At 66.7% G+C, this 220,488-nt stretch carries 225 protein-coding genes and 3 tRNA genes (2 of these 228 running past the window's edge); 125 read left to right on the top strand and 103 right to left on the bottom strand.

Annotated elements, in window-relative coordinates; genetic code table 11:
• From KK131_RS12230 to KK131_RS12240, 3 genes are all read right to left on the bottom strand, one after another.
• Positions 1–619, bottom strand: partial view of a GGDEF domain-containing protein gene (locus tag KK131_RS12230; protein WP_214557004.1) — the start only. It extends 1,157 nt beyond the left edge of the window; only the first 619 of its 1,776 coding nucleotides appear in the window; the start codon lies at positions 617–619; its stop codon lies off the left edge, out of view.
• Positions 620–638: 19 nt separating this feature from the next.
• Complete coding sequence (locus tag KK131_RS12235; RefSeq protein ID WP_214557005.1) at positions 639–920, bottom strand: hypothetical protein; 282 nt, start codon at positions 918–920, stop codon at positions 639–641.
• 67 nt (positions 921–987) lie between these two features.
• The gene (locus tag KK131_RS12240; protein WP_214557006.1) at positions 988–1,815 is read right to left on the bottom strand and encodes an SAM-dependent methyltransferase; all 828 of its coding nucleotides are present in this window, start codon (positions 1,813–1,815) and stop codon (positions 988–990) included.
• Positions 1,816–2,097: 282 nt separating this feature from the next.
• Here KK131_RS12240 and KK131_RS12245 point away from each other — a divergent pair, with 282 nt between their 5' ends.
• Entirely contained in the window at positions 2,098–3,954 is a 1,857-nt protein-coding gene (locus KK131_RS12245) for a hypothetical protein (RefSeq protein ID WP_214557007.1), read from the top strand.
• 104 nt (positions 3,955–4,058) lie between these two features.
• Here KK131_RS12245 and KK131_RS12250 read toward each other — a convergent pair whose 3' ends face one another.
• Entirely contained in the window at positions 4,059–4,916 is an 858-nt protein-coding gene (locus KK131_RS12250; protein ID WP_214557008.1) for an MnmC family methyltransferase, read from the bottom strand.
• A gap of 208 nt (positions 4,917–5,124) precedes the next feature.
• Here KK131_RS12250 and KK131_RS12255 point away from each other — a divergent pair, with 208 nt between their 5' ends.
• Positions 5,125–5,499, top strand: coding sequence for a hypothetical protein (locus tag KK131_RS12255; protein WP_214557009.1), 375 nt, complete (start codon positions 5,125–5,127; stop codon positions 5,497–5,499).
• Positions 5,500–5,585: 86 nt separating this feature from the next.
• Here the strand turns inward: KK131_RS12255 and KK131_RS12260 are convergent, their stop codons facing one another.
• On the bottom strand, positions 5,586–5,738 hold the full coding sequence (locus tag KK131_RS12260; RefSeq protein ID WP_214557010.1) for a hypothetical protein: 153 nt from the start codon (positions 5,736–5,738) through the stop codon (positions 5,586–5,588).
• Positions 5,739–6,039: 301 nt separating this feature from the next.
• On the opposite strand from KK131_RS12260, the gene KK131_RS12265 reads away from it, so the two are divergent.
• The gene (locus tag KK131_RS12265; RefSeq protein ID WP_214557011.1) at positions 6,040–6,609 is read left to right on the top strand and encodes an NADPH-dependent FMN reductase; all 570 of its coding nucleotides are present in this window, start codon (positions 6,040–6,042) and stop codon (positions 6,607–6,609) included.
• Here KK131_RS12265 and KK131_RS12270 read toward each other — a convergent pair.
• On the bottom strand, positions 6,606–7,478 hold the full coding sequence (locus KK131_RS12270) for an AraC family transcriptional regulator (RefSeq protein WP_214557012.1): 873 nt from the start codon (positions 7,476–7,478) through the stop codon (positions 6,606–6,608). The two genes, KK131_RS12265 and KK131_RS12270, sit on opposite strands and share 4 nt — an antisense overlap.
• A 144-nt stretch (positions 7,479–7,622) precedes the next feature.
• On the opposite strand from KK131_RS12270, the gene KK131_RS12275 reads away from it, so the two are divergent.
• The 6 genes from KK131_RS12275 to KK131_RS12300 all read left to right on the top strand — a co-directional run bounded on the left by KK131_RS12275 (position 7,623) and on the right by KK131_RS12300 (position 13,793).
• The gene (locus KK131_RS12275; RefSeq protein ID WP_250887239.1) at positions 7,623–8,225 is read left to right on the top strand and encodes an alpha/beta hydrolase; all 603 of its coding nucleotides are present in this window, start codon (positions 7,623–7,625) and stop codon (positions 8,223–8,225) included.
• A 55-nt stretch (positions 8,226–8,280) separates the two neighbouring features.
• Positions 8,281–9,270: a VOC family protein gene (locus KK131_RS12280; RefSeq protein ID WP_345777248.1), complete on the top strand. Its 990-nt coding sequence runs from the start codon at positions 8,281–8,283 to the stop codon at positions 9,268–9,270.
• 97 nt (positions 9,271–9,367) lie between these two features.
• Complete coding sequence (locus KK131_RS12285; RefSeq protein ID WP_214557013.1) at positions 9,368–10,591, top strand: fatty acid desaturase; 1,224 nt, start codon at positions 9,368–9,370, stop codon at positions 10,589–10,591.
• Positions 10,592–10,709: 118 nt separating this feature from the next.
• Positions 10,710–12,083 carry an FAD-containing oxidoreductase gene (locus KK131_RS12290; RefSeq protein WP_214557014.1) on the top strand — a complete coding sequence of 458 codons (1,374 nt, stop codon included), beginning with the start codon at positions 10,710–10,712 and terminating at the stop codon, positions 12,081–12,083.
• A 110-nt stretch (positions 12,084–12,193) separates the two neighbouring features.
• A complete protein-coding gene (locus tag KK131_RS12295) occupies positions 12,194–12,541 on the top strand; it encodes a YciI family protein (RefSeq protein WP_214557015.1) in 348 nt (115 codons plus the stop codon).
• A 1-nt stretch (position 12,542) separates the two neighbouring features.
• On the top strand, positions 12,543–13,793 hold the full coding sequence (locus KK131_RS12300; protein WP_214557016.1) for a DUF6596 domain-containing protein: 1,251 nt from the start codon (positions 12,543–12,545) through the stop codon (positions 13,791–13,793).
• A 22-nt stretch (positions 13,794–13,815) separates the two neighbouring features.
• Here KK131_RS12300 and KK131_RS12305 read toward each other — a convergent pair whose 3' ends face one another.
• Positions 13,816–14,229, bottom strand: coding sequence for a winged helix-turn-helix transcriptional regulator (locus tag KK131_RS12305; protein ID WP_214557017.1), 414 nt, complete (start codon positions 14,227–14,229; stop codon positions 13,816–13,818).
• 118 nt (positions 14,230–14,347) lie between these two features.
• Between KK131_RS12305 and KK131_RS12310 the strand changes: the two genes are divergently transcribed.
• The 3 genes from KK131_RS12310 to KK131_RS12320 all read left to right on the top strand — a co-directional run bounded on the left by KK131_RS12310 (position 14,348) and on the right by KK131_RS12320 (position 16,592).
• Positions 14,348–14,944: a protoglobin domain-containing protein gene (locus KK131_RS12310; protein ID WP_214557018.1), complete on the top strand. Its 597-nt coding sequence runs from the start codon at positions 14,348–14,350 to the stop codon at positions 14,942–14,944.
• A complete protein-coding gene (locus KK131_RS12315) occupies positions 14,944–15,522 on the top strand; it encodes a TlpA disulfide reductase family protein (RefSeq protein WP_214557019.1) in 579 nt (192 codons plus the stop codon). The genes KK131_RS12310 and KK131_RS12315 overlap by 1 nt, the downstream gene beginning before the upstream one ends.
• 110 nt (positions 15,523–15,632) lie before the next feature.
• Positions 15,633–16,592, top strand: a complete 960-nt coding sequence (locus tag KK131_RS12320) for a hypothetical protein (protein WP_214557020.1) — start codon at positions 15,633–15,635, stop codon at positions 16,590–16,592.
• Between the two features lie 111 nt (positions 16,593–16,703).
• On the opposite strand, the gene KK131_RS12325 is transcribed toward KK131_RS12320, so the two are convergent.
• The 3 genes from KK131_RS12325 to KK131_RS12335 all read right to left on the bottom strand — a co-directional run bounded on the left by KK131_RS12325 (position 16,704) and on the right by KK131_RS12335 (position 19,407).
• Positions 16,704–17,420 (bottom strand): DUF899 family protein, encoded by a 717-nt coding sequence (locus KK131_RS12325; protein WP_214557021.1) that lies wholly within the window; start codon positions 17,418–17,420, stop codon positions 16,704–16,706.
• A gap of 76 nt (positions 17,421–17,496) precedes the next feature.
• Complete coding sequence (locus KK131_RS12330; protein WP_214557022.1) at positions 17,497–18,741, bottom strand: MFS transporter; 1,245 nt, start codon at positions 18,739–18,741, stop codon at positions 17,497–17,499.
• Positions 18,742–18,906: 165 nt separating this feature from the next.
• Positions 18,907–19,407 carry a DUF3224 domain-containing protein gene (locus KK131_RS12335; RefSeq protein WP_250887240.1) on the bottom strand — a complete coding sequence of 167 codons (501 nt, stop codon included), beginning with the start codon at positions 19,405–19,407 and terminating at the stop codon, positions 18,907–18,909.
• Positions 19,408–19,602: 195 nt separating this feature from the next.
• Between KK131_RS12335 and KK131_RS12340 the strand changes: the two genes are divergently transcribed.
• The 4 genes from KK131_RS12340 (at position 19,603) to cycA (ending at position 23,751) form a co-directional block, all read left to right on the top strand.
• Positions 19,603–20,757, top strand: a complete 1,155-nt coding sequence (locus KK131_RS12340) for a GGDEF domain-containing protein (protein ID WP_214557023.1) — start codon at positions 19,603–19,605, stop codon at positions 20,755–20,757.
• A gap of 65 nt (positions 20,758–20,822) precedes the next feature.
• A complete protein-coding gene (locus KK131_RS12345; RefSeq protein WP_214557024.1) occupies positions 20,823–21,215 on the top strand; it encodes a VOC family protein in 393 nt (130 codons plus the stop codon).
• A 150-nt stretch (positions 21,216–21,365) separates the two neighbouring features.
• Positions 21,366–22,265: a cytochrome c gene (locus KK131_RS12350; RefSeq protein ID WP_214557025.1), complete on the top strand. Its 900-nt coding sequence runs from the start codon at positions 21,366–21,368 to the stop codon at positions 22,263–22,265.
• Positions 22,266–22,353: 88 nt separating this feature from the next.
• Positions 22,354–23,751 carry a D-serine/D-alanine/glycine transporter gene (gene cycA / locus KK131_RS12355; RefSeq protein ID WP_214557026.1) on the top strand — a complete coding sequence of 466 codons (1,398 nt, stop codon included), beginning with the start codon at positions 22,354–22,356 and terminating at the stop codon, positions 23,749–23,751.
• A gap of 13 nt (positions 23,752–23,764) precedes the next feature.
• Here cycA and KK131_RS12360 read toward each other — a convergent pair whose 3' ends face one another.
• Entirely contained in the window at positions 23,765–24,424 is a 660-nt protein-coding gene (locus tag KK131_RS12360) for a glutathione S-transferase family protein (protein ID WP_214557027.1), read from the bottom strand.
• 162 nt (positions 24,425–24,586) lie between these two features.
• Here KK131_RS12360 and KK131_RS12365 point away from each other — a divergent pair, with 162 nt between their 5' ends.
• Both KK131_RS12365 and ubiM read left to right on the top strand, forming a co-directional pair.
• Positions 24,587–24,826: a hypothetical protein gene (locus tag KK131_RS12365; protein ID WP_214557028.1), complete on the top strand. Its 240-nt coding sequence runs from the start codon at positions 24,587–24,589 to the stop codon at positions 24,824–24,826.
• 96 nt (positions 24,827–24,922) lie between these two features.
• A complete protein-coding gene (gene ubiM / locus KK131_RS12370; RefSeq protein WP_214557029.1) occupies positions 24,923–26,146 on the top strand; it encodes a 5-demethoxyubiquinol-8 5-hydroxylase UbiM in 1,224 nt (407 codons plus the stop codon).
• A gap of 53 nt (positions 26,147–26,199) precedes the next feature.
• Here the strand turns inward: ubiM and KK131_RS12375 are convergent, their stop codons facing one another.
• Positions 26,200–26,607: an OsmC family protein gene (locus KK131_RS12375; protein WP_214557030.1), complete on the bottom strand. Its 408-nt coding sequence runs from the start codon at positions 26,605–26,607 to the stop codon at positions 26,200–26,202.
• A gap of 23 nt (positions 26,608–26,630) precedes the next feature.
• Complete coding sequence (locus tag KK131_RS12380; protein WP_214557031.1) at positions 26,631–28,400, bottom strand: acyl-CoA dehydrogenase family protein; 1,770 nt, start codon at positions 28,398–28,400, stop codon at positions 26,631–26,633.
• A 261-nt stretch (positions 28,401–28,661) separates the two neighbouring features.
• Here KK131_RS12380 and KK131_RS12385 point away from each other — a divergent pair, with 261 nt between their 5' ends.
• On the top strand, positions 28,662–28,928 hold the full coding sequence (locus KK131_RS12385) for a DksA/TraR family C4-type zinc finger protein (protein WP_214557032.1): 267 nt from the start codon (positions 28,662–28,664) through the stop codon (positions 28,926–28,928).
• Positions 28,929–29,253: 325 nt separating this feature from the next.
• Positions 29,254–29,805: a 2'-5' RNA ligase family protein gene (locus KK131_RS12390; protein ID WP_345777249.1), complete on the top strand. Its 552-nt coding sequence runs from the start codon at positions 29,254–29,256 to the stop codon at positions 29,803–29,805.
• Positions 29,806–29,823: 18 nt separating this feature from the next.
• Here KK131_RS12390 and KK131_RS12395 read toward each other — a convergent pair whose 3' ends face one another.
• Both KK131_RS12395 and KK131_RS12400 read right to left on the bottom strand, forming a co-directional pair.
• Positions 29,824–30,711: a DMT family transporter gene (locus tag KK131_RS12395; RefSeq protein ID WP_284731488.1), complete on the bottom strand. Its 888-nt coding sequence runs from the start codon at positions 30,709–30,711 to the stop codon at positions 29,824–29,826.
• Between the two features lie 148 nt (positions 30,712–30,859).
• Positions 30,860–31,414 carry a sulfur transferase domain-containing protein gene (locus KK131_RS12400; RefSeq protein WP_214557033.1) on the bottom strand — a complete coding sequence of 185 codons (555 nt, stop codon included), beginning with the start codon at positions 31,412–31,414 and terminating at the stop codon, positions 30,860–30,862.
• A gap of 386 nt (positions 31,415–31,800) precedes the next feature.
• Here KK131_RS12400 and KK131_RS12405 point away from each other — a divergent pair, with 386 nt between their 5' ends.
• Entirely contained in the window at positions 31,801–33,318 is a 1,518-nt protein-coding gene (locus KK131_RS12405; protein WP_214557034.1) for a carbohydrate-binding protein, read from the top strand.
• A 49-nt stretch (positions 33,319–33,367) separates the two neighbouring features.
• On the opposite strand, the gene KK131_RS12410 is transcribed toward KK131_RS12405, so the two are convergent.
• Positions 33,368–33,730: a VOC family protein gene (locus KK131_RS12410; protein WP_214557035.1), complete on the bottom strand. Its 363-nt coding sequence runs from the start codon at positions 33,728–33,730 to the stop codon at positions 33,368–33,370.
• Positions 33,731–33,848: 118 nt separating this feature from the next.
• Between KK131_RS12410 and KK131_RS12415 the strand changes: the two genes are divergently transcribed.
• Positions 33,849–34,193 carry a zinc ribbon domain-containing protein YjdM gene (locus KK131_RS12415; protein ID WP_214557036.1) on the top strand — a complete coding sequence of 115 codons (345 nt, stop codon included), beginning with the start codon at positions 33,849–33,851 and terminating at the stop codon, positions 34,191–34,193.
• A gap of 12 nt (positions 34,194–34,205) precedes the next feature.
• On the opposite strand, the gene KK131_RS12420 is transcribed toward KK131_RS12415, so the two are convergent.
• The 5 genes from KK131_RS12420 to KK131_RS12440 form a co-directional block, all read right to left on the bottom strand.
• On the bottom strand, positions 34,206–35,699 hold the full coding sequence (locus tag KK131_RS12420) for a glycine betaine ABC transporter substrate-binding protein (protein WP_214557037.1): 1,494 nt from the start codon (positions 35,697–35,699) through the stop codon (positions 34,206–34,208).
• A complete protein-coding gene (locus tag KK131_RS12425) occupies positions 35,696–36,463 on the bottom strand; it encodes an ATP-binding cassette domain-containing protein (RefSeq protein ID WP_214557038.1) in 768 nt (255 codons plus the stop codon). The genes KK131_RS12420 and KK131_RS12425 overlap by 4 nt, the downstream gene beginning before the upstream one ends.
• 172 nt (positions 36,464–36,635) lie before the next feature.
• Positions 36,636–38,018 (bottom strand): diguanylate cyclase, encoded by a 1,383-nt coding sequence (locus tag KK131_RS12430; RefSeq protein WP_214557039.1) that lies wholly within the window; start codon positions 38,016–38,018, stop codon positions 36,636–36,638.
• A 162-nt stretch (positions 38,019–38,180) separates the two neighbouring features.
• The gene (locus tag KK131_RS12435) at positions 38,181–38,606 is read right to left on the bottom strand and encodes an organic hydroperoxide resistance protein (RefSeq protein ID WP_214557040.1); all 426 of its coding nucleotides are present in this window, start codon (positions 38,604–38,606) and stop codon (positions 38,181–38,183) included.
• Positions 38,607–38,701: 95 nt separating this feature from the next.
• Positions 38,702–39,169 carry a MarR family transcriptional regulator gene (locus KK131_RS12440; protein ID WP_214557041.1) on the bottom strand — a complete coding sequence of 156 codons (468 nt, stop codon included), beginning with the start codon at positions 39,167–39,169 and terminating at the stop codon, positions 38,702–38,704.
• Positions 39,170–39,294: 125 nt separating this feature from the next.
• On the opposite strand from KK131_RS12440, the gene KK131_RS12445 reads away from it, so the two are divergent.
• The 3 genes from KK131_RS12445 to KK131_RS12455 all read left to right on the top strand — a co-directional run bounded on the left by KK131_RS12445 (position 39,295) and on the right by KK131_RS12455 (position 41,695).
• Positions 39,295–40,053: a hypothetical protein gene (locus KK131_RS12445; RefSeq protein WP_214557042.1), complete on the top strand. Its 759-nt coding sequence runs from the start codon at positions 39,295–39,297 to the stop codon at positions 40,051–40,053.
• Between the two features lie 49 nt (positions 40,054–40,102).
• Positions 40,103–40,585 carry a DUF4440 domain-containing protein gene (locus KK131_RS12450; protein ID WP_250887243.1) on the top strand — a complete coding sequence of 161 codons (483 nt, stop codon included), beginning with the start codon at positions 40,103–40,105 and terminating at the stop codon, positions 40,583–40,585.
• A gap of 147 nt (positions 40,586–40,732) precedes the next feature.
• Positions 40,733–41,695, top strand: coding sequence for an asparaginase (locus KK131_RS12455; protein WP_214557044.1), 963 nt, complete (start codon positions 40,733–40,735; stop codon positions 41,693–41,695).
• 42 nt (positions 41,696–41,737) lie between these two features.
• Here the strand turns inward: KK131_RS12455 and KK131_RS12460 are convergent, their stop codons facing one another.
• Positions 41,738–42,277 carry a lipocalin family protein gene (locus KK131_RS12460; protein ID WP_214557045.1) on the bottom strand — a complete coding sequence of 180 codons (540 nt, stop codon included), beginning with the start codon at positions 42,275–42,277 and terminating at the stop codon, positions 41,738–41,740.
• Between the two features lie 282 nt (positions 42,278–42,559).
• Between KK131_RS12460 and KK131_RS12465 the strand changes: the two genes are divergently transcribed.
• Together KK131_RS12465 and KK131_RS12470 are read left to right on the top strand one after the other, a co-directional pair.
• Positions 42,560–43,486: an ABC transporter ATP-binding protein gene (locus KK131_RS12465; RefSeq protein ID WP_214557046.1), complete on the top strand. Its 927-nt coding sequence runs from the start codon at positions 42,560–42,562 to the stop codon at positions 43,484–43,486.
• Positions 43,483–44,244, top strand: a complete 762-nt coding sequence (locus tag KK131_RS12470) for an ABC transporter permease (RefSeq protein ID WP_214557047.1) — start codon at positions 43,483–43,485, stop codon at positions 44,242–44,244. Before KK131_RS12465 ends, KK131_RS12470 begins: the two co-directional genes overlap by 4 nt.
• A gap of 8 nt (positions 44,245–44,252) precedes the next feature.
• Here KK131_RS12470 and KK131_RS12475 read toward each other — a convergent pair whose 3' ends face one another.
• Complete coding sequence (locus tag KK131_RS12475) at positions 44,253–44,750, bottom strand: hypothetical protein (RefSeq protein WP_214557048.1); 498 nt, start codon at positions 44,748–44,750, stop codon at positions 44,253–44,255.
• 151 nt (positions 44,751–44,901) lie between these two features.
• Positions 44,902–45,591, bottom strand: a complete 690-nt coding sequence (locus KK131_RS12480) for a methyltransferase domain-containing protein (protein WP_214557049.1) — start codon at positions 45,589–45,591, stop codon at positions 44,902–44,904.
• 218 nt (positions 45,592–45,809) lie between these two features.
• Between KK131_RS12480 and KK131_RS12485 the strand changes: the two genes are divergently transcribed.
• On the top strand, positions 45,810–46,655 hold the full coding sequence (locus KK131_RS12485; protein WP_214557050.1) for a DUF3014 domain-containing protein: 846 nt from the start codon (positions 45,810–45,812) through the stop codon (positions 46,653–46,655).
• Positions 46,656–46,685: 30 nt separating this feature from the next.
• Positions 46,686–47,303: an RNA 2',3'-cyclic phosphodiesterase gene (thpR, locus tag KK131_RS12490; RefSeq protein WP_214557051.1), complete on the top strand. Its 618-nt coding sequence runs from the start codon at positions 46,686–46,688 to the stop codon at positions 47,301–47,303.
• Positions 47,304–47,310: 7 nt separating this feature from the next.
• On the opposite strand, the gene KK131_RS12495 is transcribed toward thpR, so the two are convergent.
• Positions 47,311–47,766, bottom strand: coding sequence for a cupin domain-containing protein (locus KK131_RS12495; protein ID WP_214557052.1), 456 nt, complete (start codon positions 47,764–47,766; stop codon positions 47,311–47,313).
• Between the two features lie 206 nt (positions 47,767–47,972).
• Between KK131_RS12495 and KK131_RS12500 the strand changes: the two genes are divergently transcribed.
• The 6 genes from KK131_RS12500 (at position 47,973) to KK131_RS12525 (ending at position 53,792) form a co-directional block, all read left to right on the top strand.
• A complete protein-coding gene (locus tag KK131_RS12500) occupies positions 47,973–49,313 on the top strand; it encodes a nodulation protein NfeD (RefSeq protein ID WP_250887290.1) in 1,341 nt (446 codons plus the stop codon).
• Between the two features lie 37 nt (positions 49,314–49,350).
• The gene (locus KK131_RS12505) at positions 49,351–50,127 is read left to right on the top strand and encodes a slipin family protein (RefSeq protein ID WP_214557054.1); all 777 of its coding nucleotides are present in this window, start codon (positions 49,351–49,353) and stop codon (positions 50,125–50,127) included.
• Between the two features lie 65 nt (positions 50,128–50,192).
• Entirely contained in the window at positions 50,193–51,014 is an 822-nt protein-coding gene (locus KK131_RS12510) for an SAM-dependent methyltransferase (RefSeq protein ID WP_214557055.1), read from the top strand.
• Between the two features lie 142 nt (positions 51,015–51,156).
• Positions 51,157–51,423: a hypothetical protein gene (locus tag KK131_RS12515; protein ID WP_214557056.1), complete on the top strand. Its 267-nt coding sequence runs from the start codon at positions 51,157–51,159 to the stop codon at positions 51,421–51,423.
• A gap of 249 nt (positions 51,424–51,672) precedes the next feature.
• Positions 51,673–51,969 (top strand): hypothetical protein, encoded by a 297-nt coding sequence (locus KK131_RS12520; RefSeq protein ID WP_214557057.1) that lies wholly within the window; start codon positions 51,673–51,675, stop codon positions 51,967–51,969.
• A gap of 32 nt (positions 51,970–52,001) precedes the next feature.
• Entirely contained in the window at positions 52,002–53,792 is a 1,791-nt protein-coding gene (locus tag KK131_RS12525) for a GGDEF domain-containing protein (RefSeq protein WP_214557058.1), read from the top strand.
• Positions 53,793–53,814: 22 nt separating this feature from the next.
• On the opposite strand, the gene KK131_RS12530 is transcribed toward KK131_RS12525, so the two are convergent.
• Entirely contained in the window at positions 53,815–54,030 is a 216-nt protein-coding gene (locus KK131_RS12530; RefSeq protein WP_214557059.1) for a hypothetical protein, read from the bottom strand.
• A 213-nt stretch (positions 54,031–54,243) separates the two neighbouring features.
• Between KK131_RS12530 and KK131_RS12535 the strand changes: the two genes are divergently transcribed.
• The 4 genes from KK131_RS12535 (at position 54,244) to KK131_RS12550 (ending at position 58,654) form a co-directional block, all read left to right on the top strand.
• Positions 54,244–54,420 (top strand): hypothetical protein, encoded by a 177-nt coding sequence (locus KK131_RS12535; protein WP_214557060.1) that lies wholly within the window; start codon positions 54,244–54,246, stop codon positions 54,418–54,420.
• Positions 54,421–54,591: 171 nt separating this feature from the next.
• Entirely contained in the window at positions 54,592–54,966 is a 375-nt protein-coding gene (locus KK131_RS12540; RefSeq protein WP_250887244.1) for a hypothetical protein, read from the top strand.
• A gap of 52 nt (positions 54,967–55,018) precedes the next feature.
• Positions 55,019–56,785, top strand: a complete 1,767-nt coding sequence (locus tag KK131_RS12545; RefSeq protein ID WP_250887245.1) for a GGDEF domain-containing protein — start codon at positions 55,019–55,021, stop codon at positions 56,783–56,785.
• Positions 56,786–56,986: 201 nt separating this feature from the next.
• A complete protein-coding gene (locus KK131_RS12550; protein ID WP_250887246.1) occupies positions 56,987–58,654 on the top strand; it encodes a M28 family peptidase in 1,668 nt (555 codons plus the stop codon).
• A 19-nt stretch (positions 58,655–58,673) separates the two neighbouring features.
• On the opposite strand, the gene KK131_RS12555 is transcribed toward KK131_RS12550, so the two are convergent.
• The 4 genes from KK131_RS12555 to KK131_RS12570 form a co-directional block, all read right to left on the bottom strand.
• Entirely contained in the window at positions 58,674–61,421 is a 2,748-nt protein-coding gene (locus KK131_RS12555) for a M14 family zinc carboxypeptidase (RefSeq protein ID WP_214557062.1), read from the bottom strand.
• Positions 61,422–61,623: 202 nt separating this feature from the next.
• Positions 61,624–62,277 carry a prolyl oligopeptidase family serine peptidase gene (locus KK131_RS12560; RefSeq protein ID WP_345777250.1) on the bottom strand — a complete coding sequence of 218 codons (654 nt, stop codon included), beginning with the start codon at positions 62,275–62,277 and terminating at the stop codon, positions 61,624–61,626.
• A gap of 63 nt (positions 62,278–62,340) precedes the next feature.
• The gene (locus tag KK131_RS12565; RefSeq protein WP_214557063.1) at positions 62,341–64,650 is read right to left on the bottom strand and encodes a transferrin receptor-like dimerization domain-containing protein; all 2,310 of its coding nucleotides are present in this window, start codon (positions 64,648–64,650) and stop codon (positions 62,341–62,343) included.
• 5 nt (positions 64,651–64,655) lie between these two features.
• Positions 64,656–66,089: a hypothetical protein gene (locus KK131_RS12570; protein ID WP_214557064.1), complete on the bottom strand. Its 1,434-nt coding sequence runs from the start codon at positions 66,087–66,089 to the stop codon at positions 64,656–64,658.
• A gap of 230 nt (positions 66,090–66,319) precedes the next feature.
• On the opposite strand from KK131_RS12570, the gene KK131_RS12575 reads away from it, so the two are divergent.
• The 4 genes from KK131_RS12575 (at position 66,320) to KK131_RS12590 (ending at position 68,790) form a co-directional block, all read left to right on the top strand.
• Positions 66,320–67,093: a methyltransferase gene (locus KK131_RS12575; protein ID WP_214557065.1), complete on the top strand. Its 774-nt coding sequence runs from the start codon at positions 66,320–66,322 to the stop codon at positions 67,091–67,093.
• 128 nt (positions 67,094–67,221) lie between these two features.
• A complete protein-coding gene (locus KK131_RS12580) occupies positions 67,222–67,410 on the top strand; it encodes an oxidoreductase-like domain-containing protein (RefSeq protein ID WP_345777251.1) in 189 nt (62 codons plus the stop codon).
• Positions 67,411–67,498: 88 nt separating this feature from the next.
• Entirely contained in the window at positions 67,499–68,011 is a 513-nt protein-coding gene (locus KK131_RS12585) for a GNAT family N-acetyltransferase (RefSeq protein WP_214557067.1), read from the top strand.
• 65 nt (positions 68,012–68,076) lie between these two features.
• Complete coding sequence (locus tag KK131_RS12590) at positions 68,077–68,790, top strand: ion channel (RefSeq protein ID WP_214557068.1); 714 nt, start codon at positions 68,077–68,079, stop codon at positions 68,788–68,790.
• Between the two features lie 12 nt (positions 68,791–68,802).
• On the opposite strand, the gene KK131_RS12595 is transcribed toward KK131_RS12590, so the two are convergent.
• Entirely contained in the window at positions 68,803–69,741 is a 939-nt protein-coding gene (locus tag KK131_RS12595; RefSeq protein ID WP_250887247.1) for an HDOD domain-containing protein, read from the bottom strand.
• A gap of 752 nt (positions 69,742–70,493) precedes the next feature.
• The gene (locus KK131_RS12600) at positions 70,494–71,216 is read right to left on the bottom strand and encodes an rRNA pseudouridine synthase (RefSeq protein ID WP_214557070.1); all 723 of its coding nucleotides are present in this window, start codon (positions 71,214–71,216) and stop codon (positions 70,494–70,496) included.
• Positions 71,217–71,319: 103 nt separating this feature from the next.
• On the opposite strand from KK131_RS12600, the gene KK131_RS12605 reads away from it, so the two are divergent.
• Both KK131_RS12605 and KK131_RS12610 read left to right on the top strand, forming a co-directional pair.
• Complete coding sequence (locus KK131_RS12605) at positions 71,320–72,318, top strand: LLM class flavin-dependent oxidoreductase (RefSeq protein WP_214557071.1); 999 nt, start codon at positions 71,320–71,322, stop codon at positions 72,316–72,318.
• Positions 72,319–72,402: 84 nt separating this feature from the next.
• Positions 72,403–73,260, top strand: a complete 858-nt coding sequence (locus KK131_RS12610) for a PA4780 family RIO1-like protein kinase (protein WP_214557072.1) — start codon at positions 72,403–72,405, stop codon at positions 73,258–73,260.
• A 47-nt stretch (positions 73,261–73,307) separates the two neighbouring features.
• Here the strand turns inward: KK131_RS12610 and KK131_RS12615 are convergent, their stop codons facing one another.
• From KK131_RS12615 to KK131_RS12625, 3 genes are all read right to left on the bottom strand, one after another.
• On the bottom strand, positions 73,308–73,742 hold the full coding sequence (locus KK131_RS12615) for an FKBP-type peptidyl-prolyl cis-trans isomerase (RefSeq protein WP_214557073.1): 435 nt from the start codon (positions 73,740–73,742) through the stop codon (positions 73,308–73,310).
• An 85-nt stretch (positions 73,743–73,827) separates the two neighbouring features.
• On the bottom strand, positions 73,828–74,433 hold the full coding sequence (locus KK131_RS12620) for a cation transporter (RefSeq protein ID WP_214557074.1): 606 nt from the start codon (positions 74,431–74,433) through the stop codon (positions 73,828–73,830).
• Between the two features lie 6 nt (positions 74,434–74,439).
• Positions 74,440–74,997, bottom strand: coding sequence for a YaeQ family protein (locus tag KK131_RS12625; RefSeq protein WP_214557075.1), 558 nt, complete (start codon positions 74,995–74,997; stop codon positions 74,440–74,442).
• A 105-nt stretch (positions 74,998–75,102) separates the two neighbouring features.
• Here KK131_RS12625 and KK131_RS12630 point away from each other — a divergent pair, with 105 nt between their 5' ends.
• The 5 genes from KK131_RS12630 to KK131_RS12650 all read left to right on the top strand — a co-directional run bounded on the left by KK131_RS12630 (position 75,103) and on the right by KK131_RS12650 (position 80,392).
• Positions 75,103–75,990 (top strand): RluA family pseudouridine synthase, encoded by an 888-nt coding sequence (locus KK131_RS12630; RefSeq protein ID WP_214557076.1) that lies wholly within the window; start codon positions 75,103–75,105, stop codon positions 75,988–75,990.
• Between the two features lie 90 nt (positions 75,991–76,080).
• Positions 76,081–78,084, top strand: coding sequence for an oligopeptide transporter, OPT family (locus KK131_RS12635; RefSeq protein WP_214557077.1), 2,004 nt, complete (start codon positions 76,081–76,083; stop codon positions 78,082–78,084).
• Between the two features lie 127 nt (positions 78,085–78,211).
• Positions 78,212–78,553, top strand: coding sequence for a carboxymuconolactone decarboxylase family protein (locus KK131_RS12640; protein ID WP_214557078.1), 342 nt, complete (start codon positions 78,212–78,214; stop codon positions 78,551–78,553).
• Between the two features lie 70 nt (positions 78,554–78,623).
• Complete coding sequence (locus KK131_RS12645) at positions 78,624–79,694, top strand: class I SAM-dependent methyltransferase (RefSeq protein ID WP_214557079.1); 1,071 nt, start codon at positions 78,624–78,626, stop codon at positions 79,692–79,694.
• A complete protein-coding gene (locus KK131_RS12650) occupies positions 79,691–80,392 on the top strand; it encodes a pseudouridine synthase (RefSeq protein ID WP_214557080.1) in 702 nt (233 codons plus the stop codon). Before KK131_RS12645 ends, KK131_RS12650 begins: the two co-directional genes overlap by 4 nt.
• A 40-nt stretch (positions 80,393–80,432) precedes the next feature.
• Here the strand turns inward: KK131_RS12650 and KK131_RS12655 are convergent, their stop codons facing one another.
• Together KK131_RS12655 and KK131_RS12660 are read right to left on the bottom strand one after the other, a co-directional pair.
• Positions 80,433–80,765, bottom strand: a complete 333-nt coding sequence (locus KK131_RS12655; protein WP_214557081.1) for a YkgJ family cysteine cluster protein — start codon at positions 80,763–80,765, stop codon at positions 80,433–80,435.
• 58 nt (positions 80,766–80,823) lie between these two features.
• Entirely contained in the window at positions 80,824–81,414 is a 591-nt protein-coding gene (locus KK131_RS12660) for a DUF1415 domain-containing protein (protein ID WP_214557082.1), read from the bottom strand.
• A gap of 852 nt (positions 81,415–82,266) precedes the next feature.
• Between KK131_RS12660 and KK131_RS12665 the strand changes: the two genes are divergently transcribed.
• Together KK131_RS12665 and KK131_RS12670 are read left to right on the top strand one after the other, a co-directional pair.
• Positions 82,267–82,932 (top strand): transglycosylase SLT domain-containing protein, encoded by a 666-nt coding sequence (locus tag KK131_RS12665; RefSeq protein ID WP_214557083.1) that lies wholly within the window; start codon positions 82,267–82,269, stop codon positions 82,930–82,932.
• A 92-nt stretch (positions 82,933–83,024) separates the two neighbouring features.
• The gene (locus KK131_RS12670; RefSeq protein WP_214557084.1) at positions 83,025–84,584 is read left to right on the top strand and encodes a YdiU family protein; all 1,560 of its coding nucleotides are present in this window, start codon (positions 83,025–83,027) and stop codon (positions 84,582–84,584) included.
• A gap of 41 nt (positions 84,585–84,625) precedes the next feature.
• Here the strand turns inward: KK131_RS12670 and KK131_RS12675 are convergent.
• A tRNA-Arg gene (locus KK131_RS12675) sits at positions 84,626–84,702 on the bottom strand.
• Positions 84,703–84,942: 240 nt separating this feature from the next.
• Here KK131_RS12675 and KK131_RS12680 point away from each other — a divergent pair.
• From KK131_RS12680 to murB, 6 genes are all read left to right on the top strand, one after another.
• Positions 84,943–86,478, top strand: coding sequence for an aldehyde dehydrogenase family protein (locus KK131_RS12680; RefSeq protein WP_214557085.1), 1,536 nt, complete (start codon positions 84,943–84,945; stop codon positions 86,476–86,478).
• A gap of 88 nt (positions 86,479–86,566) precedes the next feature.
• Positions 86,567–86,869, top strand: coding sequence for a DUF4190 domain-containing protein (locus KK131_RS12685; protein WP_214557086.1), 303 nt, complete (start codon positions 86,567–86,569; stop codon positions 86,867–86,869).
• A gap of 8 nt (positions 86,870–86,877) precedes the next feature.
• Positions 86,878–87,633 carry an SDR family oxidoreductase gene (locus KK131_RS12690; protein ID WP_214557087.1) on the top strand — a complete coding sequence of 252 codons (756 nt, stop codon included), beginning with the start codon at positions 86,878–86,880 and terminating at the stop codon, positions 87,631–87,633.
• On the top strand, positions 87,626–88,408 hold the full coding sequence (locus KK131_RS12695) for a class I SAM-dependent methyltransferase (RefSeq protein WP_214557088.1): 783 nt from the start codon (positions 87,626–87,628) through the stop codon (positions 88,406–88,408). The genes KK131_RS12690 and KK131_RS12695 overlap by 8 nt, the downstream gene beginning before the upstream one ends.
• A gap of 3 nt (positions 88,409–88,411) precedes the next feature.
• The gene (locus KK131_RS12700) at positions 88,412–89,449 is read left to right on the top strand and encodes a quinone-dependent dihydroorotate dehydrogenase (RefSeq protein ID WP_214557089.1); all 1,038 of its coding nucleotides are present in this window, start codon (positions 88,412–88,414) and stop codon (positions 89,447–89,449) included.
• Between the two features lie 31 nt (positions 89,450–89,480).
• The gene (gene murB, locus KK131_RS12705; RefSeq protein WP_214557385.1) at positions 89,481–90,509 is read left to right on the top strand and encodes a UDP-N-acetylmuramate dehydrogenase; all 1,029 of its coding nucleotides are present in this window, start codon (positions 89,481–89,483) and stop codon (positions 90,507–90,509) included.
• Positions 90,510–90,681: 172 nt separating this feature from the next.
• Here murB and KK131_RS12710 read toward each other — a convergent pair whose 3' ends face one another.
• Entirely contained in the window at positions 90,682–91,926 is a 1,245-nt protein-coding gene (locus KK131_RS12710; RefSeq protein ID WP_345777252.1) for an MFS transporter, read from the bottom strand.
• Positions 91,927–92,170: 244 nt separating this feature from the next.
• Between KK131_RS12710 and ppk1 the strand changes: the two genes are divergently transcribed.
• Positions 92,171–94,336 carry a polyphosphate kinase 1 gene (gene ppk1, locus KK131_RS12715; protein WP_214557090.1) on the top strand — a complete coding sequence of 722 codons (2,166 nt, stop codon included), beginning with the start codon at positions 92,171–92,173 and terminating at the stop codon, positions 94,334–94,336.
• 71 nt (positions 94,337–94,407) lie between these two features.
• On the opposite strand, the gene KK131_RS12720 is transcribed toward ppk1, so the two are convergent.
• Both KK131_RS12720 and KK131_RS12725 read right to left on the bottom strand, forming a co-directional pair.
• Positions 94,408–94,483 (bottom strand) — tRNA-Ala (locus KK131_RS12720).
• Positions 94,484–94,543: 60 nt separating this feature from the next.
• On the bottom strand, positions 94,544–95,659 hold the full coding sequence (locus KK131_RS12725; RefSeq protein WP_214557091.1) for an HRDC domain-containing protein: 1,116 nt from the start codon (positions 95,657–95,659) through the stop codon (positions 94,544–94,546).
• 101 nt (positions 95,660–95,760) lie between these two features.
• Here KK131_RS12725 and KK131_RS12730 point away from each other — a divergent pair, with 101 nt between their 5' ends.
• From KK131_RS12730 to KK131_RS12760, 7 genes are all read left to right on the top strand, one after another.
• Positions 95,761–97,698, top strand: coding sequence for an SUMF1/EgtB/PvdO family nonheme iron enzyme (locus tag KK131_RS12730; RefSeq protein ID WP_214557092.1), 1,938 nt, complete (start codon positions 95,761–95,763; stop codon positions 97,696–97,698).
• Between the two features lie 167 nt (positions 97,699–97,865).
• Positions 97,866–98,990 carry a Fic family protein gene (locus KK131_RS12735; RefSeq protein ID WP_214557093.1) on the top strand — a complete coding sequence of 375 codons (1,125 nt, stop codon included), beginning with the start codon at positions 97,866–97,868 and terminating at the stop codon, positions 98,988–98,990.
• Between the two features lie 3 nt (positions 98,991–98,993).
• On the top strand, positions 98,994–101,108 hold the full coding sequence (locus KK131_RS12740) for a class I SAM-dependent DNA methyltransferase (protein ID WP_214557094.1): 2,115 nt from the start codon (positions 98,994–98,996) through the stop codon (positions 101,106–101,108).
• The gene (locus KK131_RS17770) at positions 101,105–102,241 is read left to right on the top strand and encodes a restriction endonuclease subunit S (protein WP_214557095.1); all 1,137 of its coding nucleotides are present in this window, start codon (positions 101,105–101,107) and stop codon (positions 102,239–102,241) included. The genes KK131_RS12740 and KK131_RS17770 overlap by 4 nt, the downstream gene beginning before the upstream one ends.
• A 20-nt stretch (positions 102,242–102,261) precedes the next feature.
• Positions 102,262–105,681, top strand: a complete 3,420-nt coding sequence (locus KK131_RS12750) for a type I restriction endonuclease subunit R (RefSeq protein ID WP_214557096.1) — start codon at positions 102,262–102,264, stop codon at positions 105,679–105,681.
• A gap of 1,007 nt (positions 105,682–106,688) precedes the next feature.
• Positions 106,689–106,892, top strand: a complete 204-nt coding sequence (locus KK131_RS12755; RefSeq protein ID WP_214557097.1) for a hypothetical protein — start codon at positions 106,689–106,691, stop codon at positions 106,890–106,892.
• On the top strand, positions 106,889–107,110 hold the full coding sequence (locus tag KK131_RS12760; protein WP_214557098.1) for a hypothetical protein: 222 nt from the start codon (positions 106,889–106,891) through the stop codon (positions 107,108–107,110). Before KK131_RS12755 ends, KK131_RS12760 begins: the two co-directional genes overlap by 4 nt.
• Before the next feature lie 183 nt (positions 107,111–107,293).
• On the opposite strand, the gene KK131_RS12765 is transcribed toward KK131_RS12760, so the two are convergent.
• Both KK131_RS12765 and KK131_RS12770 read right to left on the bottom strand, forming a co-directional pair.
• Positions 107,294–108,280 carry a hypothetical protein gene (locus tag KK131_RS12765; RefSeq protein ID WP_214557099.1) on the bottom strand — a complete coding sequence of 329 codons (987 nt, stop codon included), beginning with the start codon at positions 108,278–108,280 and terminating at the stop codon, positions 107,294–107,296.
• Positions 108,281–108,649: 369 nt separating this feature from the next.
• Positions 108,650–109,003, bottom strand: coding sequence for a hypothetical protein (locus KK131_RS12770; RefSeq protein ID WP_214557100.1), 354 nt, complete (start codon positions 109,001–109,003; stop codon positions 108,650–108,652).
• A 354-nt stretch (positions 109,004–109,357) separates the two neighbouring features.
• On the opposite strand from KK131_RS12770, the gene KK131_RS12775 reads away from it, so the two are divergent.
• Positions 109,358–109,957: a site-specific integrase gene (locus KK131_RS12775; RefSeq protein ID WP_214557101.1), complete on the top strand. Its 600-nt coding sequence runs from the start codon at positions 109,358–109,360 to the stop codon at positions 109,955–109,957.
• A 19-nt stretch (positions 109,958–109,976) separates the two neighbouring features.
• On the opposite strand, the gene KK131_RS12780 is transcribed toward KK131_RS12775, so the two are convergent.
• From KK131_RS12780 to KK131_RS12900, 25 genes are all read right to left on the bottom strand, one after another.
• Complete coding sequence (locus KK131_RS12780; RefSeq protein WP_214557102.1) at positions 109,977–111,596, bottom strand: N-6 DNA methylase; 1,620 nt, start codon at positions 111,594–111,596, stop codon at positions 109,977–109,979.
• 6 nt (positions 111,597–111,602) lie between these two features.
• Positions 111,603–112,553, bottom strand: coding sequence for a hypothetical protein (locus tag KK131_RS12785; protein ID WP_214557103.1), 951 nt, complete (start codon positions 112,551–112,553; stop codon positions 111,603–111,605).
• 156 nt (positions 112,554–112,709) lie between these two features.
• Positions 112,710–112,792: transfer RNA gene (locus KK131_RS12790), tRNA-Leu, on the bottom strand.
• Positions 112,793–112,816: 24 nt separating this feature from the next.
• Positions 112,817–113,806, bottom strand: coding sequence for a phage integrase SAM-like domain-containing protein (locus tag KK131_RS12795; RefSeq protein ID WP_214557104.1), 990 nt, complete (start codon positions 113,804–113,806; stop codon positions 112,817–112,819).
• A 368-nt stretch (positions 113,807–114,174) separates the two neighbouring features.
• On the bottom strand, positions 114,175–114,756 hold the full coding sequence (locus tag KK131_RS12800; RefSeq protein ID WP_214557105.1) for a cysteine dioxygenase family protein: 582 nt from the start codon (positions 114,754–114,756) through the stop codon (positions 114,175–114,177).
• A 49-nt stretch (positions 114,757–114,805) separates the two neighbouring features.
• A complete protein-coding gene (locus KK131_RS12805; RefSeq protein WP_214557106.1) occupies positions 114,806–115,915 on the bottom strand; it encodes a homoserine O-acetyltransferase in 1,110 nt (369 codons plus the stop codon).
• A gap of 2 nt (positions 115,916–115,917) precedes the next feature.
• Positions 115,918–116,970 (bottom strand): hypothetical protein, encoded by a 1,053-nt coding sequence (locus KK131_RS12810; RefSeq protein WP_214557107.1) that lies wholly within the window; start codon positions 116,968–116,970, stop codon positions 115,918–115,920.
• Complete coding sequence (locus tag KK131_RS12815) at positions 116,967–117,413, bottom strand: cytochrome c-type biogenesis protein (protein WP_250887249.1); 447 nt, start codon at positions 117,411–117,413, stop codon at positions 116,967–116,969. The genes KK131_RS12810 and KK131_RS12815 overlap by 4 nt, the downstream gene beginning before the upstream one ends.
• Positions 117,413–117,955 (bottom strand): DsbE family thiol:disulfide interchange protein, encoded by a 543-nt coding sequence (locus KK131_RS12820; protein WP_214557108.1) that lies wholly within the window; start codon positions 117,953–117,955, stop codon positions 117,413–117,415. The genes KK131_RS12815 and KK131_RS12820 overlap by 1 nt, the downstream gene beginning before the upstream one ends.
• Positions 117,952–119,937, bottom strand: a complete 1,986-nt coding sequence (locus tag KK131_RS12825) for a heme lyase CcmF/NrfE family subunit (protein ID WP_214557109.1) — start codon at positions 119,935–119,937, stop codon at positions 117,952–117,954. Before KK131_RS12825 ends, KK131_RS12820 begins: the two co-directional genes overlap by 4 nt.
• A gap of 68 nt (positions 119,938–120,005) precedes the next feature.
• Positions 120,006–120,482: a cytochrome c maturation protein CcmE gene (gene ccmE / locus KK131_RS12830; protein ID WP_214557110.1), complete on the bottom strand. Its 477-nt coding sequence runs from the start codon at positions 120,480–120,482 to the stop codon at positions 120,006–120,008.
• A 22-nt stretch (positions 120,483–120,504) separates the two neighbouring features.
• On the bottom strand, positions 120,505–120,714 hold the full coding sequence (ccmD, locus tag KK131_RS12835; RefSeq protein ID WP_214557111.1) for a heme exporter protein CcmD: 210 nt from the start codon (positions 120,712–120,714) through the stop codon (positions 120,505–120,507).
• Positions 120,711–121,469 (bottom strand): heme ABC transporter permease, encoded by a 759-nt coding sequence (locus KK131_RS12840; protein ID WP_214557112.1) that lies wholly within the window; start codon positions 121,467–121,469, stop codon positions 120,711–120,713. Before KK131_RS12840 ends, ccmD begins: the two co-directional genes overlap by 4 nt.
• 6 nt (positions 121,470–121,475) lie before the next feature.
• The gene (gene ccmB / locus KK131_RS12845; protein WP_214557113.1) at positions 121,476–122,162 is read right to left on the bottom strand and encodes a heme exporter protein CcmB; all 687 of its coding nucleotides are present in this window, start codon (positions 122,160–122,162) and stop codon (positions 121,476–121,478) included.
• A 51-nt stretch (positions 122,163–122,213) separates the two neighbouring features.
• A complete protein-coding gene (gene ccmA, locus KK131_RS12850; RefSeq protein WP_214557114.1) occupies positions 122,214–122,849 on the bottom strand; it encodes a cytochrome c biogenesis heme-transporting ATPase CcmA in 636 nt (211 codons plus the stop codon).
• Between the two features lie 61 nt (positions 122,850–122,910).
• Positions 122,911–123,318, bottom strand: coding sequence for a DUF3293 domain-containing protein (locus KK131_RS12855; protein ID WP_214557115.1), 408 nt, complete (start codon positions 123,316–123,318; stop codon positions 122,911–122,913).
• The gene (locus tag KK131_RS12860; protein WP_214557116.1) at positions 123,311–124,714 is read right to left on the bottom strand and encodes an NAD(P)/FAD-dependent oxidoreductase; all 1,404 of its coding nucleotides are present in this window, start codon (positions 124,712–124,714) and stop codon (positions 123,311–123,313) included. Before KK131_RS12860 ends, KK131_RS12855 begins: the two co-directional genes overlap by 8 nt.
• A gap of 199 nt (positions 124,715–124,913) precedes the next feature.
• Positions 124,914–126,464: a M4 family metallopeptidase gene (locus KK131_RS12865; RefSeq protein ID WP_214557117.1), complete on the bottom strand. Its 1,551-nt coding sequence runs from the start codon at positions 126,462–126,464 to the stop codon at positions 124,914–124,916.
• A gap of 227 nt (positions 126,465–126,691) precedes the next feature.
• Positions 126,692–127,453 (bottom strand): acetoacetyl-CoA reductase, encoded by a 762-nt coding sequence (gene phbB / locus KK131_RS12870; RefSeq protein WP_214557118.1) that lies wholly within the window; start codon positions 127,451–127,453, stop codon positions 126,692–126,694.
• A 114-nt stretch (positions 127,454–127,567) separates the two neighbouring features.
• The gene (phaR, locus tag KK131_RS12875; protein ID WP_214557119.1) at positions 127,568–128,065 is read right to left on the bottom strand and encodes a polyhydroxyalkanoate synthesis repressor PhaR; all 498 of its coding nucleotides are present in this window, start codon (positions 128,063–128,065) and stop codon (positions 127,568–127,570) included.
• 81 nt (positions 128,066–128,146) lie between these two features.
• Positions 128,147–129,709 (bottom strand): DHA2 family efflux MFS transporter permease subunit, encoded by a 1,563-nt coding sequence (locus tag KK131_RS12880; RefSeq protein ID WP_214557120.1) that lies wholly within the window; start codon positions 129,707–129,709, stop codon positions 128,147–128,149.
• A gap of 8 nt (positions 129,710–129,717) precedes the next feature.
• The gene (locus KK131_RS12885) at positions 129,718–130,926 is read right to left on the bottom strand and encodes an HlyD family efflux transporter periplasmic adaptor subunit (RefSeq protein ID WP_214557121.1); all 1,209 of its coding nucleotides are present in this window, start codon (positions 130,924–130,926) and stop codon (positions 129,718–129,720) included.
• Entirely contained in the window at positions 130,913–132,388 is a 1,476-nt protein-coding gene (locus KK131_RS12890; protein WP_214557122.1) for an efflux transporter outer membrane subunit, read from the bottom strand. Before KK131_RS12890 ends, KK131_RS12885 begins: the two co-directional genes overlap by 14 nt.
• An 11-nt stretch (positions 132,389–132,399) precedes the next feature.
• Positions 132,400–132,924: a MarR family transcriptional regulator gene (locus KK131_RS12895; protein ID WP_214557123.1), complete on the bottom strand. Its 525-nt coding sequence runs from the start codon at positions 132,922–132,924 to the stop codon at positions 132,400–132,402.
• Between the two features lie 79 nt (positions 132,925–133,003).
• On the bottom strand, positions 133,004–133,771 hold the full coding sequence (locus KK131_RS12900; RefSeq protein WP_214557124.1) for a TatD family hydrolase: 768 nt from the start codon (positions 133,769–133,771) through the stop codon (positions 133,004–133,006).
• A 173-nt stretch (positions 133,772–133,944) separates the two neighbouring features.
• Between KK131_RS12900 and KK131_RS12905 the strand changes: the two genes are divergently transcribed.
• Together KK131_RS12905 and KK131_RS12910 are read left to right on the top strand one after the other, a co-directional pair.
• Positions 133,945–134,532 (top strand): glycine zipper 2TM domain-containing protein, encoded by a 588-nt coding sequence (locus KK131_RS12905; protein ID WP_214557388.1) that lies wholly within the window; start codon positions 133,945–133,947, stop codon positions 134,530–134,532.
• A gap of 28 nt (positions 134,533–134,560) precedes the next feature.
• Positions 134,561–135,061: a glycine zipper 2TM domain-containing protein gene (locus KK131_RS12910; RefSeq protein WP_214557125.1), complete on the top strand. Its 501-nt coding sequence runs from the start codon at positions 134,561–134,563 to the stop codon at positions 135,059–135,061.
• Between the two features lie 83 nt (positions 135,062–135,144).
• Here the strand turns inward: KK131_RS12910 and KK131_RS12915 are convergent, their stop codons facing one another.
• Positions 135,145–135,579, bottom strand: a complete 435-nt coding sequence (locus KK131_RS12915; RefSeq protein ID WP_250887250.1) for a cell wall hydrolase — start codon at positions 135,577–135,579, stop codon at positions 135,145–135,147.
• Between the two features lie 477 nt (positions 135,580–136,056).
• Positions 136,057–136,830 (bottom strand): folate-binding protein, encoded by a 774-nt coding sequence (locus KK131_RS12920; RefSeq protein ID WP_250887251.1) that lies wholly within the window; start codon positions 136,828–136,830, stop codon positions 136,057–136,059.
• A gap of 160 nt (positions 136,831–136,990) precedes the next feature.
• Here KK131_RS12920 and KK131_RS12925 point away from each other — a divergent pair, with 160 nt between their 5' ends.
• The 14 genes from KK131_RS12925 to lpxK all read left to right on the top strand — a co-directional run bounded on the left by KK131_RS12925 (position 136,991) and on the right by lpxK (position 149,963).
• Complete coding sequence (locus tag KK131_RS12925; RefSeq protein WP_214557390.1) at positions 136,991–137,158, top strand: DUF1674 domain-containing protein; 168 nt, start codon at positions 136,991–136,993, stop codon at positions 137,156–137,158.
• Positions 137,159–137,245: 87 nt separating this feature from the next.
• A complete protein-coding gene (gene sdhC / locus KK131_RS12930; protein ID WP_214557127.1) occupies positions 137,246–137,641 on the top strand; it encodes a succinate dehydrogenase, cytochrome b556 subunit in 396 nt (131 codons plus the stop codon).
• A complete protein-coding gene (gene sdhD / locus KK131_RS12935; RefSeq protein WP_214557128.1) occupies positions 137,638–138,042 on the top strand; it encodes a succinate dehydrogenase, hydrophobic membrane anchor protein in 405 nt (134 codons plus the stop codon). The genes sdhC and sdhD overlap by 4 nt, the downstream gene beginning before the upstream one ends.
• Positions 138,043–138,064: 22 nt before the next feature.
• Positions 138,065–139,852, top strand: a complete 1,788-nt coding sequence (sdhA, locus tag KK131_RS12940) for a succinate dehydrogenase flavoprotein subunit (RefSeq protein ID WP_214557129.1) — start codon at positions 138,065–138,067, stop codon at positions 139,850–139,852.
• An 84-nt stretch (positions 139,853–139,936) separates the two neighbouring features.
• The gene (locus KK131_RS12945) at positions 139,937–140,719 is read left to right on the top strand and encodes a succinate dehydrogenase iron-sulfur subunit (RefSeq protein WP_214557130.1); all 783 of its coding nucleotides are present in this window, start codon (positions 139,937–139,939) and stop codon (positions 140,717–140,719) included.
• Between the two features lie 103 nt (positions 140,720–140,822).
• Complete coding sequence (locus KK131_RS12950; protein ID WP_214557131.1) at positions 140,823–141,071, top strand: succinate dehydrogenase assembly factor 2; 249 nt, start codon at positions 140,823–140,825, stop codon at positions 141,069–141,071.
• Entirely contained in the window at positions 141,043–141,480 is a 438-nt protein-coding gene (locus tag KK131_RS12955) for a protein YgfX (RefSeq protein ID WP_214557132.1), read from the top strand. The genes KK131_RS12950 and KK131_RS12955 overlap by 29 nt, the downstream gene beginning before the upstream one ends.
• A gap of 98 nt (positions 141,481–141,578) precedes the next feature.
• Positions 141,579–142,820, top strand: a complete 1,242-nt coding sequence (locus tag KK131_RS12960; RefSeq protein WP_214557133.1) for a lipoprotein-releasing ABC transporter permease subunit — start codon at positions 141,579–141,581, stop codon at positions 142,818–142,820.
• A 7-nt stretch (positions 142,821–142,827) separates the two neighbouring features.
• A complete protein-coding gene (lolD, locus tag KK131_RS12965; RefSeq protein WP_214557134.1) occupies positions 142,828–143,526 on the top strand; it encodes a lipoprotein-releasing ABC transporter ATP-binding protein LolD in 699 nt (232 codons plus the stop codon).
• A 139-nt stretch (positions 143,527–143,665) separates the two neighbouring features.
• Positions 143,666–145,966 carry a DNA internalization-related competence protein ComEC/Rec2 gene (locus KK131_RS12970; protein ID WP_214557135.1) on the top strand — a complete coding sequence of 767 codons (2,301 nt, stop codon included), beginning with the start codon at positions 143,666–143,668 and terminating at the stop codon, positions 145,964–145,966.
• A 110-nt stretch (positions 145,967–146,076) separates the two neighbouring features.
• Complete coding sequence (locus KK131_RS12975; protein ID WP_250887252.1) at positions 146,077–146,730, top strand: MotA/TolQ/ExbB proton channel family protein; 654 nt, start codon at positions 146,077–146,079, stop codon at positions 146,728–146,730.
• 9 nt (positions 146,731–146,739) lie between these two features.
• Entirely contained in the window at positions 146,740–147,171 is a 432-nt protein-coding gene (locus tag KK131_RS12980; RefSeq protein ID WP_214557137.1) for a biopolymer transporter ExbD, read from the top strand.
• Entirely contained in the window at positions 147,168–148,952 is a 1,785-nt protein-coding gene (gene msbA, locus KK131_RS12985) for a lipid A export permease/ATP-binding protein MsbA (protein WP_214557138.1), read from the top strand. The genes KK131_RS12980 and msbA overlap by 4 nt, the downstream gene beginning before the upstream one ends.
• A 9-nt stretch (positions 148,953–148,961) precedes the next feature.
• On the top strand, positions 148,962–149,963 hold the full coding sequence (gene lpxK / locus KK131_RS12990) for a tetraacyldisaccharide 4'-kinase (RefSeq protein WP_214557139.1): 1,002 nt from the start codon (positions 148,962–148,964) through the stop codon (positions 149,961–149,963).
• Here lpxK and hutI read toward each other — a convergent pair.
• Positions 149,900–151,162, bottom strand: a complete 1,263-nt coding sequence (gene hutI, locus KK131_RS12995) for an imidazolonepropionase (protein WP_214557140.1) — start codon at positions 151,160–151,162, stop codon at positions 149,900–149,902. The two genes, lpxK and hutI, sit on opposite strands and share 64 nt — an antisense overlap.
• A gap of 13 nt (positions 151,163–151,175) precedes the next feature.
• Positions 151,176–152,630 (bottom strand): chloride channel protein, encoded by a 1,455-nt coding sequence (locus KK131_RS13000; RefSeq protein WP_214557141.1) that lies wholly within the window; start codon positions 152,628–152,630, stop codon positions 151,176–151,178.
• 219 nt (positions 152,631–152,849) lie between these two features.
• On the opposite strand from KK131_RS13000, the gene KK131_RS13005 reads away from it, so the two are divergent.
• Positions 152,850–153,332 carry a GNAT family N-acetyltransferase gene (locus tag KK131_RS13005; RefSeq protein ID WP_250887253.1) on the top strand — a complete coding sequence of 161 codons (483 nt, stop codon included), beginning with the start codon at positions 152,850–152,852 and terminating at the stop codon, positions 153,330–153,332.
• Between the two features lie 23 nt (positions 153,333–153,355).
• Here the strand turns inward: KK131_RS13005 and KK131_RS13010 are convergent, their stop codons facing one another.
• Positions 153,356–154,915, bottom strand: a complete 1,560-nt coding sequence (locus tag KK131_RS13010; protein WP_214557143.1) for a bifunctional GNAT family N-acetyltransferase/carbon-nitrogen hydrolase family protein — start codon at positions 154,913–154,915, stop codon at positions 153,356–153,358.
• 92 nt (positions 154,916–155,007) lie between these two features.
• Here KK131_RS13010 and KK131_RS13015 point away from each other — a divergent pair, with 92 nt between their 5' ends.
• The 5 genes from KK131_RS13015 to KK131_RS13035 all read left to right on the top strand — a co-directional run bounded on the left by KK131_RS13015 (position 155,008) and on the right by KK131_RS13035 (position 159,942).
• Entirely contained in the window at positions 155,008–156,378 is a 1,371-nt protein-coding gene (locus KK131_RS13015) for a formimidoylglutamate deiminase (protein WP_214557144.1), read from the top strand.
• 113 nt (positions 156,379–156,491) lie between these two features.
• A complete protein-coding gene (locus KK131_RS13020) occupies positions 156,492–156,896 on the top strand; it encodes a DoxX family protein (RefSeq protein WP_214557145.1) in 405 nt (134 codons plus the stop codon).
• A gap of 149 nt (positions 156,897–157,045) precedes the next feature.
• A complete protein-coding gene (locus KK131_RS13025) occupies positions 157,046–158,047 on the top strand; it encodes a multidrug resistance efflux transporter family protein (RefSeq protein ID WP_214557146.1) in 1,002 nt (333 codons plus the stop codon).
• A 20-nt stretch (positions 158,048–158,067) separates the two neighbouring features.
• The gene (locus KK131_RS13030; protein WP_250887254.1) at positions 158,068–158,613 is read left to right on the top strand and encodes a hypothetical protein; all 546 of its coding nucleotides are present in this window, start codon (positions 158,068–158,070) and stop codon (positions 158,611–158,613) included.
• A gap of 81 nt (positions 158,614–158,694) precedes the next feature.
• On the top strand, positions 158,695–159,942 hold the full coding sequence (locus KK131_RS13035) for an MFS transporter (RefSeq protein ID WP_214557147.1): 1,248 nt from the start codon (positions 158,695–158,697) through the stop codon (positions 159,940–159,942).
• A 73-nt stretch (positions 159,943–160,015) separates the two neighbouring features.
• On the opposite strand, the gene KK131_RS13040 is transcribed toward KK131_RS13035, so the two are convergent.
• Complete coding sequence (locus KK131_RS13040; RefSeq protein ID WP_214557148.1) at positions 160,016–161,305, bottom strand: ectonucleotide pyrophosphatase/phosphodiesterase; 1,290 nt, start codon at positions 161,303–161,305, stop codon at positions 160,016–160,018.
• Positions 161,306–161,357: 52 nt separating this feature from the next.
• On the opposite strand from KK131_RS13040, the gene KK131_RS13045 reads away from it, so the two are divergent.
• Positions 161,358–161,774, top strand: coding sequence for a hypothetical protein (locus KK131_RS13045; protein ID WP_214557149.1), 417 nt, complete (start codon positions 161,358–161,360; stop codon positions 161,772–161,774).
• A 12-nt stretch (positions 161,775–161,786) separates the two neighbouring features.
• Here KK131_RS13045 and KK131_RS13050 read toward each other — a convergent pair whose 3' ends face one another.
• From KK131_RS13050 to KK131_RS13075, 6 genes are all read right to left on the bottom strand, one after another.
• Positions 161,787–162,299: a methylated-DNA--[protein]-cysteine S-methyltransferase gene (locus KK131_RS13050; protein ID WP_214557150.1), complete on the bottom strand. Its 513-nt coding sequence runs from the start codon at positions 162,297–162,299 to the stop codon at positions 161,787–161,789.
• The gene (locus tag KK131_RS13055; RefSeq protein ID WP_214557151.1) at positions 162,296–163,801 is read right to left on the bottom strand and encodes a DNA-3-methyladenine glycosylase 2; all 1,506 of its coding nucleotides are present in this window, start codon (positions 163,799–163,801) and stop codon (positions 162,296–162,298) included. The genes KK131_RS13050 and KK131_RS13055 overlap by 4 nt, the downstream gene beginning before the upstream one ends.
• A 153-nt stretch (positions 163,802–163,954) precedes the next feature.
• Positions 163,955–164,743 (bottom strand): hypothetical protein, encoded by a 789-nt coding sequence (locus tag KK131_RS13060; RefSeq protein WP_250887255.1) that lies wholly within the window; start codon positions 164,741–164,743, stop codon positions 163,955–163,957.
• Positions 164,682–165,221, bottom strand: a complete 540-nt coding sequence (locus KK131_RS13065; protein WP_214557152.1) for a nuclear transport factor 2 family protein — start codon at positions 165,219–165,221, stop codon at positions 164,682–164,684. Before KK131_RS13065 ends, KK131_RS13060 begins: the two co-directional genes overlap by 62 nt.
• 67 nt (positions 165,222–165,288) lie before the next feature.
• A complete protein-coding gene (locus KK131_RS13070) occupies positions 165,289–165,825 on the bottom strand; it encodes a cytochrome b/b6 domain-containing protein (RefSeq protein WP_214557153.1) in 537 nt (178 codons plus the stop codon).
• Positions 165,822–166,904, bottom strand: a complete 1,083-nt coding sequence (locus KK131_RS13075; protein WP_214557154.1) for a catalase family peroxidase — start codon at positions 166,902–166,904, stop codon at positions 165,822–165,824. Before KK131_RS13075 ends, KK131_RS13070 begins: the two co-directional genes overlap by 4 nt.
• Before the next feature lie 181 nt (positions 166,905–167,085).
• Between KK131_RS13075 and KK131_RS13080 the strand changes: the two genes are divergently transcribed.
• The 4 genes from KK131_RS13080 to KK131_RS13095 all read left to right on the top strand — a co-directional run bounded on the left by KK131_RS13080 (position 167,086) and on the right by KK131_RS13095 (position 173,315).
• Positions 167,086–168,702, top strand: coding sequence for a DUF4034 domain-containing protein (locus tag KK131_RS13080; RefSeq protein WP_214557155.1), 1,617 nt, complete (start codon positions 167,086–167,088; stop codon positions 168,700–168,702).
• Between the two features lie 67 nt (positions 168,703–168,769).
• Positions 168,770–170,440: a urocanate hydratase gene (hutU, locus tag KK131_RS13085; protein ID WP_214557156.1), complete on the top strand. Its 1,671-nt coding sequence runs from the start codon at positions 168,770–168,772 to the stop codon at positions 170,438–170,440.
• An 84-nt stretch (positions 170,441–170,524) separates the two neighbouring features.
• Positions 170,525–171,559, top strand: a complete 1,035-nt coding sequence (locus KK131_RS13090; RefSeq protein ID WP_214557157.1) for a hypothetical protein — start codon at positions 170,525–170,527, stop codon at positions 171,557–171,559.
• Between the two features lie 139 nt (positions 171,560–171,698).
• Positions 171,699–173,315, top strand: a complete 1,617-nt coding sequence (locus KK131_RS13095) for an AAA family ATPase (RefSeq protein ID WP_214557158.1) — start codon at positions 171,699–171,701, stop codon at positions 173,313–173,315.
• A 148-nt stretch (positions 173,316–173,463) separates the two neighbouring features.
• On the opposite strand, the gene KK131_RS13100 is transcribed toward KK131_RS13095, so the two are convergent.
• Together KK131_RS13100 and KK131_RS13105 are read right to left on the bottom strand one after the other, a co-directional pair.
• On the bottom strand, positions 173,464–173,820 hold the full coding sequence (locus KK131_RS13100; RefSeq protein ID WP_214557159.1) for a hypothetical protein: 357 nt from the start codon (positions 173,818–173,820) through the stop codon (positions 173,464–173,466).
• A gap of 352 nt (positions 173,821–174,172) precedes the next feature.
• A complete protein-coding gene (locus KK131_RS13105; protein WP_214557160.1) occupies positions 174,173–174,397 on the bottom strand; it encodes a DUF2188 domain-containing protein in 225 nt (74 codons plus the stop codon).
• 571 nt (positions 174,398–174,968) lie between these two features.
• Between KK131_RS13105 and KK131_RS13110 the strand changes: the two genes are divergently transcribed.
• Positions 174,969–175,448, top strand: coding sequence for a hypothetical protein (locus KK131_RS13110; protein ID WP_214557161.1), 480 nt, complete (start codon positions 174,969–174,971; stop codon positions 175,446–175,448).
• A gap of 348 nt (positions 175,449–175,796) precedes the next feature.
• On the opposite strand, the gene KK131_RS13115 is transcribed toward KK131_RS13110, so the two are convergent.
• Positions 175,797–175,937, bottom strand: coding sequence for a hypothetical protein (locus KK131_RS13115; protein WP_214557162.1), 141 nt, complete (start codon positions 175,935–175,937; stop codon positions 175,797–175,799).
• A gap of 121 nt (positions 175,938–176,058) precedes the next feature.
• On the opposite strand from KK131_RS13115, the gene KK131_RS17775 reads away from it, so the two are divergent.
• Positions 176,059–176,322, top strand: a complete 264-nt coding sequence (locus KK131_RS17775) for a DUF3761 domain-containing protein (protein ID WP_345777258.1) — start codon at positions 176,059–176,061, stop codon at positions 176,320–176,322.
• 115 nt (positions 176,323–176,437) lie between these two features.
• Here KK131_RS17775 and KK131_RS13125 read toward each other — a convergent pair whose 3' ends face one another.
• Complete coding sequence (locus tag KK131_RS13125; RefSeq protein WP_214557164.1) at positions 176,438–176,710, bottom strand: hypothetical protein; 273 nt, start codon at positions 176,708–176,710, stop codon at positions 176,438–176,440.
• 81 nt (positions 176,711–176,791) lie between these two features.
• Here KK131_RS13125 and KK131_RS13130 point away from each other — a divergent pair, with 81 nt between their 5' ends.
• Both KK131_RS13130 and KK131_RS13135 read left to right on the top strand, forming a co-directional pair.
• A complete protein-coding gene (locus tag KK131_RS13130; protein ID WP_214557165.1) occupies positions 176,792–176,977 on the top strand; it encodes a hypothetical protein in 186 nt (61 codons plus the stop codon).
• A gap of 404 nt (positions 176,978–177,381) precedes the next feature.
• Positions 177,382–178,071, top strand: coding sequence for a hypothetical protein (locus KK131_RS13135; protein ID WP_214557166.1), 690 nt, complete (start codon positions 177,382–177,384; stop codon positions 178,069–178,071).
• A 132-nt stretch (positions 178,072–178,203) separates the two neighbouring features.
• On the opposite strand, the gene KK131_RS13140 is transcribed toward KK131_RS13135, so the two are convergent.
• Positions 178,204–178,434, bottom strand: a complete 231-nt coding sequence (locus tag KK131_RS13140) for a helix-turn-helix transcriptional regulator (RefSeq protein WP_214557167.1) — start codon at positions 178,432–178,434, stop codon at positions 178,204–178,206.
• Positions 178,435–178,689: 255 nt separating this feature from the next.
• On the opposite strand from KK131_RS13140, the gene KK131_RS13145 reads away from it, so the two are divergent.
• Together KK131_RS13145 and KK131_RS13150 are read left to right on the top strand one after the other, a co-directional pair.
• Positions 178,690–179,391 (top strand): hypothetical protein, encoded by a 702-nt coding sequence (locus KK131_RS13145; RefSeq protein WP_214557168.1) that lies wholly within the window; start codon positions 178,690–178,692, stop codon positions 179,389–179,391.
• An 87-nt stretch (positions 179,392–179,478) separates the two neighbouring features.
• Entirely contained in the window at positions 179,479–179,877 is a 399-nt protein-coding gene (locus KK131_RS13150) for a VOC family protein (RefSeq protein WP_214557169.1), read from the top strand.
• Between the two features lie 409 nt (positions 179,878–180,286).
• Here KK131_RS13150 and KK131_RS13155 read toward each other — a convergent pair whose 3' ends face one another.
• A complete protein-coding gene (locus KK131_RS13155) occupies positions 180,287–180,793 on the bottom strand; it encodes a hypothetical protein (protein ID WP_214557170.1) in 507 nt (168 codons plus the stop codon).
• A gap of 232 nt (positions 180,794–181,025) precedes the next feature.
• Between KK131_RS13155 and KK131_RS17780 the strand changes: the two genes are divergently transcribed.
• On the top strand, positions 181,026–181,316 hold the full coding sequence (locus KK131_RS17780) for a DUF3761 domain-containing protein (protein WP_214557171.1): 291 nt from the start codon (positions 181,026–181,028) through the stop codon (positions 181,314–181,316).
• A 139-nt stretch (positions 181,317–181,455) separates the two neighbouring features.
• Here the strand turns inward: KK131_RS17780 and KK131_RS13165 are convergent, their stop codons facing one another.
• The 3 genes from KK131_RS13165 to KK131_RS13175 form a co-directional block, all read right to left on the bottom strand.
• A complete protein-coding gene (locus KK131_RS13165; RefSeq protein WP_214557172.1) occupies positions 181,456–182,082 on the bottom strand; it encodes a putative adhesin in 627 nt (208 codons plus the stop codon).
• Between the two features lie 219 nt (positions 182,083–182,301).
• A complete protein-coding gene (locus KK131_RS13170) occupies positions 182,302–182,955 on the bottom strand; it encodes a glutathione S-transferase family protein (RefSeq protein WP_214557173.1) in 654 nt (217 codons plus the stop codon).
• A 251-nt stretch (positions 182,956–183,206) separates the two neighbouring features.
• On the bottom strand, positions 183,207–183,686 hold the full coding sequence (locus KK131_RS13175) for a VOC family protein (protein ID WP_214557174.1): 480 nt from the start codon (positions 183,684–183,686) through the stop codon (positions 183,207–183,209).
• A gap of 192 nt (positions 183,687–183,878) precedes the next feature.
• Here KK131_RS13175 and KK131_RS13180 point away from each other — a divergent pair, with 192 nt between their 5' ends.
• On the top strand, positions 183,879–184,994 hold the full coding sequence (locus tag KK131_RS13180) for a LirA/MavJ family T4SS effector (RefSeq protein WP_214557175.1): 1,116 nt from the start codon (positions 183,879–183,881) through the stop codon (positions 184,992–184,994).
• An 87-nt stretch (positions 184,995–185,081) separates the two neighbouring features.
• Here the strand turns inward: KK131_RS13180 and KK131_RS13185 are convergent, their stop codons facing one another.
• Positions 185,082–185,669: a DUF1579 domain-containing protein gene (locus KK131_RS13185; protein WP_214557176.1), complete on the bottom strand. Its 588-nt coding sequence runs from the start codon at positions 185,667–185,669 to the stop codon at positions 185,082–185,084.
• A gap of 45 nt (positions 185,670–185,714) precedes the next feature.
• Between KK131_RS13185 and KK131_RS13190 the strand changes: the two genes are divergently transcribed.
• Positions 185,715–186,137, top strand: a complete 423-nt coding sequence (locus KK131_RS13190; protein WP_214557177.1) for a helix-turn-helix domain-containing protein — start codon at positions 185,715–185,717, stop codon at positions 186,135–186,137.
• Between the two features lie 100 nt (positions 186,138–186,237).
• Here the strand turns inward: KK131_RS13190 and KK131_RS13195 are convergent, their stop codons facing one another.
• Positions 186,238–186,594: a DUF1428 domain-containing protein gene (locus KK131_RS13195; protein WP_214557178.1), complete on the bottom strand. Its 357-nt coding sequence runs from the start codon at positions 186,592–186,594 to the stop codon at positions 186,238–186,240.
• Positions 186,595–186,908: 314 nt separating this feature from the next.
• On the opposite strand from KK131_RS13195, the gene KK131_RS13200 reads away from it, so the two are divergent.
• Positions 186,909–187,403, top strand: a complete 495-nt coding sequence (locus KK131_RS13200; RefSeq protein ID WP_214557179.1) for a hypothetical protein — start codon at positions 186,909–186,911, stop codon at positions 187,401–187,403.
• 89 nt (positions 187,404–187,492) lie between these two features.
• Here KK131_RS13200 and KK131_RS13205 read toward each other — a convergent pair whose 3' ends face one another.
• Positions 187,493–188,338, bottom strand: a complete 846-nt coding sequence (locus tag KK131_RS13205) for a diguanylate cyclase (protein ID WP_214557180.1) — start codon at positions 188,336–188,338, stop codon at positions 187,493–187,495.
• A gap of 171 nt (positions 188,339–188,509) precedes the next feature.
• Between KK131_RS13205 and KK131_RS13210 the strand changes: the two genes are divergently transcribed.
• Both KK131_RS13210 and KK131_RS13215 read left to right on the top strand, forming a co-directional pair.
• Positions 188,510–188,803, top strand: a complete 294-nt coding sequence (locus KK131_RS13210) for a hypothetical protein (RefSeq protein WP_214557181.1) — start codon at positions 188,510–188,512, stop codon at positions 188,801–188,803.
• 111 nt (positions 188,804–188,914) lie between these two features.
• Entirely contained in the window at positions 188,915–189,370 is a 456-nt protein-coding gene (locus tag KK131_RS13215; RefSeq protein ID WP_214557182.1) for a nuclear transport factor 2 family protein, read from the top strand.
• A gap of 7 nt (positions 189,371–189,377) precedes the next feature.
• Here the strand turns inward: KK131_RS13215 and KK131_RS13220 are convergent, their stop codons facing one another.
• The 4 genes from KK131_RS13220 to KK131_RS13235 form a co-directional block, all read right to left on the bottom strand.
• Positions 189,378–189,824, bottom strand: coding sequence for an SRPBCC family protein (locus tag KK131_RS13220; RefSeq protein ID WP_214557183.1), 447 nt, complete (start codon positions 189,822–189,824; stop codon positions 189,378–189,380).
• Positions 189,825–189,949: 125 nt separating this feature from the next.
• A complete protein-coding gene (locus KK131_RS13225) occupies positions 189,950–190,405 on the bottom strand; it encodes a GFA family protein (protein ID WP_214557184.1) in 456 nt (151 codons plus the stop codon).
• Between the two features lie 203 nt (positions 190,406–190,608).
• Positions 190,609–192,417, bottom strand: a complete 1,809-nt coding sequence (locus KK131_RS13230; RefSeq protein ID WP_214557185.1) for a DUF885 domain-containing protein — start codon at positions 192,415–192,417, stop codon at positions 190,609–190,611.
• 94 nt (positions 192,418–192,511) lie between these two features.
• A complete protein-coding gene (locus KK131_RS13235) occupies positions 192,512–193,822 on the bottom strand; it encodes a hypothetical protein (RefSeq protein WP_250887256.1) in 1,311 nt (436 codons plus the stop codon).
• Positions 193,823–194,051: 229 nt separating this feature from the next.
• Here KK131_RS13235 and KK131_RS13240 point away from each other — a divergent pair, with 229 nt between their 5' ends.
• Entirely contained in the window at positions 194,052–194,531 is a 480-nt protein-coding gene (locus KK131_RS13240) for an SgcJ/EcaC family oxidoreductase (RefSeq protein ID WP_214557186.1), read from the top strand.
• A gap of 10 nt (positions 194,532–194,541) precedes the next feature.
• Here the strand turns inward: KK131_RS13240 and KK131_RS13245 are convergent, their stop codons facing one another.
• Positions 194,542–195,366, bottom strand: coding sequence for an NAD-dependent protein deacetylase (locus KK131_RS13245; RefSeq protein ID WP_214557394.1), 825 nt, complete (start codon positions 195,364–195,366; stop codon positions 194,542–194,544).
• Between the two features lie 108 nt (positions 195,367–195,474).
• Here KK131_RS13245 and KK131_RS13250 point away from each other — a divergent pair, with 108 nt between their 5' ends.
• From KK131_RS13250 to KK131_RS13275, 6 genes are all read left to right on the top strand, one after another.
• Entirely contained in the window at positions 195,475–196,359 is an 885-nt protein-coding gene (locus tag KK131_RS13250) for a hypothetical protein (protein WP_250887257.1), read from the top strand.
• Between the two features lie 162 nt (positions 196,360–196,521).
• Positions 196,522–198,018 (top strand): amidohydrolase family protein, encoded by a 1,497-nt coding sequence (locus KK131_RS13255; protein ID WP_214557188.1) that lies wholly within the window; start codon positions 196,522–196,524, stop codon positions 198,016–198,018.
• 117 nt (positions 198,019–198,135) lie between these two features.
• Positions 198,136–198,813 (top strand): GNAT family N-acetyltransferase, encoded by a 678-nt coding sequence (locus KK131_RS13260; RefSeq protein WP_214557189.1) that lies wholly within the window; start codon positions 198,136–198,138, stop codon positions 198,811–198,813.
• Between the two features lie 47 nt (positions 198,814–198,860).
• Entirely contained in the window at positions 198,861–199,946 is a 1,086-nt protein-coding gene (locus KK131_RS13265) for a DUF1615 domain-containing protein (protein ID WP_214557395.1), read from the top strand.
• Between the two features lie 95 nt (positions 199,947–200,041).
• Positions 200,042–200,446, top strand: coding sequence for a host attachment family protein (locus KK131_RS13270; RefSeq protein WP_214557190.1), 405 nt, complete (start codon positions 200,042–200,044; stop codon positions 200,444–200,446).
• Positions 200,447–200,550: 104 nt separating this feature from the next.
• Positions 200,551–201,255: a glutathione S-transferase N-terminal domain-containing protein gene (locus KK131_RS13275; protein WP_214557191.1), complete on the top strand. Its 705-nt coding sequence runs from the start codon at positions 200,551–200,553 to the stop codon at positions 201,253–201,255.
• 59 nt (positions 201,256–201,314) lie between these two features.
• On the opposite strand, the gene KK131_RS13280 is transcribed toward KK131_RS13275, so the two are convergent.
• Complete coding sequence (locus KK131_RS13280) at positions 201,315–201,758, bottom strand: barstar family protein (RefSeq protein WP_214557192.1); 444 nt, start codon at positions 201,756–201,758, stop codon at positions 201,315–201,317.
• A gap of 168 nt (positions 201,759–201,926) precedes the next feature.
• Here KK131_RS13280 and KK131_RS13285 point away from each other — a divergent pair, with 168 nt between their 5' ends.
• Positions 201,927–202,076, top strand: a complete 150-nt coding sequence (locus KK131_RS13285; protein ID WP_214557193.1) for a hypothetical protein — start codon at positions 201,927–201,929, stop codon at positions 202,074–202,076.
• A gap of 113 nt (positions 202,077–202,189) precedes the next feature.
• Here the strand turns inward: KK131_RS13285 and KK131_RS13290 are convergent, their stop codons facing one another.
• Entirely contained in the window at positions 202,190–204,418 is a 2,229-nt protein-coding gene (locus tag KK131_RS13290; RefSeq protein WP_214557194.1) for a penicillin acylase family protein, read from the bottom strand.
• A gap of 184 nt (positions 204,419–204,602) precedes the next feature.
• Here KK131_RS13290 and KK131_RS13295 point away from each other — a divergent pair, with 184 nt between their 5' ends.
• From KK131_RS13295 to KK131_RS13305, 3 genes are all read left to right on the top strand, one after another.
• The gene (locus KK131_RS13295) at positions 204,603–205,028 is read left to right on the top strand and encodes a VOC family protein (RefSeq protein WP_214557195.1); all 426 of its coding nucleotides are present in this window, start codon (positions 204,603–204,605) and stop codon (positions 205,026–205,028) included.
• A gap of 298 nt (positions 205,029–205,326) precedes the next feature.
• Positions 205,327–205,845, top strand: coding sequence for an OmpA family protein (locus KK131_RS13300; RefSeq protein WP_250887258.1), 519 nt, complete (start codon positions 205,327–205,329; stop codon positions 205,843–205,845).
• A 133-nt stretch (positions 205,846–205,978) separates the two neighbouring features.
• Positions 205,979–206,500, top strand: a complete 522-nt coding sequence (locus tag KK131_RS13305) for a DUF1697 domain-containing protein (RefSeq protein ID WP_214557197.1) — start codon at positions 205,979–205,981, stop codon at positions 206,498–206,500.
• A gap of 28 nt (positions 206,501–206,528) precedes the next feature.
• Here KK131_RS13305 and KK131_RS13310 read toward each other — a convergent pair whose 3' ends face one another.
• From KK131_RS13310 to KK131_RS13320, 3 genes are read right to left on the bottom strand one after another with little or no spacing between them, the layout of a single operon-like run.
• Complete coding sequence (locus KK131_RS13310; RefSeq protein ID WP_214557198.1) at positions 206,529–206,993, bottom strand: SRPBCC family protein; 465 nt, start codon at positions 206,991–206,993, stop codon at positions 206,529–206,531.
• A 39-nt stretch (positions 206,994–207,032) separates the two neighbouring features.
• Entirely contained in the window at positions 207,033–207,587 is a 555-nt protein-coding gene (locus tag KK131_RS13315; RefSeq protein WP_214557199.1) for an SRPBCC family protein, read from the bottom strand.
• 7 nt (positions 207,588–207,594) lie between these two features.
• Positions 207,595–207,993 carry a metalloregulator ArsR/SmtB family transcription factor gene (locus KK131_RS13320; protein ID WP_214557200.1) on the bottom strand — a complete coding sequence of 133 codons (399 nt, stop codon included), beginning with the start codon at positions 207,991–207,993 and terminating at the stop codon, positions 207,595–207,597.
• 719 nt (positions 207,994–208,712) lie between these two features.
• Here KK131_RS13320 and KK131_RS13325 point away from each other — a divergent pair.
• The 5 genes from KK131_RS13325 (at position 208,713) to KK131_RS13345 (ending at position 214,735) form a co-directional block, all read left to right on the top strand.
• On the top strand, positions 208,713–209,489 hold the full coding sequence (locus tag KK131_RS13325) for an iron-containing redox enzyme family protein (RefSeq protein WP_214557201.1): 777 nt from the start codon (positions 208,713–208,715) through the stop codon (positions 209,487–209,489).
• 64 nt (positions 209,490–209,553) lie between these two features.
• Positions 209,554–212,310 (top strand): EAL domain-containing protein, encoded by a 2,757-nt coding sequence (locus KK131_RS13330; RefSeq protein ID WP_214557202.1) that lies wholly within the window; start codon positions 209,554–209,556, stop codon positions 212,308–212,310.
• A gap of 106 nt (positions 212,311–212,416) precedes the next feature.
• Positions 212,417–213,406, top strand: coding sequence for a lipoyl synthase (lipA, locus tag KK131_RS13335; protein WP_214557203.1), 990 nt, complete (start codon positions 212,417–212,419; stop codon positions 213,404–213,406).
• A gap of 35 nt (positions 213,407–213,441) precedes the next feature.
• A complete protein-coding gene (locus tag KK131_RS13340) occupies positions 213,442–213,783 on the top strand; it encodes a carboxymuconolactone decarboxylase family protein (protein WP_214557204.1) in 342 nt (113 codons plus the stop codon).
• A gap of 1 nt (position 213,784) precedes the next feature.
• Positions 213,785–214,735 (top strand): cysteine synthase family protein, encoded by a 951-nt coding sequence (locus KK131_RS13345; protein ID WP_214557205.1) that lies wholly within the window; start codon positions 213,785–213,787, stop codon positions 214,733–214,735.
• A gap of 9 nt (positions 214,736–214,744) precedes the next feature.
• Here the strand turns inward: KK131_RS13345 and KK131_RS13350 are convergent, their stop codons facing one another.
• On the bottom strand, positions 214,745–216,544 hold the full coding sequence (locus KK131_RS13350; protein WP_214557206.1) for an aminopeptidase P family protein: 1,800 nt from the start codon (positions 216,542–216,544) through the stop codon (positions 214,745–214,747).
• 145 nt (positions 216,545–216,689) lie between these two features.
• Here KK131_RS13350 and KK131_RS13355 point away from each other — a divergent pair, with 145 nt between their 5' ends.
• The 3 genes from KK131_RS13355 to eno form a co-directional block, all read left to right on the top strand.
• The gene (locus KK131_RS13355) at positions 216,690–218,360 is read left to right on the top strand and encodes a CTP synthase (RefSeq protein WP_214557207.1); all 1,671 of its coding nucleotides are present in this window, start codon (positions 216,690–216,692) and stop codon (positions 218,358–218,360) included.
• Complete coding sequence (gene kdsA, locus KK131_RS13360; RefSeq protein ID WP_214557208.1) at positions 218,357–219,193, top strand: 3-deoxy-8-phosphooctulonate synthase; 837 nt, start codon at positions 218,357–218,359, stop codon at positions 219,191–219,193. Before KK131_RS13355 ends, kdsA begins: the two co-directional genes overlap by 4 nt.
• Positions 219,194–219,256: 63 nt before the next feature.
• Positions 219,257–220,488, top strand: the 5' portion of a protein-coding gene (eno, locus tag KK131_RS13365) for a phosphopyruvate hydratase (protein WP_214557209.1). 67 nt of this gene lie beyond the right edge of the window; 1,232 of the gene's 1,299 nt are visible here — the first part of the coding sequence; its start codon is at positions 219,257–219,259; its stop codon lies beyond the right edge, outside the window.

Below are 220,488 nucleotides of genomic sequence, written 5' to 3' on the forward strand. Positions count from 1 at the left end.
TGGACGATGCCAGCCGGTTGCCGTTGAACAGCGCCGCAACCTGTAAGGAACGCGGGTAGCACAGGCTCTCGCCCGCGGGCAGCGCATCCTCCATCAACTGCGCGTACTTGATCGCCAGATCCGTCTGCCCGGCTAGGTTCAGCATCTGCGACAGGTTCATCAGGAGCATGGAGCGGGCCAGTGGATTCTTGACTGCGGGCAGGTCGCTGGTTATGCGGTTGGCCAGCGTGAAGGCCTCCTCGTAGCGTCGGTTGGCGGCCAGGTTGCTCAGCAGCAGCGCCGACGATTTGGCGGCCAGGGTGGCGTCGCCGGAATGCTCGATGACTTCGTGGAATTGCGCTTCGGAGCCGGCGTAGTCGCCCTTGAACATGGTTTCCCACGCGTCCAGGTAGCGCAGGTGCCATTGCTCGCCGGCGCTCAGCAGCGGCGTCTCGCGATGGATCTGCTCCAGCATCTGCGCGAAGCGCGGGTGATCCTTCGTGCGCAGGCTTTCGGCTTGGTCGAGGAATGCGGCGGGATCGGTGATGGACGTTGCAGCAGGGGCAGCCTGCATCAGTAGGCACACCGCCAGCGCCGCCAGCACGGCCCAGGACCGGGAGCGTTGCCGCTGGCAGGACATGTTGACGGTCTGTTGGTGATTACTTGCTGCGTTCGGGCTCGGCGGGGAGTTCGGGTTCCTCGCTCTCGCCTTCCTCCGGCGCCTCCTCCTCGAAGCCGGGTGCCTGGGAGATCTGCGGGGCGTACATCGGTTTGTGCCCGAATTCCTCGAGCAGCCAGGCGCTGTCGCCGCTGGCCACCGCGGTCCTGAGTGCGCGAGAGGCGTCCGCCCGTTCCAGCCGGATGGCCAGTTCATCGGTCGGCGCATGGCGCAGCGAAGCGTCGCGGCCGATGGTTTCCAGAAGTTCGATCGTGTCCGACATGTTTTCCCCCTGTTTCCCGTGTTCCCCAAATATCCGTTTTGCGAGCGCTGCGGATCGCCAGCGTATGTCAGGCGATGGCGGCTTCCTTGTCCAGCGCCGCCAGTCGCTCCCGCATGGCCTGATTCTGCTTCAACGGCGCGCCGGGCGGTAGCACCACCGTTTCCTCGGCGGTCAGCTCGGCACCGGGCAGGTCGCGCAGCGCCATGCGGCGGACCCGCGGCTGCTGGATCGGCAGGGTGGCGCTGCGGTAGACGATCACCTCGTGGTCGAGCGGGTAGTCCGCGCTCAGCACATCCACCAGCGCCTGCCGGTAGGCCGGCCCGGTGGAAAAGCGCTTCAGCGAGATGTCGCCCACCAGTCCGACTTGCCACAGCACCAGATAGCCGGCCGGATCGATCCGCCGTTCGTAGAAAAGCAGCTGGCTGGCCTCGAAGTGCTGGCAGCCGAAGCGGCCCGGATCGATGCCCAGGTCGGCGTAGAGGCAGTCTTCGGCGGAGATTCCCGGATCCATGTGCGCCTTGAAGCCTTCCGCGCGGGCCACCTCGATGGCCTTGTGCGGCGACCAGGCGAAGATGCCGGGGTGGCCGTAGAACACGCCGCAGACGTTCTTGCCGGCGCGCACCTCGGTCATCATCAGTTCGACCCACTGCCGGTACGTGACCATCCTCGACTTGCCCTCCGCGTAGTAGGGCTGCAGGCTGCGCACGTCCGGGTGCATGCGTTGCAACCAGATCTCCACGATGCCATCGGAGAGTGCCGCAAACACCACGTCCGCCTGTTCGATGTGGCTGCGTGCCAGAGGGGTGAGATGGGAGCCCAGGGTCATGCCCATGCCGACGCAGGCCAGGCTGCCGCGTCGCGCGTCGTTCGATGGCGGAAGAGTCGGTGTGCTCATCGCCTGTGATAGTAGGGCAATTTTATGGTGCTGGAGCGCACCGTCGCGATCGTCTTCTGGCGGGGCGGGGCGCGCCAGACCTTTTCATCGTGGCCTGGAGCCTCCCGTGGCGTGCAATGGCCGGCCGGAGTCCGATGGGCCTATGGCGGCTTCGCCCGCACGCGCGTATCGTATGCCGGCGCATATGTCAATATGCGTACTTGCGTGGACGCTCATCGGCGCGACCGATATCGGCGTCTCAGGGGACGCGGTCACCTATCAAACGAACAGGAGACCGATGATATGAAGACTCGACTGCTCATCGCAGTAGTGGGCATGGCGTTCGCTACGTGTGCCTTGGGCGCCTCTCCGACGGTGCTCAAGCTGCAAAAAGGGGGCGCCACGGTGCCAACGACCACGCCGGTTGGAGGCGCGCCGCTGACAGCCCTGGAACAGGATCCGGCGATGACCGCCGGGGACGCCGATTCTGGCGATGGAGGCGAACTCGAAGGGCAACCCGTGGTGAACCGCACCATCGCCCACGGGCACGCCGGCAGCAACCGGATGGGAAATGCCAAACGCGCGAAGTCGAACCCTCAATTGCTGGGCGGTTTCGACGGCCTCAATTTCCACGACCAGCGCTTCGCCAATGGCGGTAACCAGTTCTCGGTGGAGCCGCCCGATCAAGGGCTGTGCGCCGGCAACGGATTCGTCATGGAAAGCGTCAATGACGTATTGTCGATCTATGACGGCTCCGGCAACGAACTCGTCGGCCCCGTCGATCTCAATACGTTCTACGGCTACCCCGCGGCGATCAATCGCACTACCGGTGCGTTCGGACCCAGCATCACCGACCCGTCCTGTTACTACGATGCAGGCACGCAGCGCTGGTTCCAGGTCGTGTTGACGCTCGACCGCATCGGCACGACGTCGTCCCTGGCCGGCACCAACCACCTGGACATCGCGGTCAGCCAGACCGCCAACCCCACCGGCGCCTGGAACATCTACCACCTGCCGGTACAGAACAACGGCACGCAGGGCACTCCGGATCACGGCTGTGCGGGTGGGTTCTGCCTGGGCGACTATCCCCACATCGGTGCTGACGCCCATGCGATCTTCCTGACCACCAACGAGTTCGCGTTGTTCGACTCCGGCTTCTACGGCGCGCAGATCTACGCCATTTCCAAGCAGGCGCTGGCATCGGGTGCCGCCTCGCCGAATGTGGTGCTGTTCAACGGCGGCGATCCGAGCATTCCAGCGCCCGCGTTCACGGTATGGCCGGCCATCTCGTCCGGGGGGCAGTTTGTCGACACGCTTGGTGGAACCGAATACCTGCTCAGTTCGGACGCCGTGTTCTTCGACTCGGGCACGTCGAACAGGATATGGCTGTGGTCGGTGTCGAACACGCAGGCCATCGACACCGCGCCCACGGCCCTGGTGCTGGGCGTTTCGCCGATCACCGTGCAGTCGTATGCCGTGCCGAGCAGCCTGGCCCGGCAGAAGCCGGGTAGCGCCCCCCTGCGCGACTGCTTTGCCCTGACCGGTTGCGCGCCGACGTATCTCGGTTTCCCGAATATCGTCTACCCGACGCCGCGCCCCATGGCGGTGAACGACTCGCGCATGCAACAGGTGAGCTACGCCAACGGCAAGCTCTGGGGGACGTTGGATACCGACGTCCTGCTGGCCGATGGCAGCCATGGCTCGGGCATCAATTACTTCGTCATCGTTCCGAAATCCGGCGGCGTCTCCGCCAACGGCACGCTGGCCTTGCCCGATGCGAACCTGACCTACGGCGCGGCGGCCGTCACGCAAAGCGGACGCGGCGTCATCGCGTTCACCGTGGTTGGCCCCAACGACCATCCCAGTGCCGGCTACGCCAGCCTGGATGCAAAGCTGGGCGCCGGTGATGTGCACATAGCCGCAGCGGGCGCAGGCCCGTGGGACGGCTTTACCGGCATCCCCTTCCTCGCCGGTGATCGTCCGCGCTGGGGCGACTATGGTGCGGCGGCGGCCGACGGCAACACGATCTGGACCGCGTCGGAGTACATCGCGCAGACGTGCACCCTGGCCCAATACCTGACCGCTCCGCTGTTCCAGTGCGGCGGTACGCGCGGTGCGCTGGGCAACTGGGCGACCCGCATCTCGGCTATCGGGCTCTGAGACCTCGGCAAGGCGCCAGGTAACGGGCGTGATGGGCAGTGTCCCATCGCGCCCGTTTTGCCTTGAACCGGGTCAGCGTGTAGCTGCCTTCCTGTCGGCCCTCTTCAGCGCCGCACCGCCAGCACGCCGTCCAGCGCCAGCTGTGCCTTGAAGCCGGCCTTCTCCAGCCGTTTCGCCACCTCGCGCGGCACGTCGCGGCCGCTGGTGAGCCTGTTCGGGCTGCCGGTGTAGTGGAACAGCCGGCCGCCGCGACGCAGCACGCGCGCGAGCTGGTCGTAGAACACCTGCGAGTACAGCTCGCCGGCGATGCCGAAGCGCGGCGGGTCGTGCAGCAGCGCGTCCACCGAGGCGTCGGCGATCTGCGCGATCGCCTGTGACACGTCGGCATGGGCGAGCTGCAGGCGGCCGCCGCTGGTGGGCGCGTCCGGGTCAACCCCATCGGGATCCGGCGACCACGGGTTGAGCGTGCGCAGCCACAGCACGTCGGCGTTCTTCTCGAACGAGTGGACGCGCGCCGCGCCGGCTTCCAGGCAGCATGCCGCGAAGTAGCCAAGACCGCCGCAGGTATCCAGTACCACCTTGCCGTGCGGCTCGACCAGCGCCACCTTGCGGCGCGCATCCGTGACCGGCGATTCCTTCGAAGTGGGCAGCATCTTGATGCCGTCGATCTCGAACGTGGGCGCGCCCCATTCGGTGGGCACCAGCTTGATCAACGAGCCGGCGTAGCGGGCCACCGGCGCGAACTCGCCGCCGTCCCAGTAATAAACCGTGCGGTCCTTCAGCGTGGGCGGATACGGGTAGCGCTGGTCCCGCCACTGCCAGGTGTCCGGCTCCAGTGATGCGCGGCCGTTCGAGCGGCCCAGGTCCAGCGAGCCGGTCCATTCGCTTGTGCCGGCATCGCGTGCGGCCAGCAGCGCCTGGGCGGCGGGCCGCGTGAGTATCGGGCCGGAATAATGTGGCACGTCGGGAATTCTCGTCAAAAACCGGATGGATCATAACCTTGCCCCGATCCGGTCGCGATCGACATGGAGGTGCGTGGCCCATGCGCGCCGATACCGGCCTCCTTCAGAACTCTCCGGCGCGGCCGATAGCCATTGAATCGCCCTGGGTGCCGTCACGTGCCGCCGCCCTTTGCGCTGCCTGCACCTTTCCCGGGGAGTCTTTGCGTACATGAGCCGCCATAGCCTGCCTGCACAGAAGCCAGCCAACCGCGTTGACTGGAACGATCCACACCTGGAATCGCTGTTGCGGAAGACCGAGACATGGAAGCTCGACAATCGGGGCGTCCATCCCGCGCAAGAGGTGCAGATTCATATCGGCTGGGGTGCCGCCGCCTGCAAACCCGCGCTGCTGGTCTGGGAACGCGACCAGGCCATGGTGCTGGAAACCCGCTTCCCGATCCCACCGGGCGAACACGTCCGAGTGGACAGCTACCTGGGCGAAGGCGTCCGCGTGGTGTGGGGGGTGGTCATAGAAGGACGTGAAGGACACCGTGCCGAGGATCAGGCCAACGGTGTCCATGTGCACTGGCTGCACGTGCGCTGAGAGTGAGTCCACCGGCCAGGTGCCGACCATGTTCGGCACCTGAGCCCGCAGCTCCGCGACTTGCCGCAGAAGGCATGCCGGCCAGCTTAGCCGGCCGGGTTCGCTGCCGCGGCTGCCGGTGCGTGGCTGGCGGCCACGGACACCGGCACCTTTGCCGTAAGCATGGCGCCCATCGCCAGCAGGCAAACCAGGGCACAAGTGCTGAACAGGGTCTGCAGCATCAAGGTTTCGAATTTCATGATCGTTCTCCGGGCTGTGAGGAAATGAAGCTTTCAAGAGGTGTATGGCAAGTGGCGTGCCAACTCCAGGAAAGCGCGAAAACCCGCACTCCAGGCCATTTCCCCGCTTGCTCCGGCCAGGCTCCGACTGTCCGCGGACGGTCGCCGCGTTGTCCGGACACCGCGTGCCGGACGGTGGCGCGGACATTGGCGTGCACAGGCGCCAGCGCGTGCCGGCACGTCGGGCCCCGGAGCACGAGCGGCCCCCGTTTCCGCGCTACCCTTGCCGCTCCTGTCGTCATGACTGTTTGGGAGATGGAACATGGCCGTTCTCGTGGGGTTTTCCGGCAGCCTGCGCAAGGGTTCGTTCAATGCCGCACTGCTGCGCGCCGCGGGCGCGATGATGCCGGCCGGCAGCCGGCTGGAGATCATGTCGATCGCCGCGTTCCCGCTGTACAACGGCGACGATGAAGCCGCGCACGGCATTCCTGCCGAGGTCGCGGCGCTCAAGGAGGCGATTGCGGCGGCGGACGGCCTGCTGATCGCGACGCCGGAATACAACAACAGCATTCCCGGCGTGACCAAGAACGCGCTGGACTGGCTGACGCGACCGCCGGCCGACATTCCGCGCGTGTTCGCCGGCAAGCCGGTGGCGGTGATGGGTGCGTCGCCCGGCGGCTTCGGCACGATCCTTTCGCAGAACGCCTGGCTGCCGGTGCTGCGCACGCTCGGTGCGGAACTCTGGACCGGCGGCCGCCTGATGGTGTCGCGCGCGGGCAGCGTGTTCGATGCCGATGGCGCCATCGCCGATGTGCGCACCCGCGACTCGCTGCGCCAGTTCGTGGAAGGCTTCACCGCTTTCGCGCAGGCCGGCTCGACGAGGACGATCTAGCCAGAGGGCCTTGCCGATCGGTCCGCGATTTGCGCGGGGCTCAGCCCCAGCACGCGGCGCATGCAGCGAGCCATGTGGCTCGGGTGTGCGAAGCCCGCTTCCAGCGCGATCTCCGTCATGCTCCTGCCGCCTTCGAGCAGGCGCGTTCGCGCGCGTTCCACGCGCCGCTCGAGCACGAAGCGGTGGACCGGCATGCCGGTGGCCTGCCTGAACAGCGGCTTGAAGTGCGACAGGCTGAATCCCGCCACGCCCGCCAGTTCGGCGAGCGTGAGGTCCTCCTCCAGGTGCGCCTCGATGTACTCGGTCACGTGGCGCAGCCGCCATGCCGGCAGCGCGCGGGCGGTCGGGGTTCCCCTGTGCGATTGCAGGGCGAGCAGGCGCGCGGCCAGCGCGGAGGCGAGACTGTCCGCGAACAGCCGGCCGCCGGGGTAGGCGTCGTGGTCCTCGGCCTGCATCATCCAGCCGATGCGCTCGACCTGGGGATCGCGCAGGTGGATCGACGGCGCGAGTTCGGCGCGCGAACCCAGCCCCATGGCATCCGCGGTTTCCCGCAGCAGCGTGGGCGCCAGCCGCAGCAGCAGCGATCGTGCGGGCCGCGACACGATCCAGCGCGTGCTCGAGCGCGCGGGTACGACGCAGAACTGGCCGTGGATGCGAATTCCCCGCCGCTCGTGATTGCCCGCGCGGTAGGAGACGGGAACCGGATCGCCGAGATGAAGGCAGAGCACGTGCCGGTCGTCCAGCGGCGAATCGAACACCCCCGACGGCACCGGCGAGGTGAGCACGTCGAGCAGCGGCAGGCGCTCCCGACCACTGCCCGAGAGCAGCGCGGCTGAGGGATCGGGATAGCACGCGGGGCGGTCGATCATCGCCCGATCCTTTTACGCACCCCGGTTTTGCGCAAGTGCCGAAAATCATCCATCCGTGCCCGGTACCGGCCGTTTGTGCGCGATTCCCGGAAGGGGCGATGCCAGCATGCCCGCATGCACAGACACCCCGGCGAGGAAATTCGGATGAGGCGTAGACAGTTCCTGCAATGGACCGGCATCACGCTCGCTGCCGCTGCCACCGGTGCGCAGGCGTCGCGCGCGGACCTCCGTGCCGGCGGCATGGCGCACGCAGGCCTGTCGCCGCCGACAGGCGCGGCGGCGTTTCGCGCGGCGCGGCGCTGTTTCTGCACGGGGCGCCGCGCAACGGCTTCCAGTGGCGCGGCGCGATCGATCGGCTGTCCGCCTGCCGACGCTGCGTGGCACCCGATTTCATGGGCCTCGGATACTCCGAGATTCCGGCGCCTGGCCGGCGAGGCCATCGACTACTACGCCGCGCCGCTGGTGAGCTCACCGTTGCGCAGGGCGCAGTACCACGCGTTCCACCTTGCGCTGGAGCCCAATCCGCTGGCCGGCATCGAGGCGGCGCTCAAGCGCAGCGCGGTGCCGCTGCGGATCGTATGGGGCGCCGGCGACGACATCTTCGCGCCGGCGGACGCCGACTACCTCGACCGCACGTTCCCGCGCTCCCGGGGCATCCGCCACGTGCCCGGAGCGAAGCTGTTCTTCCCCGAGGAATTCCCCGGCCTCGTCGCCGCGGAAGCGCGGCGGCTGTGGCGTGTCGGCTGATACCGGCTTCGGGCCGAAGCCCTGGCCCGGCATTCAAACCCAACGGAGTAACTGCGTGTTGCGATCAATCTTCCTGTTGTCCGTACTGGCGTTGACCCTGGCCATGGGCCAGCCCGCCGCGGTGGTGGAGCCGCCCGACACGACGAGCGCGCTCGACCATGTCCTGCTGTGGGGGCGCGACATCGATCAGGTCAGCGCGGTCATGGCGGTCAAGCTCGGCTTCCAGGTCAAGCCGGGGCGGAATCCCGGCGGCGTCGCCAATCGTTATGTGCGGATGGGCGACGGCAGCTATCTCGAACTGGAAGGCATCACCCGGCCGGACGCGGACATGGATCCGGGGATGCGCGCGGACCAGGCCGTGCTGCGCGGCGGTCCGGGCGCGCGGACTTTCGGCCTGCGCTCGCCGGCGCTCGATCAGCGCCGCGCCTTCCTGCGGCGCCAGGGCTTTGATCCGACCGCGATCTTCTCGGCCTCGCCGACGGATCCCGATGGCGGTGGCCCGTCGAAGCCGCCGCGCTGGCGCCTGTTCGCCTTCGCGCGCCAGCCGCTGTCGGCGAACCTCTTCTTTATCGACTACGCGCCCGTCGCCGACATCGACGACCGTATCGCGCGCGAGCATCCCAACGGTGCGCGCACGCTGTCCGCCGTCTGGCTTCTGTCGCCGGATGCCGCGTCGGACCGGAAGTCGTTCGAGAAGATGGGGTTCACCGGCGCCGTGCCTGTCCGCCTGCCGCAGATAGCGGCGCGCGGGTATTGCGTGCCGGTCGGCCGCAAGCGCATCTACGCACTGCAGCCGGATGGTCCGGGGATTTCCGCCGATGCGCTGCGCCGCGGCGGTCCCCAGGTGCTGGGGGTCAGCATCGGGGTCGATGATCTCGGCCGGGCGAAAAGGCGGATCGAGCGCGGCTACGAAACGGAACTCGCCAGCTACCGCGGATTGCTGGGCGACTCCTTTCTCGCCCCCACGCAGGACGATCTCGGCCTGCTGATGGAGTTTCATGCGGCATCCACCGCGACGGCTTCCTGTGGCAATCCCAACGGATAGGACGTCGGCTTCACGGAAATTTCCCGGGCACGTTCGGTAGTGCGCGCTACAAGAAGGCATGGGGTTCCGCCCGGCGCGGGCGGCTTCGGAGGGCTCCATGCCGGATCTGCTTTCCTGCGCGGCACGCGGATTGACCCAGGCATCGTGGGTTGCCTGGCTGATCTACTTCGTGATCGTGACGCAGGCCACGATCACCGCAGTCACCTTGTATCTGCACCGCAGCCAGGCGCACCGCGGCGTCGATTTCCACCCGGCCGTCGCGCATGTCTTCCGCTTCTGGTGCTGGCTGACGACGGGCATGGTGACCCGGCAGTGGATCGCCGTGCACCGCAAGCACCATGCGAAGTGCGAAACCGCCGAGGATCCGCACAGCCCGCAGGTGTATGGCATCCGTGCGGTCCTGTGGCGCGGCGTGGATCTTTACAAAAAGGCTGCCGCGGATGCGGGCGACCTGGCGACCTACGGCGCCGGTGCGCCCGACGACTGGATCGAACGCCATCTCTATGCGCGCTGGTCGGCAGCCGGGCCGACCCTGCTGGCGGTGATCAGCCTTGGCCTGTTCGGCGTGGTCGGCATCGCGATCTGGGCGCTGCAGATGGCGTGGATCCCGTTCTGGGCCGCCGGTGTCGTCAACGGCCTCGGCCACTGGTGCGGCTACCGCAATTTCGAGACGGCCGACACCTCGGCCAACCTGGTGCCGTGGGGGCTGATCGTGGGCGGCGAGGAACTGCACAACAACCACCATGCGTTTCCCGGTTCGGCGAAGTTCTCCCAGCGCAGGTTCGAATTCGATGGCGGCTGGATGCTGATCTGCCTGCTGCGCCGGCTGGGCCTGGCGCGGGTGCGGCGGGTCGCGCCGGCACTCGGTTTCCGTGCCCAGGTGCAGCAACCGGATGCGGAAACGGTCAAGGCGTTGCTGGCGCAACGGTGCCGCATCCTGCATGACTACGTCGTCGGCGTGATCGCCCCGACCCTGCGCGCGGAAGGCGCGGTCGATGGGCAGCTGCCGCGCCGACTGCGGCGGGGACTGGCGAGCGGAGGGCGCTGGCTGGACCCGGTATTGCGCGGAGAGCTCTCCGCCTTCCTCCACCAGCGCTTCCGGCTGTCCACCGTGTGCGAGTTCCGTGCACGACTCGCCGGGCTGAGCGAACGTAACGGCCGCGACGCCCAGGCCCTGCTGGAAGAATTGAAGCGCTGGTGTGCGGATGCGGAGATGAGCCAGGTCCGTGTACTGGCCGATTTCGCGGCCCGCCTGAAGGGCTGTTGCATCGCCGGCAGGGAGCGGGTCCATGCCGACCTGCTGGAATTCGCGCGGCCGTGATGCGCTGTGGTGGCACCATGGGCATCGCGTAGTCCACCCGTGCGGGGAGTAACGGCATGACCCTCTATCCGTTTGCGTTGTCGATCGCCGGCACGCTGCCGCCCGTGGCGGCCGCGCCATGAGCCGCCGCTTCGACGCCATCATCGTCGGTGCCGGCCAGGCCGGCCCGCCGCTGGCGAACCGGTTGACCCAGGCTGGCCGGTCGGTGGCGCTGGTCGAGCGCAAGCTGTTCGGCGGCACCTGCGTCAACACCGGCTGCATGCCGACCAAGACCCTGGTCGCCAGCGCGCGCGCCGCGCACATGGCCCGTCGCGCGGCCGATTTCGGCGTGGTGCTGACGGGCGCGGTGGGCATCGACATGGCCAGGGTGAAGTCGCGTGCCGATACCGTCATCGCGAACGCGCGGCATGGCGTGCGCACCTGGCTGGACGGCATGGACGGCTGCACGGTGATCGAAGGCCATGCGCAGTTCGAGGATGCGCAAACCCTGCGCGTGGGCGACGAACGGCTCAGCGCGCCGCAGGTCTTCCTGAATGTCGGCGGCCGCGCCGCGGTGCCGGACATGCCCGGGCTGCACGACATCCCGTACCTCACCAACACCTCGATCCTGGGCCTGGACCGCGTGCCGGCGCACCTGCTAATCGTCGGCGGCAGCTACATCGGGCTGGAGTACGCGCAGATGTACAGGCGCTTCGGCGCCCGTGTCACCGTGGTGGAAAAAGGCCCGTACCTGATCGGGCGCGAGGACGAGGACGTGTCGGCGGCGGTGCGCGGGATCCTGGAAGGCGAAGGCATCGACATCCGCACCGGCGTCGCCGACCTCGCGTTCGCGGGCGCGGGCGAAACGCTCGCGGTGACGGTCGACGGCGAGCGGATCGCCTGCAGCCATGTGCTGGTGGCGGTGGGACGCGTGCCGAACACCGGCGACCTCGGCCTCGACAAGGCCGGCGTGGCGACCGATGCACGCGGCTACATCAGCGTCGACGACGAGTTGCGCACCAGCGTCCCCGGCATCTGGGCGCTGGGCGACTGCAACGGCCGCGGCGCGTTCACGCATACCGCATACAACGACTTCGAGATGGTCGCGGCGAACCTGCTCGACGGCGAGCACCGCCGGCTCGGCGAGCGCGTCAGCGGCTACGCGCTGTACATCGACCCGCCGCTGGGCCGCGTCGGCATCAACGAGGCGGAGGCGCGCAAGCGCGGGCGTCCGTTCCTGGTCGGCAAGCGGCCGATGGGCCGGGTCGGCCGTGCGGTGGAAAAGGACGAGACGCAGGGTTTCATGAAGGTGATCGTCGATGCGCAGACGAAGGCGATCCTCGGCGCCGCGATCCTCGGTGTCGAAGGCGACGAGGCGATCCACGGCATCATCGACATGATGAGCGTGGGCGCCACCGCCACCCAGCTGCAGCACACGGTGCCGATCCACCCGACCGTGTCGGAACTCCTTCCCACGCTGATCGCGGAAGTGCATGCGCCGGAGGGCGGGTAAGGCCACCGCCATCGCCCTGCAGGATCGGTCTTGTCCAAATCGCGGGACCCCACGCGTCACAGGCATGGCGGAGCATGCTGCCCGCCGATCACCCGGAACGGAGAATCACGATGCAATATCTACTGATGCTGTATGCGGAGGAAGGAGGCTGGGCGCGCATGTCGCCGGCCGAACAGGAGCAAGGTGTCGCGGCTTACGGGGCCTATACGCAGGCGCTGAAGACGGCGGGCGCGCTGGCCGGGTCGAACCGCCTGCAAGGCAGCGCGACCGCGACCACCGTGCGCGTGGCGAACGGCAAGTCGCAGGTGCTGGACGGCCCCTATGCGGACTCCAAGGAGCAACTGGCTGGCTACTACCTCATCGACGTGGCCGATCTGGACGCCGCGCTCGCCTGGGCGGCGCGCTGCCCGGCCGCGAGTCACGGCATTGTCGAAGTGCGGCCGGTCTGGAGCATGTAGCTTGGATCGCACCGCACAGGCGCGCCGTGCGGCGGATGCGGTGGCCCGCCGCAGCTACGGCAAGCTCGTCGCCTTCCTGGCCGCGGCCATGCACGACGTGGCGGCGGCCGAGGATGCCTTGTCCGAAGCGTTTGCCGCGGCCCTGGCGGACTGGCCGCGCAACGGCTGCCCCGCGAACCCGGAGGCCTGGCTGCTGACCGTTGCCAGACGCAAGGGGGTCGACAGGTTCCGGCACCACCGCAACGGCGAGGCGGCGGCCGTGCAGTTGCGGGTTCTGGCGGAGATCGGCGAGAGCGCGTCGGCGGAAGGCGACGACGCGGCCATCCCGGATCGGCGCCTCGCGCTGCTGTTTGCCTGTGCGCATCCGGCCATCGATGCCGGCATCCGCGCGCCGTTGATGCTGCAGGCGGTACTCGGGCTGGATGCGAAGGCCATCGCCGCGGCCTTCCTCGCCTCGCCGGCGGCCATGGGCAAGCGGCTGGGGCGGGCGAAGCAGAAGATCCGGCAGGCCGGCATTCCCTTTGTCGTGCCGACGCGCGACGAGCTGGCCGGGCGGCTGGACGGCGTGCTGGAAGCCATCTACGCCGCCTTCGCGGAAGGCTGGAGCGATCCCGGCGGCACCGACGCGATACGCCGCGACCTCACGGCCGAAGCGTTGTTCCTCGCCAGGCTGGTCGCCGAGTTGCTGCCGCAGGAGCCGGAGGTGCTGGGCCTGCTGGCCTGCATGCTGCATGCGGAAGCACGCCGTTCCGCGCGCCGCACGGCGGAAGGCGGCTACGTGCCGCTGGCCGGGCAGGATGTCGCGCTGTGGGATGCGGCGATGATCGACGAAGCCGAGGCTCTGCTGTTGCGCGCCAGCAGGCTGGGCCGTATCGGCCGCTACCAGCTCGAAGCCGCGCTGCAGTCGGCGCATGTCGAGCGTTGCCGCAGCGGTCGCACCGACTGGACGCCGGAGGTGCGGATCTACGACGCGTTGCTGGCGCTCTGCGGCTCGCCGGTGGTCGCGCTCAACCACGCGCTGGCCATCGCGGAGCTGAAGGGTCCGGAGGCTGCACTCGAGATCATGGACGCGCTCGCCGCCGATGGCCGGCTCGTCGATTACCAGCCTTACTGGGCGGCACGGGCGGCGTTGCTGGCCAGGACGCACGCCTGCCGCGACGCGCGGCACGCCTTCGACGTCGCGATCGGTCTTGCCGGCGATCCAGCCGTGCGCCGTTTCCTGCAGGATCGCCAGGCCGCGTTGCCGCGCTGAGCCCAGCGAGCGCGATGGACGATCAGGCGTTTCCCCTCCGCGCCTTTTCCGCGGCTTCGCCGGTTTTCCCGATCGCGCCGCACTCGACCGCCTGCTGCAGCCGCTGCACCTCTTCGAGTATGCCCATGAAGCGGCGGCCGAACGGCGTCAGCCGGTATTCCACTTCCACCGGTGGTTTTTCGCCGTGCACGGTGCGGTGCATGATGCCGAAGCGGGTCATCTTGCGCAGGCGCTCGTTCATCACCTTGGCGGAGAGCCCCGTGCAGGCGCGCAGCAGCGCGCTGGGGCGATGGTTTCCTTCCGCGCAGAGCTGCAGCAGCCGGATCGACCATTTGCAGCCGACGATGCTTTCGACCATCGAGGCGACGGGAACAGGCGCGGGAGCGGCGTTCGCCGTGTCCGGCCGCCTGCGGGTTGCGGGTTCGTGTTCGCCCATGTCGTAACCACCTTACCGAAAAGTGCCTTCCTGACGCGCGCCGGTGCCGTCGCTAGAGTCCCTGGCCACGGAGCGCAGGCCCGCGCCCCGAACCCGGCGCAACCAGAGGAGCCAAGACATGAAAGAAACCCACGCCATTCCCGGATATACATTCGGCACCGGTGCGATCGCGCGTTCTCCGGTGACGCTCGGCGACTTCGAGCTGATGAAGAAGAGCATCCTGTTCGACGACGAGGACGTCAAGTATCTGCGCCTTTCGCGCGGCATCGTGGCGGATCAGGTCGAAGCGATCCTCGACGTCTGGTACGGCTTCGTCGGTTCGCAGCCGCACCTGCTCGCGTCCTTCACCGGCAAGACCGACGGCAAGCCGCTGGGCGATTATCTCGGCGCCGTGCGCAAGCGCTTCGGCCAATGGATCCTCGACACGGCCGCCGCCGAGTATGACCAGCGCTGGCTCGACTACCAGCACGAGATCGGCCTGCGCCACCACCGCGCGAAGAAGAACCGCACCGACGGCGCCGCCTCGACCGCCATCGTGCCTTTTCGCGACCTGTTTCCGCTGATCTATCCGGTGACGTTCACGCTCAAGCCGTTCCTCGCCAGCCAGGGGCACGCCGCCGGAGACGTCGAGAAGATGTACGCCGCATGGCTGAAGTCGTGTCTGCTGCAGATGACGCTGTGGACCTACCCGTACATCAAGGACGGAGATTTCTGATGACGCCGGAACCGGCTCCCGAGTGGCAGACCACGGCCTGGCTCAACACGCCGCGGCCGGTGGAACTCGCGCAACTGCGCGGCAAGGTGGTGCTGCTGCACGCCTTCCAGATGCTCTGCCCGGGTTGCGTGGCGCACGGCATCCCGCAGGCGCAGCGCGTGGCGAAGCTGTTCGAGGGCGCGCCGCTGGCGGTTGTCGGCCTGCACACGGTGTTCGAGCATCACGCGGCGATGGGGGCGGAGTCGCTGCGCGCGTTCCTGCACGAGTACCGCGTGCCGTTTCCGGTCGGCATCGACGCACCGGGCCCGGCGGGCGATCCGATTCCAAGCACCATGCGAGCCTACGCCATGCAGGGCACGCCGACCACGATCCTGATCGACGCGCAGGGTCGGCTGCGCCGCCAGGTGTTCGGCGTATACGACGACCTGCTGCTCGGCGCGGAGATCGGTGCGCTGCTGGCGGAGCTGGAGCAGCAGCGCCTCGGCGCGGCGACGGATACGGCGTCGGCGGCGGAGTCTTGCGCTGATGGCCGCTGCGGGGTGGACGCCAGGGCGGCCGCGCGCAAGCCGCTGGCGTAGCGGCTGGGCGCCCGTGCGGGCGGCCGTGCTGCCGCGGCGCGGCCGCGTGCGGTTCGAGTATGCTCGCCCCCTGCGGCCAGCCATGGGGGGAGAGTATGCCGGTACATGTCGTGAAACAGCTTGGCAGCCATTTCGTGACGAAGCTGGACAGCAGCGGCAACACGCTGGGAGTGCTCGGTCTCATCAGGTGCCGCAGCACCAGCGGACGCCCGACTCCGCCGCAGCCCCACAACGGCTTCAACACGGCCTATACGCCGTTCGGGAACGGTCACGTCCTGGCCTTGAGCCTCGGCGGCACGGACGATCCGCGCAACATCGTCCCGCAGTGGGAGCAGTGGCAGCAGACCGGTGCGTGGCGAAAAGTGGAGGAGCAGTGCGAGCGCTTCGACGGGCACCTGTTCCGCTGCGACATCGCCTATGACAGCACGGCGGTCGACAACTATGCCGCCAATCAACAGGCTTTCGCCGCCCATCCGCTGGTCGGGTGGACCCACCCCGGATTGCCCGTCAGCTTTTGCGTGCGCACGTACAGCCGCAGCGACGCGGCGACCGAACTTGCCGGCCTCAACAGCGACCACGCCTATGATGCGCTGCTGCTCAAGCTCGATGCGGCCAAGGCCGCCTACGACTCGGGCGCGCTCGGGCATGCGTTCATGCCTCCCGAGGACAGGGCGTACTGGCAGGACCAGGTCATTGCCAGGGAGGTTCGCAAAGCCCACGCGGACTTCGAGAGCGCGGAGTCGAGCCGGGTGACCACGACCGGCAAGGTCCTCGTTTCCTCCATCTCGTTCACGAATTTCGTGTTGCATCCGGATACGCGTACCGAACTGCAGGGCAAGTTGGGCACGCTGCCCGGCTTCTCCGCCACGGAGGTTTCCGGGCTGCAGGTGGAGAGGGTGCTGAAGGCCACCCACAAGCTGACCTCGAAGGCCGAAGAGCGCGTCAGGAAGCTGTTCAAGGCCAGGTTCACCAACCCGGACGATTCGCGCAAGAAGCGCATGGAAGACACCATTGCAAGGCAGAAGAACGCCCGCGAACTGCGCATACAGAAGAACCGGGGGCCTATCTGAGCGCGGGGCCGAAGTCGAAGGACATGCCAGACGTTCCACGTTTGGCGGTGCTTCGACTCCGCCCGCTGCGCGGGCTACGCTCAGCGCGAACGGTTGAGAGCTGCGGCGATCTCAACCCGGGTAGTCGAGTTTCGGATACCAGTCCGTGCCGCGGCCTTCCGGCGTGCAGTCCAGGATGGTCCATAGCGGCATCAGGTCCGGCGCGCCGCGCGGGTCCTGGCCGGGATCGGCGCTTTCGAAGCCCATCTCGCCGCTCCAGAAGTGGCGGATCGTGCCGTCGCGGCGGGTGAACACGTTGAAGGCGGCCTGGTCGCCGTCGCCGCCATCCGGGTCGACGGCGAAGTAGTCGCGGCTGTAGGCGCCGTCGATGTCCGAGTACAGCCGGAGGTCGCGCCAGCCGCGTTCGTTCTTGAACGCGACCAGGCGCTCGATCGGCGAGCGCGCCACCACGGCCAGTGACACGCGCTGGCCCACGTCGCGCGCCTCGCCGTCCCATGCGCTCAGCAGCGAGGTGCACATCGGGCAGGGCCGCGCGCGCTGCGGGCCGAACATGTAGCTGTAGACCACGAGGGTCTGCTTGTCGCCGAACAGGCCAGCGAGATCGACCGGGCCGTGTTCGCCCTGGAAGCGGTAGTCGCCGCTCACCTCGCCGCCGGGCGGCAGCGCGCGGCGCAGTTCGGCGACACGCTCGATGTGCCGGCGCAGCTCGATCTCCTCGGCCAGCAACGTGGTGCGCGCGCGGCGGTAGCCGTCGCTTTCGTTGGGGAAGCGCATGCGGTTGCGCGCTGCGAGTTCGGCGGCAGGGACGAGGGCGGGGGCGTGGCTCATCGCGGTTCTCCTGGGGGCGGGACTGTCTGGGCGACGAACCGGCGCCGGCGAAATCGACATCGCGCCGCGGCGCCGTTCAGCCCGGCGTGGGCCGGTTCCTGCGCACCCGCTGCGCCACCGGCACCAGCGCGAGCAGCGCCACGACCGCGAAGCCGGCGCCGGCGAGGAAGGTGGCGCGCGAGCCGAACGCGTCCCACAACCCGCCGGCCACCACGCTGGCCGCGAGCAGGGCCAGTCCGCTCACCAGGTTGAACATGCCGTACGCGGTGCCGCGCAGGTTGGCCGGTGCGGTGTCGGCGACCAGGGTGGCCAGCAGGCCCTGGGTCATGCCCATGTGCAGGCCCCACAACACCACGCCCAACGCCAGCCCGGCCAATCCGCCGACGAGGGCCAGCGCGAGGTCCGCCAGCACCAGCACCAGCACACCCAGCGCGAGCAGCGCGCCGCGGTCGAAGCGGTCGGCCAGCACGCCGACCGGGTAGGACGACAGCGCATACACCACGTTCATCACCACCAGCACCAGCGGAATCAGCACGAGCCCCAGCCCCAGTTCCTGCGCGCGCAGCACCAGGAAGGCCTCACTGAAACGGGCCAGGGTGAACACCGCGGCAATTGCCACCACGCCCCAGTACAGGCGCGGCAGGCGTGCCAACTCGGCGCGCGACAACGGCGAGCGCACCCGCTTGCCTTCGCCGCTGTCCGCCACGTCGTGCACGCCGAACACCACCAGCGCGAACGCGGCAAAGCCCGGCAGCACCGCGAACCAGAACACCAGCCGGATGTTGTCGGCGGCCAGCCACATCAGCGCGATCGCCAGCGCCGGGCCGAGGAACGCGCCGGCCGTATCGAGCGACTGGCGCAGTCCGAACGAGGCGCCGCGCAGCCCGGCCGGCGCCAGGTCGGCGATCAGCGCATCGCGCGGCGCGCCGCGGATGCCCTTGCCGATGCGGTCCACGAAGCGCGCGGCGACCACCCAGCCCACCGTGCTTGCGAGCGGAAAGACTGGCTTGGTGAACGCGGCCAGGCCGTAGCCGATCGCCACCAGCAGCTTGCGCCGGCCCAGCCAGTCCGACAGCGCGCCGGAGAACACCTTGGCGATCGCCGCGGTGGATTCGGCGATGCCCTCGATGAAGCCGACCGCGAGCGCCGAGGCGCCGAGCACGCTGACCAGGTACACCGGCAGCAGCGCGTGGATCATCTCCGAGGAAGTGTCCATCAGCAGCGAGACCATGCCGAGCGCCCAGATGCCGGCCGGGATCCGGCGCAGCACGGAGGGCGACCGCACCGCGGCGCCGCTGGATGCTTCCGTGGGCTGGTTCATGGCGGCGCTTCCCGGGGTGGCGTGAGGCGAATCCGGCGGCTCAAGGAGGCTCTGACTTTGCCCGTCATTCCCGCGAAAGCGGGAATCCAGTGCCTTTGTGCTTTCAAAGGCTGGGATACTGGATCCCCGCTTTCGCGGGGATGACGATGGTTGCTCAGGCCTTTCTCAGCGGCCGGGCAGGGTGTAGGCGAGATCGTAGCCGTGCTTGCCGTCGGCGATGGTGATCGTCATCGCGCCGCCGAGGCCAGCCAGTTCGCCGGTGCCGGAGTCGGGCACCACCGCCACGGTCCATTCCTGCGGCGCGCCGCCGACCATCAGGGCGCGATGCACCAGCACGAAACTACCGCTGCGGCCATGCAGCTTGCCGCTGACTTTCTCCAGCGCCACGTAGGCGCCGGAAGTGGTGCCATCGCCGGCAGCCAGCATCTCGCCCTGGCTCACCGCGTCGAGGTCGCCGTGGAACTGCTTGTCCAGCGACAGCCGTGCCAGTCCGGAAGCCCGGGCCTGGGGATTGTCGGGTGTCTGCGGGGCGACCTTGACGTCGAAGTGGCCGGTGGCGTGCATGGCGGTGGACTCCGTGAAGGTGGGGGCGGGTGTTGCGGTGGGTGCGCTGGCAGCAAGGGTGGATACGGCGAGTGCGGACAAGAGCGGAGTCATGGCCTTCATGGAAATTCCTGCGCGGCTTCAGCGGAGTATGCACGGCGGCAGCGGGCGGAGTGAGGCCGGCGCGTCATGGTATCGGCTGAAGAGGCTGGCGTTCTGCCGTGCTACCTTGCGGGCCGTGTCAGTCCGAAAGTCCCGCGTGTGCATCGCGGAAACGGCACGCTGGCTCCGGCTTTCGGCCTGCATACGGGAATGGGCATGCATTTCGACCTTTTTACGCTCGGCGTCATCGGCGCGGCCATCGGCATCGCCATCTCGATGAGCTTCACCCTGCTCGGGCTGGTGCTGCGCGGCCTGCCGGCGTTGCGCATCTGGGCCAGCGCGTTCTGGGTGTTGACCGTCGCCGCGCTCGCGCAAGGCCTCAACGAAAACGGCAGCCTGCTTTCGACGGTCGCGGGCGGCGGCCTGATCGCGCTGGCCAATGCGCTGATGCTGATGGGCATCGCCATCCACCTGCGCTACCCGCTGCGCTGGCGCTGGTCCATGGCGGTCGTCGGGTTGTTCGTCGCCAACCAGCTCCGCGTCTACCTGTTGCCGCCGTCGCAGACGGCATCGGCGCTGATGTTCGGCGCGTACAGCGTGTTCTGGGACGTGTGGATGGTCTGGGTGCTGCTGTGGCGCTCGCCGCGGGACATGCGCAACACCTGCAGTTTCACCGCGCTGATTTTCATCATCGACGCGGTCTTCTACCTGCTGCGCTCGGTGGTGGTGCTGTTTCCGGAGCTGTTCGCGCACTCGCGGCTCGACGAGCTGCTCATCACCTGGAATTACCTGTTCGGCATCCTGTCCTCGTTCCTGCTGAGCACCGGGTTCACCCTGATGCTGGCCGAGCGGCTGACCCTGGACCTGCGCCGGCTGGCGCGCACCGACGGACTCACCGGCCTGCTCAACCGCAGCGCGTTGATCGAGGCGGGCGCTCGCCTGGTCGATGCCTGTCGCGCACGCAGGCAGGCCTGCAGCGTGCTGATGTTCGACCTGGACCATTTCAAGTCGATCAACGACAGCTGGGGCCATGCCGCAGGCGACGCGGTGCTCAGCCATTTTGTGGAGGTGATCCGCGGCATCGGCCTGACGCGCGACACTTTGTTCGCGCGCTATGGCGGCGAAGAGTTCGTGCTGCTCTTGCCCGCGATCGAGCCCGCGCAAGCTGGCGCCCTGGCCGAACGCATGCGCGCTGCCGTGGCGGCAAGGCCGGCGGTGTTCGACGGCCGCAGCATCAACATCACCACCAGCGTCGGCGGAGCTGCCGCCACCGACACGAACTTCGAACGCCTGGTCAGCGCCGCCGATGTCGCGCTATATCGCGCCAAGCATCTGGGGCGCGATCGGGTAGCGTGGAATCAGGAGGCGTAGAGGGGCCGGGGCAAGGGCGTTTCGCCCTCCGTGGCACCCGCACTTTCAGTCGCAGGAGGACCTTCATGAGGCGCACGTGGACGATCATCGGGGTTGGCGATGTACCTGGCAGCTTCAAGTGGTACCAGTCGCTGCTTGGCTTGCCGGAGACGGCTCCCGCTCACGATTATTTCGGGCAAATCCTCGACCCGGACGGAACGGTCCTGCTCTGCCTTCACGCATGGGGCGCCCACGAGCATCCCTCCTTGACGAGCCCCGATCGTGCGCTGCCCGGCAACGGCCTCCTCCTGTTTTTCCGTGTCGATGATTTCGACATGGCGTTGTCGAGGGCGCGTGCCCTCGTCGCCAAGCTCGAAGAGGAGCCCCAGCTGAACCCGAACACGGGAACCAGGGAGTTCTCGCTCCGGGATCCGGACGGGTACTACGTCACGATCAGTGCGCTCTCCGCCGCCCGATAAGCCGCAAGAAACTTCTTGTCTTCTGCACGGAAGGCATCAGGTGGCCCTGCCGAATACGCAGGGTGATAGCGGCCCCGGATTCCGATGGCGCGGCACCTGACATCGCGCTAGCCTGCGTGCTTCCGCATGGGGAATGGGGAAGGGGGCTTTATGCGCAAGGCTTGGAAGTGGCTCGGCCGCCTGGCGGCCGTCGTGCTGGTCCTGTTGGTGGCGGTGCTGCTTTCGGCTTATGTGCTGAGCGAGCGGCGCATGGCCAAGGTGTACCGGATCGACCCGCCGGTGCCGGCGGTGCCCGTTGATGCAGCTGCGGTCGATCGAGGCAGCCACTTGGCCGCGATCCGCGGCTGCAAGGACTGCCATGGCGCCGATCTTGGCGGCGCCACCTTCATCGACGATCCGCTGTTTGCCCGCCTGTCGGGCACCAACCTCACGCCGGCTGGGCCGGGCGGCAAGCTCACCGACGTGGATCGGGTGCGCGCGATCCGCCACGGCGTGGCGCCGGACGGGCGCCCGTTGTTGTTCATGCCGGCGCAGGAGTTCAGCCACCTCGGCGACCAGGATCTGGGCGACCTGCTGGCTTACCTGCACAGCGTGCCGGCGGTCGAGCGCACGCCGCCGGCGAACCGGGTCGGCCCACTCGGACGCGTGCTGTTCGTGGCCGGCAAGGTGCCGCTGCTGCCGGCGGAGATCGTCGACCACGCCGTGCAGCGGAGCGAGCCGCCCGTGGCCGGTCCTACTGCGGCCTACGGCGCCTACCTCGCCACTGCCTGCGCCGGCTGCCACGGCAGGGATTTCTCCGGCGGACATATCCCCGGCACGCCGCCGGACTGGCCCGACGCCGCCAACCTCACGCCCGACCCGAGCGGCCTGGCGAGCTGGAGCGAGGCCGACCTGAAAAAGGCGCTGCGCGACGGCATGGCGCCGGGTGGCCGGGCCTTGAAGACCGACTACATGCCGGTGCGGGTGACCCGTTTCCTCACCGACGAGGAGGTCGGCGCCCTGTACGCCTACTTCCGCAGCCTGCCGGCGAAGCCGCGCGGGCAGGGCTAGCAAGGCATTGACGGAAAGCGTCGCGCTGCGTGGATGCGGCGCGCGCTTTTCTGTATGTTGGCGCCTTCCCATCGCAAAGGCGCGCCGCATGACCGCATCGCTGGAACACCCGGACCATCTGAGGCGCAGCCTTTCCAACCGGCACCTGCAACTGATCGCCATCGGCGGCGCGATCGGCACCGGCCTGTTCATGGGCTCGGGCAAGACGATCAGCCTGGCCGGGCCGTCGATCCTGCTGGTCTACCTGATCATCGGCGTGATGCTGTTCTTCGTGATGCGGGCGATGGGCGAGCTGCTGCTGTCCAACCTCGAGTACAAATCCTTCATCGATTTCTCCACCGACCTGCTCGGGCCATGGGCCGGCTTCTTCTGCGGCTGGACCTACTGGTTCTGCTGGGTGATCACCGCGATCGCCGACGTGATCGCGATCGCTGCCTACGCGCAGTTCTGGTTTCCCGGGCTGGCGCCGTGGATTCCGGCGGTGCTGTGCGTGTTGCTGCTGCTCAGCCTGAACCTGGTGACGGTGAAACTGTTCGGCGAGCTGGAGTTCTGGTTCGCGCTGATCAAGATCATCGCGATCTGCGCGCTGATCGTGACGGGTTTCGCGCTGGTCGCCTGGGGCTTCACGTCGCCGACCGGGCACAAGGCTTCGCTGGCCAATCTCTGGAATGACGGGGGCGTGTTCCCGAAGGGGATGAGCGGTTTCTTCGCCGGCTTCCAGATCGCGGTGTTCGCCTTCGTCGGCATCGAGCTGGTCGGCACCACCGCCGCCGAGACGGCCGACCCGAAGCGCAACCTGCCCAAGGCGATCAATTCGATCCCGGTGCGCATCATCATTTTCTACGTGCTGGCCTTGGTCGCGATCATGGTGGTGACGCCGTGGCGCCTGGTGGAACCGGGCAAGAGCCCGTTCGTGGAGCTGTTCGTGCTGGCCGGCATTCCGGCCGCGGCCAGCCTGATCAACTTCGTGGTGCTGACCTCGGCCACCTCCTCGGCCAACAGCGGCATCTTCTCCACCAGCCGCATGCTGTACGGCCTGGCCGAGGAGGAGCATGCGCCGAAGACGTTCGCGCGGCTGTCGCGGGCGGCGGTGCCGTCGCTGGGCCTGCTGTTCTCCTGCTTCTGCCTGCTGCTGGGCGCGGCGATGATCTACCTGATCCCCGACCTGATCACTGCGTTCACCCTGATCACCACGCTGTCCGCGGTGCTCTTCATGTTCGTGTGGTCGCTGATCCTGTTCGCCTACATCGCCTACCGGCGCCAGCGCCCGCAGCTGCACGAGGCGTCCATCTACAAGATGCCCGGCGGCGTGTTCATGTGCTGGGCCTGCCTGGCGTTCTTCGTGTTCGTGCTGGCGCTGCTGAGCCTGCAGCCGGATACCCGCGAGGCGCTGATCGCCAGCCCGGTGTGGTTCGTGCTGCTGGGCATCGGCTACCTGTGGAAGGGGCGCCGGCTGCGCCGCGCCGAGGCCCTGCCGGCGGAGTGAGGCGTCTTCGACGTCAGTCGCGGTCGGGTGCGCCGAGCGGAAAGTACGAACGGTAAGGCCGTGCTTCGTCGACCGCGCGCGCGAACGAGGGTCGCGCCAGCAGGCGTTGCCGGTAGGCCGTCACGTTGGTGCAGCTCGCCGGTATGCGATGGGTCCAGTCGGCGTAGAACAGCGCGGGCGCGGCGGCGCAGTCGGCGAGGCTGAAGTCGCCGCCGGTGGCCCAGGTGCGGCCGGCGAGCTTCCGGTCGAGCAAGGCGTAGGCGATGTCGAGCCTGGCGCGTGCTTCCTTCACGCCGTAGGGGTCGCGGTCGGCGGCGGGGCGCAGGCTGTCGAACACGATCTTCTGCTGCGGTGTCTGCACGTAGTTGTCGAAGAAGCGGTCCATCGTGCGCGCCTCGATCGCGGTGTCGGCGTCGGCAGGAATCAGCGGCGCGGTGCCGGGGTAATGCCGGTCGAGGTACTCGATGATGATGCTCGACTCCATCACCGTGCGCTCGCCGTCGCGCAGCAGGGGCATGCGCCGGATCGGCCACAGCGCGGTGAACTCGGCGTCGGTGGCCGTGTCGTCAGGCGTGAGCAGGCGCCATTCGAACGCAATGCCGTTCTCGTACAGCGCGATCAGCACCTTCTGGCAGTAGGAGGAGAACGGGTGGGCGTAGAGCTCAAGGGGCATGGCGGATCGCCTTTCGATGGAGGTTGTCCCTGCGACGAATGGCCGCCGACCGGATCGACATGGTCCGGCTCGTACTTGACCGGGGTCAAGGCGGTCGCTGGCGAGCCTGCCGAACATCGTGTCGACGGCATCAATGCGGTGCCCATGAAACGAGGAAATCCGATGGAATTCCATATTGCCTTGACCGATGCCGCTCCCGATCCGGCCGTCGTGCAGGACGCCTTGTTCAATGTCGACCCCACCGCGGTGGCCGATCTGGACATGAGCGGGCTGGTGCTGCGCGTATCCGCCTCGGCGACGGCGGCGGACCTGATCGAGGTGTTGCGCCAGGTCGGCTGGCCGGTGGCGCCGGAGCAGGTGGTGCAGCTGCCGTCGATCTGTTGCGGCGGCTGCGGCGGCTGACGCGGCATCGACCGACGGTTCCCCCGGCCGGCGTCGGCGCGGGCCGGTGCCGCGCCCGCTGCCTGCCGGCGATCATCCCCCTGGAGCGTTTTGTTCATGTCGTTCGATATCGTGGTCATCGGAGCCGGCCCGGCCGGACTGTGTTTCGCCCGTTCCCTGGCCGGCAGCGGCCTGCGCATCGCGCTGGTGGAGCGGCAGGAAGAGGCGGCGCTGATCGCGCCGGCCGACGACGGCCGCGAGATCGCGATCACCCACCACTCGCAGCGCCTGCTGCGCGAGCTGGGCCTGTGGGCGCGCCTGCACCAAGAGGAGATCGGCACCTTGCGCGATGCGATGGTGCTCGACGGCGACGACCGCGACGGCCTGATGTTCCGCCACGATGAGGCCGGCAGGGAGCAACTGGGCTGGCTGCTGTCCAACCATGCGATCCGCCGCGCCGCGTACGAAGAGGTGATGACGCTGCCCGAGGTCGAGCGCATCACCGGCGCGCGGGTCGGCGCGGTGCGTACCGGCGCCGGCGGCGCCGAGGTCGGCCTCGACAACGGCGACACGCTGCGCGCGCAGCTCGTGGTGGCGGCAGACAGCCGCTTCTCCGACACCCGCCGGTCCATGGGCATCGGCGCGGAGATGCGCGACTTCGGCAAGACCATGCTGGTGCTGCGCATGCGCCACCAGGTGCCGCACGGGCAGGTGGCGTGGGAGTGGTTCGGCCACGGCCAGACCCTGGCCCTGCTGCCGTTGCACGATCCGCATACGTCTTCGGTGGTGCTGACCCTGGCTCCGCCGGCGATGCGCGAGCTGCTGGCGCTGGACGACGCCGCGCTTGAGGCGGCGATGGCCGAACGCTTCGGGCACCGGCTGGGCACGATGACCGTGGCCGGCCCGCGCTGCACCTATCCGCTGGTGGGCGTGTACGCGAAGCGCTTCGTGGCCGAACGCTTCGCGCTGATCGGCGACGCCGCAGTGGGCATGCACCCGGTCACCGCGCACGGCTTCAATTTCGGCCTGCTCGGGCAGGATCTGCTGGCGCGCGAACTGCGCGCCGCGCGGGCCGCCGGCCAGTCCATCGCCGCGCCTGCGCTGCTGGCGCGCTACGAACGCCGACTGCGGCTGGCCACGCGGCCGTTGTACCTGGCCACCAACCTGCTGGCCGGCCTGTACACCGACGACCGCGGCCCGGCGCGGGTGTTGCGCAAGCTGGCACTGGGCGCGGGTGCGCGGCTGGGGCCGTTCAGGCGGCTGGTGATGTCGGGCCTCACCGCCGAACATGGCGGCATGCCGGCACCGCTGCGGCGGCTGCGTCCGCGCATCCCGGCCTGACTGAGCCGGGAGTGCAGCAGTCCACGCTCCGGCCTTCGCCGGAGCGCCGCCGGTCAGGGCGCGAGGCTGGAGGCGATGCGCACCTCGCCGGTCAGCACCTTGTGGATCGGGCACTTGTTGGCGATCTGCAGCAGGCGTTCGCGCTGCTCGTCGCTCAGCTCGCCTTGCAGGGTGATCACGCGGGTGATGTCGTTGCCCGACCCGGGTGCGCCGTCGGGGTTGAATTTGAGTTCGACGTCGACGTGCTGCAGCGGCCAGCCCTTGCGCGCCGCGTACATCTGCAGGGTGATCGCGGTGCACGCGCCCAGCGCGGAAAGCAGCAGCCGGTGCGGCGCCGGGCCGGTGTTGGCGCCACCTTCGTCGACCGGCTCGTCGGCGCGCCAGGTGTTGCCCTGGTCGTCGGTGAAATCGACCGCGTACGGCGCGCTGCCGGTGCTGGCGCGGACGGAGGGTGTACTCATGGAAGATTCTCCTTGGGCGGGTTTCAGATCACGTCCCACATGTAGCCGTCGTGCGCGAGCACCGCGCCGGCCAACTGCTCGATCGCCTCGTCCTCGTTGCGCTCCAGGCCGCGCACGTTGCGCGCCATGCGCCGGCGCGCCTGCTTCGCGAAGATCTCGGCGATGCGGATCGCCTCGTCGGCGGCCGGGTGCGATTGCCTTGCCAGGCTGTCGGCGCGCGAGAGCACGCACAGGCCCACGAACAGGTCGATCGCGATGTCGGCCAGGCGCTTCTGTGCGTGTTGCTGGTCGGCCACCTGTTTGCCGTAGCGGCGCAGCAGCGCGTCGGAGGACTTGGACAGTTCCACCGTGTACTTCTCGTAGGTGGCGGCGACCTTGCGCAGCCGCGGCGACAGCTCGTGCGCGATGCGGTCGATGCCGTAGCCGGTGGCCTCGCGCATGCGCCGGCCGGTGTAGCTGCCGAGCACGCCGAAGCCCTTGATCGGGTCGTTGAAGATGTCGCCCACGGCGGCCTTCAGCTCGCTCAGGCCCGCGCCCACGCCCTTCAGGCCGGACAGCGCGACGTACAGGCGCAGGATCTCGTTGGTGCCCTCGAAGATCGACAGGATGCGCGTGTCGCGGGTGACCTGCTCGTACGGGAACTCGCGCATGAAGCCGTTGCCGGCGGCGATCTGCAGCGCCTCGTAGGAGGCGCGCTGCACCGCCTCGCTGGCGAACACCTTGCTCATCGCCGCTTCGACCGAGTAGTCGCTGCCGCCGCCGTCGATCAGGTGCGCGACCATCCACACCGCGCTTTCGGCGGCGAAACAGTCCACCGCCATCTGCGCGATCTTCTCGCGCACCAGGCCGAACTCGGCGATCGGCTGGCCGAACTGCTTGCGCTCCTTCGCCTGCGCGCTGGCAAGGCGGATCAGCGAGCGCATGCCGCCGACCGCGCCGCCGCCGAGGCCGGTGCGGCCCGAGTTCAGGATGCTCATCGCTACCTTGAAGCCCTTGCCGACCGGGCCGAGCACGTTTTCCGGCGGCACCCGCACGTCGGCGAACGCGACCGTGGTGGTGGACGAGGCGCGGATGCCCATCTTGTCTTCGTGCGGACCGTGGCTGACGCCGGGCCACGCCGCCTCGACGAGGAATGCGGTGATCTTGCCCTCGGGCGTGTCGGTGCGCGCGAACACGGTGTAGAAATCGGCGATGCCGCCATTGGTGATCCAGATCTTCTCGCCGCTCAGCGTCCAGCTGCCGTCGTCGTTGCGTGTCGCCTTGGTGCGGATCGAGGCGGCGTCGGAGCCGGCGCCGGATTCGGTGAGGCAGAACGCGGCGATCATCTCGCCGGTGGCCAGTTTCGGCAGGTAGCGCTGCTTCTGCGCGTCGGTGCCGAACAGCAGCAGGCCCTTCATGCCGATCGAGCTGTGTGCGCCGATGGTCAGCGAGACCGAACTGTCGTGGCTGCTGGTCTGGCCCAGCACGCGCGCATAGGCGCCGTTGGACAGTTCCAGTCCGCCGAATTGTTCGGGGATGATCAAGCCGAACAGGCCCATGTCGCGCAGCGCCTGGATGAACTCGGCCGGCTGCTCGGCATCGCGGTCGTACTGCTTCAGCTCGGCGCCCTTGTCGGCCAGGAACTGGTCGATCGCGTCGGTCATCGCACCCAGCATTTCCTTGTCGCGCGCGCGGATTTCTGGATAGGGGAACAGGTTCTCTTCCAGGATGTTGCCCAGGAACAGCTGCTTGGCGACGCTGTCGTCGCTGCGCAAGGCAGTGTTGTCGGATGTGACGGGCGGGGCGGTACTCACGACGCGTTCTCCTGGGCGAAGGTGGATGACGCATTCTGGCACTTCCGCCGCGGCCGGCCATGCCGCGAATCGACGCAGCCTGCGCACGGCGCCGCTTCGGTTATGCTCATTGTGTACTGCGCGGGCGAAAGCGTACCGGGATTGCTTGAAACTCCAGCCCAGCGAACCCACGTCGTTGGGCGAACTGGGCTATATCGAGGACCTGCGGTCCAGGTCGCATTGATCGCCCGGAGTCACATCGAAGTTTCCCGGAGGTATGCCATGGCAACCGGTTGGGCAGGCGACGGCGCCGTGCAGGACCAGATCGACGCCACGGTCAACGACGCGGTGCAGCGGGCGCGCCAGCAGTTGCGCAAAGGCCCGGGCCTGACCCGCTGCGAGGAATGCGATGCGCCGATTCCCGCGGCGCGGCGCAAAGCCGTGCCCGGCGTGCGTCTGTGCGTGGCCTGCCAGGAAGCGCAGGACGCGGAGCAGCGCAGTGCCAGCCTGTACAACCGCCGCGGCAGCAAGGACAGCCAGCTGCGCTAGCGATCATCCGGTCTTGCCTGCTGCAGCGTCTAGACGTCGATCTTCTTCGTCTGCATCGGCGCCGCGATGATGCATCGCGCCTTTTCGGGATCGGGACCGGTCAGCAACGCGAGCGTGCAGGGGGCGAGTACTTGTGTGCCCCGTCGACAAGCGGCAAGCTCGGACCCCATCGGCCGGGCCGGCTCGGGTATCGAGGGCAGCCGGCAACCGGTCACTGGAGGCACAGCTCATTCCCATCTCACCGAACTCATCCGAGCTTGCCGCCGGCATCAACTATTTTTTTGCGTTGCTGCCGGATGCCCCGGCACGCGCCGCGATCGCCGGCGTGGGCGAGCGTTTTCGCAAGTCGCATCGGGTCGGCGGGTCGCCGGTCGGCATCGACAGCCTGCACCTGACGCTGTGCCCGATGGGCAAGCCCGAACGGTTGCGGCAGCCGCTGGAGGAGGCGTTGCTGGCCGCCGCCGGTGAAGTGCGCGCGCAGGGATTCATGGCGGCGCTGGACTCGGCGATGCGCTTCAGCGCCAGGGACGGCCGGTTTCCGTTCGTGCTGTGTGCGGACGCCGCCACCACCGAGGCGGCGTTGGCCCTGCGCAAGGCGATTGCCGCGGCGCAGGCTCGCGTGGGCCTGCAGGTCAACGGGGTCTCCAGTTTCCTGCCGCACGTCACCATACTGCATGGCCATGCGGTCGACGCGATCGAGGAATCCATCGCGACGATTCGCTGGTGGGTGTCCGAATTCGCGCTGATCCGCAGTTTCTTCGGCGAGTCCAGGTACGAGGCGATCGGCCGCTGGCCGCTGGCGGCGCCATTCGTGCCCGAGCCGGTCGACATGCTGGCGGAGATGGCGAGCTTGCCGGACCTGCCCGACGAGGCATGACCCGCGCGGCTCGCGCTGTCAGATCGGCGGTTCGGCGTTCGCCGCCGGTACCTGCCGGCGCCGTTGGCGTGCCAGGCTGTGTTCGCGGTGGGCGATGTACAGGCTGGCGCCGATGATGATGGCCGCGCCCGCCACGGTATGGCGATCCACGCCTTCGCCGAAGATCCACCAGGCCAGCACCGCCACGATCAGCAGTTGCAGGTAACTGAAGGGCGCCAGCAGCGAGGCATCGGCCAGCCGCAGCGCGCGCGTCCAGCAGTAGTGCCCGCCGGTGCCGAGCGCGCCGGACAGCACCAGCCACGGCCAGATGCCGGCGTGCGGCCATTGCCATACGGCCAGTGCGGCGGGCAGCGACAGCGGCACCCACAGCAAGGTGGTCAGCAGCACGATGCGGTCGGCCGGTTCGCTGCCGGTCAGCGACTTGATGCTGATCGTCACCGCACCGGTCAATCCCGCCGCCAGCAGGGCGACCAGGCTGCCGGCGGTGAACGCGTCACTGCCGGGCCGCACGATCACCAGCACGCCGATGAAGCCGGCGACCACCGCGCTCCAGCGTCGCATGCGCACGATCTCGCCGAGGAACAGCACCGCGCCGATCGTGACGAACAGCGGCGAGGAGTACGACAGCGCCACCGCCTCGGCCAGCGGCAGGTTCACGATGGCCCAGAAGCCGGCCAGCATGCCGCCCATGCCGAGCACGCAGCGCATCACGTAGAAGCCGAAGCGTGGCGTGTGCAGCAACTGCCAGCCGTGCACGTGCAGCAGCGGCAGCGCGAACAGCGCACCGAACGTGCTGCGGAAGAAGGTGATCTGGAACGGATGCAGCTGGGCCGAGGCGAAGCGGATGGTTACCGCCATCAACGCAAAGAGGCTGGCGCTGCCCAGCATCAGCAGCACGGCACGCAGCGGCAGCGGCGTGGGGAAAGGCGGCGATGCGGGGGTCGAATCCAGGTCCGTGCCGTGGGATAGCCAAGCAGGCGCGCATGGTAGCCCAACTTGCGCATCGGCTTTCGTGCGGCAAGCGCCACGGCACTTGTGCCGTTGGCGTGGAACCTCAACGCGCGGTCGGCGCGGCGGCGTCTGATCCATCGCCCGCCCACGCCTGCAGCCGTTCGCGCACGGCCGGCTCCAGGCTCTTCAGTCCCCAGCGGCGACCTTCGGCCAGCGCCGCTTCGCTCGACCGGCCGTCGATCAGCGCGGCGCGCAAGGCGATCATCGCGCCCACCCGGTTGCTGCTGGCGCAATGCACCAGGGTCAGCTGGTCGCCGACGTCGCGCAGCAGGCGGTCGAACTGCGCGACCCTGGCACGGGTCAGGTCGCCGGCGCCGCGAATCGGCAGGTTGCGGTAGCCGATGCCGGCTGCGCGCACGGCGGCTGCTTCGTCGAAACCGGGCGTCTCGCTGTCCAGGCTGAGATCGATCACCTGCCGGATGCCGGCGCGCTCCAGTGTGGCGATGTCGCCCGCCTGCAGTCGCCCGGACGCCACGCGATGCGGCGCCGGGAACGCGACATGGGGAAGTCCGGCCATGGCGGCTTCCTCCGGCGCAGCGGCCGTCGCGGCGCCGGCGGTCATGGCGAGTACCAGCGAAAACAGTAGCGAACGGAGCATGTCGGATACCTCGTTTCGGGAACGGACACGATAGCCGAAGCGGGCCGGGCGATTGTTGCAGGTGCGTGCGGGGCTATCCGTCGAATCGATAGGACAACGTTGTCATCAATACCCTACCCGATACCGCGTCGCAGCATGCATTGCACGGTCACTATTCGCGTCATATTTCAACGATAGACTTGCGTGCCAGCCGTCACAGTTTGGAAAAAGGCTTATAGACAACGTTGTCATACGAATCTAAGACGGGACCGTTCCAGCCACGACAAGCGGTAGCGCAGGGAGGCGGAAAGGCGACCGGGTCCCCAACCACACGGCTGATCGGAGCGCAGCCATGCATTCGCCTGCAACTCACCCGTAGCGATGCCATTCCAATCAGGAGAGATCCCATGTTTGTGAAACGATCGGCTGTGTGGTCAGGCCTGGCCTTGAGTGCGCTGGGCAGTGCAGTGGGAACCGGCATGTCGGTGACCTTGCTGGCGGCGATGCCGGTGCAGGCGGCGTACGCGCAATCCGCGCCCGCCTGCGCCGCGGCATGGAGCGCTGCCACCGCCTACGGCGGCGGCAGTGTCGCCAGCGAGAACGGCACGAACTATCTGGCGAACTGGTGGACCCAGGGCAACGACCCGGCCACCAGCAACGGGCCCACCGGCTCCGGCCAACCCTGGACGTCGCAAGGCGCCTGCGGCAGCTCGACGCCGCCGACCGATCCGCCGCCGGCCTCCGGCGGCTGCGATGCGGCCTGGAGCGCAACGACCGCTTATGGCGGCGGCAGCGTCGTCAGCGAAAACGGCGTGAACTACAAGGCGAACTGGTGGACCCAGGGCGACGACCCGGCTACCCACAGTGGGGCGGTGGGCACCGGTCAGCCGTGGACATCGCAAGGTACCTGCGATGGCACGGGCCCGGGCGATCCCGGCGATCCGGGCGACCCCGGCAATCCGAATCCGCCCGCCGCGGGCTTCCTGTTCAGCCCGTACAAGGACGTGACCATCAACCTGGACTGGAACACCAACGTGATGCGCACCGCCGTGACCGGTACGCCAATTCCGCTGGTGGGCAGCGGCAGCCTGGTCGCCACCGCGCTGCCGAACCTCGGCGCGGTCACCCTGGCGTTCGCCTCCGGCGAGTGCGGCAGCGAGAGCTGGGGCGGCATCCCGGCAGCGAACTTTGCCGGCGCGAACATCCAGCCGCTGGTCAATGCGGGGGTGAGCTACGTGATCTCCACCGGTGGCCAGGCGGGCAGCTTCACCTGCTCGACGCCGGCCGGCATGGCGCAGTTCCTTTCGCGCTATGCGTCGCCGTACATGGTCGGCCTGGACTTCGACATCGAGGGCGGCCAGACGCAGGCGCAGATCAACAACCTGATCGCCAACGCCGCGTATGCGCACAGCCTGTACCCGAGCCTGCGCTTCTCGTTCACCCTGGCCACGCTGGCGGCGTCGGACGGCAGCTACGGCGGCTTGAACGGCGTCGGCGACATGGTGGTGCGTGCGGTCAAGGCGGCGAACCTGCCGAACTACACGATCAACCTGATGGTGATGGACTTCGGTTCGGCCAGCCCGGGCGTGTGCGTGGTGTCGAACGGGCAGTGCGACATGGGCCAGTCGGCGATCCAGGCGGCGCTGAACCTGGAGCACACCTACGGCATCCCGGCCAGCCGGATCGAGCTGACCCCGATGATCGGCGTGAACGACGTCAGCAGTGAGGTGTTCACCATCGCCGACGTCGACACCGTGATCAATTACGCGGTAGGCCAGGGCATGGCCGGCGTGCACTTCTGGTCGCTCGACCGCGACACGCCGTGTTCGGGCGGCGGCGGAACGGCTTCGCCGATCTGCAACTCGGTCGGCGGCACCACGCCGCTGCAATACACGAAGCGCTTCCTGCAGGACCTCGGCAAGTAGCCGGCACGAACCGGCGGGCGGGTCGGCGAACGGCCGGCCCGCCTTCGGCTCAGGCGGTCGCCGATTCGACGAAGGTGACCAGGTTGCCGTCCGGGTCGCATACCGGGGCGAAGCGCACGTAGTGGGTCGCCAGTTGCGGCGGCGGCGCGTCGATCTGCCGTCCCTGCAGGCCGAGCAGGATCTCGTCGAGGTCGTCCACGATGATGCCCAGCGACGCGCCGGCAGGCTGGCCTGCGTCGGCCAGTGCATTCCTGGGCAGCACCTGGATCCGCGTGCACCGGGCGATCTGCCATTCGGCGCAGGAGGCGTTCGGGCCGTTGTCGGGAACGCGCCCGAACAGGCGGGCGTACCAGGCGCTGGAGGCAGCGAAGTCGCTCACGGCAACCGTGGCGAGAACCTGGCGGGCGTGCATGGCGAGTCTCCGTGGCGGTGCGTGTAGATTTAACACCACGCCGATGTCGGCCGCGTGAAGGCGCGCGCCGCGCCCGTATAATCGCCGGTCCTCTTGATTGAACGACCAGGATCGACCGATGTCCGATATCCCCGCCTGCCCCCTGTGCGCGATGGAAAACACCTACCCGGACGGCGACAACTACGTCTGCGCCGACTGCGGCCACGAGTGGCCGGTCGCGGCGGGCGCGCATGCGGCCGACGCCGCGCTGGTGGTGCGCGACGTCAACGGCAACGTGCTCAACAGCGGCGACACGGTGACCGTGATCAAGGATCTGAAGGTGAAGGGCTCGTCGATCCCGCTGAAGCAGGGCACGGTGATCCGCAACATCCGCCTGGTCGACGGCGACGACGAGCACATCGAAGGCAACTCGGACAAGATCAAGGGACTGGTGCTGAAGGTCTGTTTCCTCAAGAAGGCTTGAGCCGATGCGGACCTACTGGCGCGCTTCGAGCCGCAGTCCACGCGGCGTCAGCCAGCGCTCGACGAGCTCGAACAGGCCCTGCACCAGCAGCGCCAGCACGGCGGCCGGGATCGCGCCCTGCAGGATCAGGCCGACGTCGTCCAGCCGGATGCCGGTGAGGATCGGCTGGCCGTAACCGCCGGCGCCGATCAGCGCGGCCAGCGTGGCGGTGCCCACGTTGATCACCGCGGCGGTCTTGATGCCGGCCAGGATCGAGCGCATCGCCAGCGGCAACTCGACCCGACGCAGCCGCACGCCGGGCGGCAGGCCCAGCGCCGCGGCGGATTCGCGCAATTCCGGCGCGATACCGGCCAGGCCGGCGTGCGTATTGCGCACGATCGGCAGCAGGCTGTACAGGAACAGCGCGGCGATCGCCGGCCAGGTGCCGATGCCGAGCAGCGGGATCATGAACACGAACATGGCCAGCGACGGCACCGTCTGCAGCACGCCGGTCAGGCCGATCACCCACTGGCCCAGCCGTCGCAGCCGGGCCGCCAGGATGCCCAGCGGAATCGCCAGCAGCATGGCCAGCCCCAGCGAGATCGCCACCAGCCTGACGTGTTCGGTGCTGCGCTGGAGCAGGTGCGGCCATAGCCCGCCGTCGTGGTCGTCCGCATGGATGCCGAGGAAATCGGCGGCCACCACGTTTTCCCTGGTGCCGCGCAGTTTCACCCGCGCGTTCATCGCGCGCATCGCGGCCTCGTCGATGCTGCCGGTGAGCTTGTGCAGCACGCCGACGAAGGCGGGCGCGCGCTGCTCCAGCGCCAGCCGGTACAGGTAGACCGCCTCGTAGCGCGGAAAGTAATGGCGGTCGTCGCGCAGCGTGCGCAGGTGGTAGTAGGGGATTTCCGCGTCCGTGCTGTACAGGTCGATCGCATCGACCGCGCCGCTGGCCACCGCGCGATACGACAGCGTGTGGTCGAGGCCGCTCACCTTCGTCTGCGGCAGGCCGTAGTACTGGCGCAGGCCGGGCCAGCCGTCGCCGCGGTCCATGAACTCGTTGGAGAAGCCGAAGCGCAGGTCGGGGTGTCGCAGCAGGTCGGAAATATCCTTGATGCCCAGTCGCGCGGCTTCATCGGCGCGCATGCCGATCGCATAGGTGTCGCTGAAGCCGAGCGAGTCGGTGATGCCGATGCCGAGCGGCTTGAGCCGCGTGCGCAGGGTGGCGATGTCCGCGTTCGCCGGCACGCCTTTCAGCAGTTCCTGGGTGAGCGTGCCGGTGTACTCGGGATAGGCGTCGATCTCGCCTTCGAGCAGGGCGCGCCACAGGATGCTGGTGCCGCCCAGTTCGCGCCGATGCACCGAGTCGATGCCGGCCTCGCGCGCACCGGCCAGCGCCAGTTCGCCGAGGATCACCGACTCGGTGAACTGCTTGGAGCCGATGCGCACCGGCGTGTCCTGTGCCGGCGCGGGCAGCAGGCATGTGCCCAGCAGCAGGATCAGTGCGCTCAGCAGGCGGCGCATCACGAGGGCTCCGGCAGGCGTCGCTGCGCCGCGACGAAGCGGCTGACGAACGCGTCGGCAGGGCGGTCGCGCAGGTCCCGGAACGTCCCGTCCTGCAGCACGGCGCCTCGGCGCAGCAGCACCAGCCGTTCGGCGAACCAGGCCGCTTCGGCGAGGTCGTGGGTGACCACGATCACGGTCTTGCCGAGCTGGTCGAAGATCTGCTTCAGCTCGTCCTGCAGTTCGTGCCGCACCACCGGATCGAGCGCGCCGAGCGGTTCGTCCAGCAGCAGCGCGTCGGGGTCGGCCATCAGCGCGCGCATCAGCGCCACGCGCTGGCGCTGGCCGCCGGACAGCTCGGCCGGGTAGCGCTCCAGCACGCCAACCGGCAGATGAGTCAGCGCGGCGAGTTGCTCCGCGCGCTGGCGGATGCGCTCGCGGTTCCAGCCGAGGTGGCGCGGCAGCAGGGCCAGGTTGCCCAGCGCGGTGAGATGCGGGAACAGGCCGCCCTCCTGGATCACGTAGCCGACGCGCCGGCGCAGCGGCAGCACATCGTTGCGTTGCAGGGGTTTGCCGTCGACTTCGACGTGGCCATGATCCGGCCACTCCAATCCAAGCAGCAGGCGCAGCACGGTGGACTTGCCCGAGCCGCTGCTGCCGATCAGCGCCGTGGTGGTGCCGGCGGCGAACGCCAGGCTGACTCGTTCGAGCGCGCGCACCTTGCCGTAGCGCTTGCCGGCCTGTTCCAGCGCAAAGGCGATGCCGCCGGGGGACTCAGCCGTGGGCATGGCGTGTCATGGCAAGTCGGTCTTCATCTCGATGGCGAGGGACGCGGCGCGGGGGAGCGGTGCATGGCCGGCGCCGCAGTCGCGAGGTCGTCGTGAGCCTAGCAGCAGAACGGATTCATGCGCCAATGACGATCATGCGGTGACTGGCCGTGGCCGGATGCCTGCCGCACCGCTATGCTGCCCCGCTCATCAGCACGCGGTTGCCGCCTTGCCGCTTGGCGCCGTACATGGCGTCGTCGGCAAGGCGCAGCAGTTGCTTGTCGTCCTCGGCGTGATCGGGGTAGATGGCCACGCCGATGCTTGCCGATACCTGCAAGAGACGGCCGGCCAGCTCGAACGGCCGGCCGACGGCGGCACGGATCTTCGCGGCGACCGCGCCGGCGTGTTCGGGCAGGCTGATGCCGTTGAGCAGCGCCACGAATTCGTCGCCGCCGATGCGGCCGACCGTGTCGGAGTCGCGCACGCACTGGCTGATGCGCGCGGCCACCTCGCGCAGCAGCAGGTCGCCGACGTCATGGCCATGGTTGTCGTTGACCGGCTTGAACTGGTCCAGGTCGAGGTACAGCACGGCCAGCCGCTGGCGGTCGCGCCGGGCCATGGCCAGCGCGGTGTGCAGCCGGTCGTGGAACAGTTCGCGGTTGGGCAGGTCGGTGAGCTGATCGTGCCGGGCGAGGTATTGCAGGCGGGCCTCGGTCTGCTTGCGCTCGATCGCCGCGGCGATCTGGGTGGAGACGAACTGCAGCAGCGCCTTGTCCTGCTGGCTGTAGCGCACTTCGCCGGAGTAACTCTGCACCACCAGCGCGCCGATCACGCCCTGCTGTCCGCTGAGCGGCACGCCGAGCCATTCCAGCGAATCCCGGCCGACGATCGGGCGCACCCGCGCGGGCAGTTCCACCCGGGTATCCGGCGTCAGCAGCAGCGCCTGCCCGCTGCGGATCACCTCGCTGGTGAGCGTGCCCGAATCCAGGCTTTGCGTCGGGGGCGGCTGGTCGTACTCGTCGACGAAGTAGGGGAAGCTCAGCTCGTCCTTCTTCGCGTCGTACAAGGCCACGAAGAAATTCTTGGCCGGCAGCAGCTTGCCGACGATCCGGTGGATGTGCCGGAACAGCGCCAGCAGATCCTCCGCCGAGTGCGCCGCCTCGGAAATGGCGTGCAATGCCACCTGCATCAGTTCGGCGCGCTTGAGTTCGGTGACGTCGCGCGCCACGGCGATCCGCACCTGGTCCGCCTCCGACCAGCGCGCCGACCACATGATGTGGATGACCCGGCCGTCCTTGCGCACGTAGCGGTTCTGGAAGTGCGGCTTGGGGTGGCCGGCCATGATCTCGTTCGCCGCCTGCAGGGTGCGCTCGCGGTCGTCGGGGTGGACCAGCTCGATCATCGGCCGGCCGACGACCTCTTCCGGCGTGTAGCCGAAGATGCGTTCGAAGGCGGCGCTGACGAAGACGTAGCGGCCCTGGACGTCCACCACGCAGATCGCGTCGAGCAGGAGGTCCATGACGTTGCTGAAGGGGAGGCCGGCGCCCGATTCCAGCGGAGAAGGCGGTTGGTTCATTCGTACCTGTTCGAGCGTGTTGCCTGGCGAGGCGGCGATGCTGGCTTCGAAGCCTATCCGGAATTCGCGCGGGAAATGTCTACGCGCGCATCCGGCCCGCTCGCGACGGCCACGAAATGCCTGCGCCGGGCCGCCTGAGTGGCCCGGCGCAGGAGCGGGCGCTCAGGCGACGGTCAGCGTGACGTCGATGTTGTTGCGTGTGGCGTTGGAGTACGGGCACACGACGTGCGCCTTCTGCACCAGCGCTTCAGCGTCGGCGCGGGGCAGGCCGGGGATCGAGACGGTCAGCTCGACCTCGATGCCGAAGCCGGTGGGGATCTGGCCGATGCCGACCTGGCCGGTCACCTGGGTATCGGCCGGCAGTTGCAGCTTCTGCTGGGCGGCCACGAACTTCATCGCGCCGAGGAAACAGGCCGAGTAGCCGGCGGCGAACAGCTGCTCCGGATTGGTGCCTTCGCCGCCGGCGCCGCCGAGCTCCTTCGGCGTGGTCAGCTTGACGTCGAGCACGTTGTCGGACGAGGTGGCGCGGCCGTCGCGGCCGCCGGTGGCCGTGGCCTTGGAGCGATACAGGACTTTTTCGATGGACATGGGTGTTTCCTTTTCAGGTGGGTTGGGTGTCGCAGTTAATGTATTGCTGGCTATTTGATAGCGCACTATTTAATTAGGCAAAATGGACGGCCTGGTCAGGCGCTGTCGGACAGCTTGCCGCGCAGCTCCTGCAGTTCCCGTTTCAGGTGCATCAACTGGCCCGGTGTGCACCGGGTGGCGCAGAACACCGATTCCTGCACCTTGCCGGCTTTCGCCTGCAGCGCCTTGCCGCGCGCGGTCGGCGAGACCACCACGTGGCGTTCGTCGTCGCGCGAGCGCAGCCGCGTCACCAGCCCCGCCGTCTCCAGCCGTTTCAGCAGCGGAGTGAGCGTGGCCGAGTCGAGGAATAGCCGTTCGCCGATTTCCGACACGCTGAGGCTTTCGTCCTCCCACAGCACCATCATCACCAGGTATTGCGGGTAGGTGAGGTCCAGCGGCTTGAGCAGCTTGCGATAGACCTTGTTCATCGCCAGCCCGGCCGAGTACAGCGCGAAGCACAGCTGCGCGTCCAGCCGGGGCGTGGAGTTCGCGGCAAGTGTCGACGGTGTGCGGGGCGTGCTCATGGCTGCACAAAATATATAGCGCACAATTTAATTGCAAGCTATTTTTACTGGATGGCTTCCGGCACGGGTGAAGTCATGGCCGCTGGCTTAAGCTGGCGCCGCATGCATCGGGCGAGGGACAGGTGATGTGCAGACGGTTTCTGCTGGTCCTGGTCATGGCGTTGCCGGCCCTGGTGACGGCGAAGACCCCGCCGGCCCAGGTGGCCGTGCTTGCCACGCTGCACCAGTTGCATGCGACCACCCCGGCCTATTCGTTCGAAACGCTGGGCCAGGCCATCGAGCGGCTGCGGCCCGATGTGCTCTGCGTCGAACTGCAGCCGGCCGATCTGCAGCAGCGCCCGGCGGAGGCGACCAAGCAGGAATACCCCAGGGTCGTCTATCCGCTGATCGACCGCCATCACTATCGCGTGTATGCGATGGAGCCGGCCGAGCCCACCTACAGCGATATCCTCAAACCGTACATCCAGGCCGGCCACGATTTCAGCGTAGGAGAGCCGGAACAGGCCGAGGCGTTCTCGCGCTACAGCGACGGCGCCTACATCGGCCTGCAGACGTATTGGACGTCGCCGGCGCGGGTCAACGACGCGGTGACCGATTCGGTGCTGCGTGCCAAGCATGAGCTGCAGCAGGCGATGGTCGGCGACGGCGAACGCATCGGCTGGGAACGCTGGAACCGCCAGTTCCTCGGCGTCATCCTGCAGGCGGCGAAAGAGAACCCGGGCAAGCGCATCGTGGTGATCGTGGGCGCCGAGCATGGCTACTGGCTGCGCGGGCACCTGGCCCAGGCGGTCGGCGTGCAGTTGCTCGATACGGCAGAGTTGCTGCGGGCACCGGCCGCGAAACCGGTGCAACGCGCCGGCCGGGCCGACGTGCCGATGACGTAATGGCGATGACCGCTGTAAACCACCATGAGGCCCTTGCATGAACCTTCGGATGACAACCCTTGCGACTCTGGCCGCCGCCGCACTCGCCGCGCTGGCCGGCGGCAACGTGCAGGCGAAAGACACCCACGGCGCACTCCAGCGTGAAGCGCTCGGCGCAGTGGACGCGCTGTTCGCGGCGATGGCGAAACATGACGTGGACGCCTCGCGCCGCTTGATCCTGCCCGGCGCCACCTTCGTGGTGGTATTGCCCGATGGCGCGGTGAAGGTCGAGCCCGACACCGCCTACCTGGAGACGCTGGGCAGGCACAAGGAAGCGTTCCGCGAGCGCATCTGGGACGCACAGGTGACCGTGCAGGGCAACCTTGCCCAGGTATGGGCGCCGTACGATTTCCACCTCGACGGCAAGCTGTCCCACTGCGGCATCGACAGCTTCAGCCTGGTGCGCAACGCCGACGGCTGGCGTATCGCCGGGATCAGCTACACCGTGCAGAAGACGGGGTGCGCGCCGAGCCGGCCGGGCAACGCGAAGTAGCAGGTACCCCATACAGAGCTTCACCCGGCCGGCATTCCTGCCCGTCGCCTTTGACAAGGCCGGCTTATGGCATTACTTGTGGCCGCTTCTGCAAGAAGCCCGGTGCCGCATCGTGGCGCGCCCCGGCATGGACCGACAAGGCTTTACATGCGCCGAGTGACACTGATTGCCTGCGGGGGAACGATCGCCGGCCACGCCGACGAAGCCGGCCGCTTTCGCCCGACGGGCCGTGCCGCCGAACTGCTGGCGGGGGCGACGTTGCCCGCGAACGTCGAAGTCAGCGCGATCGACGCGCTCACTGTGCCGAGCCGCGCGATGTCGCTGGCCGACGTGCTGCAACTGGTGGAGCGTGTCGACGCGCTCGCCTCCGGCGCGCAGCCGCCGGACGGCGTGGTGATCAGCCAGGGCACCGACACCCTGGAGGAAACCGCCTATCTGTTCGCGCTGATGTGCGGCGCGCGGTTGCCGGTGGTGCTGACCGGCGCGATGCGCCCGGGCGTGGTCGCCGGCTCGGACGGCCCGGCCAATCTGGCTGCGGCGATCGCGGTGGCCGCGCAGGCCGAGGCCGCCGCATTGGGGCCGCTGCTGGTGTTCGGCGACGAGATCCACGCGGCGCGTTGGGTGACCAAGGTGCACACCAGCCGCCCCGCGGCGTTCGCCAGTCCCGGCGCCGGTCCGGTCGGCGTCGTCGGCGAGGGCCGCGTGCGCCTGTGGGGGGCGCCGGCGGGGCCGATCCTGGGGCGGCCGCGTGAACTGTCGCATCGGGTCGAGTTGCTGACCATGGCCAGCGGCGACGACGGCAGCCTCGCCGAGGCGGCGGGCCGTTACGCCGACGGCCTGGTGATCGCCGGCATGGGCGGTGGCCATGTGCCGCCGGCAGCGGCGAAGGTGCTGGGGGCGCTGGCCCGGCGCATGCCGGTGGTGCTCGCCAGCCGCTGCGCGGCCGGATCGGTGCTGACCTCCACCTATCGCGGCGAGGGGGCGGAGAGCGACCTGATCGCGCAGGGCCTGCTGCCGGTGGGCAACCTGCAACCGCTCAAGGCGCGCCTGCGCCTGATCGTGGGCCTGAGGCTCGGGCTGGCGCCCGCGGCGATCTTTCCGGTCGATTGAGCCGCGGGCCTGATCCGCTGATTTCGGCGGTGCGCCCTGCGCTCAATCCAGCGGCGCGATCATCATCAGCTGGTCGACCGGGTAGCCGCGCTGGCGCGAGTGCTCCTTGAGTGTCTGGAACAGTGCGCGGTCCATCGAGGGACGGCGCGAGAGTATCCACAGGTGCTTGCGCCCGGGGCTGCCGATCACGGCCCATTGGTAGTCGGCGTCCACCTCGATCACCCAGTAGTCGGCCCATGCCATCGGCAGCCAGGTCAGCCAGGCGGGCACGAAGCGCACCTCCAGTGCCGCGGGCTGGCTCTCCTTCATCCGCGCCACTCCGTCGACGGACATCCGGCCCTTGCCGGTGCGGCAGGTGTTGTGGATGTGGACGGTGCCGTCGGGGTTCGGCGTGTAGGTGGCGACGACGGCATCCAGGCACTTGCGCTCGAAGTACATCGGCAGGCGCGCGATCTCATGCCATTGACCGGCGTAGCGATTGATGTCGAGCGACGGCACGGGCTGATTCGGCAAGGTGGCGGCCACCGCCGGCAGGGCAGCGGCCAGCAGTGCGGCCATCAGCAGCCGGCGGAACATGCGCATGGTCTGGCTCCATCGGTTATGCATGGCGCGGAATCGCTGTCATGCCAGGAAGATGTCGGGCGGTGGGTGACGTCGATGCCATGGGGGGATGCCGGAGAACGAAAGCTGAGACTGCGTTTATCCTCGATCCCGACCCCGGCGGTCCAGTGGTGCAGGCATCTTGATGGTGGCGCATCAGTTCGAAGAGGGAAAGTCGCAGAAGAAGTGCAGCGCCGGGCTGGCTGCAGCGGCGCGGATGGGCATACCATCGGCGCTCCCCGTCGTCATCCCCCAGGAGTTCGCGTGCAGCCGATCATTGCCGTCAGTCAACTCAGCAAGACGTATGCCTCCGGATTCCAGGCGCTGAAGAAGATCGATCTGGAGATTCGCCAAGGCGAGATCTTCGCCCTGCTGGGCCCCAACGGTGCGGGCAAGACCACCCTGATCAGCATCATCTGCGGCATCGTCAATCCCAGCGAGGGTACGGTGCTGGCCGACGGCCACGACGTGGTGCGCGATTACCGCGCGGCGCGTGCGAAGATCGGCCTGGTGCCGCAGGAGCTGACCACCGACGCGTTCGAGACGGTGTGGAACACGGTCAGTTTCAGCCGCGGGCTGTTCGGCAAGGCGGCGAACGCGGCGCATGTCGAGAAGGTGCTGAAGGACCTGTCGCTGTGGGGCAAGAAGGACAGCCGGCTGATGACCCTGTCCGGCGGCATGAAGCGCCGCGTGATGATCGCCAAGGCGCTGTCGCACGAGCCGCAGATCCTGTTCCTGGACGAGCCCACCGCCGGCGTCGACGTGGAGCTGCGTCGCGACATGTGGGCGATGGTGCGCGCGCTGCGCGCCACCGGCGTCACCATCATCCTGACCACCCACTACATCGAGGAGGCCGAGGAGATGGCCGATCGGATCGGGGTGATCCACAAGGGGGAGTTGATCCTGGTCGAGGACAAGGCCGAGTTGATGAACAAGCTTGGCCGCAAGCAGCTGACCCTGCACCTGCAGAACCCGCTGGCGAACATTCCCGCCGCGCTGGCCGATGACCCGCTGGAGTTGTCGGCCGACGGCCACGAACTGGTCTATACCTTCGACGCGCAGGGCGAGCACACGGGCATCGATGTGCTGCTGCGCCGGCTCGGCGAGGCGGGCATCGACTTCAAGGACCTCAAGACCAGCCAGAGTTCGCTGGAGGACATCTTCGTCAGCCTGGTGAGGGAGCGCGCATGAACATTTACGCGATCCGCGCGATCTACCGCTTCGAGATGGCGCGCACCTGGCGCACCCTGCTGCAGAGCATCGTTTCGCCGGTGATCTCCACCTCGCTGTACTTCGTGGTGTTCGGTGCGGCGATCGGCTCGCACATGAACGGGATCGACGGGGTCAGCTACGGCGCCTTCATCGTGCCGGGGCTGATCATGCTGTCGCTGCTGACGCAGAGCATCTCCAACGCCTCGTTCGGCATCTACTTCCCGAAATTCGTGGGCACGATCTACGAGATACTGTCGGCGCCGGTGTCGCCGTTCGAGATCGTCGCCGGCTACGTCGGCGCGGCGGCGAGCAAGTCGATCATCCTGGGCCTGATCATCCTGGTCACCGCGCGGCTGTTCGTGCCGTTCCAGATCGAACATCCGCTGTGGATGCTGGCGTTCCTGCTGCTTACCGCGGTGACCTTCAGCCTGTTCGGCTTCATCATCGGCATCTGGGCGGACAACTTCGAGAAGCTGCAGCTGGTGCCGCTGCTGGTGGTGACGCCGCTGACCTTTCTCGGCGGCAGCTTCTATTCGATCCACATGCTGCCGCTGTTCTGGCAGAAGGTCACCCTGTTCAATCCGGTGGTGTACCTGATCAGCGGCTTCCGCTGGAGCTTCTACGGCGTCGCCGACGTCGGCGTGGGCGTCAGCGTGGGCATGACCCTGGTGTTTCTCGCGGTCTGTCTGGCCGCGGTGTGGTGGATCTTCCGCAGCGGCTACCGGTTGAAAGCCTGAGCGGGTTGTCAGGTCAGCGCGGTATGCGCGTGGAACGGCAGCAGTGTGGCACCGGTGCGCGCGACGGCGGGCTCGGCCACGCCGAGCTTGTCCTTGCTGGCGTCGATCACCACCAGGATGCGGCCGGCCGCGATCTCGTCCTTGAACTTGCGGCTGACCACGTCCGGCACTTCGAAGCCGACCATCTCGCCGATGCAGGTGCCGAATGCCGCGCCGGCGACGGTCATGGCTGCGGCGCCGGCCAGCGTCACGCCCAGCGGCGGCACGGCGACCGCGATCAGCCCCAGCAGCAGGCCGGTACCGCCGCCGCAGACGCCGCCGCGTACGGCGGCAGGATAGAAATCGTTGCGCCCCAGCATCAGGTGGTCGGGGATCTTTTCCAGCTCGATGTCCTCGCGGGCCACCAGCGAGATGTCGTTGTCGTCGACGCCGGCCGCGCGTGCCGCGGCCATCGCGGCGCGTGCCGCGGCCAGGTCGGGTGTGCTGAATACGCATCGGGTTTTCATGAGGTCTCCCTCCGTGTTCCGGCGTGGCGTCACTCGCGCGGATGGGGCTCTCCGGAGCTCATGCGTACCACGCGGGTAAAGCGGACGAGCAGTATCCATCCTTGTCGCAACTGTGTTGTGGGCGCGTGACACGGTTGTTATCAAAAACGGTTCAATGGGCCCGCACGGGCATGCCGTTCGCCATCACGGCGCCGCGCCGGTAGCTGAGCAGGCGGCCACGGAACGGTGCAACGTCGGTCGCGTCGAAGCGGCTGCGCAGTTCGGTGGCGGCAAATCCCTGGCCGACCAGCGCGCGGGTGAACGGCGCACTGTTGCCGCGGCCCGGATCGGTGATCAGCACTTCGGCGTCGGGCAGGGCGTGGCGCGAGACCATCGCCGCGAGCAGGTCCGCGTGGCCGCTTTCGTAAAGGATGTCGCTGCCGATGATCAGGTCGAAGCGTCCGAGCGTGACGTCGGGCACTTCCCAGCGCAGGTCGCGATAGACGATGGCCGCCAGCTGGTTCAGCGTGGCGTTGTGGCACAGGAACGATTCGGCCAGCGGGTGATGGTCGCTGGCGGTAATGTCGGCACGGCGCTGCTGCAGCACCAGGCTGGACAGGCCCAACCCGCAACCGAGTTCCAGGATGCGCTTGCCGACGATGTCATGGGTGGCCATCGCCTCGGCCAGTGCCCGCCCCGCCGGCCATACCTGACCGAACAGGCTCCACAGCGCCGACGAGATGCCGATGCGATGGGCCAACTGGTGCGGGTCGGCGAATTGCTGCAGGTCGCTCAGTGCCCGGATACGGTAGTCGTGGCCGCCAAGGCGGACCACGAGTTCGCGGGTGGAATAGCCCGGCATAAGTGCTCCCGTAGGGTATCGTCCCGGCTATCGGCAGGCGGGATGAAACGTGGATGGGGGCAGCGGCCCTCGCCACGAGGCGCTGGGAGAAGAGGATGCATGGCCAGCTTACCTGCAATGCCGGTAGGGTGTTGCCAGGCCAGTTCGATCGGGCTGGATGAACGAATCGGGCGTGGGCAAGTCCAACACAGGCATTCGATGGCAGAACGGGAGTGATCGTGAGCAGACGAGCATCGGCGGGTAGCTGGATCGGGGCGGTGGTGGTGGTGCTGGCCATCGTGGCGGCGGGCGTGTACCTGGCACGCAAGGCGATGCATCCAGGCCCATCGCCGACCACCGCACCCGTTGCGTCGGCATCGGCTCCCGCGAGCGCCGCCAGTGCACCGATCCAGCACCCGATCGAGCAGGCGCAGACTGGGCCGGCGACGGCTTCGACCAGCGCGTTGCCGGCACTGGGCGACAGCGACGCCAGCACGATCGCCGCACTCGCCGTGCTGGCCGGCGGCAACGACCTGTCCCCGCTGCTGGTGCGCCAGCAGGTCATCGCACGCATCGTGGCGACCATCGATGCGCTGCCGCGTCACGACGGGCTGGCTACGTTCACGCTGCCGGCACGCGTGCCGAAGGGTGCGTACATCGTCGATGAAGCCGATGGCGGCACGGTGGCCGGCGAGCGGAACGTTGCCCGCTACGCGCCGTACATGCAAATTGTCGATGCCATCGATCCGCAGGCGCTGGTGGCCTGGTACGTGCACGCCTATCCGCTGTTCCAGCAGGCGTATCGGCAACTGGGCTACCCGAAGGGCTATTTCAACGACCGCCTGGTCGTGGCGATCGACGACCTGCTGGCCGCGCCGGAACCGGCCCGGCCGCCGACCGTGGTGCGCTCGAAGGCGTTCTACGTCTATACCGATCCCGCGCTGGAATCGCGGTCCACCGGGCAGAAGCTGCTGTTGCGCGTGGGGCCTGCCAACGAGGCGAAGATCAAGGCCAAGTTGCGCGCGATCCGCACGCAGCTGACCGGGCAGAACCTGCATCCGGCACCGGCGGGAACGGCCGGGTAGACTCGCGCGCCCGGTTTTCGATTTGCGACGATGGCCATTCGACCCACGCCTCCCGACCAGCCTCGGCTCGACCTGCTCGGGGCGGCCGGCGCCCGGCCTGCCGAAGTGCACCGATTGTTCTTCGCGTTGCTGCCGGACGCCGCGGCGCGTGCACGGCTGGCGCAGGCGGCGCAGGCACTCAAGGCCAGTCATCCTGGCCTGCGCGCGCGCTGGGTGAACCCGGCACGCTATCACGCCACGCTGCATTTTCTGGGCGACCACGCGCTGCTGCGGCAGGACGTGGTCGACGCGGCCGTGGCTGCCGCGGGCAAGCTGCGCATGGCGCCGTTCGAATGGGTGCTGCACGAGGCGGCCAGCTTCCATGGCCGGCAACCGCCGTTCATCCTGCGCAGTTCGAGCGTGCCCGAACCGCTGCAGCAGCTGTGGCTGGACCTGCGCCATGCGCTCGTGCTGGCCGGGCAGGGCCGCCATGTCGCACGCAGCTTTACGCCTCATGTCACGGTCGCCTACAGCCATGCTGCGTTGCTGGATGTCACGCCGCTCGAACCCGTGGCATGGCGGGTCGAACGCGTTGCGCTGATCCACAGCGTGGTCGGCCAGCAGGATTATCGGGTGCTGGCGGAGTGGTCGCTGCAGACGGTGGCGTAGAGCACTCTCAGGCGTAGGGTGTGCCGTCCTTGTGCGAATAGTGATCCACGCCTGGCGCCAGGTGCAGGTCGATGTCTGAATAGTGGCAGGCGTCGTCGTCGCAGCGGGTGCCGATGTCGAGATAGACGGCCGTTTCTTTGCCGCGGTTGATCATGTGGTGGCCATCGGGCACGTTTTTCGGAAATGCCGCACCATCGCCGGCGCGCAGCAATTGCTCGCCGGCTTCGGTGAGCAGGGTCAATTCGCCGGCCAGCACGTAGACGAATTCCTCCTCGCGACTGTGCCAGTGGCGCTGGCTCGACCATGCGCCCGGCGGCAGATGCACCAGGTTGACGCCGAAATCGGTCAGGCCGCCGGCATGGCCCAGCGCCTGCCGGATGCGCCCGCTGACGGGTTCCGCGTAAGGTGCCGGGTAGTCCGAACCTGAGCGTCTTGGGACCTTGTCGACATCGACTTTTGGCATGGCTTGTTCCTCGCGGCGGAGGGAAGGCCGCTTTCGATGAATCATTGTGCACCGGCCAGACCTTGGTTGCGCTGACCCGGTCGGCGATCGGTTTTTGAACACCGGCCGGGTTACAGTGGCGGTATCGTCGCTGATGTCATGTGGAGGTCGGTGAGATGATGCGTTGGCTGTGGCTGGTCTGTGCGGCGGTTCTTTGCACGTTGCCGATGCAGGCGGCATTTGCCGTCGAACCCGTGGTTGCCGGCGGCACGGCGAGCCATGGCATGGTGGCGCAGATCACGCTGGATGGCCCGATCGGCCCGGCCGCCGCGGAGTATTTCGACGACGCCTCGAAACGCGCGGTGGCCGATGGCGCCGTGGCGATCGTGCTGCGGCTGGACACGCCCGGCGGGCTGGCCGATTCGATGCGGCAGATCATCACCAGCATGCTGTCCTGCGAGGTGCCGGTGCTGGTGTACGTTGCCCCAGGCGGTGCGCGGGCGGCTTCGGCCGGAACGTATATCCTGTATGCCGGGCAGATCGCCGCGATGGCGCCGGCAACCCACCTGGGCGCGGCGACGCCGGTGCAACTGGGTGGCGCCCGGCCGGTGCCGCTGCCCAAGGCCGGCGACCAGCCGGCGGCAGCGGGTTCGGCCGCCAAGGACGAGCCGGTCGCCGGCGACGATGCCGAGTCGCACAAGGCCATGAACGATGCGATCGCCTATATCCGCTCGCTGGCGCAGTTGCGCGGGCGCAACGCGCAGTGGGCCGAACAGGCGGTGCGCGGCGCGGCCACGCTGACCGCCAGTGAGGCCGCGCAACAGCATGTGATCGACTTCGTGGCAGCGGACGTGGCCGACCTGCTGGCCAAGGCGGACGGACGCAAGGTGCAAGTCGGCGATCGCGACGTCACGCTGCAGCTCAAGGGCGCGCCCGTGCGCGAGTATGCGCCCGGTGCGCGCACGCGCTTCCTGGCGATCGTCACCAACCCCACCATCGCTTATCTGTTGCTGCTGGCCGGCATGTTCGGCTTGCTGCTGGAAGCCATGCATCCCGGCGCCATGTTGCCGGGCGTCGCCGGTGGCATCTGCCTGCTGGTTGGCCTGTACGCGCTGCAATTGCTGCCGGTGAACTACGCCGGGCTGGCCTTGATGGCGCTGGGTGTCGGCTTGCTGGTGGCCGAGGCGGTCAATCCCAGCGTGGGTGCGTTCGGCGCCGGCGGACTGGTTTCGTTCGTGGTGGGCTCGGTGATGCTGATGAATACCGGGGTACCCGGTTATGGCGTCAATCTTGGCGTCATCGCCGGTATCGCGATGTGCGCGGCGGGCTTGCTGGCCTTGATTGTGTGGCTGGTGTTCCGTTCGCGCCGCGCCGGGCCGGTCACCGGCGATGCGGCGATGCAGATGGACACCGGCGAACTGCTGGAGCCGGTGGAAGCCGGCGGCGAGGCCTGGATGATGGTGCGCGGCGAGCGCTGGCGCGTGCGTTGCGATACCGCATTGCCGGCCGGTGCGCGGGTGCGCGTGGTGTCGCGGCAGGGGTTGCTGTTGCGGGTCGAGCCGGCATGACCCGGCGCGGCCATTTCATGAAAGGCAGGAGATGATCATGTTCGGATTCGTCGGTGTACTGGTAATTCTTGGCGTGCTGCTGCTGTTCTCCGCGGTGAAGATCCTGCCGGAGTACCAGCGCGGTGTGATCCTGACCCTGGGCCGCTACACCGGGACCAAGGGGCCCGGACTGGTGCTGCTGGTGCCGTTGGTGCAGCGGATGATCCGCGTCGACCTGCGCGTGACCGTGATGGACGTGCCGCCGCAGGACGTGATCTCGCGCGACAACGTCTCGGTGCGCGTGAATGCGGTGGTCTATTTCCGCGTGGTGGAGCCGGACAAATCCGTGCTGCAGGTGGAGAACTTCCTGCAGGCCACCAGCCAGCTCGCGCAGACGCGACTGCGCTCGGTGCTCGGCCAGCACGAGCTGGACGAGATCCTGTCGCAACGCGATTCGATCAACCACACCTTGCAGACCATCCTCGACGAGGCCACCGATCCGTGGGGCATCAAGGTCGCCAACGTGGAGATCAAGGACGTCGACCTCAACGAGACCATGGTGCGCGCGATCGCCCGCCAGGCCGAAGCCGAGCGCGAACGCCGCGCCAAGGTGATCCACGCCGACGGCGAGCTGCAGGCCGCCGAGAAGCTGCGCGACGCCGCCGCGATGCTGTCGCAGCAGCCGCAGGCCTTGCAGCTGCGCTACCTGCAGACGCTGGCCGACATGTCCAACAACGGCAAGTCCTCGACCATCGTGTTTCCGCTGCCGCTGGACCTGATCCGACCGCTGATGGAGGCGTTTCCGGCAAAGTCCGATCCGGCCTCGAACCGCTGAACTGGCGCAGCCGTTCAACGCGGGTGAATAATGCCGCCCATCTCCTGCCAAGACGAGCGATCACCATGGATGCAGCACGTTCACCCGGAAGCCTGGTCTGCGTGGGCCTGGGCATGACCCTGGGCTCGCACCTCGGTCCGCTGGCGCGCAGCCATATCGAACAGGCGGACGTGGTGTTCGCCGGGCTCTCCGACGGCATCGTCGAGCTGTGGCTGAACAAGATGCATGCGGACGTGCGCAGCCTGCAGCCGTACTACCGCGAAGGCAAATCGCGCATGCAGACCTACCGCGAGATGGTCGAGGCCATCCTCACCGAGGTGCGCGCAGGCAAGCGGGTGTGCGGGGTGTTCTACGGCCATCCCGGCGTGTTCGCCTGGGCGCCGCACAAGTCGATCGAGGTAGCCCGCAGCGAGGGTTACCCCGCGCACATGGAGCCGGGCATTTCCGCCGAGGACTGCCTTTACGCGGACCTCGGCATCGACCCGGGCCGCTACGGCTGCCAGCATTTCGAGGCCAGCCAGCTGCTGTTCTACCAGCGCCGGATCGACCCGACCGCCTACCTGGTGCTGTGGCAGGTGGGCCTGGTGGGCGACCAGTCGCTGGCCCGCTTCTCGACGGGCCCCGCGTACAAGCAGGTGCTGGTCGACGTGCTGGCGCGCGACTACCCGCTCGATCACGAGATCACTATCTACCGCAGCGCCACCTTGCCGATCCAGCAGGCGCGCGTCGAGCGGGTGAAGCTCGGCGACCTGCCGCAGGCGAAGGTCGAGATGGAGGATACGGTGGTCGTGCCTCCTGCCGGCCCGCTGCAGCCGAATACGGAAATCCGCGCGCGTCTGGCCGAACTGGACCGGGCGGAGGGTGCGACTCCGGTGGGTATTCTGTGAGCAGGTAGACAAGTTGGTGTTGGCGGCGTCTCTACGATGGTTTGGCGCAGGCTTGTGGTTGCCGGTGGCTCTCGGTGGTTCTTGCCGTCTGGCAGCCGAGCGATCTGCGCAATTCCCAACCCATCATTACCTGGAGAGCGCCATGTCGAACATCATTGATTTTCTTGAAACCATCGGGCAAAACGCCAGCCTGCGCTATGCTTCGCCGGAGGAAATGCAGCACGTCCTGGCCGATAGCCAGGTGGGTAGCGAGCTGCAGGAGGCTGTGCTGGCCGGGGATCAACAGCGACTGTCGGAGTTGCTGAGGGCGAAGAATACCTGTTGCATGCTGATGCCGGGCCGAGTCAGCTGTCTGCTGATGTCCGGCATGAATGACGAAGATGAGATCCTTGGCGAGCGGTGTGCCTGAGGTATTGACGGAGCATTGACCAGTGCCCAGGCTCGTTTGGTCGATGACCAACACGCAGTTGGGTGTTCATTGCAAAGGCAATCGTTTGGCGGATCGCTGATTCAATTCCAGCGCAGGGCCCATGCCTTGCGCTGGAAGCAACAGAGGAAAGTGGTTTTTGTAAAATGCGCCTGACCGATATTTCGGTTATCGCGACAAGCCGCCGACACGACCAGTTGCGGGACGGCCAATTATCAAGGGGGAGGGGAAATGCCGAACGTCATCGATTTTCTTGAGCGAGCGGGGCAGGACGCGCTGTTGAGACGTGCATCGCACGTTGAAGTGGAGCTTGCGTTGGCGAATATGCAGGTCGAGCCGGAACTGCGGTCGGCAATTCTCGACCGGGATCCTTCGCGGCTGGAAGCATTGCTGGGGCGTGTGCCGCTACTGTGCATGCAGTTCCCTGGCAAGGAGGACGAAGAAGAGGAGGACGATACTGAGGAAAGCCCGTCACGGGAAGGCGAGGAGATGGTTTTAAAGCCATGTCCCGCAGCGCAGCTTCGGTAGTCTGGCCGATGCCTGGATCGGGCAGGTTGCGCATGGCGTTCTTCGCCATTTCGATCCTGCTCGCTTCCTTGCTGGCAGGCACGCTCTGTGCGGCTGTGTCTGTACCTGTAGACCCTGTGGACCCGGAGCAACTGCTCAGGCGAGCGGATGCCATCAAGACATCGAACCATGCGGAGTTCGCGGAACTCCTGAAGCAGCTTGATGGTGATGCGATAAAACTGTCCGCGGAGCAGCAGTGGTACCTGCGTTTTCTCGATGCCTGGGAAGCCGCCTACAGTGGCGATTACAAGACCGCGACAACGTCGCTGAACGCCATAATGGATCAATCGCCCAGCACCACTCTGCGATTTCGCGCGGGTGCCACCTTGGTCAACATGCTCGGCATCGGACATCGCTATGAAGAGGCGTTCGCAAGGCTGAGCCAGCTTCTCGATCAACTGCCGGAGGTTGACGACAAGGAGGCGCGCTTCCAGGGGTTGGGCGAAGCTGCGCAGTTGTACATTGAAGCGGGTCAGTATGACCTTGCCTTGAATTACGCGAATCAGTTGCTCGCCGAAAACCCGACCGGAGAATATGCCTGCAAAGGCAGGTATCTGGTGCTCGATGCGCGTTATCGCAGCGGCAAGCTGCAGGATATCGCCCGGCAATTCCAGGAAGGCGTCGATGTCTGCGTCGAAGTCGGTGGAACCCTTTTCGCCAACGGGATTCGCGCAGACATGGCGAGGTTCGAGATCGAGCAGGGGCGCGCGGCGGCAGCCATCAGCCTCTTGCAAAAGAACTATGCCGACGTCTTGGGCGCCAAGTACCAGAGTTTGATTTCACAGTTCGACGCACTGCTGGCAATGGCGTACTGGAAAGACGGCCAGGTTGTTCTGGCGGAGCGATTCGCTCACGACGCGATCAACAGCAGCATCAGGAACGAATACACCGAATCCCTGACCACGGCCTACGAGCTGCTTTACCGGATCAAACTGCAGCAACGTGATTTTGCTGCCGCGCTTTCCTGGCACGAGAAGTACATGGCGTCCGACAAGGCCGACTTGAACGACGTCAGTACGAAGGCGCTGGCGTACCAGGTGGTCAAGCAGCAGGTACAGGCGAAAAAGCTGGAAGTCGAAACGCTGGGCAAGCAGAACCAGATACTGCAGCTGCAACAGGCGCTGGACAGGAAAGCTTCCGAGACGAGCCGGCTGTATATCGCGTTGCTGCTCAGCGTGCTGGTCTTCATCGCGCTGTGGGCTTACCGGATAAAGCGTTCCCAGCTGCGCTTCATGCGGTTGGCGCGTCGCGACGGGCTCACGGGCATCTTCAACCGGCAGCATTTCCTCAACGAGGCCGAGTTGCAGTTGCAGTACTGCCGCCGGGCTTCGCGCGATGCCTGCCTGGTGCTGATCGACCTGGATCATTTCAAGGCCATCAACGACACCCACGGCCATGCCGTGGGTGATCGCGTGCTGCAGCGTGCCGTGGATGCATGCAAGGCACATCTGCGCTCGACCGACGTCTTCGGCCGCCTCGGCGGCGAGGAGTTCGGCATCCTGTTGCCCGAATGCTCGCTGGAACAGGTACTGGCGCGCGCCGATCAGCTCCGTTCGGCGGTCGCCTCGGCGGCGTCCCATGGAGATGAGCTCGACATCCAGATTTCCGCCAGCTTTGGCGTCGCCTGCTCGATCCGTTCAGGTTATGAGCTGCACTTGCTGCTGGTACATGCCGACGAGGCGCTGTATCGGGCCAAGCGCGAAGGCCGCAACCGGGTCAGGGTCAGCGACGATGGTGCGGAAGCGTGCCACCGCGCCGAAGTGGCCTCCATCGAAAGGGGCTGATGAGTCCGGGCCGGCCCATGCATCATGGGGAGTCCTTGGCCGTGGCTTTGGCCGGTGGCATGTCCAGCCTGTCGAAGTTCACGATCGCGTTGAGCACCAGCGGATAGCTGCCGATGGTTTCGCCGCGCCAGATCGGGTTGCTGGCGAACAGCAGCACGTGACCCTTGCCGTAGCGGGCGTCGACCACGGCGGCGCGTTCGGCCATCTCGTCGCCGCCGTCGAGCAGGCCGGAGATCAAGAGGTCCCTGGCGTCAACGCAGCGCAGAATCACCCGCGGGCGCTGGAACTCCTTCGCGGTCGGCGCGTGTGCACCGTTGGAATGATGGTGTATTTTCGCTTCGTTGGGCGAGCCAATGGGGGTAGCGGGGGAAAAGATAAGTCTGACAAGACGAATTGATGCAGCCTTCATCGGGCCGCCAGCTTTCAATCATTCTAGCGAGGGAGATGGCCGGTGTTCGATGTGATCGATTTTCTTGAAAGTGTGGGTCAGGATGCACAGCTGCGTTACGCTTCTTCGGAGAAGGTTGTCGCCACTTTGGCGGGTCAATCGATAGATTTTAAGTTTCGCGATGACAAAGACGGGAAAGATGATGCCGATAAAGATAACAGCGATAAAAGGGCAGCATAGAGGCCCGATGGGTGACTATTTAACATTCATGCTGTTTCAGGACGTCGTGTTGTGAATCGATGTCGGCGCAAGGGTTCGGCCTTGCGTCCGACATGTCGGAGAGACAGATTTTCGATGTACTTGCATTGACCATAGGCAGTATCGAAATCACCAACTGTAGGGGGTAGACCAATGACGGGTGTCATCGATTTTCTGGAAAGGATGGGGCAGGACGCGCAATTGCGTCATGCATCCCAGGATGAAATGGGGTTTGCGCTGGCCGGCGCAGAGATTGATCCGGAATTGCGGGTGGCGATCCTTGCCAGGGATGAGCAGGGATTGCAGGCGTTGCTGGGACAGGATCCCTTCTGCTGCCTGATCAGCCCTGCCAAACCAGGCGAGGAACAAGAGGAATGTGATGGTAGCTGCAAAGAGGGTGAAGAGAAGAAGGACGACAAGGACAAGGACAAGGACAAGGACAAGGACAAGGACAAGGACAAGGACAAGGACAAGGACAAGGACAAGGACAAGGACAAGGACAAGGGGAAGAGAAGGGATGGAGATTAAAAGCCAGGTTTCACGACTTGCCGTTCCTGCGCCTGCGACCACTGACTAGCTCATGGACCAGGCGGGCAGATACAGGTTGGTATTCGCTTGCTGCGTGCTTCTGCTTTTATTTGTAGCGGGCGCGGCTGCTACGACGGCGACCATATCCAACGATCCTGCGCAGTTGCTGAGACAAGCTGAAAACGTCGAGCCCTCCAATCATGCCGTGTTCAATGAGCTGATGGGGCGACTCGACAAGGTCACGATGACGCTCTCACCGCAACAGAAGTTGCATCTACGTTACCTTGAGGCTCGGCGGGTCGCCTTTGCGGGCAACTACGCCGCGGCGTTGCCTTTGTTGACAGCGCTTGCCGATCAAGCCGCGGATCCCGTTCTAGCATTTCGCGCCAACGCCAACGTGATCGACCTGTTGGTTGCCCAATCCCGCTATGAGGAAGCCTTTGTCAGGCTCAATCCATTGTTGGATCAGCTGTCGCAAATAAAGGAAAACGATGTTCGCATCCAAGGTCTCACCGCCACGGCGCAGTTGTACACCGAGGCTGGTCAATACGATGCGTCCATGCGTTATGCCGATCAACTGATCAAGGAGAGCACTGACGCCCAGAGTGCATGCAGGGGCTGGTTCTTGAAGTCCGATGCGCTGTTTAAAAGTGGCAGCGCACAGTTGCCCGCCGATCAGCTTCACGATGGCACGGAGGCATGCGGAAAGGCGGGCGATACACTGTTTTCGCTCAGTTTTCAGTATTTGCTGGCGAGTTTCGACCTGCGGCAGGGGCACACTGAGTCGGCTATTCGCGTGCTGCAAGAGAGCTACCCCAAGGTGCTGCAAGCAGGCTTTCCGCCTCAGGTTTCCCAGTTCGAGGCGACCTTGGCTACGGCTTACTGGAAGAGTGGCGATCTTGCCTCGGCGGCGAAATTTGCCAATAGCGCCCTGGTGACGAATGCCAGCAGGCAGTATTCGGAGTCGACGGCCAACGCCTATCGAGTGCTTTACGAGGTCGACAAGGAACTGGGCGACAGCAGGGGCTCCCTGGCATACCTTGAAAAATACGTAGCTGCCCACGATGGCTATCAGAGCCGGCTCAGCGCGAAAGCACTCGCCTATCAGATCGTCGAACAGCAGGTACTGACGAAAAAACTGCAGATCGAGGGGCTGGACAAGAAGAACAAGATCCTCACCCTTCAGGGAGAGCTGGACCGCAAGGCGGTGGAAACCAGCCGCTTGTACATCGCGTTGCTGGTGCTGGTGCTGGCATCCATTGCGCTGTGGACATACCGGATCAAGCGTTCGCAATTGCACTTCATGCGGCTGGCGCGGCGCGACGGCCTTACCGGCATCTTCAACCGGCAGCACTTCGTCAACGAGGCCGAGCGGCTGTTGCGTTATTGCCGCAAATCGGCGCGCGATGTCTGCCTGGTGCTGATCGACCTGGATCACTTCAAGCTGGTCAACGACACCCATGGGCATGCGGTGGGCGACCGGGTGCTCAGGCGCGCGGTCGATGCCTGCCAGGCGCACCTGCGCTCCACCGACGTGTTCGGCCGTCTCGGCGGGGAGGAGTTCGGCATGTTGCTGCCCGAGTGCACGCTTGACAACGTGCTGGTGCGGGTCGAGCAGATGCGCGCGGCGATCGCCGCCGTTTCGAGCGCCAAGGATGCGCCCGGCATCCCGATCTCGGCCAGCTTCGGCGTGGCCAACGCGGCCGACTGCAGTTATGAGTTGCGGCAGCTGATGATCGATGCCGATCGCGCCCTGTATCAGGCCAAGCACGAGGGGCGCAACCGGGTCAGCCTTTTTGGCGTCGGCACGCGCAGCTGAGCGTCGTGTGGGCGCATGGTGGCCTGCTGTCCTTGCGATGGCGGCGACATCACGGTGCTGGGGGCGCAGCATTCCGTGTTTGTCGCCGCGACCGGCGATCGTGGACGGGGCCTGCCGCATGGACAGCCGGGTAGGGGCGCGTTACAAAGGTGGTCGATTCCACCGGTGGGGAGCGTTCCGATGCGCATCAGGAGTTCTGTCTTGCTGGCTGCCCTGGGCCTGATCGCGTTTTCGCTGCAGGCGGCAACGGGGCCGGAGTTGGAGCGGGCGCCATCGATCAACGCCGCCGATTTCGCGCGCTTCGACAAGGCGCTCAGTTCCGACGCGTTCGGCGGGCGCAAACCCGGCACGATCGGTGCGCAGCGCACCACCGATTTCCTGGTGGCCGAGTTCAAGCGGATGGGTTTGCAGCCGGGCAACCACGGCTCCTGGTACCAGACCGTGCCGGCCGATTCCACCTTGCTGCTGAATACCGACGTCACCCTGGACGTCACCGCCCGCGGCAAGCCGCTGAAGCTGGCATACCGCACCGACATGGTGGCGCAGACTCTGCAGGCGAAACCCGAGGTCGCGCTGAAGGACTCGCCGGTGGTGTTCCTCGGCTACGGCGCGGATGCGCCTGCCTGGCACTGGAACGACTACCGGGGTGTCGACGTGAAGGGCAAGACGGTGATCGTGCTGGTCAACGATCCCGGCTTCGCCACCCGCGACCCGAAGCTGTTCAACGGCCGTGCGATGACTTGGTACGGCCGCTGGCCGTACAAGTATGCGGAAGCTGCGCTGCAGGGCGCCGCCGCCTGCTTCATCGTGCATACCAGCGACGCCGCGGCCGGCTATCCGTGGAGCGTGCTGCAGAACGGTTCGGTCGGGCCGCAACTGAGCCTGCCGGGCAGTGTCGACCCATCGCCGCGGTTGCCGGTGGCCGGCTGGCTGACGCGCGACGCGGCCACCCGGCTGTTCGCCGCCGCCGGCTTCGATTTCGCTGAACTCGAACGGGCCGCAGCGAGGCCGGGCTTCGAGCCGGTGCCGTTGCACGCGACGGCCTCGATCACCCTGCACAACAAGATCGGCCACATCGAATCGAAGAACGTGGTGGCGATGGTCGAGGGCAGCTACAAGCCCGACGAGGTGGTGGTCTACACCGCGCACTGGGATCACCTGGGCACCGATCCGACCCGCCAGGGCCATCAGGTCTATGCCGGCGCGATCGACAACGGCACCGGCCTGAGCATGTTGCTGCAGATCGCCGGCGCGTTCGCGCACCAGGCGCGGCCGCCCGAGCGCAGCGTGCTGTTCTTCATGCCGACGCTGGAGGAATCGGGCCTGCTCGGTTCGCAGTACTACGCGGCGAAGCCGGTGTTCCCGCTGAACCGCACGGTGGCCGACATCGCCGTCGACGCGTTGCCGGTCATCGGCCCTGCACGCGACATGACGGTGATCGGCAAGGGCCAGTCCGAGCTGGAGGACATGCTTGCCGGCGTGCTGCGCAAGCAGGGCCGGGTGATCTCGCCGGAGAGCACGCCGGAGAACGGCTTCTACTTCCGCTCCGATCATTTCAACTTCGCGCGGGCCGGCGTGCCGGCGATGCTGGCCAGCTCCGGCCTCGACCTGCTCGATGGCGGCAGGGCCGCCGGCCAGAAGGCGGCCGACGACTATACGGCGCACCGCTATCACACGACGAACGACGTGTTCGATCCGCACTGGAACCTGCAAGGCATCCTCGAAGATACCCAGGCGCTGTACGAGCTGGGCCGGCACCTCAGCCATGCGGGAGTGTGGCCGCAGTGGTACGCCGGCAGCCCGTTCAAGGCCGCGCGCGATGCCATGATGAAGCCGCCGGTGAAGCCGGCCGCGCCACCGTCGAAATAACGCGGGTTCGTCGTCGGCCTTAGGGTTTCGCCGGCGGCGTATCCAGCTTGTCGAAGTTCACGACCGCGTTGAGTACCAGCGGATAGCTGCCGATGGTTTCGCCGCGCCAGATCGGGTTGCTGGCGAACAGCAGCACATGACCCTTGCCGTAGCGGGCGTCGACCACGGCGGCGCGTTCGGCCATCTCGTCGCCGCCGTCGAGCAGGCCGGAGATCAAGAGGTTCTTGGCGTCGGCGTAGCGCAGGATCACCCGCGGACGCTGGTCGGCCGGGATCACCCACGGGTTGTTGCGCATCTGCTCGATGTTCAGCGGCAGCGGCTGCCATGGCTTGACGTCGGGCAGGGCGGCCGGAGCGATCGAGGCGCGGCCTTCGGGCGTGTCCGTGTCGTGCGGGCCGCCGCGTCCGGTCGGGCGCTGGAAATCCTTCGCGGTCGGCAGGCCCTTGTCGCCGGTGACCAGGTTGGACACCTTGAACGACTGGCCGGCTGCGCTGTACAGCGCCAGTTCGTCGCGGCTGTAACCGGTGGCGATCGGGCCGCTGCGGTCGACGAACTTCGCCTGCAGCACGCTGCCGACGACTTTCAGCTTGTCGGTTTTCGTGACGAACACGCCCGGCGCCAGGCCGACATCGATGGCGAACTTCGCCGTGTCCTCGGCGGTGATCAGCAAGCCGCCGGCCTGCACGAATCGCTTGAGGTTCGCGACGCCGCTCTCTCCCAGTCCGGGGCGGATGTCGTCGGTGGCGTCGATATGGCCCAGGTTCGGCGTCAATGCGGTGGTCTTCCACGGCAGCGGATTGCCCCACATCGGCAGGCCGTCGATGATCTGCTGGGCGCTGGCGTCGCCGACCGGACCGAACAGGATCACGTCGTACTTCGCGCGCAGGTCGCCGGCTTTCGCCACGTCCTGGGTGCTGATGTAGTCGTACGGCACCTCCAGCTTGTCCAGCGCCATGCGCCACCAGCCTTCGGTCTGGGTGCTCAGCCAGGTGTGCATCAGCGCGATGCGCGGCAGCTTCGCCTGCGGCATGTCGACTGCGGCCAGACCTTGCGGCACGGCGATCGGCCCGTCGAGCAGGCTCATCGGCGCCTTGAGGATCGCGGTGTCGGTCACCCGCACCACCTGCACGTCGAACAGGTCGCCCATCGACCAGCCGGTGTCGTCGTAGGGGTGCTGCTGCGGGTCCTTCGGCGACCAGTACTGGCGGTCGAGCAGGGTGTCGACGATGCGCGAATACGGCTGGTCCATGCGCACGACGTAGCTGCCGGCGGGGAAGGTCCGCGTTTTGGCCTTCTTCTTGTCGTCGTCCTGCTTCGGCAGCGTGACCGTGACCGGCGCGCTGGTGCGGCTGATCTCCGCGTGCTGCAGTTGCAGAACCCGCAGCAGCTGGGCGCGCGAACCGGGGCGCTTGTCGTCGGCCGGGAACACGTACGCAGCCGGGCCGGCCTGCTGCGGCTTCTCGATCGAGCGCTTGCTCTTCAGGTAGAAGTTCTTCAGGAACTGCTGGCCGTTGCCGGCGAAGTAGTTGAGCGCGGTGAGCAGGCCGGTCTGCTGGTAGTTGTTGTTGTTGCGCTGCGACCACTTGACGGTCGGCAGCGGCGGGTTCGGGCGGTACCAGGTGCGCTGGTATTCCTCGGGGTCGAGGATGCGCTGCACGGTGTCGGCGCCGGCGTTGCCGAAAGTTTCGTACAGGCGGCTGATGCCGTTGTGCATGGCGGCGATGAACATCAGGTAGCCCGGGCTCCAGGTGTCGAAGTCGCCGTGGGTGAACACGCCGGGCATGCCGAGCCGGGTCATCTGCTGCACGTTGTCCCAGCCCAGCTGTTGCCACTCGCCGGTGAGGATGGGGTCGATCCATGCGTTGTACGGGCCATCGCCCACGGTGTTGTCGTACAGGAACGGCACCGATTCGTGCAGGTCGTGCAGCACCTGCGCGTGCCAGCCGACGAAGGTGTCGGCCACGTGGCGGGTGAGGTTCAGCGACATCCCCATCGCGTCGCGGTTGTTGTCGTGCGCCACGTAGTGGCCCCAGTACAGCAGCCGCGGGTAATTCTGGCCCGGATGCGCCAGGTGCCAGTTGTACAGGTCGGCCATGCGGTCGCGGCCGTCGACCTCGACCACCGGCGTGATCAGGGTGACCACGTGCGAGCGGATCTGCCGGATGTACGGCGCCTCGTCCACCGCGAGGCGGTAGGCCAGTTCCATCAGCGCGGTGGGCGAGCCGGTCTCGGTGGAGTGGATGGCGCCGGTGATGTAATAGACCGGCGTGGACTGTGCGATCAGCTGGTCGGCCGTGGCGTCGTCCATGCCGATGCGGCGCGGATCGGCCAGCTTGGCCAGGCGCGCCTTGTTCGCGTCGAGGTCGGCCAGCAGGCTTTCGTCGGCGATCGCCACCGCGATCATCTCGCGGCCTTCCTCGCTCTTGCCGATGGTGAACACCTTCACCCGCGGGCTGGCCGCGGCCAGTGCGCGGAAGTAGCGGTGGACGTCGGCCACATGGGGCAGGTAGTCCGGTGCGCCGGCGATGTGGCCGAGCACCTTGTCCGGCGTGGGCACGCTGGCGGAGGCGGGCAGGTAGTCGGTCAGCGGCGAGTTGAACGAGGGATCGGTGGTGAACTTCAGGATCTGCGCCGTATACGCCTGGTCGACCGGCTGGGCCGGGTCGCGGGCATACGGCTTCGAGTTGTCGGGTTCGGTCGCCGCAAATACACCGCAAGTGCCTGATGCCAGCAGCACGGCGAGCAAGAGCCGGATGGACGCGCGCATGATGAGTTTTCCCCTGGAGCTGCAAGGCAGCTGACCGCTGCACTCTGCCAGAACGGCAGCGGCCGCGTGTAGCCCATCAGTTGGGTAGGGATATCCGAACCGCCATCGTACGGCCGCAGCGATCCGGAGCGGTGTACCGCCGCGCGGACGACGGGCCGCGCTCCTGCCGGAATCGGGCGGGAGCGCCCCCCTTGGCGGAGGTTCAGTGCACGGCTGCGGTATCGCCGGTGCCGGCGGTGCTTGCCGCCGTCACGCCGGGGCCGATGCCGGAACCCACGAACTGCACGAGCTTTGCGTGCAGCGCGGCCCGGTTGGCTTCGTCGTGGAAGCCGTGCATCTCGTTGGGCTTGTACGGCCATTCGTGCGCGATATTCCGTTTCGCCAGCGCCTGGTGCAGGCTGAGGCCCTGGACGGGCGGCACGCGCCTGTCCTCGCCGCCGACCACCAGCATCACGCGCGCCTTGAGCCTGTCGAGCTGGTTGATCGGCGAATGGCTGGCCAGCACGCTCATGTCGTCGCCCAGCTGGCGCTTGAGGTAAGCCTCGCCGAAGCTCGATTGCGGGATATCGCCGCGGCGGTACATCAGGGGCAGGTCGTGGACGCCCACGTAGCCGACTGCGCACTTGTAAAGGCCCGGCTCCTTCACCGCGCCCTCGAGTGCCGCATAGCCGCCGTGGCTGCCGCCGTGGCTGCCGCCGTAGATGCAGATCCGTTGCGGGCCGGCGATGCCATGGGCGATCGCCCAGCGGGTCGCGTCGGTGACGTCGTCCTGCATCTTGCCGCCCAACTCCTTCCAGCCGGCGCGTTCGTAGTCGTAGCCATAGCCGCCGGAACCGCGGTAGTTCACCTGCAGCACGGCCGCGGTGTCGGAGCGGGTCGGAGGCGGCCGGCCGCCTCCGATCGAGCGTGGTGTTGTCGGCTAGGACCGCTCGTCCAGCAGTGCTGTCAGCTGGTCGAGTTGCGCACGGTAGCGGTCGAGCACCCTGGCGGTGAGCGTGGCGTAGTGGTTGGCCTCGTTCCATCGACGCGACTCGAGTGCCTCGCGCACGCCGGGCACGGTCTTGACGTCATAGCCGGTGAGCATGCCGGGGGCGTAGATCATGTGCTTGAACCACGCACGGCCGGGCAGGCCGGACGGATCAGTGAGGCGCTGCTCCATGCTGCCGATCAAGCGGTCCAGTTGCTGCCGCTGTGCGGCGGCCAGGTCGAAGCCGGCGGCGGCACGCTTGTCGTAGGCGGCCTGGTAGGCCTTGGCGCTTTGCGCGAGCTGTTTCGCCGCCCGGTCGAGTGGGGCAAGGTCGATCGCCGGCATGTCGGAGTCGCGCGCGGGCGGGGCGACCGGCCGGGTCGGGTCGGCATCGAGCGCGAACGCATGGCCGTCCAGCAACTTGTGTTGCTGTTCGGTGGCCTTGCGGGTGCTGTCCACCAGCTTGTGCAGTTCGCCGACGTAGCGGTCGAGCGTGCGGCTGAAGTCGCCGAAGCGCAGCGGCAGCACGTTGGCGTTGGCCGTGCGCAGCACGACATGGCCGGCGACCTTGGCCAGCGCCACGCCGTATTCGAAGCTCGGGTCGCCGAAGCGCACGTAATGGTCGAACGAGTCGTAGCGCGAGTGGTAGATGCCGCCATTGTCGTCCTCGCCGCCGAAGCCGAGATCCAGCGAGGCGATGCCGAGGTGTTCCAGGAACGCGCTGTAGTCGGAGCCCGAGCCGAGCGCCCCGATCGGCAGGTCGCCGCCGGCCGCGGCCAGCTCGGCGATCGTCTTGACCTCCGGCTTGGCGTTCTTGTTGCTGCCGGCCACCAGCATGTGCGCGCGCAGGCGTTCGCGCACGCTGACATGGGTTTCCGGGTCGGCCACGCCGGAGGCCACCTGGTTGACCAGGTGCTGCAGCGAGTGGCTGCCGCCGGCGCCGAGGAAGCCGCGGCCGTTGGTGTCGGAATTGACGTACAGCACGGCCTTCTGCTGCAGCTCGGCGGCGTGCGTCTCGGCCCATTCGGTGGAACCGAGCAGGCCCGGTTCCTCGCCGTCCCAGCTGGCGTAGACCAGGGTGCGCTGCGGCCGCCAGCCCTGCTTGAGCAGGCCGCCGATGGCCTTGGCCTCGGCCATCAGCGCGATGTTGCCGGCCAGCGGGTCCCAGGCACCGAACACCCAGCCGTCATGGTGGTTGCCGCGCACGATCCACTGGTCCGGTTCGGTCGAGCCCTTGATCGTGGCGATCACGTCGTAGACCGGTTGCTGGCCCCAGTCCGATTGCACGGTCAGGTGCACGTTCGCCGTGCTCGGGCCGACGTGGTAGGTCAGCGGCAGTGCGCCGCGCCAGCCGGCCGGCGCCACCGGGCCGGTCAATGCCTGCAGCAGCGGGGTGGCGTCGGCATAGGAGATCGGCAGCACCGGGATCTTCAGCAGGGTCGTCGCGTCCTTCAGCGACAGGCGCTTGGCGCCCGCGGTGGAACCCGTGCCGGGGGTCAGCGGATCGCCGGGATAGACCTGCATGTCGGCCACCGAACCGCGCTGCACGCCCTGCGCCGGACGCCAGCCGCCTTGCGGATAGACGTCGCCCTTGGCGTAGCCGTCGTCGTGCGGGTCGGAATAGATCAGGCAGCCGACCGCGCCGTGTTCCTGTGCCAGCTTCGGTTTCAGGCCGCGCCAGCCGCCGCCGTAGCGGGTGAGCACGATCTTGCCGCGCACGTCGATGCCGCGCCGTGCCAGCTCCTTGTAGTCGTCCGGCATGCCGTAGTTGGCGTAGACCAGCGGTGCGCTGACGTCGCCGTCGGCGCCGTAGACGTTGTAGGGCGGCAGGGTGCCGGCGAGGCTGGAGGTGGCATCGCCGGCGATGGCCGGCTCCTTCAGCACGGCGGTGTAGGGCTTCGGCCCCAGCAGTTCCAGCGCCACCTTTTTCGGCGTGGGGTAGAGCACGTTGAAGGTCTCGATATGCGCGTCCCAGCCCCATTCGCGAAACTTCGCCAGCATGAATTCGGCATTCGCCCGGTCGTGCGGCGAGCCCACCTGGTTGGGCTGCGACGACATCTGCTTGAGCCAGCTGCGCAGTTCGGCGGGATCGAGCTGGGCGTCGAAGCGCCGTTCGAGGTCCTGTTGGGCGGTCGCTGCGGCGGTGCTGAAGCCGAACATGGGGCCGTCATCGGCGTGGCCGGGTGCGTTCGCGGCGGCGACGGCGAAGGTCGCCAGCAGGCAGGTCAGGGTCAGCACGGGCCGTATCGCGTATCGGGTCATCTGGGTCATTCCCCTTTGGGTGTGGTGGCGGATTCGGCCGGCTGCGCCGGCTGAGGCGGATCGGCAAGATCGGACGGCCGGGCCGCATCCCTGTCCCGGATGGTGACGTCCTGGGCGAAGAGCTGGCGCGCATCCGCGTCCGTGCAGGTCAGCTTGTACTTGCCGGGGCGCAGGTAGAGCACGCTGCGGGGTTCGATCAGCCCGTTGCTGATGCGGTCGCTGGTGACGGCGTTCAACGGGACCGGGTCGAGTACCAGGCGATCGGCGGGAATCGCGTCGCTGCCCTCGTCGGCATAACGCGCTTCGACCATGCACGGATAGGTGTGTTTGCATCGTTCGCCACCGACGAAGTACGGCTTGCGGCTGCCACCGAGATCGAGCCAGGTGGGACGGCCGCGGTTGAGCTGCTGTGGCGGGAAGAACACGCTGACGTCATAGCCGGGACGCAGCGACCATGGCCGGCCCTTCTTGTCCACGAACACGATCGGTGCCCTGGGCTGCAGTTTCCCCATCACCGAAGCGTAGTCGGGGTGGTCGTCGCTGGCCGACGGATGGGGATACAGCACGGTCTGCTCCACCGTGAGCGGGTCGATGCCGCTGAGCTTGTGCAGGTGCTGAGCCATGGTGGAGCCGCCCAGGTAGGCGCCCGATTCCTGGATGTGTGCGTAGCCGGCGTTGACCACCAGTCGCGCCTTCGGATCGTTCTTGAATACCTGGCGGTAGATGTTGCGGGCCTGCTCGGCTTCGCGGGCATCGCCGCTGGCATCGGAGAGCGCTTCGTAGGCGACCACCTTGAAGCCCAGTTTCAGGGCGGTGCGCACCATCTCGGCGTAGATCGGTTCCTCGGTATAGAAACCGCTGTCAGGGACCGGGTAGCCGCGCGCCTGCAGTCCGGTATCGGTCTGGTATAGCGTCTCGGCGGCGAAGTAGTCGAAACCTTCCGCGCGCAGCTTGCCCAGCAGTTGCACGGTCAGCGTGCGGGTGAGCGGTACGTTGTGCGCTTCGTTGAAGAACACAGCACGGTAGTGCCTGGCCAGCTCGGGAATCGCTTCCAGCGCCGGCCGGGCGCGGTAGTCGGGGTTGTCCAGCGGCGAGGCCCGGTCGTCCGGCAGCGCCGGCTGCTTGATCGAGAAGCTGGCTGCGGCGTCCGGATAGTCGCCGATGAAGCTCTGGTACCAGCTCAGGTACTGGCCGAAAATGATGTGAAAGGCGGGATCCGGGTTGGTGGCGTATGGATAGCGCATCACCTGGTATTGGGCCAGCAGGCTCTTGTGCTTGTTGGCCTCGCGCATGATCTGCTCGGACTGCTGCGATGCGGCGACCTGTTCCGCCTGCCATTGCGAGGCCGACTGGGAGGCCGACTGCGCATGGCCCGGCGAGCCGGGCAGGAACAGTCCAAGCGCAAGGCCGAGCACGGGGAAAGGGGTACGGTTTGGCATCGGGTTCTCCTGATACGGTGTTCGGGAGGTCGTCTGCCTGTTTTACGGCACGCGCAGGCTGTCGCGTGGCAGCACGCCGGGACGTGTGCAGTTGGGCCAGCCTGGGTGGGCATGGCTGCGTCGAGCATGCAGCATGAACCGTGGCGGTGCCCCGTGCCAAGCGGCACAGGGCCATCGCCGCGATTCGGGAGCACAATCCGGGAACCCTTGCTCACTTGAGGAGTACGACCATGCGTCCCACTGTCCTTGCTGTGTTGCTTGCCGTCGCCCTTCCTGCCGTGGCCCTGGCCCAGGCTGCGAATCCGCACGAAGCGGCGATTTCCGCCGCGGTACAGAAAGCGCTCAATGATCCGGCCCGCCACGCCGATCGTTCCGATGACGCCCGCCGCAAGATCGGCGCGGTGATGATGTTCGCCGAAGTGAAGCCGGGCCAGAAAGTGCTGGAGCTGGTGCCGGGAAGCGGCTACTGGACGCGCGTGTTCAGCGCCATCGTCGGTCCGCAGGGACACGTCTACACGGTCTGGCCGGGCGAGATGGCGAAGTACTCCGACAAGAGCCTGGCGCAATGGCAGAAGCTGGCCGCCACGCCGCATTACGCCAACGTCAGCCTGTTGCAGCAGCCGGCGGCGCTGTTGAGCGTGTCGGAGCCGGTCGACCTGGTGTTCACCGCGCAGAACTACCACGACTACCATGACCCGTTCATGGGCCCGGTGGACATGGCAGGCTTCGACAAGCGGGTCTACGACGCGCTCAAGCCGGGCGGCCTGTTCGTGGTGATCGACCACGCGGCCCCGGCCGGCTCCGGCCTCGCCGACACCGATACCTTGCACCGCATCGATCCGGCCGTGGTGAAGCAGGAAGTGGAAGCGGCCGGTTTCGTGTTCGACGGCGAGAGCGACGCGCTGCGCAACCCGGCCGATGCACACGACCTCAAGGTGTTCGACAAGTCGATACGCGGCCACACCGACCAGTTCATCTACCGCTTCCGCAAGCCGGCGAAATAATCGCCCGCATCCTGGCGGGCCGCGCGCATGCGTCGTGCGGCCCGCTTGAGCTGCGACGGCGGTTGGCGGCACCATCGGCTTATCCATGCAGCCAGACCCGCGTCCGGCTCACGATGCCGAGGAATGCCGTGAATCCCGTTGACCCCGCCGCCTTGTCCGCGCCTGATGCGGACGACCCGCCGCCGGTGCGACCGGCCGAGCCGGATGCCGCCGACTGCTGCGGCGAGGGTTGCGTGCGTTGCGTGTATGACGTCTACGAGGAAGCGCTTGAGCGTTACGAGGCCGCGCTGGCCGCGTGGCGCGCCCGTCATCCCTGAGTTGCGTCCGCCGAGGAGGAACCATGAGGATCGCCGTGACCCGTGAAGTCAGTTCCGCCCCCGGTGGCTGCTCGACGCCGGTTTCCAGATGACAGCCGTCGACGTGGCGGATGCGGGAAGGAGCCGGGCGACGCGCCCCCGCTATCGTCTCGCCGGCCCGCAGGACGCGGTCGCGATCGGTGTGTTGGCGCGTCGGGTGACGCGGCGCTGGATTCTGCCGGAGCAGCCAGCGAGTGCGGCACCGCCGCTGTTGCTGGGCATGAGCGCACGGGTGATCCGCAGGAAGATCCAGGCCGGCCAGCGCTTCCACCTGGCGTGGTGCGACGACGGGCGCCTGGTCGGGGTGGCGGCCATGCGCGAGGATTCCCACCTGTTCCAGTTCTTCGTCACGACCCGCATGCACGGTCACGGTATCGCACGCCGGCTGTGGCAGCGCGTCATGCGCGATGCCGTGCGCCGCGCCGGTACGCGCCGCTTCACCCTGAATGCCTCGGCGATGGCGGTACCGGTGTACCTGCACTTCGGCTTTGTGCCCAGCGGGCCGTTGACGGTCAGCAGTACCGGCCTGGTCGTTCAGCCGATGCGCCTCGATCTGCCATGATGAAAACCGCGAAGGGATGCCTGGCAGGATCCCTGCACTACAACGATCGACGGGGGGATGGGCACATGGGCGGGAGCGATGAAACCACGGTCACGGGCAAGGTGATCCGCTTCGCCCACCTGCGCTGGCTGGTGCGGATCATCCGGCACCCTTCGGCGATCCTGCTGCTGGTGCAGCTGATCGGCCTGCTGCTGTATCCGTTCATCGAACACACGCGCCCGGCGCGGGCGTTGTTCGGCGCGTTCGGTGTGCTGGTGCTGGGCCTGGCGATCTCGATGGTGCGGCGTACGCGCGGGCGTGCCTGGATCAGCGCCTGCATCGCGCTGCCGGCCGTGCTGTTCAACGTGCTCGATCTGACCATGGACATGCCGGAGCTACGGCCGTGGTGGGCAGCGCTGGAGGCGATCTTCTATTTCTACGCGGCGGGGTGCCTGATCAGCTACATGCTGGCCGACCGCCGCGCCACCACCGACGAACTGTTTGCCGCTGGCGCCACGTTCACCCTGCTGGTGTGGGCGTTTACCTATGTATTCGTGCTGTGCCAGACCTTGCAGCCAGGCTGCTTCTCCGCCGCGGTCAACCCGCATGAGGCGCGCAGCTGGACCGAGCTGCTGTTCCTCAGCTTCGCGCTGCTGTCCAGCACCGGCATCGGCGACGTCATTCCGATCACCGTGCACGCGCGCGCGGTGGCCAGCCTGGAGATGTTCGTGGGGGTGATGTACGTCGCGCTGGTGGTGTCGCGGTTGATCGGGCTGACCCTGCTGCGTCGCGGCGAGTAACCGGGGGGACGCTTACATGCTTTTCGGCACCGGAAAGCTGCGCCGGAGATCCTGCTGGCAACGAGCGATCAGCGACGGCGCAAAGATACCGGGCCAGCTTTGGCTGAGGTCCGGGTTGTCGGCGAGCCGTTCGTGCTCGATCAGCAGCTGGGCCATCGCCAGCAGGTCGGCCACGGACAGGGCCTTGCCCAACGGCGATGCCGCCGGCGTCGCCGGGATCCGGCATTCCGTCATCGCATCGAGCACGCGCTGGGGCAGCTCCCAGTGCTGCGCAACCTGCAGCGAAAGCCGCGCGGCGAGTGCGGAACAACTGGCGAGAAAGCCGGATGATGGCGGTTCGGCATCGCCGGTGAGCTTCAGCCGGTTCAGCAGGCGTACCACGGCGCCACTGCCGGTATGGCAGACGATCCCGGCCAGATAGGCCTCGAACGCATCGCAGCCGTTGTTCCTGCCGAGCCAGGCGCAGGCGTGGGCGCAACGTTCGGCGTGATGCCACAGGCGTTCGCCGGCGGCGTGGCCGAGCGCGCCCGTATTGGCTTGCAGGATGGGTTTCATCACGTGCTGGGTAAGGACCCGGCGCAGGCCGTCCTGGCCCAGCAGCACCACCGCCTGCTGCAGGCTGGTGATCGGCTGCGCCGCGCGGTAGTGCACGCTGCCGGTGACCCGCATGATCTCGCCGACCATCAGGGGATCGCGGCCGATCAGCCGGGCCAGCTCGCCGCCGCCGGCGTTGTCGTTCTTCAGGGCGCGCAGCAATTGCGGCAACACCGTCGGCAGGCGGGGCAGGCTGCGCATGTCGAAGCGGGTGCTGAGCAGTTCCAGCCGCTTGAGCGTGGCGAGCTCGAACGCGCTGAGTTCGTCGGCGTCGCTGCCGGGAACACCGAGCACGAAGCGATGGAACCGATCCTCGATTTCCGCCGGCGACAATGGCGGTTGAACGACGGACGCCATCGGTGGGGCACGCACGGATGTCAGGGCGGTTGGCTGCGCGCGGTTCGCTGACACCGTTGGCTTCCGGCTGCGAAAAATGCGCCGCCACATATTCCCCATATTCCGTGCCCCTCGTCCCGGCGCGCCGGCTCCCGGGCGACCCGTCTCGAAATATCGGCGCCGGGAGGGGAAAGTTTAGCGAAGGAGGGGAGGCGGCCGGTTCCTGTCTGCCGGTGCTGCCGGCCGCATCGCCGGGCAACCGGCCGTGATCCGGGACTGCCTCCGTGCCGTGGTGCGTAAGGAGCTGGGCCTACTTGTTTTTTTTCTTTTCCTGCTTGGCGGCCTTCTTTTCCTTCATGGTCTTGGCCGGCTTCTTCTTCTCGTTCTTCTTCGAGTCCATACCCTTGCTCATGCTGTTCTCCGCGGTGTGGTGGGATGGTTGTGACGCACAGGCAAGTCTAAGCCGTTCCGCCGGCCATGGGGCAAGGCGACCGGCAGCTTAGAGCCTGTTCATCATCTCCAAGTACCCCGCGTTGGGAGCTGTTTGCGCGCAGGCCAAGGAAGAACGAAGGAGTGGACGTCCGTCCACGACCGAGTGATGACGCCGGCATGCGGGCAAACAGACCCGGCCCTTCGGGTTGCCATCGAGTGGCCGCCATGCGGTAGCGCGCGGCTTGACCTGGCGGCCAGTCAGGCGCTGCGCCACGCACTACCACCTGACGGCCACTCGATGACAACGCGGGGTACTTGGAAATGATGAACAGGCTCTTAGGTCAGATGCGTTCGTGTGGGGCGAGATAGCGCCATTGTCCCGGCGGCAGTTTCGCCAGCGGGATGCGACCCACGCGCAGGCATTTCATCGCCAGTACCTTCAGGCCGACCGCGTTGCACATCGGCTCGATCTGGCTCGGCTGCAAGACCTTGAACGCGAAGCGCAGGCGCTGCTCGCTCTGCCAGCTGACCTTGATCGGCGGCATCGCGTAGTTGTTGAAGCGCAGGCCGTGGTTGAGCAGGGCCAGTCCGTTCGGGATCAATGCGCCGCTGACCTCGACCACGAACTCCTGCTCGATCCGGTCGATGTCCTCGGTGAGCTTGCGGGTGACGCGCCAGTCCTGGGTGAAGATCAGCAGGCCGCTGGCCTGGGTCGGCAGCGCCAACGGCGCGGTGAGCCGCTGCATGTGCCGCCGCAACGGGCGCACGCCGGAGCCGTCGTCGGGCCAGCGCGTCTGCGGAGTGACCAGCGCGCTGGCCGGGTTCGGACCGTTGCCGGCGTCGTAGCCGGCCGGCTTGTGCAACACCAGGGTGGCCGGTTCGGCGGGCGCCAGTCTGGCCTGCGGGTCGAGTTCGACGTGCTGCGCATCGACCATGAACTGCGGCTCCTCCACCACGATGCCGTCCACCCGCACCCAGCCGCCCTCGATGTATTGCTCGGCCTCGCGCCGCGAGCACTGGGCCAGCGCGACGACGCGTTTGGCGAGGCGGACGGGTTCGGTCATCGGGATGCCGTGGGACAAGGGTGGGCCATTGTAGGCGCAGGTGCCGGTGGCAATCCGCGCGGCAGCCCCCACATCGTGGCGATCCACTTGGCGAGAGCCCGACATGATCCCGTTTTCCATCCTCGACCTGGCGCCGGTCACCGAAGGCAGCGATGCCGGCCAGGCGTTCCGCAACACGCTGGACCTGGCCCGGCAGGCCGAGCGGCTGGGCTACCGGCGCTACTGGCTGGCCGAACACCACAACATGCCCGGCATCGCCAGCGCGGCGACCGCGGTGCTGATCGGCCACGTGGCCGGCGGCACCTCGACCATCCGCGTCGGCGCCGGCGGCATCATGCTGCCGAACCACGCGCCGCTGCAGGTGGCCGAGGCGTTCGGCACGCTGGCCTCGTTGTACCCGGGGCGGATCGACCTGGGACTGGGCCGCGCGCCCGGCACCGACCAGCCCACCGCGAAGGCGTTGCGCCGCTACTTCGACAGCGCCGACGCGTTCCCGCATGACGTGCTGGAACTGCTCGGCTACTTCGAGCCGGCCAAGCCCGGCCAGCCAGTGCGCGCCGTACCGGGCGCCGGCATCGAGGTGCCGGTGTGGCTGCTCGGCTCCAGCCTGTTCAGCGCGCAGCTGTCGGCGCAGCTTGGTCTGCCGTTCGCGTTCGCCTCGCACTTCGCGCCGGACGCGATGGACGAGGCGCTGGCGCTGTACCGGCGCGATTTCCGCCCGTCGGCGCGGCTGCAGCAGCCGTACGCGATGCTCGGCCTGAACGTGGTTGCGGCCGACAGCGATGCCGAGGCGCGGCGCCTGTTCACCACCCAGCAGCAGAGTTTCATCAACCTGCGCCGCGGCCGGCCCGGGCTGATTCCGCCGCCGATCGACGACATCGAGTCGTACTGGACGCCGCCGGAGAAGCTGATGGTGGAGCGTGCGCTGGCCTGCGCCGTGGTCGGCGCTGCCGGCACGGTGAAGGACGGCATAGCGGCATTCATCGCCCGGCATCGGCCGGACGAGCTGCTGATCACCGCCAACGTATTCGAGCACGCCGCGCGGCGGCATTCGTTCGAGATCGCGGCAGCGGTGCGCGATCGGCTGTCGGCTGCGAACTAGACGCCACCGCCGCGAAAGCCCGGGCAAGGCCGCCGATCGGCCATAATGGGCGTCATCTCACGAAACCCTTAAGTCCCCCCACGCATGAAAACCCCCAAGGGCCTGCAGGACCTGATCGACGAAGGCGTGATCGATCAGGTGCTGCGACCGCTGAAGAGCGGCAAGGAAGCGTCCGTCTACATCGTGCGTTCGGGCGAGGATGTCCGCTGCGCCAAGGTCTACAAGGACATGGCGCAACGCAGCTTCCAGGCGCGCGTGCAATACCAGGAAGGCCGCAAGGTGCGCGGCAGCCGGCAGGCGCGCGCGATGGGCAAGGCCACCAAGTTCGGCCGCAAGGAGGCCGAGGCCGCCTGGAAGAACGCCGAGGTCGACGCGCTATACCAGCTCACCGCCGCCGGCGTGCGCGTGCCGAAACCCTACGGCTACTTCAACGGCGTGCTGGTGATGGAGCTGGTCACCGATGCGGACGGCCATTCGGCGCCGCGGCTGGGCGAGGTGGAACTGTCGGCGGATACGGCGCGCGACTACCACCGCTTCCTGATGCAGCAGGTCGCACGCATGCTGTGCGTGGGCCTGATCCACGGCGACCTGTCCGAATACAACGTGCTGGTGGGGCCGCACGGCCCGGTGATCATCGACCTGCCGCAGGTGGTCAGCGCCTCCGGCAACAACGCGGCGCGCACCATGCTGCGCCGCGACGTGGGCAACATCACGATCAGCCTGTCGCGCTTCGCACCGGAGCTGCTGGACACCCATTACGGCGAGGAGATGTGGGCGCTGTACGAACTGGGCGAACTGCACCCGGACAGCGAACTCACCGGCCAGTTCGAGTTCGACGAAAGCATCGCCGACGTCGACAGCGTGATGCAGTCGATCATCGACGCGCGGGAAGAGGCGATCATCCGCCAACAAGGGCGCGAGGCGGCGGCGCAGGAAGATTGAAGTCTGACGAGGAAGCGTAGGGCGGGCAGTGCCCGCCGTACGGAACCTCAGGGCGCGCTGACGTCGATCAGCTCCACGTCGAACACCAGCGAGGCGTTCGGCGGGATGTCGCCGCCGGCGCCGCGGGCGCCGTAGCCGAGGGCGGCGGGAATCAGCAGGGTGCGCTTGCCGCCCACGCGCATGCCGGCCACGCCCTGGTCCCAGCCGTCGATCACGCTGCCGGCACCGAGCGTGAAGTTGAACGGCGCGCCGTGATCGCGCGAACTGTCGAACTTGGCGCCGTGCTTGTCCTTCGCGTTTTCGTCGTAGAGCCAGCCGGTGTAGTGCACCAGCACGTCCATGCCGGCCTTCGCCTCGGCACCGGTGCCGATCTTCTGGTCGATCACGGTGAGCTTGTCCACCTGTCCGCTGGCGTGCGCCGGCGGAGGCGTGCTGCAGGCGGCGAGGGCGAAGACGGCGAACAGGGGCAGCAACCAGCGCATGAGGTGACTCCGTGGGGTGATGTGGCCGAATCGGCGATTATCGGGCAAACCGGGTGCGGCGTCGTGCGCCATGCGCCGGCAAGGTTCACGCGCGCGGGCCGGCCGCCTCGCGATGCTCGCTGCGCGCGGCCTGCCAGACCTCGCGCGCCGCGTCGGCGTTCATCAGCATGATGCCTGCGCCGACGACCATGTCGGGCCACGCGGCATGCGTCATCGCGGTGGCGGCGCCGGCGATGATGATGGCGATGTTCGCGAGTACGTCGTTGCGCGCCGACAGGAAGGCGGCGCGGGTCAGGCTGCCGCTGTGGTGACGGAACCGCACGAGCAGCATCGCGCAGCTGAAGTTGACGAGCATCGCGCCAAGGCCGGTGGCCGTCAGCGGCAGCGGCGCCGGCGGTGCAGGCAGTTGGAACTTGCTCCACAACGCCCATAGCGTGGCGAGCGCGGGCACCAGCAGAATGGCGGCCAGCCCCATGCCGACGCGCGCCCGGGCTTTCAGGCTCCAGCCGAGCGCGATCAGGATGAGCAGGTTGACCGAGGCGTCTTCCAGGAAATCGACGCTGTCGGCAAACAGCGAGACCGAGCCGATCGCCAGCGCCACCGCGAACTCGGCGCCGAAATAACCCAGGTTGAGCAGTGCCACGATGCCCACGACACGGCGCAGCGATCTGTCCGCGGCGTTCGCCGACATGATCGTTCAGCCCACGGTTTCGGCGGGCGCCATGCGCCGCAGCGGATCGACGGCGACCGCGTCGGCGTCGTTCATCAGCTGCAGTTGGCCGTCCTGGATCAGCGCCTGCAGGCGCATGCCACGCTGCAGCAGCGCGACCAGTTCGGCCACGGTGCGGGCAGGGATGTCGAGCACGGTGAGGTTCTTGTTGCGGCTGAGTGCCGTGCCGGCCTTGTTCCACCAGATCTCCGCGGCGTTGCCGCCGTAGCTGATCACCACCACCTGGCGCGAGCGGCCGCAGGCCTTGCGGATGCGCGTCTCGTCGGGCTGGCCGACTTCGATCCACAGTTCGATCTCGTCGGTGTACGCCTTGCGCCACAGCGCCGGCTCGTCCTCGTCGCTGATGCCCTTGCCGAACTCCAGCCGGTCTTCTGCGTACAGCGCGAACGCGAGCAGGCGCACCATCAGCCGTTCCTCGGTCTCGGACGGATGCCGCGCCAGGGTCAGCGCGTGGGTGGCGTAGTAATGCCGGTCCATGTCGCTGACCTGCAGTTCGACCTTGTAGATGGTGGAGTTGAGTGCCATGGGCGTGCCTTGAGACAACAAGCCGACCATTCTACGCGCAGGTGCCGCGCCGCTGCCCTGGCTGAAGGCGAGCGGCTGTGCCGGACGCCTTACACTGGCTGTGCCATGAACCGATCCGCTTCAGCGTTCAGCCGCGATCCGCGTGCCAGCACCGTGCACCTGCCGCCGGGTGTCTGGGCCACCGTGCTCGATGGGCTGTGCGCGCAGTTCGGCGCGATCGATCGCATGCAATGGCTGGACCGCATCGCGCGCGGGCGCGTGCTGGACGGGCAGGGCGCCGCGATCACGCCGCAGACGCCGTATCGCCCCGGCATGCGCATCCACTATTACCGCGAGGTGGCGGGCGAGCGGCCGATCCCGTTCGTCGAAACCGTGCTGCATGCGGACGCGCACCTGGTGGTGGCGGACAAGCCGCACTTCCTGCCGGTGACCCCGGCCGGCGGCTTCGTCGAGCAGACCCTGCTGCGTCGGCTGATGCACCGGCTGGGCAATCCCGACCTGGTGCCGTTGCACCGGATCGATCGCGCCACCGCCGGGCTGGTGCTGTTCTCGGCGAACCCGGCCAGCCGCGCGGCCTACCAGGCACTGTTCCGCGAGCGGCGGATCGACAAGCGCTACGAGGCGCTGGCGCCGCCGTTGCCATCGCTGGTGTTCCCGCTGTCGAGGCGTTCGCGCATCGTGGCGGGCGAACCGTTCTTCCGCATGCGCGAAGTCGACGGCGAGCCGAACAGCGAGACGCGGATCGAGCTGATCGGGCGCGGCGAGGGTACGTGGCGCTATGCGTTGTTCCCGGTCAGCGGCCGCAAGCATCAGCTGCGCGTGCACATGGCCGCGCTGGGCGCGCCGATCGCGGGCGACACGCTGTATCCGGCGTTGGCCGAAAAATCCGCCGACGATTACCGGCACCCCTTGAAGCTGCTGGCGCGCAGCCTGGCCTTCGTCGATCCGTTGTCCGGCGAGCGGCGGCATTTCGAGAGCCGGCTGGCGCTGTGACATGACGGCGCCGTTCGGCCGGAGGGATAACCCTCAGCGGCCATTCCACGCTATCTTCCACCGCAGCATCCATCCGGGGGAGAGCCATTCGTGAGTGCAAAACCTTTGTCCAGCGCCACGCCGCGCACCGAGTTGACCGTACGCGGCCTGATCATCGGCATCGTGATCACCCTGGTGTTCACCGCGGCGAACGTGTTCTTCGGCCTGAAGGCCGGCCTGACCTTCGCCACCTCGATCCCGGCGGCGGTGATCTCGATGGCGATCCTGCGCGGGTTCAAGGACTCCACGATGCAGGAGAACAACATCGTGCAGACGGTCGCCTCGTCGGCCGGCACGCTGTCGGCGATCATCTTCGTGTTGCCCGGCCTGGTGATGATCGGCTGGTGGACCGGCTTTCCGTTCTGGGTGACGTTCGGCATCTGCGCCACCGGCGGCATCCTCGGCGTGATGTACACGATCCCGCTGCGCCGCGCGCTGGTGACCGATTCCGACCTGCCGTACCCGGAAGGCGTGGCCTGTGCCGAGGTGCTGAAAGTGGGCGGCGGCGACGACGCGGTCGCGGCGTCGGCCGAGAGCAGCAAGTCGGGCCTGTTCGCCGTCGCCGCCGGCACCATCGTCTCGGCGGTGTTCGCGGTGGTGGTCGCCACCAAGGTATTCGCCGGCAGCGTGGCGCAGTATTTCCACGTCGGCGACCGCGGCGGGGCCAGCGGTTATGACTTCAGCCTGTCGTTCGCGCTGCTGGCGGTGGGCCACCTGGTCGGCCTGTGGGTCGGCCTGGCGATGCTGCTCGGCGCGCTGATCGCCTGGGGCTGGGCGGTGCCGCACTACACGATGCTGGCGGCAGCCACCGGCGCCGCCGCGGACGTGGCGCAGGCGGCCTGGGGCACCAAGGTGCGCTTCATCGGCGCCGGCACGATCGGCGTGGCGGCGATCTGGACGCTGGCCAAGCTGGTCAAGCCGGTGATCAGCGGGCTTTCCTCGGCGATGGCGTCGTCGCGGGCGCGCAAGGCCGGGCAGGGCGACACGCTGCCGCGCACCGAGCACGACATGCCGATCGGCATCGTCGGCCTGATCAGCCTGCTCTGCCTGTTGCCGATCGGCTGGCTGCTGGGCGATTTCAGCGTCGTCACCGGGCTGGGTTCGCACCTGTGGCTGCTGGTGACCGGCGGCCTGATCTTCGTGGTGATCATGGGCTTCCTGGTTTCGGCGGTGTGCGGCTACATGGCTGGCCTGATCGGTTCGTCCAACAGTCCGCTGTCCGGCGTGGGCATCCTGGTGGTGATCATCGCCGCGTTGCTGCTGCTGGTGGCGGGCGTGAAGTCGGAGCTGTCCGGCGATGCCGGCAAGGGACTGGTGGCGTTCGCGCTGTTCGCCACCTCGGTGGTGTTCGCGGTGGCGACCATCGCCAACAACAACCTGCAGGACCTGAAGACCGGCCAGCTGGTCGACGCCACGCCGTGGAAGCAGCAGGTGGCGCTGGTGGTCGGCGTGCTGGTAGGCGCGGCGGTGATCCCGCCGGTGCTGGACCTGCTGAACGAGGCGTACGGCTTCGCCGGCATGCCCGGGGTCGATCCGGCGCGTGCACTGGCCGCGCCGCAGGCGGGGCTGATCTCGGCGCTGGCGCAGGGCGTGATCCAGGGCAACATCGACTGGAGCCTGATCATTCTGGGCGGCGCGATCGGCGTGGCGCTGATCGCGCTGGACGCCGTCCTTGGCCGTACCACCAAAGCGGCCGCGCTGCCGCCGCTGGCGGTGGGCCTGGGCATCTACCTGCCGACCTCGACCACGCTGATGATCGTGGTCGGCGCCGTCGTCGGCTGGTATTTCGACAAGCGCGCCGAGCGCGGCGCGAAACCCGAGGCGACCAAGCAGCTCGGCGTGCTGCTGGCCTCCGGCATGATCGTGGGCGAAAGCATCATCGGCGTGATCATCGCGGCGATCGTGGTGTTCTCCGGCAAGGGCGCGCCGCTGGCGCTGGTCGGCGATGGCTTCGGCACGGCGGCGATCTGGATCGGCGGCATCGCCTTCGTCGCGGTCAATGTGGCGCTGTACCGCTGGGTGGCCCGGCTGGGACGGACATCGGCCGCGGCGTGAGCCGGGTGAGTTGCGCAGGTTTTGCCGGGCGGGAAACCGCCCGCATGCGGATTTTACATTCACTGGCGCAGCATCCCCGGCACGGTCGGGCGCGTCGCCCGGCCACCACGACCACAAGGAGATTCCCATGCTGGATTGGCTGCAATACCGCAAGGAACTGCTGGGCCGGATTGGCGAAGTCGGCAAGCTCAGCCCGGATACGCTGAAGGGGTACCAGACCCTGACCGGTGCCGGCCAGAAGACCGGCCACCTGGACGCGAAGACCCGCGAGCTGATCTCGCTGGCGGTGGCGGTCACCACCCGCTGCGACGGCTGCATCACGGTGCACGTGGGCGAAGCGCTGAAACACGGGGCGACCCGCGAGGAAATCGCCGAAGCGCTTGGCGTGGCCGTGGCGATGAATGCCGGTGCGGCGCTGGTGTACTCCGCGCGCGCGATGGACGCGGTAAGCCAGCACAGCGGCGGCTGAGTCCGCCCGGCGCGGATTCCGCCGACGGCCACGTACAATGCCGCCACTGTTTCAAGGTGGAAGGGATGACGTGACTGCTGGCGGATTCTTCGCGGCCGCGCCGGATGCGGCGCTGGCGGCCCTGTTCGTGCCGTTCGACTCGGGCGAGTTGCGTCTGCCGGCGGACGGTCGCGCGCTGTTCCTGCGCGGTCGCGCCGGGATGCGCCTGCGCGAGATGGCGCAGCCCGGCTGGCTGTGCGAGCAGGGTTTCCTGCCGTTTGCCGACGAACTGGGCCGCAACGGCCTGCACGTGGGCGAACCGGCGGCCGATGAAAAATTTCCACTGGTGCTGCTGCTGCCGCCGCGCCAGCGCGACGAGGCGCGCGCCCTGTTCGCCCGCGCGCTGCATTACCTGGCGCCGGGCGGCACGGTGCTGGCCGCGATGCCGAATGCCGAAGGCGCGAAGTCGGGCGAAGCGGACCTGGCGAGGCTGGCCGGCGCCGTGCAGCACCTGTCCAAGCACAAGTGCCGCGCGTTCTGGAGCACGCCGCAGCCGGCCGACGTCGACCAGGACCTGCTGGCCGAATGGCTGGCGCTGGACGCGCCGCGCACGATCGTCGGCGGCTACGTCAGCCGCCCCGGCCTGTTCGCCTGGGACCGCATCGACCGCGCCTCGGCGCTGCTGGCGGAGCACCTGCCGGCGGACCTGCACGGCCGCGTGGCCGATCTCGGCGCCGGCTACGGTTATCTTTCCGCGCAGGTCATCGCACGTTGCCCGCGGGTCGACGCACTCGACCTGTACGAGGCCGAAGCGCGCGCGCTGGAGCCGGCGCGGCTCAACCTGGCGCGGGCGCAGCGCGAATGCGGACGCGACGTGGCGGTGGCGGTGCACTGGCACGACGTGACCCGCGGCCTGGCGCAGCGCTACGACGCCATCGTCAGCAACCCGCCGTTCCACCAGGGGCGTGCCGACCTGCCCGAACTGGGCCGCGCGTTCATCGTCAGCGCGGCCGAGGGGCTGCTGCCGGGTGGCCGGTTGCTCATCGTGGCGAACCGGCATCTGCCGTACGAGGCCGTGCTGGCCTCGCGTTTCCATGAAGTGCGCACGCTGGCCGTGCGGGAAGGGTTCAAGGTGATCGAGGCGGTCGGGGTGCGCGGATGAAATTGGTCAAGTTGATCGCGAACCTGGGCTACGGCAGCCGCAAGGACGTGACCCAGCTGTTCCGCGCCGGCCGCATCACCGACGCCGCGGGCGAGGTGCTGTATGCCGACGACGTGGTGCCGTACGAGACCATCCGCGTCGACGACGAACCGCTCGATCCGCCGCCGGGGCTGACCCTGATGATGAACAAGCCGCTCGGCGTCACCTGCTCGCGCAAGGATCCGGGCCGCGTGGTGTATGACCTGTTGCCGCCGCGCTACAACGTGCGCTCGCCCGCCCTGTCCAGCGTGGGCCGGCTCGACCGCGATACCTCGGGCCTGCTGCTGTTCACCGACGACGGCGCGCTGCTGCACCGGATCATCTCGCCCAAGGCGCAGGTGACCAAGGTCTACGAGGCGACCCTGGCGCAGGACCTGCGCGGCGACGAAGGCGAGTTGTTCGCCAGCGGCAGCCTGCTGCTGGAGTCGGAAACCGAGCCGCTGGCGCCGGCCGCGCTTGAAGTGCTGGGCCCGCGGCATGCCCGGCTCAGCGTCACCGAGGGCCGCTACCACCAGGTGCGCCGCATGTTCGCCGCTGCCGGCAACCACGTCGAGACGCTGCAGCGGGTTTCGATCGGCGCGCTCGCGCTGGGTGGGTTGCCGCTGGGCGAATGGCGCGCGCTTGATGCCGGCGAGGTTGCGAAAATCTTCGCGTCGTAGGGCGGTGCCAGTCCCTAAGACGCCTCGGTCACGAGCGCAACTACAGCATGTGCACCGCAGTGGGAATCGTGGCGCCGAACCATTTGTGCCGCTCGTCGCGGCAGCTCGGGCTGCCCATCGCGAACTTGCGGCAGATGGTGGGGCGGTCTTCGTAGATGGTGCAGCCGGAGGTATTCGGGTTGACCGCGGCGCACCAGCCGTCCTCGCCCTTGGCCAGGGTTTCCATGCCGTATTCGTCGCGGGCGACCAGCCACGTGGGCACGTGGTCTTCGGGCATCAGGACCACGGTGAGGCGGCAGCACACGGCTTCGCAGGTCGTGCATTGCACGCTGGGGTCGACGCTTTCGGCGTAGGGGTCGGGGATATTTTTCACTCGTCAGTGTGGCAGCTTCACCCGACGCGAATGTGAAGCCCGGGTTGGATTGCCGTGTTCAATCCGTACCGTCGCGCCACAACGCCTGCCAGCCGTCGGTGCCCAGCCGTTGCAGCGTCTTGATGTTGCGCAGGTAGATGCTGTCGGTGTCGCTCATCGTTTCCATCGCGCGCTCGATGCTGGATTCGCGCAGCAGGTGCAGTGTGGGATACGGCGAGCGGTTGCTGAGGTTCTCGACGTCGTCCGGCGCGCTGTCGGCGAATTGGTAGCGGGGATGGAAGCTGGCCACCTGCCACTCGCCTTCCAGCCCCAGCGTCTGCACGGCGGCGTCGGCCACGTCGAGGAAGTCGTTGTAGTCGAGGAAGTCGCCGAGCACGAACGGGTGGATCAGCAGGCCGGTCTCGCATTCGTCCGGGGTCAGCGCGTTGAGCGACTGCAGTTCGCCGCAGAGGTCGTCGAGCAGCGCGTCGGTGTCGTGCGCATGGCTCACCCGCAGGCGCAGCTTGCCCTGCACGTGCGGCGCGCGGGCGAACGGGCACAGGTTCAGCCCGATCACCGCGCGTTCCAGCCAGCGCGTGGTGGCGGCGAGATAGGGCGCGTCCTCGGGCCGCGCGTCGGCGTTGAGGTCGTTGGCGGACATCGGGTTCATGCGGTTTTCGCGAGGGTGCGGCAGCCGACTATAGCGGCTGGCTGGCGCACCGGCGTGTGCATGCCGTGCCGATGCCTACGGGTTTGCGCCGGGGTGCGCGGGAACGTTCAGGTGCCGATACGGGAACCGCCTTCGCAAACCTGATTTAATGGCGACCCTCGACACGGGGAGCTCGCCGCCCCGACCAAGCCCCGCCGGATCGGCGGCGGCCGTGCCCTTGAACAGGATTCGCTCGTGGACGGTTTGACCCCAACGACCGCAGATGCCTTGCACGGCGAGAGCCGCGGGTACTCCGAAGTCGAGGGTGGCATGGTTGCGTGCGGCGTGCCTGCGCGGCAACAGGCCCCTGCCGAAGCGGGCATGAAAAACGGTTCGGGCAGGCATCCGGCCACGGGCCACGTGACAGTACGTGGCATCCCTCGGGAGCCGGGCCGCGTGTATCTGATGGCGCCGGCGCGCTGGAAATCCGGGGGCTCATCGGCCGGTCGCCGGTCGACCGCCCCGGCCATTCCGATGCCGGCGCCTGCGCAGTGGGCCCATTCACGGGCCGCACCCAGCCGGCTTCCCCCGAGCGCACCGCGGCCGGCGCCGGCCGCGGAACGCTGGCTGCTGCCTCCCACATGGCCGCTGGATGGATGGCACGCGAGCGCAGTCGCCGGTTTGCGCCGGCTCGCCGACGCCCGGATCGTACCGTGGGCGAGGGCGCATCGGCGCAGGCTTGCGGCAGGGGTTGCGATGGGCGCCCTCGCGGGCGCTGCCCTGGTGTTGCTGCGCATCGGCATGCCGCACCCCGGCGCGGGATCAACGCCGGCCAGGGCGGTGGTTGCCACATCGGCAAGGCCCGCATCTGCCATGCGTGCACCGTCCTTGCCGGCCAGGCCTGCGCCGGCGTTGGCTCCGGCAAGCGCGCCAACGGTTTCGTCGGCAGCCCGCTCCGAACCGGCCGAAACCGGCCGCAAGCTGTTGTCCGACGTCAGCACGATGGACCTGATGATGCCGATCGAGGAGCCCGACCTGGACATCACCTCGCGGCAAAGCCTGTGGTCGCAGATCGGCAAGGCTTCCGGCGTCGATCCGCTGCTGCTGTACAGCGTCGCCCTGGTGGAATCGAAGGCGTTGTACCCGGATGGCAAGGTCGCGCCCACGCCGTGGCTGTTCCGCGTCGACGATCATCTGGTGCGCGGCGAGCGTCGCGACGTGCAGCTGGCGATGGCAGAGGCGAGCCAGTTCGGTTCGGCCGTGCAGGATGTCGGCATCATGCAGGTCTACTACCCGATGCACCGCGACGCGGTGCGCGATCCGCTGACCCTGCTGAATCCGCGCACCAACATCACCGTGGCCGCGAAAATCCTGCGCGACGGCATGCGCCAGACCTGCGACCGGGTGCTCGGCGTGGGCTACTACCACAGCCACACGCCGACCCTGGCCAGGGACTACGGCACCGCCGTGCTGACCGTCTACCAGCGGCTGAAGGCGATCCATCGTCCGGCGCGCCGCGGGCAGGCCGTGGCGCGCTAGCCGTCCGGAGCACGCGCGCCGCATTCCGTGGCCCGGCCTTGCATCGCGCCGATGGCGCCCGGATATAGGCTGCAGTCCTGCGAGGCACCCTGATGTTCGATCTTCGTTTCGACAATGCGTTCGTGCGCGAACTGCCCGGCGATCCGGAGCAGGGCGCGCGGCTGCGCCAGGTCGACGGCGCGCTGTACTCGCGGGTCGACCCCACGCCGGTGGCGGCGCCGCGGCTGCTGGCGCATTCGGCCGAGATGGCGGCGACCCTGGGTTTCAGCGCAGAGGACGTCGCCACGCCCGAGTTTGCCCAGCTGTTCGGTGGCAACGCCCTGCTCGACGGCATGCAGCCGTATGCGGCGAACTACGGCGGGCACCAGTTCGGCAACTGGGCCGGGCAGCTCGGCGATGGCCGGGCGATTTCGCTGGGCGAGGTGATCAATGCGACCGGCGAACGCTGGGAGCTGCAGCTGAAGGGCGCCGGGCTGACGCCGTATTCGCGCGGCGCGGACGGTCGCGCGGTGCTGCGTTCCTCGGTTCGCGAATTCCTGTGCAGCGAGGCGATGCATCACCTGGGCGTGCCGACCACGCGCGCGCTGAGCCTGGTCGGCACCGGCGAGGCGGTGCTGCGCGACATGTTCTACGACGGCCATGCCGCGCCGGAACCGGGCGCGATCGTGTGCCGCGTGGCGCCGTCGTTCATCCGCTTCGGCAATTTCGAGCTGCCCACCTCGCGCGGCGACATCGCGCTGCTGCGCCGGTTGGTCGAGTTCACCATCCGCCGCGATTTCCCGGAGCTCGGCGGGGAAGGCGAGGCGCTGTACGCGGCGTGGTTCACCCAGGTGTGCGAGCGCACCGCCACGATGATGGCGCACTGGATGCGCGTGGGTTTCGTGCACGGGGTGATGAACACCGACAACATGTCGATCCTCGGCCTCACCATCGATTACGGTCCGTACGGCTGGGTCGACAACTACGACCCGGACTGGACCCCGAACACCACCGACGCGCAGCGCCGCCGCTATCGTTTCGGCCAGCAGCCGAACGTGGCGTGGTGGAATCTCAGCTGCCTGGCCGGCGCGCTGGCGCCGCTGTTCGACGGCGTCGAGCCGCTGGAAGCCGGATTGCAGCATTACGCCGCCGTGTATGCCGCCGCCGACCGCACCAACACCGCCGCCAAGCTGGGCCTGGCCGAATGCCGCGACGACGACGTGGCGCTGATGCAGTCGCTGCAGGCGCTGATGCAGCAGGCCGAGATCGACATGACGCTGTGGTTCCGCGCGCTGGCCGAGGTGGACGTGCAGGCGCCCACGCTGGCGCCGTTCAGCGAGGCGTTCTACGACGAGGCGAAGCGGCGCGTGGCCGAGCCGGCGCTCGACGGCTGGCTGGCCCGCTACGCGGCGCGGCTGGCCGACGATCCGCTGTCGCCGGCCCAGCGCCGCGAGCGGATGCGCCTGGCGAACCCGCGCTACGTGCTGCGCAACTACCTGGCGCAGCAGGCGATCGACCGCGCGGAGCAGGGTGACCCCAGCGGTATCGCCGAGCTGCTCGAGGTGATGCGCCACCCCTACGACGACCAGCCCGGCCGCGAGGCGTTCGCGCAGAAGCGCCCGGACTGGGCGCGGCACAAGGCCGGTTGCTCGATGCTGTCGTGCAGTTCCTGAAAACACGAAGACCGGCATGGCCGGCCCTCGCGTTACGGAACTGGTGCCCTCGAGACGATTCGAACGTCCGACCTGCCCCTTAGGAGGGGGCCGCTCTATCCAACTGAGCTACGAGGGCAGCGGCGGGATTTTCGCATGGATCACGCGGCGGTGCGATTTTGTTGCCCCTCCCCCTGCTTGCAGGGGGAGGCTGGGAGGGGGTTGCGCAGGGTTGCCGGAAATAAAGATCAAAAGCGACCCCACCCCGACCCTCCCCTGCGTTGCAGGGGAGGGAGTCCCTTGCCCGCCCCTGCTAGAATGGGCAATTCCCGCTTTCCCTTCACGGTGCCCACGGGCGCCGCAAGTCCAGGAGACATCCATGTCCCATGCAATCCTCAATGCGCTTGGCCTCGCTGGCGAGCAGTCCGGCAGCTACCTCGGCCAGGGCGAATGGTCGAAGACCACCGACGCCGGCGCGCTGCAGCCGGTGAACCCGGCGACCGGCGAAGTGCTTGGCACCGTGCATGCGTCCAGCGCCGCCGATTACGAAGTGATCGTCCAGCGCGCGCAGGAAGCGTTCAAGGTGTGGCGCACCACCCCGGCGCCGCGTCGCGGCGAAGCCGTGCGGTTGTGCGGCGAGGCGCTGCGCAGGCACAAGGATGCGCTGGGTTCGCTGGTCGCGCTGGAGATGGGCAAGATCAAGCCCGAAGGCGACGGCGAAGTGCAGGAGATGATCGACATCGCCGACTTCGCGGTGGGCCAGAGCCGCATGCTTTACGGCTACACCATGCACTCGGAGCGCCCGGGCCACCGCATGTACGACCAGTACCATCCGCTGGGCCTGGTCGGCATCATCAGCGCGTTCAACTTCCCGGTCGCGGTGTGGGCGTGGAACGCCATGCTGGCCGCCATCGCCGGCGACATCTGCATCTGGAAGCCGTCGCCGAAGACCCCGCTGTCGGCGATCGCCACCATCCGCATTTGTAACGAGGCGCTGAAGGCGGGTGGCTTCCCCGACCTGTTCTTCCTGTTCAACGACGCCGGCAGCGACCTGGCGCAGGCGTTCGTCGACGACAAGCGCATTCCGTTGATCAGCTTCACCGGCTCGACCAAGGTCGGCCGCATGGTCGGCGAGCGCGTCGCCCAGCGCATGGGCCGCTCGCTGCTCGAACTGGGCGGCAACAACGCGATCATCGTGGACGAGACGGCCGACCTTGCGCTGGCGATCCCGGGCATCGTGTTCGGCGCGGTCGGCACCGCCGGCCAGCGCTGCACCACCACCCGTCGCGTGTTCGTGCACGAGTCGATCCACGACAGCGTGGTCGACACCCTGGTCAAGGCGTACAAGCAGGTCGAGGGCAAGATCGGCGACCCCACCCTGGCCACCACGCTGATGGGTCCGCTGAACAGCCGGGAAGCGGTGCAGGGCTATCTCGCCGCGATCGAGAAGGCCAAGGCGGCCGGCGGCACCGTCGCCACCGGCGGCAAGGCGCTCACGGATCGGAAAGGGCACTACGTGCTGCCGACCATCGTCACCGGGCTGAAGAATGCCGACGAGGTGGTGCAGACCGAGACGTTCGCGCCGATCCTCTACGTGATGCCGTTCAAGACGCTGGACGAGGCGATCGCGATGCAGAACGACGTGCCGCAGGGCCTGTCCTCGTCGATCTTCACCACCAACTTGAAGGCGGCTGAGCAGTTCCTGTCGGCGGCGGGTTCCGACTGCGGCATCGCCAACATCAACATCGGCACGTCCGGTGCGGAGATCGGCGGCGCGTTCGGCGGCGAGAAGGAAACCGGCGGCGGTCGCGAGTCCGGTTCGGATGCATGGAAGGTGTACATGCGCCGGCAGACCAATACCATCAACTACTCGGACGCGTTGCCGCTGGCGCAGGGCATCAAGTTCGACTTCTGATGAACCGGCTGCGGGCGGTTCGCCGCCCGCAGCTGACGACGATGCATGACGGCGCTGATCCACCACCTCGACATGAGTGAGCGATCCGATGAGCTATCAACCGTCTTACCGTCCGGGCACCGGCACCAGTTCGCTGGCCGTGGTGAGCCTGGTGTTCGGCATCCTGGCCTGGTGCGTGCTGCCGTTCGTGGGCGCGATCGTGGCGATCATCTGCGGCCACCTGGCGCGCAGCGAGATCCGCCGCAGTCCGCCCGATGCCCGCATTGAGGGCGACGGCATGGCCGTGGCCGGGCTGGTGCTCGGCTACGTGCAACTGCTGCTGGGCGTGCTGCTGATGTTCGTGGTCATTGCTGCACTGATCTTCGGTTTCGCCTTCTCGAACTGGCATTGATGCCGCGCATGCCTTTTGAATTCACCGGGTATCGCATCGTCGTCGCCGGCGGCAGCCGCGGCATCGGCCGCAGCATCGCACTGGGCTTCGCCGAAGCTGGCGCGGCCGTGTCGATTTGCGCCCGCGGCGTGGCGGCACTGGAGGAAACCCGCCAGGCGCTCGCTGCCCACGGCGTGCCGGTGCATGCGCAGAGCTGCGACCTGGCCGACGCCCGCGCCATCGACGCCTATGTGGCGGATGCGGCTGCCGCGCTGGGCGGCATCGACGTGCTGGTCAACAACGCCAGCGGCTACGGTTTCGACGACGGCGACGAGGCGTGGAGCGCCGGTTTCAACGTGGACCTGATGGCCGCAGTGCGCGCGTCGCGCGCGGCCTTGCCGCACCTCAAGGCCTCGCCGCACGGATGCATCCTGCACACCAGCTCGATCGCCGCGTTCCGCCCGCGCGCGAACGGCGCGGCGTATGCGGCGGTGAAGGCGGCGCTGAGCCAGTACACCACCTCGCAGGCGCTGGCACTGGCGGAACATCGCATCCGCGTCAACGCGATCGCGCCGGGTTCGATCGCGTTTGCCGATGGCCTGTGGGAGCGCCGCAAGCTGGAACAGCCGGAGCTCTACAGCGCCACCCTGGCGAAGATCCCGTTCGGCCGCTTCGGCAAACCGGAGGAGATCGCCCACGCCGCGTTGTTCCTCGCCTCGCCGTGGGCAGGCTGGATCACCGGCCACACCCTGGTCGTCGACGGCGGACAGATGCTCCATGGCTGACGAGAAGAGTGCTTCCCTGCAGTCCACCGCGCGCTTCAGCGACCGCGTGGACGACTACGTGCGCTACCGGCCGGACTATCCGGCAGCGTTGCTGGACTGGCTGCAGCGCGAGCAGGGCGTGGACAGCGGCTGGCGGGTGGCGGACATAGGCGCCGGTACCGGCATCTCCTCGAAGCTGTTCCTCGACGCCGGCTATCGGGTGACCGCGGTGGAACCGAATGCGCCGATGCGTGCCGCCGCCGAACGCTGGCTGCAGGCGTACGCGGGCTTCGATGCGGTCGACGGCGGCGCCGACGCCACCGGCTTGCCCGACGCCAGCGTGGACCTGGTCGCCGTGGCGCAGGCGTTCCATTGGTTCGACGAGGACGCGGCGCGGCGCGAGTTCGCCCGCATCCTGCGCCCGCATGGACTGGCGGCGATCTGGTGGAACTCGCGCCGGCTCACCGGCACCCGTTTCCTGGAAGGCTACGAGGCGCTGCTGCTGGCCTATGGCACCGACTACACCAGCGTGGCCGAACGCTACGCCGACGACGCGCGCATGCGCGCCTGGTTCGGTACAGGCTTCCGTGGCGCGGCCCGTTTCGAACACGCGCAGCAGCTGGATTTCGAGGCCTTGCGCGGACGCCTGATGTCGTCTTCGTATGCGCCGAAGGCAGGCCATCCCCGGCACGAACCGATGCTGCGCGCGCTGCGCGAACTGTTCGACAGCTGTGCCGAAAACGGCACGGTAAGCTTCGATTACGACACCCGCATCTTTGCGGGCCACCTGGCCTGATCCATGTACGACATCCTGCGCCCGCTGCTGTTCAAGCTCGATGCCGAGACCGCGCATCGCGCCACCTTGTATGCGCTGGGCGTGGCCCAGCGCAGCGGTTTTTCGCAGTGGATCGCCAGGCCGCCGGCGGACCTGCCGACCAAGGTGTTCGGCATCACCTTTCCGAACCCGGTCGGGCTCGCCGCCGGCCTGGACAAGAATGCCGAACACCTGGACGCGCTCGACGCGCTGGGTTTCGGCTTCATCGAGGTGGGCACGGTGACGCCGAAGCCGCAACCGGGCAACGACCGGCCGCGCCTGTTCCGGTTGCCGCGGCACGAGGCGATCATCAACCGCATGGGCTTCAACAACGCCGGCGTCGACGCGCTGGTGCGCAACGTGCAGCAGTCCAGCTACCACGGCGTGCTCGGCATCAACATCGGCAGGAACAAGGACACGCCGAACGAGAAGGCGGTCAGCGACTACCTGCTCTGCCTGACCCGCGTGTACGAGCTGGCCAGCTACGTCACGGTGAACATCTCCTCGCCGAATACCCAGGGCCTGCGCGACCTGCAGGAAGAGGCCACGCTGCGCCGCTTCATCTCGGTGCTGCGCGAGGCGCAGGAGCGGCTCGGCTCGCAGCATGGCCGACGCAAGCCGATGCTGCTTAAGATCGCGCCGGACCTCGGCGAGGCGGAACTGGACGCGATCGCCGAAGTGCTGCTGCATACCGGCATCGACGGGGTGATCTGCAGCAACACCACGATCGACCATGCGGCGGTGGCCGACGATCCGCACGGCAACGAAGTCGGCGGGTTGTCCGGCAAGCCGTTGTTCGACCGCTCCACCGCGGTGCTGAGCGGCATGCATCGGCGCCTGCAGGGCCGCGTTCCGCTGATCGGCGTGGGCGGCATCCTCGATGGCAGCGATGCCGCCGAGAAGATGGAGATGGGGGCCTCGCTGGTGCAGCTCTATTCCGGCCTGATCTATCGCGGGCCGCGGCTGGTCGCCGAGTGCGTGAACGAAATCCGCCGCCAGCGCGAGGACGCCGATGCCGTCTGAACGTATTCACATGCCTGCAGAGCGCACGGACATGGGCGGTTACACGCTCACCGAAAACGCCTCGCTGGCGACGCGCAACACGTTGCGCGTCGACGCGCGGGCGAAGCTGTTGGCGGAGATCCGCGACGCCAGCAAGCTGCCCGAGCTGCTCGACTTTCCCGCGCTGCGCAACGCTCGCCTGCTGGTGCTGGGCGAGGGCAGCAACCTGCTGTTCACCGGCGACTTCGACGGTACCGTGCTGGCCATGGCCACCCGCGGCGTGCAGGTGGAAGGCGACGGCGCCAGCGCGCGCATCGCGGTGGCCGCCGGCGAACGCTGGGACGACTTCGTGCGCTGGACCCTCGGGCAGGGCTACGCCGGCCTGGAGAATCTCATCCTGATTCCCGGCACCGTCGGCGCCGCACCGATCCAGAACATCGGCGCCTACGGCTGCGAGGTGGCCGAATTCGTCGAGAGTGTGGAAGCGTGGGATACCCGCGAACGCCGCGTGGTGACGCTGGACCGCGCCACCTGCGCCTTCGGTTACCGCGATTCGCTGTTCAAGCACGAACCGGGCCGCTACATCGTCACCGCCGTGCGCTTCGTGCTGCCGCGCAGCCGTCCGCTGCGCACCGACTACGCAGGCATCGCCGAGGAGCTGGCGCGCATGGGCGTGGACAAACCCGCGCCGTTCCACGTCGCCGAGGCGGTGGTGCACCTGCGCACGCGCAAGCTGCCCGATCCCGCGGTGATCGGCAATGCCGGCAGCTTCTTCAAGAACCCGATCGTCGATGCGGCGCTGGCCGACGCGCTGAAGCGCGAATACCCCGCGCTGGCCGCCTGGTCGCAGCCCGATGGCCGCAGCAAGCTGTCCGCCGCGTGGCTGATCGAAGCGGCCGGCTTCAAGGGCCTGCGCGACGGCGACGCCGGCATCTCCAACCGCCACGCGCTGGTGTTGGTCAACCACGGCAAGGCGACGGGGCCGCAGCTGTGGGCGCTGGCGCAACGGGTGATGCACGGCGTGCGCGAGAAGTTCGGCGTGCAGCTGGAGCCGGAGCCGGTCGTGGTCGGCGCGCACTGAGTTTCTGTTGGCGTGCGCGGTTTTTTTGTAGGAGCGCACTCCGTGCGCGATGCTCTTGCTGTGTTCAGAGCGAAGAGCTTTCGTGCGCCGGTGGCGCCCGAGTTACTTAATGACTCGCCCTCCGAAGGAGGACGAAAGCTGTTGCTTTGGAACAACAAAAGGCAAAGCGAAGCTACGCGTGAGCCCGCTTCTCGATATCCGGCAAGAACACCGTGATTAACCCCATCAACGGCAGGTACGCGCACAGCCGGTAGACGTATTCGATCCCGTGCACGTCGGCCAGTCCGCCGAGCACGGCGGCGCCGATGCCGCCCATGCCGAAGGCCAGGCCGAAGAACAGCCCCGAGATCATGCCGACGCGGCCGGGCAGCAGTTCCTGCGCGTAGACCAGGATCGCCGAGAACGCCGAGGCCAGCACCAGGCCGATGATCACCGTCAGCGCGCCAGTCCACATCAGGTTCGCGTGCGGCAGCAGCAGGGTGAACGGCGCCACGCCGAGGATCGACACCCAGATCACCCACTTGCGCCCGATCCGGTCGCCGACCGGACCGCCGATCAGCGAGCCGGCGGCCACCGCGAACAGGAACACGAACAGGTGCACCTGCGCGCTCTGCACCGACACGCCGAATTTGTGGATCAGGTAGAAGGTGTAATAGCTGCTGAGGCTGGCCAGGTAGAAATACTTGGAGAAGATCAGCAGGCCGAGGATCGCCAGCGCGCCGATGATCTGCCTGCGCGACAGCGCCATCGCCGCGAGGTGCCGCGCCGCCGACTTGCCGCGGGTGGTGTGGTGATGGCTGTACCAGCGGCCCACTTGCAGCAGCACCACGATCGCCAGCAGCGCGGCGAGCGAAAACCACGCCACGCTGCCGCGCCCGTGCGGCACGATGACCCACGCGGCCAGCAGCGGTCCCAGCGACGAGCCGGTGTTGCCGCCGACCTGGAACAGCGACTGCGCCAGGCCGTGCCGTCCGCCGGACGCCATCCGCGCCACCCGCGAGGATTCCGGGTGGAACACCGACGAGCCGGTGCCGACCAGCGCGGCGGCGAGCAGCAGCACCGGAAAATTCGGCGCGGTGGCGAGCAGCAGCAGGCCGCCGAGGGTGAAACCCATGCCGACCGGCAGCGAGTACGGCATCGGCCGGCGGTCGGTGACCGTGCCGACCAGCGGTTGCAGCAGCGAGGCGGTGAGCTGGTAGGTCAGCGTGATCAGGCCGACCTGCGCAAAGTTGAGCTGGAAGTCGTGTTTCAGGATCGGATAGATCGCCAGGATCAGCGACTGGATCATGTCGTTGAGCATGTGCGCGAAGCTGATCCCGCCGAGCACCGCGAACTGGGTGCGCTCCGTGGCGGGTGTTCCGGTCGGCGACGGAATGGCGGCGGGGGACAGCGGGGCGCTTTCGACGCGGGTCTGCATGGGCGTTCGATCGACAGGGCGGGTTCGGCGGCAGGACCGATGGGGAGCGCCAACCATAGGGCAAACGACCGTCGGCCTGCATGTGCCGGTCGTTTGGCCGCGGGTGCAAGTGTCATCCTGCGGTCAGGAAAATACCGCAGGCTGAGTGCGGCCTGACCTGCTGGCGCCGTGCCCGCCCCGCCTTGTCCGTGGCGGGCTACCATGCGGGAACGCTGTATCCACCCTTGCCGGACCCGGTGTACCGATGAGCAGCCGCCTGATTCGCGAAACCTTGCCGACCGACGCTGCCGCGCCAGCCGCCAACGATGCCGCGCCGTCGATGCCAGGGCCGGACCTCACCGACAGCCGGCTGTACATCCACCGCGAGCTGTCGCAGCTGCAGTTCAACATCCGCGTGCTGGACCAGGCGCTGGACGAGCGCACGCCGCTGCTGGAGCGGCTGAAGTTCCTGCTGATCTTCTCCGCGAACATGGACGAGTTCTTCGAGATCCGGGTGGCCGGCCTGAAGGGCCAGATCGCGCTGGATCACGAGATGATCGGCCCGGACGGCATCCCGCCCAAGCGTGCGTTGGCCGAGATCAGCGAGATCGCGCACCGGCAGATCGCACGGCAATACGCGATCCTCAACGAGCGCATCCTGCCGGAACTGGTCACGCACGGCATCCGCATCGTTCGGCGCACGCAGTGGACGCACAAGCAGAAGCTGTGGGTGCGCCGTTATTTCCGCGAGGAGGTGGCGCCGCTGGTCACCCCGATCGGGCTCGACCCGACCCACCCGTTTCCGCTGCTGGTCAACAAGAGCCTCAACTTCATCGTGCGGCTGGATGGCGTGGATGCGTTCGGCCGCGACTCCGGCCTGGCGATCGTGCCGGCGCCGCGCGTGCTGCCGCGGCTGATCCGCATGCCGCTGGAAATCTGCGAGGGCGGCGACAACTACGTGCTGCTGTCCTCGATCATCCATGCCCATGCGGAAGAGCTGTTCCCCGGCATGCAGGTGCTTGGCTGCTACCAGTTCCGGCTGACCCGCAACGCCGACCTCACGCTCGATCCGGAGGACGTCGAGGACCTGGCGCTGGCGTTGCGCGGCGAACTGTATTCGCGCCGTTTCGGCGACGCGGTGCGGCTGGAGGTGGCCGACAACTGCCCGAAGGATCTGACCGACCACCTGCTCAGGCAGTTCGGCCTCGCCGAGTCGGAACTATACGAAGTGAACGGCCCGGTGAACCTGGCGCGGCTGTTCCGCATCGCCAACAACGTGAGCTATCCGCAACTGCAATACCTGCCGTTCACGCCGGTGCTGCCGAAGGCGCTGCAACATGCCGAGGACCTGTTCGAGGTGATCGGCAAACAGGACGTGCTGTTGCTGCACCCGTACGAGTCGTTCGCGCCGGTGGTCGATCTGCTGCGCCAGGCGGCGAAGGACCCGCAGGTGCTGGCGATCAAGCAGACGCTGTACCGCACCAACGCGAATTCGGAGATTGTCGACGCGCTGGTCGATGCCGCCCGCGCCGGCAAGGAAGTGACCGCGGTGGTGGAGCTGCGTGCGCGCTTCGACGAGGAATCCAACCTCACGCTTGCCTCGCGCCTGCAGCAGGCCGGCGCGATGGTGATCTACGGTGTGGTCGGCATCAAGACGCACGCCAAGCTGGTGCTGATCCAGCGCCGCGAGGGCAGCGAACTGGTGCGCTACGCCCACCTCGGCACCGGCAACTACCACACCGGCAACGCTCGCCTGTACACCGACTACAGCCTGCTCACCTCCGACGAGGCATTGTGCGAGGACGTGCACAAGCTGTTCAGCCAGCTCACCGGCATGGGCAAGGTGCTGCACATGAAGAAGCTGCTGCATGCGCCGTTCACGCTGAAGAAGACCCTGCTGGAACTGATCGCGCAGGAAACCGCGCACGCCGCCGCCGGCAAGCCGGCGCAGATCATCCTCAAGGTGAACGCGCTGACCGAGCCGAAGATCATCCGCGCGCTGTACAAGGCCAGCATCGCCGGCGTGCAGGTGGACCTGATCGTGCGCGGCATCTGCTGCCTGCGCCCCGGCGTGGCAGGCGTCTCCGAAAACATCCGCGTGCGTTCGATCATCGGCCGCTTCCTCGAACACAGCCGCGCCTACTGGTTCGCCAACGACGGCGAGCCGCAGCTGTACCTGTCCAGCGCCGACCTGATGGAACGCAACCTGGACCGCCGCGTCGAAACCGCCTTCCCGATCGAGGGCAAGAAGCTGCAGCACCGCGTGCGCAACACCCTGCAGCGGTACCTCGAGGACAACGTCGGCGCGTCGTTGCTGCAGCCGGATGGTGAATATCTTCATCCGGCACCCGCCGATAACGAGGCCGTCCACGATGTGCAGGCCGAGTTGATGGAGAAGCTGTGCGGGGCAGCGGCCGGCAGCGCGCACTGAGGTAATCGCAGGTTTCCTGCGCGCACGAAAAAGCCGGCGCAAGGCCGGCTTTCCGTCGATCGTAAAATCCGTGGTGGAGCGGATGGGGATCGAACCCACGACCTCCACGATGCGAACGTGGCGCTCTCCCAGCTGAGCTACCGCCCCACGGAAGCAGTGAATGTTAGCAGCGTGCGTGGGGGTTCGCCAAGACCTGATGTGCCAGGCTCAGCCGGGCAGCAGGCTGGCCAGGCGGCCGTGCAGCACGTCGCGGCGCCAGCCTTCGAGGAAGTCGGGCCATTCCGCGGTGACCACGTATTCCTCCAGCACCTTGCGCGGGCACAGCAGGCCGGGCGGCAGGTCGAGTTCGCCGGCGAGGGTGTCGATCAGCTGTTTCATGTCGCCGAGGGCTTTCTTCGCCTCGCCTTGCGGATGGCCGGGGATGCGCGCGGTGGCGGCGATTTCCTCGGCGCCGACCGCGGGTGCCAGCAGTTCGAACAGTTCGCTGCGCTGGGCGGCGCGCAGCGCACGCTGGCCGCGGCTGCGCTGTTCGAGATCGCCGGGGCTGGCCGGCGGCTGTTGCGCCAGGCTCAGCGCCAGGGCGTCGTCGAGCAGCCAGGGACGCGGCACGTCGAGGCGGCGCGCGCTGCGGTCGCGCCACAGCAGCAGGCGGCGCAGCAGGGCCTGTTGCGCGACCGGCCAGTCGGCGGCGCCACGCAGCGCGCGTTGCGGCTGCGGGTCGCCGCCGCGGTGGCTGGCGCGCTGCTTCAGGCGCGCGCAGTCTTCGGCATGCCAGGCGCTGCGGTCGCGCTGCTGCAGGCGCTCGGCCAGCTGCTCGTGGATGGTTTTCAGGTACACGACATCCAGCGCGGCGTAGCTGCGTTGCGAGTCGGTAAGCGGGCGTTGCAGCCAATCCGAACGGGTCTCGCCCTTGTCCAGGTCCACCTCGGCCAACTCGGCGACCAGCGCGCGGTAGCTCATGCCCAGGCCCATGCCGGCGAAGGCGGCGGCGATCTGGGTGTCGAACAGGATGTGCGGACCGTCCGGCAGCAGCGGAGCGAGGGTTTCCAGGTCCTCGCCGGCGCTGTGCATGATGGTCATCGCCGGGCCGGCACCGAGCAGCGGCTGCAGCGCAGCGCCGATGTCGAACGCGAGCGGATCGATCAGGGCGTAGCGCCCATTCCAGCCCAGCTGCAGCAGCGCCAGTTGCGGATAGAAGGTATTGCGGCGCATGAACTCGGTATCCAGGCCGACGGCGGCGTCGGCGGGTATCGCGGCCAACCACGCCTGCAGCGCATCGGGGCGGTCGATCCAGTCGGCGGCAGTGGTTTCGGGTGGTGACATCAGTACTCCTTGGAAAGGCGCGTGGCGCGGATTGCCCTGTCGGCGGTTTGTGCCTATGGTGAGCAGCGCACGATAACAGGCCGCACCAAGGACGCCCATCTATGCCGAACAACGCAACCCTGCGCCGTCAGCGCACTCTCGGTGGGGCGCTCGGGGTGATCGTGCTGGGGTTCGCGCTGACGTATCACTTCTTTCCGCGGCTGTTTCATGTCAACCCGACCCAGGCACCGCGTCGTTCGATGTCGCTGGGGGCCGCCACGCCGGGCAGCGGCCTGCAGCCGGAGCGGGTGTCGGCGATCGGCGAGCTCAATGCCGGGCCACCGCTGACGCTGGCGCCGACAGCGGTGATTGCCGCGCGCAGCAGCAAGAACGCGAACCTGCCCGAGCAGTTGAGTGCGGACCCGCCCGAGGTGCAGGCGCTGCTGGAGCGGGCGACCAGGGCGTTGCATGCCGGCCAACTGGTCGGCGACGGGAACAGCGCCGCCGCGTTGTTCCAGCAGGCGCTGAAGGACAAGCCGGACAGCCGTCGCGCGGCGCAGGGCCTGTTCGACGTGCGCGCGCGGCTGGTGGCGGAGATCGACCAGGACATCGCGGTGGGCGACGTCGACGCGGCGCAGGACCTGCTCGGCGCGCTGCGCACGCTGCCGAATGCCGAAGCGGAAGTGACCCAGCTGGAAGCGAGCTTGAAGGTCCTGGAGAAGGTGCGGCCGATGCTGGCGAAGGCCGCCGGCCTGCTGCAGCAGGGCCGGGCCGACCGGCCCGCCGGCGGCAGTGCGCTGGACCTGTACCGCGAGGTGCAGGCGCTGGACCCGCAGAATGCGGTGGCCGAGCAGGGCATCTTCCAGGTGCAGCGGGCGGTGCTCGACCGTGCGCTGGCGGCAGTGGCGCAGAACGATTTTGCCGGCGCGGACCGGGAGCTGGCCAGGGCGCAGGCGATCCGCCCCGGTTCGCAGCAGATGATCGACGTGCACAAGCGCGTCGACGACATGCGCGAGCAGCGTGCGAACGGCGTGCTGGCGCAGGCGCACTCGGCACTGGATGCCGGCAATGTCGGGCTGGCGACGAAGCTGGCGGCGCAGGTGCGGGCGATCGCCCCGAGCTTGGCGGCGCTGGCGGCGTTCGACGAACAGCTGACCAATGCGCGGTTGTACGCCAGCTACAAGCCCGGCCAGGTATTCGCCGATCGCTACATCGACCTGCCGGGCAAGACACCGACGATGGTGGTGATTCCCACCGGCAGTTTCCGGATGGGCGCACCGGCCGACGGGGAAGACCACACCGATGCCGAGATGCCGCAGCACACGGTCACCATCAGCAAGGGTTTCGCGATGGCACGTACCGCGGTGACTGTGGGCGAGTTCCGCGAATTCGTACGTGCCAGCGGCTACGTGCCCGACTCGGTCAAGCTGGGCGGCGCCAGCGTGTACGACGAGCGCAGCGGCGCGCTGCACGACGATTCGGACGCGACCTGGCAGGACGACTACGCCGGCCGCAAGGCCGACGACAGACTGCCGGTGGTGAACGTCTCCTGGAACGATGCCAAGGCATATGCCGACTGGCTCGGCCAGCGCACCGGCAAGACCTACCGGCTGCCCAGCGAGGCCGAGTTCGAGTACGCGCTGCGCGGCGGCACCAGCAGCCGTTATTGGTGGGGCGACGACGTGCCCACTCGCCAGGTGGAGAACCTGACCGGCTCCGGCGACCGCTCGCGCAGCGGCCGGCGCTGGAGCCATGCCTTCCGCAATTACCGCGACGGTTACTGGGGGCCGGCGCCGGTGATGAGCTTCGCCGCCAACCCGTTCGGCCTGTACGACATCAACGGCAACGTGTCCGAGTGGACGCAGGATTGCTGGCACGACAACTATGTCCGTGCGCCAAACGACGGCAGCGCCTGGATCAACCCCGGTTGCCGCTCCCACGTGGTGCGTGGCGGCTCGTGGGGCAGTTCGCCGGACCAGGTGGACTCGGCCTACCGCCAGGGCGCCAACGGCGACCTGCGCAGCGGCCGCGTGGGCTTCCGCGTGGTGCGGGAGCTGTAGACAAGAAAAGTCGGGCTGGTTTGTGATGGGGTGGGAAGGGACAGCCTTTCGTCGACACATGAGTCTAATGTGTCGATAAATGGTTTGTTTTTCGACGTGTTGTAGGCTAATGTCGACGCCTTCGACATGTTGTCAAAACGTGTCGATGACCTAGGGGAACCATCGACATGCCTTTTGATCCACTGCGGCCCCATGACGACCTGCCGGCGCTGCCACCGGCGGCTGACATCGAATCGCGGCCCCTGCTCAAGGCCTGCATCGAGGCCCGCGCCGCCCTGGCCGAGCTCAAGAGCGTCGGCGCCGCCATCCCCAACCAGGCCGTCCTCATCAACACCATTCCCTTGCTGGAAGCCCAGGCCAGCAGCGAGATCGAGAACATCGTCACCACCAGTGATGCCTTGTTCCGCTTCGCCCAGGACGAGCAGGCCGCCGATCCGGCCACCAAGGAAGCGCTGAACTATCGCGCCGCCTTGCGTGAAGGCTTCGAATCGCTGGCCGAGCGCCCGCTCGGCACCGGCACCGCCGTACGTGTGTGCAGCCGCTTGAAGAACCGCGACATGGATGTCCGCCGCGTCCCCGGTACCGCACTCAAGAATGCCGCGACCGGCGAAGTCGTCTACACCCCGCCCCAGGGCGAGGCATTGCTGCGCGGCAAGCTCGCCAACTGGGAGCGTTTCATCCACGACGCCACGGACGTCGATCCGCTGATCCGCATGGCCGTCGCGCATTACCAGTTCGAGGCCATCCATCCGTTCCTCGACGGCAACGGCCGCACCGGCCGCGTGCTCAACCTGCTGCTGCTGGTGGAGCAGGGACTGCTGGATCAGCCCGTGCTGTACCTGTCCCGCCACATCCTGCGCCATCGCATCGACTACTACCGCCGGCTGCTTGCCGTCACCCGCGACGGCGCGTGGCAGGACTGGATCGCCTTCATGCTCGATGCGGTCGCCCAGACCGCGCGCTGGACCGGCGACAAGATCCGCGCCATCCAGGCCTTGCACGCGCAGGCCACGGACTTCGTGCGCACGCACGCGCCGAAAATCTACAGCCGCGAGCTGGTCGATGCCCTGTTCGTGCAGCCGTACTGCCGCATCCAGAACCTGGTGGACGGCGGCATCGCCAAGCGCCAGACCGCCTCGGTCTACCTCAAGCAGCTGGCCGATCTGGGCATGCTGGTGGAGGTCAAGGTCGGGCGCGAAAAGCTGTTCCTGCATCCCAACTTCGTCCGCCTGCTCACCAGCGACGACCATCCCGTGCTGCCGTATGGCAGTACAGCAAGCCGGAAAGACTGATTCATGACCGCCGATCACTTCGCCCACCTCGACCAATTCGGCGCCGACCTGTGGAAGCTGGCCGACCAGCTGCGCGCCAACTCGGGGCTGGCCTCCAACGAATACTTCATGCCTATCCTGGGCTTGCTGTTCCTGCGCCACGCCACCAACCGCTACTACGCCGCGCGCAAGGCCATCGCCGCCGACCAGGCGGCCGGCCGCATGCCCAAGCGCCCGTTGCGCGATGCCGATTTCACCCAGCGCCGCGCCATGAACCTGCCCGAGGCCGCGCGCTACGACGTGATCCTGGAACAGCCCAAGGACGGCAGCCTGGGCCACGCGCTGGTCGCCGCCATGGAAGCGGTGGAAGCGCGCTTCCCGCCGCTCGCCGGCCAGTTGCCGAAGGAATACGAGAAGTTCGACGACGACCTGCTCGAATCCATGATGCGCAAGTTCGACACCGAAGCCCTGCGCACGGCGGGCGGCGACGTGTTCGGCCGCATCTACGAATACTTCCTGGCCGAGTTCTCCAAGCAGGGCGCGCACGACAACGGCGAGTTCTTCACCCCGCCCTCCATCGTGCAGACCATCGTCAACGTGATCGAGCCCGACCACGGCATCGTGCTCGACCCCGCCTGCGGCTCGGGCGGCATGTTCGTGCAGTCCAGCCACTTCATCGAGGCCGAAGGCGCCGACCCCATGGCCCGCGTCACCTTCTACGGCCACGAGAAGAACGAAACCACGGCGAAGCTGGCGCAGATCAACCTGGCCGTGCACGGGCTGCAAGGTTCCATCCGCGCCGGCAACGACGCCATCACCTATTACAAGGATCCGCACGAGCTGGTGGGCAAGTGCGATTTCGTCATGGCCAACCCGCCGTTCAACGTGGACGAGGTGGACGCCGACAAGATCAAGGGCGACCCGCGCCTGCCGTTTGGTCTGCCGGGCGTCAACAAGGCCAAGAAGGTTTCCAACGCCAACTACCTGTGGCTGAGCTACTTCTACGGCTACTTGAACGCCAACGGCCGTGCCGGCGTGGTGATGTCCTCGCAGGCCTCCAGCGCCGGGCGCGACGAAGCCGCCGTGCGGCAACGGCTGGTAGACACCGGCGCCGTGGACGTGATGATCGACATCCGCGGCAACTTCTTCTACACCCGCACCGTGCCGTGCCAGTTGTGGTTTTTCGACCGCGCCAAGGAGCGCGACAAAAAGCGCCGCGACGCTATCCTGATGCTCGACGCGCGCGGCATCTACCACAAGGTCACCCGCGCCATTGTCGATTTCAGCCCTGAGCAGCAGCAGAACATCGCCGCCATCGTCTGGCTGTATCGCGGGCAGCGCGAACGTTTCCTTGCCCTGGTGCAGCGCTACCTGCAAGGCGCGCTCGACAACGGCCAGGTCGTGCGCGCGCCGCTCACCGCCTTCCGTGAAGAACTGAACGCGCAGCTTGATCGCATGCAGCCCTTCGCCAAGCGACAGCGCAAGAACAAGCAGGCCGAGAGCTTCAACGCGGCGTGGGATGAACTCACCGCCACCCGCGGCACCTTGGCCGCCGATGCGCAAGCACTGACGGATGCAGTCCAGTCCCGCGCCAAGGCGTGGAAACCCAACGCCAAGCCCGACAACGCCAAGCTGCACAAGGCCCGCGAAGCGTTGCACGACGTGGCCACGCGTTGCCGCGACCTCACCAAACAGATCGACCTTGCAGCCAAGCTCGCCGCCCGCGCGGCCGACACGGCGGTGAAGGAACTCGATGCTAAGGATGCGGAGAACTGGGACAACACCGCCATCAACAAGGGCAAGAAGGCGCTGGAGGCCGCGCGCGCCAATGCCGCCGAAGCCCTGCGCCTGACCCGCTACTTCGTGAAGCAGGCCGACTGGCTGCAGGAGCGCTTCCCGGATGCCGAACTGGTGGACGTGCCCGGCCTGGTCAAGCGCGTCAGCCGCGCAGAAGTCGCCGCGCACGACGGCAGCCTCACGCCCGGCCGCTACGTCGGCGTGGCGCCGGAAGAAGTGGACGAGGATTTCGACTTCGAGGGAACCCTGCGCGCCATCCACATCGACCTCAGGGATTTGAACGAGGAAGCGGCGAAGCTGGCGACGACGATTGCGAAGAACTTTGAGGAGTTGGGGGCGTGAGCTGGCGCACAAGCACGCTTGGTGACGTGTTGACGCTGAAGCGTGGTCACGATTTGCCGGAGGGCGCACGTGTGCCCGGTGACGTGCCGGTTGTTTCGTCGTCGGGGATTACCGGATGGCACAACACGGCGATGGCCGATCCGCCCGGTGTCGTCACCGGGCGATATGGAACCATTGGCGAGGTTTTCTTTCTCGATGAACCGTATTGGCCGCTGAATACGTCGCTCTATGTGATCGACTTCAAGGGCAACGATCCGAAATTTTCGGAGTACCTCTTGAGGAATACGCTCCGTAACTACCGTTCGGAGAAAGCCGCCGTGCCCGGTGTGAATCGGAACGTATTGCACACGCTCGACGTATCGGTTCCTGATTTGCAAACACAGCGCAAGATTGTATCCGCGTTGTCCGCCTACGATGACCTGATTGAAAACAACCGGCGGCGGATCGCGTTGCTGGAAGAGGCGGCGCGGCTGCTCTACCGCGAGTGGTTCGTCCACTTCCGCTTCCCCGGCCACGAACACACCCAGTTCATCGACGGCCTGCCCGAAGGGTGGCAGCGGTGCTATCTCGGTGATGTTGTTTCAACCCAATACGGCTATACGGCTTCCGCATCGGTGGAGGAAGTTGGGCCAAAGTTTCTGCGTGGTACTGACATAAACAAGCACTCTTTCATCGACTGGTCCACCGTTCCGTATTGCCCGGAACAGGGACTTGATTACGAAAAATATGCGCTGTCACCCAGCGATTTGCTTGTCATCAGGATGGCCGATCCCGGTAAGGTGGCGCTGGTAGAGAAGGACGTGAAAGCGGTTTTTGCGTCGTATCTGGTTCGATTGATGGTGAACGAACCGCAGAAAATTCCACCGCTCTTCCTGTTCATGACTCTCAGCTCTGACAAGTACCAGTCGTTCATTGGCTCATCGAGCGGAGGCTCAACAAGGAAGAGTGCAAGTGCAAAGCTCCTCACGGACTTCCATTTCGAGCTTCCGACACGAATGCTGCGCGAGCAGTTCGCTGAGCAAGTTGCACCAATGCGAGAGATGATCACGAAGCTTGTCGATCAGTCTGCGAGTGCAGCCAAGGCCCGCGACCTGCTGCTGCCACGGCTGATGAGCGGCGAGCTGACCGTATGAGGCGACACAGGGGGTAGCGCATGGCGGCGACAGGCATCAACAGCGAGGACCAGCTGGTGCAGGCCACCTTCGCCGAGCATCTGGCCAAGCTCGGCTGGGAGTCCGTCTATGCCTTCAACCACGAAACCTTCGGGCCGGACGGCACGCTGGGCCGCAAGGACACCACCGAAGCCGTGCTGACGCGCGACCTTCGGGCGGCGCTAATGCGCTTGAATCCCGAGCTGCCGGACACCGCCATCGAATCCGCGCTGCGACAGCTCACCGCCTTCGACGCCAGCCGCTCGCTGGTGCAACACAACCACGAGTTCTACCGCCTGCTGCGCCATGGCGTGCCGGTGACCTGGCGCGACGCCAGTGGCCACCAGAAAAACGGCCGCGCGCGCGTGATCGACTTCGATAACGCGCCCGGCAGCAATCGTTTTCTGGCCGTGCGCGAATTGAAGCTCACCGGCCTGCGTACGCCGCACTACAACCGCCGCGCCGATCTGGTGTGTTTCGTCAACGGCCTGCCGCTGGTGTTCATCGAGCTGAAGGCCGTCTACAAGAACATCCGCAGCGGCTTCGACAACAACCTGCGCGACTACATGGACGAGCAGGTGATCGGCCATGCCTTCCACCACAACGCCTTCCTGATCGTGTCCAACGGCGACCGTGCGCGCTACGGCTCCATCACCAGCCACTGGGAACACTTCTACGAGTGGAAGCGGCTGGACGAGGACGACGCCGGCCGCGTGGATGCCGAGCGCCTGCTGAATGGCATGCTGGCGCACGACAGGCTGTTGGACCTTGTCGAAAACTTCATCCTGTTCGACGACAGCCGCGCCGGCGCGACGCGCAAGGTGGTGGCACGCAACCATCAGTTGCTGGGCGTGAACCGCGCCGTGGCCTCGGTAGCGCGGCAGCAGGCGATCAAGGCCGAGCTGCCACCCGGCGAACGGCTGCGCCATCGCGTGATCGAACTGCCGCTGGCGCGCAAGGCGCCCCGGAGGCGCAAGCAAGACAAGTACTCCAGGGCGGCGGAAGAAGCGGGAAGCTACATCCCGCAAGGCCCGGTGGACATCATCGAGCGCGCGCATCCCGATCTCGGGCGCCTCGGCGTGTTCTGGCACACGCAGGGCAGCGGCAAGTCGTATTCCATGGTGTTCTTCACCGAAAAGGTGCGGCGCAAGCTGCCCGGCAACTTCACCTTCCTGCTGATGACCGACCGCAACGATCTGGACGATCAGCTCTACCAGACCTTCACGGGTTGCGGTCTGGCCGACAAGACCACGCCGCGCGCGGCCAGCGGCAAGGAATTGCAGACCATCCTGGCCGAGAACCACGCCTATGTATTCAGCCTGATCCACAAGTTCAACCAGGACGTGAAGCCGGGCGAACCCTACAGCGAGCGCGACGACATCATCGTGCTGTCCGACGAGGCGCACCGCACGCAGGCCGGGCGGCTCGCGCGCAACATGCGCCTGGCGCTGCCCAACGCGGCCTTCATCGGCTTCACCGGCACGCCGCTGTTCAAGCAGGACGAGCTGACCCGGCGCATCTTCGGCGATTACGTGTCGCGCTACGACTTCAAGCGCTCGGAGGCAGACGGCGCCACCGTCAAGCTGGTGTACGAAAACCGTGGCGAAAAGCTGGGCGTGGCCTGCGCCGATCTGAATGCGCGCATCGCCGACAAGATCGAGGAGGCCGAGCTGGACCCCGACCAGCAGGCGCTGCTGGAAAGGCTGCTGGGCAAGGATTACGAAATCATCACCGCCGACGAGCGGCTGGACCGCATCGTCGCCGATTTCGTGGAGCACTGCGCGACGCGCTGGCAATCGGGCAAGGCGCTGTTCGTGTGCGTGGACAAGATCACCTGCGCACGCATGTACCAGCGCATCGCGCCGCGCTGGCAGGCGAAGGCCACGGCCATCCGCGCGGAGGCCGAGGTGCGCAAGCGGCAGGCGCAGGCCGCCACCGATGCGGACACCGCCGCGCAGCTCAATGCGCAGGCCGACCGCCTGCGCGAACAGGCCGCGTGGATGGAGTCCACGCTGATCGAGATCGTCATCAGCGAGGCGCAAAACGAGGTGGCCGACTTCAAGCGCTGGGACTTCGACATCGTGCCGCACCGCGCGCGGATGAAGCAGGGCTTCGAGACCGCCGGCGGCGAGCGGCTCGACATCGAGCAGGCGTTCAAGAAGCCCGATCACCCGTTCCGCATCGCCATCGTCTGCGCGATGTGGCTGACCGGCTTCGACGTGGAGTGCCTGTCCACGCTGTATCTGGACAAACCGATGAAGGCGCACACGCTGATGCAGGCCATCGCCCGCGCCAACCGCGTGTATCCGGGCAAGGATTTCGGCCTGATCGTGGATTACAACGGCATGCTGAAAAGCCTGCGCGAGGCGCTGGCGCAGTACGCGCTGGGTGATGACGGCGAGGGCGGCGATGACATCGTGGTGCCCATCGAGGAGCGCGTACAGGCATTGATCGAGGCGTTGGAAGCCACCGAAGCGCACTTGCGCAGCCTCGGCTTCGATCCTGCGCAATTCACCGGCGCGACCGGTTTTGTGCGGACGGGATTGTTCGGCGATGCCGTGGAAGCCGTCTACACCTCGGACAGCGCCAAGCGCCGCTTCGAGGTGCTGGCGCGGCAGGTGTTCACCCGCTTCAAGGCGCTGCTGACCGAACCCACCGCGCTGCAATATGCCGAGCGCCACGACAACATCGAGGCGATCTACAAGAAGCTCATCGAACGCCGCGACACCGCAGACGTGACGGCGCTGCTGAAGGAACTGCACCGCATCGTCAACGCCGCCATCCGCACCGAAACGCCGGGTGGCGACCAGACTGCCGGACGGACCTATGACCTGTCCAGAATCAACATGGAAAGGCTGCGCGACGAGTTCGCCAAAAAGGTGAAGCACAAGGCCACGGTGCTCAAGGACATCCGCGACATCGTGGAGGCGAAGCTCGCGCAGATGCTGGGCAAGAACGCGACGCGCATGGACTACCAGCAGCGCTACGAAGACATCGTGGCCGACTACAACAACGACAAGAACCGCATCACCATCGAGGAAACCTTCCGCCGTCTGATGGAGTTGGCCGACAGCCTGGACGAAGAGCAGGACCGCCACCTGCGCGAAGGGCTGAGCGAAGAGGAGCTGGCGCTGTTCGACCTGATCCGGCGCGACGACCTGAGCAAGAAGGACCGTGAACGCGTGAAGCAGGCCAGCCGCGACCTGCTGGCCGCGATTCAGCAGCGCCTTGGGCAACTCGACCGCTTCTGGGAAAAGGAACAGACCAAGGCGGATGTCGAGACCTTCATTCTCGACAAGGTCTACGCCGACTTGCCGGCGCCGCCCTTCACTGAAGCCGACAAGCAAGCGGCAGCCGATCACATCTATCAGCACGTCTGGCAGCAGGCGCTGCGCGGTAACGCCGCGCGGGCGGCTCCATAAGCCGGGTGCGACCTGCCGGCCGTAGCCGCTACGGCGTCATCCTGCCGGAGCGCAGCGTATGGCAGATGCCATGAAGTGGATGCCGCGACTGCGTGCAGCATGACTTGGCCCGGATGCTGCACGCCGCTCCATGTTCAGCTTGATTTGCCAGGCCCGCTGCGCGGGACCGACGATGAACTCGTCGCTGAGATGATCGTGTGGGTGGTGTGTTCGATGCGCAAGCCCGGCCCGGGCCGAGGCTGAACCTGGGGCAGGCTCAGCCGCGGACAGGATTTGCGGAACAAAACAAAGGCCCCGAAGGGGCCTTGGTCATTGGTACCGGTGAGAGGACTCGAACCTCCACTGTGTCACCACAAGCGGATTTTGAGTACGTCGAATGTCAATGAATTTTGTTGAAAAACAACAATTTACGAATGACGTAAGTAACAACGTAAGTAACTAAATTAGCTAAACCAAAGGTAACCAAGTACTGCGGATGACGCCAGTTCCTAGCTGGGCAGGGATCGCGGTTAGCTACATAGTAGTACGGCGAACTTCGCTCCCGTACACGATTGGTGCATAGAGCACTGCCCGGTACGAAGTCGCCAATCCACTTGTGCGCGATGGCTCTGCTTTGAGGTCACCAACGGTGATCAGACCTAGTATCCCCGACTTCATACCATGATGCACCAAAGGCGAACGGGGTGCTTAAACCTATCGTCACGATGAAGGCGCTGAGTGACACCTCAACCTTCGTATCTACGCGATGTAGGCGCGCTTGCCTGCGTAGATTCCCGTTGTCTGAAGGCACTGGGTAAAGGGAGATCGGACAACCGCCCCTTCCTGCAATGCAGGTTCCTGTAGCGCGCTGCCGACGACGTCCCTAGACGTAACGACCGGTCGCACTTTCCCCGTGCAAGGGAAAGTGCGTCCAACGAACCCTTCCGTAATGAATGGGATAACCAAATAGAACCTCGGCGCTAGCGCCGAGCGGGCTGTGCCCGCTTGTTGATAGGAGAGAAAGAAGAATGAGTTTGATTGAACCGCGAAAGGTGAAGACGAAGTCGGAACTGGTCCAAGTGCTTGCTAACACGATGATCGAATTTGTTGGCGAGCATGATGCGTCAGACGAGATGGGTCTTCGACGAGTTACCAAAGAACTGAAAACAATGATCAGAAACAAGAAAAGTGTTCATGTCGTTTTACTGGAAAAGAAGAGGAGCAATCAATGATGACGTTCGAGCAATGGATTGAATTGATGAAGGTGCTGGGTGATCCGTACGGTGCAATTCATGAATCATGGTTCAAGGATGTGCGTGATGCCGTTATGGACTTCGCGGCGGCGCATGCCCCGCGACTGGAACAACCATGTGGCGTGGTCTACGAACGGAGGGAGGAGAATGGTGACTACACGCTATGGCTGTCATCGCAACTACCGACTACCAAGTGAGCTTGTCGCTGAAGTTCAGCAGTTCGCTGCATATAACAACCTCTCAGAAAGCGAGGCGCTGCGACGTCTCCTCTGCGGGATGATCCGGCTGATGAATGCGCGTGGAAGCAGGCTCCTTTGGGGTTCTGCTTTCACCTTGGACAGTGACTGATGAAAAGCCCAGTCTGACGACTGGGCTTTTCATCAAGCGTCATGATGGCGTTTGACCGGTAGCAGAGGGGAGTTGGTCGAGCTTCCCGGCTTGCATCCAAGCAGCCACCCATTGAGTCCTTTGCCACTGAGTCGCTCATAGATTCGCACCATGTCGGCTAGTTCGCCGTAGGGTATGCGTTCGCCATCTTCCCAGCCGCTAGTTTCGTCGCTGAAGTTGTATGCCAGACGATTCTTGAAGCAATAGCTGGCGAGCTTGTAAAGCTTGGCTTCGAGGCTCTGCTTGTCTGGGTGATAGGTCATCGACAGGCGTGCCTGATGGGGTAATGACCACCGTTCATGAACCCAGTGATGGAACTCGTCGGCATCGACATCCGCGACATCGACGGCGCAATGACAGTGAACTATCACCTGCGTTCTGGCGGCTTCTTCGGGGTTCTGCCGTCGAGCGATAAGAGCGCGGATCAGTCTTGCCTTCCGAGTGTCCGATGCCATCGAATACAGGGTGCCCGTGTCGATCACCTCGATCTCGAATGCTCCTTGCATCCATAGTTGCGGAAATCGTCGGCGCATCGCCTTGGTTTCCCGTCGTGCTTGTTCAAGTGCGCTTTTAACGGCAGTCAATCCCGCTATCTCTGCCCGGCGTCCTCTCGTCGCGGCTATCGCAGCGCCGAACTCTTGGCTGCGTAGGTCGACTACATCGAAGATTACGGTTAGGTGTCGAAACGTCCTGTGCACGCTATCGTGCTGGTTGTGATGTCGCTCCTCAGCCCGCACCGCTAGCCGCTGATGCAGCGCATGCGCGTAACGATCTCTGCATAGTTTGCAATAGATGGATGAGCAATAAGCTCCTCGCCTGCAGTTCTCAATGCGGTCTGCCAGCACGTTGTCGCCGGATGCTCGCAACGCCTGTTGGACGACCGTCTTTGTGCGCTTGCTTCCATCAACGGGAGCGACCCGCCTCAGATATGCAAACTGGTCAGCTCTGGTGCTCTTGAGTTCGGCGAAATCTTTTGCCATTGGGCTGGTGATTACTGGCTACTATCGCTGACTATGGTTACAGCGTCGACCGATAAACGGAACAGCTGACGCTCGGCTGCTGGAGCACGGCACACTGTGTTGCCGGAAAGCGTTGTCTACCGGGCGATGCGGCTTGGCATTGACAGCAATTCAGGTGCGCTGGCGCTCGGCTGGGACAATAGTATTAGAAAAGAGCAGAGGGGAACCATCCGAGAGCGAAGGTGGCCAGTGAATGCCGAACTCCGGTTCCGTCCTGCTGTGAAAAACTGACGGCTAGTTCGAACTGGTCACGGTAGACTCTAACCGTAACCCAAAATATCGCTTGGGATGCACAAAAAACCCAGCATGCGCTGGGCTTTTCTGGTTAGGTCAAGGTCTGGCACCACCGTCAACCGGATGAAGTCGCGTGTCGGTATCTATGCCTTCAAAATCGTTCTTTAAACAATGATCTACTGCGACTTTTTGCAGCAATCCGGAAGAATCAGTCGGACGCATGGTGACGTAATTGAGGAAAGACATAGCTTGATTAACGGTCAATCCTTCTTGCATCAACTCTACTATCTTCTCTTCGTTAGTGGTTGACGTGTCAAGTCGGATCGAAGCTGCCTTAGATACGTAGCCGCCCACCTTAGTGCATTTTTCCTGTAGGTCATCCTGTTGTGCATGTGAGTTTGCGCTTAGTGAAAGCAAAAAAACTCCAAATACCGCGACGATTTTGTGCATTCGTTTTCCCCTGTTAGGTTGGTGCGCCCTGATGAGGTGTTTCGCGGCTCGCCAGTGCGCGGCTATTTTACTGTGGAGGTTGTGTAATCCGAAATGTTATGGCGGTTCCGACTGTGATCCGTGTAAATCTTGCTGCCTCGCCGGACGTGCGCCGCTGCCATGCATGGGGTAGGACGCTATGAAACCCTGACCATCAAGCTCGCTCCGCCTGAGAACTTAGTATGAAATCAGGGTTTCATACTAAGCTTGCACAAGCTATTGATATTTATTGACAAATAATTGCTTATGGCGCTTTACTTCGGCGCAGCTAAGTATCAAAATCAATGAGACGACCTATTTCATACTGAGTTAATCATGGTTGGTTCTATCCGCCGCCACGCCCGCGACGTCAGCCCAAAAGACGTACAGCGGTTCCTTCGCTGGGTATCCATCGAAGGACGCCATCGAGAGCGAAACCGGGTCATCGCATGCCTAAGCTTCTTCGCCGGGCTGCGTGCGAGCGAGATCGCCCAAGCTAGATGGCGAATGGTGCTGGACGCTGAAGGGGAGGTCGGCGAAACCCTTCGTCTAGAGAACGAGGCGGCTAAGAAGCTGAGCGGAAGGGTAATTCCATTGAAGGCGGAGACGCGTGAAGCACTAGCTGAATATCTGACGACGTTTGACCAGTCGCCAAGTCGAGAGGACTTCATCTTGCGCAGTGAGCGCGGTGGACGGATGCGTGCGCAGTCGATCGTGAACTGGTTTCGGGAGGTTTACGCGAGTCTGGGTATCGCCGGCGCTAGTAGCCACAGCGGTCGCCGGCACTTCGTCACGATGGCAGCTAGGCGAATATCAGAAGCAGGTGGGTCACTGCGTGATATACAAGAATTAGCCGGGCATCGAGCGCTGTCGACGACCCAGCTGTATATCGCGCACAACACCGATGCACAAAAGCGTGTTGTCGATCTGATCTAGGATTGCAACTGGTAGCGGGTCACTTTTTTCTACCGCGCCTTCGTTCCTTCAGCTTCATCCAGATGCCACGGAGTGCAGTGACCTGGCGCTGATTCAGACCCATCCCATCCATTAGAGTAGCTCGATCAACAAGATCAAGTGCTGCCGCAGTTTCCTTGTTCCTAATCAGCCGATCGATGATGCGAACATTCACTGCTTCGATTCCAGCCATCGGCAGTGGTAGCTTCTCGACCTCAGATGGTTCAAATGTCATGACGCCACCGCCATAGCTGCGTCCCGTGACCTCAGATGCGGCGAAGGTCAGCGAATTATTGAACGCTGCCGCGAGTACATCCGCCGCGACACCATCCACTAGCCGACCCCGATGTAAAGTGTCGGTGCAGATCGCCCGCGTCCGGTTAGCGACCAGCCTTGGGCAGTGATCAGCTTGTCGCAGGAAGAATACGTCGGGTGTCCAGACAGATGGAACGACGTACCACTCCTTACGTATCCCGCACTTGTATCCGGTGTTTACACCTTTCTCCTCTCCGTGTTTTATGTACCGCTTCACAGCTGCACCATGGGGCGGTGTCGGAAGGAACATGTGTGCCTTCTTCCCCAATTCCACCCACGCATCGAAATCGTTCTCTTCAAAAACGATCCCGGCTAGCGCCGCAGATCGCCCGACAATAGGAATCGTCGATTCGTCCAGTTTGCGCACAGAACGATCTTCGGCATCAAGCAGGAAGTAGTCGTTGTCTCCCGTTACTACACCGACATCAATGTCGATGAAGTTCCTCAACTGAGGCACATCTGTTCTTTCCCGTAGCTCGCGCAGGAGAAGAATCTCGCTCTTGTCGAGAAAGTACTTGGTCCACTTCTCAGATGCGTGGTCGACAGGCTTGATCGGTCGCTTAGCCAAACGACCGAGATCAATGTCGCTTAGCATGGACGCGTTCTCGACTTCGTGCACACGAATGCCGCGCTGCCGGGTAACCGCTCGATCTGCCAGAATTAGCACGATTTCCTGTTGAATATCAGGAAATACCAGCCGCTCAAAAGCGACTATATTGATTTGCGGGAAGTACTCTGCGAGGTACTGTCGCACTTCAGCTGCATATCCCACTTGGAACAGCTCCGCTGGTATCACGAGCGCCAAACGACCGTGTTCTGTTAGCAGCGCCGCTGAAATTGCCAAGAAGGGCAACCATGCGTTGGATAGTCGACTTGGATTGAGCCCGATGCGACGCATCAGACCAAATGCCTGCTGCCGTTGTTCTTCTGGGAAATCTTGGTAGCGAACGAAGGGTGGGTTGCCAATGATGACGTCGTAGCGTGTCCCATCGGCGAAGGCTTTCTCCGCGTGATCGAAAAAACTGCTGTGAAGGACCTTTGTCTTTACGTTGCCGGTAACGTCCTTCAGGCGGGCGCGAGCTTTCTTTGCCTCTTCGTCGAACAGCTCAACCCCTGTCAATGTCGTCGTCGACCGGAGTGAGCGAAGTCGTTTTGCAGCCTCGATGAGTATGTTGCCGTCGCCGCACGAAGGTTCAAGAACCGTATCTGCCTTGCTCCGAATTGCCCATTCTGCAAGGTAGTGAGCGATAGGTTGCGGGGTGTAGTAGCCACCGCGAAGTTTGTCGTGGCTCGGTTGGTTCTTCAAAATTACTCACTTGTCGTGCGGTGGCAAACCCTTGTACCGCTCTACGTAGCAGCGGTGGATTTTGCTCATGAATTTTTCATATCTCAAGGGGGAGTCAGCAGCCGGGACTTCGGGATCAATTTCCCCCGTTTCCGGGTTCCAGACCACGAATGCAATCGCTTCTGCGAGATGACTTTGATCTATCACGTACTCACGCGTCGCTAGGCGTTCGAGTGTCCTTATGATGTCTAACTGCTGAGAGCTACGAAGGGCAGGCTTGGGAACCGCGATAAGGAAACCAACAATCGCGTAGGGGAACCGCGTGTGAACTGTGGTCGCCTCCGTACCGAGATCGTTAACCATGTTCTGCCAGTTCTTCTGAATACTCTTTTGGTCATTCAGTGTCTTGCTGTCATACGCGATTCGGACGCCGTCAGGTCTGTATGCGACATCGAAATTCTGCGGACGTACACCACCAATTACCCGAGCGGGTCCTACCTCGACGCAATCCGGTTGAGGTGGTAAGAGCGTGGAGGCTGTCTTGTATTCAGCTACTGGGATATTTCCGAGCATAGTCGAGAGGGCTTTCCCGACGGCACGGTCGAATGTAAGCCCGAAGTCCATGCCTTGTTTCTTGTCGAACGCGGACGCGAACTTCTTGTCCTGTCTGACGATATCTGCCCACTCGGCAGGCAACCCTGCTTCTTCAGCAGTCAAAGTGCCGTTGTTAGCTAATCCAGCTGGTGAAGGCGCAATTTCTGCGGCTTCGGTCGGAGCGTTGGTGTCGGCTTCGAGCAATTGGTCAGTGTCCGCATTTGCAGCGGAGTCGAGTTCACCGATGCCTTCGTCCCCATTGCTCTCGTCGCCTTCTGTCCTTGCAGATCGAGGCTTGGTTCCGATGCGCCATATGAAACCCCACTTGCGTATGTCGTCAGTGTCGAATGCAAGTGTAGGTGCGGTACTTGAAAGCGCTGCCATCCCTGTTCTCCGGTTTGTTCTCCGGCAGGAAGGTAGCAACGTCGTTCGCCCGAGTCTACGCATAATGCGTATCGGGTGTTTCAAAGGTTGAGATTCAGGACGAGTCAGCTCGTCGATCGCTGCGCGCGCTCGATGCCAACTATATGAGAGTAGTTGTACCGGCGAGAGGACTCGAACCTCCACGACATCGCTGCCAGTGGATTTTGAGTCCACCGCGTCTACCATTCCGCCACGCCGGCATCCGGGTATCATACCGTGTCTAGTCACCGTTTTGCACTCTTCCTGCCTTGGGACCGAAGCTGTGGCGCAACCGCCCCAAGCTTGTAGACGCTGGAGTAATGTTTCTCGATCATCTCCACGCTAGTTCGTGCCCATCGTGCGATGTCGAACGCCGTTCCCTCGCCCCGCAGAAGACGCCAGCTGATGCCGCTGTGCCGGAGCGAGTACAGCGTTCGCCTACCATCCCGCGTTTGCTTCATACCCAGCTCGACAAGCGCCTTCCCGAACAATTTGCCAAGCATCTCAATCGCGTAATTTCGGTTCTCTGTCTTGGCGAAGAAGATGAAACTGTCCTTCGTTGGGTAGCGTTGCAGCATCCGCTTATAAGCCTCTACGGCGCCTTCCATGGTGAAGGTTTCGTAGTCGTATGCCTTGACCTTCGGATTCGGAGGGCGGATGAGCAACGTTATCCCTGCTGCGTCTTTACTGACCTTGACATGCTGATGAGTTAAATACTTGATCTCGGAAGGGCGTAGCAAACTGTTGGTGAGCAAGAGAACTACGTCATAGACCTCCGCATACTTCGGGTCAGTTGCTGCCTTCTTCTTCAGATGGTCGCGCAGCGTTTTGTATTCTTCAATCGAGAACCCAGTGCGCGGATTGATGCCTGAGGTGCCACCAGCATCGGGGAACTGAGGCAATGATTGGATCACGCCAGTCATGGCAGCCTGCTTGAACACCTTCCGCAGCACAACGAAATAGTGGCGGACGGTTGCTCTGGATATCTTGGGATTTTGCTCGTATAGGTGATCCTGGAAGTCACCGATACGCTGACCGTCGATAGCGTCAATGGGGTCGTTCTTGAAGAACTCCTCAAGTGCCTTGAGCCTTGGATTGTCTGACTTCGCGAAGCGCGGGTTGCGTAGCTTGCGCGTGACCTTCTTTTCTTGCTCGGCTTGGAGCTGCTTGACGTGATGCCCAAACTGCCTCTCGCGTGGGATGGTCAGCGTCTCGCGGGCGACGACGTGTGCCATCCAAATTGCTTTTGCCTGCTCCGTCGCGTCACGGAGGTTTTCGCTCTTGGTGGAGCCTCGCTTGTACCGCCCTTCGCCGAGGAGGCGGAAACGGTACTGCCAGTAGCGTGATCGCCGAATACGGTAAAGCGTCAGCGATTCGCAGTTCGAAACGCGTCGGAGTTCGTAGGGGGTTTGGCTAGTGTCCCGGGGCATCGGGACCAATACTAGCTGAGGGCGGAGGCGGAAAGTAAGTAAGGTGTAAGTAACACCATATTCATTCTAAATGCTTGATTTTGAACTACTTTCGCACGCATTAGCGGGTTTTGAGTCCGCCGCGTCTACCATTTCGCCACACCGGCATGTGCGAGCAGGGGATTATGCCGGGTTCAGTGCACGCGGTCGAGACCCAGCTGGCGCACGTCGCGGCCGTACCAGCGGTCTTCCGGCAGCGGCTGGAACACCGAGCAGCGGGTCATCGGGCCGGAATAGATGTGCAGGCTGACGGTGACGGCGCTGTCGCTGGGGTTGCGGATGCTGTGGTATTCGTGCGGCGGGATCAGGCTGCCGGCCGAGCCGGCGCCGGCCTGGATCGAGCCGACCGGCTGGAAGCAGTAGCGCTGTGCGTCGTGTTCCAGCAATTCGTACTGCACGATCTCCAGCGCGCCGTTCCACACGCCCTCGACGCACCACATGCCGTCGTGGTCGTGGATCGGCGTGCCCTGGCCCGGCCCCCAGGTCATCGCCACCACGCAGTAGCCGTGCTCCTCGCTGCGGTACAGCTCGCGGCGGGCGTAGTGCTCGGCGTTTGCTTCGAACACGCAGTCGGGCAGGGTCACCGCATTCTCGCGGATCAGCTTGCACAGGCTGTTGCGCAGGCTGTCGGTGAGCTCGTGGGTGGTCGGCTTGGCCACGGCGGCGTCGATCGCGTCGATCAGGGTGCGGCTGCCGGGGAAATCCAGGGTAAGCATGATGATCTCGGTGTGATGCGTGATGCGGCTTATCTTAGCAGTGCGGCATTCATGCGGCCGCCAGCCTGTTCAGGAAGCCGCCGATCGCGCGGCTGTAGTTGTCGATGTCGACCAGGAAGGCGTCGTGGCCCTGCGGCGAATCCAGCGCCACGAATTCCACCCGCGCGCCGGCCGCTTGCAGGCCTTCGGCGATCTGTTCCTGCTGCTGCAGCGGGAACAGGATGTCGGTGCTGACGCCGATCACCATGGCCTGTTCGATGCGGATGCGCTTGAGTCCTTCCAGCACGCTGCCGTGGCCGTATTCGGCGATATCGAACCAGTCGCTGGCGCGCGACAGGTAGAGGTAGCTGTTCGGGTCGAAGTGGCGCACGAAGCGCTGGGCGTGGCCTTCCAGGTAGGACTCGACCTGGAACTCGCGGCCGAACGGCTCGTCCTCGCGCTGCTCGGGGTCGAGCCGAATCCGCGCGAAGCGGCCGTTCCATTCCATCGCCGAGCGATAGGTGATCACGCCGAGCTTGCGCGCGATGCTCATGCCGATGTCGGGGTAGCTGGCGTCGTCGTAGCGGCCTTCGTTCCAGTGCGGATCGAGCCGGATCGCCTCGCGCTGCAGCGAGCGGATCGCGATCGCGAACGGCTGCGCCTGCGGCGCGGTGTCCACGCTGATGTGCGCGCGCACGCTGTGCGGGTGCAGCAGCATGTAGGCCAGCGCGCTCATGCCGCCCATCGAGCAGCCGATCAGGCAGGCCAGCTGGCTGATGCCGAGGCTGCCGGCGACACCATGCGCGGCGTTGGCGACGTCTTCCAGCGCCAGTTCGGGAAATGCCAGCCGGTACGGTTCGCCGCTGGCCGGGTCGATCGAGGCGGGGCAGGTCGAGCCCTTGTCGCTGCCCAGCGAGTTCACGCAGATCACGAACCAGCGTGTGGTGTCGATCGCCTTGCCGGGGCCAGCCATGCCTTCCCACCAGCCCGGCGCGGGATCTTCCGCGCACGAGGTCATGTGCGCGCTGGGCGACAGGCCGGTGAGCACCAGCACGGCGTTGTCGCGCGCCGCGTTCAACGTACCCCAGGTTTCGTAGGCGACGTGCGCGCCGTGCAACTCGCCGCCGCGCTTCATCGGGAACGGCGAGGGCAGGGCGAAATAGCGGCGCGCGTCGCCCATGGTCAATGCACCTTGTCGATGCTGATCTTGACCGGCGTCTTGTGGTCCACCGCGACCACGCCGGCATCGCCTTCCAGGTCGCCGGGCTGGGCGACCGGCTGGCCGCTGTGGCTGATCCGTGCGCCGACGAAGACGCGCTCGACCGAGGACAGCCTGAACGCCGGCGTCATCGCCATCGCATCGGTCAGCGTGACGGTGGTGGGCAACTGGGCGGGATCGAGCTTGGCCACCGCCAGCGGCATCGGCGGCCCGTTCTCCGCACGGGCGTAGACGAACAAGGCATCGCCGGGGGCGAGCTTGTCCTTGAGTGCCGGCGCCAGCGTTACCTGCACCTGCAACGTAGCGCCCTGCGGGGCGGCAGCGGCGGCACTGCCCGACGCACCGGCGGGTGCGCCGCCGGCGCGGGCGTTGGCCACGGCGATCTGTTCGGCGACCGCCTTGGCCACGTTCGAACCCGGTTCCAGCTGCGGCTGCAGCAGGCGCCAGGTGGCCGCGGCCTCGCGGTATTCGCCGCGCTGGAAGTTGCTGATGCCGAGCAGCCACAGCCCGCGCTGGCTGTCCGGATGCAGTTGCACGGCGCGCTTGAGCAACTCCAGCGCGCGGCCTTCGATGCGGTGGTCGCTGCGCGTCATCGAGTCGTTCTCGGCCCAGCCGATCATCGCTTCGGCGTTGTTCGGGGCGAGCTTCAGCGCATGGTCGAACGCGTCGCGCGCCTCGCCCGGCTGGCGCAGCATGCTGCTGGTCTGGGCCAGCAGCATCCAGCCCTGCAGGTCGTCCGGTTGCTGTTGCAGATGGGTGCGCAGCTCGGCGAGTGCCTGCTGCATGCTGATCGGTGCGGCGGCCGCGGCGGTCGCCCCGTTCAACGCGGCCGGCGTGCCCACCAGCAGGTACAGTGCGCCGGTGCCCAGCGGCAGCACGAGCGCGATCAGCAGGGTCACGGCGAATACGCCGCGCGGCTGGCCGGACTTGCGGCCTTGGCGCACCAGCGGCAGCAACAACACGGCCAGCGCCACAGCGACCATCGCGGCGGCGGCAATGAAAAAAGCGGTCTTCACCAGTCGTCCCCGTTGTCGGTCGGTGCTTCAGTGGCGATGCTGCCGGCGCGGCTGCGTTTGCGGATCGCCACCAGTACCACGCCGGCACCGCCGAGCAGGATCAGCAGCGGGCCGAACCACAGCAGCCAGGTACCCGGCGTCAGCGGCGGGTCGTACAGCACGAACCTGGAATAGCGCGCGACCAGGTACTGCTTGATCTCCTCGTCGCTCTTGCCTTGCTGCATCATCTGGAAAATCTGGTTGCGCAGGTCGCGCGCGATCGGCGCGTTGGAATCGGCCAGCGTCTCGTTCTGGCACATCGGGCAGCGCAGCTGGTGGGTCAGGTGCTGGAAGCGCAGCTCCTGGGCGTGGTCCTTGAACGGCATCGGCTCGATCGCCTGCGCGTGCGCGACGCCGGCAAACGTGAGCAACGCCACGAACAGCATGCGCAGGAACGGGCGCATCACGGCGCCTCCTTCAGCATCGCCGCGATCGCCGGTTTCAGTTCCTTCGCCACCACGTCGGGCGTCAACGGGCCGATGTGCTTGTAGCGGATCACGCCCTTCGCATCGATCAGGAAACTTTCCGGCGCGCCGTACACGCCGAAGTCGATCGCGGTGTGGCCCGGTTCGTCGGCGATCAGCAGGTCGTACGGGTTGCCGTGTTTCGCCAGCCAGCCCTTGGCGTCGTCCGGCGCATCCTTGTAGTTGTAGCCGACCAACTGCACGCCCAGGGTCGGGCCTTCGGCGGTCAGCACCGGGTGTTCCACGCCGCATTCGATGCACCAGCTGGCGAACACGTTGAGCAGGTAAGGCTTGCCCAGCAAGTCGGCCTTGCTGACCATCCGGGTCGGCTCGTACAGCTTGGGCAGGTTGAACGCGGGCGCCGGCTTGTCCAGCAGCGGCGACGGGATCGCATTCTGGTCGTGCTGGGTGTTCCACCAGATGCCGAAGCCGAACAGTCCCACCAGCAGCATGAAGCCGATGAACGGAAGCAGGCGGCTCATGCGCGCGTTCCCTGCACCTGCACGCCGTCGGCAGCTTCGACGCCGGCTTCGGCCCTGGCGCCGCGCTTGATGCGGAAGCGCTTGTCGGTGGCGCAGACCAGGCCGCCCAGCATCATCAGCAGGCCGCCGGCCCAGATCCAGCGGATGAACGGCTTGTAGTACAGCCGCAGCGCCCAGGCGCCTTCGACATTGTTCGCATCCATCGGTTCGCCGAGCGCCACGTAGAGGTCGCGGGTGACGCCAGCATCCACCGCGGACTCCGTCTGCACCTGGCCGCGCGGATAGGTGCGCTTCTGCGGGTGCATCACGGCGATCTGTTTTTCGCCATGGGTCACCGTGACCACGCCCTGGTCGGCGGTCCAGTTGGGGCCGGTGGCGTGGTGCACGCCGTCGAAGCGGAAGTCATAGTTGCCGATGCGCTGCGTTTCGCCCGGCGCCATGCGCACGTCGCGGGTCACGCTGAGCGACTCGGACAACAGTACGCCGACTACGAACACGCCGACGCCCAGGTGCGCCAGCAGCATGCCGGCCATCTCGGCCGGATAGCGCCGGCCGCGCGGCATTTCGCGCCAGCGCTTGTAGGCATAGAGCAGCACGCCGACCATGATCCACACGGCGGCCGCAACGCCGGCGATCGCCTTCAGGTTTCCGTCGACCAGGAAGGCCGCGATGATGGCGCAGGCCAGTGCAGCGATGACCACGCGCAGCAGCAGGCTCTTGAGCATCGGCGCATCGCCCTTGCCCCAGCGCAGGAACGGGCCGAACGGCAACAGCAGTACCACCGGCGCCATCAACAGCGGGAACAGGAAGCCGAAGTAGGGCGGTCCGACCGAGATCCGGCCCAGGTTCAGCGCGTCGCCGATCAGCGGGAACAGCGTGCCCAGCAGCACCATCGCCGCGGCCACCGCGAACATCAGGTTGCCGATCAGCAGCGCGGTTTCGCGCGACACCACCTGGAACGATTTGCCGCCGAGCACCTTGGGCGCCCTGAGGGCGTACAGCAGCAGCGAGCCGCCGACCACGATGGTCAGGAAGGCCAGGATGAACACGCCGCGACGCGGATCGGAGGCGAACGCATGCACCGAAGTGAGCACGCCCGAGCGCACCAGGAAGGTGCCGAGCAGGGACAGCGAGAACGCGAAGATCGACAGCAGGATCGTCCACGCGCGCAGCGAGCCGCGCTTCTCGGTCACCGCCTGCGCGTGAATCAGCGCCGCGCCGACCAGCCACGGCATGAAGCTGGCGTTCTCCACCGGGTCCCAGAACCACCAGCCGCCCCAGCCCAGTTCGGCATAGGCCCACCAGCTGCCGGCGACGATGCCGCAGGTAAGGAAGGCCCAAGCCACGTTGGTCCACGGCCGCGCCCAGCGCACCCACGCCTGCTCCAGCTCGCCGCCGAGCAGGGCGGCGATCGAGAACGCGAACGCCACCGAGAAGCCGACGTAGCCCATGTACAGCATCGGCGGGTGGAAGGTCATGCCCGGGTCCTGCAGCACCGGGTTCAGATCCGCGCCGTCGCCCGGCATCGGCAGCAGCCGCCCGAACGGGTTGGAGGTGAAGATGATGAAAGCGAGGAAGCCCACCGCGATCAGGCCCATCACGGCGATCACGCGCGAGGCGAACACCTCGGGCAGCTTCTGGCTGAACGCGGCCAGCGCCACCGTCCACACGTTGAGGATCAGGATCCACAGCAGCAGCGAACCCTCGTGCGCGCCCCACACCGCGGCGATGCGGTAGTACCACGGCAGCGCCAGGTTCGAGTTGTCGGCCACGTACTGCACCGAGAAGTCGAAGCGCAGGAACGCCCACGCCAGGATGCCGAAGGCCATGGCGACGAACACCGCCTGGCCGGCGGCGGCCGGGCGTGCCACGGCCATCAGCGCGCGATTGCCGCGCCACGCGCCGACCAGCGGCAGGATGCTCTGCGCCAGCGCCAGCAGCAGGGCGAGGATCAACGCGAGTTGGCCGAGTTCGGGGGTCATGGTCGTGTGCCGGGATTCGGGATACGGGATACGGAATTCGCAAAGCGGCGGAGCGTGGCGTTCATGGGTCAGCGATTCTCCATTCCCGCTTCCCCATTCCCCGCTTCCTTGACCTGCTTGCCCTCATGCGCCTTCGCCATGGCGTCCTTCAGCTCCTTCGGCATGTAGGTCTCGTCATGCTTGGCCAGCACCTCGGTGGCGACGAAGCGGGCGCCGTCCATGTGGCCGGTGGCGATCACCGACTGGTTGTCGCGGAACAGGTCGGGCAGGATGCCGGTGTACTCCACCGGCATCGCGCCGCCGGCGTCGACCACGGTGAAGGTGACCTTGAGCGAGTCGCTCGAACGCTGGATCGAGCCGGCCTTGACCATGCCGCCGAGCCGGAACGTGCTGTAGCTGGCTGCCTCGCCCGACTGCACCTGGCTCGGGGTGAGCAGGTAGTTCATGTTGTTCTGCAGCGCCAGCACGACCAGCACGGCCGCGACGGCAGCTGCGGCGAGGATCGACAGCACGATGGTGAGTCGGCGTTTGCGGGTGGGGTTCATGGGCATGTCGGGAGCCGCCCCCTCAAGGGGATGGTGGAGTGGGGGTGCTGCTGGCGCGACCCTGGCGTACCTGTTGACGCGCCAGCCGTGCACGGAGTTCCCGCAGCACGCGGTGTCGGCGCACGCGCGGTGCGATGGTGTCGGCGATCAGCACGATGAAGAACAGCGCGTAGGCCGGCCAGACATAGGCGGCATAACCGCCCATCGCGAAAAAGTGCTGCAGGGCGCTCATCGGTCGGCCTCGTCTTCGGCGATCCTGCGCACCCAGTCCTTGCCGCCTTCCAGCGACAGCAGGTCGGTACGCACGCGGCGGAACAGGCTGGCGATGTAGTAGAACTTGGTGGCCAGCATCATGGTCAGCAGCGGCCACAGCATGTCCCAGGACATCTTGGACCGGCCGAACACGTTGACCGTGCTGCCCTGGTGCAAGGTGTTCCACCAGTTCACCGAGAAGTGCACGATCGGCACGTTGATGATGCCGATGATCGCCAGGAAGGCCGCGGCGCGTGCGCCCTGGCGGCGATCCTCGAACGCGTGGTACAGCCCGATCACGCCCAGGAACAGGAACAGCAGCACCAGTTCGGAGGTGAGCCGCGCGTCCCAGGTCCACCAGGTGCCCCACATCGGCTTGCCCCACAGCGAGCCGGTGACCAGGGTGATGAAGGTGAACGCCGCGCCGATCGGCGCCGATTCCATCGCCACCACCTCGGCCAGCTTGATCCGCCACACCAGCGCGATGAACGAGGCCACGCCCATCACCGCGTAGATGAACATGCTCATCCATGCGCTGGGCACGTGGATGAAGATGATCCGGTAGGCGTCGCCCTGCTGGTAGTCGGCCGGCGCCAGCACCAGGCCGCCGTACAGCGCGATCGCGCCGAGCAGCAGCGCCAGTCCCAGCGCCCACGGCTGCAGCGTGCCGGCGAAGCGGTAGAACGTCGGCGGCGAGCCGAGCTTGTGCAACCAGAGCGGGATCCAGTTAGCCATGATCAGTCATGCGTCCAGGGCAATACGAAGGGCCGCCGCGCAGGCCAGTGGCGCCAATACCACCGCCAGTACCAGCGCGGCCGCGAGCCAGGCGATCGGCGCGAGCCACGGCAAACCCTGTTGGGCGGCCGCGACGGCGCCGGCGGCGAAGATCACGGCTGGCACGCAAAGCGGCAGCAACATCAAGGCGAGCAGCATACCAGAGCGCCGGGTGCCGGCCGTCAGCGCCACCAGCACTGCGCCGAGCAGGCTGAGCAGCGGCGTGGCCAGCAGCAGCGCCAGCAGCAGCACCGGAATCAGCGCGCCGGGCAGGTGCAGCATGGCGGCCATCAACGGGGCGATCACGATCAACGGCAGCGCGGTGGTGATCCAGTGGGCAAGGATCTTCATGCCCAGCATCAGCGCCAGCGGCTGCGGCGCCAGCACCAACTGCTCCAGCGAACCGTCCTCGATGTCGCTGGAGAACATCGCATCCAGCGCCAGCAGCATCGCCAGCAACACGGTGACCAGCACCACGCCGCCGGCGATCCGCTGCAGCAAGGTGTCTTCCGGCCCCAGCGCGAACGGGAACAGCATGGTCACGATCAGCGCGTACAGCACCGGCATCGCGATGTCGCCGCGCCGGCGCCAGGCGAGGGTGAGGTCGCGCCGCAGCATCGCGGCACAGGCGGTGGCCAGGCCTGGACGGCTCATGGCTTTGCTCCCGCCGGCAGGGAGGGGAGCCCGTGCATGAGGTGCCGTGCCTCAATCATGCATGCGGATCCGTCGCGGCTCGCCGCCATGGAAACTCACCGTGCCGTGGCTGGTGACCATCGCCGCGCCACCGGCATCGGTGTGGCTTTCCAGCAAGTCGTTCACCAGCGCGATACCGATGCGGTCGAGGTTCGCGTACGGCTCGTCGAGCAGCCACAAGGTGGCCGGCAACAGCAGCAGGCGGGCCAGTGCGGCGCGCTTTTTCTGGCCGGCGGACAGCCGGCGCACCGGCTCGTCCTCGTAGCCGCGCAGGCCGATCCGGGCCAGCACCGTGGCCACGCTGGCTCCCTCGCGGGCACCGTGCAGGCCGGCGGCGATGCGCAGGTTCTCGCGTGGGCTGAGGTCGGCCTTGAGGCCGAGCTGATGGCCCAGGAACAGGATTTCGCCGGCGCAGCGGTCGCGCTGCAGCGGTTCGCCGCGCCAGCACAGTTCGCCGGCGCCGATGTGCAGCAACCCGGCCAGCATGCGCAGCAAGGTGGTCTTGCCGCTGCCGTTGTCGCCTTCGACCAGGGCCAGCTCGCCCGCGCGCAGCTGGAAATCCAGCGGCGCGAACACCGGTTCGTCCTGGCGATGGAAACTCAAGGCGCGTGCTTCGAGCAGGGGCGCAGCGGTGCTGGCGGCAGTCATTCCCGTGATTGTCCGCAATGCCGGTGGCGCTTGTCCATGCGGCGCGCTGCCGCTGAGCGGCTCAGTCCAGCACCCGCAGAAGAGCGGCGCTGCCGGCTTCACCGTGCACGTAGGCCAGCTGCCCGTGGGTCCTGGCCAGTTTGTCCAGCGCATGGACGCTTGTCCCCACGACGAACAGGCTGGGCTCGCTCCAGCCGGAAGTGCCCACCCCGAGGGCCGGATGGACGGCGACACCGGGCTGGTTCTGCAGCGCGGCCAGCAGTTCGCGCTGTGCGGCCAGGTTCTCTGCCGGCGGGCGTCGGCGCGCCTGCGGATTCCATGCCGTGATGAAAGCCCATGGGCGCGAACCGACCGCGTCGGCGAGCTGGGCCGGCAGGGGCAGATCCACGCGTATCGTCGCCCAGGTCACGGTGTCCAGGCAGACATGGTAGGCGGTGGCGCGAAATGCCTCGAGCAGGGCTTCATCCATGGCGCAGCCTCGGCAGCGGCTCCAGCGTCGACTGGAACAGCCGCGCGGCGGCCTCGATGTCGATATCCGCCACGTTCGGCGTGTCGCGCAGCAGCTGTTCCAGCAATTGGTCCTGCACACGACCGCGTTCGAGCGCGTAGGCGTAGGGCACGTGGGTGAACGTCACCAGCCGATAGCGCGCCATGTAATGGCCGGGGATGCGTTCAGCCAGCAAGGCACCCAGTTCGCGTTTGGCCAGGTAGTGCGGGTCGGCGACCGAGTCGCGCATCTCCACGTAGTTCTCCAGCGCCATCGCGGCGATCGCGTCGGCGTTCGGCTGGCGCACGCGCTGGAATTCGGCGAACACTTCGGCGCTGTCGTCCGGTGCCTCGGCCAGCAGGTTCGCCAGCACCACGGTGTCCTCGAAGCCGCAGTTCATGCCCTGGCCGTGGAACGGCACGATCGCGTGCGCCGCGTCGCCGAGCAGCAGCGCGCGGCCGTCCAGGTGCCAGCGGTCGAGGTACAGCGTGGACAGCGTGCCGACAGGATGGCTGTCGAAATCCTCGTCGAAGCGCGGGATCAGCGGTAGCAGGCCCGCGAATTGTTCGCGGAAGAATGCGGCCGCGGCCGTGGCGTCGGGCAGGCTGGCGAAGCTCGGCGCGGCGCCCTGTGCCGGCAGGAACAGGGTCACCGTGAAGCTGCCTTCGGTATTCGGCAGCGCGATGCACATGTAGCCGCCGCGCGGCCAGATGTGCAGCGCGTGCGGCTCCAGCGCGAACTGGTCGTGGCCGCCGCTGAGCTGCAGCACCGCGGCCGGCAGCTGGCTGGCCGGCGGGATCTCCAGTTCCTTGTAGCCGTGGCCGAGCGATTCGATCCGCTCGCCCAGCGGCGCATGCGCGTTCATTGCCGCGCGCACCGCGGAGCCGGCGCCATCGGCGCCGACCAGCATGCCGACGCCCCGTTCGCGTTCTACGCCCGCCTCGTCGGCGAGCCGGATGCGTTGTCGCCCGAAGTCGGCGCCGACCAGCGACTGGCCGAAATGAAAGCGCACGCCGACCGCCTCGGCCGCGTCCAGCAGCAGCATGTTCAGCGCGCCGCGCGAGACCGACCAGATCACTTCGCTGTCGTCCACGCCGTAGCGCTGCAGGCCGCTGTTGCCGTCGCGGTCGTGCACCATGCGTCCGCGCATCATCACCGCGCGCTGCAGCACGTCGTCGGCCAGGCCGGCCGTGCGCAGCGCCTGCAGCCCGCGCTCGGCCAGCGCCAGGTTGATCGAGCGGCCACCGATGAAGCCCGCGCGGCGCGGGTCGGGCCGTTTCTCGAACACCTCGACCGCAAAGCCGCGCCGCGCCAGCTGCTGCGCCAGCAATGCGCCGACCAGGCCGCCGCCGATGAGGGTGATGGGTTGCTGCGCCATGCCACGATCCACGAGGAGAATCCGCCCACTGTTCCGCAAGCGGCGCGCGACTGCAATCCCGGGCGGATCTTTTCGTGCCGCGGAAGGGATGCGTGCGGCGCCGGCGAGTTGGGTGAGGGCGAGCGGGATTTTCCGAAGGCAACGAAAAGGGCCAGCCCAGGCGGGCCGGCCCTTCCTTAGTCGCGTACTTGCCGGACGCTTACTGGCAGGTCACGCCGACGGCGTTGAATGCCGCCGCCACGTCACTGCGCGAGTAGCCGTAGTCGTCCGCAGCGGATTCCACGCCGCAGGCACCGGAGTTGAACGTGGAGGTCGCCGTCCAGTACATCGCGTTGGCGTGCGCGAAGACCTCGAAGGCCTTTTTCGTGTTCCAGTTCGACGACTTCGCCAGCGTGCAGAACGCCTTGTTGTAGACGCCGCTGGAATAATGCACGTCCAGCGAACTGGTGTAGTCCGCCGCGTTGTCGATCGAACCACCGTCCAGCGTCGGCGTGCACATCCAGCGCAGCGCGGTGCCGTTCTTGATGATCTCGGCACCGACCAGCCAGTCGTTGCTGCCGCGGTCGAAGTACTCGGCCGCTTCACCGGCCATGTCCGAGAACGCCTCGTTCATGCCGCCGGACTGGCCGGAATACTGCAGGTTGGAGTTCTGCTCGGTGAAGCCGTGGCTGATCTCGTGGCTGGTGACGTCCAGCGAGGTCAGCGGGTAGAAGTAACTGGCGCCGTCGCCGAAGTTCATCGACGAGCCGTTCCAGAACGCGTTCTCGTAGTTGCGGCCGTAGTGCACGTTCATCACCAGCGAGAAGCTCAGCGGCGGTGCGCCGAGCCAGCTGTTGTACATGTCGTGCACGACGCTGCCGAAGTGGTGCGCATCGTTGATCGGCGAATAGGCGCCGTTCGCGGCATCGCCGCTGCTGGTCGGGCAGATGAAGCTCCACAGCGTGCCCCGGCGCGTGCTGCCGGCCATGTTGTTGGTCTTCACGTCCGGATTCTGCATGGTGCAGGTGGAGCCAGACTGGGTGACGGCGAGCGCCGCGTAGTCGGTACCGTAGAAGTACTGGCCGGTCTTCAGGTTACCGCCGGCGCCGGTGGCGAGAGCGGGGGTGCCGGTGGTGCCGCCGCCACCGCCAGGCTTGCCCTTGGTGGTGAGGCCTTCCCACGCCTGGATCACCTCACCGGTGTTCGCGTCGATGATCGCCATCGGGCGCGTCGGCGCGCCGTTGCGGTCGACGAAGAACGACGTGACGTAGGCAAGGCGTGCGCGATTGCCTTCGGCGTAGACGTACAGGTCGCTCTTCGCATTCTGGATGTCGCTGTCCCTTACGCCATCGACACCGATGCCGAATGGCAGCAAACCGGCGTGGGCACGCAGGAGGGCGGTCGCACGGGCACCGCTGATGGCGGGAGTGACCGAGGCGATGTCGTGGCCGATGCCGCGGGAAATTTCGCCGCTGACGCCGAGCACGTTGCCGCTGCCGTCGTGTTCCACCACGACATGGCGGCCGTACACGGGCACGCCGCGGAAGCTCTGTTGTTCACGGGTTTTGAGGGTCCCGTGGGCGGTACGTGCCTGCAGGCGCGGCGACAGCGAGGCATCGGCCTCCAGACCGATGCGGCTGGCGAGAGCCGCGGGTGCGATCTTGCCCATGGATCGAGCCTGGACGCGCGCATGCGTGGCGGCCCCGGCGTCGGACATGGCGGCCAGGCCGATAGCGCCCAACAGCGCACCCACAAGTGGTTTGTGCATCATCAGTGTTTCCCCTCCCTAAATGACTGGATAGACGCCCCAGCGGGTTTTCCCGGTGGTGATACGTCTTGCGTTCCGGCCGCGAACGTCCCCCCCAGGACGGGTACGCAACCGGATCGCAGGAAACTACGACCTCGCCCCGGCCCGGTCAATGACCATATTTCTTAGAATCGGCGCTGCCCGGAGGGCTCCGGGGCCAAGCCTGTTTCGCGATTTTCGGCGAGGCTGGCTCAGAAGCTCATGAAATAGCCGCCGTTGACCGGCAGGTTGGCGCCGGTGATGTAGCCCGCGTCGTCGGCGGCGAGGAAAGCGACGGCGCGGGCGATGTCGGCGGGCGAACCGAGCCGGCCTACCGGGATGCCGGCGATGATCTGGGCGCGGATGTCGGCAGGTACGGCGGCGACCATCGGGGTGTCGCAGTAGCCGGGCGAAATGGTGTTGACGGTGACGCCCTTGCGCGCGGTCTCGCGCGCCAATGCCATGCTGAAGCCGTGCACGCCGGCCTTGGCGGCGGAGTAGTTTGTCTGGCCGAACTGACCGGTCTGGCCGTTGACCGAGCTGATGTTGACGATGCGGCCGAAACCGCGTGCGGTCATCCCTTCGATCGCGTTGCGGCACATGTTGAACACGCCGTCCAGGTTCACCCGCATCAGTTCGCGCCATTGCTGCGGCGTCATCTTGCGCAAGCTGGCATCGCGGGTGATGCCGGCGGCGTTGACCAGGATGTCGACACTGCCGTGCTGCCGTTCGATGCGCGCGGTCAGCTGCTGGCAGTCGTCGAAGTCGCTGACGTCGGCCGGCTCGAACGCGATGGCGTCGCCGAAGTCGGCGGTTTCAGCGCGGAATGCGGTCACGCGCTCCTCCCGCGAAGCGAGGTCCAGCGCGATCACCCGGCGGCCGGCCCGGGCCAGCTGGCGGCAGATTTCCGTGCCGATGCCGCCGATGCCTCCGGTGACCAGTGCGACGCGCTTGGGTAGAGCGGAATGGCTCATGGCTGTGTATCCAATGGCTTGATCATGCCGCAAGGCAGCACGTGTTGTGCTGCAGCGATCGGATCGGAAAACAAACGAACGGCGCGTCGGTGCGCGCCGTCGGCCGGGCTGGAATCAGCCGGATTTCTTGCCGCTGCGGCTGCCGGCGCCCGGGGTCGGGATCACCTGCGCGGCGGTGTCGATCAGCCCGCGCTGCAACGCCTGGAACGCGGCGAGATTGCGTTCGGTCAGGTCGTTCAGCGTGTTCCAGGGGGTTTGCCCCATCAGGCTGTTGAGCTGGCTGCGGAACTGCGTCTGCTGGTCCAGGAACACCTGCAGGCTGCGCTCCAGGTAAGGCCCCATGAAGCCCTGCAGCGAATCGCCGTAGAAGCGGATGATCTGGCTGAGCAGCTGCGGCGACAGCATCGGCTGCCCCTTGTCCTCGTGCTCGGAGATGATCTGCAGCAGCACCGAACGGGTCAGGTCTTCGCCGGTCTTGGCGTCGCGGACTTCGAAGTCCTCGTTGTCCAGGACCAGTTGGCGGACTTCCTCCAGCGTGATGTAGCTGGAGATTTCCGTGTCGTAGAGACGCCGGTTCGGGTACTTCTTGATGGTGCGTTTTGTTTGTGCCATGCGGCGAACGCTAGCAGAAGATATTGCGCCGCACCAGTCGTGGCCCGGGTGTTCATGCTGCAGCCGGCGGCTGCAGCAATTTCAGTGGCCGACCGCGCCGCCGGCGCTGCCGAACGGCGGCCTGGCGAACCAGAGCACCGGAATCAGCAGCACGAACAGGATCGCGCAGGCCCAGAACACGTCGTTCACCGCCAGGGTCAGCGCCTCGCGCGTCAGCAGCTGGTCGATCAGGCCCAGGCTTTGCGTGTGCGACAGCCCGCCATGTGACAGCTGGCCGATGAACCCGGTGGCCGCCGGATGGCCGGGGCTGACGTATTCGGTCAGCGTGGCGTGGTGGGACTCGCCGCGATGCTGCCACAGCGTCACCATGATCGCGGTGGACACGCTCGAGCCGATCGTGCGGCAGAAGTTGGACAGGCCCGAGGCGCTGGCGATCTGCTCCACCGGCAGGCCGGACAGGTAGACCTGGTTCAGCGGGATGAAGAAGCACGGGATCGCCAGGCCCATCACGAAACGCGGCACCACCAGGGTGGAGAACGAGGCGGAGCTGTCGAAGGTGGAGAACCAGTACGCGGTGCCGGCGAACACCAGGAACGCGAACGTCACCACCGCGCGCAGGTCCAGCCGGTGCATGTTCTTGCCCAGGATCGGCGCGATCAGGAACGCCAGCACGCCGACCGGCGCGGTGGCCAGGCCGGCCCAGGTGGCGGTGTAGCCCAGGGTGATCTGCAGCCACAGCGGGAACACCACGTTGATGCCGAAGAACGCGAACATGCCCAGCGACAGGCTGACCACGCCGACGGTGAAATTGCGTTGCCTGAACAGCGACAGGTCGACCACCGGATGCTTCGCGTGCAGTTCCCACACGATCAGGAAGGTGAGGCAGACCAGCGCGACGAGGCCGAGGGTGAGGATCATCGGGGAGGCGAACCAGTCGTGGTCGTTGCCGTTGTCCAGCATGAACTGCAGGCAGCCCACGCCGAGTACCAGCAGGGCCAGGCCGACCATGTCGATCGGCGCCTTGTAGGTCTTCGTCTCGCGCTTGCGCAACAAGCCCCAGGTGACCACCGCTGCGGCCAGGCCCACCGGCAGGTTGATGTAGAAGATCCACGGCCACGAGAAATTGTCGGTCAACCAGCCGCCCAGGATCGGCCCGAAGATCGGCGCCACCACCACGGTCATCGCCCACAGCGCCAGCGCGATGCCTTGTTTTTCCTTCGGGTAGTTCGACAGCAGCAGGGTCAGCGACAGCGCCACCATCGGGCCGGAACCGGCGCCCTGCAGCAGGCGGCCGATCACCAGCATCGGCATGCTGGTGGCCAGGCCGCACAGCATCGAGAAGATCACGAACAGCAGCACCGAGCCGACGAAGGTCTTCACCTCGCCGAAGCGGCGCGCCAGCCAGCCGGTCAGCGGCTGCATGATCGCGCTGGCCAGCGCGTAGGAACTGATCGTCCAGGTGCCTTCGCTGGGGCTCACGCCGAGGCTGCCGGCGATGTGCGGCACCGCGACGTTGACGATCGTCATGTCCAGCACCTCCATGAAGGTGCTGAACGCGACGGCGATGGTGAGCAGCGCCAGCGGCGCGCCGTGCAGCGGCTTCAGCGGGGCGTCGGGTGCGGCGTCGTTCGGCGTGGTGGCCATGGGGCGGCTCAGTTCGCGGCGGTGGCGTGGGGCAGGTTGGCGCGGATGATCTGTTCCGCTTCCGCATCGGCCTTGCTGGCCATCTGGTCGTAGACGTCGGTCTGCGCGACCGGCTGCTGTGTTGGCGTGTTGGCCAGCACGCTGCCCCGGTCATTGCGGATGTCGACGGTGACGTCGGTGGACAGGCCGATGCGCAGTGGATGCTTGTCCAGTTCCTTGTTGTCCAGTGCGATGCGCACCGGCACGCGCTGCACCACCTTGATCCAGTTGCCGGTGGCGTTCTGCGCCGGCAGCAGCGAGAACACGCTGCCGGTGCCGGCGCCGAGGCCGATCACCTTGCCGTGGTACTCCGCGTCGGCGCCGTACAGGTCGGACACCACCTTCGCCGGCTGGCCGATGCGGATGTGGCGCAGCTGGCTTTCCTTGAAGTTCGCGTCGATCCACAGGTCGTGCAGCGGTACCACGGTCATCAGTTGCTGGCCCGGCTGCACGCTGTTGCCCAGCTGCACGCTGCGCTCGGCCACGTAGCCGGACACCGGCGCGTAGATCGCGTTGCGCTGCGCGGCGACCCAGGCGGCGCGGAAGTTCGCGCGGGCCTGCATCACCACCGGGTTCTGCGCCACGTCGGTGCCTTCGATGGCGGCATGCGCGGCGGCGGCCTGCGCCTCGGCGGCGTTCACCGCGGCACGCGCCCGCTCCACGCCGTCGCGCAGGTGCTGCACGATTTCCGGCGATTCAGCCTGGGCGGCGATCAGCGGCAGGCGCCGCTGCAGATCCGCCTCGGCCTTCTTCAGGTCTAGCCTCGCGGCGACCACCTGCGCGTCGGCGCTGGTCGCCGAACTGGTCTGCTGGCGCACGCCGCGCACGGCCTGGGCCAGCGCGCTGCGTGCCTGCGCCAGGCGCGTGTCGGCGTCGGTACCGTCCAGCTTCACCAGTACCTGGCCGGCCTCGACGTGCTGGGTGTCGTCGGCGAGGATCGCCACCACCGTGCCCGGCACCTGCGCCGAGATCGCCACCTGGTTGCCGCCGACGTAGGCGTTGTCGGTCTTCACCCGGGTCGACAGCACGAAGAACCACAGCAGGAACCACAGCAGCGCGGCGAGGATGAACACGCCGGCCACGACCAGCAGCGCGCGCCGGCGCTTGCCCGGATCCTTGGCGGCCATGCCGCTGTCGTTGGTGTCGACGGAGGATTTGGCGGATTCAGTGGCGCTCATGGTGGGCGGCTCCGGCGGTAACAGAAGAGGAAGTGGTGGCTTCGTCGGCGGCGCGGTAGCCGCCGCCGAGTGCCTTGATCAGGGCCAGATCGGTGCTCAGTGCCTGTGCCTGCAACTGGGTCGCGGCATCGCGTTGCTGCAGCAAGGCGGTTTGCGCGCCCAGGCTTTCGCGCAGATCGCGCACGCCCTGGCGAGCCCGCGCCTGCGCATTCGCCAGCAGGCGCTGGTCGGCGTCGAGCTGGGCCCGCTGCTCGCGCTGGCGACCGGCGATCTGCTCGGCGCTCAAGGCTTGCGTCGCCACCTCGCGCGCCGCGGTCAGCACGGCGCTGTCGTACTGCGCCACGGCCGCGTCGAGCTGGGCCTTGCTCACGCCGTAGTTCGCCTCGAGCGCGCCGCCGTTGAAGATCGGCAGGTGCAGCGCCGGGGTCAGCGCGAACGTGCGGCTGCCGGCGGTGAGCAGCTTGCCCATGTCGATGCTGGACAGGCCGGCCAGTGCGGTGAGGCTGATGTCGGGGAAGAACTCGGCGCGCGCGGCGTCGGTCTGCTTCAGTGCGGCCTCGACCTGCCAGCGGCTGGCGGCGATGTCGGGGCGGCGCGCGATCAGGTCCAGTCCGCCATTTGCCGGTACGCCGCGCTCGATCGCCGGCAGCGGCCGCGCGTGGAGTTCGGGCAATTCGGCCGGCGCGACGCCGAGCAGGGAGGCCAGCGCGGCACGGCGGATCTTCGCCGAACCGTCGAGCGCCACGCGCATTTCGCGCACCGCGGCGAGCTGGGCCCGGGCTTTCTGCGCCTCGTCGGGCAGGTCCACGCCTTGCCGCACGCGCAGCTCGGCGATATGGGCGAACCGCTGTTGCGTGGCCAGCAACTGGTCGGCCAGCTGCAACCGTGCCTGGTCGGCCTGCCAGCCGAAGTAGGTGTCGGCGACGGCGTACTGGATCGCCAGCGCGGCGGCGCTGCGTTGCGCTTCGGCGGCGTGTGCCTGGTCCAGCGCGGCTTCCATCGTCGCGCGTTTCTTGCCCCACCAGTCGAAGTCGTACTGCAACTGCACGCCGAGGTCGGCCTGGTTGTACCAGCTGAAGCCGAGAAACTGGCTGGGGATCAGGCCGTGATCGCTCATCCGCTGGCGCGACACCTGCGCGCTGCCGTTGACCGACAGCCCGAGCTGCGCGGCTGCCAGTTTTGCCGACTGTTCGGCGTCCTGCACGCGGCTCTGCGCCAGCGCCAGGTCCGGCGACTGCCGCATGGCGCGATCCATCAGGCTATCCAGTTGCGGGTCGTCGTACTGGCGCCACCACTGGGCGGCCGGCCAGCCGGCACGAACGGGGGCCTGCAGGCCGGCCAGCGGCACGTCGTCGCGCAGCGCGGGCGGGCCGAGTCGGGCCGGTGCGGCGGCGCAGCCGGCCAGCGTCAGCAGGATCGCGGCGGCCAGCGCCGTGCGACCGCGGAGCGGGGCATGCTTCATCGGGGTGTCCTTCATGGGTGGCGGCTTTCGCTCAACTGGTCGAGGTTGCCGGACAGCTTGCGCAGCAGGCGGTCAAAATGGCGTTTGTCGGTGTCGCTGAAGCCGGCGAACATGGTGGCGACGCGGGGAAACATCGGCGGCAGCATCTTCTGCACGAAGCGCCGTCCGGCCGGGGTGATGCGGATCAGCACGCGGCGGCGATCCTCCGCGCTGGCGCCGCGGGTGATCAGCCCGCGCTTGACCAGCGCATTCGCGATGCGGGTCATGTTGGTGGCGCCCTGGGTGGCGTACTCACACAGCTCGCCCGGGGTCGAGCTGCCGTCCGGGCGGCTGTACAGGATCATCAGGGTCAGGAATTCGCTGTGGTTGAGCTTGTGCGGCTTCAGCTTGAATTCGAGCTCTTCCTCGATGTCGTCACCCAGCATCAGCATCAGCCGGCACAGCCGCGCCTCAAGCGCGGGCATCTGCGGGATGATCTGGCTGACCCGGCCGATACCCTCGTCCATCATCGCGATGCAGTTTGTCAAACGCGCCATTTCACTGATTCATATTTCACTAGTGAAATAAAAGTAGCAAACTCCGATTGTCGCTTGCAAGTGACCGATGGCACGGATGTCAGTCGAGCCGGAACAGGCGGCGGGCGTTGGCGCTGGTGGCGGCGGCGACGTCGGCCTCCGGCTCGCCGCGCAGCGCCGCGACGCAGCGCAGCACCTCGGCGACATGGGCCGGTTCGTTGCGTTCGCCGCGGTGGGCTGCGCCGGGCTGGTCCGGGGCGTCGCTTTCCAGCAACAGGAACTCGACCGGCATCTGCGCCACGATTCGGCGCAGGCGCTGTGCGCGCTCGTAGGTCACCGGGCCGCCGATGCCCAGATGGAAGCCCAGGTCCCACAGTTGCCGCGCCTGTTGCTCGCTGCCGGAAAAGCTGTGCACCACGCCGCGCAGGCCGCCGCTGCGGCGCAGGGTCAGCGTGACTTCCTCCAGCGCGCCGCGGGCATGCACGATCACCGGCAGATCGTGCTCGCGCGCCAGTTGCAGCTGGCGCAGGAAATAGTGACGTTGCAGTTCGCGATCGAGGCCGTCCACGTGGAAATCCAGGCCGATCTCGCCGACCGCTACCGGACGGTTCTCGTTCAGCCATGAAGACAGGGCGTCGACATGTTCCGGCGCATGGTGGGACAGGAACATCGGATGCAAGCCGTAAGCGGGATGCAGGCCGGCCTGGCGGGCGCAGAGGTCCCTGATCACCGGCCAACTGTCGGCATCGACGGCCGGAACGACCATCGTGCCGACCCCGGCTTGGCGGGCGCGTTCGATGACCGCGCCACGGTCGCCGGCGAAGGCGTCGTCATCGAGATGAACGTGACTGTCGACGAGTCGGGACATGATTTGTTTTTCGTGCACTGGCAGAGAGTTCTGCGATTTCCACGTGAAGATAATGTAACGAGCGTGAGCTAGCTGCGATTCAGTTGAATAACGGTTCAATGGCTACGCACGTTATTGCGCAGGCGCCCCGGGTGCCCGGCAATGCCGCCAAACAAACAGAGGAGAGGGTTGTGATGAACAGGTTGACAGTCAATGTACTCAATATCGCCATCGCGGCGGCACTCGCGGTCGGTCTCTCGGCCTGCAACCGGAATGCGGATGCGGGCGCCTCCAACGCTTCCGCCGATGCGGGCGCCAGCGCAAGCGCGGACGCCGGGGTCAAGTACGCCAAGGTGGTCAGCGTCGACCCGGTGCGCTCGACGGTAAACAACCCGAAGCAGGTCTGCCACGACGAGACGGTCACGCACACCGCGCCGCCGAAGGACGAACACCGCATCGCGGGCACGGCGATCGGTGCGGTCGTGGGCGGCCTGGTCGGCAATCAGGTTGGCGGCGGCAAGGGCAAGACACTGGCCACGGTGGCCGGTGCGGTGGGCGGTGGTTATGCCGGCAACCGCATTCAGGCGAGCCGCCAGCATGCGCAGGTGACCTCGTCGGTGGAGCGCAAGTGCGAAACCGTCAACAACACCAGCACCAAGATCGTCGGCTACGACGTGCGCTATGAATACAACGGCGTCACCCGCACGGTGCGCATGGATCATGATCCGGGTGACCGTGTGCAGGTGCAGGAAGGCGTGACGGCCGTCTCGGACGCTCATTGAAACGACCCCCAGCAAAGGAAGTGACCTCATGAACGCACTGCCCAGCAAGTTCGCCCTGGCTGCCGCGATGACTGCCGGTTTGGCTCTCGCCGGCTGCGCCACTTCACCGTACGGCAACAACCGCAATTACGATCGCGGCTACCAGGGCCAGCAGAGTGGCTACGGTTACGGCGACCGCAACGTGCGCTGCCAGACCTGCGGCGTGGTGCAGGAGGTGCAGCAGGTCTACACCGACGGCGGCGGCAACGGCGGCACGCTGGGAGCGATCATCGGCGCGGTTGCCGGTGGCGTGCTCGGCAACCAGGTCGGCAAGGGCGATGGCCGCAAGGCTGCCACCGTGGCTGGCGCGGTAGCAGGCGGCGTCGTCGGCAACCAGGTCGGCAAGCGCAGCGGCGGCAACGACGTCGCATGGCGCATCGTGGTGCGGCTGGACAATGGCCAGTACGCCACGGTGACCCAGCGCGAGAATCCCGGCGTCCGCAGCGGCGACTACGTCGAGGTGCGCGGGGATCACGTATACGCACGCTGATTGGAGCATATGGACGTCTGGACGTCCAAAATCAAAAGGCCCTCGTAAGAGGGCCTTTTTTATTTCATCGCCGATGCGCGGAATCAGTTCACCGCGTAGAACGCATGTTCGCCGATCGTCACGCTGGGGCGGTTTCGCGACCATGCGGGGGAGATCGCCGTCGTGGCGAAATGGTCGGCGCGCGGCACCAGCATGCGGCGCTGTGCGACAGGGAGCTGCCAGTTCTGGATCGACATGCCGGCCACCCGCCATGCCTTGTTGAAGGCTTCCAGATTGGTGATTTCGAACGAGCCGGGCGTGGTCGTCGTCGCGAACTGGTGAGGCGAGGTCACCACTTTGCATACGGTGTCGCCCCAGCGGCCGCGATCGCGACGGCGCAGGGCCACTTCCGCCACGGCAAGCTGGCCGTTGGTGGATTCGCTGCGCGCCTCGAGGTAGACGGTGGTGGCCAGGCAGGCCTGGTCCGCAACGGGCTGGGGCATCAGTGTCGTCAGCCACAACAGCATGGAAAGTTTCATGGTTCTGCCTCCAACGTGCTGTACGCGTAAAGCAGACCGCAGCTTCATGCGCCGTTGCGGTGGACGGGCGGGCAGGCCGTTCCACCTGGATCAATCGCCGTGGCCGAAACTTGTGGCCAAGACGCTTTGCCACGGGATTGTGGCGGGTCGAACGGCGGTTCAGGCCGGTCGGGGGATTTGGCTGTTGTCGGGCGTTGCGCGGCCGCGTCGGCCGTGTTGCCTTCGACTACTACGCACTCGTTGGCTGCGAGGCGGTGTTCCATCCGGCGATGCTGCCGCCGGGTCGCGCCGATTCGGATTCTTCCGGTTCGTCGCGTACATCGACACCCCGTGTTCCGGATGTCGCGATATTCGATCGGCGGAGCCTAGTGGCGGAATTTGCCGCTGGCAAGTGCCGGGGTGCCGAAGTTTATCTGACGCTCACGATTCGTTGACGATGCCATGACGAACGAATTGCCTCGTCGCGACGCGTATCGATCATGCCGGCCATGACGTGACGAGTTCCATCACGAAGTTGCCGTCGAGTGCTTGCACATGCGTGCCGCCGGCTTGCGCTGCAACGTCGTCGCTCAACACGACGAGTGCCTCGATGCCGTCGTCCGCCGCGATGGCTTCGAGTACGCAACCGATCTCGCGTCCGTCGCTGCGCAGCACATCGCCGGCATTCGCTGCTTGCGACAAAGTGACGCGATGCAGGTGTCGTTTGTGTCCGCCGCGGAAATGCAGTCGCGCGACGATTTCCTGGCCGGGGTAGCAGCCCTTGTCGACGGCGACCGCGTGCAGTCGCTGCAGCGACAGTGCCGGCGGCAACAGTTCATTCAACAGTTGCGTCGGCAGCCACGGCCAGCCCGCGCGCAACTGCGGCAAACGCCATGCATCGTCGCCGTTTCCGGAAGCGGCGATGCGCAGGCTGTGCGTGTCGCAGCCGAACGACACCGTTGCGCCGTCCTCCATGATGGCGTTCAGCGGCAGTGACGGACCCGTAGCGAGCGTGCGCGGCGGCAGCGCGGCCACGCTGACTTTCGAACGGAACACGAAGCGCCGCAGCGCATCGGCCGTCGCGGCGGCGACGCCGCCGCGCAGCAGCACCAGATAGCGGTCGTCGGCGAGACGGGCCAGGTGGAACAACGCGCGCACGCGTCCTTGCGGGTCGAGCCATGCGCTGAATTGCCACTGGCCGACGGCGAGCGAGCTGACCGCGCTGCTGAACTGCGCGTGCGCGAAAGTCGTCGCGTCGGGGCCTTCGATCAACAGAGTTTCGGCAGGATGGTATGTCGGCATGAGTCACGCAGAGTTGGGGGCAGGTGGCGCCGGGTACAAGTGCGATACGGCAGTCGCGACTTCGCTGGCGCATGGCGCATGGTTGTACTGCATTGCCGCAAGTATTAACCTTTGTCGGCTTACAAAAACCATGTCCGATACCTCCTTCCCAGCCGAGTCCACACCTGCTTCCGTTCCGACGGAAACGACTGCCGTGCCTGTCGGCCCGGCAGCGGACAAGGCACCAGGGGAGCGGCCGGCCCCCGATCCCACGCGTTATGGTGATTGGGAAAAGAACGGGCGCTGTATCGACTTCTGAACGACCGCACGGCGCGTGTCGCCGTTGCGTACCGGGACAGGGGAAGGTGCGGCATGGACATCAGCGATTCCACACAGGATAGCCGCCATGGCAGACACGCAACGACCGCTCTCCCCGCATCTGCAGATCTACAGGAAGCAGGTGCAGATGATGACCTCCATCACGCACCGCGCCACCGGCATCGCGCTGGCTGTCGGCACCTTGTTGGTGGTTTGCGGCCTGCTGCACCTGGCGGCGGGCGAGGAGAGCTTCAACCACTTCAAGGGCGTCATCGGCAGTCCGGTGGGCCTGATCCTGCTGCTCGGCTGGAGCTGGTCGCTGTTCTATCACCTGTGCAACGGCATCCGGCACCTGGTGCAGGATGCCGGCCTCGGTTACGAAATTCCCCAGTTCATCCGTTCCAGCTGGCTGTCGGTCGCCGGCAGCATCGTGCTCACGGTGCTGGTGTGGGCTTATGTATGGATGGCCGGAGGTGCGGCATGAGCGCCAGGGACGCTGTCGTGAAAGACCGCCGCAACCCGCTGAAGACCGCCCGCGGCCTGGGTTCGTCGCAGTCCGGCGTGGGCCACTGGTGGACCCAGCGGGTGACCGCGGCGGCACTCGTGCTGCTGGGCATCTGGTTCGTGGTCACCGTGCTGTGCCTGCTGCATGCCGACTACGCCACCGCGCGCGCCGCCGTGGCGAAGCCGTGGAACGCGCTGCTGCTGATCGCGTTCGTGCTCACCATGTTCTGGCATGCCGTGCTTGGCCTGCAGGTGGTGATCGAGGACTACGTGCATACCCGCTGGAAGGAAGTCGTGCTGATGGTCGCGATCAAGTTCCTCGCGGTGCTGGGCGCGCTGGCTGGCGTGCTTGCCGTGCTGCGCATTGCGCTGACCCCATAACAAGACGCGAGGCCGCGATTTCATGGAAAGCTACAAAGTTCAGCAGCATCTGTATGACGTGATCGTGGTGGGCGCCGGCGGCGCCGGCCTGCGCGCCACGTTCGGCCTGGCCGAGAAGGGCCTCAAGGCCGCCTGCATCACCAAGGTCTTCCCCACCCGCTCGCATACGGTGGCGGCGCAGGGCGGCATCTCCGCCGCGCTCGGCAACATGGGCGAAGACGACTGGCGCTTCCACTTCTACGACACCGTCAAGGGTGGCGACTGGCTCGGCGACCAGGACGCGATCGAGTACATGTGCAAGCACGCGCCGGAGGCGGTGATCGAGCTGGAGCACTACGGCGTGCCGTTCTCGCGCACCGACGAAGGGAAGATCTACCAGCGCCCGTTCGGCGGCATGACCACGCATTACGGCAAGGGGACCGCGCAGCGCACCTGCGCCGCGGCCGACCGCACCGGCCACGCGATCCTGCATACGCTGTACCAGCAGGCGCTGGCGCACGACGCCACGTTCTTCATCGAATACTTCGCGATCGACCTGATCTTCGACGAAGCAGGCGTCTGCCGCGGCGTGCTTGCGCTGGACATGAACGAGGGCACCTTGCACTTCTTCCGCGGCCAGGCCGTGGTGCTGGCCACCGGCGGCTACGGCCGCGCCTACTTCAGCGCCACCTCGGCGCATACCTGCACCGGCGACGGCGGCGGCATGGTGCTGCGCGCGGGCCTGGCGCTGCAGGACATGGAGTTCGTGCAGTTCCACCCCACCGGCATCTACGGCGCCGGCTGCCTGATCACCGAAGGCGTGCGCGGCGAAGGCGGCTACCTCACCAACTCCGCGGGCGAGCGCTTCATGGAGCGCTACGCGCCCAGCGCGAAGGACCTGGCTTCGCGCGACGTGGTCAGCCGCGCCATGACGATCGAGATCCGCGAAGGCCGCGGCGTCGGCGAGCACAAGGACCACATCCATCTCAACCTGATGCACCTCGGTCCCGAGGTCATCCACGAACGGCTGCCGGGCATCGCCGAGTCGGCGCGCATCTTCGCCGGCGTGGACGTGACCAAGGAACCGATCCCGGTGTTGCCGACCGTGCACTACAACATGGGCGGCATCCCGACCAACTATCACGGCGAAGTGGTGCAGAAGCGCGGCGACGACGTCGACGCGATCGTGCCGGGCCTGTTCGCGATCGGCGAGGCGGCCTGCGTGTCGGTGCATGGCGGCAACCGCCTGGGCTCGAACTCGCTGCTCGACCTGGTGGTGTTCGGCCGTGCGGTGGCGCATCGCTGCGCCGAGCTGATCGAGCCGGGCGCGGCGCACAAGGACCTGCCGACGAACGTGCTGGACAAGTCGCTGGCCCGTTTCGACGCGCTGCGCCATGCCAAGGGCGGCACGCCGACGGCGCAGATCCGCATGGCGATGCAGCGCACGATGCAGAAGGATGCCGCGGTGTTCCGCACCGGCGAGACGCTGGCCGAGGGCAAGCAGAAGATCTCCGAGGTGTTCGACATGTTCCAGGACGTCGGCGTCAGCGACCGTTCGCTGGTGTGGAACTCCGACCTGATCGAGACGCTAGAGCTGTCCAACCTGCTGGCGCAGGCGGTGGCTACCATGCATTCGGCCGAGCAGCGCCCGGAAAGCCGCGGTGCGCATGCGCGCGAGGACTTCCCGGAGCGCGACGACGTCAACTGGATGAAGCACACCCTGGTGTGGGTCGACGAAGCGGGCAAGTCGCGCTTCGATTTCCGCCCGGTGCACATGAATCCGATGACCGACGAGGTCAAGGCCGTGCCGCCGGCGAAGCGGGTCTACTGAGCCTGCGCTTGCAGGCGGCATCACATCATCAGGTCGTACGGTCGGGGCGCAAGCCCTCCTGCAGAAAGTCGAAGGGTCCAGCACATGGCAGAGTTTTCGCTACCGAAGAATTCAAAGATCCAGCCGGGCAAGCACTATCCGGCCAAGGATGCGAAGAAGCCGCGCACCTTCCGCATCTATCGCTGGTCGCCGGATGACGGGCAGAACCCGCGCATCGACACCTACGAGGTCGACCTGGCCGCGTGCGGTCCGATGGTTCTGGACGCGCTGCTGAAGATCAAGAACGAGATCGACCCCACGCTGACCCTGCGCCGTTCCTGCCGCGAGGGCATCTGCGGCTCGTGCGCGATGAACATCGACGGCACCAACACGCTGGCCTGCACCCGCGCCATCAGCGAGTGCGCCTCGGGCGACGTGAAGATCTACCCGCTGCCGCACATGCCGGTGGTGAAAGACCTGATTCCCGACCTGACCCACTTCTACGCGCAGTTCGCCTCGATCAAGCCGTGGATCCGCACGCAGAGCCCGGCGCCGGATCGCGAGCGGCTGCAGTCGCCGGAGGAACGCAAGAAGCTCGACGGCCTGTACGAATGCATCCTGTGCGCGTGCTGCTCGACCAGCTGCCCCAGCTATTGGTGGAACGGCGACAAGTACCTGGGCCCGGCGATCCTGCTGCAGGCCTACCGCTGGATCGTCGACTCGCGCGACGAAGCCACCGGCGAGCGCCTGGACGACCTGGAAGACCCGTTCAAGCTGTACCGCTGCCACACCATCATGAACTGCACGCGCACCTGCCCGAAGGGCCTCAACCCGGCCAAGGCGATCGCCGAGATCAAGAAGCTGATGGTGGAGCGGCGTTCGGCCTGACCGTGCCGGGCATGGTTCGACCACGACAGGCCGCCGCGTGCGGCCTGTCGCGTTCTGGCACAACGGCTACACTTCGCATTCATGGATACGACCGAGTCCCGTGATGGATGAAGCCCGCATCAAGCGCCTGCGCTGGCGCACCCGCCGCGGTACCCGCGAACTGGACGCCTTGTTCGGCGGCTGGCTGGACGAGCGCTTTGCCGGTGCGGACGAAGCGCAGCAACAGGCGTTCGACGAACTGCTCGACGTGCAGGACCCGGACCTGTGGGACTGGGTGATGGGCCACGCGCGCCCGGAACGGGCGGACTGGCAGGCGATCGTCGATGACATCCGCGCCCGCCATCGGCTTTGAGTACCGGCCGTCGCGGTTGTTGCGGCGAATGCTGATCGTGGCCGCCGCCCTGGCCGTGCTTGCCGTGGCGCTGAGTGCGCTGGCTGCGTGGCTGAAGCTGCTGCTCGTGACAACCGTGTCGCTGGCGACCTGGCATGCGCTTCGCCGCCTGGCCACGAACCCGATCGCGGCAGCCGGCTGGAGCGCCGACGATGCCTGGACGCTGCGCCTGACCGACCACGAGGACGTGCCGGCCACGCTGGCCTCGTTCCGGGTGCTTGGCGCGTTCGTGCTGCTGCGCCTGCAGACGGCGGAGCGTGGCGTGCAGGTGCTGCTGCTGGGGCCGGACAACAGCGACGCGGACATCCGCCGGCGCCTGCGCATGCGCCTGGCCACGATCCAGCCGGGCGAAGCCGTGCCGCGCCTGTGACCGGCCGGCAACTTCGCCGACGCAGCGCGGTCTGAGCGAATACCTGATAATGGACGACCGGGCGGCCCGCCCTGCGATCCCCGACAAGCGACCCGCCCATGTTTCGACCGCTCGAACTCTTCATCGGCTTGCGCTACACCCGCGCCAAGCGGCGCAACCAGTTCATCTCGTTCATCTCCACCGTTTCGATCGTGTGCATCGCGATCAGCGTGATCGCGCTGATCACGGTGATGTCGGTGATGAACGGCTTCGACTACCAGATGCGTTCGCGCATCCTCGGCGCGATCTCGCACGCCACCGTATCCGGCATCGGCGAGAGCGTGCAGGACTGGCCGCGCGCGCTGCAGATCGCCGAGGCCAACCCGCACGTGCTGGGCGCCGCGCCGTACGTGGAGAGCGAGGCGATGCTGCTGGCGCGGCGCTCCAGCGGCGCGCTGGTGCGCGGCGTCGAGCCGGCGCAGGAACCGAAGGTCGTCGACATCGACAAGCACATGCTCGAAGGCAAGCTCAGCGAGCTGACCCCGGGCAGCTGGAACATCGTGCTGGGCCGCGAGCTGGCGATGACGCTCGGCGTGACGGTCGGCGACCGCGTCACCATGGCGGTGCAGCAGCTGCGCGCCACGCCGATGGGCAGCGTGCCGCGGATGCGCAGCTTCCACGTGGTGGGTACGTTCGAGCTGGGCATGGAGCAGTTCGACTCCGGCCTGGCCCTGGTCAACATGAGCGACGCCGAGAAACTCAACGACTTGAGCGGCCCGACCGGCATCCGCCTCAAGCTCGACGACCTGTTCAACGCCCGTCCGGTCGCGCGCGAACTGGCCGACCAGCTCGGCCAGGTCTACCGGGTGCAGACCTGGATGGACACCAACGCGAACCTGTTCGCCGCGCTGTCGATGGAGAAGATGGTGATGTTCATCATCCTGTCGCTGATCATCCTGGTCGCGGTGATCAACCTGATCTCGATGCTGATGATGCTGGTCACCGACAAGCAGGCCGACATCGCGATCCTGCGCACGCTCGGCGCCACCCCGCGCAGCATCATGGGCATGTTCATGGTGCAGGGCGTGCTGGTGGGCTTCGTGGGCATCGGCTTCGGCGTGGGCTTCGGCTCGCTGCTGTCGTGGAAGCTGCCCGGCATCATCAAGTGGATCGAGCACACCTTCCACGTCACCTTCCTGTCGCCGGACGTCTACTACATCAGCGAGGTGCCGAGCCGGCTGGACTGGCACGACGTGGGCTGGACCGCGCTGCTGACCTTCGCGTTCTCGCTGCTGGCCACCCTCTATCCCGCGTGGCGCGCCTCGCGCACGCAGCCGGCGCAGGCGCTGCGCTATGAATAAGGCCGTCATGAATTCCACGACCGAACACGTGCTGCGTGCCAGCCACGTCGCCAAGACCTACGACGAAGGCGGGCTGCGCACCGAAGTGCTGAGCGACGTCAGCTTCACCCTGAAGCGCGGCGAGACGATGGCGATCGTCGGCGCCTCCGGCTCGGGCAAGAGCACCTTGCTGCACATCATCGGCGGGCTCGACACGCTGACCGCCGGCGAAGTGGAAGCCGATGGCCGCGTGCTGTCGAAGCTGTCCGACGCCGAGCGCGGCCGCGTGCGCAACCGCTCGCTCGGCTTCATCTACCAGTTCCACCACCTGCTGCCCGAGTTCACCGCGCTGGAGAACGTGTGCATGCCGCTGCTGATCCGCGGCACCGCGATCGCCGAGGCGCAGAAGCGGGCCATGGCCTTGCTGGAACGGGTCGGCCTGGGCGGGCGCACGCACCATAAGCCGTCCGAGCTGTCCGGCGGCGAACGCCAGCGCTGCGCGGTGGCGCGCGCGCTGGTGACCAAGCCGGCCTGCGTGCTCGGCGACGAGCCCACCGGCAACCTCGACGAAGGCAATGCCGCGCAGGTCTATGCGCTGATGCTGGAACTCAACCGCGAGATCGGCACCAGCTTCGTGCTGGTCACCCACGATCCGCACCTGGCGGCGAAGATGGACCGCACCCTGGTGCTGCACAACGGCGTGCTGCAGGAAAGCCCGAAAGCCTGACGCTCTGGCTCCTTCCCCCGCAGCGTCGGGGGAGAGAGACGACCCCGTGCTTTCAGGCGGGCGCCTACACGCTTTTCGTCTTCATCGCTGCAGCCATCACGCTAGGCTCGGACTCTTCCAGGATGGAATGAGGCACGACATGGCGCGACTGGGGGCGATCACGGCGGCGTCGGCCTTGCTGGCCGGCGTGCTGCTGGTGCAGTGGTTGCCGCAGTTGCCGCCGCACTGGATCGTGGCCCTGTTGCTGCTGGCGGCCGCGTTGCTGGCCTGGCGTTGTCCGCGCTGGCGCTGGCTGGCCTGGCTGCTGTTCGGCATCGCGTGGGCGGCGTGGCGCGGCGGCGTGGCGATGGACGCGCGGTTGCCGCGGGCGCTGGAAGGGCGCGATTTCGTGGTCGTCGGCACGATCGCCGACCTGGCGCTGGCGCACCCGGATGCCAGCCGCTTCACGCTGCAGGTGCAGCAAGCCACGCTGGACGGCCGGCCGGTCGCGCTGCGCGGTCGCGTCACGGTGGCCTGGTACGACGGTGCGCCGCCGCTGCGCTCGTGTTCGCGCTGGCGCCTGTCGTTACGGTTGAAGCGGCCGCGAGGGTTGCTCGATCCGGGCGGTGCCGATAGCGAACGTTCGGCGCTGGAGCGCGGCATCGTCGCCACCGGCTACGTGCGCGACGATCCCGACAACGCGCCGCTGGCCGGCGCGCGCTGGTGCGTCGACGGAGTGCGCGACGCGGTGGCCCGCGGCATCGCGGCGCGCGTGCGCGACCGGCATGACGCGGCCCTGCTGCAGGCGTTCACGGTCGGCGACACGCGCGGGCTGCAGCAGCGAGACTGGGCGGTGGCGCGCGCGAACGGCGTGTCGCACCTGATCGCGATCTCCGGCTTCCACGTCGGCGTGGCGGCGGTGTTCGGCGTGTGGCTGGCGTGGCTGGCCTACGCGTTGTGGCCGCGGCTGGGGCTGTGCTTGCCGCGGCCGCAGGCGCAGGCCGCGGCGGCGCTGCTGGTGGCTGCGACGTACAGCGCGCTGGCCGGCTTCGGCCTGCCCACGGTGCGCACCCTGCTGATGATCGCGGTGGTGGCGCTGGCGCGCTGCAGCCGTCGCGGCAGCAGCGGCGCGCACTCGCTGGCGCTGGCGATGATCGCGATCCTGCTGGCCGATCCGCTGGCGGTGCTGGCGGCAGGTTTCTGGCTGTCGTTCGTCGGCGTGGCGTTCCTGATGCTGTGCCTGCAATCGCGCGGCCGCGGCCTGCGCGCGTTCCTGCACGAGCTGTCGGCCGGCCAGTTGGTGATGACGGTGGCGCTGCTGCCGCTGACCTTGTGGTTCTTCGGCCAGGCTTCGCTGGTGGGCGCGTTGTCGAACCTGATCGCGGTGCCCGTGGTCAGCTTCATGATCGTGCCGTGCGCCTTGCTCGGCATGCTGTTGCTGGGTTTGTGCCCGCCGCTGGCCGCGCCGGTGCTGTGGCTGGCCGCGCGGACCGCGCATGCGCAATGGTGGCTGCTGGAACAGATGGCGACGTGGCCCGGTGCGCACTGGTATCTGCCCGCGGTGCAGGCGCATGCGCTGCTGCTGGCCGTGCTCGGCGCGCTGTGGCTGTTCCTGCCGCGCGGCGTGCCGCTGCGCGGGCTCGGCCTGCTGCTGTTCCTGCCGCTGCTGTGGCCGCCGTTGCCGCGGCCGGCGGAGGGCGCCTTCCAGGTGTGGGTGCTGGACGTGGGGCAGGGCTTGTCGGTGCTGCTGCGCACCCGTGATCACGTGCTGGTCTATGACGCAGGCGCGCGTTACCCGTCCGGCTTCGACCTGGGCGAGGCGGTGGTGTTGCCGTCGGTTCACGCGCTGGGCATCGGTCGGTTGGACATGCTGATGATCAGCCATGGCGACAACGACCATGCCGGCGGAGCCGAGGCGGTCGCCGACGCCTTCCCGCAGGCGCAGCGCTATGCCGGCGAGCCGTCGCGGATGCGCGTGCCGATGCAGCAATGCGTGGCCGGGCAGGCGTGGCAATGGGATGGCGTGCGTTTTCGCGTGCTGAACCCGGCCCGTGGTGCGGGCGACCGCGACAACGACAGTTCCTGCGTGCTGCTGGTCGAGGGGCGCGGCGGGCGTCTGCTGCTGACCGGCGACATCAGTTCGAAGGTGGAGCCGCAGGTGGCGGCGGCGCTCGGTCCCGGGCCGCCACCGGTCATGCTGGTACCGCACCACGGCAGCAAGACCTCGTCCAGCGCCGCCTTCATCGCCGCCGTGCGGCCGCGGTTGGCCGTGGTGTCGGCGGGCTGGCGCAACCGCTTCGGCCACCCGAAGCCGGAGGTGCTGGCGCGCTACGCCGCTGCCCACGTGCCGGTGTTCGATACGGCCCGGCAGGGCGCGATCCCGCTGGATTTCCCCGCCGATGCGCCGCCGCGGCGCGAACCGGGCTGGCGCCGGCGGCAGGCGCGCTATTGGCGTGAGTGACGGGTCAGGCGGGGAATGCCACGCATGCCGCAGTACAGCGGGGCGAGACTGCTATCATGCGCGCTTCCTGTCAGGTCGTGCGTTGGGGTCGAAAAGTGCTGGAAATTCTGTTGGCTGGCGGTTGGGCGCTGGCGCCCATCCTGATCTGTTCGGCGGTGGCCTTGGCGATCGTGCTGGAGCGCTGCTGGACCCTGCGCCGCAAATCGGTGCTGCCGCCGGGCCTGGGCGATGAAGTGCGCCAGTGGGCGCGTTCCGGCCAGCTCGATCCGAAACATCTCGACACGCTGGCCAGCGGTTCGCCGCTGGGCGAGCTGCTGGCAGCCGCGCTGGCCGTGCGCCGGCAGCCGCGCGAACTGATCAAGGAGCGCATCGAGGACACTGGCCGGCACGTCATCCACCGGATGGAACGCTACCTCAACACGCTGGGCACGATCGCGCTGATCGGCCCGTTGCTGGGCCTGTTCGGTACCGTGATCGGCCTGATCCGCATGTTCATGGAAGTGATGGCCGGCGGCATCGGCGATCCGGCGAAGATGGCCGGCGGCATCGGCGAGGCGCTGATCTGCACCGCGGCGGGCCTGACCGTGGCCATCCCGGCGTATGTGCTGCACCGCTACTTCCGCTCGCGCGTGGCCGGCTACTGCGTGGAGATGGAAAAGCAGGCGACGGCGCTGCTCGACGACCTGACCCTGGCCGCTGCTCCGGTGGCGGCACCCGTACGGCCGCGCCGCGCGCCGGTACCGACCGCGCCGAGCGCAGGCTGAGGCGCACCGATGCGTATCGGCAACGACCGCCGCGGCGACGACTTCGAGATCAACGTGATCCCGTTGATCGACGTGCTGCTGACCCTGCTGATGTTCTTCGTGCTGACCAGCACGTTCATCCAGCACTCGCGTCTGCAGATCACCCTGCCGCAGGCGAGCACGCAGGACCGCGACATGAACGCCCCGGCGCTGACCGTGATGATCGACCATGACGGCCGTTTCTACGTCGGCAGCGACGAGGTGATGGGCGAGGGCATCGAGGCGCTGAAGCAGACCATCGCGCGCAATGCGGGCGACGACCGCGAGCGCCCGGTGACGATCCGCGCCGACGCGATGACGCCAAACCAGAACGTGGTCACCGCGATGGACGCGCTGGGCCAGCTCGGCTTCACCCGGCTGTCGATCGCCACCACGCCGAGCAAGCCGGGCGCAGGCAAATGAGCGGCAGGAAAATCGCCGTATGGGACGTGCAGACCTGGCGCGTCTACAAGCGGCTGCTGGGGTATACGAAGCGCTACTGGCTGGTGGGCCTGATTGCGCTGATCGGCATGGTCCTGGACGGCGGCGCGCTCGCGGCCTTCACCCAGAAGCTGAAGCCGATGATCGATGACCTGTTCGCGAAGAAGGATGCCTACCTGATCTTCTGGATGCCGATCTGGATCATGGGGATCTTCGCGGTACGCGGCGTCGGCACCTTCGTCAGCAGCTACGGCATTTCCTACATCGGCCGCAACGTCGTGCAGTCGATCCAGTCCGATGTCTTCGCCGCCTACCTGAGGTTGCCGGCGGCATTCTTCGGCAACGAGCCGTCGGGCCAGCAGATTTCCCGCGTCACCTACACCAGCGAACAAGTGGCCTCGGCGTCCACCGACGCGGTGAAGATCGCGGTGACCGAAGGCGTCACCGTGATCGGCATGCTGTATGTCATGTTGAGCAACAGCGCCTACCTCTCGCTGGCGCTGCTGGTGATGGTGCCGGCGATCGGGCTGATCGCCACCCTGGTGAGCCGGCGTTACCGGCTGATCAGCCGGCGCATCCAGAGCATGATGGGCTCGATCACCGGCGCGGTGGACGAATCGGTCAATGCGCACCGCGAAGTGCGCATCTATGGCGGCCAGCAGCACGAGGCCGCGCGCTTCAGCGAGGTTACCCACCGCGCCCGTCGGCTCAACCTGAAGATCGCCGCCACCAACGCCAGCGCCAGCACGTCGATCCAGACCGTGGCCGCGCTGGCCCTGGCCGTGTTGGTGTTCCTGGCGACACGGCCGGACGTGATCACCAACATTTCGCCGGGCGTGTTCGTCACCGTGCTGACCGCGATGGGCGCGCTGATGCCGTCGCTGAAACGGCTTGCGAACGTGCAGGCGAACATCCAGCGCGGCGTGTCCGCCGCGGAGGATCTGTTCGAGGTCATGGACATGCCGCCGGAGACCGATACGGGCCACCGGGAAATCGTGCGGACGCGTGGCGACATCCGTTTCGAAAATATCCGCATGACCTATCCGCGCGGCGAGTTCGAGGCCCTGCGCGGCGTGGACCTGCATTGCGCCCCCGGCACGGTGACCGCCCTGGTCGGCCGCTCCGGCAGCGGCAAGAGCAGCCTGGTCAGCCTGCTGCCGCGCTTCTATGCGCCCAGCGCCGGACGCATCGTGCTGGACGGCGAGAATTACGAAGACTACACGCTGGCTTCGCTGCGCCGGCAGATCGCCTGGGTCGGGCAAAGCGTGGTGCTGTTCGACGACACCGTGGCCAACAACATCGCCTACGGCGAACTGGCCGGTGCCAGCGAAGCGGACATCGTGGCCGCGGCCGAGGCGGCGAACGCGATGGAATTCATCGCGCGCCTGCCGCAGGGCATCCACACGCCGATCGGGCAGAGCGGCAACACGCTTTCCGGCGGCCAGCGCCAGCGCATCGCGATCGCCCGCGCGATTCTCAAGAATGCGCCGATCCTGGTGCTGGACGAGGCGACCAGCGCGCTCGACACCGAATCGGAGCAGCTGATCCAGCAGGCACTGCAGCGCCTGATGCGCGACCGCACCACCCTGGTGATCGCCCATCGCCTGTCCACCGTCGAGGGTGCCGGGCAGATCGCCGTGATGGACCAGGGCCGCATCATCGAGCGTGGCACGCACGCCGAACTGATCGCGCTGGGCGGGCAGTACGCCGCGCTGCACCGGATGCAGTTCCACGACCACGCCGCCGGCCCCGGCAGCGACTGAGGATCGTCCATGGCGCTGATCGACACGCTCGAATCAGCCTGGTACGGCAACGGCCGGGTTCCGTGGTGGGCGCCGCCGCTGGCGGCGCTGTACGGCGGCGCGACCCGGCTGCGCCGCGGCCTGTTCCGGATCGGCGGGCTGCGCAGCGTGCGCCTGCCGGCGCCGGTCGTGGTGATCGGCAACCTCAGTGTCGGCGGCACCGGCAAGACGCCGTTGACGATCGCCGTGGCCGCCGCCTTGCGTGCGCGCGGTTACCGGCCCGGCGTGGTCAGCCGCGGCTACGGCGGCAGCCAGCGTGAAGCGCTGTTGCTCGGCGAAGCGCCGGACCCGGCGCAGGTCGGCGACGAACCCTGCCTGATCCGCGCCAGCGGCGTGCCGGTGGCGGTGGGGCGCGATCGTCCGGCGGCGGCGCAACTGCTGCTGGACGCCGGCTGCGACGTGCTGATCGCCGACGACGGCCTGCAGCACTACCGCCTGGCACGCGACGTGGAAATCTGCGTGATCGACGGCGTGCGCCGCTTCGGCAACCGCCGGCTGCTGCCGGCCGGGCCGTTGCGCGAACCGCTGGGCCGGCTGCAGCGCGTCGACCTGCGCGTCTGCAACGGCGGCGTGGCCGAGGCAGGCGAATACCCGATGCAGCTGCGCGGCGGCGACGCGATCGCACTGGACGACGGCCGCATGCAGGCGCTGGCCAGCTTCGGCGGCCGGCGCGTCCACGCGGTGGCGGCGATCGGCAACCCGCAGCGTTTCTTCGACAGCCTGCGTGCCGCCGGCGTCGAGGTGATCGAGCATGCTTTCGCCGACCACCACGGTTTCGTTCCGGCGGACCTGGATTTCGCCGATGGCCTGCCGCTGCTGATGACCGACAAGGACGCGGTCAAATGCCGGCGTTTCGCGCGGCCGCAATGGTGGCGGGTGCCGGTGCAGGCGGACCTGCCGCAAGCGTTTTACGGGGCGCTGGTCGAGCGCCTGGAAGGCCTGCGCCGGGAAACGAGTTCGCCCGCCACGTAGACCGTGCGAGCCAGGCTGCCACCGATCCAGTAGCACAGCTCGGCCGGCTGGCGCGCGTTCCACACCACCAGGTCGGCGCGCTGGCCGACCGCCAGCGTGCCGCGGTCGCCAAGGCCCAGTGCACGCGCGGCATTCACGGTAACTCCGCGCAGCGCCTCCTCCGGCGTCAGCCGGAACAGGGTGCAGGCCATGCCGGCGGCCAGCCGCAGCGACAGCAGCGGCGAGGTGCCGGGATTGCAGTCGGTGGCGATGGCGATCGGCACGTGGTGTTCGCGCAATGCCGCGACCGGCGGCAGCTGCGTCTCGCGCAGCGCGTAGAACGCACCGGGCAGCAGTACCGCGACAGTGCCGGCGGCGGCCATCGCCGCGATGCCGGATTCGCCGAGGTGTTCCAGATGGTCGGCGGAAAGGCCGCCGTACTCGGCGACCAGTGCGGCGCCGCCGAGATCGGACAACTGCTCGGCGTGCAGCTTCACCGGCAGGCCGAGCTGTCTTGCGCGTTCGAACACGCGGCGGGTTTCCTCGCGGCTGAAGCCGATGCCTTCGCAGAACGCATCGACCGCATCGACGAGTTTTTCGGCGGCAAGCGCGGGCAGCATCTCGTCGCAGACCAGCACCACATAGTCGTCGCGTCGGTCCCGGTATTCCGGCGAAAGCGCATGCAGGCCGAGGAAGCTGGTGCGCACGCTGATGCCCAGCTCGCGGCCGAGCCGTCGCGCCACGCGCAGCATGCGGCGTTCGCTGTCGAGGTCCAGCCCGTAGCCGGACTTGATCTCCAGCGTGGTCACGCCGTCGGCCAGCAACGCGCGGGCGCGCGGCAGCGATTGCGCGAGCAACTGCTCCTCGCTGGCGGCGCGGGTGGCATTGACGCTGGAGACGATGCCGCCGCCGGCGCGGGCGATCTCCTCGTAGCTGGCGCCGTTGAGGCGCAGCTCGAATTCGTGGGCACGGTCGCCGCCGAACACCAGATGGGTGTGGCAGTCGACCAGCCCCGGCGTGACCAGGGCGCCATCCAGCGATTCCACCGTGACGGCGAGTGCGCCCGGTGCGTCCGGCAGGTCGTCCTGCCGACCGACCCAGGCGATGCGGCCATGGTGCAGCGCGATCGCGCCGTGCTCGATCAGGCCATAAGGCTCGTCGCCGGCAAACGTGGCGAGGTTGGCGTTCAGCAGCAGGCGGTCCCAGCGGGGTTCGGTCATGGTTGTCGCTCCGTCATGGCTGGCTGGGGTGCGGCGGGTCCGCAGGTGCAGCGGGCTCCGTGTAGGCCGTGGTTTCGCCGGCGGCGGGCAGCGGCTGCGCGGGTGCCTGGTCGGTATGCGCAGTCTGTTGCCGATCGAAGTCGCGCACCATGCGCTCGGCGAAATCGCGATACACCGGGGTGGGGCAGAACAGCGACGCCGCCGCGCGGGCGAGCAGGCAGGCGGCCATGATCGGGATCACCATGCCCTGGTTGGCGGTCAGTTCCATCGCGATCACCGCCGAGGTCAGCGGCGAGCCGGTGACGCCGGCCAGGTACGCGCTCATGCCCAGCAGCACCACCGCACCGGCAGGCGCGCCCGGCAGGAGGTGCGCGATGTTCTGGCCCAGGCCGGCACCGACCGCCAGCGCCGGCGAGAAGATGCCACCCGGGATGCCGGCCCAGTACGAGACCACGTTGGCCAGCAGCTTGGCGATGCCGAAACCCTGGTCGGGCATGCTGGCCGCGCCCTGCACGATCGCGCGGGCCTGGTCGTAGCCGGTACCGTAGATGCTGTTGTGCGTGCATGCGCCGAGCAGGGCCAGCGCCAGGCCGCAGCCCGCGGCGAACCACACCGGCCAGCGCGCGCGCAGGCGGCCGACCTGCGCCAGCGGGCCGCGCCGGCTGAGCAGGATCAGCCGCGCGAACAGGCCGCCCAGCAGGCCGCAGATGACGCCGGTCAGCAGCACGGCGAGCCAGGCATGGCCGAGCGGCAGGCTGGCCTCGACTTCGCCGAAGTACGAGTAGTTGCCCATGATGCCCAGCGAGACCACGCCGCCGATGATCACCGCGGTCAGCAGCAGGCCGCTGAAGCGGTGTTCGAAGGTGCCGGCCAGTTCCTCGATCGCGAACACGACGCCGGCCAGCGGCGTGTTGAACGCCGCCGCAATGCCGGCCGCGCCGCCGGCCAGGATGAAGCGCGAGGCGGCCTTGGCGTCGCTGAAGCCGAAACGCCGGCCGATGGAATGGAACAAGGCGGCGCCGACGTGCACGGTCGGACCTTCGCGCCCGATCGAGGCGCCCACCGCCAGCGAGATCAGGGTCAGCAGCATCTTGCCGGCGGCAATCGGCAACGACAGCATGCGCGCGCGAAAGCCCTCGTCCTCGACATGCAGGGTGCCGATCACCTGCGGGATGCCGCTGCCGCGCGTTGCGCGCAGGCGCCCTTCGGTGACCCAGGCGAGCAGGCCGAACACGATCGGGGTGAGGATCAGCGGAATCCAGCTGCCGTGGCCGAGGAGGCTCAGGAACAGCCGGTATGCCCACACGCTGGCCTTCGCGAACAGGATCGCCGCCAGCGCCACCAGCACCGCGCCGGACCACAGCACCAGCCGGCGCTTCCAGTGATGCGGCGCAAAGAACTCATGGCCGAGCAACGCCTGCAGGCGCGGGTTCGTCGACTTCGACGCGGGTTCGGGGGACGCGGACATGGCGCGATTATCGCAGAGTCATCGACGCCGGCAGGGCCCGTTTACGAGTTGCGCTCCGGTGGCGGGCATCGCCGCTCCCGAAAGGGTCGGATAACATCGGCAGCCTGCATCGGTGTCCGCGAGCGCTGCAGCGCAAGCACGCGATGCCAGGCGATTTCGGAGCCGGCGATGCCATCCATTCGGTACGCGAGACCTTCTGATGCGAAAAGGCTGGCCGCGTTGGCCGAGGAAACGTTCCGCGACACCTTCGCGAGCATGAATGCCGTGGAAGACATGAATCTTCATTGCCGGACCAGTTACGGCGAAGCCATTCAATTGGCGGAGATCTCAAACGCCGCAATGGCCACCCTGCTCTGCGAGGAAGGCGGGGATCTGACGGCGTTCGCGCAGCTTCGCTGGTCCGGGGCGCCGGGTTGCGTCTCCGCGAAAAGTCCGGGGGAAATTCAACGGCTTTATGTTGCGAAGTCGTGGCACGGAAAGGGTGTTGCGCATGACTTGATGGCAGCCTGCATCAGGGAAATGGAAGGTCGGCAATCCGACGTGGCCTGGCTTGGCGTGTGGGAGCGGAATCCGAGAGCCATAGCCTTCTACAAGAAATTCGGGTTCGTGGAGGTTGGCGACCATGTCTTCCCTTTGGGTACCGATCCCCAGCGCGACATCATCATGACTCGCCCCGTTTCCCATCGGCCTTCAGGCGCCTGACCGTGCCTTCACGGTGGCATCCGTCAGCGCGGCCGCCAGCGCGTCTCGTACAGGTCGAAGCGGCGATCCTTGAGGTTCTGCACCGCGCCGGCGTTGCGCGCGCGGGCCAGGCTTTCCAGGCGCAGGTCGGCGAACAGCACGGTCTCGATGTTCGGGGTCGAATCGGCCGCCACGCCGTCGCGGGCGAAGCCGAAGTCGCTCGGGGTGAGGATGCAGCTCTGGCCGTACTGGATGTCGAAGTTGTTGACGCCGGGCAGGTTGCCCACGTTGCCCGAGAGCACCACGTAGCACTGGTTCTCGATCGCCCGCGCCTGCGCGCAGTAGCGCACGCGCAGGTAACCTTCGCGCACGTCGGTGCAGAACGGCACGAACAGGATCAGCGCGCCCTGGTCGACCAGATGCCGCGCCACTTCGGGAAACTCCGCGTCGTAGCAGATCATCACCCCGATCGGGCCGCAGTCGGTGAGCACGGTGGCCGCGCTGTCGCCGCCGCTGATGTTCCACACGTTGCGCTCGCTCGGCGTCGGGTGCAGCTTCTCGCGCTCGTGGATCGAGCCGTCGCGCAGGCACACGTAGCAGACGTTGTGAATGTCGCCGTTGGCCTGTTCGGTGGGGTGCGTGCCGGCGATGATGTTGATGTTGTAGTGCACCGCCAGCCGGCTGAAGAGCTCCTTCACCTGCGGCGTGTAGTGGCTGAGCTTGCGGATCGACTCCACCGGCGACAGCTCGGTGTTCTCGATCGACAGCAGCTGCAGCGTGATCAGCTCGGGGAAGGTGACGAAGTCCGCGCTGTAGTCGGTGGCGATGTCGGTGAAGTATTCGACCTGGGTGGCGAACTCCTCGAACGAGGTGATCCGGCGCTGCTGGTATTGCACCGAGGCCACCCGCACCGAGTCGGGCAGCAGTCGCGCCGAGGTGATCGGCGGGATGTCCGGCTGGTCGAGCAGTTGCGGATTGCGCCAGACCAGGTGCACCGCATAACCGAGCGACTCGTGATCGGACGGCACGTAGCCGCGCAGGACGCCGACCACCTCGAAACCGTTCGACAGCTGGAAGCTCAGCGTGGGGTCGCGCCGCTTGCCTTCCACCACCGCCTGCACGTAGGCCTCGGGGCTGCCGTAGCGCGCGAGGTTCTTCGCCAGGCCGGGCATGCGTCCGCCGAACACGATGCCGCGCAGCTTCAGGTCCATGCACAGCCGCTTGCGCGCCTGGTACAGCCGTTGGCCGATGCGCATGCCGCGGTAGTCCGGATGCACCACCACTTCCATGCCGTACAGCCAGTTGCCGTCCGGCTTGTGCCGCGAGCCCATGCCGCCGCCGGTGATCTGCATCCAGGTGTGCGGCGCCAGCGCGGTGGCTTCGTCGATGCGGAACGTGGCGCAGTAGCCCACGATCACGCCTTCGTACTCGACCACGAACTGGCCTTCGGGGAAGTGCGTCTGCTGCGAACGCAGCATCTCCACCGAATGGCCCCATTCGTCCGAGTAGATCCGGGCGGTGAGGTCGGCAAGCTGGGGTACGTCGCCCAGCACCGCCTGCCGCAACAACAGCTTCGGGGTGTTTTCGAGGGTTTTCCTGGCCATCCGTCCATTATGCCTGGCGTGAAACACGCCAAAGTGAAGGCGCTTTCATCCACCCGTTACACTGCGCGGCATCGTCCATGGGAGTCGCCTGCATGAGCATTCACGCCGCCGTTCGGCCATTTCGGGCAGGCCAGCTATGGCGCGCCGATGGCTGGCACGCCGACGCAGCGCTGGCTGTTGGCGCCGACGGCCGCTTGCGCGAGCCGGCCGATCGCGGCGGCGAGATGATCGGCAACTGGGTACTGCCGGGCATGCCGAACCTGCATTCGCATGCGTTCCAGCGCGCGATGGCCGGCCTGGCGGAGCGCAAGGGCAGGGCCGACGACAGCTTCTGGAGCTGGCGCGAGACGATGTACGCGTTCGCCGCCACGATCGGCCCGGACGAGCTGCAGGCGATCGCCGCCCAGCTCTACGTCGAGATGCTCAAGGCCGGCTACACCCATGTCTGCGAATTCCACTATCTGCACCATCAGCCGGACGGCACGCCGTACGCGCAGCCGGAGGCGATGTCGCTGGCGCTCGTCGAGGCCGCGCGCGAGGCCGGCATCGGCCTGACCCTGCTGCCGGTGCTGTACATCAGCGGCGGTTTCGACGGCCGTGCGCTCAGCGCGCGGCAACGCCGCTTCGGCCACTCCGTCGAGGCCTGGCTGCGCCTGCTGGAAACGCTGCGCCGGCAGGAGAGCGACGGCGTGTGCGTCGGCATCGCCCTGCATTCGCTGCGCGCGGTGCCGGAACCGGCGCTGCGCGAGGTGCTGGGCCATCCGCTGGCGGGCAGCGGCCCGATCCACATCCACATCGCCGAGCAGATCGGCGAAGTGCAGGACTGCCTGGCCACCCGCGGCGCACGGCCGGTGGAGTGGCTGTTCGACCATGCCGGGGTCGATGCCCGCTGGTGCCTGGTCCACGCCACCCACCTCACCGCGGCGGAGACCACCCAGCTCGCGCGCAGCGGTGCCGTGGCCGGGCTGTGTCCCACCACCGAGGCGAACCTGGGCGACGGCCTGTTCCCGCTGGCCGAATACCTGGACGCCGGCGGCGCGCTCGGCATCGGCTCGGACTCGCACATCTCGATCTCGCCGGTGGAAGAACTGCGCTGGCTGGAATACGGCCAACGCCTTTCGACCCGCCACCGCAACATCGCCGCACGGCATGAGGGCGACAGCGTGGGCGAGACGCTGTGGCGCGCTGCCTTGCGCGGTGGTGCCCAGGCATCGGGGCAGCCGATCGGCGAGCTGCGCGACGGCGCGCGGGCCGACCTGGTCGTGCTGGACGACAACTCCCCGCTGCTCGCCGCCCGCGATGCGCGTTCGGTGCTGGACAGCTTCCTGTTCGCCGGCAACACGCCGCTGGTGCGCGACGTGATGGTCGGCGGCAGCTGGCAGGTGCGCGGCTTCCATCATCGCGACGAGGAGCGTATCGCGGCGCGCTATCGCCGCGTGGTGGCGCGGTTGGCCGGTAGCTGATCCGGCCCCGGAATCGGGCCTATGTCCGGACGCACACGATTGGGCTAGATTGCGCTGGCAGTACGCGCCGTCATTGTCGACGGTATTCCTCGATCCCTGCCAGGAGAGTTCCCATGCAAGGTTCCACCGATCTGGGCAAGCTGGTGCTTCGCGTCGTGCTGGGTGTGTTGATCCTGTTCCATGGCGTGTCCAAGCTGATCCATGGGCCGGGCTACATCGTCAGCGTGGTGACCGCGGCGGGCCTGCCGTCGTTCCTGGCCTACGGGGTGTATGTGGGCGAGGTGATCGCGCCGCTCCTGCTGCTGCTCGGTTACTGGACGCGGGTGGGTGCGCTGATCATCGTGATCAATATGCTGGTGGCGATCGGGCTGGTGCACCTGAGCCAGTTCGCCACGCTGGCCGATACCGGCGGCTGGGCGCTGGAACTGCAGGGGATGTTCCTCGGCACCGCGCTGGCCATCATGCTGCTCGGCGCCGGCCGCTACAGCCTGGGCGGCAGCCACGGCCGCTGGAACTGAGCAGGCTTCCCGCCAGACTCGCTTGAACGCCTGGAACGCCAGCCGGCGATGGCTGGCGTTCCAGGCAGCGGTTGCGGTTGTCGGACCCTTGCCCGCTTCGCAAGCGCGGTGCGATTTGCCACACTCGACGCTTTCGCCGATGGGTCGCGATGCGCTCGAACGCTCTTGCCGCGGTGGGACTGGCGTTGTGCTCGGCGCTGTTCTTCACGCTCACCTACGTGCTCAACCGCAGCCTTGTCGCCGGCGGTGGACATTGGGCGTGGGCGGTGATCCTGCGTTACCTGCTGACCCTGCCGATGCTCGCCGTGGTGCTGCCGCTGCAGGGCGGGCTGGGCGAGTTGCCGCGCGAACTGCGCCGGCATGCCCGGCCGTGGCTGCTGTGGAGCAGCGTGGGTTTCGTGCTGTTCGGCGTGCCGCTGACCTGGGCGGCCAGCAGCGGACCGTCGTGGCTGATCGCCGGCAGCTTCCAGACCACCGTGCTGGCCGGGCCGCTGCTGGCGCCGCTGATCTATCGCGACGAACGGCGCCGGCTGGCCTGGCGCACACTGGCGCTCGGCGCGCTGATCGTGGCCGGCGTGTTCGCGCTGCAATGGGGCCATGCGCAAGGCCGGCTGCATGCCGGCGACTGGCTCGCGATCGGCGCGGTGGTGCTGTCCGCGTTCGCCTATCCGCTGGGCAACCGCAAGCTGCTGCTGCACCTGGAGCATGCCCAGGCGGAGCCGGGCGGCAGCCGGCTCAACGCGGTGCAGCGGGTGTTCGGCATGACGCTGTGCAGCTGGCCGCTGTGGCTGCTGTTCGCCGTGGCCGCGTGGTTCACGGTCGGTCCGCCGACGTGGCGCGAGGCGCTGCTGGCCGGTGGCGTGGCGCTGTCCTCCGGCACCATCGCCACGGTGATGTTCTTCCGCGCCACCGACATGGTGCGCAGCGAGCCGACCGCGCTGGCCGCGGTGGAGGCGATGCAGGCGGCGGAGCTGCTGTTCGCCACGCTGCTCGGCGTGCTGTTTCTCGGCGAGGCGTGGCCGCATGGCTACGCCCTGTTCGGCGCGCTGGCGATCGTCGTCGGCATCGCGTTGTTCGGCTGGGTCAGCGGGCGCGGTGCGGCAGGGCATGACGAGGAAGTGCGCGCGCTACGCGGCGACCGCAGCGCCTGAGGGCGCATGACTGCCGGCACATGCGGGCACGGTTGCGGCGGCGTATTCCGGAGCATTCCGAATGGCCTGCAGAGAAGCCCATGCCGACAAGCATCCGTGCTCCTTCATGGGTCGCCGTTCTTTATGGCGGCTTTGTCGCCGGTTCGCTCGACGTTCTTGCCGCCGCGCTGATCAACTGGCTCGATCCGCTGATCATCATGCGTGCGATCGCCAGCGGCCTGCTCGGCCGGGCCGCGTTCCAGGGCGGCTTGCCGGTCGCGGCGCTGGGGCTGGGGCTGCAGTGGGCGATGTCGCTGCTGATCGCGGCGATCTTCGTGTTCGCCGCCGGGCGGATGTCCTGGTTGGGCCGGCGCTGGATCGCTGCCGGCCTGCTTTACGGCGTGGTGGTGTTCGTGGTGATGGAGTACGTGGTGGTGCCGTTGTCGGCGGCCGCGAAGCCGCATTTCACCGCGCTCTCCCTCGTCGAGAACCTGCTGGCGATGCTGCTGTTCGGCCTGATCGTGTCGTTCTTCGCCCGCGGTACGGGGCCTCGTTCGCCCCCGGATCAAGTCCGGGGCGGGCTCTGAGCGGGCAGATCACGGATTTCGACGCGAGCTACACTCGGCGCGGACGGGTGAGCCTCGCCCCTTGAATTGAAATGCGAGCCGATGATCGATCCTGAAGATGGGCCCGTCCACCATGGCACGCCCGCGTTCCGGCGCACCAACCTGGCATTGTTTGCAGCCGGCTTTGCCACCTTCGGCCTGCTGTACTGCGTGCAGCCGCTGATGCCGGAGTTCAGCCGCGACTACGGGGTGAGCGAGGCGGGCGCGGCGCTGTCGCTGTCGCTGACCACCGGCGTGCTGGCGTTCGCGATGCTGTTTGCCGGAGCGCTGTCGGATGCCTGGGGGCGCAAGTCGGTGATGGTGGTGTCGCTGCTGTCGTCGGCCGTGCTGGTACTGGTCACCGCCGTGATGCCGGACTGGACCGCGCTGCTGCTGGTGCGCACGTTGCTGGGGCTCACCCTGAGCGGCCTGCCGGCGGTGGCGATGACGTACCTCAGCGAGGAAATGCACGTCGAGTCGATCGGCCTGGGCATGGGCCTGTACATCAGCGGCAGCGCGGTCGGCGGCATGGGCGGGCGGCTGATCACCGGGGTGCTGGCCGACTTCTTCGGCTGGCGCATCGGCGTGGCGGTGGTCGGCGCGATCGGCGTGCTGGCGGCGCTGATCTTCTGGCGCGCGCTGCCGCCGTCGCGGCATTTCGTGGCGCAGCCGTTGCGCTGGCGCACGGTGCTGGGACGCTTCAACGGCATCTTCCATGACCGCGGATTGCCGTGGCTGTTCGTCGAGGGTTTCCTGTTGCTCGGCGCGTTCGTCACCGTCTACAACTACCTCGGGTACCGGCTGCTGGCGCCGCCGTACAGCCTGAGCCAGGCGGCGGTCGGACTGATCTTCGGCATCTACCTGGTCGGCACGTTCAGCTCGGCGTGGATGGGCCACCTGGCCGGCAGGCTCGGGCGGCGCAAGGTGCTGTGGACGGCGTTCGCGCTGATGCTGGCCGGCGTGGCGCTGACCATGCTGCAGCCGCTGCCGCTGATCATCCTGGGTATCGTGGCGGTGACGTTCGGCTTCTTCGGCGGCCACTCCATCGTCAGCAGCTGGGTCGGCCGGCGCGCCGGCGCGGCGAAGGCGCAGGCCTCGTCGGTGTACCTGTTCTGCTACTACATGGGATCGAGCATCGCCGGCGCCAGCGGCGGGCTGTTCTACGCGTCGCACGGCTGGAACGGCGTGGCGCTGTTCGTCGGCGTGCTGGTGCTGGCCGGCCTGCTGATCGCGCTGCGGCTGTTCCGCCTGCCGCCACTGGTCAACGTGGCGACGCCGCCGGCGCCGATGAGCCGGGGCGCGATGCCTTGAGGGCCGGGATTCGGGATTCGGAAAGGCGAAAGCCAGCGACATGCTGCTCTACCGAATCCCTAATCCCTAATCCCTAATCCCCAATCTCGGCTCTGAGCATCCCCTTCACCGCCTCGTAGTCGCCGTCGTTCGCGGCGGCGGGTATGCCGAGCAGGTGGGTCATCAGCGGGTAGACGTCCACGTTCGGGAACGCCGGCACCTTCGCGCCGACGCGGAACGCCGGGCCGTGCGCCACGAAGATCGCCTGCATCAGCGGCTCGGCATTGTCGAAGCCGTGCTCGCCCACGCTCAGCCGGCCCTTGCGCTTCGCCGCGTAGTCGCTGGTGGTGATGCGCCAGTGCACGTTCGCCAGGCACAGCAGCTGCGGCACGCGCGGGTTGCTGCCATAGGCCAGCCGTGCCGGCACGCGGGTCTTGTCCCAGCACTGCATGTGCGGGTGCGGCTGCTCCAGGGTCTGTTCGACCTTCGCGAAATCGGCGCGCGCCTCGGCGCTGTCCGACTTCGAGTTGAAGCCGGCCAGGATGCCCATGCTGACCATGTGCACCCGGTCGAGCGGAACCAGCTTGTCGATCATCACGCTGTTCGCCTCCGGCACGCTGGCCATGCCGTGGTCGGACAGCACGATCAGGTTGATCCGCTCGAACAGGCCACGCTGCTTCAGCCCGTCGACCAGCCGCGCCAGCGCTGCGTCGGTCTCGCGCAGCGCGTCGTTGACCTGCGGCGAGTCCGGGCCATGCACGTGACCGGCGTGATCGACTTCGTCGAAGTACAGGGTAAGGAAGGCAGGCCGTTCGGCAACCGGAAGGTCCAGCCAGGCCAGCACCTGATCGACCCGCTGCGCGGGCGTCACGGTGCCGTCGAACGGTTTCCAGTAATCCGGCCGATGGCCGTGGATGTCCGCCTCCGAGCCGGGCCAGAACATCGTGGCGGTGCGCAGGCCGTGCTGGTCGGCGGTCTCCCAGATCGGCGTGCCCTCGGCCCACCAGCGGCCGTCGCCGACCGCGCGGCGGCTGCCCAGCGAGAACTTGCCCAGCTGCGGATCGAACATCGTGTTGTTGACCACGCCGTGATGGTCCGGGGTGAGGCCGGTGACGATCGTGTAGTGGTTCGGGAACGTCAGCGACGGGAACGCCGGCTGCATCGACGCGGCTTGTACGCCGCCTTGCGCCAGCATCGCGAGGGTCGGGCTGAGCCCGCGCTGCATGTAGTCGTGGCGGTAGCCGTCGATCGAGACCAGCAGCAGGGGAACGGGTTTGCCGGCCTGCGCCGCGACGGCGGTTGCGGGCGTGGCCGGGCGTTGCGTGGCACAGCCGAAGCTGAATGCTGCCAGTGAACACAGCAGCACGCGAAACAGGATTTTCATGCAGGGAACCTTACGATGTATTCAAACCATCCCCGCATGATCGCGCACCGTCATGACCATTACACGCCCTGCCTGGCACTCCCCGCTGTTACGCACGCTGTTGGCGGGAGCGTTGGCGCTCGCTCCGCTGGGCGCCGCCTGTGCCTGGCAGCAGTCCGGCACGCAGCCGGTGATCCGGCCGGTGCCGCCGAGCGTGCGGTTCCAGCAGGACGCGCAACAGCAGCAGGTGCGCGACGAACTGCAGAAGAGCCAGTTGCAGCAGCAGTTGCGGCAGAGCGTGTCGGACAACGCGAAACGCCCGATGGCGAATGACGCACGCACCCGCGAGCAACTCGATCAGGCCGACCAGGCGCAACGCGACCGCGATCGTGCCCGGCAACAGGACCTGCTCGACCGCGAGCGTGATGCGGCAAACCTGCCGCGGGTGGTGCCGCAGGCACTCCCGGCGCCGAAGCAGGACGGCGGCTGATCGATCGCCGCCTCAGCCGAACAAGTCGCCGCGTGCGATGCGCTCTTCCAGGCTCAGCAGGTAGCGCTTCGTCGGCAGGCCGCCGCCGAAGCCGGTGAGGCTGCCGTTCGCGCCGATCACCCGGTGGCACGGCAGCACGATCGGCAGCGGGTTGCGTCCGTTCGCGGCGCCGACCGCGCGCACCGCCAGCGGCTTGTCGATGCGCCGGGCCAGCTCGCCGTAGCTGATGGTGACGCCGTACGGAATGCGCCCCAGCTCGTGCCACACCTCCAGCTGGAACGGCGTGCCGACGGGGTGCAGCGGCAGCTCGAAGTGCTGGCGTTCGCCGGCGAAGTATTCCTCCAGCTGCACGCGGGCGAACTTCAATGGTGCGGCCGCGTGGACCCAGCCCGGATACGCCCGCTTCGGATGGCGTTCGCGCTCGAACCAGATCTCGCGCAGGCCGCGGCCGTCCGCGACCAGGCGCAACGTGCCGACCGGGCTGTCCATCTCGTCGTAGTAAATGGTATCGGGCAGGTTCGTCATGCGATCGCCTCCGGTTTTTTCCGGCGCGCCGGCGACGGCGCTTCCGATGCGCCGCGCCACAGATGGATGACGGCGTACGCGCGCCACGGGCGCCACGCGTTCGCGCGTTCGGTCAGTGCTTTCGTGCTGAGCGGCGCGGCGTCCGCTGCCGCTTCGCGGCGCAGGATCAGGTCTGCCGCCGGGAACGCGTCCGGGTCGCTCAACGCGCGCATCGCGATGTAATGCGCCGTCCATGCGCCGATGCCGGGCAGGGCGACCCAGCGCGCCACGAACGCATCCAGCGATTGCTCCGCGCTGAAGTCCACGCGGCCGTCCAGCAGCGCCTGCGCCATGCTGCTGATCGTCGCGGCGCGCGTCGTGGTCAGGCCGATCTCGCGCAGGTCCGCCTGCGCCAGCGCGGCCGGCGTCGGGAACAGCCGCTCCAGTCCCGGCAGCGGCGCCGCCGGCAGCGGTTCGCCCCAGCGCTGCACGATGCGCGTCGCCAGCGTGCGCGCGGCCGCCACGCTGATCTGCTGGCCGAGGATCGCGCGCACCGCGATCTCGAAACCGTCCCAGCCGCCGGGCAGCCGCAGGCCGGGATGGCGCGCGACCAGCGGGCCGAGCACGGCGTCGTGGCGGAACGTGTCCGCGATCGCCTGCGGGTTCGCGTCCAGGTCGAACATCCGCCGCAGCGTCGTCACCACGCCGAGCAGTTGGGTCGGCTGCGGGCAATGCAGTTGCAGCTGCAGCGCGTGCTCGCCGCCCGGCCACGCGCTCAGGCGCAGCCAGCCCGGTGCATTCGCCGGGCCGAATACGCGTGCGTAGCTGTGCGCGTCGACCTGTTCCACGCCCGGCAGCGCGCGCGTGCGCAGGAACGCGAGCAGCGCGTCGAACGCATACGGCGGCCGGTAGCCGAGCCGCAGCACCAGCGCCGCACCGGCCGCCGCGCGCGGGTGCCGGCGCAGTTCGCGCGGCGCGATGCGGTTCGCCTGTGCAAACGCCGCGTTGAACCGGCGCAGGCTGCGGAAGCCGGACGCGAGCGCGACTTCCGTCACCGGCAGCGCGGTCTCGGTCAGCAGCTGTTTCGCGAACAGCAGCCGGCGCGTCGTGTGCACGCTGATCGGCGGCGCGCCGATGCGCTCGACGAACAGGCGGCGCAACTGGCGCGCGCCGATGCCGACGCGCAGCGCCAGTTCGTCCAGCGATTGCTCCGCCAGCGCGCCGGCCTCGATCAGCTTCAACGCGCGCGCCACGACATGATCGCTGCGCTGCCACTGCTCGTTGCCCGGTGCGAGCTCCGGCCTGCAGCGCAGGCACGGCCGGAATCCGGCCGCTTCCGCGGCGGCCGCGTTCGCGTAGTAGCGCACGTTCTCGCGCTTCGGCGTCGGCGCCGGGCATACCGGGCGGCAGTAGATGCCGGTGCTGCTGACCGCGGTGAAGAACAGCCCGTCGAAACGCGCGTCGCGGCTGAGTCGGGCCTGTTCGCAGACATGCGGGGCGGGCAGGGTGGGCGGTTCGTTCATGGGTGCAGGCTAGCACCGTCGCAGCGGCCTGACTCGCCGTTTTCGGACATCAATGGCGCGCAAACGGGCCGGTCGGGGCGGCATTCAACCGGCCAGGACATCAATTCGCGTGATCGATCCACGCAAGCATCGCGTGTGCCTTGCTGTGGTCCCTCACTTGATCGGCGCCATCAGGTGCTCGTACGGCGTGCCGGCCCACATCACGTACGGTGCCGCCGTATCCGGATCCGCGCTTTTCGGATAGTTCGCATAGAACGCCGGGTCCGCGCCGACGATCATGAAATGCGGTCCGGTCTTGATCCAGTGGTTGCCGCTGTCCGGCTTCTGCGCGTACGGGTCCGTGTTGCTCGCGTCCGTGCCGCCGGCCAGCATGTACATCATGCCGATCTTGCCGGCCGGTGGCGTTTTCTTCGCCATGTACGCGTTGATCCACTCCATCGCGTTCTGGTCCATGCACATCGGGTCCGGCCCCGGCGTCGACGGGTTGTCCGGCATGCAGGTGAACCCATTCGTGCCCTTGCGCAACGTGCGCATCGCGCCATCCGCGCCCATCGCCACGATCGTCGCGCCTTTCGCGACGCGTGCCGGTGCCGCGTGCATCGCGCTCGCGATCAATTGCGCATCGCTCATTGCGGGATGCTCCGCCGCCAGCGCTCCGCCCCCGACGGCGAACAGCGCAGTGGCGACGATGGCCCGGTTCTTCCAGCCCTGTGGTTTTCGGCCTGTGGTATGCATGACAACCTCCTCACGGTGACGTGTGACGGTCACTCCGGGGTTCCCGCGAGAAGTCTGTGCCGCCGCCATGGCGCGGTCAATCGGCGCGATGGCCGGGCCGGGCGGCGGCTGTCGGGAGGCGTGCGCACCGGCCGGCCGGCGTGGATCAATTCGTGCCTGCGGCGGCCGGGCAACGGGGCTGGCGGCCGGCGCGGAACGCGGCGACATCCGCGTCGCCCGCCGGCTTGCCGGCGTCGCCGCCGTCGAACACGACGCGCCAGGCGCCGTCGCCGGCGCGGCGCCACACCGTCGCGAACCGGCCGGTCACGTAATGCGGCTTCGCACCCGGCGCCGGATTCTCGAACAGGTACGCGCCGCTGGAATACGCCAGCGTGCCGTCGCCCGACGCCACGACCTGCTGCGGGTACCAGTCCACCCGCTGCGTCTTGCCCGCGATGAACGCGGCCCAGTGCTGGCGCACCGCGGCCAGTCCGCGCGTCGGCTGCGGCGTGTTCGCGTCGAAGATCGCGTCCGCCATGACGTGCTCGGCGAATGCCGCCGCGTCATGCCGCTGCACGCTCTGCGCGAACGACAACTCGCGTTGCCAGACCTCGCACGCCGCCTTGTCCGCGGCCGGCGGCGTGGCCGCGGCAGGCGCGCAGGCGACCCATAACGGCAACAGCAGCAACCCGGTTCGGCGTGGCATCGGCGTTCTCCTCGTTCGTTGCGGTGCCGCAGCATCCTGCGAACGCCGCCAGGTCGCCAGTGCCGGATCAACGCCGCCCGAGCATGCTCGACAGCACGCCGTCGCGGCGAATCAGGCCGTGGTACAGCGCCGCCGCCATGTGCGCCAGGAACGTCAGGAACAGCAACATCGCGAACCCGGTATGTAGGTGGCGCAGCACGGCGAACGCGACCGGGCTGGCCGGGAAGATCGGCGGCAGCCGCAGCGACGCGCCGAGCATCACCGGATAGCCGCCGGCCGACAGCATCGCCCAGCCGATCAGCGGCATCGCCAGCATCAGGAAATACAGCAGCCAGTGCGACGCCAGCGCCGCCAGTTTCTGCAGTGCGGGCAGGTCCGCCGGCAACGGCGGCGGTGGATGGCGCAAGCGCACCGCCAGCCGCACCACCGCCAGGATCAGGATCGCGATGCCGAGCGGCTTGTGGATCGCGAGCAGCCATGCGTGCCGCTCGGAGACGGACGCGACCATGCCGACGCCGATGAACAGCATCGCCAGGATCATGACGGCCATCAGCCAGTGCAGCACGCGCGCGGCGGGCGTGAACGTGTTCGTGGCGGCCTTCATCGTTTCGTCTCCGCCGAGGGCGCGGCGCTGCCGGGCAGGTGGGCTTCCTCGCTGGTGCGGCGCAGGTACGAGTCCCCATACGCGGCCGAGCGCGCAGGCAGCAGCGGGTCGTCGGACGCGGCGATGCCGGCCGGCAGCACCAGCGGGTCGTAGTTGATGTCGCGGCAGGGGCCGCTGTCCTGCGGCTCGGTGCGCTGCAGCACCAGCGTGCCGGCGTCGATCGTGCGGCGGTCGTCCGGCCACGTCTTCGTCGCATCGTTCGTCGGGTCGCCGGGGTTCGCGAGCGTCACCTGCAAGTGCCAGCGCAGCGGTCCCTGCGCCAGGCGTTCGGCCAGGTCCGTCGCCAGATAGTCCGTGTCGGTAGTTTTGCCGGCGTCGCCGCCGGCGTTGCCCGCTTCCGGCGCCATGCGCCAGCGCACCGGCTGGCGCTTGCCGTTCGCGTCGACGAACACGAACGCGTTGAGGCCCCAGTAGCTTTCGGTCGCGAAGCTGGCGGACGGTTTCGCCGTCTTCGCCCAGGCGCGGAACGCGGCCGTTTCCGGATGCGCGGCGAAGAACGCGGCCAGCTTCGCCGGGCCCGGCTTGCCGGTGGCCGGGTCCGGCTGCTGCGCCTGCAATTGCGCGAAGAACGCCTGCGGCGTCGCGACCGGGAACACCGGCATGCTGTTCATGCCGGTGCGCCACTGCTGTCCGTTCGCGAGCGCGAAGCGCAGCGCCATGCTGCGGATCGGCACGCTGGAGTCCGGCGCGTACGGGTTGCTGCCGGGGATCGCGAAGCGGCCGACCACCGGCGTGCGCCCAGGCGCGAACACCTGCGCCATGGAGTACGCCTGGGCGCGGCCATTGCTGTCGAAATACCCCGTCACGCAGACACCCTTCGCGTGGTTGCGGCGGTAGCCGGCGAACGTGCCGGCGTTGTCCTGGAACTGGTTCACCAGCCGCGCCGGGGTGAGCCGCTGCGGCGCCAGCCAGCCGCCGACGTAGCCGAAGGAAACCGCGGCTACGCCGACCGCGGCGGCGATCAGCGCCCACGAGCCGATCCGGCGCGCGGGTGAATCCGGTGGAACGGGATCGTGCATGTTCGACTCCTGGCCGCTCGGGCCACGTGTGGCGGGGTCCACGGCACCGGGTTTCGTGCCATACCAGTCAGGTCTTCGCTCCGCGGCGGCACTTCGTTACATGGCATGCGCCGATTCCCTTCCGCCGAACACGCGCGTGCGGTGCTATCGTCGTCGCTCGGGTGGCCTGGGGGAGGCGCGCATGAACTCGATGCAACGCGGGGTGCTGATCGCGGCAATCGTCCTGTTGGGCGTCGGCGAAGGCGTGTGGATCACCCATTCGGTGTATGCGCAGATCAGCCATCAGGAGCAACTCCTGATGGCGCGGCAGCCCACACCACCTCCGCTGCCGGTCGCCCGCGAGTTCACCCGCGACGAGGGCTACGCGTTCCTCGCTGCGGCGAAGAAGGCCGAGGCGATCACCGACCCGCTGCAGCGCTGCCTGGCCTACCCCGATCCGCCAGACAGTCACTGGTCGCGCGATGCAGTAGTCGCGTACTGCCATTACCGCATGCAGACGTTGCTTACGTTTGCCGAGGCGCAAAAGCTCATCCAGGACGGCCATGCCGCCGAACTCGACCGGCGCCTCGCCGCCGCGTTGCGCGCCCAGCAGACGGATCCGGATTCGCGCGGCCTGCTCGATCGCATCTACCAGGAAGCGTTCCAGAACGGCTCGTTCGACATTCGCCCGACCCTGGACGCCTGGAAACGCGATTCGCCGAACAGCGCCTTCGCGTTCGCCGCCAGCGGCATGGCCTACGTGGCCATGGCCGGCGATGCGCGGGGAGCCAAATACATGAAGGACACGCCGCAGGACAGCCTCGACTCCATGCACAAGCTGCTGGCCCAGGCCGACAGTGACCTGCGCCAGGCGATTGCGTTGGATCCCAAGGTCGTCCCGGCCTATTTCGCATTGATCCATGCCGGTGGCCTCGGCTTCGGTCGCGCGTACACCGACGAGGCGATCCGCCGTGCGCTGGCCGTGGCGCCGGACGACTACGTGGTCCGCAGCATGGCGATGTGGACGCTGGAGCCGAAGTGGGGCGGCTCGCTGGACGCGATGGACCGGTTCGCCGCGCAGGCACAGGCGTACGCGCACATGAATCCGCTGATGAGGCTGATGTTGTCGGAGCGGCCGTACTACGAAGTGGACAACTGCGACTGCACGCAGGATACCGAGCTGGCGGCGTATCCGGCCGCGCTGGACCAGCTTGCCAGCGTCACCTACCTCGAACGGGCCGGGCTGGCGGCGGACGGCAACCGGAACATGGCCGTGCCGGGGATCTACCTGTCCGAGGCGCTGCGTTTCGGGTCGGAAAGCGAGGACGTGCGCACCCACCGCGTCTCCGCGCTGGTGGATTTCGACGAGACCGCCTGGGCCATCGCCGACATGAGCCGCCTGCTGGCCGCGTCGCCGCGCCATGCGGACGCGCTCAGGGCACGTGCCTACGCCTACGAAATGCAGGCCGACTATGCGCATGCGGAACAGGATTTCCGCGCACTGCTGGCGATCGACCCGGGCGACATGCATGTGCTGCCCCAGCTCGGCGACATGTTCGTGAACCTGGCACATGACTGGGACAAGGGCTGGGCCGTGGCCGACCAGCTGATCCGCGAGCAGCCGCAGAGCCCGTACGGCTGGATGCTGCGCGCCACCATCCAGGAACGGCAGCCGCGGCCAGGGCTGGACGCCACCGCCGACCATCTGCAGGCGCAGTTCGGCAAGGACCCGCAGATCGCGAAAATCATCGTGCGCATGCGCGCGGCGGTAGCCCTGCGCAAGCACGCCGGCATCGACGCGCGGGCGAGCGCGCCTTGAGCGGGGCTCGGGGTCACAGCGGCAGCTGACCTATACTTCATGGTCTGACTCACCGGAGCCCTTCGTGATGAACGCACCCACCCGCATCGACACCACCCGCACCATCCGCGCGCCGCGCGGCACCGAGCTTTCCTGCAAGAGCTGGCTCAGCGAGGCGCCGTTCCGCATGCTGCAGAACAACCTCGACCCGGACGTGGCGGAGAACCCGGCCGAGCTGGTGGTGTACGGCGGCATCGGGCGGGCGGCGCGCAACTGGGAATGCTTCGACGCGATCCTGAAATCGCTGCGCGATCTGAACGACGACGAGACCCTGCTAGTGCAGTCCGGCAAGCCGGTCGGCGTGTTCCGCACGCATGCCGACGCGCCGCGCGTGCTGATCGCGAACTCCAACCTGGTGCCGCACTGGGCCACTTGGGAGCACTTCAACGAGCTCGATAAGAAAGGCCTGATGATGTACGGCCAGATGACCGCCGGCTCGTGGATCTACATTGGCTCGCAGGGCATCATCCAAGGCACCTACGAAACCTTCGTCGAGATGGGCCGCCAGCACCACAACGGCGATCTGAAAGGGAAGTGGCTGCTCACCGCCGGCCTCGGCGGCATGGGCGCGGCGCAGCCGCTGGCCGCCTCGCTGGCCGGCATGTGCAGCCTCAACATCGAATGCCAGCAGAGCCGCATCGACTTCCGCCTGAAGACCCGCTACGTCGACGAGCAGGCCACGGACCTCGACGACGCGCTGGCGCGCATCGCGAAGTACACCAAGGCGGGCGAGGCGAAGTCCATCGCGCTGCTCGGCAACGCCGCCGACGTGCTGCCCGAACTGGTGCGCCGCGGCGTGCGCCCCGACGCCGTCACCGACCAGACCAGCGCGCACGACCCGGTCAACGGCTACCTGCCGCAGGGCTGGACGCTGGAGCAGTGGTTCGAGCGCCGCAAGGCCGACCCGGTCGGCACCGCGCGCGCCGCCAAGCTGTCCATGAAGACCCATGTGGAAGCGATGCTCGCGTTCCACGCGCAGGGCATCCCCACCTTCGACTACGGCAACAACATCCGCCAGATGGCCAAGGATGTCGGCTGCGAGAACGCGTTCGCGTTCCCCGGCTTCGTGCCCGCCTACGTGCGCCCGCTGTTCTGCCGCGGCATCGGCCCGTTCCGCTGGGTCGCGCTGTCTGGCGACCCGGAGGACATCTACAAGACCGACCAGAAAGTGAAGGAGCTGATCCCCGACGACGCCCACCTGCACCACTGGCTGGACATGGCGAAGGAGCGCATCAGCTTCCAGGGCCTGCCCGCACGCATCTGCTGGGTCGGCCTGGGGTTGCGCGACAAGCTCGGCCTGGCCTTCAACGAGATGGTGCGCAACGGCGAGCTGAAGGCGCCGGTGGTGATCGGGCGCGACCACCTGGATTCCGGCAGCGTCGCCTCACCGAACCGCGAAACCGAAGCCATGAAGGACGGCAGCGACGCCGTCAGCGACTGGCCGCTGCTCAACGCGATGTTGAACGTGGCCGGCGGGGCGACGTGGGTGTCGCTGCATCATGGCGGCGGGGTGGGGATGGGGTATTCGCAGCATTCCGGCATCGTGATTGTGTGCGACGGCACCGAAGCGGCGGACAAGCGGATTGCGCGGGTGTTGTGGAACGATCCGGGGACTGGGGTGATGCGGCATGCGGATGCGGGGTATGAGATTGCGGTGGAGTGCGCGAAGGAGCAGGGGTTGAAGTTGCCGATGGTTTGACGCTTCTATTGCGATAGGTTTGCGTTTTTGCCGTTCCTAGATTATTGACTAAGTGCAAGATGCGTCCACGTTTACGGGGGAGACATGTACAAGGATGATGTTTATAAAGCGTTGGTGCGGATCGCACTCACGCCAGGGGGCGCTGTACAGGGGCTGCTAGCTCAAATCCAAGCTGCCGAACCTAAGCTCAATGGCACCCTTGAAGAGATCGCGGCGAACAACGATACAAGTGTCAACGCTGGTCGTTCTCATCTTCAGGAAGCAGTTCGCCCTATTGCTCGGCAACTTCAAGATATTTCCCCCTCCGCAACTGCGGTCGAGTTGCATGAACTGTCCCGGAAGTTCGACTTGATACTCGAAGAGTATCCGTTGCTTGAAGGGTTGCTTCGCCCAGGAAGGCAAGCACTAGCCAAGTTAGCAGGGGCTTTTGATGTCGTTCTTCAAAAAAACAAGAATGCTCCGTCAATAACCGGCTTGCTGGCACCCGGAGCTGCGCTGATCACTTGTTACGAACATTACGAGGCGTTGGGGTGCCTATTCGCCGCGCCAGTTAAAGAAGGAGAAGCTGATCAATCGTCAGTTGTTCTAGAGCTGGATGGCGTTGATCGATTAGGAGCGTTTGCTGATTACATGGCCTTGCTGTCGCGCTTGGCAGATGTAGGCAAGTGGGTAATCGAGCAGACTGATCAACGGTCTGATGGATTGCGTGACGAAATCTGGATAGCAAGCATCGACTCAGGTTCGCCGGTCCGTATTAGCGTCACTGGTGATTCGAAGGCCATCCGCCTGCTACTTGCGATGGTTCGCGATGTAGTACGTTTGCCGTATCTTCACTTGACGCGTCACGGACGGGCCATCCAAGCCATGGAGACATTGGCGCGTGCTAGAGAGCTTGGCGTTACCTCGGATGCCGTGTTGGATAAACTGAATGATGCGGTGATCTCGGCGGCTGACGACTACGCCAAGTCATTTAGGCATGAAGAGGTCGGCGTAACTATTGATGGTCAGCCGATCCAAGCCGTTCCTTTGAAGTATCCCGCGGCCAAGGAGACCCGTAGGTTAGGTAATTCGGTGCAGCCAAAGTTGCAGGGGCCGGGGGGTGCTCAATCGGAGGAGTAGGTAAAAGATTGACGAATCGAGGGGGCAGGCGATTTAACTTCCCCCGCCCCGGTTTTGGTTTTGGCTGAGCTGTGCTGGAACATGCGGGTTGGACAATCGTCCCGCCCACCCCCCTAACTCCCCATGCAAGGACGCCGCCATGCGTATCAGCAAGATCACCGTCGAGAACTTCCGCTCGATTGAGCGCGTTGAGCTAGCCGCCAATCGCTTTAATGTGCTGGCCGGCCAGAACAACCACGGCAAGACCAACCTCTTCGAGGCCATCGAGTGGTTCTACAACGGCTCTGGGAACCTCGACGACATCCGGTTCAAGCATCAGGCCGTCCGCGAAGTCACTGTTGAAATCGAGTATTCCGACATTCAAGCCGGCATCGCGGCTGTTATCAACGAGGCAACAAAGGCACGGTTCGAGAAGTTTGCCGATGGGCGAGATGTCATCAAGGTGAGGCGGACCACAGCGGAGGACCCGTCGAAGCGACAGCTATGGGACGAAGCGAAGGGCGAGTGGACCCAGAAGAACTTTGCCGGCTTCGATAAGGCGTTCAACGATTGCGTGCCGCGCCTCCAATACGTTTCTACCCGCACGTCTCTCACCGAAGTCTCCAAGTGGGGCAAGAAGACGCCCATCGGCGAAATGTTGTCTGGGGTGCTCAACGCTATTTTGGAGAAAAGCGAGAAATACCGTCAGTTTAAGGAGAAGTTCGACGAACTGTTCACGCATGAGCAGTCGGAGGTAAGGCAGGAACTCGACCGCCTTGCTGGGAAGGTGAAGGACCACTTGGAGCAGCAGTTTCCGGAATGTAGCAAGGTCGGATTCAGCGTGAAGCCGCCTATGTTTGATGAATTGTTGAAGTCTTTCGAAACATCGGTCGACGATGGCATCGAGACCTCCGCCGAAGAGAAGGGCGATGGTATGCAACGCGCCCTCATGCTCGCTATCTTAAAGGCCTACTCCGACCATCGCCGTGAGAGCGATGAACTGGGCAAACGGTTCCTGTTCCTCATCGATGAAGCCGAACTTCATCTCCACCCGACTGCTCAGCGCCAACTCAAGCTGGCCTTGATGGATCTGGTCAAGAACGGCGACCAGGTCTTCATCAACACCCACTCGTCGGTGCTGGTGACCGACGAGGACAACGACCAGACGCTCTGGCGGGTTGAGAAGGTCGATGGCGCGACAAGCATCAAAAAGATTGAAGGGCGTGACAAGCCGGAACTGATCTATGAACTTCTGGGCGGCTCACCGGCAGATCTCCTCTTTCCCAGAAACTTCCTGGTGGTGGAAGGGGCATCCGAAGACATCCTTTTGGGGCACGTGGTGCGACGTTTCTATATCGACAAGCCGCAGACGAAGATCATCAGGGCGGAGGGCGACCACTCCCGACAAAAGCGCTCAATGGATGCCATCAACGTAGCGTTTGTCCCGTTGTCACAAACTCCGGTGTATAGCGAGCGACTGATTGTTCTTTGCGACCAGCCAACGCCTGAGAGGAAAAACGATTTCGACGGATTCATGCGTGCATATGCGAGGCACGAGCAGAACGGCCAGTTTGTCGTTGCCCCGACTCATTCGCTGGAGGAGAGTTATCCAGAGCCTTGGCGAAAGACCGCTGACCAGGTGAGAGCGATGTCAGGGAGAGACAAAACCGATCTCGCGGAGCTGGTGGGGCAAAACATCACCCAGACGCAGTTCGAGAACGAGATGGCTCACGCCTTTGCGGCGCTGGCGAAGGCATGGGAGAAAGCCCACAGCTAGGTCGTTGCGAACCGAAACAGGGCCAACTCAGGTTCACTTAGCAGTAACCAAATCCGACCCCGAAAGTAGCGTTGGGTATGCCAGCCTGAGCTCCCGGTTCAGCCGGGCACACTTTAGTGAAGCGGCCCGGCATGGTCGGCATTTGCGCTCAGTACGACACGTTGCTCGGATGGAGCGGTGCGGGCAGGGGCAGCTGACTAAGCTGTTCGGCTTGTTCGCTGAGGAAGTACAGGGCGGCGAAGAGGCCTTCGGTGGTGGGGGCGTCGAGGGGGCTGCAGCCGGGGTCGATGGTGTTGCTTTCGCTGTTGGCGTGGAGGTCGCGGAAGGCTTCGCTGTTGGCGAGGACGCGGGCGAGGGCGTGGATGGCGGTGGTAAGGCCGGCCAGAGTGGCGGCGTCGCGTTCGTCGGGGCTGGCGTCGGCGAGGGTACTGCAGGGGCGCGAGAGCGGGTTGGTGGGGATGCGCGCGCCGTGGTGCGTGACTGACGTATGATCGGGCTTAGCCATGATCAACTCCTCAGAAGTTGGTTGTGGTCAGCGGGTCGCATGGGTTGCCGCCCATGCGGCCCGCGCTGTTTTTGCCTTGCGGGTTTTCTCCGGTCGGCGGCGATGTGCCGTCGGCAGGTTCCATAGTAAATAAAGTAGGGCGACAAAATCTGTAGGGAAAGGACTTTACTTTGTAGTCTGCGTTTTTGATTGATGGAAATTAAGGCGTGAAAAGGTGTCGGGGGCAATTTGATGGCGACTCGCGTAGCGCTTGAATTGTCTTCGACATTATTCTTGCTGTTCTTATCGCGAGGGATTTCCCTTGCAAAGAAAAGCCGGGCTTTCGCCCGGCTCCTCAGTGGCACGGCCTGCATCAACCTTTCGACTTGGCCGGGTCGTCCTTGCGTTGGTAAGTCCGTTCCTCCTCGATCTCCCCGTTTTCCTTGTGGATCTTTACGGATCCCACTTTGTCGCTCATGAATTCGCTGGTTTTGTGAACGATTTCGGCTTTGGTGCCGGCTCTGATCGTCGCGCGTTCAGCGCCTTGTTCCTTGAGCTTCCAGCCGTCACTGTCCTTGGTGATGTGATAGTTCTTCATGTGAACCTCGCTTACGGTGGGAGAAGCCACGTTGTGTCGTTGGCACGATGCTCGTTTCGTCAGTGCCGTTCGCTTGCTACAGCACTCGAAGCCGACGGCGAACATCCGTGGCGCTTTTGAGTTCATCAAGCACCGGTTGGCCACTATCCGGCCGACGTTTTTTATGAACTCGCCGTCATCATAGCGGCATCTGTCTCACCCATCGAGACAACAATTCTGTGGATAAGTCGCGAGTGATTGGGGGTAAAAAGCGGAATTGCCGTCAATCCAATGATGCGCGCAATGAGCCGCAGTCATTGAGTTTTTGATTGCTTTTTGTGCGGCGAGCCGGGCTACTCGCACCACAATCGAACCTTCGCTCCTCGCAGATTGTTTTCGACCCTACGTCAGCCAACCTCTACACCACGACCTTCCTCACACCGACAGCCACCTGCTGCTGCCTCTGGCATTGTTCCGGCGCCTCCACTTTAGGCAGTGAGCCGAGAGTGTCGCGGGCACTATCGGTCGCCTGAAAACGCAATGGAGTCTGTGCGGGATACGGGCGGCCTCACCAACCGATACGGAGATCGTGATGTCACAGAACCTGATTTCGCTGGCCTTGACGGCCGACCAGCTGACGGCCGTCGAAGGCGCGCTGGCGACGCTGGAAGAGAACCTTGGCGGGCTGATTGCCCTGCAGCCGGCGCAGCGCCGGTCGTTGACCAAGATGGGCGACAAGTCGGAGGTGTTTTGCCGCCAGACGCTGAAACTGCTGCAGCAGAACCCGCAAGTGGTGCCGCCCAGCCTCGACGTGGCCGAGGCGGCAGCGGATCTGGTCGCGTTCGACCAGATCGGCAGCTTCCTGCTGCGCCTGACCCGGCTCAGCGAGCGCGCCGAAGACACCTCGACTGCGCTGGGCAGCGACCTGATGAGCTTCGCGTTGGAGGGTTACGGTCTGCTGCGGGTCAGCGGCCATAACCAGGGCCTGGAAGACCTGCGGCGCGAACTTGGTGCCCGCTTCGCCCGTCGCGCGGCGCGCACCACACCCGAGCCGCCGGCCGCAGCGCTCTGATGATCCAGCTCCAAACGTAACAGGGTGACCACGCGGCCCGGTGCCTGAGGCAAACCACCTCACGCACCGGGCCTTTTTGTGTCCGCGCCACGGCGCGAACCTCCCGCGGGTGCCGGATCGGCGCGCCGGCCCGGCATTTCGCACCGTCCACGAGCCATCTAGCCTGGCGCACCGAGCTCTTTTGCCGACCCGCGGAGTTATTTGCTCGGCCGCCCGAGCTTTTTTCTCCACCCGCCGAGCTTTTTGCCCGGGCTGCCGAGCTTTTTTCCCGGCGTGCCGAGCACCCGAACCCGGCGCGCCGAGCTATTTGCTCGACCCGCCGAGCCTTTTTCCCGGATCGCCGAGCTTTTAGCCCGGCCGATCGAGCTTTTTTCCTGGCGCGCCGTGCACCTGAACTCGACGCATCAGGCTATTTTCCCGGCCCGCCGAGAAATGATCTCGATCGATGTAGCTGGTTTCGCCGGCAGCCGAGCGCTTCAGCCAGCGCATTCGGAAAATTTACCGCCCCCCGGTTTGCCCACCGAGTTCAGTTCTGGCAGGCCTGTTGCTTACTTAGCCAGGTTGAATTGCCTCAGGTCGCTCCATGCTTAGGTTTGTGCCGCTGATTCTCATGCTTGGCCTCATCCCCGGCCTGTCGCTGGCGCAGAAGCATGAGCCTTCAACGTCACATACTGCCCCCGCGGGTGTGGTGACGCTTGTGGAGAAGGGCAGCTATACGAACCGTGAGGGGTTCGAGGTTCATCGTCCAGCGCATACGACCACGGGGACGATTCCATCGGGTGCAACGGCACAATGTCGAGATGGATCATTCAGCTTCAGCATGAGCCGCCGTGGTACCTGCTCGCATCATGGAGGCGTTGCTCGGTGGCTATGAGCGCAGTGCGATCGGCGATCGAAACCGGCACGGAGGAAGTTAAGCAAGAGGCCGGGGGCGCGACAAATCCAAGAAGCCAAACGATTTAACTTCCGCCGTCCCGGTTTGCAGCTCCTTAGCTCGGCTTCCACTCGTGACAATCGTGGAGGCCATCGCGAACTTCCGCCAGAAAGGTGCAGCCGACCGCGGTGAGCCCAAGGTATATCCGATGACCTTCGAGCTCGGCCGCGGTTACAGAGTGCACTGCTTCGCGGTCGTCCAACGCCCTCAGGAAGCCCTGAATCACAAACCGGCCGGCGACGTCGATCGCGATCGCTTCGTGGCAGCCGTGTTCAATCTGGAACAGCAGGTCGACATCTTCCTGCGGAAGCGAGGTGGGAAATTCCATGCATGCGCCCATCCTATTCAGTGCCCCATGGTCCGCGCGATCCTCAATGGCTGTTAGGCACAACCATGGAGTTCGTAGACCATGACTGACAACTCGGCATCAATTTGTCACTGGAAACTCGACCTATGGTCGTTCGCCGAACTATTTACGTGCCGCAAGCTCGACAACCTGCGCTTGCTTGAATCCGAGGGAAACATGGATGCAGATGCAGGAACCAAGAACCTAAAGATAGACGTTCGTATCACGGCCACTTTCCATCCCATCTGAACTGAACAGTGGTGGCTCCAGTTTCGCGCTCGTGGTGAATTTCGCCGCTAATGTCGTCCCGATTGTAGTCAACAGTCACATGCTCTCCCAAGCGAAAAGGGACGTGGCTAATTAAGTTTCTTCCTGGATGCTTGCTCAGTCTTGACTCGCCTCCATGGCAGTAGCAGACTCGATCACAAGGAGCCTAGAAACTCCCCAGGTAGCGGTACCCACCTCCGACAAACCGGTGGGTTTTTTGTGCCCGCATCAGCAGGCACAACCGACGTGACACCTGCGTCGGGAGGGCGGCTAATACAACACCCGCAAGGGGAATACGCCCGCCGGCTACCTGCGGTTTCTAGCCTCCCGACTTCCCGTCCGTCGTCATGCCGTGGACGGGCACTTCATGGAATAAGGAGGCGACCATGTCGACGTTCGATTCGGATGATCTGCAAACGACGGGCTATTTCCTGCCGGAGGACAGCCAGTTACGGCTGAAGAAGCTGCGCGAGTACGTGGAGTTCCTCTCGCATCTGGCGCAACCGCGAAGGCCGGACGAGGAGCGGGAAGGGGTTCCCGAGATTCGCCCGGGCGAAGTGGCGATCTGTCTGGAACTGCTGGAGGAGCAGATCGCTCAGGTGTTGGCTGAACTCTCCTGGCCGGCTGAACGTGGCGAAAGAGGGGCAGCACTCAAGGCCGATGCGGAAGCGGAGGTGGAGGCGGAGGTGGAGGCTGACACGGAAGTCGCGGAACCGGACGCCGCCACGTCGGTAATGGACGAGGCCGGCAACCGCTTCCTCTTCGGCGTTACCCTGGATCAGGTCGACGAGAGCAACCTGCTGCTGAGCAGTCTCCGGGCCCTTGGCAATGTGGTGACTTGCAGCGATCACGCCGAATTATCCGACGTCACGCTATCGATCATGGGGGATGCCATCGTCCGCGACGTGGAGAAGCTGCGCGACATCATCAGCGACGTGAATGCGCAGAGACTGGGGCCACCGCACGGTACGAAGCCCGGTGTCCGCGAGGAGTGGGCCACTTACCTCGCGCTCCCCGCGCGTTCGCCCTCGGGCGGCGCGTCGTACATCGTGCGGCAGCACCCGACCTATCAGTAGCCGGGAGTCCTGGCGATCGCCCGCCAGCCCAAAAACGAGGCCAGGTTCACTTCCTGAGACATGGCAAGTGAACCTGAGTTGGCCCGGATTTGACGGACGCCTTTGAACGGCGAAATGGTGACACCTTTCTCCCTACTTCTTGAGCCCAGACACCGGCTCCAACAGGTGAGCGGGACTGACCTTCAGGGCCTTTGCAAGCTTATAAATGTTCAGTAGCGCAATGTTGCGCTGACCGCGCTCGACGCCACCGAGATAGCTGCGGGCGAGCCCGCTTTCGAGTGCAAGACTCTCTTGGGAGAAACCCTTTGCCTTGCGGACTTCAGCCAGGCGCTGGCCGAAGATTGTTCTGGGATCTGTGGCCATCTTGGGCTGTCCTCTTTCGTTGTAGGCGAGCCTAGGGAGGGAGGCTCTATGAGGCCACGTCTTATAGGATCACGCTCTATAAGTGACAAATTTGATGAGACGTATTAGGATCGAGTCTGGGTGGTTGCTGCGGGCGCGGACCGATGCGAAACCTGCATCGAAATACGCCCGTCGGCTATGAGCGGTTTCTAACCTCCCGATTTCCCGTCCGGCGTCATGCCATAGACGGGCACTTCATGGAACTAGGAGGCGAGCATGTCGACGATCGATGCGGATGATCTGGAAGCGACCGGCTATTTCCTGCCGGAGGACACTTGGTTGCGGCTGAAGAAGCTGCGTGAGCATGTGGAGTTCCTGGCCAACCTGGCGCGGCCGCGCATAGGAGACGAGGCCAAGGAGTGGTATGCGGAGATTCGCCCAGGCGAGGTGGCGATCTGCCTGGAACTGCTGGAGGAGCAGATCGCTCAGGTGCTGGACGAACTCTCCTGGCCGGCCGAGCGTGGCGAAAGGGCGATGGCACCCAAGGCCGATGCGGGGACGGAAGCGGACGAGGACGCTTTGGCCATGGAAGCCATGGAACCGGACGTTGCCGAGCCGGACGTCGCCGGGCCGGTGGGGGATGAGCCCGGTAACCGCCTCCTCGTCGGCGTCAGCCTGAATCAGATCGACGAGATCGACCTGCTGCTGGGCAGCCTGCGGGCGCATGGCAATGTGGTGACTTGCAGTGATCATGCCGAGTTGAGCGACTTCACGCTGTCGATCATGGGGGATGCCATCACCCGCGATGCGGAGAAGCTGCGCGACATCATGGACGACGTGAATGGGCAGAAGCTGGAGCCACCGCACGGTACGAAACCCGGCGTGCGCGACGAGCGGGCCAGCTACCTCGCGCTCCCCGCGCGTTCGCCCTCGGGCGGCGCGCCCTACGTCGTGCGGCAGCACCCGACCTGCCAGTAGCCGGGAGTCATGGCGATCGGCTGTCGATTTCCGTCCACGCCGTTCGTCGTCCTGGCACAACCCCAAGAGGAATCCGCCGTGTCCCGCATGATCTTCGTCAACCTCCCTGTGTCCAACCTACCGGCCTCGATGGCTTTTTACGAAGCGCTGGGCTTTGCCAACAACCCGCAATTCACCGACGAAACCGCCGCCTGCATGGTGTGGAGCGAGGCGATCTACGTGATGCTGCTTACGCACGGCAAGTGGCGCACGTTCACCGACCGCCCGATTCCGTCGCCGACCTCGAGCGAGGTCTCGCTCGCGCTCGCACTGGACAGCCGCGAGGCCGTCGATGCCATGATCGCGGCGGCTGCGGCCAGCGGCGGCACCGCGGACGTCAATCCCGTGCAGGAACTGGGCTTCATGTATGCGCGCGACCTTGCCGACCCGGATGGACACGTCTGGGGGCCGTTCTGGATGGACATGGCGGCCATGCCCGCCGGTTAGCTCCTCGTCGCACGACGTTGCCGCGGGTCACGGTCGCGGCATCGTGCCCATCAAGCAGGAACGCGACGATGCACCGGAAACCGGGACGGAGGAAGTCGAGCCGAGTTGGCTGCCTCCGTCCCTTCGCTTTCCATCCCTGCGAAGGAACCAGCCTGTCGCAAGGTGGAAAGTTGCTGCTGGTCAGCTCTTCGGCGCTGGCCTGACGCGTTTCGGCGAGCAAGCTGCGCGCGTCAGGTTTCCGCCTGGTCTACCAGGTGCATGACAAGGTTCTCGCGGTCACCGTGATCGCGGTGGGCAAGCGTGAGAAGGGGTTGATCTACTTCGCCGAGTGGGGGCGGATCTGGTCGCGTTCGACCAGATCGCACGTTCCTGATGCGCCTGATCCAACCGACTGGAACCGGGCCAGTACCTACATGAGCACGCATCCACATCGGGCCTTGGCGCCCTTTTTTGCCTTGGCAGTCGTCCAGCCGAACTTGTCGCCCAATGCATTGCATTGATCGTTCACTTCCTCGGGAGTCGAGAAGTACATCTGGAAGTTGGCAATATCGAGTGTGACCGGTCCAGGCGTATCCGTGCCTCCATATCGGAGCCGGTCGATACCGTAGCCGAGCCTGATGGCCGGTGACATGAAGAGCTTGACGTCCCCGGAATGGCGAAAATTGGTCGCGACGAGAATGTTGCTCTGTCGGCAACCGGCAAGAAACTTCTTTATCTTCGTGACCGTGGCTTCATCGCTGCCGCCGCCCATGCTCTCCGGGTAGTACTGTCTTCCCGTGAGGTGCGCAAAGAGGGTTTCATCCGCGTTCTGGGCGGCGATCGCGAGGCAGTCGCCGACACCTCGGGTCCATATGTAACGCTCGCTGGTGCTGTTCGATACGATCTGGTATTCGCCCATCTCCACTTCGATGCTCATGCGGGTCGTCCTCCTTTGTGACGTCCAATCAAGCGGCAGGTTCGGCTTTCTTTGCCAAGAATACGCCTTGAACGAAACCCGGGGCAGAGTCACTTCCGCACGCAAGAATTTGCTGGAGCGGGGCGCTTCGGCCGGCGTATCCGAAGAATTTCCCGGCCTGCCGGGTGTTGCCAGCCGGGTTCTGGCAGGCCTGTTGCTTGCTGACCTGGGTTGAGTTGCCTCGGGTCGCTGCATGCTTAGGTTCGTACCACTGATTCTCTTGCTTGGCGCCATTCCCAACCTGTCGCTGGCGCAGAAGCATGAGCCTTCAACGTCACATACTGCCCCCGCCGGGGTGGTGACGCTTGTGGAGAAGGGCAGCTACACGAACCGTGAGGGGTTTGAAGTTCATCGCCCAGCGCATACGGCCACCGGGACGATTCCGTCGGGTGCAACTGCACAATGTCGAGACGGATCATTCAGCTTCAGCATGAGCCATCGCGGTACCTGCTCTCATCATGGAGGCGTTGTTCGATGGCTATGAGCGCGAGGCAATCCGAGACTGGGCCGGAGGAAGTTGAGCCGGGTTAACTTCCTCCGTCTCCTTTGCTGGTCGGTGCCAGATAGGGCAGCCATGCCGAGCATAGAGGGTGGCAGATAATCCGAGCCCGTTTCCGGCAGCTCTAGAAGTGTCTGGCGTGGCCTGGATACATGAATTCCGGAACCAGCAACCTGCTCCTGCAGAACGTGCAGTGGATGTCGGTGTAGTCCATGGCGGCCAACGCAGCCACCACTTCTTCAAGTGTCACGTAGCCTGTGAATCGGCGATTGCGCACGGTCACGATATCCCTTGCAGGATTTGACCTGTTCAATAGACCGAGGATGTCGTTCGAGACTACGGTGTTTCTTTCGCCGACAAAATTGCTGACGGCGCCCCTCCAGGAGGTGTCTTCGGAGGGGTTGATCTTTGCCAGGCCGTAATTGGTGCAGTTGGTACCAGACACGTACGTCTTGGATGACACGACTTCGTTGCGCAGGACCTGTTTCACGACGTTGGCCCAACTTAGCTGAGTGCCGTCGTCATACCTCGCTATCGTGGTTCCTGACACGACTGCTTTTCCGCCCGGCGTGTAGAAATGGATGCTGATCTGGTGGCCTGCGTTGTTGGTCGGAATGGGAAATTGGTTTCTCTGGTGCGGGGATTTGAACCCGTGCGAATCGATGACGACATGGTCGCCGCTCTTTGCGCCGTTGTTCTTCGTGTAAAGATAAAGTTGATCGTTGAGAATCGACGTTCTTCCGGCAGGCATTGGAAGCTCCTCGGCAGACTGTGATGTGTCGAATCGGGGAAGGAAAAGGCGTCAAACAATTTGATGCTCGAACCAAAACCTGGACGGAGTCAAGCGAGAGGCCGGAGTGCAACGAATCCGGAAATCAAGTCGAAACGAAATAGGCGTCGGGGGCAATTTTCGGAAGGCCGGCTGAATGTTCGAATGGTTCCTGGCACGATTTTTCGGAACGCATTCTGGTCAACCGGCCGGCGACTTGCCGGTGAACACCGCCAGCTGCGCGGCAAACGCACGCTTGTACGCCGGCCGCGCTTCGCCGCGGGCGACGTAGGCGGCGAGGCTCGGATACTCGTCCAGCAGGCCCGAGGGCTTCAGCCGCTGCAGCGTGTGCACCATCATGAGGTCGCCTGCGCTGAATGCGCCGTCGAGCCAGTCGGCGTCGCCAAGGCGGACGGAGAGATCGCCCAGTCGGGCGCGGATGCGATCCTTGATGAGCAGCAGGCGTTCCGCGGTCCAGGGCTTGTCGCCTTCCGCGAACTTGGCGGTTTGCAGGTCGAGGATGGGCGGCTCCACGGTGTTGAGCGCGGCGAACATCCACATGATCGCGCGCGCCCGGGCGTTCGCGTCGCCCGGCAGCAGGCCCGCATGGCGCTGCGCGATATGCAACACGATGGCGCCGGACTCGAACAGGACGAGCTCGCCTTCTTCATAGGTGGGAATCTGCCCGAACGGGTGCAGCGCGCGATGCGCGGGTTCCTTCATTGCCTTGAATGAAACAAGGCGAACGTCGTAAGGCTGGCCTGCTTCTTCCAGCGCCCAGCGAACGCGCGTGTCGCGCGCGAGTCCCTGGCCGCGATCGGGCGAACTTTCAAAGGCGGTGATGGTGGGGGTCATGGGAAGCTCCGGGCGTTTGCGTGACGTGGAAGGGGTGGCGCCTACAGGGGAGGCTGCGAACGAGCCGTCATTCCAGCGGAAGCTGGGGCCCGGCGCCTCGGCCACTCCTTCAAGGCACTGGATTCCAGCTTTCGCTGGAATGACGGGCAACGGGCTTGTTCAGGCATTTCCAGGCGAAGCCGGTGCGGGAAGCGCCTTCGCCTGGGCGACGGTGCTGCCTACCCGGTTACCGCGCCTGATCGTCGCCAGCGTCAGCCGCGCCGGGCGGCCTCGATCGCGGCGATGTCGATTTTCGTCATCGTCATCATCGCCTCGAACGCGCGCTTGGCGACGGCGGGATCCGGGTCGGTGACCGCAGCCATCAGGGCGCGCGGGGTGATCTGCCACGACAGGCCCCACTGGTCCTTGCACCAGCCGCACTCGCTGGCCTGGCCGCCGTTGCCGATGATCGCGTTCCACAGGCGGTCGGTTTCGGCCTGGTCGTCGGTGGCTACCTGGAACGAGAACGCATTGGTGTGCGGGGTCCCGGGGCCGCCGTTCATGCCCAGGCAGGGGATGCCCATGACCGTGAACTCCACCATCAGCACGTCGCCCTGCTTGCCGGCGGGGTAGTCGCCCGGCGCGCGGTGGACGGCGCCCACGGCGCTGTCCGGGAACGTCTTGGCGTAGAACGTCGCGGCATCCAGGGCGGCGCCGTCGTACCAAAGGCAAATCGTGTTCTTGCTGGCCATCTTGGTTCTCCTGGTTCAGGGCGGCGAGGATGCCCTTCATTCTCTTCGACGAACGACGGGTGTGCAGATCGACACGCGAGACAGGGGGGGCGGAGTGATCGGGCCCGGATTTGGCGCTTGCGGTGTTCCGGCTTCAGGGTGGACAGTTGGCCGCTGCAACATCGTCAACACTTTATCCGGCAGGGAGCAGTCATGGAAAAGAAGAGTCCGGCGCAGATTGGTGCAGAAATCCAGAAGTTCTTTCCCCACTTCAACTCCGACAAGCAGAAGAACGACAAGGCCAAGTTCAAGGGCGCGTTCGAGAACCGCGATGGCCTGATGGTGTATGCCGGCGAATCGGCGCTGTTCCACGACTTGTGCCAGATCGGTGCACTGCTGACGGATGAGGCCGTGTGCCTGAAACACCTCAAGACGTTGAATGAGCGGATGGTGTTCGAATTCGCGCAGCTGAACTCCGAAGACCCTCGCATCAAGTCGCCCACGCTCACGCCGCGGATGGGGAACGACCAGGCCTACAAGAATGTCGACAGGCCACAGTGGCTGCTGGGCAAGCCGCCGAAGTTCGGCGGCATCCTCAAGAAGATCCTCATGGAGGAAGAGCTGAAGTGGGGATTCAACGGCACCGAGGCCGAGCCGACCGAACTGCCCACCTTGTCCGGGTTCGTCCACCCCGACAGCTTCAACAACCTGCTGCTGCGGCAGGCGCGCCACTGGAAGGACCCGGGCGCTTCCATCAATCACGGCGAATACACGCATCGCCTGCAGTGGTGGATCATCTGCTGCGAACACGCCAGCGGCGGCCTGTACCGCCTGAAGCAGCCCCCCGTGAAGCGCTTCCGGCAACTTCCGAAATACACGACCTCGCATTGGCGTGGTGCGCAGATCGCGGCCAACGGCGCGACCCTCGAGACGGCCAGCCAGTATCCCACCCTGGCGGACGTCTACACCAACCGCTCGCTTTGGGATTTCCTGTGCGACTGCGTGCCGGCCGACGATTCCATGAAGGAGAGCACGCCGGCCAGCGATACGTTCCGTTCGCCCCAGTACATGAACCTGTACCTGACGGCCCCCGCCCGCGAATTCGACCAGCCCGAAATCCGCGTGCTCTACAACTACCTGGTGGCGCGCTTCAACAAACGCACCTGGCAGAACGCCAACAACATGCTGCGGCCCTACAAGGCCGTGCTGGCAAAGAAGTGGGGCATGAGCGAGGGGCAATTCGACCTGGCTTTCGCGGACGTATCGAAGTACGGCCAGACGGACGTCTTCGCCACCGTCGACGGGCAGGTGGTGAGCAAACCCAAATGAGCAGCAGCCAGGGCCGAGCGAGACGGGCCGGGCCCACCCGGCCACTGTTCGCATGGGGCAAATGAACCTGCCCCTGGCTTCGGCTCGCTACTTCATCCGCGTATCGGTCGCCACCCAGTTGATCTCCCAGGTCTTGCCGCCGTCGTCCGAGAAGGCCTGCTCGAAGCGGATCGTGTCGGCGTCGAGCGGCGTGATCACGAAACGGACGAAGATGGCGCGTCCGTCGAAGTCTTCCTGGTCGTAGAACTCGCCGCGGCCGTCGACGAATCGGCCGATCGTCGGCTGTCCCAACGTCCCGCCGCTGCTGTTGGCGAAGTTGAGGCTCCACTGGCGCGACCGCGGGTTGTAGAGCCGCAGGTTCAGGCCTTCGAAATGGCCGTCCGGGCCGTCGGCCGTCAGTTCGACCAGGTTGGCGCGGCCGTTCCAGACCTTGCGCACGGTGGTGACGCCCTCGTATTCCACCCATTCGCTGGATCCCGACAGGGGATGCGCCAGCCGCTTCAGGTGCGTGCGCCATGTGCCGATCTCGAAATCGAAATCGTGCTGGCCATCGCGCGGTGTTTCCGCTACCGCCTTGGCGGCCTGCGGGGCTCGTGCGCAGGCAGGCGCAACCGGCAGGTACGGCAGCCCCATGACGGCCAGGCACGACAGGAAAGCGCGGCAACGGCTCGGCATGGCATGCTCCAACATGATTCGATTGACTGAACGCTAGAGGCAGCCATGTCCAGCGACAAGAAGGCACGTCCAGGTGCGTATCTGTTGGCCACCTCCCATCCGCTGGCGGATTGCCCGCTGCACGCGGCCTTCGTCGCGGTCGGCGGCAAATGGAAGCTCACGATCCTGTATTGGCTCGCGCGCGAGCCCCATCACTTTTCCGGCCTGCTGCGCCGCGTCGCGCCGATTTCGCACAAGGTGCTGACCGAGCAGCTGCGCGAGCTCGAAGCCGACGGCCTGGTCGAGCGCCTGGTGGCCGGACGCGTGCCAGCGCCGGTGCAGTACCGCCTGAGCGGCTACGGAGAGACGGTCTTGCCGCTGGTGGAGGAAGCAAGGGTCTGGGGCCTGGCGCACCTTCGGCGAATGCGCGGGCCGGGTCCGGCGCCGTCGGCGGCAGCGCTGGGCTGTGGCGATGCCCTGGGCAAGTAGCGGAACCAGAGCTTCTTCTGACTCCGCCAAAGTAGACCGCGGCACGCAGCAATCCGTTCTGCTGGATCAAGACGGGACGGGGTGCGCCGTCCCGCTTCGGCTAGGCCGGCAAGCTGACCACCGGCGCGAAGCCGCCGAAGATCATGCGCTTGCCGTCGAAGGGCATGTCGCCGGCGGCCGCCATGCGGGGATCCTTCATGATCTTCTCCATGCCGGCGTCACGGGTGGCCTTGTCGGGCCATTCGATCCAGGAGAACGCCACGGATTCGTCCGGCTTTGCCTGCACGGCGCGGCGGAAGTCGGTGAGCTTGCCGTCGGGCACGTCGTCGCCCCAGCACTCCATCACGCGGGTGGCGCCGAACTCCATGAAAATGGCGTCGAAGGTGTTGGCATGCGCAATGAACTTGTCGCGGTTGGCGTTGGGTACGGCGATCACGAAACCATCGATGTAGGACATGGTGTTCTCCTTGGTGGCGGGGGGCTGGTGCGGCGCCCCTCACTTGGGCGACGAACGAGAGCGGATGCGATCGACATCGGGCGTGGACAAGGAGGTCAAATCGTACGCTGACTCTGGTTTCATCTCGCCTGACTGTCCAATGTGCTCATGCTCCACATCCTCTCGTGCCGTGCCACCTGCCCGAGACACCCGGCTGGCTAAGGGGACGGAGTGGATTACCCCGTCTCTTTGGGCGGCTATCCGGCGGCCGCCGGCGGAGTAAGCTGTGGCCTCCCTGCGACCGGCTCACCATCTCCCACCTTGCGGAGCGTGCCATGTCCCGATTGACCGACAAACAGCTGAAGGCCTGGGCCCTGCCGTATTCCACCCAGAACAAGGGTGACTGCGCGGGCGTGACGAAGCAGCTTCTGGAGGCGAGTTTCGGCAACTACGCCGGCGACCCTCCGACCGAGCGGAGGAAGAAGGCGGTCCGCATCCCGCTCCGGGAAAAAACCTCCCACACTGGTGTGCTTCTCCGTTGGGACGCTACGGGCGAAGAGGTGATCGTGGACGCCACGATCCAGCAGTTCGGCGGTGAAAAACGGGTCTTCGTCGGCAGCTACGACGAGTGGGTAGAGCGCCTGAAGGTGCTGAACAGCGTGGACCACGTGGAACCTGTCGATGCGGACTTCGGCTTCATGTACGACGTGCTCGATACCGTGAACGCCATGGACAGGAACGACCTGCGGCGAAGCAAGGGCAGTGCGAGCAGCGAGGCCCACCAGGCCGAGACGCTCAAGAAAGGCTGCTGCAACTGCACGCTGCTGTGAGCGGATAAGGGGCGAAGGCAATTCCGTTAACTACCTCCGTTCCCTTGCTGCCTGCCGACGTCACGCGTCAGGTCGACGTCACCGTGCCGCTACCGCTGGCGCTTGGCTGCATACATTGCGCGGTCGGCGTGCGCCAGCAGGATGTCCGGGTCGCTTCCGTCCGCCGGGAAGCAGGCGATGCCGACACTGGCATCCAGCCGGAACAAACCGTCGGGCAGCGTGAAGGGCGGGCCCAGGCAGGCGCGGAGGCCTTCGGCGACGGCCCGGGCGGCCTCGGCGTCGTGGCAGCCGGGCAGCAGCGCGACAAACTCGTCGCCACCGACGCGGGCGACCAGGTCGCCCTTCCGAAGACCCTGCTGCAGGCGCTGTGCGACTTCGCGCAGCAGGCGGTCGCCGGCGTCGTGTCCACCCCGGTCGTTGACCTCCTTGAAGCCGTCAAGGTCCAGGTAGAGCACGGCCAGGCCGTCGCCGGTCTGCGTCGCGTGTGCGATGGCGTATTGCAGCTCGCATTGCAGCTGGTGACGGTTGGACAATCCGGTCAGCGGATCGTGGCTGGCACGGTGCTCGAGTTCGCGTTCGGCGCGGCGCAGTTCGGTCACCTCGTGGGCCACGCCGATGCGCACGCCGTACTCGGGCAGCCAGCGGGCCGACCACTGGATGTCCACGCTGTGGCCGTCCTTGTGCACGTAGCGGTTGCGGAAGTGGCGCTGCAGCGCGCCGTCCATCACCTGTTCGGCCTGCTGCACGGTTGCCGCGCGGTCGTCGGGATGGACCAGGTCGAATATTCGCCGGCCAAGCACCTCGTCGCGGGTGTAGCCGAAGATGCGCTCGAAGCTCGCACTGACGTACAGGAAGTGGCCTTCGGCATCGACGACGCAGGCCGCGTCAGGCAGCAGGTCGAGCACGTCGGCGAGGGGAGGCAGCTTCGGGATCATGGAATTGCCGGGTTCGTGGCGCCCGGTCGCGGTGCCGTGAAGATGTGGCCGCAGTATGGCGAACTGACCGGATCGTAACCACGTGCAGTGGAGCCGCAGAAGTGCAGCGTCGTCACGCCGCGTTGGCCTGGCCTTGCCTACGCTCTCTGCCTCCCGTCACGAGATACCGCCATGCCGACACTGCGCCTGCGCCTGACCGGAAGCGAAGACGATGTCCGGGCCGTGATCAACCTGCTGCAGAGCCTGGACGGCATCGAGCGCGTCGAGGAGATCGCGGACATGATGGATCACATGGACGATGCGGATTCCAGCTCCGCAGGCCTGAGCGACATCCGCGGGCCCGATGCGCACGAACTCGAGATCGATGCGCCCAACACGGCCACCGCGCGCAAGGTGCGCGAGGCGGTCGAGGCGCTGGCGTCCGAGCTGGACGCGCTGGTGGAATTCGAGGAAGAGGACGAGTGACCGTGCCAGCATCCCTTGAAGCGGCTCCCGAAGAGTGAGGCCGGATCCATTTGCCGAAGGCGGCAAGTAAACTCGGCCCCGCCAGTTTTGGCCCCGAGGAACTGCACGACCATGCCACGATGGAACGGAATCACCGGAAGACACTGGCTGCTGGCGGTGCTGATGGGCCTCGCGGCCAGCGCCGGTGCGGTCGGGCCGAACCCGGCCACCCGCCAGCTGCTGAAAGCCGAGGCCGACGCCTGCCAAGCCTTCGAGGCCGGCAATGCGAATGCCTTGCGCCGCGCGCTCACGGCGGATTTCACGCTCGTCGATTCGCACGGCAGCGTGACGAACCTCGAGCAGAACCTTGCCGAGGTCGCCGCGCGGGAGCCGTTCTACGAGGAGTTCCGCAACCACGACCAGCAGGTGCGCCTGTACGGCGACACCGCGCTGATCGTCGGCATCACCAGCGTCCGCGGCCGCGCCGGCGGTGAACCGTTCGCCGCCAACTTCCGCTACACGGACACGTGGATCCGCCGCCGCGGCAAGTGGTTGCTGGCGGCAAGCCACGCCAGCCGGTTGCCGTAGCGTTCGGTCAGTCCGGGATTTCCGCTTCCACCAGCTTGCCGAGCAGCACCAGCGATTCCTGCCAGCCCACGTAGCACTGCTCCACCGGGATGGCCTCGGGCAGGCCTTCCTGCACCACCTGCATGTCGGTGCCGCAGGACACGGCGCGGAAGGTGATGGTGGTGGTCATCTCGCCGGGCAGGTTGGGGTCCTCGAAGCGGTCGTTGTATTTGATGCGCTCGCCCGGCACGAGCTCCCGGTACGTGCCGCCGAAGCTGTGGCCGTTGCCGGTGGAGAAATTGGTGAACGTCATTCGGTAGCTACCGCCGACCCGCGCGTCGAGCTGGTGCACCTTGCAGGTGAAGCCGTTCGGCGGCAGCCACTTGGCGATGGCTTCGGCATCGAGGAAGGCGCGGTAGATCCGCTCGGGCGGGGCGCGCAGCACGCGATGGAGGCGGAGGGTGTTGGTGGCCATGGTGGTTCCCGTTGCAGAGGGTGAGTCCTCATCTTGAGGACGAACGGGCGGGGCGAAAATCGACCAGTACCATCGAACGCCGCGCAGATCGGGAGCGGAATCGCGGCGACAGGTCGGGCGCTCGATCAGGCCTCGGCCGCGAATGCCTCGACCAGTGGCTGGTATTCCTCCATCGCCGGAAAGCCGGCGAAGCTGTGCTTCGCCGGGGTCGACGCCCAGGAGAGCCGGGCGTCGGTACAGGTCTCGATGAACGGCACGAAGTCCGCGTGCGGGTCGAGTACCGAGGGGCGCAGGTTGACCAGCCATTCGATCCCTGCCGGACGGGTCATCACCCATGACTTGCAGAACGCGCAGTACAGGTGGGTGTGCTCGCCCTGCAGGCCGCCGCGGACCAGTTCGCCTTCCAGGACCTCCACGCCATCGGCAGGCATCGCCAGCGACAGCGAGAACGCGCTGCCGGTCATCTTCTGGCAGCCATGGCAATGGCACGCCATGGTGAGCATGGCCGGCTTGGTGATGCGCACGCGCACGCGGCCGCAGCGGCAGGTGCCGGTGGCAGGGAGCTGTCGGGGATAGGGCATGGCTGGATTCCTCGTGCGGAATGGGCGTCCGGAATACTGTAGCCGGAGATGGCGTGTTCGCCACCGCAGCGCGCTCTGAAGAGGTGGGCGTCGTGGGCATCACGTGCGAGCGGCCCGGACGTGCCGGGCCCGCTCTCGGCGTGCGTTTGCTGCACCGCCTTGCACGGGCCTTTCCCGGGCCGCGCTGCTGCGGCGCCGATGCCTTACCTGGATGATCCAGCGGGTTCCGTTTTTGCCGTGGCAGGCGTCGGTGCCACCCACAGCCTGGCTTCCGGCTTGCCGCCCAGCATCCGCGCACGCACCAGCGGGATCGGTGGGCCGCCATAGCTGAGGAATTGATCGTGGAACGCCTTCAGCGCATTCGGACCCGGGTGTGCGGCGATCCAGTCCTGGCGCAGTTGCATGATCATCAGCTTGCCCAAGGTGTAATTCAGGTAGGCCGGATCGTAGGTGCCGCGGGCGGCCTGCTGGCGGGCGTTGCCCGGGTTCTGGAAGGCCTTGTCGCGGAACATCCGCTCGGACTGGGCGACGGTCATGCCGCCGGCATGCAGGCCGATGGCGGAGAGATAGCGCACGTCGCGCAGCAGGGCGTTGGTGAGCTGGCCGATGTGGGCCTCCGGCGTGGCGCCGTCCAGGCCGGCGTCGAACATCATCTCCTCGGCGTAGTGCGCCCAGCCTTCGGAGAAGGCGTAGCCGACGAACAGCTGGCCGAACTTCCAGTGCGCGCGGTTGGCGTGCAGGAACTGCAGGAAGTGCCCCGGCCACACCTCGTGCGAAGAGGTGAACAGCAGGTCGGCCTTGCCCGGTATGTAGGCCTGCTGGTCGGTCTTGCTCCAGGTCGGATCCGGCGGGGCGATGTAATACACCGACGGCAGGTTCTTTTCGTACGGGCCGGGAATCTCGATATAGGCGAAGTTCCAGCGGTTGAACGGCGGCGCTTCTTCGACCTTGGCCTGCTCGGGACCGGGGATGGTCACCAGGTCCTTGTCGACGATGAACTGGCGCAGGCCAGCGAGTTGCTTGCGTGCGCCTTCCACGGCGCCGCCGGCCGGCTTGTCCGCGCTCTCCCTGGCGACGCACTCACTCAACGGTTTGCCGGGCGCGAACTTGTCACAGGCGGTCTTGAGCGCAGCGAGGTTGCGCTCAAGGTCCGACTCGCCGATGGCCTTGAGCTGGTCCAGCGGCAAGTCGACCAGTTCGGTGGCGTGCAGCATTCTGGAGAACTTCTCGGCTCCCAGCGCGTAGTCGTGGGTGGCGTGGGGTTTCTGCGCCTTCAGCCAGTCGGCGAGATCCTGCGTGGCCTTGATCGCAGCGGCATTGGACGCCTTGAATCGCGCCTGCAGGGCGTCGTCCTTGACCTCGGCGAAGATCGCCGGGACGTCGGTCTTGAAGAAACTCGCGTACCCGCCAAAACTGTTCACGCCCAGCTCGATGTACGACTCCGGCAGCGGCAGTTTGAAGTTCGCTTTTATCTGGGCGATCGCCTTGGGCAGCGCTTCCTGATAGGCGACGAAGGCCGCCATGCGTTCCGGCAAGGGCGCGTAGGGGCGCGTCAGGTACATGCTGGGCGACAGGTCGCCGGTGTAGAAGGCCGGGTTGCTGTACGGAAAGCCGGAGTCTTCGAGCCAGAACAGCTGGCCGTCGATCACCGCGAGCACGTAGTCGCGGTGGAAGCGGCCGCTTTCGTCGAGCTTGTCGTCGCCGAACGCGGCGAACCGGGCGCGCTGCGCATGCAGCCAGTCGGCATCCGCCTTCAGGCCGGCCGGACTGTAGTCGGGCAACTTGCCGTCGAACTCGTGCTTGCCGGCGTTGGCGGCAAAGGTCGGGTAGTGCTGGAACATGCCGTCGATGAAGTCGTCGACGGCGGCCTCCAGCCTGGCGTTGTCGCTGACCACCGCCACGCTGGCGGCAGGTGCGCCGGCGGCGGGTACGCTGGGGGCTTCCCGGTTGCAGCCGGCGGCGAGCGCGGCGGTCGCCACGACGCACAGGGCGGTGATGTGGATCGAGCGCATGCAGGCGGCTCCATGGCGAGGTTCGCCGAGAGTAGGCGTCCCGATGGGCACACGCAACTCGCCTCACGCCCGTGGCGCAGGTGTCCGACAAGGCCTACTTGCCGATGGCCTGCCGCACCGTCCAGTCGCCGGCGCGTGCGCCCGGCACGGGCTGCCAGTCCGGTGCCAGCTGCAGGGTCCAGCCCTTGCCGTGCAGCTTGCCGTCATGAACCCCGCCCGGGGGCACCGCTACCGACAGGCGTGACCAGTCGCTGGTCAGCAGTGCGCCACCGTCCACGTCGATCGTGCCCCAGTCGTCGCTGACGTGCATGGTCGGGTACACCGTGCCGGCGTCGCCCAGCGGCAGCAGGTTGCTTGGGTTGAACTGCACCTTCATGTGCTTGAGCGGCAGCTGCAGCACCGGGCCGGCGACGAGCTGGCTGGTGTATGCGGCGACCCGCTTTGCGTGCGCGGCGGCACGGGCGCGTTCGCTCGCCATCAGGGCGGCGCCGTCGTAGCGGGCGGCGCGTGGCTCGACTTCGGATCCGGCGGTCATGTCGATGTGCAGTGCCGCTGCCAGCCATGCTGCCGGGGAGCCGCCGTGCACGATCTCGCGACGCCAGTCCGGACGGTAGCGGTCCAGCAGCAAGCCGTACGCCGGTCCGGTGGCGTAGGCGAACGAACGCGTCAGGCCAGCGTCGCCCGCATGGATGGCCAGATCCTTGCGCGCCACTGCCAGCCGATCGGCCGGAGCACGGTTGCCCACCATCATGCCGGTGTACTCGGCCAGGCCCTCGTTGCGTTCGAGCGCGGCCTCGCTCCGTTCCGCGGTGGGGAAGCGCCGATAGCGCGCGGCGCGGAAGGCCAGCGCGTCGGCGATGCGCGCGCGGCGGCTGGCGTCGGTCGTGGCCGCCAGCGCCGCGTCCAGCGCGCGCCACTCCAGTTGCATCGTGTAGCGCCCGTCGAGCGTATCCATGTGCGCGTTGTCGCCGTCCTTCGCGGGCAGGCCAAGGCTTTGCTGGATGCGGTGAAACGACTCGTGCGCCATCAGCGTGCGCCGCTCCAGCGCATCGCCGGGCAAGGGCCAGAGCATCTCGCTCCAGTGCACGCCGGCCCAGTCGAGCGAGGTGTTGGCGAGGGTTTGATCCTCGGGCAGCCGGCCGACGAAGACGCCGCCCTCGGCGTGCAGCTTGCCCTGTGCGTCCGCCTGGCTGGCGATCACTTGCCGCGTGGCCGGTACCACCAGCAGCATCGGCCCGCACAGCGTCTTGCCCCACAGGCGCCCGTGGTCGGCCTGGCACTGCCGGGTGGCTTCGCCGAACCAGGTTCGGGCGGACGTCAACGCCGCATCCGGCGACGTGGCGGCGATGGCGACGGACGCGAACATTCCCAGCAGCAGCGACGGCAAGGCAAAGCGGGGCGACATGCGCAGTTCCTCTCGGGAATGGTCGGCGGCTTGCCGGGCGAGTCTATCGCCGCGCCAGACACGTGCAGCGTGCCGGGCGTCATGGTCGCGCCGCGGGCGGTGGCGGCATGCGAAGCTGCGGGCACAGCCGCTCGGGAAGCGGCTGGACGCCGGAAGCAGGCCGCGCGCCAACACCCGACGCCGCGTTCGGGGCGATACTGGGCCCCCACGCAGCGCAGCGGAGCACAACATGAAGGCAAGCTACTTTCTTCTCGGATTCGGGATTCTTCTGGCGATGGCCGGCCTGGGCGGCACGGCTTCCAGTCACGCGGCAAGCGCCGGCAACGATGCCGCCGCCATTCGCCAGGTGATGGATCAACAGGCGGCCGCGTGGAACCGCGGCGATGTCGTGGAGTTCGTACGCAGCTACAAGGACGCGCCCGACACCACGTTCGTGGGTGCCAGCGTGCGCAAGGGTTACCGCACGATCCTCGAAAGCTACCGCAAGCACTACGCCACGAAGGAGCAGATGGGTCGGCTCACGTATGTCGAACTGGACGTGCGCCTGCTGCCCGACGCCCACGGCGAAGTGCGCTACGCCGCCATGACCGGCCGCTTCCATCTCGATCGCACCACCCACGGCGAAGCCGCCCGCGACGACGGCGTGTTCTCGCTGCTGTGGGAGAAGACCGCCGACGGCTGGAAGATCATCCTGGATCACACCAGCTGACTGCTGCGCGTCAGTTCATGACCAGTCGCGCCTGCTCGCGCAGGAAGGCCAGCGCCTCGTGGCAAGGCGCGTCGACCTTCAGCGTGAGCAGCGCGTCGGCGCGGGTGCGACCCAGCGTCACCGCGGCCACCGGCTTGCCGGCACGTGCGGCGGCGTCGACGAAACGGTAGCCGGAATACACCATCAGCGAGGAGCCGACCACCAGCACCGCGTCGGCGGCCTGCCAGGCGCGCGTGGCGGCTTCCACGCGTTCGCGCGGCACCGCTTCGCCGAAGAACACAACGTCGGGTTTCACGATGCCGCCGCAGTGCGGGCAGGGCGGCACGTCGAAGCGGGCGAAGTCGTGGCCTTCCAGGTCGGCGTCGCCGTCCGGCGCATCGGTGGCGTCGAGCTGCGCCCAGGCCGGGTTGCGTTCGACCAGCGTCTGCTGGAACGCACGGCGGGCGAGCCGCCAGTCGCAGCTCATGCAGCGCACTTCATCGAGACGGCCGTGCAGGTCGAGCACCCGCTCGCTGCCGGCGCGCTGGTGCAGGCGATCCACGTTCTGCGTCACCAGCAGTTCGACCTGGCCGCGCTGCTCCAGCCCGGCCAGCGCGTGATGCGTGGTGTTCGGCAGCGCGCTGCCGAAGCGCCGCCAGCCGACCATGCTGCGCGCCCAGTAACGCCGGCGCGTGGCCGGCTCGTGCATGAAGGCGGCGTAGTTCACCGGCGGCGGACGCTTCCACTGGCCGTCGCGGTCGCGATAGTCGGGGATGCCCGAGTCGGTGCTGCAGCCGGCGCCGGTCAGCACGAACAGGCGCCGATGGACTTCGGTGAATTGCTGCAGTGGGGTCATCGGCATGAGATGGGTTCGTGGCGGGGCGGAACAAGGGCCGGTTGCGCTGCTGGATGGGGCGGACGATATCATCGCCACTCCCCGACAGCGGAGCCGTGAGCCATGTGCATGAGGCGTAGTCTGTTCGCCCTGTTGACGATCGCGGCACCGGTTGCCGCGGCAAGCGGGCCATCGCAGGCGGTCCTGCAGCCATGGACGCCGGCCGGCGTGTCCAGCGAATTTTTCGAGTCGCATCCGGCGTTCGACCCGGTGAATGGCGACCTGTATTTCGTGCGCAGCTCGAAGTCGTTTTCCGGCTGGCGCATCCTGACCGCGCATTGCGACGGCAAGGCCTGGACGGCACCGGTGCCGCCATCCTTCGCGGGCGCGGGACTCGAGGCCGACCCGTGGTTCACCCCGGATGGTCGCAGCCTCTACTTCATCTCCAGCCGCGCCAACGCGGGCATGCACAGCAAGGACCTCGACATCTGGCGCGTGGACAGGAGCGCGAATGGCCGGTGGGGGACGCCGGTGCGCCTGCCGGCGCCGGTGAATTCCAGCGAGGCCGAATGGTTTCCCCGGCCGGCTCGCGACGGCTGGCTGTACTTCGGTTCCAACCGTGCGGGCGGGGCCGGCAAGAACGATATCTGGCGCGCCCGCGAGAGTGCGCCCGGGCAGTGGACGGTGGAGAACGTCACGGCCGTCAACACGGCCGGGAACGAATACGAACCGCTGCCGTCGCCGGACGGCAAGCGGATGATCGTGATGGCCGACGGCGGGCTTTACGAATCCCGGCTGGGTCCGGCGGGCTGGTCGGCGCGGGTCAGGCTGGGGCCACAGGTCAACGTCAACGGCACGGAAATCGGCGCGCTGTTCTCGCCCAGCGGAAAATCCCTGCTGTTCGCCCGGGATACCGGCGAACCGAAGTCGGGCGAGTTCTTCGTGTGGCATGCCGACGGCCACGAGTCGTGGCCACCTTCCTGCGGAGCCGCGATGCACGCGCACCATGAATGATTCACGCGAGATCAAATATCTCAAGGATGGTCATATGATTTCCCTCGCGGGAATGACGGGAATTGGAGCTTTGCGCTTCTAAGTGCCATTCGTGCCAGAGACATCTGAAGTGGTTTTGATCCACTGGCAGACACGCGCCTGCCTCGCTACGGGAATCCAAGCATGCCTGTGCAAATCCGTCGTCTCGCCGCTGCCTGGCCGTCGCCCGGCGCTTGTCGGAACATCCTGCTGGCCGTCGCGTTGGCTGGGTCGTGTGCGGCTTCATCCGCCTGGGCCCAGGTGCCGCAGCTGTCGGCGCAGACGCAGCGGTTCGTGAAATATGCGCAGCCGCTGCTGGCGATCACCCATGTGCGGGTGATCGACGGCAATGGCACGCCGGCGCTGGAAAACCAGACGGTGCTGCTGCGCGACGGCCTCATCGCGGCGGTCGGCAGGCACGTGAGGCTGCCTAAGGGCGCGACCGTGATCGACGGCAGCGGGCACACGCTGATCCCCGGGCTGGTCGGCATGCACGACCACATGTTCTATCCGGCGCCGAAGGTGAACCCGGAAGCGAAGGAGGCGATCTATCCCGAACAGGCGTCGAGCTTTCCCAAGCTGTACCTGGCCGGCGGCGTCACCAGCATCCGCACCACCGGCAGCACCGAGCCGTATACCGACCTGGAGCTGAAGAAGGCGATCGACGCCGGCAAGATCCCCGGACCGAAGATGCACACGACCGGGCCATATCTGGAAGGCAAGGGCAGCTTCACGCCGCAGATGCACGAACTGGCGGATGCGGCCGACGCCACCGACACGGTCAACTACTGGATCGGCGAGGGCGCCACGTCGTTCAAGGCGTACATGCACATCACCCGCGCCGAACTCGCCGCCGCGATCGCGGCGGCGCATGCGAAGCACATCAAGGTAACCGGGCACCTGTGCGCGATCGGTTTCACCGAAGCCGCCGGCCTCGGCATCGACGACCTGGAGCACGGGCTGCCGGTGGACACCGAGTTCATGGCGGGCAAGCAGCCGGACGTCTGTCCGGACACCAAGCTCGCGCTGGCCCAGCTGGCGACGATGAGCGTCGACGATCCGCGCATCCGGCAGCTCATCAAGACCCTGGTATCGAAGCACGTGGCGGTCACCTCGACCCTGCCGGTGTTCGAGACCTTCGTGCCCAGCCGCGCGCCGATGGACCGGCGCGTGCTGGACGCGATGCTGCCGGAAACCCGGGCGGAATACCTGGCGACACGCGAGCGTGTCGCCAGGACGCCCGACTCGCCGTGGGTGAAGGTGTTCAAGCTGGAGCAGGATTTCGAGCACGCCTTCGTGCAGCAGGGCGGCACCTTGCTGGCTGGCCTGGACCCCACCGGCTATGGCGGCGTGATCGCCGGCTACGGCGACCAGCGCGAAGTGGAACTGCTGGTGGAAGCCGGCTTCACCCCGCTGCAGGCGATCCAGATCGCCACCAGCAACGGCGCCCGCTTCATGGGCGAGGACCGGCATATCGGCTCCATCGAGGTGGGCAAGGCCGCCGACCTGGTGCTGATCGCCGGCAACCCCGCGCAGAACATCAAGGACATCGAAAACGTCGAGCTGGTGTTCAAGGACGGCGTGGGCTACGACCCGGTCAGGCTGGCCAAGGCGGCGAACGGCACGGTGGGCTTGCGCTAGCGCCGGCTTCGTTTTGCCGCTTCGGACGGGAGTGGCCGGACGCCGCATCGCGGTGAAGCGCCCGTTGCGACAGGCGCCGAAGTTCGGCACGAGGCGCCGGCGCGTTAGCATGGCGGCATGAACCTGGCTGAACTCGACAACCCATTCTGGTCCTCGCTGCGCAGCCGCCATCGCGCGATTGCGCTGTGCCGCGGCGAGGCGGCGCGTTATCCGGCGCAATTCGCGCCGTTCCTGGGCGTGGCGAGCGCGCAAGCCGATGTGGCCGCTGCGATCGCGTCGCTGGTCGGCCCGGGTGAATCGGTCTACCTGCTCGGAGTGGCGCCCGCGCTGCCGCGCGGCTGGGTGCTCGACGCGTTTGCGCCGCTGGCGCAGATGATCTGCCCCGCGCCGATCGCGGTGGTCGACGGGCCGGCGGTGATCGAGTTGACCGAGGCGCATCGCGCCGACGTGCTGGCGCTGACCGCGCTGGTGTATCCGCATTACTTCCGCCCGCGCACGATGGAGCTGGGCCGCTACTTCGGCATCTACCAGGGCGGTCGGCTGGCGGCGATGATCGGCGAGCGGCTGGGCACCGACGCGCAGCAGGAGATCAGCGCGGTATGCACGCATCCCGACTTCAACGGCCGCGGCTACGCGCGGCGCCTGATTGCGCTGCTGTCGAACGACAACCTCGAACGCGGCCGCCTGCCGTTTCTGCACGTGAGCCACCAGAACCATCGCGCGAAGCAACTGTACGAGCAGCTCGGCTACAGCCATCGGCGCGATATCGGGTTCTGGTCGCTGTGTCGGGCATAGGCGTGGCCGTTTCCTCGGCGAAAGGACGGGTCGTGCGCCACCGTTCCATGGCGCTCCTTCCGATCGTCGCCTTGTTGCTGGGGGGGTGCACATCCCAGCGCACGCGGGAGGCACAGCCGCCAAGCCCGGTGCAGGTGCGCGCCGAGATCGTACGGCTGATGCCGGCCGGTGCAAGCGATCGCGAGGGCTGGGCGACGGACATTCATGCCGCGTTCGCGGCGCAGCACATCGCACCGACCGCCTCGAACCTGTGCGCGGTGCTGGCCGTGGCGGAGCAGGAATCCGGCTTCAAGGTCGATCCGGTGGTACCGGGGCTGGCGAAGATCGCACGACGGGAGATCGACCGCCGCGCCGCCGCGAAGCATGTGCCGGGATTCGTGGTGGACGCGGCTCTGTGGCTGAAGTCGCCCGATGGCCGGCGTTACAGCGAGCGGCTGGCGGCGGCGCGCACCGAGCAGCAGCTGAGCGGGATCTTCCAGGACTTCATCGGCATGGTGCCGCTGGGCAAGCGCCTGTTCGGCAACTTCAACCCGGTACACACCGGCGGGCCGATGCAGGTCAGCATCGCGTTCGCCGAAGCGCATGCGCGCGACTATCCGTACCCGGTGCGGGGCTCGATCCGCGACGAGGTGTTCAGCCGGCGCGGCGGCATGTATTTCGGCATCGCGCATCTGCTGGGTTATCCAGCGGATTATCCGCAGCCGCTCTACCGTTTCGCCGACTTCAATGCGGGCTGGTACGCCAGCCGCAATGCGGCTTTCCAGAACGCAGTGAGCGTGGCATCGGGCATGCCGCTGGCGCTGGATGGCGACCTGGTGTCGCCCGATGCCGGCTTCGGCGATCCACCCGGCGCGACGGAGCTGGCGGTGCGTTCGCTGGGCGCACGGCTCGACATGGGCGACTCGGCGATCCATCGTGCGCTGGGGCAGGGCGAGCGCCAGGATTTCGCGGACGCGAAACTCTACGGCCGCGTGTTCGCGTTGGCCGAGCGGATGGATGGCAAACCGTTGCCGCGCGCGGTGCTGCCGGGCATCACGCTGAAGAGTCCGAAGATCACCCGCAGACTCACCACCGCGTGGTTCGCGAAACGCGTCGACGAACGCTGGCAGCGCTGCATGCGGCGGGCGGGCTAGCCGGCGGACCGTTCCCGTCGGCGTCACGTTCCCGGCGCTAGGCTCGGCGAGACGGCGCACCGTGGTCCTGGGCGCCACAACCCGAGGAGATCGCGATGAAGAAGATTCCCACTGGCGCATGGGTCGTGGTGGCCGACGGCACCGGCGCGCGGCTTCTGCGCAACGTCGGCAAGGGGCTCAATGTCTCGCTTGAGCAGGTGAAGCTGGTGGAGCCGAAGGACGTGGCCAACGACGGTCCGGCCGGGCGGCAGCCGCCCGAGCGCAGCATGGCCGAGATCGACGAAGCCACCTTCGCCAAGCAGCTGGCGCGGCGGTTGAATGCAGCGGCGTTGAAGAACGAGTTTGCCCACCTGGTGCTGGTGGCCGACCCGCAGACGCTGGGGCAGATGCGTCCCTTGCTGCATGAGGAGACCACCAGGCGGATGGTGGAGGAACTCAACAAGACGCTGTTCCGTGCGCCGCTGGAAGAGATCGAGCGCGCACTGAAGGCAACCTGGTAAAGACGCCGGAAGGAAGAGGTCGGCGCGCGATCCGATCGCTCCGCGGTTGAACCGGTCGGGGCAAGCACCCACCTTGCAGTGATTCCCCACTGCAGGAGTGCCATGTGACCCGGTTGTCCGACTTCCCGATCGCCACGCGCTGGCCAGCCGCGCATCCCGAACGCATCCAGCTGTATTCGCTGAACTCGCCGAACGGGGTGAAAGCATCGATCATGCTGGAGGAAACCGGTTTGCCGTACGAGCCGCACCTGGTCGACATCGGCAACGGCGAGAGCCATCTGCCGCAGTTCCTCGCGCTCAATCCGAACGGCAAGATTCCCGCGATCATCGACCCGGACGGTCCCGGCGGCGAGCCGCTGGCGTTGTTCGAGTCGGGTGCGATCCTGCTGTACCTGGCGGACAAGGCCGGCCGGTTCATTCCGGCCGACCCGGCGCGGCGCTGGGAGACGATCCAGTGGGTGTTCTTCCAGATGGCGTCGATCGGACCGATGTTCGGCCAGGTCGGCTTCTTCAACAAGTTCGCCGGCAAGGCGTACGAGGACAAGCGCCCGCTCGGGCGCTACGTCAATGAATCGAAGCGTCTGCTCGGCGTGCTCGACGGCCGGCTCGACGGCCGCCGCTGGCTGATGGGCGACGACTACACCATCGCCGACATCGCCACGCTGGGCTGGGTCAACAACCTGATCACGTTCTACGAGGCGCGCGAACTGGTGGCGTTCGACAGCTTTGCCCATGTCGCCGCATGGCTCGAACGTGGACTGGCGCGGCCGGCGGTGAAGCGCGGGTTGCAGATTCCCGGCAAGAGCTGAGGCGCAGGTTCTCCTGCGGCAGGGGCCGGGACAGGGCCGCCATCGCGAGCCAACGGCACTTACGCGTCGATGGCGGCGTCGCGCGTCTCGTTGTCGGGATATTCCAGGAACACGAAGAACGGTATGCCGCGTGCATGCCAGTGCTTCGCCACGCCGTCCAGCATCCGGTGCAGTCTTCCGAATGCCTCGCGTGCCTCGACCTGCAGTGCCTGTGCGTGATCGAGCAGCAAGACATAGCCGGGTGCCGGCAACCAGTGGAGATCGCCCAGGCCTGCGGCCAGAGCATCCCAGCCGTGCCCGGCGCCGGCCGGGAACGCGAACGCTCCGGCCAGGCGATGCAGCAGGTCGTCGGCATCGCGGCAGTGCGCGAGGTCGAGCCGCAACAGATGCAGGCCGGCACGCCGGGCGTCGTCCGCCAGGGTGGCCGGGTCATCCGGCGCGATGCGGTACACGCCGTCGCGGCCGGCGTCATGCAGATCGATTCCCAGCACCTTGCTTGTCATCGCCTGGCCTCGTGGCGGCTGCAGTCGCCGCGCATCATGTGCCGCCGTGTGTGTGCGCCAGGTCGAAACCGGCCGGTGGCGGCAAGTACCCACGCATGCCGGGGCGCCGGAATCCGGTCACGTGTTCTCGACCCTGATCCTGCCAGGGTGCGGCAAGGAGGTCGCGCCATGATTCGCAAACTGAAGTCGGGCGAGTACCGGCTGTATTCGCGCAAGAAGGACCCGGACACCGGCAAGCGCCGCAACCTCGGCACGTTCAAGACGCGCGAGGCTGCCGAGAAGCACGAGCGCGAGGTGCAGTACTTCAAGCGGCACTGAAGGAATTTGCCCGGATGCGGATACGGATGCGGAGCGCGTTTCCGTAGCGGCAGCCGCGCAGCAGGCATCCCCGGGCGCGAATGTTGACCGGCGCCCGGGAAATCCGCGCATCCTCATGAGCCGGGATGATAGGTACGCTCGGTATGCCCCTCCAGTTGCTCCGGCCAGAAGTACACCGTGCGCAGGTTGCCGGTGGCGTAGCGCTCGGCTTCGTCGTTGAAGTGCTTCGAGTCCGGGTGGCCGCTCTCGCCGCCGGCGGTGAGAGCGCGGGCGCTGACTTTCGGGCCGAACTCGACCACGGCGACGAAGCTGTTGCCGCTGGTCCCGTAGTAGCGCTTCGTGCCCGGCCAGCGGTGCGCGCCGAACGAGGCGAGCGAACCCCAGCGTGACGACACGAACGGCACCGGGATGCTCGGCCTGGCATCGTCGAACTTCTGCACGATGGCACCGTCGTTGCGCTGGAAGCGGTTGATCTCGCCCCACGGCACGCCCCAGCTGCCGAAATCCTTTTCCAGCCGGTCGGACGCCTCGACCAGTGCGCCCAGGCGCGCCTTCGCGCCGGCATTGCCGGCCATGTAGTCGTAGACCGACTGGTGTTCGGACTCGGCCTCGGCGTGCACCTGGTCCCACAGGATATCGCCCCAGAACACCGCCAGCGAGGTCGGCATCGAGGCGATGCCCCAGCGGTAATCCCAGCCGCGCAGCAGGGCGATCTGGCCGGCCAGGCGCGGCTTCAGCGGATCGTTGTCGGGCAGCATGTCGTAGTCGTGGACCAGCACCGGCACCAGCCGCGAGAACGCCGGCAGGAAGGAGTCGAACGCGGCGGTGATCAGCGAGGCCTTGCTGAAATCGCGCACGCCATCCAGCACGCGGGTGGCGTGGATGCCGCGCGGGTTTTCGCCGAAGGTGTCCATGTAGCGCGGGTAGTCTGCCTGCCGCGGGCTGAATTTGCCGGCGGCGGAGTACGGCCAGTTGTTGGTGTTCATGATCCAGCCGTTCGGCGGGTTGAGCAGGTGCGGCGCTTCGTCGAGCGCGTGCAGGCCTTTCCAGTCGGTGGCCGGGTCGCTGCCGTCGACCGGTTTCGTGTAGTCGAAGCGGTTGTCGCGCTTCGGGATGAACTGCGGGTGCATGTATGCGATCTCGCCCTTGTCGTCGGCGAAGATCGTGTTGTTCGAGGAGTTGGCCTTGAGCTCGGCGACTTTCATGTAGCTGGCGTAGTCGCTGGCCTTGGTGCGCAGCCAGCTCTGCTCGAGCGCTTCCAGCGGCTTGTTCATCAGCGCGACGGCGATCCATTTGCCGTCGGCCGCGCGCACGATCGGGCCGTGATGGGTGAAGTGCGCGGCGAAGCTGCGCGTGGCCATCGAGCCGTCCTTCGCGCGGTACGGCACGCGGATCGTGCGCGTGGTGACCGGCCGCAGTTCCTTGCCGTAGCGATAGAACAGCTTGCCGCCCTTGTGCACGATGGTTTCGGCGAACTCGTCGACCACGTCGGCGCCGGTGGACGTGTGCATCCAGCCGATGTGCCGGTTGAAACCCTGGTAGACGAAGAACTGGCCCCAGGTCACCGCGCCGTAGGCGTCCAGTCCCGCGTCGCTGGACATCTGCAGCTCGGAGCGGAAGAAGAACGAGGTGTGCGGGTTGATCCACAACAGCGCGTGGCCGTTGGCGCTGAGCTTCGGCGCGATCGCGAAGCCGTTCGATCCGGTCGGTTCGACCCAGCTTGCCGGCGTTTCCACCCCGGCGAATTTCTGGCCGTCGGTGCCGTAGAACGCGGCGAGCTGTTCGAGCGAGACCCGCTCGATGTCGCCGCCGATGCTGCCCTCGCTGAAGCTGAGCGCCATCCACGGTTCGAAATGTTCGATGACGCGCGGATGCACGTCGGGATGCGTGGCCAGGTAGTAGTTCAGCCCGTCGGCCCAGCTGTTCATCAGTGCCTGCAGCCAGGCGGGACTCTTCGCGTACAGCGCCTGCAGCTCGACCGGGTCGATGAACAGTTGCTGCCGCAGATCGCTCCAGATCGCCGATTCGCCCTCGGCCTCGGCGAGCCGGCCCAGCGCGTTGAGGTAGTTCGTCTCGACCCGGTTGAAGTCGTCCTCGGCCTGGGCGTAGGCCATGCCGAACACCGCGTCGGCGTCGGTCTTGCCGTGCACGTGGGCGATGCCCCAGTCGTCGCGGGTGATCGTGACCGCCTGCGCCTGGCGCTGCCAGCGCGCCTGTTCGGGCGGGGCGGCCCGTGCGGTGGCGACCAGCCCGAACGCGAACAGCGCTGCGGCCAGCAGCAGGCGCGACAGGTGCTGGTGGCGTGCCCGCGGGCACGGGTTGTTCGAGGTGTGTGTATGCATCAGCCGGTTATCCCCTTGGTGGTCGTCGGTGCCGCCATGTTTCATGGAGTTGACCACCACTGGGCCGTGCTTGCAAAGCCGGGACGTGGATGACGGGCTGTCGATTTGCGGCTGGCCCGCTCGTCGTATCCCAGTGAGCCGCTGTGCCGGCTCCGTTTTGCCTACCCGACGACGAGGTCACGCCATGGAAACCCAGCCCTACCTGTTCTTCGACGGCCGCTGCGAAGAGGCCATCGCGTTCTACCGCCAGGCGATCGGCGCCGAGGTGGTCATGCTGATGCGCTATGCCGACGGCCCGGACGGCTCCGCCCAGTGCCCCGACGGCACGCAGCCGCCGGCGGACAAGGTGATGCACGCCTGCCTGCAGATCGGTTCGACCCAGGTCCTGGTCTCGGACGGTTTCAGCGGCGGCCATCCCGAGTTCAAGGGCTTCTCGCTGGCGCTTTCCGCCGACGACGACATTGCGGCGAAACGCCTGTTCGACGCACTTGCCGATGGCGGCCAGGTGCAGCAGCCGCTGATGCCGACCTTCTTCGCCTCCAGCTTCGGCATGCTGGTCGACCGCTTCGGCGTGGCGTGGATGGTGCTGGTGCCGAGTACACCGGGGTGATGAAGCCACGGCGGACGCGGGTGGTGGCGACGCCTTTCCGATGGCGGCATGCTGGCGCCATATCCCGCCATCGCCATGATTTGGCCATCCGAACTGAATTTGCGGTAAACGGGTGTGTGCAAGATACGCACAGGGGTTTTCGGACTGTGCAGTTTTCCTGCTGCATGATCTGACAGGTTGCGGTGCACTCGCGTGCACTCTGCCGCAGCATTCCGATCTGACAAGAGGAGAACTCCCCATGCTGAATCGATCATCTCGTGCCGCAGGTTTCGCTGTCGCCCTGGCAGCTGTGACGGCCATGGCGGGCTGCAGCAACTACGTCAAGCGCACCGATTACGACGCGGCCATCAGCAAGCTGCAAAGCAACGATGCGCAGATGCAGCAGCAGCTTGATTCGCTCAAGGCCGACATGGAGCAACGGTTTGCCAAGTACGATGCCACCTTGACCGAAATGCAGGGACGGCTGCGCGTGGACACGGTGGCCCATTTCGAGTTCAACAAGGCCGACCTCAACGACCAGGACAAGGCGATGTTGCAGGACTTTGCCCGGGTGATGAAGGAACACCACAGCAACGCCGTGGTGACCGTGGAAGGCTTCACCGACCCGGCCGGTTCCAGCGCCTACAACAAGCGGCTGGGGCAGAAGCGCGCCGATGCCGTGCGCGACTATCTGGTTTCCACCGAAGGCATGCCCGATACCCAGGTGCGCGCCGTCAGCTACGGTGAATCGCGCAATCGCCAGGTGGAGCCGGGTGCAGCGCGCGAGTCCGGCGGCAACAATCGCCGCGTGGCCCTGGTGGTCGATTACGCCGGTTGATCCGGCGGGGCGCGCACGTCGCGCCCCGTTCCTGCGTCGCCCGCTGGCCGGAAGTGCCTGCGCGCCGTGCACTTGAACAAGCTGGAAGCGGCAGCGAGACTGGCGCCTTCCTGTCCCGTGCGGTGACCGCGGCGTGACCAGTTACATAGCGCTGTTGCGCGCCGTCAACGTGGGCGGCACCGGCAAATTGCCGATGGGCGAACTCAAGGCCATGTGCGAGGCGGCCGGCTTCGCGGACGTGCGCACCTATATTGCCAGCGGCAATGTGGTGTTCGGCAGCCGGCTCGCCGAGAAGGCGGTGAAGAAGGCGCTGGAACGACGGCTGCAGGATTACGCGGGAAAACCGGTCGGGGTGGTGGTGCGCACGGCGGCCGAGATGGCCGCCGTGCTTGCCGGCAATCCGTTTCCGGAAGCGGCAGGCAACCGGGTGGTGGCGATTTTCCTGGATGCGCCGGTGCCGCCGGGCGCGTTGCAGGAGGCCACCGGCCTGAATGGCGAGCGGCTGGCGCTGGGGCAGCGCGAGATCTACGTGCATTACGGCGAAGGCATGGCCGACTCGCGGCTGAAGATTCCGGCCGCGAAGGCGGGCACCGCGCGCAACATGAACACCATCGCGAAACTCGCCGGCATGGCCGCCGGCAAGCCTGCGGGTTGAGTGCTGCGACGGCTATGCCGGAAAGGGTTCAGAGGCCATCCGGAAAGCGATCGGCGACCAGGTTCAGGGCGATGCCGTGTTCGAGGAAGGCCTTGGCGCCGGCGAGCACCAGGGCAAACCCTCCGGTGGAATCGAGCGCCTGCTTCACTACCTCGTCGCCATTGCCCTGGAAGCCGCGGTTGCTGATGTCGACGAAAGTCGTGTGGTCGGGGCGCGCGGTGAACTGCCATTCCACCGTGGTGGTGGCGTCGAGGTTCCCCCACTCGATGAGTATGCGTCGGTCCTGCTCGAGCGCCTTCACGGCGACCTGCACGGAGACGTCGTACATCCGCCAGTCCCAGCGGACCTGCCGGCCCGCCTGCAGCCGCGCGCTGCCGTGACTGAACCAGAAGCGGGAAGTGATGGCGGGATCCACGAAAGCCTCGAAGACTTCCGCGACGGGTTTGCGGATCAGCATGCCGGCGTTGGCGACGGGTACGTGGGTGATCTTCACGGGTATCTCCATCGAAGGTCGGGGTTTCGGGACCGACAGTCAGCGGTCGCCGCTGGGAACGTGCAGCCGTGCCGCGTAGGCAGCGCGCAGCTCTTCCCAGCCATGGTCGAGTGCGGCCTCGCCGATGATCGGTGCGATAGGCCGGCCCTGCAGCAGGCGTTCGGCCACATGCAGGCACAGGTGCCAGCCGGCGGCGACCTTGGGGATCCAGTCCTGGTCGCGGATGGTCTGGCGCAGGGTCAGCCGCGTGCCGCCCGCGCTCGGCTGCAGTTCCCAGCGCAGCACGCTCCGGCCGAACTGCTCCAGCTGCCAGCTGTATTCCAGCACGCGCGGCGGCTCGGCACGGGTCACCGTGGTGGGGATGTCCGGCTGCTCGCTGTCGAGCATGCTCAGGCTGGCGTCGCCGACCTCGCCGAGGTTGCGGTTCGCGGTATACGGCGACCAGGCACGCAGGTGGCTGGGGTCGGTGAGCACGTCCCATACGCGCTCGGGTGGCTGCGGCAGTTCGCGCACGAAGACCAGGGTCCAGCCGTCGGCATCGCGCCGGCAGTCGACCTGGGCCAGTGGTCCGGTGTCGAAGTCGGATGAAGTCATGGTGGGGTTACCTCCCGGGTTTGCGCGTGCGCGATGGGTGCGAGGCGGTTTTTTTCTTTGTGGCTACGGCCGGCGTTGCGTCGGCGAAGTGGAGTTCGCGCAGATAGTCCTCCAGCCGGTCGAGGCGCTGTTCCCACATCGCGCGGTACTGCTGTACCCAGTCGGCCACCGCACGCAGCGGCTGCGGCTGCAGTCGGCATGGCCTCCATTGCGCCTCGCGGCTGCGTGCGACCAGGCCGGCGCGTTCGAGCACTTTCAGGTGCTTGGTGATCGCCGGCAGGGTGACGTCGAACGGCTGCGCCAGCTCGGTGACCGAGGCCTGGCCCGAGGCGAGGCGGGCCAGGATGGCGCGGCGGGTCGGGTCGGCGAGGGCGGCGAACGTGGCGCTGAGCGGGTCGGCGGACATGCGGGGGCCTGGTCGTAATTTACCTTTTGGTAAATTACGACCAGGCGATCAGCGTGTCAAATGCGACCCCTATCAGGTCGAGGCCCGCCACTGGCGCGGCAGGGCACGCACGCCGAGGTCGCCCCTGATCGCCGCGGGTGGCGCGCACGAAATCCTGCGAATCCGGCATGCAGGGTCAGTGGCGCCACTGCCGTGCGGTTGCCGCTGCGGTGTCTTCGCCGATACGGTGCAACGCCTCGGCTGAGTAATCCGGCTGGAGGCAGGCGCCGTGGCCCTGGATGTTGCCGCTGTCCATCAATCCAGTGCTCAGGGAGCTTTCCCTTCGACGGCGTGTGGGCGAGTATCCGGTGGTGGCAGGGGCACAGTTGCCCGCCGGTGCCGGAATCGGGCCATGGTCTGCGCAGATTTTCCCCGAGTTGCCGCGGCCGGCATTTTCTTCTCCCCGTGCACGACATGTGGACAGGGCGGGCTGGATTGGCCGTCCATCCGGTCGAGGCGAAACCGGGGCCACAGCAAAAACAGGCGAGCTGGCGTACTGCGCGTACGCGCTCCGGGGCATGGCTTGTGCGATGGGGGCCGCCGCCACAAGGGTCATGCATCAAGGAATTTCGGCATCACCCGCGATGCCGGATCACGGCCGGCATGGGAGGCTCTGTACTGCCTGCCGGCCATCAACGCTGCAGTCGACTGCAGCTCCATTGACGACCGAGGTGAATCAAATGAATACCCTTTTCGAGCGTACCGGCCCCCTGACCGAACTGAGCAGCTACCCGCAGTGGGCGCAGGACATGGTGGCCGATTGCGCGGCTACCAAGCAGCGCGTCCTGGACCACGACATCTGGCGCATGATGACCGCACTGCAGCTCGACCACGAATCCACCCGCAACTTCATGATGGGCCTGTGGCCGTTCATCGAGCGGTTCCCCAGCTTCATGGCGCTGAACCTGCTGAAGACCCGTTATGGCCGCAGCCCGGGCGACGACAAGGCCCGGCGCTGGCTGGTGCGCAATATCCGGGTCGAGCAGAATCACGCCGAGTACTGGCTGAACTGGGCCGAGGGTGCCGGTGTGCCGCGCGACGACCTGTTGCACGGGGTACCTCCGCATGGCACTGACGGGCTCACCCGCTGGTGCGAGGAAATCAGCGCTCGCGGTACCTTGGCGGCCGGCATGGTGGCCACCAACTATGCGATCGAAGGGGTCACCGGCGAGTGGTCGCAGATGATCTACGACAGCGCGAAGTACCGCGAGAGCTTCGATCCGGCGATCCGGGCGTCCAGCCTGCGCTGGCTGCACCTGCACGCCGCCTACGACGACGTTCACCCGTGGGAGGCATTGGATATAGTGTGTACCCTGATGGGCGAGACACCCTCGGCCGATGACGTGGCGCATCTGGCCGAGTGCATCAAGCGGAGCTACATGAGCATGATCCTGCTTGGTGACCGGTGCATCCGGTCGTGTCGTGACCTATGGTTGGCTAAAGAAGCTGCAGCTTGAGTCGATACCCGGAACAGACTGTATTCATGGAAGTGAGCCGCATCATCAACCGAATGGGCAGGCGATGCACTCCACCGGCAACAGTTTGCAGAAACCTCTGACACGGCGCCTGCTGCCGCTGGCCTATGCGCTGGCGGTGGCGGTCGCGTTGATCATGGCGCTGACCTGGGGCGTGCTGCAGGTCCAGGTCACTCTCGCTGGTTTCCTCAACAGCGAGAGTGTCTGGTCCAAGGCGCAGAAGCAGGCCGTGATCGACCTGGACAACTACGCGCTCGACGGCGACGCCGCGGACCTGGCCGGTTTCCAGGATCATCACGGGCTGCTCGAATCCGATCGCTGGGGTCGCGACGCGATCATCTCCGGTGATTACAGCAAGGAAGGCATCACCCGCGTATTCGAGCGCGGCAACATCATGCCGGCGGCACAACCGGGCATGACCTTCATGCTGCGGCACTTCCCGGGCATGCCGCACATACGCGAGGCGCTGGCGGCCTGGCGTTCCACCGATGCGTCGATCGCCGAGCTCGGCACGATCGCGGACGAACTGCATGCCGCTTACCGCGCCGGCGGGCCGTCGCCAGCCGAGATCGCGCGGCAACGTGGGCGCATCAAGGCACTCAACGCCTATATGGAGCCGCGCACGGACCTGTTCTCGATCGAAGTCGTGAAGGGAGCCGTGTGGCTGGGCGAACTGCTGTTCTGGGCCGTGCTGAGCGCGTTCCTGATCGCCGCACTGCTGTGGCTGCGCATGGCGCGCCGCATTCTGGAAAGCATTCGCGGCAGCGAGGAACGCTACCGCCTGCTGTTCGACAGCGCCGCCGATGCGATCGTGATGGTCGACGAGGCCAGTGGGCGGATCCTGGACGTCAACCGCACCGCCGCGGTGTGGACCGGGCGCCGCGCGGACGAGCTTGTCGGCGACCGTTTCGTGCACTTGTTCCTGCAATCCATGGCGGGGCAGCAGGCCGGGCGGGCCGCCACCAACGCACTGCTGGATGCGGATGGCCATGCACGTCCGGTGGAAACGCAGACCAGCCTGGCCAACTGGGGCAACCAGCGGGTGCGCCAGGCGATCATCCGCGACATCTCCGAGCGGGTGGCGATGGAGCGGGAACGCCAGATCGCCGCCGAGGCGCTGGCCAATATCGCCGAAGGCGTGATCATCGCCGATGCCGGGCGGCGGGTGATCTCGACCAATGCGGCGCATACCGAACTGACCGGTTTCACCAGCCAGTCGCTGCACGGTAAGCGCCTCGACGACACCCGCTGCCTGCCCAATGGCAAGCCGTTGCCGCAATCGATCTGGGACAGTGTCGCCGCCGGCCACAACTGGATGGGCGAGGTCCTGAGCACCCGCAGCGACGGCAGCAGCTATCCCGAGCACCTGAGCATCAGCGCGATCCGCGACGGCGAAGGCCAGGTGGTCTACTACGTCGCCGTGCTCACCGATATCCACGAGGCGAAGGCGAACCAGCACCGGCTGGAGCACATGGCGCGGCACGACCCGCTGACCGGTCTGGTCAATCGGGCGGAATTCGAGCGGTACTGCGCCGAGGCGATCGCGGTGGCCGAGCGCGAGCGGCTGGCCGTGGTCGTGCTGTTTATCGACCTGGATGCTTTCAAGATCGTCAACGACAGCTACAGCCATGCGATCGGCGACCGCCTGCTGATGAAGGTGGCGGAACGGATCCGCCGGCAGTTGTCCGAGGGCGACGTGGCCGGGCGCATCGGCGGCGACGAGTTCACCGTGCTGATCCCGCGGCTGATCCTGCGCGAGGACGCGCGGGCGATCGTCAATCGCCTGCTCGGGACCTTGTCCGAGCCGCTGCTGGTGGACGATTACGAGATCGTGCTCAGCGCCAGCATCGGCGTGGCCGGCTATCCGCTGGATGGCGACAACGCGGCGGCGCTGATCGCGAACGCCGACGCGGCGATGTATGCGGCGAAGACCGAGGAGCGCAATGCGTTCCGCTTCTATACGCCGATGATGCACGCCGATACCCGCCGGCGGCTGCAACTGGCCACCGAGCTGCGCCAGGCGCTGGCACGCAACGAATTCCACCTGGTGTTCCAGCCCAGCGTGGAATTGCGCACGGGCCGCATCGTGGCGGTCGAGGCGCTGGTGCGCTGGCAGCATCCGGAGCGCGGCGAGGTGCTGCCGGCCGAATTCATTCCGGTGGCGGAAGGCCTGGGCCTGATCCGCCGCATCGACGAGTGGGTGATGCAGGCCACCTGCGCGCAGATCCAGGCCTGGGACCTGGCCGGCGTGCCGCCGATCCGCGTGGCGGTGAACATCTCGGCGCGCTGGTTCGGCCATCCGGCCTTCGTCGACGGGATCAGCCGGACCCTGCAGTCGCGGCACCTGTCGGCGAGCCGCCTGATGCTGGAGATCACCGAGAGCGCGATGCTGCGCCTGGGCGACGACATCGAGCGCACCATGCAGACTCTGCACACGCTCGGCATCGAAGTGGCGATCGACGATTTCGGCACCGGCTACTCCTCGATGGCCTATCTCAAGCTGCCCGCGGTGGCCTACCTGAAGATCGACCGCTCCTTCGTCACCGGCCTGCCGGGCGACAGCAACGACGCGGCAATCACCGAGGCGATGCTGGCGATGGCGAAAAGCCTCGGCCTGACCACGATTGCCGAGGGCATCGAGACCGAGGCACAGCACGATTTCCTGCTGCGCAGCGGTTGCATGGAGGGGCAGGGCTACCTGTACTCCTACCCGTTGCGGCCCGAGGAAGTGCAGCGCCTGTTGTGTCCGAACCAGCCGTCGGTGCCGGCGCGCCTGAAACTGGTGCCGCCGAAGCGCAGCTGATCCGGCGCACCGCGCGCGGGGCCGGTCCCGGCTGCCTTGACATGCATCAGGGCGCCTGGGCGGAGGTCGCGGGAGACTGCATGGGTTTTCCCGAACCGCGCACCTCATGTCCAGCAGCGAATCCGTTCCCGACGGCAGCAAGTACGTCAGCCCGCAAGGCACCCGTGCGGTCAAGGGCGGCATTCGCCCGAACGCCGCCACCGGCGTGCCGGATGTCGACCGCAAGCCGCCTTGGCTGCGGGTCAGGCTGCCCAGCGGCGCGCAGTACTCGGCGGTGCACGAGATCGTGCGCAGCCACAAGCTGAATACGGTATGCGCCGAATCGAAGTGCCCGAACATCGCCGAGTGCTGGGGCCGCGGCACCGCCACGCTGATGCTGATGGGCTCGGTATGCACGCGTGCGTGCAAGTTCTGCTCGGTCAGCACCGGCAACCCGAACGGCTGGCTCGATCCGCTGGAGCCGCTGCAGGTCGCCGACGCGGTGGCGCTGATGGGGCTGAAGTACGTGGTGCTGACCTCGGTCGATCGCGATGATCTGGCCGACGGCGGCGCGGCGCACTACGCCGCCTGCGTGCAGGCGATCCACCAGCGCTCGCCACAAACCGCGGTGGAGGCGCTGACGCCGGATTTCGCCGGCAATCTCGCGGCGGTCGCCACGGTGCTCGACGCCGGCCTGGTCACCTACGCGCAGAACATCGAGACGGTGGAACGGCTGACCCACCCCGTGCGCGATCCGCGCGCCGGCTATGCGCAGACGCTCGGCGTGCTGGCCTTCGCCAAGCGGCACGCGCCGAAGACGCTGACCAAGACCAGCCTGATGCTGGGCCTGGGCGAGACCGACGCGGAGATCGAGCGCACGCTGGACGATATACGCGGCGCCCACGTCGATGTCGTTACGCTGGGCCAGTACATGCGGCCCAGCCCGCACCACCTGCCGGTGCAGCGTTTCGTCACGCCGGACGAGTTCCGGCACTACCGCGAACTGGCGCTGGGCAAGGGCTTCCTGGAGGCGGTCGCCGGGCCGCTGGTGCGTTCGAGCTATCGCGCCGAACGCGTGCTGGAGCACAACAATCTCGGACTGCAGCTGGGTGTCTAGGAGCATGCGGCCGATCACCTGCAAGGAGTGTCGCCATGGAACATCCGATGTATCCGTCATCCAGCGTGGAGCTGGCGCACAAGCGCCGTGAACTGGCGCCGGAACCGCTGAAGGCGTTCAAGGCGTTCAGTGCCGCGGTATTCGCCGATGGCGCGTTGCCGAACGTCACCAAGCAGCTGATCGCGGTGGCGGTGGCGCACGTCACCCAATGCCCCTACTGCATCAAGGGCCATACGGCCGAAGCCTTGAAGCAGGGAGCCAGCGAGCAGCAGATCATGGAGGCGGTCTGGGTCGCCGCCGAGATGCGCGCCGGCGGCGCGTACGCGCATTCCATCCTGGCGCTGGACGTGATGCAGCACGCACACGAGGCGGCCTGAAATGGCCACGCGCTTTGCCGCGGTGTCGGACAGCATCCTCGACGCGGTGGGCGACACGCCGCTGCTGGAGATCGAGGGCGTCTACGCGAAGATCGAATTCCTCAATCCTTCCGGCTCGATCAAGGCGCGCATCGCCAAGTACATGATCGAGCGGGCGGAACGCGAAGGTCTGCTCAAGCCCGGCGACACCATCGTGGAGGCGACCAGCGGCAACACCGGCAACGCGCTGTCGATGGTGGCGGCGGTGAAGGGCTACCACATGCTGGTGGTGATGCCCGAAGGCATGTCCAGCGAGCGCGTGGCGATCTCGCGGGCGTACGGTGCGGACGTGCTGTTCTGCGGCAACTTCCATGTCAACGAGGCGCTGGTGCGCGCGCAGCGGCTCGGCCAGCAGGCGGGCTACTTCTGCCCCAGCCAGTTCGAATCGGAATGGAACGTGGAGGAGAACCGGCTGATCCTCGGCCCGGAAATCCTCGCCCAGCTGCCGCCGGGTCGCACGCCCGATGCGCTGGTGCTGGGCGTGGGCACCGGCGGCACGCTGATCGGCGTGGGCCAGGCGTTTCGCGCGGTCAATCCGGACGTGCGGCTGTTCGCGATGGAGCCGTCCGAGTCGTGCACGATCCTGTGCGGCGAGATTGCGGCGCATACCATCGAGGGCATTTCGGACGGCTTCGTGCCGGGCATCTTCCAGCGCCACGCGGGGCTGGTGAACGAAGTGCTGAGCGTGTCCGGCGCCGATGCCGTGGCCGAAATGAAACGGCTGGCACGCACGTACGGATTGTTCTGCGGGCCGAGTTCCGGCGCGCACCTGCTGGCCGCCAAGCGCGTCCGGCAGAACTTCCCGGAGCTGAAGACCGTGGTCACGGTGTTCTGCGACGAGGGCGAAAAATACCTGCACGAATACTTCATGCAGGCCGCCGCGGCCGACGTGGGCGCGGCGCACTTCCAGTGAAGTCGCCGCCTACAGCGGCGCGCAGTGGCGGTGCAGCCACTCCAGGTCGGCGTCGTCCAGCAGCGGGCTGAGCGCGGCGCGCACGCTGGCGTGGTAGTCGTCCAGCCAGGCGCGTTCCTCCGGGTTGAGCAGGCCCGGCTCCAGTGCGCGGCGGTCGAACGGGCACATCGTCAGCGTCTCGAAGGCGAGGAATTCGCCGAACTCGGTGCGGTCGGCCTCGACCACCACGGCCAGGTTCTCGTGCCGGATGCCGTGCCGGCCGGGCTTGTACAGGCCCGGTTCGATCGAGCTGATCATGCCCGGTTCCAGCGCCACCAGCGCGCCGCCGGCGACCGGCGGGCGGATCGACTGCGGGCCCTCGTGCACGTTGAGGAAGTAGCCCACGCCGTGGCCGGTGCCATGGCCGTAATCCATGCCCGAAGCCCACAGCGGCGCGCGCGCCAGCGCATCCAGTTGCGGGCCGCTGGCGCCCTTCGGGAAGCGTGCGCGCGACAGCCCGATCATGCCCTTCAGCACCAGGGTGGCGTCGCGGCGCTGTTCCGGCGTGGTCTCGCCCAGCGCCAGCACGCGGGTGATGTCGGTGGTGCCGCCGAGGTACTGGCCGCCCGAATCGACCAGCAGCAGGCCCTTTGCCTGCAGCGTGCTGTGCGATTCCGGCGTGGCGCGGTAATGCGGCAGCGCGCCGTTCGCCTGGTAGCCGGCGATGGTGGCGAAGCTTTCGCCGACCCAGCCGGGCTGGGCCGAGCGTTCCTCGTGCAGCAAGGTATCGACGTCGAGTTCGGTCACCGTCATGCCGGCGGCGAGGCGCTGTTCCAGCCGGCGGAAGCCGCGCACCAGGGCGGCGCCGTCACGTCGCATCACGTCGCGGATATGGTCGAGTTCGGCGGCGCTCTTGACTGCCTTGAAGGCAGTGCTGGGGTTCGGCGCCTCGATCCGCGCCACACCTGGCGCAATGGCTGCGGCGACCGCGCTGACCACCCGGCCGCTGTCCAGCAGCAGGCGGTCGGCAGCGCCCAGCTCCTGCAGGGCCGAGGTGATCGAGGCGTAGTCGGCGATGGCGATGCCGTCGGCGGCCAGTTTCGCGACCAGCGCGTCGCCGAGCTTGGCGCGGCCCACGAACAAGGTGGCGCGCTGTTCCGCCTGTACCAGCAGATGGGCCAGGAATACCGGGTTGCACTCCACGTCGCTGCCGCGCAGGTTGGTCAGCCAGGCGATGTCGTCGAGGCTGGACAGCAGGTGATGGGTGGCGCCGAGCCTGTGCATCGCCTTGCGCAGGCGGGTGAACTTGTCGGCGCGCGGGATGCACGCCCAGGCCAGGTCGTGCTCGACCACCGGCGCCTGCGGCAGGGCCGGGCGGTCTGCCCAGATCGCACCGGGCAGGTCCAGGTCGGTGCGTACCGTGGCACCGCTGCCGGCAAGCTGACGCTCGATCTGGCGCTGGGTGGTCACGGCCACGCTGTCGCCGGCCACGGCCAGCACGTCGCCCTCGTGCAGATGCTGCTGCAGCCACTCGAGATGCTCGGGCGTATGCGGCACGCGCAGCTTCATCAGGCTGACGCCGCTGCCGGCGAGCTGCTGCCCGGCCTGCGAGAAGTAGCGCGAGTCGGTCCACAGCCCGGCCTGGTCGCGGCTGACGATCAGGGTGCCGGCCGAACCGGTGAAGCCGGACAGCCATTCGCGCGCGGCCCAATGGGCCGGCAGGTATTCGGACAGGTGCGGATCGGCGCTGGGTACCAGCACGGCGGCGACGCCGTGCTGCTGCATGGCCGCGCGCAGGGCGGCGAGACGGGCGGGGACGGGGTTGTTCATCCGGTCATGCTAGCAGGCGGCCCGCGGCCGTTTCATCCGCCGCGAGGGGGCTGGAAATGAACCGATCGCGACGAATTCTGCCTTGCCATCTCGCAGTGGAACGCTTCTGCAGCTAAAATGCCAATTTCCAGCACGGCTGCTTTCCATGACCCCCCTGATTTTCGTCACCGGCGGTGTGGTGTCCTCGCTTGGCAAGGGCATTGCTGCGGCGTCGCTCGCTTCCATTCTCGAAGCGCGCGGCCTTTCGGTCACCATGATGAAGCTCGATCCCTATATCAACGTGGATCCGGGCACGATGAGTCCGTTCCAGCACGGCGAGGTCTACGTGACCGACGACGGCGCCGAGACCGATCTCGACCTCGGCCACTACGAGCGCTTCGTCCGCACCCGCCTGACCGGCAAAAATTCCATCACCACCGGCAAGATCTACGAGAGCGTGATCCGCAAGGAGCGCCGCGGCGATTATCTCGGCGCCACCGTGCAGGTGATTCCGCACATCACCGACGAGATCAAGCACTGCATCCACGAGGCCACCCGCGGCTTCGACGTGGCGCTGGTGGAGATCGGCGGCACCGTGGGCGACATCGAGTCGCTGCCGTTCCTGGAGGCGATCCGCCAGCTGCGCATCGAGCACGGCCCGGAGAAGGTGGTGTTCATGCACCTCACCCTGGTGCCGTTCATCAAGGCCGCCGGCGAGCTGAAGACCAAGCCGACCCAGCATTCGGTGAAGGAACTGCGCTCGATCGGTATCCAGCCTGACATCCTGCTGTGCCGCTGCGAGCAGGCTTTGCCCGAGGGCGAGCGGCGCAAGATCGCGCTGTTCACCAACGTGCCCGAAAACGCGGTGATCAGCGCCGTCGACGTGGACGTCATCTACAAGCAGCCGCTGTGGCTGCACCAGCAGGGCCTGGACGACATCGTGGTGAAGAGGCTCGGCCTCGACGCCAAGCCCGCGGATCTGTCCGCCTGGCAGCGCACGGTCGATGCGGTGGAGCATCCCAAGGACGAGATCACCGTCGCCATCGTCGGCAAGTACGTCGAGCACAAGGATGCCTACAAGTCGCTGGGCGAGGCGCTGCGCCACGGCGGCATCAAGCAGCAGACGCGGGTGAACCTGGACTGGATCGATTCCGAGCAGGTCGAGGCCGAGGGCGCCGCCAAGGTGCTCGGCAAGGCCGACGCGATCCTGGTCCCCGGCGGGTTCGGCAAGCGTGGTTTCGAAGGCAAGGTGCTGGCCGCGAAATACGCGCGCGAGCACGGCGTGCCGTACTTCGGCATCTGCTACGGCATGCATGCCGCGGTGGTGGATTTCGCCCGCCATGTGGCCGGCCTGGCCGACGCCGATTCCAGCGAGAACGACCGCAATACGCCCAATCCGGTGATCGGCCTGATCACCGAGTGGACCACGGCCAGCGGCGAAGTCGAACAGCGCAGCGACCGATCCGACCTCGGCGGCACCATGCGCCTGGGCGCACAGGAGTGCCGTCTCAAGGCCGGCACGCTGGCGCGCGAGCTGTACGGCCAGGACGTGGTGCGCGAGCGCCATCGCCATCGCTACGAATTCAACAACCGCTACCGCCAGCCGTTCGAGGACCTGGGCTTGGTGATCTCCGGCAAGTCGATGGACGACCTGCTGGTCGAGATCGTGGAACTGCCGCAGCAACGGCATCCGTGGTTCCTCGGCTGCCAGGCGCACCCGGAATTCACCTCGACCCCGCGCGACGGCCACCCGCTGTTCATCGGTTTCGTACATGCCGCGCGCGAGTACAAGACAGTGCGCGACGGCGAGAAGCTGGCCAGGGAGCACGTGGCATGAAGTTGTGCGGCTTCGAAGTTGGCCTGGACCGGCCGCTGTTCCTGATCGCCGGCCCCTGCGTGGTGGAGTCCGAACAGCTGCAGCTGGACACCGCCGGCACGCTGAAGGAAATCACCGGCCGGCTCGGCGTGAACTTCATCTTCAAGTCCAGCTTCGACAAGGCGAACCGTTCCTCCGGCGAGAGTTTCCGCGGGCCGGGGCTGGAAGAGGGCCTGCGCATCCTGGGCGAAGTGAAGCGGCAGATCGGCGTGCCGGTGCTTACCGACGTGCACGAATACACGCCGATGGACGAGGTGGCGTCGGTGGTCGACGTGCTGCAGACGCCGGCCTTCCTGTGCCGGCAGACCGATTTCATCCAGAAGGTGGCGCGCGCCGGCAAGCCGGTGAACATCAAGAAGGGCCAGTTCCTGGCGCCGTGGGACATGAAGCATGTGGTGGCCAAGGCGAAAGCCGTCGGCAACGACGACATCATGGTGTGCGAACGCGGCGCCAGCTTCGGCTACAACAACCTGGTGTCGGACATGCGCTCGCTCAGCGTGATGCGCGAAACCGGCTGCCCGGTGGTGTTCGACGCCACCCATTCGGTGCAGTTGCCGGGCGGGCAGGGCGCCAGCTCGGGCGGCCAGCGCGAATTCGTGCCGGTGCTGGCGCGCGCCGCGGTGGCGGTCGGCGTGGCCGGCCTGTTCGCCGAGACGCACCCCGACCCCAGCAAGGCGCTGTCCGACGGCCCGAACGCGTGGCCGCTGGGCAAGATGGAGGCGCTGCTGGAAACCCTGCTGGAGCTGGATGCCGTGACCAAGCGGCACCGCTTCCTGGAGCAGGATGTTTCCTGAAACACCCGGGCGCAGCGATGCGCCCGTTCCAACTCATTCACCACCCAGGCAGACGGACACCGCATGAGCACCCAGATCACCCGCATCCACGCCCGTGAAATCCTCGACTCGCGCGGCAACCCCACGCTGGAAGCCGAAGTCACCCTGGCCGACGGCGGCTTCGGCCGCGCCGCGGTGCCCAGCGGCGCCTCCACCGGTTCGCGCGAGGCGGTCGAGCTGCGTGACGGCGACAAGTCGCGCTACGGCGGCAAGGGCGTGAAGAACGCGGTGGCGAACGCCAACGGCACGATTGCCGAGGCGCTGAAGGGTTTCGATGCGGCCGACCAGAAAGGCCTGGATGCGAAGCTGATCGCGCTGGACGGCACGCCGAACAAGGGCAAGCTGGGCGCCAATGCGCTGCTCGGCGTGTCGATGGCGGCGGCGCACGCGGTGGCGGCCTCGCGCGGCGAGCCGCTGTGGCAGTACTTGTCGAACGGCAAGCCCGGCGCGCTGCCGGTGCCGATGATGAACATCATCAACGGCGGCGCGCACGCCGACAACAACGTCGACGTGCAGGAGTTCATGATCCTGCCGGTCGGCCTGCCGACGTTCGCCGAGGCGCTGCGCGCCGGCGCGGAAATCTTCCATGCGCTGAAGAGCGTGCTGCACGGCCGTGGCCTCAGCACCGCGGTGGGCGACGAGGGCGGTTTCGCGCCGAACCTGCGCTCCAACGTCGAGGCGATCGACACCATCCTCGAAGCGATCGGCAAGACCGGCTACAAGGTCGGCAGCGAGATCCTGCTCGGCCTCGACGCGGCCAGCTCGGAGTTCTACAAGAACGGCAAGTACGACCTCGCCGGCGAAGGCAAGCAGTACAGCTCGGCGCAGTTCGTCGACCTGCTCGCCAGTTGGGCGAAGCAGTATCCGATCGTCACCATCGAGGACGGCATGGCCGAAGGCGACTGGGACGGCTGGAAGCTGCTGACCGACGCCATCGGCGAGCGCGTGCAGGTGGTCGGCGACGACCTGTTCGTGACCAACCCGGCGATTTTCCGCGAGGGCATCGAGAAGCACATCGCCAACGCGATCCTGATCAAGGTGAACCAGATCGGCACGCTGTCCGAGACGCTGGAAGCGATCGCGATGGCCGACGCGGCGAAGTACGCGGCGGTGATCTCGCATCGCTCCGGCGAGACCGAGGACACCACCATCGCTGACATCGCGGTGGCCACCACGGCGACCCAGATCAAGACCGGCTCGCTGTGCCGCAGCGATCGCGTGGCGAAGTACAACCAGCTGCTGCGCATCGAGGAGGC

The sequence above is a fragment of the Rhodanobacter sp. LX-99 genome, from assembly GCF_018599185.1.
In the GTDB taxonomy this organism is placed as follows: domain Bacteria; phylum Pseudomonadota; class Gammaproteobacteria; order Xanthomonadales; family Rhodanobacteraceae; genus Rhodanobacter.

What these genes read in the sequence shown, in the direction of transcription:
- KK131_RS12865 (WP_214557117.1), bottom strand. Translation starts at nt 126,464, where the DNA reads ATGATGCACAAACCACTTGTGGGTGCGCTGTTGGGCGCTATCGGCCTG.
- KK131_RS12455 (WP_214557044.1), top strand. Translation starts at nt 40,733, where the DNA reads ATGCGCCGAGTGACACTGATTGCCTGCGGGGGAACGATCGCCGGCCAC.
- KK131_RS13040 (WP_214557148.1), bottom strand. Translation starts at nt 161,305, where the DNA reads ATGAAAATCCTGTTTCGCGTGCTGCTGTGTTCACTGGCAGCATTCAGC.
- KK131_RS13165 (WP_214557172.1), bottom strand. Translation starts at nt 182,082, where the DNA reads ATGCCTGCCGGAAGAACGTCGATTCTCAACGATCAACTTTATCTTTAC.
- sdhD (WP_214557128.1), top strand. Translation starts at nt 137,638, where the DNA reads ATGAGCGCCAGGGACGCTGTCGTGAAAGACCGCCGCAACCCGCTGAAG.
- KK131_RS12595 (WP_250887247.1), bottom strand. Translation starts at nt 69,741, where the DNA reads ATGGCGTCCGTCGTTCAACCGCCATTGTCGCCGGCGGAAATCGAGGAT.
- KK131_RS13060 (WP_250887255.1), bottom strand. Translation starts at nt 164,743, where the DNA reads ATGTCGCCGCGTTCCGCGCCGGCCGCCAGCCCCGTTGCCCGGCCGCCG.
- KK131_RS12945 (WP_214557130.1), top strand. Translation starts at nt 139,937, where the DNA reads ATGGCAGAGTTTTCGCTACCGAAGAATTCAAAGATCCAGCCGGGCAAG.
- KK131_RS13135 (WP_214557166.1), top strand. Translation starts at nt 177,382, where the DNA reads ATGTCGACGTTCGATTCGGATGATCTGCAAACGACGGGCTATTTCCTG.
- KK131_RS13265 (WP_214557395.1), top strand. Translation starts at nt 198,861, where the DNA reads ATGGCGCTCCTTCCGATCGTCGCCTTGTTGCTGGGGGGGTGCACATCC.
- KK131_RS12350 (WP_214557025.1), top strand. Translation starts at nt 21,366, where the DNA reads ATGCGCAAGGCTTGGAAGTGGCTCGGCCGCCTGGCGGCCGTCGTGCTG.
- KK131_RS12890 (WP_214557122.1), bottom strand. Translation starts at nt 132,388, where the DNA reads ATGAAGCATGCCCCGCTCCGCGGTCGCACGGCGCTGGCCGCCGCGATC.
- KK131_RS12435 (WP_214557040.1), bottom strand. Translation starts at nt 38,606, where the DNA reads ATGTCCATCGAAAAAGTCCTGTATCGCTCCAAGGCCACGGCCACCGGC.
- KK131_RS13035 (WP_214557147.1), top strand. Translation starts at nt 158,695, where the DNA reads ATGATCGATCCTGAAGATGGGCCCGTCCACCATGGCACGCCCGCGTTC.
- KK131_RS13075 (WP_214557154.1), bottom strand. Translation starts at nt 166,904, where the DNA reads ATGCACGATCCCGTTCCACCGGATTCACCCGCGCGCCGGATCGGCTCG.
- KK131_RS12895 (WP_214557123.1), bottom strand. Translation starts at nt 132,924, where the DNA reads ATGGCGCGTTTGACAAACTGCATCGCGATGATGGACGAGGGTATCGGC.
- KK131_RS12910 (WP_214557125.1), top strand. Translation starts at nt 134,561, where the DNA reads ATGAACGCACTGCCCAGCAAGTTCGCCCTGGCTGCCGCGATGACTGCC.
- phbB (WP_214557118.1), bottom strand. Translation starts at nt 127,453, where the DNA reads ATGAGCCATTCCGCTCTACCCAAGCGCGTCGCACTGGTCACCGGAGGC.
- KK131_RS13340 (WP_214557204.1), top strand. Translation starts at nt 213,442, where the DNA reads ATGGAACATCCGATGTATCCGTCATCCAGCGTGGAGCTGGCGCACAAG.
- KK131_RS17775 (WP_345777258.1), top strand. Translation starts at nt 176,059, where the DNA reads ATGCTTGGCCTCATCCCCGGCCTGTCGCTGGCGCAGAAGCATGAGCCT.
- hutU (WP_214557156.1), top strand. Translation starts at nt 168,770, where the DNA reads ATGAACGCACCCACCCGCATCGACACCACCCGCACCATCCGCGCGCCG.
- KK131_RS13045 (WP_214557149.1), top strand. Translation starts at nt 161,358, where the DNA reads ATGACCATTACACGCCCTGCCTGGCACTCCCCGCTGTTACGCACGCTG.
- KK131_RS12795 (WP_214557104.1), bottom strand. Translation starts at nt 113,806, where the DNA reads ATGGCACACGTCGTCGCCCGCGAGACGCTGACCATCCCACGCGAGAGG.
- KK131_RS13115 (WP_214557162.1), bottom strand. Translation starts at nt 175,937, where the DNA reads ATGCGCTGGCTGAAGCGCTCGGCTGCCGGCGAAACCAGCTACATCGAT.
- KK131_RS13170 (WP_214557173.1), bottom strand. Translation starts at nt 182,955, where the DNA reads ATGACCCCCACCATCACCGCCTTTGAAAGTTCGCCCGATCGCGGCCAG.
- KK131_RS12525 (WP_214557058.1), top strand. Translation starts at nt 52,002, where the DNA reads ATGGCGTTCTTCGCCATTTCGATCCTGCTCGCTTCCTTGCTGGCAGGC.
- sdhC (WP_214557127.1), top strand. Translation starts at nt 137,246, where the DNA reads ATGGCAGACACGCAACGACCGCTCTCCCCGCATCTGCAGATCTACAGG.
- KK131_RS12555 (WP_214557062.1), bottom strand. Translation starts at nt 61,421, where the DNA reads ATGCGCGCGTCCATCCGGCTCTTGCTCGCCGTGCTGCTGGCATCAGGC.
- KK131_RS13245 (WP_214557394.1), bottom strand. Translation starts at nt 195,366, where the DNA reads ATGACCCCACTGCAGCAATTCACCGAAGTCCATCGGCGCCTGTTCGTG.
- KK131_RS12540 (WP_250887244.1), top strand. Translation starts at nt 54,592, where the DNA reads ATGACGGGTGTCATCGATTTTCTGGAAAGGATGGGGCAGGACGCGCAA.
- KK131_RS13230 (WP_214557185.1), bottom strand. Translation starts at nt 192,417, where the DNA reads ATGCGCTCGATCCACATCACCGCCCTGTGCGTCGTGGCGACCGCCGCG.
- ccmA (WP_214557114.1), bottom strand. Translation starts at nt 122,849, where the DNA reads ATGACTGCCGCCAGCACCGCTGCGCCCCTGCTCGAAGCACGCGCCTTG.
- KK131_RS12445 (WP_214557042.1), top strand. Translation starts at nt 39,295, where the DNA reads ATGTGCAGACGGTTTCTGCTGGTCCTGGTCATGGCGTTGCCGGCCCTG.
- KK131_RS13190 (WP_214557177.1), top strand. Translation starts at nt 185,715, where the DNA reads ATGTCCAGCGACAAGAAGGCACGTCCAGGTGCGTATCTGTTGGCCACC.
- murB (WP_214557385.1), top strand. Translation starts at nt 89,481, where the DNA reads ATGGGCGGTTACACGCTCACCGAAAACGCCTCGCTGGCGACGCGCAAC.
- lipA (WP_214557203.1), top strand. Translation starts at nt 212,417, where the DNA reads ATGTCCAGCAGCGAATCCGTTCCCGACGGCAGCAAGTACGTCAGCCCG.
- KK131_RS12570 (WP_214557064.1), bottom strand. Translation starts at nt 66,089, where the DNA reads ATGCCAAACCGTACCCCTTTCCCCGTGCTCGGCCTTGCGCTTGGACTG.
- KK131_RS12275 (WP_250887239.1), top strand. Translation starts at nt 7,623, where the DNA reads ATGAGGCGTAGACAGTTCCTGCAATGGACCGGCATCACGCTCGCTGCC.
- lolD (WP_214557134.1), top strand. Translation starts at nt 142,828, where the DNA reads ATGAATTCCACGACCGAACACGTGCTGCGTGCCAGCCACGTCGCCAAG.
- KK131_RS12650 (WP_214557080.1), top strand. Translation starts at nt 79,691, where the DNA reads ATGAAATTGGTCAAGTTGATCGCGAACCTGGGCTACGGCAGCCGCAAG.
- KK131_RS12690 (WP_214557087.1), top strand. Translation starts at nt 86,878, where the DNA reads ATGCCTTTTGAATTCACCGGGTATCGCATCGTCGTCGCCGGCGGCAGC.
- KK131_RS12315 (WP_214557019.1), top strand. Translation starts at nt 14,944, where the DNA reads ATGACGCCGGAACCGGCTCCCGAGTGGCAGACCACGGCCTGGCTCAAC.
- ppk1 (WP_214557090.1), top strand. Translation starts at nt 92,171, where the DNA reads ATGAGCAGCCGCCTGATTCGCGAAACCTTGCCGACCGACGCTGCCGCG.
- msbA (WP_214557138.1), top strand. Translation starts at nt 147,168, where the DNA reads ATGAGCGGCAGGAAAATCGCCGTATGGGACGTGCAGACCTGGCGCGTC.
- KK131_RS12855 (WP_214557115.1), bottom strand. Translation starts at nt 123,318, where the DNA reads ATGGATGAAGCCCTGCTCGAGGCATTTCGCGCCACCGCCTACCATGTC.
- KK131_RS12480 (WP_214557049.1), bottom strand. Translation starts at nt 45,591, where the DNA reads ATGCCGGGCTATTCCACCCGCGAACTCGTGGTCCGCCTTGGCGGCCAC.
- KK131_RS12245 (WP_214557007.1), top strand. Translation starts at nt 2,098, where the DNA reads ATGAAGACTCGACTGCTCATCGCAGTAGTGGGCATGGCGTTCGCTACG.
- KK131_RS12385 (WP_214557032.1), top strand. Translation starts at nt 28,662, where the DNA reads ATGGCAACCGGTTGGGCAGGCGACGGCGCCGTGCAGGACCAGATCGAC.
- KK131_RS12340 (WP_214557023.1), top strand. Translation starts at nt 19,603, where the DNA reads ATGCATTTCGACCTTTTTACGCTCGGCGTCATCGGCGCGGCCATCGGC.
- KK131_RS12885 (WP_214557121.1), bottom strand. Translation starts at nt 130,926, where the DNA reads ATGAGCGCCACTGAATCCGCCAAATCCTCCGTCGACACCAACGACAGC.
- lpxK (WP_214557139.1), top strand. Translation starts at nt 148,962, where the DNA reads ATGGCGCTGATCGACACGCTCGAATCAGCCTGGTACGGCAACGGCCGG.
- hutI (WP_214557140.1), bottom strand. Translation starts at nt 151,162, where the DNA reads ATGACCGAACCCCGCTGGGACCGCCTGCTGCTGAACGCCAACCTCGCC.
- KK131_RS12685 (WP_214557086.1), top strand. Translation starts at nt 86,567, where the DNA reads ATGAGCTATCAACCGTCTTACCGTCCGGGCACCGGCACCAGTTCGCTG.
- KK131_RS13025 (WP_214557146.1), top strand. Translation starts at nt 157,046, where the DNA reads ATGCGCTCGAACGCTCTTGCCGCGGTGGGACTGGCGTTGTGCTCGGCG.
- thpR (WP_214557051.1), top strand. Translation starts at nt 46,686, where the DNA reads ATGGCCATTCGACCCACGCCTCCCGACCAGCCTCGGCTCGACCTGCTC.
- KK131_RS12825 (WP_214557109.1), bottom strand. Translation starts at nt 119,937, where the DNA reads ATGACCCCCGAACTCGGCCAACTCGCGTTGATCCTCGCCCTGCTGCTG.
- KK131_RS13130 (WP_214557165.1), top strand. Translation starts at nt 176,792, where the DNA reads ATGACTGACAACTCGGCATCAATTTGTCACTGGAAACTCGACCTATGG.
- KK131_RS12880 (WP_214557120.1), bottom strand. Translation starts at nt 129,709, where the DNA reads ATGGCCACCACGCCGAACGACGCCGCACCCGACGCCCCGCTGAAGCCG.
- KK131_RS12430 (WP_214557039.1), bottom strand. Translation starts at nt 38,018, where the DNA reads ATGAACCAACCGCCTTCTCCGCTGGAATCGGGCGCCGGCCTCCCCTTC.
- KK131_RS12695 (WP_214557088.1), top strand. Translation starts at nt 87,626, where the DNA reads ATGGCTGACGAGAAGAGTGCTTCCCTGCAGTCCACCGCGCGCTTCAGC.
- KK131_RS13355 (WP_214557207.1), top strand. Translation starts at nt 216,690, where the DNA reads ATGACCCCCCTGATTTTCGTCACCGGCGGTGTGGTGTCCTCGCTTGGC.
- KK131_RS12960 (WP_214557133.1), top strand. Translation starts at nt 141,579, where the DNA reads ATGTTTCGACCGCTCGAACTCTTCATCGGCTTGCGCTACACCCGCGCC.
- KK131_RS12760 (WP_214557098.1), top strand. Translation starts at nt 106,889, where the DNA reads ATGATGACGTTCGAGCAATGGATTGAATTGATGAAGGTGCTGGGTGAT.
- ccmB (WP_214557113.1), bottom strand. Translation starts at nt 122,162, where the DNA reads ATGAGCCGTCCAGGCCTGGCCACCGCCTGTGCCGCGATGCTGCGGCGC.
- KK131_RS12235 (WP_214557005.1), bottom strand. Translation starts at nt 920, where the DNA reads ATGTCGGACACGATCGAACTTCTGGAAACCATCGGCCGCGACGCTTCG.
- KK131_RS12470 (WP_214557047.1), top strand. Translation starts at nt 43,483, where the DNA reads ATGAACATTTACGCGATCCGCGCGATCTACCGCTTCGAGATGGCGCGC.
- phaR (WP_214557119.1), bottom strand. Translation starts at nt 128,065, where the DNA reads ATGGCACAAACAAAACGCACCATCAAGAAGTACCCGAACCGGCGTCTC.
- KK131_RS12680 (WP_214557085.1), top strand. Translation starts at nt 84,943, where the DNA reads ATGTCCCATGCAATCCTCAATGCGCTTGGCCTCGCTGGCGAGCAGTCC.
- KK131_RS13280 (WP_214557192.1), bottom strand. Translation starts at nt 201,758, where the DNA reads ATGACAAGCAAGGTGCTGGGAATCGATCTGCATGACGCCGGCCGCGAC.
- KK131_RS13150 (WP_214557169.1), top strand. Translation starts at nt 179,479, where the DNA reads ATGATCTTCGTCAACCTCCCTGTGTCCAACCTACCGGCCTCGATGGCT.
- KK131_RS12820 (WP_214557108.1), bottom strand. Translation starts at nt 117,955, where the DNA reads ATGAGCCGCCTGCTTCCGTTCATCGGCTTCATGCTGCTGGTGGGACTG.
- KK131_RS12255 (WP_214557009.1), top strand. Translation starts at nt 5,125, where the DNA reads ATGAGCCGCCATAGCCTGCCTGCACAGAAGCCAGCCAACCGCGTTGAC.
- KK131_RS13290 (WP_214557194.1), bottom strand. Translation starts at nt 204,418, where the DNA reads ATGCATACACACACCTCGAACAACCCGTGCCCGCGGGCACGCCACCAG.
- KK131_RS12365 (WP_214557028.1), top strand. Translation starts at nt 24,587, where the DNA reads ATGGAATTCCATATTGCCTTGACCGATGCCGCTCCCGATCCGGCCGTC.
- KK131_RS12515 (WP_214557056.1), top strand. Translation starts at nt 51,157, where the DNA reads ATGTCGAACATCATTGATTTTCTTGAAACCATCGGGCAAAACGCCAGC.
- KK131_RS12840 (WP_214557112.1), bottom strand. Translation starts at nt 121,469, where the DNA reads ATGGCTAACTGGATCCCGCTCTGGTTGCACAAGCTCGGCTCGCCGCCG.
- KK131_RS13000 (WP_214557141.1), bottom strand. Translation starts at nt 152,630, where the DNA reads ATGTCCGCGTCCCCCGAACCCGCGTCGAAGTCGACGAACCCGCGCCTG.
- KK131_RS12240 (WP_214557006.1), bottom strand. Translation starts at nt 1,815, where the DNA reads ATGAGCACACCGACTCTTCCGCCATCGAACGACGCGCGACGCGGCAGC.
- KK131_RS13095 (WP_214557158.1), top strand. Translation starts at nt 171,699, where the DNA reads ATGCGTATCAGCAAGATCACCGTCGAGAACTTCCGCTCGATTGAGCGC.
- KK131_RS13330 (WP_214557202.1), top strand. Translation starts at nt 209,554, where the DNA reads ATGCACTCCACCGGCAACAGTTTGCAGAAACCTCTGACACGGCGCCTG.
- KK131_RS12310 (WP_214557018.1), top strand. Translation starts at nt 14,348, where the DNA reads ATGAAAGAAACCCACGCCATTCCCGGATATACATTCGGCACCGGTGCG.
- KK131_RS12770 (WP_214557100.1), bottom strand. Translation starts at nt 109,003, where the DNA reads ATGCACAAAATCGTCGCGGTATTTGGAGTTTTTTTGCTTTCACTAAGC.
- KK131_RS12440 (WP_214557041.1), bottom strand. Translation starts at nt 39,169, where the DNA reads ATGAGCACGCCCCGCACACCGTCGACACTTGCCGCGAACTCCACGCCC.
- KK131_RS13105 (WP_214557160.1), bottom strand. Translation starts at nt 174,397, where the DNA reads ATGAAGAACTATCACATCACCAAGGACAGTGACGGCTGGAAGCTCAAG.
- KK131_RS12325 (WP_214557021.1), bottom strand. Translation starts at nt 17,420, where the DNA reads ATGAGCCACGCCCCCGCCCTCGTCCCTGCCGCCGAACTCGCAGCGCGC.
- KK131_RS12905 (WP_214557388.1), top strand. Translation starts at nt 133,945, where the DNA reads ATGAACAGGTTGACAGTCAATGTACTCAATATCGCCATCGCGGCGGCA.
- KK131_RS13215 (WP_214557182.1), top strand. Translation starts at nt 188,915, where the DNA reads ATGCCACGATGGAACGGAATCACCGGAAGACACTGGCTGCTGGCGGTG.
- KK131_RS12285 (WP_214557013.1), top strand. Translation starts at nt 9,368, where the DNA reads ATGCCGGATCTGCTTTCCTGCGCGGCACGCGGATTGACCCAGGCATCG.
- ccmE (WP_214557110.1), bottom strand. Translation starts at nt 120,482, where the DNA reads ATGAACCCCACCCGCAAACGCCGACTCACCATCGTGCTGTCGATCCTC.
- KK131_RS13065 (WP_214557152.1), bottom strand. Translation starts at nt 165,221, where the DNA reads ATGCCACGCCGAACCGGGTTGCTGCTGTTGCCGTTATGGGTCGCCTGC.
- KK131_RS12955 (WP_214557132.1), top strand. Translation starts at nt 141,043, where the DNA reads ATGACATCCGCGCCCGCCATCGGCTTTGAGTACCGGCCGTCGCGGTTG.
- KK131_RS12500 (WP_250887290.1), top strand. Translation starts at nt 47,973, where the DNA reads ATGCAGGCGGCATTTGCCGTCGAACCCGTGGTTGCCGGCGGCACGGCG.
- KK131_RS13185 (WP_214557176.1), bottom strand. Translation starts at nt 185,669, where the DNA reads ATGCCGAGCCGTTGCCGCGCTTTCCTGTCGTGCCTGGCCGTCATGGGG.
- KK131_RS13350 (WP_214557206.1), bottom strand. Translation starts at nt 216,544, where the DNA reads ATGAACAACCCCGTCCCCGCCCGTCTCGCCGCCCTGCGCGCGGCCATG.
- KK131_RS13030 (WP_250887254.1), top strand. Translation starts at nt 158,068, where the DNA reads ATGCGGGCACGGTTGCGGCGGCGTATTCCGGAGCATTCCGAATGGCCT.
- KK131_RS13055 (WP_214557151.1), bottom strand. Translation starts at nt 163,801, where the DNA reads ATGAACGAACCGCCCACCCTGCCCGCCCCGCATGTCTGCGAACAGGCC.
- KK131_RS12505 (WP_214557054.1), top strand. Translation starts at nt 49,351, where the DNA reads ATGTTCGGATTCGTCGGTGTACTGGTAATTCTTGGCGTGCTGCTGCTG.
- KK131_RS13210 (WP_214557181.1), top strand. Translation starts at nt 188,510, where the DNA reads ATGCCGACACTGCGCCTGCGCCTGACCGGAAGCGAAGACGATGTCCGG.
- KK131_RS12335 (WP_250887240.1), bottom strand. Translation starts at nt 19,407, where the DNA reads ATGAAGGCCATGACTCCGCTCTTGTCCGCACTCGCCGTATCCACCCTT.
- KK131_RS13270 (WP_214557190.1), top strand. Translation starts at nt 200,042, where the DNA reads ATGAAGAAGATTCCCACTGGCGCATGGGTCGTGGTGGCCGACGGCACC.
- KK131_RS13180 (WP_214557175.1), top strand. Translation starts at nt 183,879, where the DNA reads ATGGAAAAGAAGAGTCCGGCGCAGATTGGTGCAGAAATCCAGAAGTTC.
- KK131_RS12270 (WP_214557012.1), bottom strand. Translation starts at nt 7,478, where the DNA reads ATGATCGACCGCCCCGCGTGCTATCCCGATCCCTCAGCCGCGCTGCTC.
- KK131_RS13250 (WP_250887257.1), top strand. Translation starts at nt 195,475, where the DNA reads ATGAGGCGTAGTCTGTTCGCCCTGTTGACGATCGCGGCACCGGTTGCC.
- KK131_RS13220 (WP_214557183.1), bottom strand. Translation starts at nt 189,824, where the DNA reads ATGGCCACCAACACCCTCCGCCTCCATCGCGTGCTGCGCGCCCCGCCC.
- KK131_RS12565 (WP_214557063.1), bottom strand. Translation starts at nt 64,650, where the DNA reads ATGACCCGATACGCGATACGGCCCGTGCTGACCCTGACCTGCCTGCTG.
- KK131_RS13200 (WP_214557179.1), top strand. Translation starts at nt 186,909, where the DNA reads ATGTCCCGATTGACCGACAAACAGCTGAAGGCCTGGGCCCTGCCGTAT.
- KK131_RS12700 (WP_214557089.1), top strand. Translation starts at nt 88,412, where the DNA reads ATGTACGACATCCTGCGCCCGCTGCTGTTCAAGCTCGATGCCGAGACC.
- KK131_RS12545 (WP_250887245.1), top strand. Translation starts at nt 55,019, where the DNA reads ATGGACCAGGCGGGCAGATACAGGTTGGTATTCGCTTGCTGCGTGCTT.
- KK131_RS13145 (WP_214557168.1), top strand. Translation starts at nt 178,690, where the DNA reads ATGTCGACGATCGATGCGGATGATCTGGAAGCGACCGGCTATTTCCTG.
- KK131_RS13295 (WP_214557195.1), top strand. Translation starts at nt 204,603, where the DNA reads ATGGAAACCCAGCCCTACCTGTTCTTCGACGGCCGCTGCGAAGAGGCC.
- KK131_RS12625 (WP_214557075.1), bottom strand. Translation starts at nt 74,997, where the DNA reads ATGGCACTCAACTCCACCATCTACAAGGTCGAACTGCAGGTCAGCGAC.
- KK131_RS12410 (WP_214557035.1), bottom strand. Translation starts at nt 33,730, where the DNA reads ATGCACGCCCGCCAGGTTCTCGCCACGGTTGCCGTGAGCGACTTCGCT.
- KK131_RS12925 (WP_214557390.1), top strand. Translation starts at nt 136,991, where the DNA reads ATGTCCGATACCTCCTTCCCAGCCGAGTCCACACCTGCTTCCGTTCCG.
- KK131_RS12805 (WP_214557106.1), bottom strand. Translation starts at nt 115,915, where the DNA reads ATGGGCGACGCGCGCCGCTATTTCGCCCTGCCCTCGCCGTTCCCGATG.
- KK131_RS13195 (WP_214557178.1), bottom strand. Translation starts at nt 186,594, where the DNA reads ATGTCCTACATCGATGGTTTCGTGATCGCCGTACCCAACGCCAACCGC.
- KK131_RS12735 (WP_214557093.1), top strand. Translation starts at nt 97,866, where the DNA reads ATGCCTTTTGATCCACTGCGGCCCCATGACGACCTGCCGGCGCTGCCA.
- KK131_RS13100 (WP_214557159.1), bottom strand. Translation starts at nt 173,820, where the DNA reads ATGGCTAAGCCCGATCATACGTCAGTCACGCACCACGGCGCGCGCATC.
- KK131_RS13175 (WP_214557174.1), bottom strand. Translation starts at nt 183,686, where the DNA reads ATGGCCAGCAAGAACACGATTTGCCTTTGGTACGACGGCGCCGCCCTG.
- KK131_RS13090 (WP_214557157.1), top strand. Translation starts at nt 170,525, where the DNA reads ATGTACAAGGATGATGTTTATAAAGCGTTGGTGCGGATCGCACTCACG.
- KK131_RS12460 (WP_214557045.1), bottom strand. Translation starts at nt 42,277, where the DNA reads ATGCGCATGTTCCGCCGGCTGCTGATGGCCGCACTGCTGGCCGCTGCC.
- KK131_RS12295 (WP_214557015.1), top strand. Translation starts at nt 12,194, where the DNA reads ATGCAATATCTACTGATGCTGTATGCGGAGGAAGGAGGCTGGGCGCGC.
- KK131_RS17780 (WP_214557171.1), top strand. Translation starts at nt 181,026, where the DNA reads ATGCTTAGGTTCGTACCACTGATTCTCTTGCTTGGCGCCATTCCCAAC.
- KK131_RS12375 (WP_214557030.1), bottom strand. Translation starts at nt 26,607, where the DNA reads ATGAGTACACCCTCCGTCCGCGCCAGCACCGGCAGCGCGCCGTACGCG.
- KK131_RS12585 (WP_214557067.1), top strand. Translation starts at nt 67,499, where the DNA reads ATGACAGCCGTCGACGTGGCGGATGCGGGAAGGAGCCGGGCGACGCGC.
- KK131_RS12405 (WP_214557034.1), top strand. Translation starts at nt 31,801, where the DNA reads ATGTTTGTGAAACGATCGGCTGTGTGGTCAGGCCTGGCCTTGAGTGCG.
- KK131_RS13070 (WP_214557153.1), bottom strand. Translation starts at nt 165,825, where the DNA reads ATGAAGGCCGCCACGAACACGTTCACGCCCGCCGCGCGCGTGCTGCAC.
- KK131_RS12860 (WP_214557116.1), bottom strand. Translation starts at nt 124,714, where the DNA reads ATGGCGCAGCAACCCATCACCCTCATCGGCGGCGGCCTGGTCGGCGCA.
- KK131_RS12290 (WP_214557014.1), top strand. Translation starts at nt 10,710, where the DNA reads ATGAGCCGCCGCTTCGACGCCATCATCGTCGGTGCCGGCCAGGCCGGC.
- KK131_RS12610 (WP_214557072.1), top strand. Translation starts at nt 72,403, where the DNA reads ATGAAAACCCCCAAGGGCCTGCAGGACCTGATCGACGAAGGCGTGATC.
- KK131_RS12605 (WP_214557071.1), top strand. Translation starts at nt 71,320, where the DNA reads ATGATCCCGTTTTCCATCCTCGACCTGGCGCCGGTCACCGAAGGCAGC.
- KK131_RS12630 (WP_214557076.1), top strand. Translation starts at nt 75,103, where the DNA reads ATGAACCGATCCGCTTCAGCGTTCAGCCGCGATCCGCGTGCCAGCACC.
- KK131_RS12520 (WP_214557057.1), top strand. Translation starts at nt 51,673, where the DNA reads ATGCCGAACGTCATCGATTTTCTTGAGCGAGCGGGGCAGGACGCGCTG.
- KK131_RS12740 (WP_214557094.1), top strand. Translation starts at nt 98,994, where the DNA reads ATGACCGCCGATCACTTCGCCCACCTCGACCAATTCGGCGCCGACCTG.
- KK131_RS13315 (WP_214557199.1), bottom strand. Translation starts at nt 207,587, where the DNA reads ATGACTTCATCCGACTTCGACACCGGACCACTGGCCCAGGTCGACTGC.
- KK131_RS12750 (WP_214557096.1), top strand. Translation starts at nt 102,262, where the DNA reads ATGGCGGCGACAGGCATCAACAGCGAGGACCAGCTGGTGCAGGCCACC.
- KK131_RS12495 (WP_214557052.1), bottom strand. Translation starts at nt 47,766, where the DNA reads ATGCCAAAAGTCGATGTCGACAAGGTCCCAAGACGCTCAGGTTCGGAC.
- KK131_RS12640 (WP_214557078.1), top strand. Translation starts at nt 78,212, where the DNA reads ATGCTGGATTGGCTGCAATACCGCAAGGAACTGCTGGGCCGGATTGGC.
- KK131_RS13010 (WP_214557143.1), bottom strand. Translation starts at nt 154,915, where the DNA reads ATGGCCAGGAAAACCCTCGAAAACACCCCGAAGCTGTTGTTGCGGCAG.
- KK131_RS12425 (WP_214557038.1), bottom strand. Translation starts at nt 36,463, where the DNA reads ATGCCCACGGCTGAGTCCCCCGGCGGCATCGCCTTTGCGCTGGAACAG.
- KK131_RS13205 (WP_214557180.1), bottom strand. Translation starts at nt 188,338, where the DNA reads ATGATCCCGAAGCTGCCTCCCCTCGCCGACGTGCTCGACCTGCTGCCT.
- KK131_RS12305 (WP_214557017.1), bottom strand. Translation starts at nt 14,229, where the DNA reads ATGGGCGAACACGAACCCGCAACCCGCAGGCGGCCGGACACGGCGAAC.
- KK131_RS12775 (WP_214557101.1), top strand. Translation starts at nt 109,358, where the DNA reads ATGGTTGGTTCTATCCGCCGCCACGCCCGCGACGTCAGCCCAAAAGAC.
- KK131_RS12755 (WP_214557097.1), top strand. Translation starts at nt 106,689, where the DNA reads ATGAGTTTGATTGAACCGCGAAAGGTGAAGACGAAGTCGGAACTGGTC.
- sdhA (WP_214557129.1), top strand. Translation starts at nt 138,065, where the DNA reads ATGGAAAGCTACAAAGTTCAGCAGCATCTGTATGACGTGATCGTGGTG.
- KK131_RS13020 (WP_214557145.1), top strand. Translation starts at nt 156,492, where the DNA reads ATGCAAGGTTCCACCGATCTGGGCAAGCTGGTGCTTCGCGTCGTGCTG.
- KK131_RS13320 (WP_214557200.1), bottom strand. Translation starts at nt 207,993, where the DNA reads ATGTCCGCCGACCCGCTCAGCGCCACGTTCGCCGCCCTCGCCGACCCG.
- KK131_RS12450 (WP_250887243.1), top strand. Translation starts at nt 40,103, where the DNA reads ATGACAACCCTTGCGACTCTGGCCGCCGCCGCACTCGCCGCGCTGGCC.
- KK131_RS12785 (WP_214557103.1), bottom strand. Translation starts at nt 112,553, where the DNA reads ATGGCAGCGCTTTCAAGTACCGCACCTACACTTGCATTCGACACTGAC.
- KK131_RS13225 (WP_214557184.1), bottom strand. Translation starts at nt 190,405, where the DNA reads ATGCCCTATCCCCGACAGCTCCCTGCCACCGGCACCTGCCGCTGCGGC.
- KK131_RS13345 (WP_214557205.1), top strand. Translation starts at nt 213,785, where the DNA reads ATGGCCACGCGCTTTGCCGCGGTGTCGGACAGCATCCTCGACGCGGTG.
- KK131_RS13015 (WP_214557144.1), top strand. Translation starts at nt 155,008, where the DNA reads ATGAGCATTCACGCCGCCGTTCGGCCATTTCGGGCAGGCCAGCTATGG.
- KK131_RS12730 (WP_214557092.1), top strand. Translation starts at nt 95,761, where the DNA reads ATGCCGAACAACGCAACCCTGCGCCGTCAGCGCACTCTCGGTGGGGCG.
- KK131_RS12950 (WP_214557131.1), top strand. Translation starts at nt 140,823, where the DNA reads ATGGATGAAGCCCGCATCAAGCGCCTGCGCTGGCGCACCCGCCGCGGT.
- KK131_RS12980 (WP_214557137.1), top strand. Translation starts at nt 146,740, where the DNA reads ATGCGTATCGGCAACGACCGCCGCGGCGACGACTTCGAGATCAACGTG.
- KK131_RS12600 (WP_214557070.1), bottom strand. Translation starts at nt 71,216, where the DNA reads ATGACCGAACCCGTCCGCCTCGCCAAACGCGTCGTCGCGCTGGCCCAG.
- KK131_RS13110 (WP_214557161.1), top strand. Translation starts at nt 174,969, where the DNA reads ATGTCACAGAACCTGATTTCGCTGGCCTTGACGGCCGACCAGCTGACG.
- KK131_RS12900 (WP_214557124.1), bottom strand. Translation starts at nt 133,771, where the DNA reads ATGTCCCGACTCGTCGACAGTCACGTTCATCTCGATGACGACGCCTTC.
- KK131_RS13050 (WP_214557150.1), bottom strand. Translation starts at nt 162,299, where the DNA reads ATGACGAACCTGCCCGATACCATTTACTACGACGAGATGGACAGCCCG.
- KK131_RS13235 (WP_250887256.1), bottom strand. Translation starts at nt 193,822, where the DNA reads ATGTCGCCCCGCTTTGCCTTGCCGTCGCTGCTGCTGGGAATGTTCGCG.
- KK131_RS13240 (WP_214557186.1), top strand. Translation starts at nt 194,052, where the DNA reads ATGAAGGCAAGCTACTTTCTTCTCGGATTCGGGATTCTTCTGGCGATG.
- KK131_RS12765 (WP_214557099.1), bottom strand. Translation starts at nt 108,280, where the DNA reads ATGGCAAAAGATTTCGCCGAACTCAAGAGCACCAGAGCTGACCAGTTT.
- KK131_RS12710 (WP_345777252.1), bottom strand. Translation starts at nt 91,926, where the DNA reads ATGCAGACCCGCGTCGAAAGCGCCCCGCTGTCCCCCGCCGCCATTCCG.
- cycA (WP_214557026.1), top strand. Translation starts at nt 22,354, where the DNA reads ATGACCGCATCGCTGGAACACCCGGACCATCTGAGGCGCAGCCTTTCC.
- KK131_RS12415 (WP_214557036.1), top strand. Translation starts at nt 33,849, where the DNA reads ATGTCCGATATCCCCGCCTGCCCCCTGTGCGCGATGGAAAACACCTAC.
- KK131_RS12970 (WP_214557135.1), top strand. Translation starts at nt 143,666, where the DNA reads ATGGCGCGACTGGGGGCGATCACGGCGGCGTCGGCCTTGCTGGCCGGC.
- KK131_RS12265 (WP_214557011.1), top strand. Translation starts at nt 6,040, where the DNA reads ATGGCCGTTCTCGTGGGGTTTTCCGGCAGCCTGCGCAAGGGTTCGTTC.
- kdsA (WP_214557208.1), top strand. Translation starts at nt 218,357, where the DNA reads ATGAAGTTGTGCGGCTTCGAAGTTGGCCTGGACCGGCCGCTGTTCCTG.
- KK131_RS12665 (WP_214557083.1), top strand. Translation starts at nt 82,267, where the DNA reads ATGCGTGCACCGTCCTTGCCGGCCAGGCCTGCGCCGGCGTTGGCTCCG.
- KK131_RS12345 (WP_214557024.1), top strand. Translation starts at nt 20,823, where the DNA reads ATGAGGCGCACGTGGACGATCATCGGGGTTGGCGATGTACCTGGCAGC.
- KK131_RS12615 (WP_214557073.1), bottom strand. Translation starts at nt 73,742, where the DNA reads ATGCGCTGGTTGCTGCCCCTGTTCGCCGTCTTCGCCCTCGCCGCCTGC.
- ubiM (WP_214557029.1), top strand. Translation starts at nt 24,923, where the DNA reads ATGTCGTTCGATATCGTGGTCATCGGAGCCGGCCCGGCCGGACTGTGT.
- KK131_RS13155 (WP_214557170.1), bottom strand. Translation starts at nt 180,793, where the DNA reads ATGAGCATCGAAGTGGAGATGGGCGAATACCAGATCGTATCGAACAGC.
- KK131_RS12620 (WP_214557074.1), bottom strand. Translation starts at nt 74,433, where the DNA reads ATGTCGGCGAACGCCGCGGACAGATCGCTGCGCCGTGTCGTGGGCATC.
- KK131_RS12725 (WP_214557091.1), bottom strand. Translation starts at nt 95,659, where the DNA reads ATGTCACCACCCGAAACCACTGCCGCCGACTGGATCGACCGCCCCGAT.
- KK131_RS13260 (WP_214557189.1), top strand. Translation starts at nt 198,136, where the DNA reads ATGAACCTGGCTGAACTCGACAACCCATTCTGGTCCTCGCTGCGCAGC.
- KK131_RS12660 (WP_214557082.1), bottom strand. Translation starts at nt 81,414, where the DNA reads ATGAACCCGATGTCCGCCAACGACCTCAACGCCGACGCGCGGCCCGAG.
- KK131_RS12510 (WP_214557055.1), top strand. Translation starts at nt 50,193, where the DNA reads ATGGATGCAGCACGTTCACCCGGAAGCCTGGTCTGCGTGGGCCTGGGC.
- KK131_RS13140 (WP_214557167.1), bottom strand. Translation starts at nt 178,434, where the DNA reads ATGGCCACAGATCCCAGAACAATCTTCGGCCAGCGCCTGGCTGAAGTC.
- KK131_RS13125 (WP_214557164.1), bottom strand. Translation starts at nt 176,710, where the DNA reads ATGGAATTTCCCACCTCGCTTCCGCAGGAAGATGTCGACCTGCTGTTC.
- KK131_RS13285 (WP_214557193.1), top strand. Translation starts at nt 201,927, where the DNA reads ATGATTCGCAAACTGAAGTCGGGCGAGTACCGGCTGTATTCGCGCAAG.
- KK131_RS12400 (WP_214557033.1), bottom strand. Translation starts at nt 31,414, where the DNA reads ATGCTCCGTTCGCTACTGTTTTCGCTGGTACTCGCCATGACCGCCGGC.
- KK131_RS13300 (WP_250887258.1), top strand. Translation starts at nt 205,327, where the DNA reads ATGGCGGGCTGCAGCAACTACGTCAAGCGCACCGATTACGACGCGGCC.
- KK131_RS12800 (WP_214557105.1), bottom strand. Translation starts at nt 114,756, where the DNA reads ATGCTTACCCTGGATTTCCCCGGCAGCCGCACCCTGATCGACGCGATC.
- KK131_RS12590 (WP_214557068.1), top strand. Translation starts at nt 68,077, where the DNA reads ATGGGCGGGAGCGATGAAACCACGGTCACGGGCAAGGTGATCCGCTTC.
- KK131_RS12575 (WP_214557065.1), top strand. Translation starts at nt 66,320, where the DNA reads ATGCGTCCCACTGTCCTTGCTGTGTTGCTTGCCGTCGCCCTTCCTGCC.
- KK131_RS12260 (WP_214557010.1), bottom strand. Translation starts at nt 5,738, where the DNA reads ATGAAATTCGAAACCTTGATGCTGCAGACCCTGTTCAGCACTTGTGCC.
- ccmD (WP_214557111.1), bottom strand. Translation starts at nt 120,714, where the DNA reads ATGAGCGCCCTGCAGCACTTTTTCGCGATGGGCGGTTATGCCGCCTAT.
- KK131_RS12670 (WP_214557084.1), top strand. Translation starts at nt 83,025, where the DNA reads ATGTTCGATCTTCGTTTCGACAATGCGTTCGTGCGCGAACTGCCCGGC.
- KK131_RS12475 (WP_214557048.1), bottom strand. Translation starts at nt 44,750, where the DNA reads ATGAAAACCCGATGCGTATTCAGCACACCCGACCTGGCCGCGGCACGC.
- KK131_RS12815 (WP_250887249.1), bottom strand. Translation starts at nt 117,413, where the DNA reads ATGCGCCCGTTCCTGCGCATGCTGTTCGTGGCGTTGCTCACGTTTGCC.
- KK131_RS12330 (WP_214557022.1), bottom strand. Translation starts at nt 18,741, where the DNA reads ATGAACCAGCCCACGGAAGCATCCAGCGGCGCCGCGGTGCGGTCGCCC.
- KK131_RS13325 (WP_214557201.1), top strand. Translation starts at nt 208,713, where the DNA reads ATGAATACCCTTTTCGAGCGTACCGGCCCCCTGACCGAACTGAGCAGC.
- KK131_RS12915 (WP_250887250.1), bottom strand. Translation starts at nt 135,579, where the DNA reads ATGAAACTTTCCATGCTGTTGTGGCTGACGACACTGATGCCCCAGCCC.
- KK131_RS12360 (WP_214557027.1), bottom strand. Translation starts at nt 24,424, where the DNA reads ATGCCCCTTGAGCTCTACGCCCACCCGTTCTCCTCCTACTGCCAGAAG.
- KK131_RS13080 (WP_214557155.1), top strand. Translation starts at nt 167,086, where the DNA reads ATGAACTCGATGCAACGCGGGGTGCTGATCGCGGCAATCGTCCTGTTG.
- KK131_RS13255 (WP_214557188.1), top strand. Translation starts at nt 196,522, where the DNA reads ATGCCTGTGCAAATCCGTCGTCTCGCCGCTGCCTGGCCGTCGCCCGGC.